Below are 167,319 nucleotides of genomic sequence, written 5' to 3'. Positions count from 1 at the left end.
TCCTGAAGAAGTCTTCCCAGTTTGTAGTCCAAATTACTTAGCTCAATTTCAAGCTGATAGTCCTCCAGAAGAGATATTTGGGAAGGCATTGCTATATTTAGATGATTCACAGAAAGATTGGGTTACTTGGACGGAATGGTTTGAAGCGGTCAATTATCCTGTAGTGAAACCTAAAAATCGGGTGAATATTAATAATTATCCAATGCTCTTACAGGCAGCAATTAATGGACAAGGTGTTGCTTTGGCATGGGGCTCTTTAGTTGATGATTACTTACAAAGTGGTGCATTAGTACGACCTGTAGAAACCGTACTTCGTACACATGCAAATTTTAGTATGTTAGAGCCTGGAGATAGAGGAGTAATTCCTGCTAGTGTTAAGCATTTTCGAAATTGGTTATTAGATCAATTACCAGGGCAAGTTGGACAAAAAGGTCTAAATTAATTTTTATTAATAATTTTCTCTTGAAAACTAGGAATTTTGATATTTCTAGTTTTCAAGCCCTTCAATTAATTTGATAAAAGCTTAGTTTCAAAAGGATATAATGTTAAAATTTCAGGACCCTTTTCTGTAATTAAGATCTGATTTTCAAGTTTGACACCTGGTCCACCAGCTTTATGACCTACATAACTTTCTACACACATCACCATTCCTGGTTCTAATACGCCATCATAGCCATAGCTATCCCAAGCCTCTTTAAAGTAGATGCCAGGTGCTTCATCACATAATCCAACCCCATGATAAAGGAATGAATAGTGGTTATATTCATTTGGATCATACTGTAGAGCCTTATGAGTAAGCTCTTTATAAGTTATGCCAGTCCGCAATAATTCGGTATTAAAGTGAATTTGATCATATGCCATCTGATAAATTCGTTTTTGCTCATCGGTTGGAGTTTCATCCCCACACAACCAAGTTCGTGAAGTATCAACACAAATACCATAAGCACCGATCATATCCGTATCGAATCCGACCAATTCACCATTCTGAATGATACGGCCGCTGCATTCTTGGTACCATGGATTACAGCGTGGGCCAGATGAGAGTAAACGAGTTTCAATCCATTCACCCCCACGTGCAATATTTTCCGCATGTAAGTATGACCATAGGCGTTGTTCTGAAACACCTGGTTCAAGATGATCATGCATCACTTTTATTGCTGAATCTGTAGCATGTACAGCACAACGCATAGCATTGATTTCATCTTCACCTTTAATTGCACGTGTAAGCTCCATAATAACTTCGCCGTTTTCAATGCTTAAGCCAAGATGTTCAAGTTCTTTGATACCTTCGTCATTACATTTATCAATCGCAATTCGTTTATTGCCTTTACCAAATTGTAAAACAACGTCATAAATTTCGTTTGCCCATTTTTTCACTTGTTCATCAATGCGAGAACCTGCACAAAAATAAAACCATGAAATACAAGGACGAATTTGGGTTACCACCTTAGAATGTTCAGCTAGGAAATCGCAATGGTCAAATTCCCAAAGTACTACCTGTCCCTCTGCAGAAATATAGGTATATCGACCAGCATTATGCAATAACCATACTTGCATATTAGTTGTGCCTGTAGCATAGCGGATATTGATTGGGTCATATAACAATATTCCAGCTAATCCTTGTTGCTTCAGTAGAGCACATATACGGTTTAAACGATATTGATGCATTCGATCAAGGTTAGGAAGAGTGAGGCCTGCTTGCTGCCATTCAGAAATAGCTAAATCACCTGGTCCAATCTGATGCATATTTAAATGTTCAGGGTGACGATTACCAATACGATTTTGATGAAGTTTCATATTGCTTCCTTGAAGAGATTTATCTTCCTATAATTCTTTGTTAGAAATTTCTTATGGTTTAACTATTTGTTTTAAATTGAAAATATAAGTTTAGAAGAGAGTTTTAGATTATAACTTTCTTCTAAACTGTGAGATAGAAGTCTAGATTATGCTTCAGGCTCAATCTTCGGATGTTCAGGTAAAACGTTAATATTTGCTATATCTTCTTGCCTGAAAGCTTTCATAAGTGCTACAGCCATAATTGTGAGCAAAACAATAATTGGGAACCCAAATAGTGTGACAGCGGCTTGAATCGCTTTGAGACCTCCTACATAAAGCAAACCTAGGCTGATTGCAGTAACAAACACACACCACAAAAGACGAGTACGGATAGGAGTGTCTTTTTCAGATAAGGTATCAAGGAAACATAGAACATGTGTTCCGCCATCTTGTGATGTTACAAGATAAGTAATGAGTAGAAGACAGGTTGCAATACTAAGAATTTGTCCAAAAATACCTCCTCCTCCAACAGCATCAAATAAAGCAAAAACGGCGAGGGTACTGTCTTTTTGTGTCGCTTTTACTATAGGACCACCAGTAAACTCTTCCTGTGGTTCTGCTTTATCTTCAGTTTGAGAAGTAATGGTAGGATGTGGTGTTGCAGTGGTTGATTGCGTATTCTCTACCAAAGCTGATTGCTGTTTTTCAAATGTATGGCGAGAGTCTTGCTCAATTTTTAGAGCTGAACCGCCGAACACTGCAAACCAGAAAAAAGTAACCAAAGTTGGAACAACAAGCACACCTGCAATGAGTTGACGGATAGTACGTCCTTTTGAAATTTTAGCAATGAACATACCTACAAATGGAGCCCAAGTTGACCACCATAACCAATAGAAAGCTGTCCACCAGTTTTGCCACTCAGAGTCTTTTTGAGTATCGCTCCACAAACTCATGCCTACAAAATTAGATGTATAGTTACCAATACCTTCTAAATAAGAATTAGTAATGTATCTAGCAGGTCCAATGAGCATAAGGATTACAATCAAAATGATTGATAGGATAATATTAAGTTCAGAAATACGGCGCATTCCTGTACCAATACCGCGCACTACAGAGAAAGTGGCAATACTGGATAAGGTAATCATGAGAATAAATTGAACAGTTGTGTTGGTTTCTAGGCCAAAAACTTTATGTAATCCGGCATTTATTTGTAAAACACCTAAAGCGAGAGTTTGAGAGATACCAAAAGTTGTGACAACAATTACGACAATATCAATAAAATGTCCGATAGGACCATAAATACGATCGCCAATAAGCGGATGTAAAATTGAACGTAAAGAAAAAGGTAGACCTTTACGATAAGAAAAATAACCAATTGCTAACGCTGCTATACAGTAAACAGACCATGCATGTAATCCCCAGTGAAAGTAGGTAATTTGCATTGCCATACTAGCTGCTTCATCCGTGAAGCCTTTTGTAAATGGATTACTCGCATAATGGTTCATTGGTTCAGCAACGCCCCAAAATACTAAACCGACTCCCATGGCACATGAAAACAACATCGAAATCCATGCAAAATAACTGTATTCAGGTTTATCTGTATCTTTTCCCAGTTTTATTAAACCATAACGGCTGCACATGACATAAATTAAGAAAAAGCAGATCGCTGTAACAGATAGCAAAATGAACCATTTCATATTGCGCAGTAAGGTGCTTGATAAATCAGCAAATATTTTCGCTGCTTCGGTTGCATAAATTGCGCAAAAAAGTACAAATGCGACTACTAATATTTTTGAAATAATTGAAACCGCAGAATTGGATTCAGCAACCCTTGTTGTACGCATAACTCCTCCTTGGATGCGTGGCAAACAGCTAGAATCATTAGCTGTTTTATACGAATAATATAGAGTAGTGAGGAGTACTAATTTTGCTCAACCGATTTATTTTCACTCTTGAGTGAGTTTTTATCATAGGTAGTTGGATAGAAGACAATATGAAAAATTACACATTATAAAATTGGCTAGAAGATTTTACTTCTAGCCAATTGGGGATAATAGTTAATTACTCTACAATCAGTTGATCATTTAATTCTTTATCCTCTTTTTTAGGAGTTTGAACTAATTTTTTCTCCAAGGGGGGAGCATCGGCTTGAATATAAACTATTTCATTTTCCTGAAATTTCGGATCTTGTCGTAAGCTTTTTATTAATGAGAAACCCATAATTCCTAATAGAATCGAGATAGGAAAACCCGCAATAATACAAGCTGTTTTTATAGCCGTTAGACCGCCAGCTAGTAGTAGTCCTCCACCAATTAAAGGAATAATAGCACTCCAAATCAGCCGAATTCCGATTGATGGCTCCGTTGCACCAGAAGAATCTAAGAAACAAAGTACTAATATTCCAGAGTTAACTAAGGTAATCACATGAATGGCTAATAGTAAGCAAAGTAAGGCGCTGAGAATGATTTTAGTATCAGAGTTTGGAGTGAGATGGTCAAAGAACACGAATACCGCTCGTGCTGGATCTTGTTGAGTCGCTTCGGTGATAGTGAGTTCGTGAGCTGGAACTTTATCGACTGATGTACTAGAAGGGATATTCGTAACAATTGTTGAAGATGTTTGTTGGTGGGAAGTTTTCTCTATTTTCAGTGCGGCTCCACCAAATGCGGCTATCCAAAGAAAAGTAAGTAAAGTGGGGGCTGCAAGTGAGCCTAAGATAACTTGGCGAATGGTACGCCCTTTTGATATTCGGGCAATAAATAATCCTACAAATGGTGCCCAAGTCATCCACCACGGCCAATAATAAGCGGTCCATGAGTTTTGCCAGCCAGAATCTTTCTGAGCATCACTCCATAAACTCATCCCAATAATATTCTGTAGATAGTCACCAATACCTTCAAAAAAAGTATTCAAAATGTAACTTGATGAACCAATAAAGATAATAGCAAATACTAGAATGTAGGAAAGAACCATATTACCTTCGGCAATAATTTTAAATCCTTTACTTATTGCAGATAAAAGTGAGAGAGTTGCTAGGGCACAAAGTACTAGTACTAGGATTAATTGGATTTTCACATCCATACTAATACCAAAAGTATGATTAAGGCCTGTATTTAGCTCAAGAATCCCCATACTTAATGATTGGGAAATACCAAAAGCGGTAATGACAATAGTTAATGTATCGACTATATCTCCAATTGGACCATATATTTTTTTCCCAATTAGAGGGTATAAGACTGAGCGCATTGCGAAAGGTAAGTCTTTACGATATGCAAAATACCCTAAAGCAACAGCTACTAAACAAAACAGTCCCCATGGGTGTAGTCCCCAATGGAAAAATGTTAACTGCATTGCCATACGGGCTGATTCATCAGATAGCCCTTGAGTAAAAGGATTACTAGCATAGTGACTGATTGGCTCAGCTACAGACCAAAACATTAGGCCAATTCCCATACCGCATGAGAAAAGCATACATATCCAGGCCAAATTACTATATTCAGGCTTTTCGTTATCTTTTCCTAATTTTATTTGTCCAAAACGACTCATACATAAGTAAAGCAGAAATACTAATAAGCTTGTGGCTAGTAACAAGAGATACCATTTTGCATTTTGTAATAAGGTATTAGATATCAGTTGAAAATATTCACCTGCCTGTTTTTCCTTAAAAATGCAAAAAGCAATAAAAATGAAGAGTAATAACTTCGAGACAATAGTAACAGTTGGATTAAGCCCTTTCATGACTCCTGTTGTTGTACGCATAACTACTCCTTCGATGCGTTTCCAACAGCTAAAAAACGATTAGCTGCTTAATACTAATATTACAGAGTAGTAAGGTGGCAGAAGATAGCTCAACTGATTTATTCTCACCAACTAATGAGTTTTAGTCATGAGTAGCAATTGTTTTTGTAAAAATCGTAGTAACTAAATCTGTTTCATACGTATGAGAAAAACTCATATATGCCTAGCTAAAAAGTCGTTTGTCGGATGAATCGATATTTAACACAATCTCTAAAGAAATAGCAGAGTGTGCAAATCATCTCAACGCAGGGAGCACTGCGTTATTCAAATAAATGGAGATTATCAAATGAATAGTCAAGTTAGCCAGCAACTTATTACAGTTCAGCAAGTCGACAATGTTTTAAACCCGATTACTGAATCTAGTGGTATGCCCAATTTGGCATATACCAGTAAAGAATATTTTAATTTCGAGCGTGACAATATTCTCAGTAAGACTTGGGTTTGTATCGGTTTTGCCTCAGATTTACCTAAAAACAATTATGTGAAACCCGTAAATTTTATGGGTATGCCATTGGTAATGATGCGTAATCGTGAAGGTGTTGTGAACGTATTCCATAATGTGTGTAGCCACCGTGGGATGATTTTGGTACAACAAGAAGGCACCATTGAAGGTGTGATTCGTTGCCAATACCATTCTTGGAGTTATGACATAAATGGTAATTTAAAAGGTACGCCTCATGTTGGCGGTATTGGTCAGCATAAAGATGAACGTTTTAAATGTGAAAAACACGGATTAAAAGCACTTCGTTCAGCAATTTGGATGGACATGGTGTTCATTAATATTTCTGCAGATGCTCCAACATTTGAAGAACACATTGCGCCAGTTACAGAGCGTTGGAAAGAGTTTTTAGGTGAAAATGATTTAGATTTAATTCGTACCAGTAAAATAGGTTCAACTTTTCAACTCCCTGTAGAAAGCAACTGGAAACTTGCTGTTGAAAACTATTGTGAAGCATATCATTTGCCTTGGGTGCATCCAGCCTTAAATACCTACTCAAAGCTTGAAGATCACTACAATATCATGATTGAAGAGCGTTTCTCAGGTCAGGGTAGTTATAAATACAATTTATCAGCAACGGCTGGGACACATTTACCTATTTTCCCAAGCTGGCCAGAAGATAAATTACGCCAAGCAGAATATTTATCTATTTTCCCAAATGCACTCATTGGTATTCAGGCCGACCATGCCTTTGCGATTATGTTGGATCCAGTTGCACCTGAAAAAACGATTGAAAACCTTCGTTTGTACTATGTTGGCGACGAGTCATTAGATCCTAAATATGATGCATGTCGTGAAGCAACTTTAGAATCATGGAAAGTGGTTTTTAGTGAAGACGTATTTGCAGTTGAAACGATGCAAAAAGGCCGTCATTCACCTGGTTTTGGTGGAGGCGTTTTCTCTCCTGAAATGGATTTGCCAACACACTTCTTCCAAAAATGGTTAGCAAGCCAAGCTAAAAAAGCATTGGAGGCATAATATGCAACACTACCTCAACTTTTTTGATGGTCAATGGCGAGATGCTTCTCGCCAATTGGAAATTATCAACCCAGCTACAGATACAGTTTTTGCAACAGTAGCTCGTGCAAGTATTGAAGATGCTGATGCAGCAATGGCTGCGGCTAGACGTTGTGTTAATAGTGGTGCATTAACTGATGTGCGTCCTGCAAAACGTACAGCTTGGATGTTAAAAGCCGCAGAAGCGATTCGTGAAATTGCTGAAGAGGGTGCGTTAATCCTGTGCCGTGAAAATGGCAAAAATGTTGATACAGCTCGTGAAGAATTCGATGAAGCGGCGCGCTATTTTGAATACTACGCGGGTATGGCAGATAAAATCGAAGGGATTTCGGTACCTTTAGGTAAGGATTACGTTGATTTTACTTCATATATTCCGATGGGTGTATCAGTTCAAATCGTACCTTGGAACTTTCCTGTCTCGATCTGTGCACGCTCATTAGCACCTGCTTTAGCAGCTGGTAATGCGGTTGTAATTAAGTCACCTGAGGTTTCACCTTTAGGCATGGTTTTGCTCATCAAAGCGATTGAGAAAGCTGGTTTCCCACAAGGTGCAGTGAACTTGCTTTGTGGTAAAGGTTCAGAAGTTGGTACTCATCTGGTTAAACATCAAGATACCAATCAAATCGTATTTACCGGTTCAGTTCCAACAGGCCAACGCATTTTGAAAGACGCAGCTGAACGTGCAACACCTTCAGTAATGGAATTAGGCGGTAAGTCAGCTGCAATTGCTTTTGCTGATGTTGATCTTGAGCAATTACTACGTAGCGTTAAGGTCGGAATTTTCTATAACTCAGGTCAAGTTTGTTCAGCGATGTCTCGCTTATTAGTACACCGCAGTCGCTATGAAGAAGTTAAAGCAGCTGTAGTTAATCTTGCAGAGAGCTTAACTGTAGGTATTGGCGAAAATAATGCTGAACTTACTCCAGTTGTATCTAAAGATCAGCAACAACAAATTCTTGCCATGATTGATAAGGCACGTGAAGAAGGTGCCGATGTTTTAACAGGTGGGAAAGCTGCAGATCTAGAGGGTTACTTCGTCCTGCCAACTATTATTGAAGCAAAAGATGACATGTCGATTGCTCAAGAAGAAGTGTTTGGTCCTGTAATGGTGATCATGCCTTTTGATGACGAAGACCAAGCAGTTGCAATCGCAAATGGTACGAACTTTGGACTTGTTGCAGGTGTATTTGGTGAAAATCTGAATCAAACACTTCGAGTAGCAAACCGACTTATTGCTGGTCAAGTCTTTATTAACGAATGGTTTGCTGGCGGTATCGAAACACCATTTGGTGGTGTGGGCTTATCTGGTTTTGGTCGCGAAAAAGGGCAGGAAGCCATCTACAGTTATGTTCAAACGCGCAATATCGGTATCCGTTTGAAACATAGTATGTAATTTGTAAGAAATAAGGGAAATAGACACGATGAGAAAGTGGTTATGTATTGTCTGTGGCTGGATTTACGATGAAGCGAAAGGCTGGCCTGATGACGGGATAGCACCAGGAACGAAATGGGAAGATATCCCAGATGACTGGATGTGTCCAGAGTGTCAAGTGGGTAAAGCTGATTTTGAAATGCTCGATATCACAGATGTTGAAGAGGACGAAATTCCTATAGTCGCTGCAGCTCCAGTGATTGAACCCGTTGTTATAATTGGTAGCGGCCATGCTGGTTATCAAGTGGCTTCAGCTTTACGTGCACAATCTCCAGACTTGTCTATTACTGTATTTACGGCAGATGATGGTGCTTTATACAGCAAACCAGCTTTATCTAATGCTTTAGCATTAGGTAAAGACGGTAATAGTTTAGTCCGTGAGACCGCTCTTGGTTGGGAACAACGCTTAAATATTCGTGTCTATCCACATACAAAAGTGACTCGTATTGATCGGGAAAATAAAAAGCTTCAAACCACAATTGGTGATTACTCCTATGGAAGACTGGTATTAGCAACTGGTGCATCACCAATTGTAATTCCTGTTGAAGGTGATACTTCAGCAACTTTAAGTGTAAATGATCTAGCGGATTACCGTCGTTTCCGTCAGCAATTATCAAATAAACAGCATGTCACAATTCTTGGTGATGGCCTCATCGGTTGTGAGTTTGCAAATGATTTAGCTGCACATGGCATCAAAGTCACAGTTGTTGGACTTGGTAAATGGGCAATGGAACGTCTTATTCCTGAACCTTTAGGCTGTGCTCTACAAAATGCTCTAAGTGAGTTAGGCGTAGAGTGGAAATTACAAAATAGTATCCGTTCTATTCAACCTGCAAATGGTCGTTACAAGTTAATACTCCAAGACGGTCAATCCGTTGAAACTGACTTGATATTAAGTGCAGTCGGTTTAAGACCCAATATTGCACTTGCTCAAGCGGCCAGTCTAGAGACAGCACGTGGTATTTGTACAGGACTTGATCATCGTAGTAGTGATCCCGCAATTTTTGCTTTAGGTGATTGTGCGGAAGTGAATGGCCAGTGGGCACCTTATATCAATCCAATCACGCAAGCATTACCAGCTTTGGTGAATAACCTTTTAGGACAGTCAACTGCTGCTGATTTGAAATCAACACCAGTTCTAGTAAAAACACCAATTTTGCCACTTTCAGTCTTGCCAGCAATGGGAGCAGGTGAGTGGGTAGTGGAACAACATGATGGAGAGTTAGCTGCGGGTTTCTATAATGAACAAGGCAAATTAACAGGCTTTGCCTTGCTTGGTCGCCAATTGCAGCACCATCGTAGCGAGTGGCTTGAGAAACTAAATTCCTGTCCATCCACAGTTTAAGTTAAGGGAATAACAAAATGATTGCTTTACCAAATGATGATAATACCTGTGGTTGGTATGCGGTATTGCCTCCAGCGGGTCCTGCTAAAAAGTTAATAGGTCCACAAAAAGCCGACTATGCCATTATCGGAGCAGGCTTTGCAGGATTAGCAGCAGCACGAAGATTAGCTGAACTCAAACCGAATGCGCGTATTATTTTAGTAGATGCACAGCGTGTAGCTGAAGGTGCTTCAGGACGTAACTCTGGGTTTGTAATTGATTTACCACATAAATTTGCTTTATCACATCCAGATCCCTCGCATAAACAAAAGTTATTAAGTTTAAACCGCTCAGCAATTGCTCAATTACAAGGTTTAGTCGAGCGCCATAATATTGATTGCCAATGGTCTGCTGCTGGTAAATATCAAGGTGCGGTAGGCGAACGTGGTGAAGCACATCTCAATCACTTCGAGCATCTAATGAAAGATTTAGGTGAACCATATCGTTGGGTTGAAAAAGCAGAACTTAAAAAAGTTTTAGGTACAGATTTTTATAGCCGGGCGATTTTTACTCCTGGTTCATATTTAATGCAACCAGCAGCTTTAGTACGCGGTATGGGTGACAATTTACCAGACAGTGTTGAGTTATTAGAGCAATCTCCAATTCGTAGTTTGCAAAAAAGTAATAACCAATGGCTTTTACAAGGTGATCATGGATCCATCACAGCACCTAAAGTCCTACTTGCGACGAGTATTTTTACGCGTGAATTTGGTTATTTAAAGAACCGTTTATTACCAGTCATGACTTTTGCGAGCTGGACACGTCCATTAACTGATCAAGAAATGAAAGTTTATCGTGGTGAGTTAGATTGGGGGCTTACTCCAGCCGATCATGCTGGAACAACGTTAAGAATGACTGCTGATCGCCGTATCCTAATCCGTAATACTTATAAACACGTGCCTAAATACGGTGCAAACATAAACGATGATAATCGTCGCTGGATACAAGAAGATCATCGCAAAGCATTTTTAGATCGTTATCCAGATTTGGCGAATGTTCCATTTACCCATACATGGGGGGGTGTTTACGCTATTTCGCGTAACTTTACTAACTTCTTTGGTGAATTAGAAGATGGTGTTTATGCCAGTGCTTGTGACAATGGTGTTGGAGCAGCTTGGGGCACAATTTCAGGAACACTTTTAGCTGATTTGGTTGTAGGTGCAGACTCTCAAGCGCTAAGTGATATCCAATTTGTGACGGGTATGCCAAGTTTAAATCCACCAGAGCCATTCTTAGGCTTGGGTGTCAGAACGCGTATTAGCTTTGAAAAATGGCGCAGCCGTAGTGAATTGTAAGCGGGAGAAATAGATGAAAGAAGTAAAGTTAGTTGATAGTGCTCAACTTAATTTTAATTTACGTGGCGAAACACCAGACGGTACGGCTTATGTGGCAAGGGCATTAGGAGCAGATGTTTCCCCAAATATGGGGATTGGTTTTGCACGTTGGGAAGGTGCCGAAGTAAGTTGGAAATTACTGTATGACGAAGTCATTTTTGTAATTGAAGGGTGTTTTGAACTTACTGCTAACGGTCAAAAATATGAAGTAAAGCCTGGGCAAATGTTATGGATACCTGAAGGAACAGAACTTATTTATGGTGGACATGCATTATTTGGTTATGTGGTACATCCCGGTAATTGGAAAGAAATACATGGGATTGAATAAAACTATCCATCCACTTTTAAACAGAGCATAAAGTGGATGGACTTTTTCATGAGTACTTAGGTTCAACGGCAATCTACATAAAAGTTTAAAAATTATTAATTTCAGGAACTTTTCCTGAATAGGAAATTGCGCTTGAAAAAAATAAGTGAAGAGTAGGATTAGCTCTTTGCAAATATTGATTTAACAAGGATTTGTATATGAGAAAAGTTTTTTTGAAGCTTGGATTGAGCTTAGCGTCAATAAATTTGGCATGCCCTGCATTGGCAGGTTTAACTTTAGGAGATGCCAAGAGTGAAAAAGGGGCTTTAACTATTTCAGGTGCTTTACGCGCTAATTATCAAGATAAGAATTATGGTGAGGATGCATCTGATCATAAAATTCAATTTGATGCAGCAATTTTAAGATTAGATTATGAATCACCAAACTGGTTCGGAAAAGTCGAATATCGCTGCTATCAATATGATACATTTTGCGACTTTTCAACTTTGGTATATGGATATGCGGGGTATCACTTAAACTCAACGGATAATATCGCTGTGGGTGTACAACCAATTCCATTTGGACCAGGTCGTTTTTGGGATAGCAGCTTTTATGCTGGTATTAACAACACTATGGGCTTACAGGACGCTTCAAATTTAGGGGCAAATTATCACTTTGAATTACCGTCTGCCACTAAAATTGATTTAGCATATTTTGTAACTGATGGCGGTAATTATCATGGAGAAAGCAAAGATTCTGCGAGATATACTGCCAATTTAGTCAAATCTTCTGATCCATTAAAAACGAATCTTAATGAAAAAAATATGTGGATGGCAAGGGTAGATCAAGAATTAAAATTTTTAACTACAGATGATCTGAAACTATCAGTAGGAGGAAGTTATTGGTATTCAGATATTGAAAATAAGAAAAACTCAGCGGATGGTTCAAGAAATACATGGGCACTATTTAATCGTATTCATTATAAAAATTTAAATGTTGTGATCACTGGTGGAAGACAATCAATTAACAATAAGGATGCTTTAAGTCCAGAAAGCTCTACTTTGGGATCTTTTGATGGAGAATACGATCTTGCTAATCAAGGTTATTTCTACACTGTCGATACAAGTTACGTATTTAAAAATGTACGTGATTCGCTGAATGTTACGCCGTATGTAGTATTCAGTGGGTTCAACAAAAAAAAGCAGGGTTTTGATGACTCACAGCGCAATATTGTTGGGGTAGCTTGGAACTATAAAAATGTTTCGTTATATACCGAATATTTAATGAGTAAAAATGATCCATTTGTGGGAGGAACGGGGAGCTCCCTTACCACAGGTGATGATGGTAAGTGGAATAAGTTATTCAATCTAATGCTGATTTATAACTTCTAAGGATATCAAAAAACTTAATAATTTACAGTTCAGGGAGTTCTTTAACTTTCTGAACTTGTTAAGGGATAAAAAATGTCTTCACCATACCTCAGTACTTTTATTCTATTTTTTTCGTTACTGAATCCTTTCCTCATGAGTATCTATATGATCGATTTGATACGACATGCTGAAACTAAAGTTTTTAATAAAGCTTTAATTCAAGGCAGTCTTATCGCTTATGTTGTTTTTCTGCTTTTTGCTTGGGGAGGAGAAGCAATTTTTAATCAGTATTTAAATGTAAGGTTTGAATCATTTCTTATTTTTGGTGGGCTAATTTTTCTAGTAATAGGTTATCGGTATGTATTCCAAGGCGCGGATACTATTGGAGAAATGAGAGGAGCGCCGGAACATTTGGCTGGAACTGTTGCAATGCCATTTATGATTGGACCTGGCACTATTGGAGCTGCAGTAGTTACTGGAATGCATATGTCCATTTTAGAGGCAGCTACAATAATTGCTTTAGTACTACTTTTAACTTGTAGCATTTTAATTCTTATGAAGTTTTCACATGATCACTTACGCGATAAACATGCCAAATATATAGACCGTTATTTTGATATCGTCGGTCGTCTTGCTGCTTTGGTCATAGGAACTATAGCAGTCGACATGATCGTAACAGGTGTTTTAAGGCTAATTTAAAAGAGAGATGAATAGCCACCAAAATTCTAGACACACAAAACCGTCTTTTGATGGGCTTTTTCATAATCTAATGGAGAACGCTGACCATTGGAACCATGTCTACGTTTTGAATTATAAAACATCTCAATATATTCAAAGATATCGGTTCTAGCCTCGGATCTGTTTGAATAAATCTTCTTCTTGATACGTTCTCGCTTTAACAACTGAAAGAAGCTTTCAGCAACAGCATTATCATGACAGTTGCCTCTTCTGCTCATACTGCTTTCAAGATTATGATGCTTGAGAAATGTCTGCCATTCATGGCTGGTGTATTGGCTACCTTGGTGAGAATGGATCAGCACCTTGTTCTTTGGATTCCTTCGCCACAAAGCCATCAATAATGCATCTAAAACTAGATCTGTAGTCATTCTTGATTTCATAGACCAGCCAATTACAAGGCGTGAGAATAAATCTATCACTACCGCAAGATATAACCATCCCTCATGAGTACGAATATAAGTAATATCAGTAACCCATAAACGGTTGGGATGAGCTGGGTTAAACTGTCGATCTAACGTATTTGCAGTAATGACAGATGGAGTACCTGCATGAACTCTAGGTTTACGATAACCACGCTGTGATTTTAGACCATTCGCCTTCATGAGTCGGTGTACTCGATTAATTCCGCAACTTTCACCAACATCTTTCAAATCACAGAAAATCTTACGATAACCATAAACTCCACCAGATTCCAGCCAGAACTGTTTAATCAATCCTGAAAGCTGTTGCCGTTTCCTCGCAGTTTTACTGATGGGTCGCTTTAACCATGCGTAATAACCACTGTAATGAATATCTAAAGTTGAACATAAACGACGAACAGACCATATGTGCTGGTTGTCCTGAATAAAGGCGTACCTCATTTGGACTGGCTTGCGAAGTACACCGCGGCCTTTTTTAGAATATCCCTTTCTTCTGTAACTCGTTGCAGTTCTTTTCTCAGTTTCGCTAGCTCCGCAAGTGCATCACTAGATTCTACTATATTGGGTTGCTGCGGATCATAACGTTTAATCCAGGCATACAGACTATGGGTGGTGGTCCCTAAACGTGCAGCAACTTCGACCACACTATGACCTTTCTCAGTCACTTGCTTTACTGCTTCAATTTTGAATTCTTCAGGGTATCGTTTACTGCTCATAAGCACATCGCTAATTAGCCATTTTATCTAACTAAAAGGTGTCTACAAAATCGGTGGCTATTCACTGGGATTTTAAAGAGAAGCCTAATCTAAACTTAGAAATAATAACCAATATTAACGTTAACTTGGTTTTCCCATTGGTTACTTCCGCCTGCAGCAAGGCTCTGGCTATAACTGCTCCCGCCAATATATGGACTATTTTTTCCAAATAACCACTCAGCTGCAATATATAGGTTTTTCTTATAAGTAAATGCTGAACCGAATACCAATTGGTTAGAGTCTAAAAATGCTTTTTTTGACTTATCATATAAGCTGTAATGCATATATACATTGAAATCATGAACATCTTTTACATTAAATTCGGGAATTTTGTAGTTTAAATCTAAACTGTAGAGTATCCCTTTATTGGCGACATTGAAGGTTCCATCATAGGCACCAAAAGTAGTCTGATCATAGGGAGTATCAATATGATTGAATAAACTGACGAACTTCAGACCTAAGCGATCTTTATTTATACCATAATGCAAAGCATAGATTCCTCTATGCCCATCTTTATCTTCAATCAGTTTTGACTTTAATCGAGCATAGTATCCAGATATCCCATAGTTTGATAACCAATTTCCAGACTGATGGGAATAGTTATACTGTAAGGCAACTGCATCATGTTCTTTATAAGAGGTACCATTGTCTAGACTTTCATCGGCAGGAATAATTTGATTAGAATAGTAGGCGCCCTGACTTGTTCCTTTTCCTTTCCACGGATTGCTTGCATAGTAAGCCGCATAAACGTCGTAATTGTCTTGTTTATAATGATATTTGGCACCTACACGATATAAGTCTTCAATTCCTGCGATATAAGCCAACGATTCAATAACGGTACTGGTGTAATAAGGTTGAATACCAATAGGGACTTGATTTAAACCGACTTGAATTGATTGTTGTGGATCTACCGCATATTCAAGATAAGCTTTTTTAGCGAAGTTAACATCACCAATATGCTCTGTATACTCATAAGGATATGCTCCACCTAAAAATCGATGCTCAATGTGGCCAGAGAACTGGTCATGATAAAAATCAAGGTTGAGTATGGCTGTGTCAAAACTTAACTTTCGGGTATCTCGATCCGGATCATAATCAAAACGCATACGTACAGCTCCGCCAAGTTCTACACGATTTTGGACGGTTTGCATTGTACTTGTTGTTTCATCAGCATAACTTGGAACACTCATCAGTGTGAATGTACATAGCAAGACAAGGGCTGAAAAAGTTTTAAATTGGAATGATTGAGTTGATAAAGCACTGCTCATCAATGCTGATGTATTGAATAAATTTTGCATATTTCGTCCTTAAATATGTTATATAAGCCTTTGAATGACATGACTTATCTCCTCGATAAATCGAGTGTTTTTAAAATTGTATTTCTTAATTTTAAGCGTGGCTTTCCCGACTAAATCCAGTTTGGTCGGGAGGGGGAATATCTACCTACTCAACTGGTTTGTCATAAAAAAAGGTTTTAATAATTGAAAGTAGTTGCAGCATAAATATAAATAGCACACAGAAGCCGCCACATACCGCTAAATATTTAATGCCATCAATCCCTTGGCTACCACCGCCAAATGCGCTCATGATGATTGCAATCGAACCAATCAGTACACCCCAGATAATACGTTGATAAGATGGAGCTTCTTCACCAATAGGTACATTTTTGTTGCACATACCAGCGATTGTTGTGGTGATACTGTTTGCAGCAACGGCTGAAGAAAACAATGTTAAAACAAGGATTAATGGAACAATGACAATACCTAATTTAAATGGGAGATGTTGTAAGAAAGCCCATAGTCCAGAAACTGCACCATTGTCTTTAATAATTTGAACTAAATCTAATGCACCACTTTGTTGTAGGTAAAGGGATGTGCCCCCCCAAACTGAAAACCAAATAAGAGCAAAGCATGAAGGTAAAATCCAGTTAACGATAATGAATTCTTTTAAAGTACGGCCATATGCAATTAGCGCGAGGAACATTCCCATCAACGGTGCATACGCAACCCAAACTGCCCAATCAAATAAAGTCCACCATTGTGTTAAAGCTGGACCACCAATATCAATTGGATCAAGCCCCCAGAGGAAGAAGTTGTCTAACCAAATCGCCATGCCTGCGGTGGATGATCGAAGAATATAAAATGTTGGACCTGTAATGAATAAAAGAATCAGCAAGAAATATAAAACTTTAGACTTAATGCTCGCTAAGATTTTAAAGCCTTTATCTAAACCTAGATAAGAAGAAAAGGTAAACAAAAAGGTGGTCAATGCTCCAAGGAACACCCATAAAATCGTGGTAGCATGATATCCATAAGCGACTTTTAGTCCCGTTACAACAACAGTCAAACCTGTACCTAAGCCTGATGCTAAGCTTAAAACGATCGCCATCGTTGCGAGGACATCAATGAAATCTGCAATGATCCGATTCTGTGCATATTTTCCCAGTAATGGTTCCAAGGTTGCAGCAACAGATAAACCTTTTTTCTTGTTGTAATACATATAAGCAGCGATTAAGCCTGATAATGTGTACATTGAATAAGGAATAAAACCCCAATTGTAAAATACACGACCTAGGCTCCAAATCGCTGCACCATGCGTAAGTGGCTCAACGCCGACTTGGTTGAGCTCTCCGTAGACATTACCAAAGTAAATAATAGGTTCATTTACACCATAAGTAATTAAACCTGTCGCAACACCACTGCTCAGTGCCATTGCAAACCATCTTCCAAAACTGGTGCTTGCTCTGGCATCTTTTCCTCCGATACGAATATGTCCATAACGTGATACCAATAAGATTCCAACCAAGATTAGTGAAATCATTGAAATCCATTGATATAACCAACCAAAATTTTGTAATGACCAGTTAAAGAAATCTTTGGTTAGATCAATCAAAGCTTTACTGTGTGAAATCCCTAAAACAACTGCGGAAGAAATTAATAAAAATAAGGGAATAAAAACTCCCCAACGTACGGTCTTTACTTCTTTCGAAACACCTTCCATATACTCATCCTTATGTATTTGGTGAAAATAAGCGAAGCACATGCCATTTTTTCATCCATATGGCGATTATTTTTTGTGCAAATCAAACACTACATGTTTTATCATGTATATACAACTATAATTTTAAATTTAACTCTTTGTTTTTAATATAATTAAAAAAATATAGGTGAATGAATGCGTATCCAAATTAAATGATAAATTTGATCAGGCTGAACTAAGTTTTAAGGTTAGACTGAAGATTAAAATAGAATAAAAAATGACATTTAGATTTATAAAATTTAAACGTCATTGCTATTCAATCTAATTTTTCAATTTCATGTTCGATTATTTTTAAAAGCACACCATCATGAATCATTCCTTTGATTTCATTAATAAAGCTGTATATATAAGTATCTTGGTCTGAGATTTTGATACGCTTTTCCAACCCAGAGATAACGGCCTGCATTGCAGGACTTCGTTTTTTATTTTTGGGTAAGAACTGATCAGCGTAAAAACCTGATAATAATTCAATGGCTAGAATATATTCTAACTTTTCGGCAATCGATATTGCTTTTTTGGCAGCATTGTAGCCCATTGCAACATAGTCTTCTTGGTTGCCGCACGTTGGTATATTATCAATTGTTGCAGGGTGGGATAAAATGCGCATGTCATTCAAAAGCCCTGCTTGTGTGTATTGTGGAATCATCAATCCTGAGTTTAAGCCAGGTTTTTGAATCAGAAAATATGAAAACCCAGAAAGGCTTCCATCAATTAAACGGTTATTTCTACGTTCAGACATTTTTGCTAAATTTGTAGCTGCAATTGCTGCTGTATCCATCGCTAAACCAACATAAGACGAGTCTGGATTGCAGGCTGAAATGATTTCTTGTTGGTTATGGTTATGCCAAACAATAGGATTATCGCAACAAGCGTTCATTTCAATTTCGATTGTCACCAAAGCGTCATTCAAAACTTTTTTTACAGCGCCATGAAGTTGTGGTATGCATCTGAGCGAAAGCGCATCTTGTAATTTTGTAGGATGTCTTGGTTGGGCCAGTTCTGAATTTTTTAGTAAACGTCGAATATTAGATGCTGTTTTTGCTTGTTCATGGTGAGGGCGCACATTCATCACTCGCTCATCAAAAGCGATTAGAACTCCTTCGAGTGATTCCAGACTGAGCGCTGCAATAATATCCGCAGACTTGGCAGCATTTTGCAGATCATATAATGCTAAAGCAGCAAGTGCAGTAGTGGACGTTGTACCAGAAATTAATGCCAAGCCTTCTTTGGCTTGTAATTTAACAGGAGTAATATTCTCTTCATCCAATATTTCTTGAGCCGAACGTAATTCTCCATTTTTATAAAGTTGTCCACGTCCTGTCAGTGTAAGTGCCAAATGTGCTTCAGGAGCTAAATAGCCGACAGAGCCTTCTTTTGGCATCCATGGGATTAAATTTAAGTTTAAAAATTGGCGAATTTGATCCAGTACTTCAAAACGTACGCCACTATAACCCTGACCTAAGTTTTGTAGAATCATCAGCATACAGGCACGAGCCTGTTCTTCATTTAATGGCTCACCCACAGAAACGGCATGAGATAAAATTAAATTTTCTTGTAATTCTGCTGTCTGTTGTTGTGATATTTTTTCTGAACATAGGGAACCAAATCCTGTTGTGATCCCATACATTGGTTCGTCACGTGTCATCATATCTTCGAGGACATCACGTGATTTCTTTACTCTTGCAACATAGTTCTCTGAGAATTCGAGTGGGGTCTTAAAGCGTGCAATTTGAATAAAGGTATTGATATCAATATTGTCGCCTAATTGAATATTCATCGTTTCATCCTGATACGTTGCTTTTTGCATATGAGCGTTTATGCATTTTCTTTTTGAAATTACATAAGAAAAGCATTTCCATCGCTTTTCATTATTTGAATTTACTGCCTGACGCCGTATTTTAAATCTTCAGCGCTTGCTGAGAGCACCATATGCTTACACTATGTTAAGTCAAGATTCTTGAGAGACGCCTGTTCATAAATGAATATGTATTTACTTGTATATACATATTTATACTAAATCATAGCTAAATTTCAAACATTTTTTTATTTTGATACAAGTTTATTAAAACCTTCCCTCCTCAAGAATATTTTGATCATAAACGAGGGAGTGGATTTCAAACGAGACTTTGTTATTGATAGGGCAGCATATAATTTAGTTAGAGGGTTGGTTATGCGCTTGTGGATAGCGCATAAAAAAATCAGCTTTTGTCTGTTCTGAAACGCTAAATTCATATGTAAATATTTAATATTTAAAATTATTTAACAGGGTGCAGAAACAAGATTGATGCATAATTATAAATTAGAATGAATCGATATCCATCGTGTGCTGATAAGCATGTCTATGTGCAAAGTTCAAATCCTGCATTTGAACGCCTGTATTTTAAATAGAAGATCAACATGTTTTTTAATTAAACAATAGCTTAGGTGGAAGTTAATATTTCTATAACACAACAGTATTTAATTTTTATTTATAGTGTTTTAATATTTTTTTAATGAAGAGTTGGATGTTTTGAGTTCTATAGAGTAAAGACAAGTGCGATTTAAAGGAACAAAACGTCAAGTTAAAGGCAGCTTTAAATTATTCAATCAATGAATTATTTGAGAAAAATCAGCTGAGGATAGCAAATGCTTATTCCATTCATTTTTAATATAGTCGAATGTTTTCAACGAGCAGATCATTTGAATAAATTCGACGCCATACAAAAAACGATCACGATTTTAAACGACGTCTATAACTTAAATGTATAACCACAGATATACCCATACTCATCCACGATCAGGAGTTCAATGATGTCAAAACAGAAAGTAGCGATAATCACAGCAGGTGGAAGTGGATTAGGTGCCGCAGCTGCACAACGTTTAGCGAACGATGGCTATAATATCGCGATTCTTTCATCATCAGGCAAAGGTGAAAAGCTTGCAATGGCGTTGGGTGGGATTGGATTTACTGGGTCTAATCAGTCTGATGAGGACTTAAAACAATTTGTTGATCAGGTCATTTCGACCTGGGGACGTATCGATGTACTTGTAAACAGTGGTGGTCATGGACCAAGAGGGCAGATATTAGAACTCTCAAACGAAGATTGGCATGAGGGTATGGACATTTATCTGATGAATGTTATACGTGCTACGAGACTGGTTGTACCGATAATGGAGATGCAACAATCAGGTTCAATCATCAACTTTTCCTCTATAGCTGCATTAGAACCTTATCAAGGTTTTCCCGCATCAGCAGTGTTTAGGGCGGGACTTGCAGCATACACCAAGATTTTTTCAGATACTTATGCCTCCCATAATATTAGAATGAATAATATCTTGTGTGGCTGGATAGACAGCTTACCTACAGTCGCAGATAGACTCGAGAGCGTGCCAATGAAGCGTTATGGATATACTCAAGAAGTTGCATCCGTTGTGGCTTTTTTAGCATCATCGGATGCAGGCTATATCACTGGGCAAAATATCCGGGTGGATGGCGGACTAGCTAGACACATTTAATTTTTTTGGATTTGGCATGCGGTGGATGAAGGTTTTTAGAAAAAGTATCTTGACTCAGGATTTGATTTAAACGTAGTTTTTCAAAGAGTTTAAAACATCATCATTGTTTTTATATGGGGAGCATTCGTTACAAGCATCTTAGAGTGATGTGAGGAAATCATGTATTTACAGTTATTCTTTTCATGGTCATAAAAAACCTTAAATTGAATGGAGTCATATATCAGAAGTGGTCTAAAACGACAGTCATTGATCCATACGGATCTGTTCATTGATCGTGAACTTTCTATTTGTTAGCGAAATATTTGATTGCTTTAGTTTCACTGATTCCATGCAGTTTCATCAAATATCATGAATCAATATTTCGCTAGTGTTTTCTGGTTTTAAACAGCGATTCATCCACCGCAAATATGCTTCTAAACAAATAATCAGTGCTTGAATTAAACCTTTCTTGAAAAGATATTGATCACATTCTGTAAATGTTTCTGCATGGCTTTATACGCCGCAGCCCCATCTTGACTCTGGATCGCGGCCATGATTTCCTGATGTTCATGCTGAGATCTTAAAGGCATATCTTCAGGGGTGTATAGACTTCGCATACGACTGAACAGCTCGGTATATTGTTTTCCTAGCAAGTATTTGAGAAAAAAACAAAAAGCACTGTTCTGGCTCGCTTCAGCAATACGAATATGGAATAAACGATCACCAATATGCTCGCTAGAATGTTCTAGATTATCTCGAACATTCATAAAAAATGCTTCTTTAATCTCTTCTAATTGTTCATCAGTCCGATGCTTTGCTGCCAGTTCCGCGAGATAGGGTTCAATGTGCAGACGTGCTTCTAAAACTTCAAAGGGTGTAACTGCTGAATCTTCTTTTAAATGGGGAACCAATAAAGGATGAATATGGGTATTAAACCCTGTTTGTTCTAAACCCTGATCTTGTTGATCTTTAATGACGTAGACACCACTCCCCAGTTTTACTTCAACAATTCCATTCACTTCAAGTGCAATGATGGCTTCACGTACTGAGGTACGACTTACACCTAACTGCTGCGCAAGATCTCGTTCAGGCGGTAACTTGGAACCTACCTGATAAATTCCATTTTTTATATCCTCTTGAATTTTATTGAAGATATTTTGATAGAGACGAGTTTGAGTCATAAATTTCAACTTTTACAAAAATTGGTCTTGCCAAAATACTTTTGATGGATTAAATTGACTAGACCAATTAATTGGTCTAGTCAATTTGGCATTTACCATAGTATAAAGTAAAAAGCAGGGACGAAGGAATGAGATTGATAAATAAAACGTGTGTGATTACAGCGGCTGCTCAGGGAATTGGTAGAGCCACTGCATTAAGCTTTGCAAAGGAAGGTGCAAAGGTCATTGCAACGGATATTAATTTAGAACTGCTTGAAGAACTCAAGAGTCATTCCGACAATATTCAAGTGGAATATCTAGATATCACTAATCGTCATCAAATTATTGAATTTTCTAAAAAATATCAGCAAGTTGATGTGCTGTTTAATTGTGCAGGCTGGGTTCCAGCAGGTTCAATTCTAGAATGTGATGAAACACAGTGGCAACGTGCTTTTACGATGAATGTTGATTCGATGTACCACATGATTCAAGCTTTCTTGCCGACGATGCTGAAAAGAGCGAATGCCTCGATTATCAATATGTCGTCAGCAGCTTCCAGTATTAAAGGTGTGCCGAACCGTTTTTCTTACAGCGTGACGAAAGCTGCTGTTATTGGTATGACCAAATCGATTGCAGCAGATTTTATTGGTCAGGGAATTCGTTGCAATGCGATTTGTCCGGGAACTGTAGACTCTCCATCCTTACATGATCGTATTGAAACCCAAGCAAAGGAACAGAATAAAACCATCGATGAAGTTTATGCCCAGTTCGTTGCTCGTCAACCAATGGGAAGAGTTGGTAAAGCAGAAGAAATAGCAGCATTGGCCCTCTATCTTGCCAGTGATGAATCTTCATTTACTACTGGGACCATCAACATGATCGATGGTGGTTGGTCAAATTAAAGTTTGAAAAGATCTAGGAAAGAACAATGAAGTTATTAAGATATGGCATTAAAGGGCAGGAAAAACCAGGGATATTGGACCAACATGGACAAATTCGTGATTTGTCATCAGTGGTGCAGGACATCAATGGGCAAGTGATCGCAACAGAATTGGAAAAAATTCGTAATCTGGAGGTATCGAGTTTGCCGCTGGTTGCCGAGGGCGTACGTCTTGGTGCATGCGTGGGTAACATCGGTAAATTTATCTGTATCGGTTTGAATTATTCTGATCATGCCGCAGAAACAGGTGCTGAAGTGCCTGCCGAACCAGTAGTTTTCAATAAATGGACCAGTGCAGTGGTTGGACCAAATGATGACGTGGAAATTCCAAAAAATTCATTTAAGACAGACTGGGAAGTTGAATTGGGGGTGGTGATTGGCAAAGATGGGCGTTATATCACTAAAGAACAGGCAATGGATTATGTTGCAGGGTATTGTGTGATCAATGATGTTTCTGAACGCACATTCCAACTTGAAGGCACAGGGACTTGGGACAAAGGGAAAGGTTGCGACACTTTTGGTCCAACAGGTCCATGGCTCGTCACCAAGGATGAAATCGAAGATCCGCATCATTTAAACATTTGGTTGGAAGTGGATGGTCATCGTTATCAGGATGGCAATACCAATACCATGATTTTTGATATACCGACTATTGTGAGCTATTTAAGTCAGTTTATGAGTTTACAGGCCGGTGATGTGATTTCTACAGGCACGCCACCAGGAGTAGGACTTGGGCAAAAACCCCCTGTGTATTTAAAAGCAGGGCAAGTGATGCGATTAGGTATTGAGGGCTTGGGCGAGCAACAACAAAAAGTTGTGAATGCTGAATAAGCCAGCTTTATCTCGATAGATTTAATTTTTAAATAACTTAAAAAGGCATTCAAAGTCGATGTCTTAGGAAGACTTGTCTTTAAAAAAGCTCAGCATTTAAAAAGGAATAGGAATGTTAAAGATAACGGATTTAGAAGTATTGGATATTCGTTTCCCTACCTCGCAGCAATTGGATGGTTCAGATGCGATGAATCCAGATCCAGATTATTCAGCAGCATATGTCATCTTAAAAACGGATCATTCTGCGCTGACTGGACATGGTCTCACATTTACCATTGGTCGCGGTAATGAAATTTGCTGTGCAGCAATCGAAGCGATGCGCCATCTGGTGATTGGTTTGGATATTGATGAGATTAAGAAAAATCCTGCACTCATGTGGCGACATTTAACTTCAGATAGTCAACTGCGTTGGATTGGTCCAGACAAAGGCGCAATGCATCTCGCGACTGGTGCAGTGGTAAATGCAATTTGGGATTTGTGGGCAAAAAGTGAAGCTAAACCGGTATGGAAACTGGTTGCAGATATGACCCCTGAACAGTTAGTGAACTGTATTGATTTTCGTTATTTAACCGATTGTATTACGCCGGATGAAGCATTGGACTTATTAAAGTCGAATGAAATCAGTAAATCACAACGTGAGAAAACTTTACTTGCTGAAGGTTATCCTTGTTATACCACCTCAGCAGGATGGTTGGGATATAGCGATGAAAAGCTTGCGCGACTTTGCCAAGAGGCGGTGGATGAAGGCTTTAACTATATCAAATTAAAAGTGGGTCGCGATGTTGATGAAGATAAGCGTCGTGTCAAGATTGCGCGTGAAATCATTGGGCCTGATCGTCATTTGATGATTGATGCCAATCAGATTTGGGAACGTGAGCAAGCCATCGATTGGGTGAAACAACTGGCATTTTCAAACCCATGGTTTATTGAAGAGCCGACATCTCCTGATGATGTCGAAGCACATCGTGCAATCCGATTTGCGATTCAGCCGATTCAAGTGGCGACAGGTGAAATGTGCCAGAATCGAATCATGTTTAAACAATTCATTATGCGTGAAGCGATTGATATTGTTCAGATTGATGCTTGTCGCATGGGGGGAATCAATGAAGTGCTTGCAGTATTGCTGATGGCCGCAAAATACAAACTCAAAGTCTGTCCACATGCAGGTGGGGTCGGTTTGTGTGAATATGTGCAGCACCTTTCCATGATTGATTACTTATGGTTCTCAGCGTCTAAAGAAGATCGTGTTACTGAATATGTGGACCATTTGCATGAACACTTTATCGACCCTTGTGTGATTCAAAATGCAGCCTATATGCCTCCAAAGCTCGCAGGTTTTTCAATTGAAATGAAACAAGCATCGATTGAGAAATATAGATTTAAGGGTTGATTCGCTGATTTCTTTGATCAAAAAAGTTATTCGTGCTCAAGGGATGTCGCATGGCAAACACTGTGAGATCAGTCTGATAGACGATATTTAGACTCTAGTATGACAAGGCATGATTCACAAAGTAAATAGAGATGATTTGTGGTTTTATCGTGGATGAGTTTTTAGGGATGATTTTTAAAGTTCATCCAGTCTGGAAAGAATGAAAGCGTATAAAGCCACAAGGAGTATATAAGTGATTGATAGCCATATTCATTTTTGGAAATACAATCCAATTGAATTCCCTTGGATGACGGGTGATTTAAGTGTTATTGCCAAAGATATGTCCCCTGAAGATCTGTTGGCACAATTACCTGCCAAAATAGAGGGTTTAATTGCTGTTCAGGCACGACCGTCTTGGCAAGAAAATGAGTATTTGAATGGACTCGCAGAACAACATTCTATCATCAAAGGCATTGTGGCATGGTTTGATTTTGAAAAAGATGCACAGATGCAGTTGGAAAAATTCATACAAAATAAGCGGATAAAAGGCTTTCGCCACATGATACAAGATGAGCCTGATCCAACCGCCTATATGTTGAACAATCATCAATTTAATGTTGGTGTAGAAAAAATTCAGCAAGCTGAGTTGCTTTATGGCGTTTTAATTCATCAGAAAGATTTGCATGCAGCCGTAAAATTTTCCCAACGACATGATCAATATGCGCTTGTGATTGATCATTTAGCCAAACCTCAGATGTATTCCAGTGATGGTTTTACTGTGTGGAAAAAGAGGATGAAAGAGTTAGCAGCGTTAGCGCATGTGAACTGTAAAATTTCAGGTTTGGTAACAGAAGCGGGCGCACACTGCAAAGCACAGGATTTTCAAGCTTATCTTGATATTGCATTAGAGCTCTTTGGTCCTGAACGCTTACTTTGGGGTTCGGATTGGCCTGTCTCTCTGGCAACACAGCGGTATGAAACATTGTTGGTATTTTGGGATGAATGGACACGCAACTGGAGTGCCTCGGAACGTAAACAAGTCGAAACGGATACACCTAAACGCTTATATAAGCTATGAAATTTAAAAGATTTTTAAATATAGGAGAGCAGCAAGATGGATTTACACCTTAAAAATAAAGTCTTTATTGTTACAGGCGGTGGAGCTGGAATTGGAGGGGCAATTTCTCTACTGCTTGCACAAGAAGGGGCTACCGTTGCCATTTTTGGTCGTTCAGCACTGAGTGCCGCATTTGAAGCTTCTTTACAGGAAATACAAGCAAACTATTCCTTTCATCAACTGGACTTAACTGATGAAAAGGCCTGTCAAGAAAAGGTTCAGAATGTGATTGATTTATATGGACGGCTGGATGGATTGGTCAACAACGCCGGAATAAATGACAATGTTGGGCTTGAAGACAGTATCGAAGCGTTTAAACAGTCTTTAGATAAAAACCTGATTCATTACTTTACCATGGCCCACTTTTGCATACCGCATCTTAAACAGAGCAGAGGGAGCATCGTCAATATCGGCTCTAAAGTCGCAGTTACAGGGCAAGGGCATACCAGTGGTTATGCAGCAGCAAATGGTGGGCGACTGGCCTTAACACGAGAATGGGCTGCGCAATTTAAAGATGACGGGGTGAGGGTCAATGCGGTTTTACCTGCTGAGGTCATGACACCGCTTTATCAGCGTTGGGTGGATAGCTTTGACAATCCAAACCAAAAGTTAGCACAAATTACCCGAAATATTCCGTTTGGTCATCGTATGACGACGGTCAATGAAATTGCAGATACCACGGTATTTTTACTGTCTGATCGTTCTTCACATACGACGGGACAGCTTTTATTTGTCGATGGTGGATATACCCATTTAGATCGAGCTTTAGATCCAGACTAAGACCGAAATGCCACAAAATGGAGTGGAAGATGAAACGCTATTGTTTGGCTTTAGACCTCGTGGATGATGCTGAAAAGATTCAACAATATCAGCAGTATCATCAACAAGTATGGCCCGAAATTACCACCAATATCCGTAATCGGGGCGTATTGGATATGCAGATTTGGCAAGTCGAAAATCGTCTTTTTATGATCATGGATACCACAGACGATTATGACCCCAACTATGCAAAAAGTATTGCAGATTCAGAGCCCAAAAATCTTGAGTGGGAACGTTTGATGTCGCAATACCAACAAGTGTTAAGCAGTGCAAAACGTGGTGAAAAATGGATCGAAATGGAAAAAATATTTGATCTAAAACAATAACCTGAGTGAGATAAGGAATTCAGTCATGAAAGCAAAAATTACAGAACCCCAATTTAGGATGGGGTTGATATTGGTCACGACACTCTTTTTTATGTGGGGATTGTCGTATGGTTTGGTCGATGTTTTAAATAAACATTTTCAGGAAGCTTTACATATCTCTAAAGCACAATCAGGGTTGATTCAGGCTGCGTATTTTGGTGCCTATTTTGTGATTGCTTTACCAGCAGGGATATTTATCGAAAAAAAAGGCTATAAAGCGGGGATTATTCTCGGTCTTTCCCTTTATGCAATCGGGGCCCTCCTTTTTGTCCCTGCTGCAAATATGATGACATTTAGCTTTTTCTTATTTGCATTATTTGTGCTTGCTTTGGGACTAGGCTGTTTGGAAACAGCCGCCAACCCTTATTCATCAGCGTTGGGACATCCTTCAACTGCTGAACAACGGCTCAATTTATCTCAATCGTTTAATGGCCTGGGGCAATTCTTTGGTCCATTAATTGGCGGCTTATTTTTCTTTAACTCAGTAGAAGGTGACAGTGCTGCAAGTTTTGATGCCGTCACCTATACCTATGTCGGTATTGCTGCAATTGTCATTGTTTTGATTGTGTTTTTTGCTAAAGCCAAACTGCCAGATCTGCGTGAAAATGAGGCGAAACTAGATGCCGCAAATCTTCAAAATAACAGTGCGTCGATGTGGTCACACTCAGAATTTAAATTTGGTGTCATCACACTGTTTTTCTATGTCGCAGCGCAGGTGGGTGTAGGTGCATTTTTCATTAACTTAGTGGTTGAGACTTGGCCACAGAGTTCAAGCCAACAAGGTGCATATTTCTTATCGATCGCTATGCTTGCATTCCTCATCGGACGATTTGTCAGTACGGGTATCATGTCGAAAATTTCTGCGAATCATTTGTTGTTGATTTATGCCGTGATTAACAGTGCATTATGTTTGCTGATTTTAACTGGCGCTCAATATATTTCAGTGATTGCAGCAATTGGGATCTTCTTCTTTATGTCGATTATGTTCCCGACCATTTTTGCGATGGGTGTAAAAAATTTAGGGTCTAAAACAAAAATTGGTAGTTCATTTATGATCATGGCGATTGTCGGTGGGGCCATCATGCCATTTTTCATGGGGAAATTGGCTGATCACTACGGGACCCATATTGCCTACGTACTGCCATTGATCTGTTTCGTGATCGTGATTTTCTATGCGAAAAGCGATCAAAAAATCACCTTGGCACAGGTCGATTAATACCTACATTTTATCGCAGCGAGCGCGATGACCTATAAAAAACCGCCATTTAACCAAAGGGCGAAAATGAGATGATTAAGGACAATATCATGAAAATTCAAAATGGAAACAGTCGAAAGGTACAACTTGCAATTATTGCGCTATCCAGTGGCTTAACAATGAGTGCTGCAATCGCATCAGATGCTTTTCGTGGAGATAGTCCATGGATGCTGGGAGATTGGAATGGTAAAAGAAGCGAATTAATAGATCAGGGGTATGACTTTAATATCGGTTACACAGGGGAGTTTGCAGGTGTGGTTAATGCTGATCGGGATGGTAAAGGCAATGCTTATGCAGATCAGTGGGCTTTTGGCGCAAACTTTGACTTAAATAAAATACTCGGCTGGCGCGATACAGAAGCAAAAATTGTGATTACCCATCGTGGAGGGAAAGCACTGAACACAGAAGCAGATGTTATGGCTCCTCAATTTAACCAAACGCAAGAAGTATATGGGCGAGGACAAACTTGGCGATTAACTGATTTATGGATTAAAAAGAAATTTGTAGATCAGCGTTTAGATGTGAAACTGGGACGCTTTGGTATCGGTGAAGACTTTGCAGGGTTTGATTGTGAATTTCAAAACCTAGCCTTATGTGGTGGACAGGTGGCAAATTGGGCAGGAGATCAATGGTACAACGGACCAGTCAGCCAATGGGCAGGTCGTGTCAAATACAATATTCATCCTGAGTTGGCTGTTCAAATGGGAATATATGAACGCAATACGGTCAACGCCAATGCAACGACTGCCAGTGATGGTTTTAACTTAAGTACAGATGGTTCAGATGGTGCAGTGATTCCATTGGAAATCGTCTGGCAACCGAAAAAAACCAGTGCAGGTTTGAGTTTACCGGGAGAGTACCGACTGGGGTACTTCGCCAGCACCGTAGATACTCAGAATGTTCAAGTGGATTATTCCGTTCCAGGAATTTCTCAAAACTTCGATGCGGATCATCATAAATGGGCGGCTTGGTTTTCAGCAAAGCAACAACTGACTCGCCATCATGGTGATGAGTCTCGTGGATTGACTTTAATGGGGCAGGCTACTTTTTATGATGATAAAACCAGTGCCTATAGTGATGCACAGAATATTGCAGTGGTCTACAAAGGATTATTGGAGAGTCGCCCAACCGATGAAATTGGAATTGGATTGGCGAGGATTGCTGTAAATACAGATGCAATAAAGTTTAAAGGCAAAGTCAACAATGATAAGTTTGATGATGAATTGGATGCTGAAATCTATTATGGGCTAAAAGCCACTCGCTGGTTAACGGTACGCCCGAATATTCAATATGTCAAAAATATTGGCGCCAATAAGGCCTATGGCGATGCATGGGTTGGTGGCGTGAAATTTAATATGAATTTCTAAATCCAGAGTATTTAAAAAACTTTATTGTTTGACGAAAAAGAAAAGTTGCCTTGAATCATGGTGTTTTCGCACTGTGATTACAATAGGCAACTTTTTCTTTTTCTACACGGTATGAATTTTTATATTTGATTATATTGATCTTTTTTTTACTTTAACGTTAATCTGAGGGATAGTATACAAGCTGTATTATTGATTTTTCTTAATTTATTTCGATCAGATTGCTTAGCTTGGTCATTATTGGTGTAAATTATGATTTACTTGATTCCAGTACTTTCCTAAATGTATATCCTGTTATGACGGCTCAAACATTTTCTCAAGCAAATTCACGTTATCAGAGTATTTTTGAGACTTTGCAAAATGTGATCAGCAGCCATACGCTGTCCACAGGCGTTGTCTTACTGGAAGGACCTCTTTCCAATATTTTCAACACCAGCCGTGTTCCTGTGCGTAAAGCACTACAACTTTTATTTGATCAACAGTTAATTTCGCGTTTTGAAGGTCGTGGCTATTTGGTTAACCCAAAACAATTAAAAGATATTGAACCGATCAGACTGGAGATTACACGAGAGTTATTGGGATTGGCATCAGATGAAGAAATTATTGATACCCGTTTATTAAGCGACAAAGTCTACGATGAGCTTTATCAATGTATTTCCTATATCGTTTTACATGGACATTATCGACTCGATGAACAACGGATTGCTGAGCATTTTAATGTGGGACGAAATGTTGTTCGTGAAGCATTAAAAAGCTTACATTTACAGGGCTTAGTAGAAAAAGAAGCGTACGGCGATTGGCTTGCAGGTCCATTAACCGCACAAAGTGTAATCGAAAACTATGAACTGCGCTTAATTCTTGAACCATTGGCGTTAAAAGCCAATATTCATCATGTTTCTTATGATGATATTCAGCAGATGTTAAATCGTATTATCTATGCACAAACCCATAAGCAGGACGTGAATGCCTCATTGATTCAACAGATTGAGGCAGATTTGCATCAAACGTTATGCAATATCAAATGGCATAATCAGAAAATGGCAAATATTTTATACAATGCTCAAAGCTCTATTCTGATTAGTCGAGTAATTCATGAGGCAATTCATTTGAGTAATTATGAGTTAATGTTAGAAGAACATAGCGCCATTTTAGAAGCTTTGTTGTGTGGTTCGATTGATCAAGGCGTAGAGTATTTAGAAAAGCATCTCATCAATGCAAAAAAGCGTTCGATTGAATATTTAAAGGTCTTTTCAATTATTCCTGAACCGAATATTCCTCCTTACCTAGAAAGAATTTCCTAATCATTTGAATGGAATAATGGTCGTAACTTAGTGCTGCATCAGGTTTTTCCATTTTCTGACCAAGTAGTTGTGTTCATCCATGACTGAATTCCAAACCCCGATATGTCCCATTCTTTCCATGTATGATCCACCTTGGCGCGACATCCCTTTTTTAATTAAAGGTTGCTGATCAATTCCCATCAATGCTTCTGCAGCAGGTTTACCCATGTACCAAAAATCCCATTCAGCCGAGCTTAAATATTCTCGTGCTCGCAGTGGATTGGAAATATACATGCCTTGTCTTGCCATCATGGCACCTGCCCAACCATCAAGCCACCAGTTGAGATATGCATAAGCCTGTTCTTTCATTTGCCCCTGTAAATTTCGAGATAATGCCAATCCTCCAAACCAGGCACGGTAGCCTTCTACGGGTTTCGCAATTTTAAAGTCCCGTTTTGCTTTTAATAATTTGATCAGTGCTGGATACCATAAACTGCCGATATGAATGTTTTGATCAACAATTAAATTATAAGCATGCTCATCGTCTGCCCAAAAATCTTTAAAATGCTGTTGCTGTTTAAGTTCAAGTAAAATTGAAGTTAATTGATCAATTTCAGATAAAGATAAATTCCCAATATCTTTAAACTGTAATTGTCCCGAACCTTGTACTGCCATTGCCAAATCGAGTGCACCAATAGCGGCATCGTTTTGTACTGTGACACAACCATTCCAATTTGGCTCTAACAGCCATGCCCAACTTTCAGCTTGATCATGTAGGTTTTTAGGTAAAAATTTTGGGAAATAAATAAAACTGTCTACATTGTGAGTGAGGGGAAGCATGCTGATATATTCAGATTCCTGACGGCCGAGCGTACCATCTTTTTGTACATATAATCGTTGACTTGGAACGCCACCTTTCGCCAGTGGTTGATCGGGAAGTAAGGTTCCTTTTTTGGCTAAATCGTTGACTTCATCCCATCGGTGAATTTTTTTTATTTCAATCGGTTGAATGGATCTGACGGGCCAAACAAAATCAATATTATGAAACCACTGATCATAGAGGTCATATTGATCTGGATTTAATACAGCAATACGTTGTGCGGTTTGTGGGTCATGAATTTGATATTCAATATCAAAACCAAGGTCTATTTCTGCTTGTTGTCGTATCGCTTCAATTAAAGTGACTGAAGTGCCCAAGACTCTTAAAGTTGGTTTAGATGATGTTTTCAAAGTATGCATTATCCTGATTTCTTAGGTAACAATCGTTTATTACAGACGCTGACTTTAAACCAAAATCATGATTTAAACCCCTTCGAACTGATCATCATGATCAAGCTTAAGTAATTGTATATGCTGATTTTACTTTTTTGTAAATAACAGGCTTTTGCTGACTATAACTTAGCTTTAAGTTAAAACGTAGTGTATTGAAGTCACTACGTTTTAATTTGGAGGAATGCTGCTGAAGCCATCTTAAAAATTAAGATTAAACTTTAACCCAGCCACCCAAGCATCGCCCTGATTTTTATTTGCGCCAATACGGTCAATATATTGAAGGTTAGGGCGCACTTTAAGCCACGGTGTTGCGAGCAGACTGTAATACAGTTCAGCATTAATCTCATTATTCAACTGTGGATTTTGCCGACTGTCGACGGCAATTCTTGAAATACCGAGGCCGATTTCATCTTGTTTACGCTGATCAAATAATCCTTTGTAAATTACAGCGAGAGTTTCTGCATCATTAAAAATACTGGTTTTATTGTCATAAAGAGCAACCTGTCCCATCAATGTTAAACCGCGATTTACATCACCAGCATGGCTTGTTAACTGTTGCTTGGCTGAAATCCAAGCCCCATTTTTATGTTCCTTGCGATCATCTTGGATTTGAACATTTGTTACATCTGCTGTGCTGTAGTAATAACCTAAACGATATTCACCAGCCAAGTTTTGTATTAAATTTTCGGGTTTCCAGATCAGCTCTATTGGAAGCAGCGCACCCTTGGAACCATCAGTACTCAGGTTAAAACCTTTACTTCTTTTTAGATTTTCAGGATTGTACTCATAGACACCAACTTGCGCTGATAAATTTGGAGAGATATTCCATTTAACACGAGTTGCCCATTGGCTTACAGGGCCATTAAACCATTGATCTCCTGACCAATGTCCAATTTGACCTGCGCATAAGGCGAGATTTTGGAATTCACAATCAAAACTGGCAAAGTCTTCACCGATACCAAATCGTCCGATTTTTACATCTAACTTCTGGTCGAAGAATTTCTTTTTAACCCATAAGTCTGTTAAACGCCATGTTTGTCCTCGACCATAGACCTCTTGAACTTGGCTGATATGTGAAGACAACACCTGCGACTTATTTTCAACTTGCTGACCTGAGCGATAAGTAATATTGATCAACGCTTCAGTATCGTTCCAATCCAAAATTTTATTTAAATCAAAATTTCCCAAAAAGCTCCATTGATCTGCATAAGCCGAGTCTTTCTCACTGCTGATTTGGGTATCAAGTACAGTTGCACCTTGCCCCGTATAACTTATGCCAAAATCATAGCCTTTTTCAATTAAAGCTGTACGTTGACTTTGTCCATCGCCCAACATCCATAGGCTGTCACTTGCAAAAGCTTTTTTTGCATAAATTGATGATGTTGACGATAACCCTGAGATTGCAATCATGCATACTATTTTTCTCATTTTTTACTCCATATTTTTTGATGATTCATGTTCTTTTCTCTATAAAAAGACATAAAATTTAAAACCTCAGTATCCTTACTTTTGGCATAGTTCTAGTTCATGATGACTCCTTGATTATTGCTGTATTTATCTTTGCAAGATGTGATAATTCCTCATAAAAACTTAAAATTTGAGAGCGATGAAAGTATTTTTAGTTGTTAAATCAAGGCGTAAAAATCCTATTCGATGATTTTAAAAACATCGAAGTTTGAAGGTTCTCGTAATTAACTTAGTTCAACTTTCCCATAAAAATTTGAAATGATTTTTGTATCTGTTCAAGATCAACATGTCTCACGATCATGACAATACGTGAATAGTGATCTTCCCAAGGCCATTGGGCTAAATGCTCTGGCGGATATAAACAATGTTGTACGCCGTGAATCAAAACAGGTTGGTCAAATTCAGTTAAATTTAAAATCCCTTTTATCCGTAGAATATTTTCACCATATTGCTTGAGTAATAAATTTATCCATAGTCCGAATACCATCCAATCCAGTTTTGTTGTCCATTCCAGCACACAACTTTGAGTCATTGCATGTTCGTCTTGTTGAGTCTTTAGAAAAAATTGCGGTCGTGAAAGATGCTGTTGCTGCGTTAAATCTTGAGAAAAAATGTCATCAACGCAATCAATTTGATGGAACGAGAGAATATTTACTTCAGGGTGAACCTCTTGTATTTTCTCAGACAGAAGCTGTTGTGCTGAAAGATCAACCCGATCGGTCTTACTCAAAATGATCTGATGCGCAGCAACAACTTGAGTTAACCATTCAGGATGCAAGTCAGCTTGTAAATGACCTAACTCAGCATCCACAACCGTACTTAAGCCATGTACATAAAACTGATTTTTAAGATGTGTATCATGATGAATGGTATTCAAAATTGCTGCTGGATTAGCCAAACCTGTCGTTTCAATAATGACCCGCTTAAAATCAGGAATCTCTCCCTGTTTACGTTGTTGTAATAGTTTTAACAAGCTGTCTTTCAAATCGGTTAAAACACTGCAACACATACAACCATTGGCCAGTAAATAGGTATTCTCAGCGACTGTTTGTACCAACAGATGATCAATGCCAACTTCACCCAATTCATTAATCAATACGATCGTGCTGTCATTTTGTGTTTGTGTCAGTAGTTTTTTTATCAGTGTGGTTTTACCACTACCTAAAAAACCAGTCACGATATGCACGGGGATCGTCATATTTATAAAGCCTCTAAATGAGATAACAGCCGAGGATCAAGAACATCTATTTTTTGCCCTGTTAATTGCTGGATTTCGTTCCACAACTGATCAAGTCCATTGGCAATACTGTGTTTACCGGTTGGTGTCTGGATCAAATAGTTCACGCCCTGAAAGTCAGTGATAGAAAGGCGATAAGGTGCTGTGATGTAATTAAGCAATCTAATTTTACGTAAACGTTCTCGCCGTCTAGGCAGGTCAGTTCTTAGGCTGTCTGTCCAATCCTGTTGCTCACCCATTAATCCACATAATCCACACATTGCACCATTACTCCATTGATTAAGGCATGACATCGCCACTGTTTGGTCCGAGTGTTTGACCCACATATAAATTGCCGCCAGGATCCGACGCCAATAAAATTACAGTTGGAGCAATTTCTTCAGCTGTTCCAAAACGTCCCAAAGGCAACTGTTTGGCTTTTTCATCCTTCCAGCTTTGACTAATACCATCGACCAGTGGCGTTGCGATTGGACCCGGTGCAATTGCATTGACCAATACATTATCTTTAGCGACTTCCTGAGCTAAAGATTTGGTAAAACCGATTACACCGGCTTTGGCTGCGCAATAATGTGCCAGTTCAATACCACCTTTGATTCCAAGTTGAGAGGAAATATTAATAATACGTCCCCAATTTTGGTTGATCATATGAGGCAATGCCCGTTGACTGGTTAAAAACACACTGGTTAAGTCAATACGCAGCATGTCATCCCACATTTTCTTGCTGAGTTCTGCACATGGGGCTTGGGTTAAAATGCCTGCGTTATTGACTAAAACATCTATTCCACCATAGGTTTCAACACAACAATCTACCGTTTGATGCGCACCTTGTTCAGTGCCCAGATCTGCGACGATGGTGGTCACTTGCGTACCCAATTGGCGACAGAGCTGGGCAATTTGTTCCAGACCTTCAGCATTTAAATCACTTAAGAGTAAACGGCTATTTTGTTTAGCAAATGCTTCTGCAATCGCAGCACCAATACCACTGGCAGCTCCCGTCACGACAACCCGACATTCATTTAATAATTTCATGTTTTCTTCCTAAGAAAAGAGCAGCTTGACCTCATCTACAATTTTTAAAATCAAGCCTGTCCAATATATGCGTAGGGGATTGTTGATTAATCTGGCCAGCGGATGGTTAGACCACCATCGACAATAATGCGCTGTCCTGTAATGTAACTTGCATCATCACTGGTTAAGAAGCGAATCAGTTTGGCCACCTCATCTGCGCGTCCCACACGGCCTAATGGAATTTTTTGTCCTGCATGTTTTAAACCTTCAGGACCAAGGGAGTTTTGAGCATCCAAGGATTGTGGTGTTTCAATCAACCCAGGAATAACTGCATTACAACGAATTCCTCTAGGTGCAAGCTCAACAGCCAAAGATCTACACAAGCCGGGGATACCTGCTTTGGCCGCAGCATAATGGCTATGTGCTTGCCAACCATAAACACCTCCTGCGATAGAAGAAATGGCAACCATTGCACCTGAACTTTGCATGTACTGACTTGCTGCACGGAAGGTACGCATTACACCTGTTAAATCAACATTCAACATTTCATTCCATGCTTCATCTGTCATGTCTATAATTGTGCTTTGGCGTAACAAACCTGCATTGGCAATCACATAATCCAAGCGTCCAAAATGCGTTATCGTGCTTTGTACTGCGCTTTGCGTAGACTCCGTATCGGTAACATCTACGTTAACCATGACACATTGACCACCTGCCTCTTCGACCAGTTGTTTGGTGATGTTTGGGTCATGTGGATCTTGCTCAAAATAACCACCAACGACTTGAACATTTGTTTTTGCATACGCAACAGCCAAAGCTTGTCCAATTCCACTGGCAGCCCCGGTAATAAATGCTACTGGAGTATTGCTTAAAGTCATGATCATCTCCTTATTTCACATCTTCAGGTTTAACGTGACGCGCCATAAGCATCACCAAACCAGACAAGAAGCAAGGTAGGGCGCCAAACCAAATTGCGGCACTTGCCCATGCTCCACCACCAGTAAGAATACTGGTGATACCCGCACCTGCTAGAATTGCACCGATCGGTCCCATCGCATGTACAATCGCGCCACCTGTTGCACGTATGCGTGTTGGAAAGGATTCCCCCATAAAAAACAACATCGCAGAGTAAGGACCTGTCAAGAAAAATAAACCGACACTATAAAGGGCGACCACTGTGACAAGGTCATGAGAGGCAACGATCATGGCGTAGAATGCAACACCGCCACACATCCAACCCATGGCAACAGTATTGCGACGACCAATACGATCTCCTAGCCAACCGTGAACCAAATAGCCCACAAAACCGATCAGATTTGAGAGAATTAAAATGATTAATGAGTTCTGAAAAGACAAATTGTGAACATTCACCAACACAGATGTTCCCAATACGCTAAAGACTTGAATGGCAGACCAGTTCAGCAAGATCGCTAAACTGAGGACCAATGTTGGACGTAATGCCGTACCTTTAAAAGCAGCCATCACACCTATTTTCTGTTGTTCTGGATCGTCTAAATGGTACTGGCGGGCCAGTTGATCTGCTTGTTCATTTTCTCCAGACTGTTTAAGTTGATTAATTTTTTGCACGACTTGAAACTGGGGACTTTCTTTTAAATTTCTGGCTAAAAAAGCAATAATAAATGCAGGAATAGCGGCAAAGATGAAACAACCCTGCCAACCCACATAAGGAAGTAAAATTGCAGTCAATGCTGCTGCAAGTAATGCTCCCACAGGCCAACCACTTTGCACTAAAGAGTAGATAAAACCTTTACGTTTTTGAAACTGTTTATCTTTTGAAGTGGCATACATTTCAGTGAGGTAAGTTGCATTTACCCCTTCTTCTGCATAACCCAGTCCGGCAACCGACCGAATGGCAACCAGTGAGCTTTTTCCAACCCCTGCCATTGCAGTCATCGCTGTAGCGATGGCTGTACCCGTCATGGTGAAAATAATCCCTTTGCGTCGACCAATACGATCTACAATCGGTCCAATTGCGAACGCGACAATTGCCCCACCAATCGCAATCCAAGTCACCAGACTGGCTTGTTCTGCCTCATTCCAGTTGAAATGTCCACCCATAACAGGCAATAAGGTGCCAAATAAAATAAAGTCATAAACTGCAAATACCCATGCAAAAAAAGCAATCCAAGATGCATAAGTGATATCTTTTTGCTGAATTTGTTCAGGATGCCAGTTGATTGTTTTGTCTTGCGAAGCAGCCTGAATCACATCAATGCTGCCTTTAACATCTATGTTTTCGCTCATCATTCCTTTTCCTTCTATGGAATTTTAACCTTTGCGAGGACAGCGCTGCGCGAAGTCGTTCGCAATTTCATCCATGGTGACGAATTTCACCCCATCGTGGGATTTGAAGTGTTCAATCAGACGTTCCAACATCAATAAAACTTGTGGTCGACCAGATACGTCTGGATGCAGTGTGATTGGGAAAACGGCATAATCCATTTCTCGATAGACCCAATCGAATTGATCTTTCCACATTTGCTCGATATCACGAGGATTGACGAAACCATGACTGTTTGGAGATTTTTTAATAAACATCATTGGGGGTAAATCATCGAGATACCAATTGGCAGGAATCTCAATCAACGCTGTTTCTTCACCACGAATCAATGGTTTCATCCATGTTTCGGGTTGTTGGCTATAATCAATTTTGGTCCATGAATCTCCGACTCGGACGTAATACGGGGTAAAATCGTTATGCATCAAACTGTGGTCATATTTGATGCCTTTTTTTAACAAAAGCTCATTGGTGACATTACTGAACTCCCACCAGGGTGCGACATATCCTGTTGGACGTTTGCCCGATAATTCAGTAATGAGCGCAATGGCTTTATCCAGTACCGCTTCCTCCTGTTCAGGCGTCATGGCAATCGGATTTTCATGGCTATATCCATGCATACCAATTTCATGTCCAGCATCTACAACGGCTTTCATTTGTTCTGGGAATGTTTCTACAGAGTGCCCAGGAATAAACCAGGTGGTTTTTAAACCATACTTTTTAAATAGATTCAGTAAACGTATTGCCCCGACTTCACCAGCAAATAAGCCTCGTGAGATGTCATCAGGCGAGTCTTCACCGCCATAAGACCCTAGCCAACCCGCGACTGCATCAACGTCAATTCCAAATGAAACTAAGATTTCCTTTTTAGCCATGTCGTCATCCTCGATAAAAAAGGTTAAGTGTTTGATTGAATTAAAATGATTGCGCTAATCAGTGTTGTTAAGAATATGTTCAATAGCTAGAGCAGTGGATAAAAGACTTTGATCATTGCCACTGTAGCTTGAGAGTAGAATTCCTGTAGGACGCCCATTTGAGTCAGTTCCATTCGGAAGTGAGATGCTTGGCATATCTAAATAACTGCCTGGCATGGTTAATCTGAGTGTCTTGAGGTTTATTTGGGTGAATAAGGCTTCATCTGCCTCTAAAGATGCAAGCTCTGGGGCGGTATGTGCAGTTGTTGGCATCAGTAAAAATCCTTCAGCCAGTTCTACTTTTAACTTTGCTTTTAAGTGCTGTGCCATCTGATAAAGATGGATTTGGCTAGACGCCAATGTATTTTTTGCCGAAAGCAGACGTTTTCGGACCCGTTGATCCATGAATTCTGCTTGATCACTTTGTAACAAGGCTTCATGTAAGGTATATGCCTCAGCAGCACCTAACCATTGACCTGAGTCAATCAAGGTTTGTGCCTGATCGAATGCATCTATGCGTTGATGCACAACCTGTATATCTGCCTGTTGAAGTATTTCAATTGTTTGTATGAAATTTTGCTTCACAGCGTCTTGAATATTTGGATGCTCAAGCAGTTCTAAATCAATATAGATTTGAATGTTCTTTGGCTTAGGCACAGATGGCATGTTTGCTTGATATTGCTCGAGTAATAACTGATCCAAGACCATACAGTCACGAACACTGCGACTGATTGGACCTAAGCTATCCAAGCTTGCTGCAAGAAGAAAGACTCCTTTTTTACGATAACGTGAACCACTACTTCGATAACCCACTAAGCCATTAAAGGATGCAGGAATCCGAATAGAACCTGCAGTATCCGTTCCCATAGAAATTGGTACAATTTTTTGTCCAACAGATGTTGCGGCGCCTGATGAAGACCCCCCAGGAATGCATAGTGGATCAGCTACATTCTTGGGTGTACCAAAGTGTGGGTTTAGACCTAGGCCAGAGTAAGCAAACTCAGTCAAATTGGTTTTTCCGAGATTGATCATGCCCATACGAGTCAATTGCATGACGACATCTGCATCATGCTGAGCAATGGCATGATGCTCTCGCGTTTTTGAACCTGCAGTAGTTATCGTTCCTTGCACATCAAAAAGGTCTTTCCAAGTAATGGGAATACCATCAAACACAGATAGCGGTGCATGGGCTTTCCAACGTTCTGTTGAAGCACGTGCTTCTCGATAAGCGCGTTCCAAGCTCAAGGAAATAAAAGTGCTGTCATTCACCTGTTGTATAACATCACACGCTCTTTCCAATTCTTGGAGTGGGTCGGTTATTCCTTGTGCATATTGCTTTGATAAGGAAATCGCATCATCCATGCTATACTCCTGATAATTGTATATTTTAATAATAAATACATTTTTAAATTGAATTTAATCTTAAATTAAAACTTGTAAAGAGTAAATAATGTACGATTAAAAAATAATTTATTTTTGATTTTTTATTTAATGTTTAATAATATCAATAAATTATATTATTTACTTTAAGATGTATTCTTTAATAAAATAATCATTAATTAAAAGTGGCTCAAAATTTCACTCAATTTATTGCTATTCCAAATAAGACGATTGAATTTGACGAAGTGGATATTTTTTTAACGAATCATTTAACGGCTTTGAAATTTTGAAGATTTTTCCGGTGATTCTCTTGTTGGATGTTTTTGTGATAAAGATAAATTTATCTCAATGGTTTTAAAATTAAGATAAATAACTTGCTCACAGCACTGTCGTTGCGTAAGGTAAATCATCAAAAAAATAATTTAAGGTATTGGGGATGTTGGTTTTAGAAGAAGTTTATAAAAGTAAAAAAGCAGAAAATTCTGAGCAATTCAATTTACGTATACATCGCGGCTTAAGCTGGCTCAAAAAAGCGGTGATTCTGCAAAGCGATCTTGATTTGAAATTCATCAGTTTATGGATTGCTTTAAACGCAATCCATCCGCAATCGGTTAAAACCAATAATGACGAGCAAGATTTTAGCCAGTTTTTCAATTCCTTAGTGCGATTAGATCGAGAACAAAAAATTCAACATATTGTTTGGGACAGATATCATGATGCGATTGCTCGACTGATTGAAAGTCCCTATACGTTTCAAAATTTTTGGGATGATCAAAATCAAAAAATAAATCAGAAAGTATGGAAACAAGCATTTCTTGCAGAAAAAAAGCAGGTGTCTGAAGCACGACAAGCGCAAGATACAATCTGCTTATTGAGAATTGTTTTTCAACGTTTATTGACTTTACAACATCAACTTATACTGGGTGGAGCAACCTATAACAGCTCAATGAATCGCAAATTACTGCAAGATGGTTGTAATATTTTGATTGCAGTCATCCCAGCAAGTATGCATATTATTTTGGAAAATCCTCAAAATTTTGATTTTGATACGCCGTTTTATCCATTATTACAAGTGTCATGAATTGAAAGTGCACAAGCCTTCATCACGTGAGAACTTATTGTGTAGATTGTTTTTTAAGCAGATTTGATTCTATTGATATAGAGGCGATCTAAAAAAGAAAACACTGCTGCTCCAAATTCTAAACTTAGCCCAACCAAGCTGGTCATTGTCCAGCCTCCGTGATGCCAAGCATATTTCGTACACTGAAGAGACATGTTGTACATGACAGTGTATTTCCTACAGGAAAAGAAACAAATTCAGTCTTGTTTGAATATATTGAAGTTTATTCCAATCGAATCAACAGGCATTCTGCAATTGGTGGGTTAAGCCTAAAGTATTTGAGCAAAAATATTTTAAGCATTTAGCGGGAAACCCTGTCTACAATACTGATTAGTATTAGTTTTAATTTGTGAGACTCAATAGCGGCTGAGCTTATCCGCAAGGTTAGCTATACGGTTCAGACGGCAAGACTGTGCATCTAACATTTGTCCCTGTCCTTCGGTTTTAGGATCCCAATGACAATACTTACTGGTGTTTTCCCACCATGCTGCGATCTCATCCATCTGCTGGTCTTTTTTCACACTGTCTGGACGACTGATGATTTTGGCAAAGGCCTGTTCAACGCGGTTCTTATGTTGAGCATATTCTTGGTCCATACAGCTTTGCATCTCAAATGTTACAGCACCACTTTGCTTGATGCATTGACCATAACTGCTGCTTAATTTGGCATGAATATAAGAATTATCTGGAAGAGGGTGAGCTATTTCATCATCGGCAAAAGCTGCAAAAGGAAGAAAAGAGATAAACAATAATGTAGTACCTTTAAATTTTTTCATATGTTTAACCTTTAGTTTTATCTTGATCTCGATGTTCGTTCTTGAGTATTTCTATGCTTTGATTTGCATTATTGCAATAAAATCAGATAGCGTTGCAATTGTGCAGTACGGGCTGCTGTACGTTGTATATCATTAAGTAAAATTTGCAAGTTGTCTGGCTGTGATTGACCATACAAGGTTGTTTCCAGTCCAGCATCACTTTGACGTAATTGTAGCCAAATACGTTGTGATGCAACCAGTTTCGTTTTCTGGGTAGCATTCAAATGCGATTGTAATTTTTTATAGATACTATTCAATTGCTTATCTTGACGTTCCTCCTCATCTTTTAGACAAGCTGCCTGTTCAATAATGCCTTGGGCACTGTTGTCACAGTTTATAAAAGCTTGGCTTAATAATAAGTTTTCATTTCCTATTGGTGCAGCGAAGACCAAGCTTGAAAAAGTACATAAAAAACTGATCGGTAAGTATGCTAATCGTATTTTGTTCATAAGGGATAAACTCTGGGTTGATCTATGAGGATGAATATTGGTTATTGTGCGAGTTGAAAAACTGTGCTTGAGTATCGTCAATCACGCTTTAGCAAAGACAAGACAAGGTTGTCATTTTGACCAAAGTGTATCAATTTTAAATTTGAATAATCATGGATATTTGGATGTGTTTTCCAAAAATATTGAGTGTCCTGTACAAATTTCTTTAAAGCTCTGAGATTTATCTTCCGTATAATTACTGCTCCTCAACTGTTTATTCATATAACTTCAAGATAGTAACCCGCAGATCCATTTAAATTGTGTACATCGTATTTTTAGGAATTTTATCGCAGGCTATTGATGTGAATATATTATGATCGATTTTTTCACACAATAGTTCCAGTGAATATTATTCAAATAGAATGATTTCGGTGTCGGTATTTTTGATTAAATAATTAAGTCTCTTAAAAAATCAAAATCCCTCAAATTTTGAAGGATTTTGATTTTAGAATACTTTAAATGGTCTGTGCTTTATTGAGATATAGACGATCTAAAAGAGAAAACAGGGCAGCTCCAAATACCAAGCTGAGTCCAACCAAGCAGGTCATGGTCCAACCTCCGTGATGCCAAGCATAAACGCCCAATGCCGAACCACAGGCTCCTCCAGTGAAATAGGCGGTCATGTAGATAGAATTAATGCGAGATTTTGCATCTGGGCGTAGGCGGAAAATAATGTTTTGATTGCTGGTATGTACCACAGCCAATCCAAAACTAATGAGACCATAGCCGAGAATGTATGCAGTTAAGTTTGTTCCCCCTAGATAGAGCAGTCCCCAACTTAAAATCATGACAACAATTCCAATCCAAGTCAGAACTGAGGTGTGTCCTCGGTCAGCAATTTTCCCAATTTTTGCAGTCGCTAGTGCACCGAAGACACCAATCAATGTGGCTACACCAACCAATACATCTGGCAGGTTAAAGGGTTCTGAGGTCAGCAAAACAGCAATGGTAGAAAACAAAATACTCATGGCTGCGAAAACAAAACCACCAATAATGGCGCGGTAAACTAAACGTCGCTCTTGTTTAAGCAGCAAAGCCATTGAATGGAAAATTCGTGCATAGCTCATTTTTAAAATGGGCACATGGGGTAGGCGAGTTTTCAGTAAATAAGCCAGAATCAGCATCAGTACGGCACTGACAAAATAAATCAGTTTCCAGTTAAATAAATTTGATAACAAGCCTGCAAGACTGGTTGAAAGCAATAACCCAACCAAGAGTCCGCTCATCAGAAAACCAACGACTTCACCTGTTTTCTCAGGTTTTACGGCCATGGTTGCAAGTGGGATAAGAACTTGTGCAGCAACAGAAAATAGGCCTGTAATGATGGTACCTGCCCAAAGCATAGGAAGATTAATGGCAAAAGCACACATCAATAAACCAAGGGCAGCACAAAACATCAGCCAAGGAATGAATTTGATTTTATTGACGATATCACCCATAGGCACAATAAATAACAGCCCAAGTGCATAAGATACTTGTGCAAAAGTCACAGTAAGCGCAACTTGTGACTCTGGCATATTAAAATATTGTTGAATGGAGTGAATTAAAGGTTGGCTATAGTAGTTTGCTCCTGCACATAAACCACAGGCAATCGCCATCAGCCAAAGTAATGCTTTATTCTGGCTAATATCGAGTTGAGCATTCATAAAAATTTCCTAGTTCTTGAAGTTACATACAATAAGCGGTTGCTTCAATTTCAATGAGCATTCCTTGTAAGGCAAGACACGGGACAGGAATTAATGTGCAGGCTGGAAAATTTTGATTTTTCCAAAGCTGTTGCATTTCCTGAATTAAAAACTGATGTTTTTTAGGGCTATGATCGACCACGAGTATTTTTAAAACAGCAATATCCATTAATGATGCATCTACTGCATGTAAAGCATGTTGCAGATTGATAAAAGCTTGATGAACTTGTTGAGCAAAATCTTTGGATAATTGTCCTTGTTGGTTTTCACCACCTTGTCCAGATATGTGCAAAATACGCAAGTAATGACGTACTTCAGCTACATGACTATACGCAAATGCTGTGGGATTATAAAGCGTATTCGGGTTGGTCATCTGAAATGATTTGATTTGTGGAAGATCTGATTTGGAATTCATACTGGCTACATTCTATCAAAGGGACACTTTGCTAGTATCAAAGCTCAGGTTAACTTGAGGTCAAATAAAAAGACTAAGAAAAAACCGAAGTAAATGATCGTATTTATCAATGAACAATCAATAGCTTGCTAGATCACGAAAATCGTCATAAAGAGAAAAGGGAGATAATTGCAGCAGTATTGTTCAGCATATAACAAGTATATAGGTTGCTTATCTTTGCTTTGATGATCTTATGAAATTCCAGTAAGTACTGACTAGAATTTCGTAGGGGCATATCTTGAGCAAGCGATTGGCTATTTTTATATTCAATCTATTCAAATAGCCCTGAACTTAAATAATGAGTTGTGAATCTACAATCTTGCCCGTTTTCCCTAACCAAAAGGGGCGATTGACTGCGCCATGCCCAAACCAATTACATTGGTAGAGTGGAATCTTGAGGGGTTCTAAGTGTTCTGCCACAATTTCTGTAATGCTTTGAGGGACGTTTTTCTGTGGACACTGATAAAAATCACCTAACACCACAGCTTTGAGCTGAGATGTATCAATACTTTGTAAAAGTTGAGTGAAAGCGCGTTCAATGCGGTAATATGGCTCCCCAACATCTTCGATCAGCAAGGTACTGGGTTGATCAAGTGCCAAACGATCAGGTGTTCCTTGTAAACTACAGAGTACCGTTAAATTACCTCCTAATACTTGCAGGTTCTCAAGCACTTGATTTTGAGTAAAACTATTTAAAGCAGATAGCGCGTAGAGATTCTGTTTATTTGAATCTGCTGTTAATAGGCTGATGGTTTTTAATGCATCATAAGATATCGGGGAGTTATCTAGATTTTTAACTGCAATTTCTTGAAATACAGGTGCATGTAAAGCTTGACCACCATGCATGGCAACATAATTCAACAACACCGTCGTATCTGAATATCCAATAATCGGCTTATTTAAAATCCATTCACCTAAAAAGGGCAATAACATCGCGGCGCCTGTACCACCACGACCACACCAAATTGCATCAACAGTGGGATCTAAACTCGCTTGTTTTAAATCTTCTACACGTTGCTCGATGGTACCAGCCAAATAACGGTATTGTGCAAAAACATGCTGTCCTAAACTGACTTGATGACCTAAGCGTTGTAAATGAGTTTGAGCCAATTGGATACTTTCAATATCTACGCACGCACTTGGCGATACAATTTTAAAATGCATATTTCTTCCAAACTTTTGCAAAACTTAATGTGCCAGTTTCTTTTTAGATAAGGTGATCATCATGACACCGATAATATTCAACAAGCAACCAAACCATTGTATCGCATTCATGTGTTCACCCAACAATGCAACTGCCAAAATAATGGTGAGAATGGGACCAATTGAACCAATCATCGCGGCTTGAGCTGCGCCTAAGCGAGAAATACTTTGAGCCACTAAAATTGTAGGCAATACAGTAACCAATAAACCCAGTGCAATACCATACCAAATCACGGATATAGGCAATTGATTAAGCAGTTGTATAGGCTGAGGGGTCGCAATAGCAAAATGAGTTAAAGTACCAAAACAGGCGATGCTCAAAGCCAAACCTGTGTAATTCCATGAGCCGAATTTTTGGATCAAGCGTGGTGTCATCAATAAATAGGTGGCAAAGGATACAGCACTGGCAAAGACTAAACTCACCCCTAACCAGAAATTACCTTCATGCGGAACTGTGCTCTGCTCCTGTAACATCACAATGACTGTTCCACCATAGCTTAAAGCAATTGCGATAATGGTTCTAAAATTTAACTTCTGTTTATAAATGAAACTTGTAGCGATTACAGTGAGCGTTGGATAGAGGAATAAAATAATTCGTTCAAGTGAGGCGCTGATATACATTAAGCCTGCGAAATCTAACCAGCTGGAAAAATAATATCCCATCAGACCGGCAGCGATTAACAATAGCCAGTCTTTGTGGGTGATGTTTTTGTTATGGTGCCGATTGAACCAACATAACAGAAGAAAGAAGGGCAATGCACTAGCCATTCGTAGAGCCATAAGGACTGTACTATCTACTAATGGAGATAAGGCATAGGCTTGTTTAATAAAAATAGCTTTAGTGCTAAACAGGAACGCTGCACCCAGAGCGAATATTGAACCAAGCTGTGTGCTAGAGATAGAAAGTTTCATGAATTTGACTGCGTTAACGATGTCATCATTCGACATGTATATTTGAATAAACAGTATAAATGCTGTTTTTCATCAGGTGAAATGCAAAAAAGCAATTAATCTGCATAATAAAAGGAATACAAGGTAAGGAGTTAATGCTTTGTGCAAATTTTTACTGGATGGATCGGCATCAATTAAATAAAAAAATGATCAAAATCAACGCAGAGTAATTGGTTTTAAATCCCTTAAGGGGAGTGTATTGTTTTTTGCACAAAAGTGGTGCAATTTATATACAGTTCAACTGAATGCTATTTAGTACTATTAATTGACAAAATGGCAAATCGAAAAACAGTAAAAATTTTTGTAAGTGGTTTTGGTTGAGCTGTCGGTTAATGAGATCATTTATTCCAAGTACTTTTTTTTATTAATGAAATTAAAAAATGGAATGAAAATGGACTTACATTATTGACTAAAAAAATGTCATAAAAAGCCAATTCAAGCTAGATTGAAACAGTTATAAATTGTCAGAAATGCCAATGTTGGGAATGATATTTAGCTTAAATCTATTGTTTTATAGTGTATTTGAGCCGTAATATAAACGCTAGAAAAAGGTAAAAAAATGCCATAAATGCCAATTCATTACCGCAGATTTTGCTGAAAAGTGGCAAGGATGTGATGGAAAAATCATCAATTAGTGGAACTGGAGTCAATGGATGACCAAAAAAGCACGCTGGGTATTACAGGAAAAATACAATAATTTGAATAGTGGGTATATCTTGTAATGATATTTATGAATCATCAGTTCAAAATATGGGTATTTATTAAATAAATATTGGGTGGTATTTTAAAAAAGTTCAATTAGAATCCAAAAATTCATAACAAACGCATCTGGGGGAAGCATCGTTTATTGACGATGTTGACTTAAAGAAAAATTAGCTTGAGGAACGCTCATGCAGATTGGAATCCCAAAAGAAACTGTTGTCGGTGAAAACCGGGTAGCTGCAACGCCAGAGACAGTAAAAAAGTTGATTAGTGCTGGTCATAGCATTGTCATTGAACGTGGAGCCGGTAAAAAAGCTGCATATATTGACAGTGCTTATGAACAAGTTGGCGCCAAGATCACGGATGATGCCTATACGGGCAGTCAAATGATTCTGAAAGTTCGCTCGCCGCAAGGAGACGAAATTCAAAAACTTGCTGCGGGTACAACCGTCGTCGCAATGTTTGACCCGTATCGCAATACTGAACTTGACCAATTTGCGTCACAACAAGTGTCTGCATTTGCGTTAGAGCTTTTGCCTCGTACACTTTCACGTGCGCAAAATATGGATGTATTGTCCTCTCAAGCCAACCTTGCAGGTTATAAGTCAGTGCTTCTTGCTGCCGCGGAATATCAACGTATGTTCCCAATGCTAATGACTGCTGCAGGTACAGTTAAACCAGCACGTGTCGTCATTATGGGTGTTGGGGTTGCAGGGCTCCAAGCAATTGCAACTGCAAAACGTTTGGGTGCTGTGGTTGAAGCCACGGATCTACGTCCAACTGCGCGTGATCAAGTCGAATCATTGGGCGGAAAGTGGTTGGATGTTCCAATGTCTGACGAAGAGAAACAAAAGGCTGCCGATGCTGCTAAAAATGGTTATGGCTGGATGCCGGGTGAGCAATATATTCAAGATCAAGCTGTCATCGTAGATAAAGCGGTATCAAATGCAGATATCGTGATTACCACTGCATTGCTGCCAGGTCGTGATGCTCCACGTTTAATTAAGGCTGAAACTGTTGCCAAAATGAAACCAGGTTCAATCATTCTGGACATGGCAGTGGAAACGGGTGGAAATGTTGAAGGTTCCAAGAATGGTGAAAATGTTGTCACGGATAATGGTGTGACCATTTTGGGCATTCCAAATATTCCTTCTACAGTTTCAACAGAAGCTTCGGCTTTGTATGCACGTAACGTATTTAATTTTGTTGAAACCCTGTTTGATAAAGAGAAAAATTTTGCGATCAATCAGGAAGACGAAATTCAAAAAGCACTTCTAGTAACTCATGGCGGTCAAGTACTGCTGAAGCGTGGTTAAGGAGAGTCATCATGGTTGAAACTATTACTATTTTCGTCTTAGCCATCTTTGTTGGTTACTATGTGGTGTGGGGGGTTACACCTGCATTACATACCCCGCTAATGGCGGTAACCAATGCATTGTCCTCAATTATTATTGTTGGTGCAATGCTGCAAACTGTAGGAATTCCGGGTGTTGTTGAAGCAAACGTACAATTTCAGTCTGTGAATGTTGTCAGTGTGCTTGGTGCAATTGCAGTGTTCTTGGCAAGTATTAACATTTTTGGCGGTTTCGCAGTGACTGCACGTATGCTTGAAATGTTTAAGCCAAAGCAAAAGAAGAAAGAGGGCTAATCTATGGAATTTATTCGAGAATATGCGGATTGGTTCTACCTTGTTGGTGCAGTCCTTTTTATTTTGACTCTACGTGGTCTTTCAGGTCCTAAAACTGCGATTGCAGGTAACCGTTACGGTATGATCGCTATGGCGATTGCCGTGATCACGACTTTCTTTGTTGCAGATCATCCTGTGGTTTGGATGATTGGTGGAGCAATGGTATTGGGCGCTATCGTGGGTATTGCACGGGCTCGTACTGTTCCAATGACGCAAATGCCTGAAACGGTAGCGTTGATGCATTCACTTGTGGGTTTGGCTGCGGTATTGATTGCAATTGCTGCGATTTTGCATAATAACCAACTGACAGCTTTATTCGCGCAAAATGAATCTGCTTTAACGGCTGCAGGCGTACAGCATGCACATATGAGCAAGGTTCATTTATTTGAATTGTTTGTGGGTTGCTTTGTCGGTGCGATTACTTTTACTGCATCTGTGTTTGCTTATGGCAAACTGGCAGCGAAGAAATGGGCGAAAACCATTTCTGGTGCTTGGGTTAAACCTGTTCAAGCCATTGTTTTTCTTGCGATGCTTGCTTGTGGTGTGTACTTCTTTACCACTGGTAATATGCAAGCTTTCTGGGCGATGACTGCTCTTGCACTGGTCTTTGGCTGGGTGTGGATTGCACCAGTTGGTGGTGGTGATATGCCAGTCGTGGTATCACTTTTGAACTCTTTTTCGGGCTGGGCTGCGGCAGGTATTGGCTTTACGCTTGAAAACAACATGTTGATTGTTGCAGGTTCACTGGTGGGTTCTTCAGGTGCAATTCTGTCTTACATCATGTGTAAAGCGATGAACCGTTCAATCATCAATGTATTGTTTGGTGGTGCAATGGGGGGCGCGGCGGTTGCTGCTGCGGACAAAGGTGAGCAGGTTCAGCGTAACTACCGTTCTGGCTCTGCGGATGATGCAGGCTTCTTGATGTCAAATGCTGACAGCGTTGTGATTGTACCAGGTTATGGTATGGCGCAGGGTCGTGCACAAAACGCAGTCAAAGAATTGTGTGAAATATTGAAAGAGCAAGGTGTAACTGTTCGTTTTGCAATCCATCCAGTTGCGGGTCGTATGCCTGGTCATATGAACGTATTGTTGGCTGAAGCTGATGTTGCATATGAAGATATCTTGGAAATGGATGAGATTAACTCAGACTTTCCTGCAACAGATGTGGTGTTGGTGATTGGTGCGAATGACGTTGTTAACCCTGCAGCCAAAGATGATCCAAGTTCACCAATTTATGGTATGCCGATTCTTGAAGCGCATAAAGCACGTACCATTATGGTCATCAAGCGCTCTATGGCAACAGGTTATGCAGGTTTAGACAATGACTTGTTCTACAATGACAAAACCATGATGATCTTTGGTGATGCCAAGAAAGTTGTTGAAGAGATGACCAAAGCAATCAATGGTGGTGGACACTAAGCCAATATCGGATTAAATTCACACCAACCCTCCTTTGATCAAGGAGGGAGCTTAACCGCCTTCGGGCGGTTTTTTATTATTCACTGTTTGATGTTATTATTTTGATAAAATTGACTGAATAAAAAATGATGAATCAACCATTTAAAATAATCCATCAAAGCTCAGGAATTTGTCTGGCACTTTTCTTGTCTATAGCGCACGCACAAGTTTTTGAAATTCAAAATGGTTCTAAACACTATGATGCCATTATTGATATTGCGTGTGAAAAAGATCAATGTGGTGCCAAGGCTGAAGTAAAATTATTTAAAAAGGGCAGTAAAACGGTATTTCAAGCATTTCATTCTGATGAAATGACCCTGTACTTGGATGAAGATTTTAAACCGAGCGTTAATATGATCCAGCTCTATGGCGAACAAAGTCCTTTGATTTTTGATGATTTTAACTTCGATGGAACAGAAGATCTTGCGATTAGAAACGGCAATTATGGTTCTTATGGCGGTCCTGTGTATGATATTTATGTATTTAATCAGAGCAAGAATCAATTTGTTTTGAGTCAGGAGTTGTCTGTACTCACTCAAGAAAATTTAGGTATGTTTGAGCTGGACAAAAAGCGTAAACGCATCATTACCTTTAACAAAAGTGGCTGTTGCTACCATATTCGTTCTGAGTATCAAGTTGTACCTAGAAAAGGTTTATTGCTGGTTCGCGAGTTTATTGAGGATGAACTCACTTCAAGTGGAAATCAGGTTAAAGTTACAGAGCGTCAATTAATTAATGGAAAATGGAAAGAAAAAACCAAGTATTATTCAACTGAGAAATATTATGGTCAATAATCGCTATTTAAAAGTTGTTTAGTCTAATAAAAAGATAGAAATCGCTGTTCACTTTTATGTGATTTAGTCCTATGTATGTTGTTTAATCTTAGGCCTACAAAGGCTTAATCTGTTTGATGAATCATGAAAAACATTGTTTCACAAGCATTCTGATTGATATTGAGCCATAAAAAGGCCCATCCTAAGATGGGCCTCTAGTGCAAGAAAAACTAAATTTTAGTGAGGAATATGTTCTTCATCTTCAAATTCGGGTTTAACTTGTACAATAAAGTCTTGTCGGTTTAGACCACGCCACAATGCAAATGCAGTACCGATATAGATTGATGAATAAGTACCCACAAATACACCAATAAACATTGCAACAGAGAACCAGTGTAAACCATCACCGCCCAAGAACATCATTGCAAGTACAACCAGCAAGAGGGTCATTGAGGTATGGATGGTACGCTTCAAGGTCTCAGTCAATGCAATATTGACGATCTCTAACGGTGTTGCACCACGAATTTTGCGGAAGTTTTCACGAATACGGTCAGATACAACAATGTTATCGTTTAACGAGAAACCGATTAATGCAAGAATAGCTGCCAAAACAGTCAGGTCAAACGGCCATTGCATCATTGCAAAAATACCAATCGTTACGATCACATCATGCAGTAATGAAAGGACAGCACCCACTGCAAGTTTAAACTCGAAGCGAATGGTGACATAGATCAGCATCAGCAACATTGCAAGTGCAACAGCACCCGCAGAACGCAAATACAGTTCATTACCCACTTGACCACCCACAGAGTCCACTTTGTGGACAACAGCTGCATTGTTCGGTAATTGAACAGCTTTGGTGATGGTATTGCTTAAGTCTTCGACTTTTAGATCTTGCGCAGGCATACGAACAATCAGGTCTTTGTTTGAACCTAAAGTCTGTACAACAGCATCTTTAAAGCCAGCTTGGTCTAGGTTAGCAATCACGTCAGCAGGTTTTGCTGCATGTTGATAATTCAATTCAGCAGAAACACCACCTGTAAAATCTAGACCTAGATTTAAACCTTTGGTTGCAATAAAGAAGATACTGGCAATTGTAAGAATGATCGAGATGATTGCCGCAGGTTTGGCAATCTTCATGAAGTTAATTACATGCTCATCATCAGGGCGACCATATTTCTTTTTCGGTTGAGTCACATCAGTCATCTTCGATCTCCTATATGCTCAACTTATTCAAGTTACGTTTACGACCATACACGAGTTGGACAATTGCACGAGTGACTGTAATTGCAGTAAACATTGAGCAAATAATACCAATCATCAGTGTAACAGCGAAGCCTTTGATCGGACCTGTACCAATCGCAAACAGAATAAATGCAACCAAGAATGTGGTTAAGTTTGAGTCGAGAATAGTGTTATAGGCCCGATCATAACCCGCAATGATAGCCTGTTTGGGGGAGGCTCCCCAGCGCATTTCTTCTCGTATTCGCTCACAGATAAGTACGTTGGCATCTACTGCCATACCAATCGTGATCACGATCCCCGCGATCCCCGGTAAGGTCAATGAAGCGCCAATCCAAGACATGACGGTCAGAAGCATTGCGAGGTTAATCACTAGCGCAATATCAGCAATTAAACCAAATAAACGGAAGAACACAATCATCCAGATTGCAACAAGCAGGAAACCAACTTGTGTAGAAAGTACACCTTTGTCAATGTTTTCTTGACCTAAGCTCGGACCAACCACACGTTCTTCAACAAAGTACATTGGTGCAGCTAAAGCACCTGCACGAAGCATCAATGCAAGCTCAGAGGCTTCTTGAGGTGAATCTAAGCCTGTAATACGGAAAGAAGAACCTAATACAGCTTGAATGTTCGCAGCATTGATCACAACAGATTCTGTATATGGTGTGCGAACTTCAGTCATTGCACCTGTAACTGGATCTGGAACCGAGGTGATTTTCTGTTTATTTTCAATAAACAAAACCGCCATACGCTTACCAACCGCGTTACGTGTTGCATCTGACATCAACTTGCCGCCAGCAGAGTCTAAAGTAATATTTACTTCAGCACCACCAGTATCCTGACTAAAGCCACTTGATGCGTTTTGGACACGTTCACCTGTTAAAATACGGTTGCGGTTTAATAATAACTCACGACCGCTGTCTAACGATTCATAAGCAAAAACCTCAGTACCCGGAGGTAAAGGTTGCCCATTATATTTACCTGTAAAACGGTCAATATACTGATCATTTAAGTCTGAAACTAAACGGAATTCTAAGTTTGCAGTACGACCCAAAACACGTTTTGCTTCAGCAGTATCTTGCACACCCGGTAGTTCAACCACGATACGGTTACTACCTTGACTTTGCACCAAGGCTTCAGCCACACCTAATTCGTTAATACGATTTCGTAGCGTGGTTAAGTTTTGGTTTAATGCATAAGACTGAATGTCTTGCTTGGTCGCATCGTTATAGGTCAACTTAAGCGTAGAGCCAGTATCCGTAGCTAAAGCTTGTTGATTATATTTATTTCCATCGCGACGTAAGAAATCCATAACCGCTGCACGGTCATCATTATTGGCAAACTGAATGGTAATCACATTGTTATTCAATGCAAGACTATTGAAGTTAATCTTGTTGTCACGGAATTCACGGCGTAAATCAGTTGCTGATGTTTCCATACGTTGTGCAATTGCTTTATCCATATCTACTTCAAGTAGGAAATGAACACCACCACGCAAGTCCAAACCTAGCTTCATTGGCTTGGCACCAATTTTTTGTAGCCACTCAGGTGTTGTTGGCGCAAGGTTTAACGCAATTGTATAGTTTTCACCCAAACCTTTGCTCAGTGCATCTTTTGCCTTTAACTGGGCTTCTGATGTGCTTAAGCGTAAGAGGGCAGCATTGTTGGTGAAAGTATTATCATGACTGCTAATATTTTCACTTTTTAAAATTTGCTCTGCTTTTTGTATCACTGATTTGTCAATCGTGGTACCAGCCTTGGCACCCGAAATTTGAACAGCAGGTTCATCAGGATATAAACTTGGCAGCGCGTATAATGTACTGATTACTAGTACCACTAGAATCAATAAATATTTCCATGCAGGGTAACGCATTCGCTTTCTTCTTAAAATGAAAAAGTCGTGCTAAGTGCACGACCGTTTTATGATTAAAGGTTATTTAATGTGCCTTCAGGCAGAACTGAAATAACGCTTGCACGTTGAACTTTGACTTCATTTCCTTTGCTCAGTTCAACCACTGCAAAGTCTCCGTCGATTTTCAGGATACGACCCATTAAGCCGCCTGCAAATACAACTTCACTGCCCACACCTAAGCTTTCAATCAAAGTACGGTGTTCTTTTGCACGTTTTGCTTGAGGACGCCAGATGAGAAAATAGAAGATCGCGATAAATACAACGATCATCAAAATGTTTGCCATCATGCCTGGACCTTGTGCAGGCGCTGCTGCAGCGTGAGCAGAAGAAATAAATAAACTCATTTCAGTTTCCTAATGTTAAAAATTTTCTGCCATTTGCATGGCTTTTAAATCGACTTGTTCTGCAATTTACCTTGTCTTGGGTTTCAGCGCAAATACTGTTGAATTAATCTTCAATTCAGCTTTATATTGGGGCATTAGTCCATAGGACAAGGTGGGACTTCTAAGCCGCGACGTTGATAAAAATCTGTCACGTATTCATCAAAAGTGCCTTGATCTAAAGCGTCACGAATATCTTGGGTAAAGCGTTGGTAATAGCGCAAATTATGGATTGTACCCAACATTGAACCGAGCATTTCACCACATTTTTCTAAATGGAATAAATAAGCACGGGTGAAGTTGGTACAGGTGTAACAGTCACAGTGAGGGTCTAATGGGCGTTGGTCATGGCGATATTGGCTGTTACGAATGCGTACCAAGCCATCTGTAACAAAATAATGGCCATTTCGTGCATTACGTGTCGGCATTACACAGTCAAACATATCGACACCACGACGAATTGCTTCAACAATGTCTTCCGGTTTTCCTACACCCATTAAATAACGAGGTTTATCTTCTGGCATTTTCGCAGGAAGATAATCCAAAACTTTGATCATTTCTTCTTTTGGCTCACCGACAGAGAGACCGCCAATCGCAAAACCATCAAAATCAATTTCTTTTAAACCATTTAAAGATTCATCACGCAGGTCTTCATACATGCCCCCTTGGATAATTCCAAACAAGGCATTTTTATTTTTGAGCACATCATGATGTTGAGTTTTACAACGTTTTGCCCAGCGCAATGACAGTTGCAATGACTTCTGTGCTTCTTCATGTGTTGCAGGATAAGGTGTACATTCATCAAAAATCATCACAATATCTGAGTTCAATGCATGCTGAATATCCATTGAAATTTCAGGTGATAAAAAGACTTTTGATCCATCAATCGGGGAGCGGAACGTCACACCTTCCTCTTTAATTTTACGCATGGCACCAAGACTAAACACTTGGAAACCACCCGAATCCGTCAAAATAGGCTTGCCCCATTTCATAAACTCATGCAAACCGCCGTGTTCACGAATGACATCTAATCCAGGACGTAAATAAAGGTGAAAGGTGTTTCCTAATATGATTTGCGCTTGGATATCTTCAATATCCCGTGGCAGCATACCCTTGACAGTACCATATGTTCCGACAGGCATAAACACAGGCGTCTCAACGACACCGTGTGCCAAAGTTAAACGGCCACGACGAGCACGCCCCGACTGACCTAATTTTTCAAACTTCATAAATGACCTAAATCTGGCGAAAAAACAGTTCGCTGATTGATAATTGCAAAAGGGGCTATTTTCCCTGATTTTAGGGTCGAATACCAGACATGTTATTTTTCATCGTGTTAAAAAAATTTAAGACGTGACTTGATTTATGGGAGGTTAAATCAATCCTCGAATGATGTTTGCATTTTATTTATCATTGATTTTTATTTTATTTTTATAAAGAAGTGGACTTTAGCCCACTTCTTTTAGTTCAGCCATCTGACTAATCTTTGGCTTTGCGACCCATGAAAATTAAACCAATGATCACGAGAACCAAGATAAAAATTCCATAATGATTCCAAAAATTACGCTGCATTTTGTTTTCTTGATAAGCAGGATTTTTACTTAAGGACGCAATCACATCTTCTGGTAATTCGTAAAAAGTGTCTGGTTCAGCATCGGTCATTCCAACCAGTGTGCAATCCCAAGTTCTTACATCTGCCCATAAAATTCCAAAGTGACTACATTTGTAGCCTACATTTAAGCTTTTAAGGTCTTCATATTGACTGATAAGTTCTTGTGGAAATGCCCCCACCTTAAACATCTCATCACCGGTATTGAAAACCAGTAGTCCTTTTGCTTGAGCAGGAATCTGCCACATAAAGCATAGGCATAACATCATCAATAGTTTTTTTAACATTGTATAACTCCAATCTTAGGATTGTTTTTTTATAAGTTGATCGTTTTGTTCTAAAAATAGTCATTTTTTTAGCGATTTGAAAAGTATCAGAAATTGAACAGAATGTCATTTTTTATCTTAAAAATATCCATATTTATAATCTTCGGTGATGATCGTGATTTGCAAATCAGGATTTATTTATAGGCTTTAAGGCAGATTTATAATCAGGATGTAGATAAATACATACATTAAAATATAATTTCTATTGATCAATAAAATCAATGCGATGAATTTATTGTTGAATGATATAAATTTTTCACGGCCACATTTTACCATCTATGCTTTAAATAAATTTGCGTACACAAATCCTCATTTTGCTTAACCCATTGCCTGTCGAACAGTATGCTTGTGATGCAAAAAAGGCAGTCCTTTGTTTTGCGGATATTCCCCGCCCAACAAGGCGGCCTTGATATCGCCTGATGATAAAAATCAGCGATGTTACCAAAGTATCAAATAAATCAATCCCCAAGTTTTCTAACGATAGGTATAAAACATAGCGTTGATTGGATATCAATGATTGAAATCCAATTACTGATATGAATAATCAGGGGTGGCTACATTTAAAGAGAAAATGGAATTTAAGGAACAAATCAAAAAACCTCCTTGGAAATCATCTAAGAAGGCATGAAAAATATTTGAGACAATGGTAGTAATGATTAATTGAAGTTGGGTTTGTAATCAAAATTTTGAGTCACCACATTATCTGAAAACGGACGAATAGTTTTCTTGGCTAAAGTGATGGTATTAATCATATTATTCGGGAAAATTTCGATGGTGTTATTAAACTCTTCAACATTACGGTTGAAGATCGTAATCGCTGCCCCGACATTTTCATTTTGTTCTTGAATATCATCCATCATTTTTGCATATAAGGTATCTGCTTTCAGTTCAGGATAGTTTTCTACCACAACATTTAAACTTTTCATTAAGTCTTGATTGAGTTTTTCAACATGTTGCAATTGTGAAACATCTGTATTATTGAGGTTCAAATTTAAAATTTGCTGACGTAGTTCAGTCACTTTTTCTAAGGTCGATTTTTCAAACTGAGTATATTGCGCCAATGTCTGTTCAAGCGTTTCAAGTGTTTTAACTTTTTGACGCTCAAAATTAGCCACTTCAGCCCATGCACGTTGGGTGGCATTGAAATAACGCACGATATTATTTCTGACCAATATGCCCCAAACAACAATTGCGACAAAAATCCCAATAAAGATGATTAAACCCATTCTGATTATTCCTTATGATTTATGAAATCAAGTTTAGCATGCTCTGTTTGAATTTTTCATATTCAGGCATGGTTAATGTTCTCAAATGTCCACGTAGTGCCGAAATGTCTTGAGGAGTTTGCTTTTTTCGAGCAATTCGAAATAAGTTTTGATCACCCATATAGCACAACATATTTTCCTCAAAATGATAAACAATATCACCGGAATATTGTTGAAAAAAATCACTTAATTTTAAGGTGATACTGGGACTAATGGTTCGTGCCAATTGATGTTGATTATAGCCAAAGATATATAAGTTTTGGTTCACCAAAATATCCGCAGTTTTCCAGCGTTGTGTATAGGGAGGAGCGAACTCATGATGTTTATTGCTGGCAGCAAATCCCAATGCAGGCATTTGAAAAATAAAGGCACCCCATTGGTCTTTGTGAACCTCTCTGATTTTCTGTTTTTCACCTTGGCTATTCGGGAGTGAAAATTCATCAATATAATGATAGTGAAATAGCATCACATGATGTTCTTTTTCTCCATCAAACCATAGGGTAGAGGCGAATTGCTCGATTTCATTTGAGACATTGCCTTGGGCAAAAAATGGAAAGGTTTGTTTCAATCTGCTCATCACCAATAAGGTATTGGTTGTGGTTGAGATATGACTGGGTGTTTTATTGAAATGTAAATCATATCTCAGCAGCATGATCTTCTGTTCAAGAAAAGCAATGACTTGATCAATTGGATCACTCGGTTCATAAATTAAATAGGCCGCAAAACAGCATAACAATCCAGCTAAAAATACGAGTGGGTAGGGGATGAACGGATGAAAAAACCAACCAATTACAGCAGTTAATATTCCCACAATAAACAGAAATCGAGGAATGACATTATAAAAAAATAGATCTTTGCTTTCTCCCCACGGATGTAGACCATCCAAAATATCTTGGGCAGATTGAGCCTGTTGCCCAATATCCCACAGTCGAGCTATGTTACGCATCACATGCTGATTTTTTCGAGTGCGATAATGCAATAATCGCTCAACGGTTTCTATAGGCATAACTGCTCATCATGATTTGGCTTTTCAGCAACTAAAATTTTAAATATTTTATCGATAATTATCGGATAAATCACACTAATTACCAATTAACTTATTTATTTTTAAAACTTATTTACTGGTGTATTTGGTTGAACTTCTTGCAGTATTGTTAAGAGCGATTGTTTAAGTTGCTCATAATCAGGCATGCGCATGCTTTCCAATTGTGCGGCGAGGTCATGTACAGTCTGGACCTGACCCACTGGCAGGTGTGGTTTGGTGATATCAATCTTAAATAACCAACACAGTGCAGGATGTTGTGGATGAACGTAAAAATCACCTTTGAAACCGGACATTGCCTGATCAAGCACCAGTACATGATTGGGACTGAAAAATTTAGCCAAGCGCATTTCGTTGGTTCCGCTGAGTTGATATTGATTGTCAAAGCGGATATCGCCACTGGACCATTTTGTTCCGAGACGGCAAGCACGGTTTTGTTTGGATGAAATACTGATGCCCTGTGTGGGAAAATTCTCGACGATGATCCCCCATAAATCATAATGACGATATTCAGTTTTTGTTTTTCCTTCCGAATCACGTGTTTCAACTTCATCAACATAATGATAATTAAACAGCATATAGGGATAGATGAAAGCGTCAATTTGCCAAGTACCGTAAATGGTATTGCGAATTGAATTTTCATAGTCTCCTAAGCCAAATAATGGGAAATCATAAGGGGAGATAATTCTGTTATCCGTTTCATTTGGAAAGAAGCGAATTTGATATTTGGCTTCTAAATTTTTTTGCTGGATATAATCTATGAGTTGATTAAGGGGTTTGGTGGAAGTGCGTTTATAAAACGCAAAGGCAATACTTGCGATCGCAAATATAAATAGAACTGGATGGCTAAAAAAAGCTAGGCTGACACAGCCAATTCCCAGACAGATAAAAAGCCAAAATGTATAATTTTGAATAGACAGGCTGGGGTCATCTTGCCAATGCTTTAACTTTTCGATCAAGTGATCAAAATTTTCAGTCGATGCTAATAACTGGTTGATTGAATCAATATTACTTTGGGTTTTACCATTATTGACATGTTGTTGACTAAACGCATTTTGAATTTTTGTCAGTAAATCATTCATCTTTATTCATTATTGTGAGGAGCTTTCAGAAGTCCAATTGTAACGAAAAAATGATTTTAAATGCAAAGTATCCATTTTCGAACACTTTGCAGATCGTGCTGTGAATGATGGTGTAAAGCTATTCAGCTATTATTTGTCCAGTCATTGCATTCTCAATGAGCATGGCATCGCCATAACTAAAGAAACGATATTTTTGCTCAACTGCATGTCTATAAGCATTTAAAATATTGTCTCGATTGGACAATGCAGCAACCAGCATTAACAATGTCGATTCAGGCAAGTGGAAATTCGTGATCAAACGATCAACCACACAAAACTGATAGCCGGGATAGATAAAGATTTGGGTATCTCCTGTCCATGCAGCAATTTTTCCTCCAGAAGCTTGTGCAGCACTTTCCAATGCTCGTGTTGCTGTGGTACCGACTGCAATAACTTTATTCCCACGTGCTTTGGTCTCTTGGATGAGTTTGGCTGTTGCTTCAGGGACATCACACCATTCACTGTGCATGATGTGATTTTCAATATCATCTGTACGCACAGGTAAAAAAGTGCCTGCGCCGACATGCAAAGTCACAAAAGCTTTTTGAATGCCTTTTTGTTCTAATTTTTGTAATAAGTCCTGATCAAAGTGCAAGCTTGCAGTGGGTGCTGCGACACTTGCTAACTTTGTCGGATCATTAAATACGGTTTGATAGCGTTCGGTATCGATCGCTTCTGCTTCACGATTAAAATAAGGAGGAATAGGGAGTTGCCCATATTGATCCAGAACCTTCAAAATTGGCTGAGAAAACTCGACGATGAATAAGTTTTCATGACGGCCCTGAACAGTGGCTTTGACGCCATCTGCGCCAATGAAGAGTTCTGCCCCCGCTTTAGGTGAATTACTCGCTTTGATGTGGCAATGCGCAATGGTCTGGTCAAAAATGCGTTCTACCAAGACTTCAATTGCGCCACCTGATGCTCGTTTACCTTTAAGGCGTGCTTTCATGACTTTGGTGTCATTGAGTACCATCAAGTCGCCTTCATCGAATAAATCCAAGATATCGGTGAAGCAATGGTCTTGATATGAACCATCTGCATTGAGATGTAAAAGGCGGGAAGCGCTACGTGTTTCAAGCGGGTAGCGTGCGATAAGTTCATCTGGAAGTTCGAAACTGAAATCGGAGAGTTGCATCATGGGAAAGAAAAACTGGCATTTGAGATTTAAAAACTGCGCCTAGTATAGTCTTTTTTCAAATTAAAGGCTGAAATTGGTGATTTATAATCCAAAAAAACCAGATGTGCGTTAAATTTAGACAAATGTGAAAACTTGTCGTTGACAAGAAAATGAAACGCGCTATTATACGCACACAACCTCTCCCGAGGTGGTGAAATTGGTAGACGCGGTGGACTCAAAATCCACTGTCAGCGATGACGTGTCGGTTCGAGTCCGACCCTCGGGACCAGAATATAGAATAGCAATATTCTCCAAAGCCCCAAGCCTTATATATCAAAGGCTTGGGGCTTTGTCGTTTCTGGCGTTTATGTTTTTTTACGGTATTTTTTGGGATATTTTGGTATATATCTCCACCCGTTTTCCACCCGGGTGGGATCATGATTTATGGAGTTAATTTATAGATGAGTATTTCGGTTTATCAACGACCAAATAAAAAGTGGAAAGCAGACGTAGAATTAAATGGTTTGCGTAAAAACAAAAACATTTGAAAAGAAAATTGATGCAACTTTAACTTTCTATGATTCTAGGCACGAAGCAGCTTCACTTATGGCAAGACGTATTAAAAATGCACTAACGCTTTGTAAGATTTTTGGATGGAAAGACCCAAAACAAGCTTTAACTTATTACAATCCAACGAATGATGAAATTTTGGAAGAGTTAAATGGTTCGTGTGGTTTAAATTCATTAATTTTATAGTATAAATATGTTCTGATTTTTTAGAATTGGACAATTTTCTATAATGAGTACAAAAAATATTGTAGTTACGGATGATGAAATAAATAATTTAGCCGTTATGACACAGACAAAGATTTCATCATTAGGTATCTTGCTTGAATTACATATAACAAACTTTGATAGCTATATTTTTGAACCACTAAATGGACGCTCAATAGATCAATTAAAAGTTAAATTGAATGCATTCCATCAAAAAATTTTAGAGTATCGAGTTGAACCAGCGTTAGTAGATTTGGTAACTGATCCTAATGAAAATCTGAAATTTTGGAGAAGAGATAAACTTTTAAAGCTAAATAAATTTTTAGATGAATTTTTGGACCTACTAAGTGTCAAAAATATTGGTAATAATGCTTATACTTTAAGTAATGTTTTTTTTAACATGAAGCTAAGATTTGTCTCAAGTAATGGATTTTACTTAAGTAATTAATGTTAATAAAAAATTAAGCTACCCATTGGTGGCTTAATTTTTTATCAATTTACACTATCGTTTATATCAATTTTTGATGACAAAATTGCTTCTAAAAATAACTCTCCAAATGGTGTTATAAAAACTTGCATTTTCGTTAATATCAATTTTCTGTATTTCGAAGAATATTCTAATTCTTCATCATTGAGCTTATTTTTTGCCAGATCATACTCTTTATTTACGATTTTTTCTAATTTGTTATAATCCTTTATTTTTTTCAAAACCATGTCTGAAGATTGTAAAATTCCAAGTCCTATTAAATTAGAGATATAAGCTGATGCATTTTCACTATAAGTTAATTCAAGATCATTGTCATACTTTGTATAGTAAGGTGTCATACGGCTAGAACTATTTTTGTTAGAATCTAATAGTCTAACTTCTATGCAAGGAATGGATTTTTTTTTAGTGTTATGTAAATCTCTCAAAATAATAGCTTCATCAGGTGATAAACTATTAATAATGTTTACAAAACTAGGATGAGCTGTGCTATTCAGATCATTAATAGATGCTTTAGCTAATAATTCAATGTATAAATTTCTTAAATCTTCATTTGTTACATAACTTAATTTTTCAATAATAGGTATTGCTATTTCAGGTGGTGCTTCTGTTACATTTTCTAGTGGAACAGCTTTCATTCGATCAGCATATTTTTCTAAATTATTTTTTAGACATATATTTAATCGATCAGTTCCCCATGATGTTAATAAATGTAAAAATAATCCAACACTTGTAATTGCTCCTAGAGCTAAGCCAACATTTCTTGCTGCAGGTTGAGCCATATCCTTATAAAGTTCATGAATTATTGGTGCGTAAGAGCCTAAACCACTTAAATCTTTAATTTCCATAGCTTAAATCTAATATTGAAATATTAATTAAAATTTAGTACATAAAAATTGATTAGGCAATAATAAAAAACCACCATGATTAGGTGGCATTTTTCAAATATATCTCACATTGGCTTTATCAAAAGCCAAGCCATAATTAATCACATCTGTTGCCTTCCATCGTGGTACGGTGCGGTCACTATATGGATCCGTTGGTAATTGTTGACTTGGTGGAAAGTTCTTATTGGTGATCACATTTCGTTTGGTATAGGAATAGAAAATCTTATATTGATATTGGACATTTCTTCTTCCTTTGGGAAGAAAGCTAAGATAAGAAAGTTTTTATGTTTAATGATGATTTTAATAAGCGATACTATAAAAAAAATTATGGCATGTAATCAAATAATAGTCTCAATGAAATGTCAATTGTGATAAAAATATCAACTTATAGGACAGACAAATAAATATTAGGCGGAAAATTTAAACTTTTGAAATCACATGAAAAATAACCTAAAGCTAGACAAAATAAGGTTTTTTTTGTAATGTGAGGTATAGTTTTTTAACAAATATTAAAAAATCATGTTAAATAATATTTACTTTACCTTAGAAAAATTAGGCTTAACAGCTCAAAAACGTGCAATACATGCACAATTCAGCAATAAGAGTCTTAACGATCAAGTCTTTGTTCAGCGTGTTGATGGGACACATGCAATTAATGCTGGAATACGCTTACAACTGATCTGCCTTTCAACAAATGGGGCAATACCTTTAAAACAGTTCATTGGTTCTCAAGTTGCAATTGATATCGTCAACGATCAATCTGAACTCAATCGAATTTCAGGGATTGTGACCAAAGCGGATATGGGCGCCTCTGATGGATCTCTTACAATTTATCGTTTGACGGTAGAAGATCCAACAGCACTTTGGAAACATCGTAGAAATTCGAGAGTTTTTATGGCGAAGTCCGTTGTTGACATTATCCAAATATTCTTCTCTGAATGGGCTAGACGAAGCCCTTTGTTTGCTTCAAGTTTGAGTTTGGACATGAGCGGTCTAACTCAAGACTACGATGTCAGACCATTCATTATGCAGGCATCTGAAAGTGACTTTAACTTTTTGATTCGTTTGATGAAAAGTGAAAATATTAGTTATTTGATTGATGAAACACAACTTAAAGTTTCCAGCTTTACCGAACAGATTCAGCCTCAAAAGCTGCGTTTGATAGATGATAATTCCCAGTATACTTGTTTGGACCGACGTAACATCCGGTTCCATCGAAGTAGCGCAGTTGAAAAAAACGATTCGATTTTAAGTCTGCTCGCAGAACGAAGCCTACAACCGACCTCAGTACATATCCAGCGTTGGCAAGCTGATGCACTGGAAATAGAAGAAGGTGCTGGCAATGTTTTAAGTAAGCACCAGCACAGTGGCAACTATGACAATGCCAGTTTAGGCTTAGAACAGGTATTGCATTTTAGCCCTGCATGGGTCTCAGACCTCAATGGTGAGGATGGAGCAACCCCATCGGGCAACAGTCAGGTTGAACGTTTTAATCAAAACTTGAGCAACTACTACGACTCACAAGCCAAGCAGTTTACTGCAACTTCGACGGTACGAGATGCCCATGTTGGATATTACTTCGACTTGAATGAGCATCCAAGTATAGGTCAAAAAAATTCTTCAGATAACCAATTCCTGATCATCTCCAAAGCCTTCTATAACCAAAATAATTTGCCTAAAGATTTGACCTATCAGGTTGAAGCTTTACTGAAACAAAGTCATTGGCAATCAGCCAATATCACCACCAACCATATAGCGAATAGTGACGAACGCCAAGCCAATCAATTGGTGCTACAACGACGACATATCGCGATTGTTCCAGAATATGACCCACTCAAGCACAGACCGATGGCAACACCACAACGTGCCAGAGTGGTTGGACCGAGTGAGGAAGAAATCTATGTTAATGAAAGGGGAATGGTTAAGGTAAATTTCTTGTTTACCCGAAAAGAAGACCACAGTCACGATGGCGGTGCAGGTTCCAACAATAATGATACAGACTCGGCTTGGGTGGACGTATTGACACCGTGGGCAGGCGAAGGTTATGGGGCAAGATTCCTACCGAGGGTTGGAGAGTTGGTCGCCATTGACTTCTTTGGGGGAGATCTTGATAGACCGTTCGTGATGGGGCGTATTCATGAGGGTCACCGCCATCCGACCAAGTTTGATGATAAAGGCAAGCTACCGGATACCAAAAAGTTGTCAGGGATTAAAAGTCGAGAGTACAAAGGCAGTGGCTACAACCAACTGCGTTTTGACGATACTACAGGGCAAATAAGCAGTCAGTTAGAGAGTAGTCATGGCGCCAGCCAACTCAACTTGGGCAAACTGAGCCACCCAAAAGACAAAGCGGAAAGTGATGATCGTGGAGAAGGTTTTGAACTCAGGACAGATGAGTGGGGTGCAATTCGAGCAGCCAAAGGTCTGTTTGTTGGTACAGATGCACAACTGAATGCGGATGATCAACAACTGAATATCGAAGCTGCAATTCAACGGCTTGAACATGCTTTGGAACAAGTCAAAATATTACAAAAAGGCGCTTCACAAGCCAAAGCTGATCCAAAAGAGGGTTATACACGTTATCCAAGTTTACAACAGCAACTGGATGACCAACTCAAGACCATGGCAAAACCAAATATTTTGATTAGTACACCTACGGGTATCGCTGTGACTACCCCCAAAAGTCATACTTACCAAGCAGGCGAAAGCATAACAATGTTTGCGAGTAAGCAAATTGATTTGAGTAGTATGGGGCAATTCACAGCCAATAGTCTGAGTGGTATGAGCCTATATGCACAGCAAGGTGGAATGAAGGTTCTCGCTAACCAGGGTGAGGTGCAGATACAAGCGCAAAATGATGCATTACAACTCGCTGCCTTGAAAGATATCTCCATTACAAGTAGTCAAGGTTCAGTCACCATTGCGGTTCAGAATGAAATAACGCTAGGTAATAAAAGTGGTGGATATATCAAAATCAAGACTGATGGTTCGATTGAAATTGGTAGTCCTGCATTGGTCGAAGTGAAGTCTCAAATGTTTAATACATTGGGTGCAGCAACATTAAAATTACCTCTACCGAGTTTCCAAAATGTGTTGAGTTATAACGAAAGTTTTAAATTACTCGATCCAGCAGGCACTGTGATTCGTGGTTTAGCCTATCAAATTACAGGTATGGATACAGATGTTTTGGGAGAGACTTCCGATACAGGTCTTTCTGACAAAGTTTTTTCTCTGTCGGAACAACAAATTCAATTTGATCCAGTTTGGTATGAATTGGTAGATGATGAAACATCCGAATAAATATTTGATTTTGACTTGAGAAAAAATATATGGGTAATACAAGTACAACCAATCAAAAACAGGATTCCTGCACAGAGGTTTCTCTGAGTTGTGACCATTTATGGTCAATGGCGCAACAATTTGCCTATGCTCGATTATGCAATAAGAAAGATGGCAATAAAATCGTCTTGTCACGTATTTATAATACTCGTGCAAAACGAATTGCGGCGACCTATGCACGCTTTTATTTAGAAACAGAGGTCGGTGGTAATCCTAAACTCAAAGGTCGTTACTACTGGATGGCGCTAGGAGCTTTTGCGAGTAAAACAGTAGCATGTTCGTTGGCAGATACACGTGTTGCATTGATTCCAACTGTATCTGAAGGGCTTGGTAAAGGTAATTTTTGGTTGTTTATGGATGTGGCATGCTGGCATTGGTATTGGAGTAATTACCCACGCAGTTTTAATGTCTGTGCAACAAAACGGGATGCTGAACAATGTGTACCACAGGTCAAAGCGGTGCTAGACAAACTACCTTGGGCGGATAAAGCATTATCAGAAGTTGAACGATTTAAGTATAACGATAATATTAAAAAAGGCATGTTGAAAGTTCAAGAATTTGAACAAAATGTGAGTCGAACCGAGCGTCCGACAATCCAATTTGATCATCTTATGGCAGTTGCCAATCATGAACAAGGCAATGTTTTACAGCCATTGATTTATGAAGACAAGGATTTTGCTAAATGGGTAGGACGGCAACGCTGGCCAGGGGTAAAACAGATTTCTCCCACCTTAAGGCTAGTTTTCTCGCATGCCTGTAGTACGGATGATTCACGACTGGAGTCAGTAGCGCCAGATGATACTATACTGGAAAATTTTAAGAGCAGAATGGCTTGGATTGAGAAAGCGGCTCTTCAATTTCATGGCTTAATGCAAGGAACTAAACAGGAGATTGATAAAGTCTATATGGAACATGAGTTAAAAACTATTGCAAGTTGGGTTGACCACAAAGACTTATTTGAATAATCAAATAGGTTTAACCACAAAATTTTGACCAATAGGATTTGCAATGAAAATGATCAGATATTTATTACAGTTATGTTTACTTTTGTTTTTTCTACCTCTAACAGCTTGTAGTGACGACAATTTATCAAATAACAATGGGAATAAAAAAATTATGAATCCTTTAACTTTGTACTTTAACAAAGAAACAGGAGCGCAATTTGCTGCTCGTATACAGGCAAATACAGATAATCCTTTACCAACCTCAAGTACGACTTTTTATAATCAACATTGGGATAAAAATCCGATTGATGTGGTGATTGAGCATGGTGCTAATACTATTACCGTACCTCATGTAATAGGTTTACAAACTGCTACAGCAGGCACTAGTGGGATCGTTACAAGTTATAATGTTTTTGCAGGTTTAAGCAATGACGATACCATGAGCCATGACCAAGCGCGTTTAGCCATGTTGGCAATTTTTAAAGATTTAAAGCAAGCAGGTTGGCTACGTTATATCAGTTTATCTGGTCCAAGATTGAACGGTAAAGATGCATTGAAGTATGCAAGTACGCATACTTATGGACTTGATCCAGACTATGTTTATACACTGGATGAATGGATGCAATTAGAAGATGGTTCGCGTTGGATGTTGCAAGCCAATGGGATTTTTTTGTCAATTATAGTTCGGCGTGATCAAACGAAAATGGATCCACAACAACCTGGTGCTTATTTTGTAAGCTATGATTTTGTATCTGAAAAAGAATACTATGCACCATACTTTAAAGATGATGATTTAAAAAAATCGGCAATCAATGCAGCACGCTGGGTATCGTTATATCCAGGTATTAAAAAACAAATGAATCAAATACGAGAAAAAACTGAGGCTGAGCTTAAGACACAGGGAATCACGATTGATGAAAGTTATCAAGACCCTGCATTGGTGAGTAAAAACTAAGGTAGTCGTTATGATCTGGGGCTTGGTGAAAGGAAAGGGAGGAATGCAAGTGCTAAGGTATTGGCTTCGACGATGTTTATTATTGTTGAGTACACTTTTCTTGATCGCGTGTAGTAATCAGTACACACCCTCCAATCATGGCAATCATAACCAAATGAATCCTTTAACTTTGTATTTTAACAAAGAAACAGAGGCACAGTTTGCTACCCGTACCCAAGCAAGGTCATCTAATCCGTTACCAACCTCACAAACCACATTCTATAATCTGGATTGGGATAAAAATCCGATTGATGTGTTGATTGAGCATGGTGCAAATAGTATTACTCTACATCATGTGATTGGGATACAAGCTGCTACAGCAGGCACTAGTGGAATCGTTACGAGTTATAACAATATCAGTGCTGGTTTAAGTAATGACAATACGATGAGTCATGACCAAGCACATTTGACCATGTTGGCAATTTTTAAAGATTTAAAACAGGCGGGTTGGCAACGTTATATTAGTTTATCTGATCCAAGATTGAACGGTAAAGATGCGTGGGATTATGCAAGTAAGGAATTTTATGAGCTTGATCCAGATTATGTTTATACACTGGATGAATGGATGCGATTAAAAGATGGTTCACATTGGATGTTACAAGCCAATGGAATTTATCTGACGATTACAATTCGGCGTGATCAAACGAAAATGGATCCGCAACAACCAGGGGCATATTATGTAAGTTATAAATTTGAATCAGAAAAAGAATTCTATGCGCCATACTTTAAAGATGACGATTTAAAAAAATGGGAAATTAATGCAGCGCGTTGGGTATCGCTATATCCTGGTGTCAAAAAACAAATGAATCAAATACGAGAAAAAACTGAGGCTGAGCTTAAGTTACAGGGAATCACGATTGATGAAAGTTATCAAGACCCTGCATTGGTGAGTAAAAACTAAGGCGCATTATGTCAAAAACTGTACGATGGATTATTTTTACAATTATTGTTTTGGTGATTTGTGATTGGGTGATCATCAGTTATTGGCGAGACAATAATGAAATCGAGGTATCCTCAACGATACTCATCAATATGCTTATTGGTTTGCCTTTGGCTATCGTATTTGGTGTGTTTGCGATGACTTGGTTGTTTGGATTTGCTAAACGAAAACCAGATGTACTCGCAGATTCAGCCATTATCGAAGAATCTCCATCCCGCACTGAAGATGAAATAAAAATAATGCATATTGGACAAAAAATATCTGTTTTGGCAACAGCGGTGAGTACACCTTTTGGTGAAAATTTGACACAAATCATGAGGGCACTCGATGATAAAAAAATGCCAGATCCTGATCCATTGTTAAAATTTCAGGAAAGTTATCCTTATTTGAGCCGACGTATTGAATCTCTCATATTATTGAATGATCAAGAAAGTTCAGCATCACACGCTCGCCCATTATTTACAGATCGTGCAAAACGCGTAGATCAGATAACCACGCAGTTGCTCAAACAATTGGCTTTGGTTTTACAGAGCATCCAGATTAAAAATTTGAATTCCAATGAAGATGAACATAATAAGGCGAAGAATCAGCAAGCTAGACTGCATCCAGAATGGGTGTCACAAACTAAAAAAACAGTTTCAGAAGAACTTCCTACTGTATATCGATCTCACCCTAGCTTAAAAATCGTTTATATATTACCAAGCCATATCTCAGAAGTTGAAAGGGATACGTTATTTGATCTTTTAAAATACCATTTAAATTTGATGGGTATTCATGAACAACATGATGTTGATCTTTTTATGACGCATGTCGAAAGCAATGAAGCAACTCAGCGCATTATCCATAATGCTGTTATGGCGCATTTAGAGATCGACCATGAAAGTAGCCCACAACTTCTTTTAATCATGGGTGCAGACTCATGGATCGATCAAAGCCATTTGGATGTTAAATTTAACCAACAACAAAAAGCAGTCCAACCCTCAGAGGGCGGTTTTGCAGTGCTATTTTCGGATCAGCAAAGCACTACAGATATAGAACCGATTGTTGATATCACGATACCGTTGACGTATAAATCGCATCAAAGTGCTGAGACTTTAAATCTCATTCAAGTGATTGAGCAACTTCAACAAGCTTATAATTTTCAAAAAAATGATAAAGTATTGGGTGATGATGAAATCGTATTTACAGATCATGCTGTAACACATACCAAGTCTTTGGTTGACCTGATGTCCGTATCTGATCATTTTCAAATTGAAGAAGACCAATTTGTCTCTATCAGCCCAATCCTCAACGATACTGCTGCAATGGTTTCTGGTCTATCATTTGGTCTTGCACTAGAGAATTCAGTTGAAAACAAAAAAAATACGTTGTTGATCCATAATGCAGAAAGCCAATCTGGATCCTGTTGGATGGTCATGCCTGCCAAACATTATATTGATGAGTCTGCCAGTCAAGGAGAGTCAGCTTAAATGTCACAACCGATTATTTTAGAAGGTGATCTGACCACGACAGGGGGACGTATGATTCCTTCTCAAATGGCACGTAAATCAAATGGTAAAAATATTATTGTGCTGGGGGATAAGTTTTTTTGCCCAGCGTGTAAAGCCATGGGGGCTGTCATACAAGCAAGTGATCTTCAGTTTTGTAACAGTGTCGGTGTTGCCTATCACGGGTGTAAAGTGAAATGTGGTTGTCCTGGTAACCATATTGTAATGGCAACCCAATCAGTTGATCTTGTTGATCAAGGTTCAAGTGGAAAATCATCCAAATCAAATACCAATCATGTCATTGTGCAAAGTCTTGTTTCCGATAAGGCCTATGAACATCAATTTGTATTGGTCGATGAGTTTACCCAGATTCCGCTTGCAGATCGATTTTATAAAATAATCATGGATGGTGTAACAGTGACTGGAAAAACGGATAGCCAAGGGCAAACACAGTTAATGACAGCTTCTAAAATGTTAGAAGTGTTGATTGAGGTCTATCCTGAAAATTATGAGGAGCCATCCAAGTGATTCCTGTAATCGTCGGCACTGGGAGTACCACGCTTGTATTAAAATCGGATTCGGCGACTAAAACGGTAATCCCTGTAAATAAGCCACGCGGAACAGTGTTTTGGGGAGGTGCAGGTTTAGATGGACCATATTTAAAGCCAATGATTCAAGCATTTACAGATGCAGGCATTCACTATATATGGGAAGGATTAAGTAATACTGCAACAAAAATAATACCTGGTACGATCGGTACACTAATAGACGCTGCACGTACAGGGATGATGATCAAAAATGATGATGGTACTGATAACTGGCGTGTTTATCCACCTGCTTCAACGCAAGCGGCCAAACAGTTTAATTTAATTGGCTATTCTTATGGTTCAATGCTTGCAGCACAAACTGCCAAGTCTTATGCAAACCTTGGTTATGTGGTTGACCATTTGGTTTTAATCGGTTCTCCTATAGATGCTGACTTTTTAGCCATGTTGAGAAAGCATAAAAACATCAAGAAACTGACCATTATTGATTTAACCCGATATGGTGATCCGATTTATGCGGGGATGGGTTTTTCTGAACTTGTTGAGAATTCACTTAAACTTGGAATTCAAATGAATACAGGCAAAGCGGAAGGGCATTTTTATTATGGACATGTGATCCCAGATTCTCCACGACGCTGGGCAGAACTTGCTAAAAGGATTAAAAATGAAGGTTTGGAGTAGTCAATATCTGAAGAAGAATTTTTTTCTCATCCTTTATCTGGGTTCATGGTCTTTACTGGCACTCATATGGTTGATTTATTTAATTATAGTACTTAATTCAACCATTACATTTGCTGATGCAACAGTCGGTAGGGCAGTGGTATGGATCGCTGTTGTATTTACATTAAGCTTTATTCCTGTATTGCATATTCTGCTATTTTTATATTGGTATATAAAAAAATGGCGAAACAAAAATAATTTAATTTATGTTTTAATGTGTCTGTTGATCGTGATTATTTCATTTGGGTGGTCATCAAATTATATTAGTCGTAGTGTTGAACAAGATAAAAAGTCACAGGAATCCGTTACATTATCTTATATTCACACAACTGACTTGTTTAATTCTTGTTAAATATAAAACTGAAATGGATTTGTAGTTTTTTACTGTATGCGGAAAATTTTATCACCCAAGCCAGTACAAACAGCTTGGTTTTTTTGTTTATTGCAGTTCATAAAATCAAAAAGTAGTGTGATTTATTACACAATCTTTTATTACAAAAATATGATTTTTAAATTTTTTTGTTTTATTTAAAAGTATTGCTGTTATAGTGTTTTGTGTGAACATTTGTAAATGTACATCTACGTCTTTGATGCTATTTTTTTATTTTTCGAATTAAGTTTTTATTTATTTAAAAAGAAATTGATATTAGAAATGGGTGAGTTTAATCAACAACGTGTGAACTGAAAGTGAAAATGAGGTAAACATGAAACTAGAATTCTTAGACTCTCATCAAACTGAGCAACTCAGTGCATGTCGATTGTCGCTCATTTTAGGGGCTTATACACAGGATAATAAAATCGAGCGCTATATGAGAATCGTTCGTGCTATTCTGAATGTCGAAAATGCCTTTTTTACCTTTCACAATGAACCTTATGCATGGGCTGCAAATACCCAATGTGACTTTGTTGCTGCCTATATTTCTCCAAAGCCTAGTCTTTTTCCAAATTTTCAAAATGATTTAATCGTGGAGAATACACATCCAAGTTATCAGGAATGTTCAGATTATATAAAGGAGATTGGTCTTCCGCATACACGGCTCATTGCTTATGATTTTAAACTTCAAGACAACGAATCCATCGCACATGTCTATTTTTATGATCACCAGACTGAGGGTTTTACAGCCAAACAAAAACTATTATTAGAAGAGTTGAGTGATGACCTGGTGACGATATTGCAGCGCAAGTCGGAGTCTCAAGACTATTATGAACTTTATGAGCAAGAACGTGCTCTCAATTTTAGTAAAACCAAGTTTTTTCAGGTGATTGCCCATGATTTGCGTGCGCCTTTCCATGGCCTGATTGGTTTCTCTGATGTATTAGCCAATGAGCGAGAAAGCCTGGACGAAGACAATATTCATAGTATTGCACAATATCTGCATGATACCTTGCAGTCCACATATGCTTTACTTGAAAATTTACTCAATTGGGCGATGTCTGAAGGTGGTCGTTTTGTATATCATCCGATTAATTTTAAGCTCAAACAGACCACTAAAATTGTTTACGATATACTGCAACCTTTAGCCGTGAATAAAAATATTCAATTGATTGAAAATGTTGCTGAAGATTTAACTGTTTTTGCAGATATGAATATGGTGACTTCCATTATTCAAAACTTAGTTTCCAATGCTTTGAAATTTACGCAAACTGATGGTACAGGCAAAGTGACAATTTCTGCTCAGCCTGTGGGAAACCGTATTGAAATCATTATTCATGATACTGGCTTGGGTATGACTCAGCCACAGATTGAACAGGTGTTTGAACCACAACTCAAAGCCAGTATAAAAGGTACCATTGGTGAGCAGGGTACTGGCTTGGGATTGGTGTTGTGCAAGAGATTTGTTGACTTAAATCATGGGCAGATATCGGTCAGCTCTCAAAAAGGTGAGGGAACAACATTTATTGTTGCACTCCCTGCGGCAAAAAATACCCACCAGTCTTTGGTCGATACGGACCTAAAGTCAGACAAGGTAAAAATTTTCTAGTATTCAAAAAGTATGAAGTGAATTTTAAAGGGGTGGATGTGTGTTTTTGATGTTTTTTTAATCTATGACTTTTGATAAAACGATAAAAAATTCCCTAACAGTAAAGCAAACTGCTATAAATAATCATATAAAACATCAGTACAGGCTTTTCTAATGAATGCTGAGCAATTGCAAAAAACCTTACATGCCAGTCAGTATGCAGAACAAGTATTAAGTCTACATCAAAGTGTATTAGAACATGATTATGCAATTGACCAATTTCAAGTATCGCTCAGTACCCAGCAAATTCAATACCTCGTGGATGCTAATTTAGCAGCGATTCAAGATGAAATTACATGGATGCGTGTATTAAGGATACTCCGTGCGCGTTTGATGTTTCGTTGGATCTGGCAAGATGCCAATCAACTCACCGATGTTGTGACATTAACCCGTGAACTTTCTGATTTTGCTGATATTTGTATCGTTGCAGCCAAAGATTTTGCACGGATTCCACTCATTGCCAAACATGGTGAGCCTGTTGGGTATAACGGTAAGATTCAAGATCTGATCGTGATTGGTATGGGCAAGCTGGGGGCGCAAGAGCTCAATTTATCGAGTGATATCGACTTGATTTTCGCTTTTGATGAACAGGGTGAAAGCAATGGACGGAAATGTATCGATGTACAGCAGTTCTGTATCTTGTGGGGACAGAAGCTGATCTATTTGCTGGATCATATTACTGCGGATGGTTTTGTTTTTCGTGTAGATATGCGTTTGCGTCCTTGGGGGGATGGTTCTGCACTTGCGATTAGTCATGTCGCTTTGGAAAAATATCTCAGTCAGCATGGGCGCGAGTGGGAGCGCTATGCATGGATCAAGGCGCGTATTATTACGGGTGGACAAGAGGGTGACAGTCTATTGGACATGACACGCCCATTCGTATTCCGTAAATATGTCGACTACACCGCATTTGAAGCCATGCGTGAAATGAAAGCCATGATTGAGCGCGAAGTTGCACGTCGTAATATTGCAGATGACATCAAGTTGGGTGCAGGGGGAATTCGAGAAGTTGAGTTTATTGTCCAGGTTTTTCAATTGATTTATGGTGGCGCTAAATTAGAGCTGCAAGATCGTCAATGTCTCGTCAGTCTTCAGCATTTAGGTGAGGTTGGATTGCTGGATTCGCAATCGGTTGCTGATCTTGAAGATGCATATTTATTCTTACGCCGTGTTGAACATGCGATTCAAGCACTGAATGATCAACAAACCCAATCTTTACCGACCGAGCCTGAGTTACGTCAAAGACTGATTGATACTTTAGGCTTTGCAGATTGGAATGATTTTATTGACTTTTTAAATCAAAAACGAGAAAAGGTGACATTCCAATTCGAGCATCTGATTAAAGAAAAAGGGCTTGAATCACCTATCGAAAGTTATAGCCAACTTGAAAGCCAACTCAATGATATTCTGGATGATAACGCCAAAAATTTAATCCATGAATTTTGGTATGGTCATGCCATTAAAAAATTGCCAGCAAAAGCGGTTCAGCGTTTAAAAGAGTTTTGGCCACATTTGGTCGAAGCAGTTTTACAGTCGAATAGCCCACAAGTCGCATTGATGCGTTTGATGCCATTGGTCGAGTCTGTAATGCGCCGTACGGTGTATTTAGTGATGCTGATTGAAAGCAAAGGGGCATTGCAGCGCCTGGTTAAAATGGCGACAGTAAGTCCATGGATTTGTGAGGAACTGACCCATTATCCCGTCCTTTTGGATGAGTTCTTGTCAATGGATTTTGAGCTGCCACAAAGGTCATATTTGGAAGATTCTTTACGCCAGCAATTGCTGCGCATTGAAATTGATCAAGTCGAAGATCAAATGCGGGTATTGCGCCTGTTTAAAAAGTCCAATGTGCTGACCGTTGCAGCAAGTGACGTATTGGCTGAAAGTCCGTTGATGAAAGTATCTGATGGTTTAACCGATATTGCAGAAGTTTCAGTCATTGCCACGTTGAATTTAGCCTATCAAACAGTGGCTAAGCGGCATGGTTATCCTTTGGATGCGGAAGGTCAGCGCTGTTCTTTGGAGCATACGGCATATTGTGTAATTGGTTATGGTAAGGTTGGGGGAATTGAACTGGGCTATGGCTCAGACTTGGATCTGGTGTTTATTCATTATATGGATGAACAAGCAGATACAGATGGTCACAAAGCCATTAGTGGTTTTGAATTTGCTATGCGTGTTGCCCAGAAATTTATGTCATTGATGACCACTCAAACCTTGGATGGTCGGGTTTATGAAGTAGATACGCGCTTGCGCCCATCAGGTGAAGCCGGTTTATTGGTGACCAGTTTAAAAGCATTTGAACAATATCAACTGAAAAGTGCATGGTTGTGGGAACATCAGGCAATTGTTCGAGCTCGGTCAATTGCAGGTGAATCGACACTGAGAACGAAGTTTGAAGAATTACGCTGTAAGATTCTCACTTTGCCGAGACAGGAAGAAATGGTTCGCCAAGAAGTGCTCAGCATGCGTCAAAAAATGAAAGATCATCTAGGCTCATCAAAAGATCAGAAAAAAGATGGAATTTTTCACTTAAAACAGGATGCAGGTGGTATCGTTGACATCGAATTTATGGCACAGTATGTGGTATTAGCCTGGAGTGGGACGAATCCTGATCTCGCCCATTATTCCGACAACGTACGAATCCTTGAAGATGCCGCAAAGGCAGGTTGCTTATCCAGCGACGATGTATCCGCATTGATTCAAGCTTATCTCAGTGAACGCGCCGAGAGCCACCGTTTAGCACTTGCAAATCATAATATGCAAGTGAGTGCAGCGGTTTGGCACGATACCCGAGAGGTCGTTTGCAAGTTATGGCAAAGATTAATTGATCCAACAGCGACTATCGCTTTGGAAAGTGAATAATTGTGTAAAAATTTGGAGTGTGCGCCATGAATTTGGCTGATCGTGATGGTTTTATTTGGCAAGATGGACAAATGGTTGAATGGCGTGAAGCTAAAATTCACGTCTTAACACATACTTTACATTATAGTATGGGTGTGTTTGAGGGTGTCCGTGCTTATGAAACACCGAATGGTACCGCGATTTTCCGTCTCCAAGATCATACAAAGCGTTTGTTAAATTCTGCGAAAATTTATCAAATGAAAGTTCCATTTGATCAAGCAACACTTGAGCAAGCTCAGATTGATGTGGTACGTGAAAATAAATTGGCATCATGCTATTTACGTCCTATTATTTTCATTGGTTCGGAAAAATTAGGTATTGCTGCAACTGATAACACCATTCATGCAACAGTTGCTGCGTGGAGCTGGGGTGCTTATCTTGGTGATGAAGCGATGGCGAAAGGGATTCGCGTTAAAACCTCATCATTTACCCACCATCATCCAAATGTAACTATGTGTAAGGCAAAAGCGGCAGGTAACTATACATTGTCCATTCTTGCTCACCAAGAAGTTGCACATTCTGGTTATGATGAAGCAATGTTGATGGATCCTCAAGGCTATGTATGTCAGGGTTCTGGCGAAAACGTATTCTTGGTGAAAGATGGTGTTTTACATACACCGGATATCGCTGGTGGCGCCCTAGACGGTATTACCCGTCAAACGATTATGACTATTGCTAAAGATCTTGGTATTGAGGTTGTTGAACGCCGTATCACGCGTGATGAATTCTATATCGGTGATGAGGCTTTCTTTACAGGAACTGCTGCTGAAGTAACGCCAATTCGCGAATATGACGACCGTCAAATTGGTACTGGTACACGTGGACCAATCACTGAAAAAATTCAAAAAGCTTTCTTTGATGCGGTTCAGGGTAAAGATCCAAAATATGCGCATTGGTTGACTTATGTAAAATAAGCCGTTCAAAGCATAAAAAAAGGATTCCTGTAGGAATCCTTTTTTTATGCTTTGAACTTGGGTATAAACAATACGATGAATAGGTGGGACTGTCCTAAACTTTATAAAAGTCTCGGTACCAGTCAACAAATTGTTGTACACCTTCATTTACGGAAACTGATGGTTTATAACCGACCATATTTTCCAGTGCTGTACTATCCGCAAAGGTGTCTGGTACATCACCCGGCTGTAAGGGGAGTAATTCTAAAATGGCTTCTTTATCCAAAGCTTTCTCAATCGCATGAATGTATTCGATCAATTTGACTGGATTATTGTTGCCGATATTAAAAATACGGAATGGGGCATAACTGGTCGATGGATCAGGATTTCTGCTGTCCCAATCTGGATCCGGCTGCGCAATTTGATCACTTGAACGAATGACACCTTCGACAATATCTGAGATAAAGGTAAAGTCACGGGTATGATTGCCATGATTGAATACGGGAATAGAACGACCTTCAATAATATTCTTGGTGAACTTAAATAACGCCATATCGGGACGTCCCCAAGGACCATAAACGGTGAAGAAACGTAAACCTGTGGTGGGTAAATTAAACAAGTGACTATAACTATGTGCCATCAATTCATTTGCGCGTTTGCTCGCTGCATAGAATTGAACAGGATGATTGACACCATGTTTTTCACTGAATGGCATGGTGGTATTTGCACCATAGACACTACTGGTACTGGCATAAGTGAGGTGTGGCGTTTGTGCATAGCGACACGCTTCAAGAATATTGGTAAAGCCGATAAGATTACTTTCTACATAACTGGAAGGATTTTCTAGAGAGTAGCGTACGCCTGCTTGAGCTGCTAGATGAATTACACGATCAAATGAATGATCTTGAAAGCATTGATCAACAACCCCTTTATCGGCAAGATTGGCGCGAATAAAGATAAAAGAACCTCGAACGTGTTCAGCTGTCTTTTTTAAAACTTCTAATCGTGCTTCTTTTAACGCAGGATCGTAATAATCATTAACATTGTCAAAACCGACAACATCATCACCACGTTCCAATAGTTTCTTTGCAACATTAAATCCAATAAAGCCTGCTGCACCTGTGACGAGAACTTTCATTCATCTGCTCCGAAAATATCTCGTGTATAGACTTTGTCGAGTACATCACTGAGATCGTTTGAAATGCGATTGGCAATAATCACATCACTTTGCTGTTTAAACTGCGCTAAATCATTAACCACTTTAGATTTAAAGAAATCATTTTCTTGTAAAGTGGGCTCATAGACAATCACTTCAATTCCTTTGGCTTTGATACGTTTCATTACACCTTGAATGGCTGAAGCTCTAAAATTGTCTGAACCGCTTTTCATGACTAAGCGATAAATTCCGACTGTATTCGGATTACGCGCAATGATCGAGTCGGCAATAAAGTCTTTGCGCGTGCTATTTGAATCAACAATGGCTTGAATCAAATTGCTTGGCACATGATTGTAGTTGGCTAATAGTTGTTTAGTATCTTTAGGGAGGCAATATCCACCATAGCCAAATGATGGATTGTTGTAATGATTTCCAATACGTTGATCCAAACAAACCCCTTCAATAATTTGTTGGGTATCCAAACCAAAAATTTGCGCATAGGTATCGAGTTCATTGAAGTAGGCCACGCGCATCGCCAAATACGTATTGGCAAATAGTTTGATGGCTTCAGCTTCAGTAGAATCAGTAAATAAAACAGGGCTATCTTTTTTGATTGCACCTTCGATCAACAAATCTGCAAACTGTTGTGCGCGCTCCGACTTTTCACCCACAATAATTCGGGACGGATATAAATTGTCATGCAGTGCTTTGCCTTCACGTAAAAACTCAGGAGAGAAAATGAGATTCTCAGTCTGAAATTTTTCTTTAAGACTTTTGGTAAAGCCAACAGGGACGGTAGACTTGATTACCATTACTGCATGAGGATTAACTGCTAAGACTTGTTGAACCACGCTTTCAACACTTTGTGTATTGAAATAATTGGTTTTAGTATCGTAATCCGTTGGGGTTGCAATGATTACAAAATTGGCATCTTGATAAGCTTTTTCATAATCAGTGGTGGCGGTAAAGTTCAGTGTTTTTTCTTTTAGAAATAATGAAATATCAGCATCCTGAATAGGTGATATTTTATTGTTAAGCATGTTAACTTTAGATTCTAAAATATCTACAGCAACAACTTCATGATGTTGTGCAAATATCATTGAATTGGATAAGCCAACGTAACCTGTTCCAGCGACTGCTATTTTCATAAAAACCTAATATAGAAAATCTGCTTGCAAAAGTTGTATTCGACATTTTAACGAATTGTTTAAAGCATCCTATCCTCAAAAATTATGGAATAATGAAATAAACATCATGCGTTTAAATTGTTTATGCATCATAGCATATTCTGATGAAACAAATTGTTCAGCATGTGCAATCGAATACAGTAACTTGGCTATGGTAATGGTATGATATGCCGATTGCTCAGGTGGAAGATTGATGCATGCAGGTTAATGAATCAAATTTACAGTCAAATTTAATTGAATCAGAACAAAATATTGTTTTGTGTATGAAATGGGGAACCAAGTATGGTGCAGACTATGTCAATCGACTGTATAACATGGTCAAACGACATACCACCATTGATTTTAAAATGGTCTGCCTGACTGATCGTACAGAAGGTATCAATCCGGATATTCTGTGTTTTCCAATTCCACCCCTAGCATTGCCTGAAGGAAGTCCAGAACGTGGCTGGAACAAATTATCGACTTTTGAGCCAGACTTATATGGTCTCAAAGGCAATTTGCTGTTTTTAGATCTTGATGTGGTGATTGTTGATAATATCGATGATTTCTTTACTTATCCAGGCGAGTTTTTAATCATTCATGATTGGAAACGTCCTTGGCGAGTCACTGGAAACAGTTCTGTGTATCGTTTTAAATTGGGTTCCTTTCCAGACATCCTGCCTTACTTTCGTGAAAACTTTAAAGAAATTAGTCACAAGTTTAGAAATGAACAAGAATATTTGTCTTGGTATGTTGATCAACAGAAAAAACTCAGCTATTGGCCGAAAGACTGGTGTAAAAGTTATAAATACCATTGTTTGCAAAAACTGCCATTGGCCTATTTTAAGCCACCCGTAAAACCACAAGATGCCAAAATCATTATTTTTCATGGTGAAATTAATCCACCAGATGCCGTCACTGGTGGGGGGGGGAAATGGTATCGTTATGTGTTGCCTTCAGACTGGATTAAAGATGCATGGCAATAATGCTCTTCATATTATTTGACCAAAATTGAGAACAAAATAGATGCAAAACCTTGATATCGTGATTGCTTGGGTAGATGGCAATGATGTTGAGTTAAAACGTAAACGTCATTTGTACCTCACAGGTAAAGACGCCAGTGACGCTGTCAGTGAAACTCGATTTGCCAGTAATGATGAAATCTATTACAACATTGCATCTATATTGAAGTATGTACCTTTTTGCCGTCATATTTTGATTGTTACGGATGGTCAACAACCTGAATTTTTAAATGAGTTTGTCGCACAAGGTCTTTGTGATGCCGATAAAATTCGAGTAGTTGATCATCGCGAAATTTTTGCGGGTTATGAACAATTTCTACCGACTTTCAATACCCGCTCTATAGAAAGTATGTTGTGGAATATTGATGGCTTGTCGGATTATTTTATCTATTTAAATGATGATTTCTTTTTTAATGCATCTGCTCAAATTGAAGATTTTCTAGAGCAAGACAAAATTGTGACTTATGGGCATTGGAAAAGTTGTTTTAGCTACAAGACTAAACTGAAATATCGTCAATTTTTAAATCGAAATTTCAATAAACCTATTCAGCCCGGTCATGTGATTGCGCAGATGTTGGGTGCTGATATCCTGGGATTTAAAGAATTTTTTGAAATCCATCATTATCCACATTGCGTTGATCGTAAAACTTTAAGTCAATATTTATTGAATCATCCGGTGTTATTAGAAACACAAATTAAATATAAGTTTCGTAGCGTTGAGCAATTGAATCCGATTTCATTGATGAATCATTTGAAAATTCAAAAAAATGAAGCGATGTTAAAGCCAGATTTACCATTAGCTTATTTAAAAAATGCTGAAAGTTTAAATGAGTTTATTCAAGCACTAGATCAAGATCAGATTAAATATGGCTGTATTCAAAGTTTAGATCAGTTGAATATACAAGACGCAGCTCAAGTAAAAAATGCAATGATTGCCAAGTTAGGCGATTATCTACCTCAGTCTGTCATCTCAAGCAGCATTTAGTCATTGGAAGTTTTTCATGAAAGTTGAAACATATCTTATTAATCTTGATGGCAGTGATGAGCGACTTCAGCGAGCAACAGAACAATTACAAGCAGTCAATTGGCCTTTTGAACGGTTTTCTGCTTATGATGGTCGTGGGCAGGATTTAGCTTCGTTTAAAAACTATGATGATGTTGCGACCCAACAAACTTTAGGACGTCGATTGCTGAATTCTGAACTAGGTTGTTATCTTAGCCATTATGGCTGCGCTGAAAAGTTTTTAAAAAGTGATGCAGATTATTTGGTGGTTTTAGAAGATGATATGAAAATTACGGCCAACTTTAAAACGTCTGTTGAGCAAATTTTGTCATATTTAGATCAGCATCAGGATATTGACTGGTATCTGGTAAATTTGGCTGCCAAAAAGAAAAAATTTGCAAAAGATATTGTGAAGTTTGATGATTTTTCACTATGGCATGCTTATTATTTCCCGATCCGCGGATTAGGTTTAATTTGGTCAAGAAAAGGTGCTGAAGCATTCGTCGCTTCTGGTAAAACGATGACCATGCCAGTAGATATTTTTTTCCAAACATGGCTCAGTAAAAATGGCAAAGGCTTAGGTGTTTGGCCAGCCTTAGTGAAACCTGCTGGGTTGGATAGTGATATTTTGGGTACAGTGGCTACCCAAGGGATTTCTCGGAAAGAAAAGGAAAACCGTGACAACTCTTATGGCTTGAAAAAACAAAAGCGGATGTGGCGTGATCGTATCTATGCGCTTAAACATCTTTATTTTTGAATGGATTAATATTTTAAGTTCTGAGATGTATGGGTATTTTGAGTAGTGTTTAGTGTACTTATCATTGTTTTGTTGTGTTTATAAAAGTATTAGGTCTTGATATGAAAATTTTTAAGAAACTGTTCTATTTGGCTAAATTTCATATGATGTACTATTACAAAATTAGATATACCAATAAAAAAATTGATAATTATGCTGGAGAATTGGTTTTTAATCCTGTCGATACGCCTATTGAATTACCAAAGAAAATCTGGATTTATTGGGAAGGTTATTTTCCTGAATTTGTTGAAAAATGTATTGATAATATCCATCAAAAAAATCCGACTTATGAAGTACATGTTTTAAACCCTGAAAATGTTAATCAGTATACTCAAATTAACTTTTCACTTTTAGAAACTGCAACCCCCCAGCAAAAGGCTGATTTATTAAGATTTGACTTACTCTATCATTATGGTGGGATTTGGTTGGACGCCAGTATCATCCTCTATGAGAGTTTAGATTGGATTGCAGAGTTGATGCAAAAAAATCAAACTGAAAGTTTTTCATATTACCGTAAGAAGAATACTACAAATCTAAATTATCCTGTATTGGAGAATTGGCTCTTAGCCAGTGTGAAAAATAATATTTTCTTTAAATACTGGTATGATGAGCTTTATCTTGCTATTCAGAAAACACCCAAAAAATATGTTCAAGAAATTAAAGATACAGAAAAAAATACCAAAGATATATTTCAAAGAATCAGTAATTTAGAGTATCTTGTTGCATATGTTGCATGTCAAAAGGTACTTAGAAGATCTTTTCCAAGTCTTACTTTGATTGATTGTGACGAAAATGCATTTTACTGTCAGGTAAAAAATCGTTGGATCAAAGAAAAGATATTGATTGATATGACACTAAATTATCCAGCGAAAGAATATCCAAAATTAATTAAACTTGCGGGAAAAGAGCGAAATTATTTATGTCAGTATTATGATAAAGGAATGTATTTTAAAGGTTCTTTAATTGATTTTTAATGTAAGTTAGTCTTATTTTAAACAGGCTATAATTTTTATATAAAATTATAGCCTGTTTGGTATTGTATAGTTATTGAATAAAATCATCTATTTCGATGATAGAAACTGTTTGAGTATTTTGTATTTTGGCTGCTTACTGAAGTAATCTTTAGACGATAAGGAGCCAAAAACAGATAAATGACGGCCATCCAAAGAGTAAGGAATACTATCTTTTGCCATATGATTCGGTGAAAATAAGTCTGTTTGTGTGAGTAAAAGGGTATTAGGATAACGTTGCGCCATATCTGCAATAATGGGTGATGCTATTTTTTGCTGTTGAGCTTTAATATTATCAGAATAATTATTTAGATTAAAATTTCGATGTAACCATAATGATCTTTTATATAAGATACTGATGTTTTCATCAAATGCGTAAGGCTCTGACATTATAATGACTTTCTTATGCAATTGATTTGTAACTTTAAGCAAGTTATCAAAGCTTTGTTGTTGATGTTGCTGGACAATATCAGACCAACGACCTGCAAAAATCAATACATCGTACTTATTTACATTATTTTTTAAGTAATTTCGATTAATCATACATTGTTGATAGGCTGTTGAATTCTTATCACCAGTGAATTGCCCATCTATACTTGGGTAGCACCAATTGGTTGTTACTGCATGGATATTTAAGTTAAGTTCTTTTCCAATATAATGCCAAAATGGAATATTATGACCTGCAAAAGAATCACCAAATAAAAGAATTGATTGGGCATTAGCTTGTTGTGATCCTATATAACATTCAAGCCCTTTATTGCCTACCTTTAGACTATGATCATCCTTTATATTATAAAAACACCACCCATTCGAAACCTTTGGCATTTCAAGTTTTTCGTTATGTTGTAAATAAAGTGAGTTTGCGCGATTTTTTAAACCATCTTTATTGATATATGAATAAAGTATAGATGTGAAGATGAGTATACTAAAAAATAATATGTAGCAGTAATATCTGTTGATTTTAATGAAATACTTTCTAGAACTTTCAATGTATATATAGCTTAACCAACCTAGAGTAAGGGAAATTAGAATACCTAAGCTGATATTGATTATATTCTTCTCGAAGAAAAAATATCCTAGTAAAAATGCAATAGGCCAATGCCACAAATAAATCGAGTAAGAAGCACTCCCTATATTTTGAATAATTTTGAATTTAGTGAAGAAAGATTGTTGTTGATGAGCAATTAGAATAAACATTGTTCCAATGACAGGAATTAGAGCATTATAACTTGGCCAGATTGTATTCTGATCAAATATGATTAAACTTAAAGCAATACAAAAGAATCCAAAAAATTCAAAACAAAGCTTTATAGATTTTGATGGCTTGTATGTTCTAGAGTAATAAAAAGCCAAGCCACCTGCAATAAGTTCCCAAGCACGAGAAGTAAGCTTAAAAAAGGCATAAATTGAATCTTTATAAGAGATATAAATTGAGAAGCTTAAAGATAAAATACATAATAGAATTAAGAATAAACCTAAAAATTTTTTATTTTTAATAACTCTAAAATATGAATAAATAAAAATTGGAAAAAGTATATAAAATTGCCATTCAACGGACAAAGACCATGTATGGAGTAAGGGTTTGTCATGAGAGCTTACAGCAAAATAATCTCCCGCTTGACGATAATACAGGTCATTTGACAAGAATGAGAGACTATATTTTGCATCTTTAGCAAATAATTTAAAGTCTTCTGGAATGAAAAAAAACCATCCACAGATTGTCATGACTATTACAACAAAGAATAATGCAGGAAAAATTCGTGTGATTCTTGCTAAGTAAAAGTTTATAAAAGAAAAACTATTTTTCTCAAGGTTTTCAATAATAATTTTAGACATTAAATAGCCAGAAATTACAAAGAAAACATCTACACCTAAGAATCCAGCAGAAAACCCATAGACGCCAAAATGGTATAGAACAACAAGTATTACTGCATAGGCACGAAGCCCGTTGATATCATCACGAAAATTTTTGGTTTGCATATTGAAAAAAACTTAATGAAGCTAAAGTGAATCCAAATTTTATAAAAGCTTTGGATCTAATTTCTCAAAAGACTCTATCGCACTTTTTAGTGATAGATTGTAAACTTTGATATTCTGCTTGTTTAAGTAATGAGAAGCTACTTCAAATGCGGGAAATATTTCAGTAAGATACTGATCAAGCATAGTAGGCTGTTTATTCATACTTTTTTCATAAAAACGTGGCTGATTAAAATTATTCATATCTAAACCTGCCAAGTAAATTTCTTCATAAGATAATGAATAAACAATTTGTAAAGCAACATATGAGACTGTAAAATAGTCAAAAATTGAGTCGCGAATATGGTTTGAAAATCCCTTTTCATTCTCTAAATAAAAATAGTCTTGATGAGGATTAATAGCAATACGAGGTCCTAGAAACCGCTCAACTACTCCTTCAGTAATTGTTTCAATGATTTTAATTTGACATTTTATCAGATCAGGACTGATTTTTCTGAGAATTATATCAAGACAGCGATGGGTAGTAAAAAAAGTACATTTGCTTTGGAGTACTTTAAGCACTAAGTCAAAACGATTCTTAGTAAAATTAAAATCGATGATGACATAATATTTAAAATTAACATAGTCTAATGAAATTGAACCATTAATTCCAATATAATCAATATCTTTTCTTTTAAATATATCTTCGGGACATTCTTGAATGGATGGTCCAGTTGCAACCAGCATAGCTTTCTGACATTCACTATTTGGGATTAATGTATTATCGGCAATAAGTTTCTTACGGAAATAAACTTTATCTATTCCACCAAGTTCATTTCTTATAACTGAATAATAAGGCCAGTATTTACGATTATGCTTATGTGTTTTAGGATGGGTATGTTTATAAATAAATTTATAGATATTTCTTAAAATAATATTTGAAAACAGAAGGTTAAGTGATTTTTGTGTATTAAGGTTCATATAGCGTAATAATCATAAAATGAATGTTAATGGATAAATTGTCGATTTGACAATTTATCCATCTAAAGTAAATGTTGGCTTTTTAAACTTTGCTTTGATTTTTCGAATTTGCTTGTTGAACCAATTGGTTTCTTGGTCAGGACGCGTTACTTTATTTCCTTGATAATTAATTTGAGTTGCTTTTGAAAAAGTTCCAAAAGGTTCAATTAAATAATTCTCAGGTTTATAACCGAGTTCCAGTGCTTCTGCATAATACTCATCGAATAATTCAATCAAATCCTGGCGAGGATGGGGCATTATTTTGCCATCAAACCAATGCTTTTGATCCATTTTAGCAAGACGCGGAATAGCATATTTATGACTAAACTGAGTCCCCATGTCCGAGTAGTGTAATACTTTAATTTGTTCAATTGTTAAATCCTCACCATCAATATTGTTATAAGAATCTCGATAAGGTTCAACCAATTGAGGCTTATCTTTGATAAGACGCATTAAATTTTTATGGCTATCTGGATCACTGCGAATTTCATCAAGTGGTGGAAGATATTCTTTAGCTTTTGAACAATCCCATACGCATGTACATAAGCGAGCCGAACTTTTTCCACCTTTTGCGATAACAATTGCTTCATCGCTCATAGGGTGTGACCAAAGTTCTGCAATATCACAGAGCACGACTACATCTGCATCCATATAAATTGCACGACCTTTAAAATCACATAATTCTGGTATTGCCCAACGAAAACCAGAAAAAGGTGTTGCCCATTTTGCTGTCGACCACCCTTGATTTGTTTCCTGATCGCTATACCATGGGCTATTTATATCATGACTAAGTTGCATCCAAATAAATTCGACATTATGCTGTGTATGTTTGCGAACACTATGTTCTAATACCATAAGTTGTTCAAGATCGCAGTTATTTGGATCGCAACCTACAAAAATTTTAATGTTTTCACTAATCATTATTTATAGCCCCTAAAAACACATTTATTAGAGTGGTATCATATAGTATATCGCTAAATGCGATTAATTTAAATGAACATTAATCTTTATCGTGGTACCGGTCTAAAAATTAAATTTATAAGTAATTGTTGTAAGAGTTTTTATGAAGAAATTTGTTATTAGTTTATCAACCGCGCAAGAGCGTCGTAAACATATTGTTGCTGAGTTTACAAAACAAGAAGTAGATTTTGAATTTTTTGATGCCATCACACCTGTCAATATAAATCTTATGGCGTCTCAACTTGGTTTAATTGGATTTACAACAGATTTGCATGAAAATGAAGTTGGTTGTTTGCTTAGTCATATGACTTTATGGAAGAAAGCTATAGATGAACAGCTTGATTATATTGCAATATTTGAAGATGATATTTATCTAGGTGAAAATGCAAAAGATTTTTTATTAAATACTACATGGATTCCAAAGGAATGCTCAGCAATTAAGTTAGAAGTATTATATAAAAAAATTAGTGTGGCTTTAAAACAAAAAAATCTTTCTGCTCCTAATGATCGTAAGTTATTATTATTGCGAGAACCTCATATGGGATGTGGTGGCTATATTTTATCGAACGATGTAGCAAAAAAACTATTGAGTTTTATTATTGAATCAAAAGTATTGATTCCAGTAGATCACTTCCTATTTAGAGAGTGTTCTGGAATAGAAGTATATCAATTAAGCCCAGCATTGTGCATTCAAGATGTGACTTTGACCAATGGTAATACACAATTTCCTAGTGCATTGGAAGATGTTAGAAACATTCGAAAAGGTAGATATTCAAAAAAAGTAAAGTTGCAATATAAAGCTAAATTAAAAAAAGAAATTTTTAGAATATTTACTCAAATTCAAAAGCTTATATTAAATTTAACTAAATTCAGGCGTGGTATAAAAACCGTGAAAATAAAATTTCGTTAAGTTAAATAGACTGCTTTGAATATGGATTTTTGAGTATTATTTGAATGGTGAAGAGGAATTTGCTTATTTATACAAATTCCGTTCACCTTCTAATTTACGAAAACGTTTATAGCCCCATAAATATTGTTCTGGTGCAATATTTATCATTCGTTCCATTTCCTTATTGAGTGTATCAACAGAAAGTTGTAAATCTTTAGAGTTAATATCTGGAGACAACGCTGTAAAATGCAGATCAAAACCAGAATAATCTGCGCGACGAATACAGGTGAGTCCTACCACAGAACATTGGGTTTTCGCTGCCAGTTTAGACAGTAAGGTGGATGAAAAAGCCTTTTGTCCAAAAAAATCAGAATACACACCGCCAGATTCTTTGGGGATATGGTCTGGAAGTATGGCTGAAAAGCCACCTTGTTTTAAGTGCTTAAATAAAGCACGTACACCTGTATCATCTGTAGGAACCAATGTCGCATTTAATTGTTGTCTAGATTCTAACATAAATCGATCTAAATCTTTGTTTTTACTTGGTTTGTACATAATCACAGGGTGGGTATGTTGATTGACCCAAGCATTCATTAACTCCCAATTTCCAAAATGAGGAACAACGCCGAGGGTACCATTGGGATTTTTCAATGCGTTGAGGAAGATTTCAGCATGATGCACCTGTTTGATTTGAGATAGGGCAAATTCAGGTGGGGAGCCCCAAACTTTGATGGACTCAACATAAGTCATACACTGACTTTTCAAACTGGCTTTGATCAGTTGCTGGCGTTGTTGTTCCTCAAGCTTAGGATAGGCTGCTTGTATGTTGATTTCAGTGATTCGTTTTGCTGAGGAATTACTGATAAATAATAGACTTCCAACGCTTCTTGCAATGCTCTGAATCATGCCTAAAGGCAAGCGAGAAAAATTTTTAAGTAAGTTATACATTTATGAAAATTAATCGCGATCAGCATTGCCTTTCAACACCAAATAGATCAGTGCTGAAATAATAAAAAAACCAGCAATAAAACTACTCATGCTGAAATAGAGAATACGTTGATAAGTGTCTAAGTTAAACAATTGATGGTTGAGAATATAACGCATGAATCCCCATTGAACCACTGAAAATACAATGATGATAATTGTATGACGAAGTACATTAGGACGCATAGCCATCGGTTTTCACCTCAAAAGTTAACCTGCGTATTATGACATTTATGAGAATTTATCTCAATTCGAACCTTAATAAATAGGATCGTACTTATAAAAAAAGACCCTGTTAAAAACAGGGTCTTTCATGTTGAATAAAGAATTAAGCTTCCTTAGTTTCAACTTTTGCCTTTTCACGTAAGCGAATACCAAGGTCACGTAACTGATTTGGCTCAACTGGCGCAGGTGCTTGAGTAAGCGGACATTCAGCCGTTTTAGTTTTCGGGAATGCAATCACATCACGAATAGAAGATGAACCAGTCATCAACATGACTAAACGATCAAGACCAAATGCCAAACCACCATGCGGAGGTGCACCAAATTTTAATGCATTTAGCAAGAAGCTAAATTTCTCTTCAGCTTCTTCTTCACCAATACCTAAAGCTTCAAAAATTGCTTTCTGCATTTCTAAAGTGTAGATACGAAGTGATCCGCCACCAATTTCAGTACCGTTGAGTACCATATCGTAAGCGACTGAAAGTGCTTGACCTGGATTGTTTTTCACTTCTTCAACACTTGATTTCGGTAAGGTGAATGGGTGATGAACAGATGTCCATTTACCATCATCAGTTTCTTCAAACATTGGGAAATCTACAACCCAAAGTGGCGCCCACTCGCAAGTCGACATATTCATGTCATGACCAATTTTGATACGTAAAGCGCCCATTGCATCGTTGACTACTTTGGCTTTATCTGCACCGAAGAATACGATATCGCCATTTTCAGCACCCACACGTTTTAATAGATCGAGTACGATTGGCTCGATAAATTTAACGATAGGGGACTGTAAGCCTTCAACACCTTTTTCAAGTTCATTGACTTTGATATAAGCCAAACCTTTTGCACCATAGATACCCACGAATTTAGTATATTCGTCAATTTGACTACGTGGTAATGAACCAGCACCTGGTACGCGAAGTGCTACAATACGACCTTTAGGATCTTTTGCAGGTCCGGCAAATACTTTGAACTCTACGTCTTGCATCATGTCCGCAACATCTACAAGTTTCAAAGGAATACGTAAGTCCGGTTTATCTGATGCATAGTCACGCATTGCATCTGCATAAGTCATGCGTTGGAATTTATCGAATTTTACGCCAAGAAGTTCATCGAACATTTTGACTGTCATACCTTCCATCAAATCCATAATATCATCATCGTTTAAGAACGATGTTTCGATGTCGATCTGAGTGAATTCTGGTTGACGGTCTGCACGTAAGTCTTCGTCACGGAAACACTTAGCAATTTGGTAATAACGATCTACACCACCAACCATCAACAATTGTTTGAATAATTGTGGTGATTGTGGAAGGGCATAGAAACTGCCATTTGAAACACGGCTTGGCACTAAATAGTCACGTGCACCTTCTGGAGTAGCACGTGTTAGGATTGGTGTTTCAACGTCAAGGAAACCATGTTCATCTAAATAGTTACGAATCAGTGTGGTGACTTTAGAACGGAAACGTAAACGGTCAATCATCTCTGGGCGACGAATATCAAGGAAACGATATTTCAGACGGATTTCTTCAGAAATGTTGGCATTTTCATCATTCAATGGGAATGGTGGGGTTTCAGATGCCGCAAGAACTTCGATTTCTTTACCTAAAACTTCGATTTGACCACTGACCATATTGGCATTTTCAGTCCCTTCGTAACGACGACGGACACGACCCACAATTTTTAATACATATTCTGAGCGCGCTTTATCCGCTGTTGCAAATGCTTCTGGAGTATCTGGGTCAATCACGACTTGAACGAGACCATCACGATCACGCATGTCAAGGAAAATTACACCACCGTGATCACGACGACGATGTACCCAGCCACACAGGGTTACAGTTTGGTCAATTTGAGCTTCGGTTAAAGAACCGCAATAATGAGTTCGCATCATAGCGTTAGAAATCCAACTATATGGGTTAAGGAAGCGAATACGTAAACAGCGCATCGCCTAAAAATGTAATGTGAGATTATGCCTCTTTGAGCGGTGAGTCACAAGGACTTGCATTAAAAACTACACTTTGCCTAATGAATTTAAGCTCATTCGCCTAAAATTTTAGTGATTAAACCGGCAAAGATTAAATGAAGGCATTTAAACAATGGCAAAATATTTCTTGTGATTTAAATAAAGGAAAAGGCAGCAGCCTAAGCTAAAACAGATCATGGAGGCTTGAGTAAAAACTTTCATAAAGAAACCAATCAGTATATAAAGATCAGTTTGTTGGGGAATCAAGCCGCTTTCATTTGCTGCATGAATATAATAAAGACAGCCGCTAAAAAAGGAAATGGCAAACAATGATAGGCAGAAGACAGAGACTTTACGGTTCAATGGTTCAGCGCTTCTATATTTAAAAAAATAGTGTAATCCCATCCAGAACAAGAATGGTAAAGCAACAATTGAACAACCAATTTGTAGGACTTTATGCATAGGGTAAATATGGTCAAGGATCGTGACAGATTGTGCTAAAAAGTCGCTAAAGGCAAAAGTTCTAAAGTCTAAATGGGTTAAACCATCCCAAATAATATGAGTTGCAGTCCCTAATAAAATGGCCAATATGATCCAAAATAAAAATTTAAAAAAATTTGAAATTGACTGGATGTTAAGTGGTTTATAAATACCCAAAAACTTAAACAATAAGGGACGATATAATACATACCATAACAAGCAGAATAGCAATCCAACACATAAATCTGGATAAATTATGCCTTTAAACTGATGGTTTAAATGAATTTCAGTTTGTACAAGCATACGATATAGGTCAGGCGTCATTGTACCAATTGCGAGTGCTGCAATCGGTAAACGATGACCTGAAAGTTTAGAAAGAGGTGGTGCTAAAACAGCGTGAGACAGAGTAAAAGGCATTAAATTTCAAATGGCAAAGATGACTTTGATTTGATTCTAAACAAAATAGGTTATAGGAAATGTTTTTTATTGCAAAAATATTGAAATGTTATAATATAACATAAATTCAAAACATCGAGCTTCGAGAGCATCCCATGTCTTTTTCTAAAAGCGCACTGACACTTTCAATAACCGCGATTATTTCGACCTCCATTTGGGCAGAAAATCAAACCACTACAGAGAAAAATCCACAACAATTAGAAACCATTACTGTTGTTGGTCATCCATTGGTTCCAACTAATCAAGATTTCGGTGCTGCCGATGAAACTGTTTCACGTGAAAAATTACAACAATCTGGAACCACTTTAGGTGAGGCACTCAAAGGCGAACTCGGGGTATATTCCAATACATTTGGAGCAGGTTCGAGTCGTCCTGTGATTCGAGGTCAAGAAGGAGCACGTGTAAAAGTTACTCAAAATGCCACGGAAACCATGGATGTTTCTAGCCTATCTCCAGACCATGCTGTCACTGTAGATCCACAGCTTGCGCAGAATATTGAAATTGTGCGTGGACCTTCGACACTCCTTTATGGTGCAGGTTCAGTCGGTGGTTTAGTAAATGTGGTGGATAGCAAAATTCCAACCAACATGCCTGAAAATGGTTATGAAGGTAATGTTGGATTACGCTATAACACCGGTAATGATGAAAAAATGGCACATGCAGGTGTCACAGTTGGTCTGGGTTCAAATGTAGCATTACGTGTTGAAGGATTAAAACGCGATGCCAATGATTACGTTACACCAGACTATGTGGTGACAGAAGAGCATGGTGATCATGCACACAGCAGCAAACAACGCCGCGTAGGCAATACTTTCTCAGAATCAGATAATGTCAATGTCGGTTTATCGTGGATTGGTGAGCGTGGTTTTGCCGGTATTTCTTATAGTAATCGTCAAGATCAGTATGGCTTACCTGGACATAGCCATGAGTATGAGTCATGCCATTTACATGGTTTGTCCCTCCATTGTGGTGGGCATGATGAGGGTGATGATGATCACTCTGGACATGATCATGGGGATGAAGATCATGATCATGCTGAAGCAGGTCCATGGATTGATATGAAGACGGAACGTTATGATTTCCGTTCTGAGTTGAATGAACCTTTTGCAGGCTTTAAGAAACTGCGTGCACAAGCAAGCTATACCGATTATAAACATGATGAAATTGAAGATGGTACAGCAATGACGACCTTTAAGAGTAAAGGTTATGAAGGTCGTGTCGAGTTAGTACATAATCCTGTTGCTGCGTGGGAAGGTGTTTGGGGTGTACAGGCAAGTCAACAGAAGTTAGACATTACTGGTGAAGAAGCAGTTCTTGCTCCCAATAAGACACAAAAATATAGTCTGTTTGGCTTGGAACATCGTCAATTTGGTGATTTTCATGTCGAGTTGGGGACCCGTTTTGATCATCAGAATGTCGATGTAGATTCTGAACAAAAAGATTTCAATGGAAATGCCTTCTCATATTCCGGTGCTGTGAATTGGACTTTTGCTCCGAATTACACACTCTCTTTAACAGGTTCTCATCAAGAACGTTTACCTTTGGCACAAGAGCTGTATGCGGATGGTAAACACTATGCAACCAATACCTATGAACTGGGTAATGAAAATCTAGATAAAGAAAAGTCAAACAACGTTGAACTCGGATTACATTTTGACAATGACAAGCTCAGCTATCATGTGCATGTATACCACAATTGGTTTGACAACTATATTTATGCCAAAACGCTAGATCAATATGAAAACTTCCGTTTAATTAAATATAGCCAAGACAAAGCCAAGTTCTACGGTACAGAAGGTGAAGTTGCGTACCAGTGGAATGACGTCTACAAAACCAGTATGTTTGGTGATTATGTGCGTGGAAAAATTGAAGATGAAAATGCACCACGTGTTCCAGCAGGGCGTTTGGGCGCGCGTGTAAACGCTGACTTTGATGATCATTGGTCTGGTTCTGCCGAATACGCGCATGTATTTAATCAGGATAAGTTTGCTTCTTACGAGCAAGAGACCAAAGGCTATAATATGGTAAATGTAGGTTTGGCTTATAAATATCCATTGTCAAATCAACAGGAAGCAAAAGTATTCTTTAAAGCAAATAATCTGTTAGATGAGAAAGTGTATGATCACACTTCTTTCTTGGCAAATATTCCACAAATGGGACGTAACTTTGTGATTGGAATGGATTATAAGTTCTAACTTATTTGTGTTTATTCACCAAATCGATATTGAAAAATAAAGGAATCCGACCTAGGCTCTAAGTGTCTGTTCATGATTTATTAATCTTTACTTGAACCCAAGTGATTGATGAGTTGTACAGACCCTGAATGAGTCTAGGTCTTTTTTATGCGTATTTTCAATAGAATTCACAGTAAGCTGAATTGGTCAAAACGCCGTTATTTCGGCATTATTTTGAGTGTATTGGCTTTGGGCTATCTCGCATCAGCGATTTATCACACCTATAAACCCATGCCAAAAAGTTTAAATTTCACCGGACCTCTGCGTCATGCAGATGTGAAATTCATTGCCGATGAAACCTATATTGATGCGCATGGTAAACAACAACTTGATCAGCATATTTTTGATCAAGTTTTACAATTAATTAAGCAGGCAAAAACCACAATTGTAATTGATATGTTTTTGTTTAATAGCGAAGTGGGGGAATCAAAAGTTCAACAACGTCAATTAACTCAGCAGTTGACGCAGGCCTTAGTCAATCAGAAAGTTGTGAATCCTGCACTGGAAATTAAATTTATTACAGATCCAATTAATTCAGTGTATGGCGGTATTCAACCTGAACAATATCGTCAATTACGCTTGGGTGGCATTGAGGTGATTGAAACCAATTTGACGCCATTACGTGCCTCGAATCCAACATGGTCTGGGATTTGGTATTTGTGCTGTCAGGATATCGGAAACAATCCTGAGAAAGGTTGGTTGAACAATCCTTTCGGTAAGGAAAAAATCACAGTACGTAGTTATTTAAACTTATTTAATTTTAAAGCAAATCATCGTAAAACTATTGTTGTTGATACCGATGAGGGCTGGAAAACCATCGTGACTTCTGCCAATCCCCATGATGGAAGCTCACGCCATTCGAATGTTGCTTTGTTGGTCGATGGTGCAATCGCAACAGATATTTTGACATCGGAACAAGCCGTTGCACATTTATCTGGTGCAGATACGCCAATGATTGTTTTTGGGAAATTGCCTGAAAATTCAAATGCGCCTCAAGTTCAAGTATTGACCGAAAAAGCAATTTATGATGCAGTTTTAAACATGCTGGCATCCGCAAAAGCCAATGACCAAATTGACTTGGCCATGTTTTATTTATCTGAGCGCAAGATTGTTCAGGCATTGATTGCTGCAAAAAAACGTGGAGTAAAATTAAGAATTTTGCTCGACCCCAATAAAGATGCTTTTGGTCGTCAGAAAAACGGGATTCCAAATCGTCAGGTTGCTTCAGAATTACATGATGAAGGCATTGACGTTCGTTGGTGCAATACACAGGGTGAACAATGCCATAGTAAGATGATGATAAAGCGCAATGTTCAATCAGCAGAGATGATTTTAGGTTCAGCCAATTTTACCGCACGTAATTTGAAGAACTATAATTTAGAAACAGATTTGCGCGTTTTAGGTCATCCACAACAGCAAGTGTTTATTGATGCTGAACAATATTTCAATACAGCTTGGTCAAATTTAAATGGTCGCCAAATGAGTGTGGATTACAGCAAATATGCCGATGATTCGAAATTGAAATATGCAATCTACCGTTTTATGGAGTGGAGTGGTTTATCAACCTTTTAAAAACTTTTAAAAAAATGTACCGAAATGAATGGCATTCGGTACATAATCTGCAGCTGAGTATATTTTAATAACAACGCTGAGCTTGTATGAGAACTTTACAAACGTCACTTTTAACATCCTTTTTTATATTCAGCCTTATTGCTTCACCATTGAGTTCTGCTGAAAATCCTTTATTGACTCAGGCAAAAATATTGCAAACAGGTAGCCCCACTGTTTTAATCAATGCTGACAAAGCAATTCAGTTACTTCAACAGGCATCCAGTCAAGGAGATGCGGAAGCCTACTTTTTACTTGCAAAGTATTATTCTAATTCAGCAGATTATCGGTTTTTACCTGAAAATAATAATTTATACAAACAGTTACGTTTGGAGGCTGCACAACGTGGAAATTTTGACGCCTATTTATCATTGGCTTTAGAAGCTGAAGTGGCTGAGGGCTTTGGTATTTCGAGTGATATCAAACAAAATTTATTAAAAATTCGTCCGAAAATTTTAAAACTTGCTGAACAAGGTGATACGGAGGCGATTCGGACGTTGGTTTATGCATTGGATAATGATGCAGACGGGTATAGCGATGAACAGTGTCAGTGGCTATATCGAGCAGTCCAAAAAGGAGACACCTTAAAAGCAGGTGAGTTGATTCAAAACTGCCCAGAAAAAATATTAAAAAGACTGGGTGCCAAGACAAAACAAGACTATGCAGCAGTGCATAAAGACAGTGATCAAGCTTATTTTAGAATGCTTCAGCAACGTTCTAATCAAGGCGATATAGGCGCAAAAATCAAATTACTTGATGATTATGCTTCAGACACATATTTATCGGACAAGGAGATAAAGCAACTTGAAAACGGAATTTTGGCACATTATGAAAAACAGGCTGCCAAAGGTGCGAGTGATGCTTATTTGATGCTCGCATTAAAAAAAGACACAGATAAAGAGAAGCAATATTTGTATGGCAAGGCTGCTTCACTCAATAATCATGTTGCGTTAACGGAGCTGGGATCTGATTATTTACTGATGAATGATGAAGATCAAAAAGATGTTCAGAAAGGATTGGATTATTTAAAGAAAGCAGCAGCTCAAAATGATCCTGAGGCGCTAAATTATCTTGGTGTCTGGTATTTCAATGAAGAAAATCAAGATCATGATGAAGTGCTTGCCCAAAAATATTTCAAACATGCTGCGGAGTTGGGATCAGTCAATGCAATGGATAATCTCGCACGTATTGCGGATGAGCCTGAGGATTATCGTTGGGCGGTTTTAGCATACGAAAATGGATCATCTGAGGAAGATACACAAAGTAAAGCTTTAGAGGCGTACCAAACGGGTAAGGGGACAACGAAAGACCCCGTTAAAGCTAGAAAGCTTAAAACCTATATACAGATGCGCGCACAATTCAATAAAAACCTCGGTGGTTTGATTGAAAGTTTGAATAATGATAGTGAGCAAGCTGAAACCGAAGCGAAGAACCGAAAAAGATAGATTCGGTTCTTTGCGTTTTATGCAGATTATGGATGGGGTGGAATTATCTGATCCAAATCCTTATCCGGGACTTGATCTAACTCATGTAAATCAGTTTTTATTTTCCATTTCGCAGGATCCTCAACAGGCTTGGGCAAACGTGCTTCAAGCCAATCACAGACTACGTCAGGGGGAAAGTCTGGATGATTGCATTGAATGACCCACGTTAAAAACTGCTTTGCCTCCCCATTCATATAAGGCGGTGGCGAAACAGGTAGAAACTGGGTAGGAAGTCGTTCATTTTTAGAAATGTAATTTAAAACATGACCCAGTTCTTGTACGGTTTGCCATGCGAGTGGATGGTCAATATTGATTTGAAATTTGAACCACCAAGCATGTTTGCCATCTGAACCATAGCTATCAATAAATGCTTCTTGCACACTAGGGACTTTGCAAAAAAATTGATGTAAACGGTCAAAGCTCAGTTCAGCCACAATACAGCACTCATCAGATTAAAACTATATTTTATCAGATTGATATCAGAATTTGCCCAAGTTGATGTATAAACAGTTAAACAAGATAAATAATGAATGTTATTTATCCACAATTTCTCTGTAATGATGTATTAAAATGATAGATCTGCGGAAGTTTGGAGGTTGAAATGAAACAGATACTCAGTTCAAGTGTCTTAATGTTGATGCTTTCAGGCGTTTCGGCAACGACATGGGCAGATGGTAAAGATTGGGGAAACTATCGCAGCGTTGAACGCCCTCAAAAGAAATATCCAACCACGACGTATAAATATACAGATCAATACGGTCGACAAATGACGCAGGAAATTCCTGTCCGACCACAATATCCACGACCATATCCGTCTTATCCAAGTTACCCCAATCGACCTTATCCACATCCAAATCATCCGAATCCAACTTATCCACCGCAAAATGGGGTGACAATTATTTATAACCATCAGTTTCCGACACGCACGGAGTATTCAGGCAACAGTTATGGCTATGTAAATGGAGAGGGTGGTCAGATTGAAAGCTCGCACTATACGTTAATTAGTGATTGGCGTCGTTATGGTTTACCTGATCCACAGGTTGGAATGCACTGGATCTTTGAAAGTGGACGTTATTTACAAGTACCGAATGACCGTTAATTCTACTTTGCGTTGATTATGTTCAGACATAGAGTGTGAAAGCTTTAATCTAAAAATAATCAAACCTTCTGTGCTGTATTGTCGATCTCAACCAAACTTGCTATTGATTTTATAGCACTGAGAAGGTTTTATTTCTGATGGAGATAAAGAAATTAACGGTTAGGCTAGCTCGTCATCCTCAGGTCGTGGTGTTTTTCCAAGTGCTAGTGGTTTTTCAGTATGTTTATCCCGAATAACAGAGGGATAGGTCCAAGACGCATAACGTACAATTAAGATTGCAATCGCCAAAATTAAAACTGAACCTGTAATGATCAGCAAATCCATATCCGCTTTATGATCGTGCTGGATATCTGAAATCAATAGCCGGGTCAGTGCTGTAATCGCGATATAAATTAAAAAGCGAACAGGCATGTGATTGGTTTTAAAGTAAATACCCACCATTGCCCCTAATTCTAAGTAAATAAACAGAAGTAAAATATCATCGATACTGGCGTACCGTTTTACGGTCAAAATTTCGAGGATGGTATGTACGGCGGACCATGCAATCATGCAACCAATAATAAACAGTGCAATATAATGAAAAGCTTCTACGGCAATATTGCCTAATTTGTCGAGGAGGTTTTCTATTTTTTCTATACGTGGATCTTTATTCATGACATCCTCCATTTCTATGCAGTATTGTGAATTAAACATCATGCAAATTTCATGCACATGAAAAAGAGGCGATTTCATTTTAACAATGAGTCTGTTTATGTGAATGGAAGAAGAGTAATGATCCCTCTTCTTCCAAAGGGATTTATGTTTTAGGCGATAGCTCAAATACTGTTTTATTTTAAATAAGATGAGATTGAGATTAAAATAATTTTTTAAATTCAACTTTATTGTAAGTGGACAGAAATAATGAAAATAAGTTTCAGAACTGTATGTTTCAGTGCTCTATTATTCACTCAATTCGCCAATGCTGAGGTGGTTAAAATTCCAACAGTTTCAGAAGCCAAACAAGCGACTGCTGAGTTGCTGGGAAACCAAATCGGTGCAATGATTTCAGAGGTTAAATTGGGAACATGTATTCCTGCCGTAAATGCTACCCATTCAGGGCAAATAGCATGCACTGTTTCAGTCAAATTAGGTGCTGCAACCAATGAAACACAATCTGATTTTTATCAAGATAAAGATAAATGGGTTGCGATGCCGAGTGAGTCTCAAGACAAATTACCATTTCCAGACCCTAAACTACATTAATGATCGGACAATAAAAAACGTCCGAATGATCGGACGTTTTCTCACTTATTTCAGTTTATTCTGAGATTAAGCTTGAGTGGTAAAATAATCTTCGCTGAAGTTCATCAATACTTCCGCACCGGCTTTGATTTTTGCAATGCGTGCGTGTAGATCAGGCAAGATACGCTGGATGAAGTAGTGTGTAAGCGCCAATTTGTCTTGATAGAACTGACCTTGTTTATTTTTTGCAGCATTGGCAATCCGTGCAAACATATAGGTAAAGCTCAACAAACCTACAGCGTGTAAATAGTCTACAGCAGCAGCATTCGAGAAGTCAGCATTTTCTTTTGCACGTTCTAAAATGTGTTGCGTGATCATGTCCACTTCAGTCGCTACATCTAATGTTGCATCTTTGATAAAGTTCAGATCAGTGTCTAAATCATTAGCGAAATCACGGATTTCAGCGATATATTCAGCAATAAATTCACCATTGCACTTTATGGTTTTACGACCAATCAAATCCTGTGATTGAACGCCGTTTGTACCTTCATAGATTTGCGCAATACGTAAATCACGTACACACTGTTCCATGCCCCATTCACGAATAAATCCGTGACCACCGAAAACCATCTGTGCATCAATCGCTGCATCAAAAGCAGTATCGGTTAAATAGGCTTTTGCAATTGGCGTTAACAGTGCTACACGATTATTCGCTTTGGCGATCGCTTCAGCATCGGTTGAAAACTTAGTAATGTCGAGCTGTTGTCCAACATAGACAGCAAAGGCACGAGAAGCTTCATTGTTGGCACGCGCATTCAATAACATGCGACGTACATCACCATGGACAAGAATGCTGTCTGCAGGCTTGTTTGGAGATTGAACACCATTTGCGCTACGACCTTGAAGGCGATCAGTCGCATATTGTGCAGCATTTTGGTAAGCATATTCTGAAGCACCAAGACCTTGAATACCCATAGACAGACGTTCGTAATTCATCATCACGAACATTGCTGCTAACCCCTCGTTTTCTTTACCCACCAGATAACCCTTAGCTGCATCAAAATTCATGACACATGTTGCAGAGGCTTTGATTCCCATTTTGTGCTCAATTGAACCAGGACCAGCAGTGTTGCGTTCACTCAATGAACCATCTGCATTGACAAGAAATTTAGGTACGATAAAGAGTGAAATACCACGTGAACCAGCAGGTGCATTTGGTGTTTTTGCTAAAACGAGGTGAATGATATTTTCAGCGAGATCATGGTCACCCCCTGTAATAAAGATTTTCGTACCAGTAATGTTGTACGTACCATCTTCATTTGGTTCTGCTTTGGTTTTGATGATACCTAAATCTGTACCTGCATGTGGTTCAGTCAGACACATGGTTCCAGACCATTCACCTGAATAAATTTTAGGGAGATACGTTTCTTTTTGCTCTTGAGATGCATAGCTGTTCAATGCCATACCGGCGCCGACAGAAAGAAGCGGGTAGAGCATGAAAGAAGGATTGGTTGCAAATAACATTTCATCTGCAAGTACAGTCAGCATTTTCGGCATTGCCTGACCGCCCCATTCCTCATCTGCGCCTAAACCGATCCAACCACCCTCAGCATATTGTTGGAAAGCTTCTTTAAAGCCAGCAGGTGTAGTGACTTTGCCATTTTCATAATGTGCGCCTTCTTCATCACCGGTACGGTTGAGCGGAAGCGTAACATTCTGAGCAAATTTAGCCATTTCTTCTAAAATCGCTTCAGCCGTTGCTGCATCAACATGAGCAAGCTTTTCATTGGCTTGCCAGAATTGTTCTGCATTGAAAACATCATTTAAAATGAATTTCATATCTGCAAGTGGCGCATTATAAATTGGCATCTTCGTTCACCTGTTTATTGTTTGAATCTTAGACTCAGACCAGTGTAATCAACAATGATGAATGTTGTTAGATGATCTAAGTGAAATTACGGTCTATTTATAAAGAAAAAGGACTGCCAAAGCTATGACCGTCCTTTCTCTATTTCTGCACTCTTGAGTACAGTTTTTAAATGTCTAATTCGACATTCTACTTAGAATGCAAAATCTTCAGCATCTAATGACATCAAAGGATCTAAGCCACCTGCTATCACATCTACATGTGAGCGAACACGTGGAAGAATCTTTTTGAAGTAGAAACGAGCAGTCTTGATTTTTGCATTGTAGAAACCAGTTTCAGTAGAACCTTCAGCTAATTTCTGTTGAGCAACAAGCGCCATGCGCGCCCATAAGAATGCCAGTGTTACATAGCCAGAGAAGTATAAGTAATCTACCGCTGCAGCACCCACTTCATCAGGGTTTTGCATTGCTTTCATACCGATCTGCATGGTTAAATCACCCCACTCTTTATTCAGAGCAGCCAATGGTTCAACAAATTCTTTGAGCTCAGCATTGTCTTTGTTTGCTTCCGCAAATTTATGGATAATCTTGGTGAAGTCTTTCAACATTGCACCTTGAGTTCCCAATACTTTACGACCTAACAAATCAAGTGCTTGGATTTCAGTCGTACCTTCGTATAAGCAGGAGATACGGGTATCACGTACAATTTGCTCCATACCATGTTCAGAAATAAAGCCGTGACCACCAAATACTTGTACACCATGTTTCGCAGACTCTGAACCTGTTTCAGTTAAGAATGCTTTTGCGATTGGTGTCAATAAAGACAAGATGTTGTCAGCGAATTTACGATCTTCTTCAGTTACGCCTTGTTCTACGATATCTGCATATTGAGACAAGAAGTAAACCAGTGCACGACCGCCTTCAGCAAATGCTTTTTGCGTCATCAACATGTTGCGCACAGCAGGGTGAACAATGATTGGATCAGCTTCTTTCTCCGGCGCTTTAGGACCAGACAGTGAACGCATTGCCAAACGATCTTTGGCATATGCAAGTGCGCCCTGGAAAGATGACTCTGATGCAGTTAAACCTTGAACAGCGGTACCAATACGTGCAGTGTTCATGAAGGTGAACATGCAGTGTAGACCTTTGTTTTCTGGTCCAATTAAGAAACCTTTCGCATTGTCAAAATTGATCACACATGTGGCATTACCATGGATACCCATTTTGTGTTCGATTGAACCACAACGAACGCCATTACGGTCTGCAATAGAACCGTCCGCATTGACATTGAATTTTGGAACGATGAATAATGAAATACCTTTAGTGCCTTTAGGTGCGCCTGGTAAACGTGCGAGAACAATATGAACAATGTTCTCAGCCATGTCGTGTTCACCTGCTGAAATAAAGATTTTTTCACCAGAGATTGCATAACTGCCATCTGCCTGTGGTTCAGCTTTAGAACGGATAATACCAAGGTCAGAACCTGCATGAGATTCTGTCAAACACATTGTACCTGTCCACTCACCTGAAACCAGTTTAGGCAGATAAGTTGCTTTTTGTTCAGCAGAACCGTGATGTTCAATAGTACGTACTGCACCATGAGAAAGACCAGGATACATGCCCCAAGCCCAGTTTGCTGCACCGACCATTTCAGAAATAGCTGTTGCCAATGAACCTGGTAAGCCTTGACCGCCATGTTCTTCAGGAACTGAAAGAGAAGGGAAACCGAGTTCTACATATTTGTCATACGCTGCTTTAAAGCCAGTAGGGGTAGTCACCACACCATCATCCCACTTACAGCCTTCACGATCACCGATTTGGTTTAAAGGAGAAAGTTCATTTTCACAGAAATCCGCGCCAGCTTCTAAATACTGATCAATCAATTCACGGCTTACGGTTTCTTGAAACGCAGGGAGTTTAGCGTAATGTTCTTCTGCATTTAATAATTCATGCAGAACGAAGTGCATATCACGTAAGGGTGCTTTGTATTGTGGCATATCGGTTTCCTCAATACTGGTTAAACCAGATTTATAATCTTCATAAATACGATGTGTGTCTTCTATGACACATATTTGTTCTGCTACATCGTGCAACATCTTATAGTGACGTACAAGTATTTCATGGTTATTTCTCTGTGACTGTAAAGTCAAAGAAAAATGGCTTGAAACTTGTAAGTGCATTGAGTGTAAACAGTTTTCATTGAAAAATAAGGATACAAATAGTCAAAATCGTAAAAAGTTGTGTCCAATAAAATGAGGGTAAAAACTATGAACTATCAGATGAAAATTGGCTAAAAAATAATGGAATCATTCAAGTCATGATAAACTATATAAAAATAGTGGTTTGATGCTGATTTTATAGTGAATCAGCCATTCCATTTACGCTTGTAAGTTTCAGTGTTGCTGGATATTATTCAGATTTTTCAGCCCAGAGCTGTTCTACAATTTGTTCAGTTGAATATTCAAAGTATTTGCCGTTCTGATCTTTATTGCGCTGAAATAAGCGATGATGAAAATATTTAAAATTAAGTTCTAAAAAATGATAGAAATAACCGCCTGGAAAGACGGTACGAATATAAAAAGAATAAATAAAAGCATTTTCTTGTTGGGCAGTAAAATCCGACTTTTTAATTCGTTGAACAATCTCAGTCAGTTCTTGCCTTGAAATATCCTTGAGCATTTTAGGCTCGGGTAGGCAAATATCAAAGCTTAAGTTTTCGATGCCTTCGGCTTCCCACCACTCCCAAAGATCATATTGACTGATATCTTTAAGAGTGATTTGTGTAAGTTTTTCACTGAGCTTTTGATATTCTACGCAGTCTTCATCACCGAATTCATCACACATGCGGGTGTAATTGGCAATCAATTCGAGCACAGTCGGATAAAGTTGTTGTGCCGTTTCGAAATCGGGTTCTATTTCTGTACGAAGTTTATTCATGGTTAATTACTAGAGTTCTTGCGAAAATAAGCTTTGGGACGATTTTTAAAAGTATGCGAGTTGCAAGTATTGAATGCTGATTTTTTGACTATAGCTAATCTCTAAAGGTTTTATCACAAAAATACCCTGTAAAATACCATTTTGTGCGGCTTTAGAGTGTGCTAATAAATTAAGTAATCACTTATAACGAAAGAAGTCTATTTTATCGTATAAAACATTGACTAAAAAATCATGAACCTATCGAATTCGCTTTGGATGCCGTCAGGGGGGAATCGTGTCCTCTCCTTTGGATCATCTGCTTTACTTAGACGAGCCAAAGGTGATTTCTATCAAGGAGAAGATTACGAAGCTTAAATCATGACTGAAATTCACCTACTGAACGCTCTTTTGCCCAGTCACGCAAGATAAATTTCTGCAACTTTCCTGTTGATGTTTTTGGAATCTCACAAATCACGACACTTTTGGGTACTTTAAAACGTGCCAAATGCTGTTTGCAAAACTCAATCACTTCCTCAGAAGTTGTTTCTGCACCTTGCTTCAGCTCAATAAAAGCGCAAGGCACTTCTTGCCAACGGGGATCAGGTTGAGCAACCACCGCTGCTGTCATAATGGCAGGGTGGGTATAGAGTACTTCTTCTACCTCCAATGAGGAGATATTCTCACCACCGGAAATAATGATGTCTTTAGAGCGATCCATGATTTTTGCATAACCATCGGGTTGGCAAACGGCTAAATCACCGGTATGAAACCAGCCTCCCTTAAATGCTTCTTCAGTCGCTTGGGTGTTTTTTAAATAACCTTTCATCACAATGTTGCCACGGAACATAATTTCCCCCATGGTCTTGCCATCATTTGGAACAGGTTGCATTGTTTCTGCATCTAGTACACGCATACCATCTTGCAAAGGATAAGGAACACCTTGACGCGAATGTAATTGAGCCTGCTCTTGTATTGACAAATCACTCCATCCCGCTTGTGATGCACATAATGCCGAAGGACCATAGGTTTCTGTAAGTCCATAAACATGATTTACTTGAACCCCAATATGATGCATACCCTCAATAATCGCCGCCGGAGGTGCCGCGCCAGCCACCATGACTTCAACATGATGTTTAAATTTAATCTGCTTATCTTTTGGTGTGTTAATCAACATTGATAAGACAATCGGCGCACCACAGAAATAATCAACTTTGTATTGATCAATCAGTTTGTAAACCAGTTCAGGGTCAATTTTACGTAAACAGATATTGGTACCGCCATTGGCTGCTACAGTCCAGGCAAAACACCAGCCATTGCAGTGAAATAGGGGAAGTGTCCATAGATATTTACAACGGGGTGTCATACCACATGCGATGATATTGCTTGCGGCATTAATATAAGCACCACGATGGTGATAGACCACACCTTTGGGATTGCCTGTTGTTCCAGAGGTATAATTCAGGCTGATGGCATCCCATTCATCTTGAGGTAAGTGCCATTCAAAATCGGGATGTCCACCTTGAAGCCATTGTTCATATTCGATTTGACCAATACGCGGAGACATATCATTTTTCTCATATTCAACGTCAGCAACATCAATGATATAGATACTCTGAGACAGCATGCTTACAGCTTCTTGCGCCAATGCCGCAAATTCAGGGTCAACCAAAAGTACTTTGGTTTCTGCATGTTCTAACATGAATGCGATGGTTTTCGCATCTAAACGGGTATTCAAGGTGTTTAATACAGCCCCAGCCATAGGGACGGCAAAATGCGCTTCGACCATAGCCGGAATATTCGGTAAAAGAACGGAAACCGTATCATTTTTCTCAATGCCTAGATTGCGTAATTGATGTGCAAATTGGCGACAACGTTGATAAGTCTGTCGCCAAGAAATATGGCGCTGACCATGGACGATTGCATCCTGATCGGGATAAATATAAGCCGCGCGTTCTAGGTAACGTAAAGGTGATAATGCTACAAAATTTGCAGGTGTGCGTGGTAATTCATCATATGCACTGACCATGTTGAGCTCCGTCTCTATTTGTTCTAATGTCCATGCTTAAAAGATAGGCACAACAAGAACAAAATTCATTTATGCTTTAGTCGAGTATGGGTCAAAATGTAAATATATTTACATAGTTTAGTTCTATTAGGATTTAAAGCTGAATTGTAAAAATATGAATTAAATAAATATTTTAATTAATTTTTGACACTTCGAAAGTCTTGATGCTGTCTGGATATTTACCTATTTAAATACTAAGAAATTGAACTTATGAGTTTAGTTTTTTTATACTCAGTTGGAGAAAATCCTGTCCATTTCTTGAATGCGCGACGAAACTCTCTCAGCTCACTAAAGCCTAAATTAAAACTGATTTGGCTGATTGATTGATTGTCTTCAAGCCATTGCTTGGCTTTATGTTCTAAAACTTGTTGCTTTAAGTGCTGAAAACTCAGACCATCGTTAAGTAGTAAACGCCTTAAGTGGCGTTCACTTAAATGGAAATGCTGTGCAGCCTGCTGCATATCAAAACGCTCTGGCAAATGACTTTCAATTAAATGCTGTAATACATGAACTATACTGTGTTGATTGATTTGATTAAATTGCTTTAATGCTTGCTGACACATTTGGATCGCAATTTGGTAGTTAACTGGACTATGATTTTTAAGTGGTTTGGCTAATAGGGTATTTGGAAATCGAATCACATTTCTGTTGCTTTTAAAAATTACGGGGCACTGAAAAATACGTTGATAATCTTGTAAGTACGCGGAATGATCATAGCTGAGTTCTAAGCTGATGAGTTCATAATCCTGATCCAACATCATGTTTAAACAGGTCATGATACTGGCAAAAACTTCATCGCAAAAAAATGCTTTGAGTGAACCACAATCACTGCGTTCAATCAGCTCGATTTCACAATAGTTTTGACTCAAATGAACACTTAAATCCAAAACACTGCCTGAAATAGGGTGATACTGCAAAGCTGTTTCCAGTGCTTCTGCAACAGTTTTGCACGCTTGCATTGCGAAACCCAAAATACCAATGGAAATTTGACCTTCATGGCTACCCAATAATAAACCTAGATGCTTTTGTTGAGTACAGTTGAGAGCCTGCTGAATTACCCTGCAAAGTTCCGAAAACGCAACAAAACCTTGCCCTTGGCGAATCTGTTCCAAGTCAAGATTTTGTGGTTTAAACCAATCTTCATATTGCCAATCTTGTTGTTCCCCATAATGAATCAAACTGGTGAGAATCATAGGTGGAATATAAAATTGTGTATTGGTAAATTCCTTTTGTTGTGAGCCCATAAAGTCCGTTTAGCCCCCCATATTGTTGTTGCTTTTACCCTAGTTGGTATCGCATATTTTTGATTAATATTCAATCTAGTTCTAGTGTTGTATTAGGGGCAGTTGACAATTCGCCTATGTTTGCGACTAGGTGTGTTTTTAGACGATTTTAGACGCGAAATACGAAATTTAGTCATTCTAAATAAGTAGTTCGAAACGAAGAAGCGGCAAAAAACACGCTAGTCCCCGCTACGCCTTGCGCTGCAAACAAAGCAGTGCTTTGTTCTTGCTCAGGGTTGTGGCTAAAATTATCTCAGGTTACGTTATGAAACTTGAAAATAGTCTCGCTATTCTCTTCGTTTCCTGCTTTGCCTGCTCAATTTTAACCTACACCGCAAGCCATTTATGAAATGTCAACGGACCCTACTTAAAAATGATAAAGGAATATCGTATATGTTTTGGGTAGGCTGGGCTAAACACGAGATTGAAATTCAACCACAGGGTTATGCCATGTTTGGTTATGGCATGTGGTCGCATCGTGCCTATGAAAAACGTACAGCCTTATTTGCACGGAGTTTCAGTATTCGCCGTTCAGATTCAGAACAGCCTCTATTATTTTGCTGTTTGGATTTAGGTTGTATTACCTATGCAATGCGTGAAAGTGTAGTTAAAGCTTTAACTGAAAAGTTGAATGAACAATTTAATCCGCAACGATTGGTATTGATGGCGACGCATACCCATTCTGGACCAGGTGGCTGTGCCTATGAAGCATTATATAATATGCCGACCCCGGGTTTTGTTCCTGAGCATTTAAATGCTGTGATCAATGCTGCTTTGTCCAGTATTCTTCAAGCAATTCAATCGGAACAAGAAACAGAAATTTTTTATCAAACCTGTCAATTTCCTCAAGATACACCAGTCGCATGGAATCGATCATTAGATGCCTATAATCGAAATCCAGACGTGATACATCGAACTGAGGCTGAAACCCACCTTGCCTTAAACCGTGAAATGCAATTAATTGGATTTTATCGTGATCAGCAACTTGTTGCATTTATCTCATTATTTGGCGTACATGCTACATGTTTGGGTAATCAACTCAACGCACATGATGGTGATAACAAAGGTTATGCTGCGATACAGAGTGAAGCGTATTTATTGCAGCAAGGTGTTCCAAATCCCGTTGCAATTTTTGCACAAGCCACTGCTGGGGATGTATCTCCACATTTTCATGGTCCGAAACAAAATATAATTCGCAGTAGAATCAAAGGTGAAAAACAATATCAATATGCGCAACAGAATGGTCGCTATCAAAGTGAGTTGGCGATTAAAGCATTGACTGAAAGTCTAGAAAAAAGGGAAGTTCACCAAAATCAATGGAGAGGTGGACCAATAAAACTTAACGGCGGTATAGATGCTATCTTGAGTTATGTTGATTTAAGTCAGGTTGAGGTTCCGAGCGAGTTTAGTCAGGTGCCTTACAGGGTGAGAACCAGTGCTGCCTGTCATGGTGTTGGATTTATGGGGGGGACACCCGTTGATGGTCAAGGTGCAGCAAAGCCTATCCTTAAAATTTTAACACTGCTGTCAAGGCAAGTACGTAAGAAACGTTTAGCAGATCCCAATGCACCAGATTATATCAAATACAAGGCGTTGTATGAGTCTCAATTTCCCAAAGATATTGTGCTTGAGAGTCCTGATAATCGGTTGTTGGGCAAACATTTGGATTTTTCTCCAAGTGTTTTTGATCCGCTTATTGCGGAAATGAATCGTCAAGTGAAAGCAGGTGCAATTCAAACCAGTCCACTTGTTCCAAGTGTTATTCCTTTACAGATTATTCACATTGGTGCATTGGCATTGGTGTGTTGTCCGGGAGAGATTACCACGACAGCAGGGCAGCGTTTGATTCAAACAGTGGCAAAGCAACTGACAACTCATCAGATGATTTCAACCACGGCTTTGGTGTCTTATTGCAATGATTATATGGGATATATCACCACCCAAGAAGAGTATCAAGAGCAAGCCTATGAAGGTGCGCATACCTTGTATGGACAGTGGACACATGCTGCAATTCAATACAAATTTCAATATCTGGCAAGCCAACTATTGCTTGATGAGTCGCAACGCAAGTTTGATCAAGTCACTCGCCCTACAAAAATTCCACAACACGAAATAGACCTGAGAACAAATCATGGCAGTGTAAAAACTGCAGTACGCTAAAGGATCAGCATTATGAATCAGCAAAAATGGAACAATTGGTCTGGGTTTCAACATTCTCAACCAGAACATATTTTAAAACCCAGTAGTATAGATGAATTAAAAAATATTGTTCAAAACCATCATAAAATTCGTGTGGTAGGTGCTGGTCATTCATTTACCCCGTTGGTGTGTACCGATGCGACACTATTGTCCTTAGACCATTTTTCTGGTGTAGAGAACGTAAATACAGCATTAACACAAGCCAATATTTGGTCAGGAACCCGGTTGTATAATTTGGATCAATATTTAGAACCAATACAACAGTCTTTAATGCAACAGGGGGATATCGACCAACAAAGCTTGGCAGGGGCGGTATCGACTGGAACACATGGAACAGGTATGGACTTGCACTGTATTTCTGCTTATGTGGAAGCTTTCGAGCTCTTAACAGCATCAGGAGAAATACTGAGGTGTAGTCGCCTAGACAATCCCGATATTTTTGAAGCAGGGCGAGTGTCTTTAGGAAGTTTAGGGATACTCACCAAGATCACCATGCAAAACAAACCGCGTTATAAATTAAAAGAACATGTACGGCTTTGTTCGGTTAATGAATTTTTTGAAAATATCGATCTTTGGAAAACGCAACATCGTCATATTGAGTGCTTTGCATTTTCACATGCAGACCAATTGATATTAAAAACTCTAGACATCACGGATGAAGATATTCAACCGAGAAAATTATCCTGGCCATCAGAAGATGCCTTGCTTACGATATGCTGTGGTTTGACGAAGTCTTTTCCGGTATTGAATCCAAAGCTGCAAAAGTTATTAGGTGTCTTTGTCAAACCCACCACTTGCGTGGATTGGTCCAGTCAAATTTTTCCGACTCCACGCGAAACAAAGTTTAATGAGATGGAGTATCAAATTCCTGTACAGTCTGGTATGGAATGTTTACAAGCAGTATTAACCGCACTAAAACATGCGAAAGCACAAACATTTTTTCCAGTAGAATTTCGTTTTGTCAAAGGTGATGATATTTGGCTGAGTCCGTTCTATCAGCAGGATTCGATTTCAATTTCAGTCCATCAATATTACAAACAAGCTCCAAACCAATTATTTGATGAAATTGAACCGATTTTTCAGCATTATCGAGGTCGCCCACATTGGGGGAAAATGCATAATATGGGGGCTTCACAGCTCCAAGCCTTATACCCAAAATGGGATGATTTTATGCATTTAAGGGCTCAGTTGGATCCTACGCAAAAGTTTTTAAATCCTTATTTGGAAAAACTGTTCCTGAATACCTAATTCAGGTCATGGTGCATGAAAAAGGTTGAATAAGGTGGATGTTCAAAAATTAACAGTGAAAGATAGGGATATGCAATGAATCATTTTTTTGAACAATTAAATCGTGATTTAAAACAATCCGCAGATGCGCTACCGCAATTGATCATTGATGGTCAGGCTTTAGCGCAAAATTTGCAATATGCAACAACTCAGTTTAAATACGCAACCCATTTACAGCCTCGTCTTGTGGTCAAATCTTTAGCATGTATGGAATTGCTCAAGACGGTAAGTGCTAAGTTGTCCACACAACGTTTTATGGTTTTCCATTTACCTCAATTGCTACCGATTTTGGAAAATTTTTCAGAAGCTGATGTTTTACTGGGAAAGCCGATGCCTGTAAGGCTCGTACAACAGTTTTATACCCATAATCCTCAATCGAAGCACAACAATATTCAGTGGTTGGTTGATACCAAAGCACGTTTATTACAATATCTTGAGGTTGCGAAATGTTTAAAAATTCGACTTCAGGTCAATATTGAGATCGATGTAGGTTTGCATCGTGGCGGTGTGGATTCAAAAGCGCAAATGATTGATCTACTCAGGTTGATTGAGCAGCATCCTGACAATTTAAAATTTTCAGGGCTGATGGGGTATGATGCCCATGTAACGAAACTACCATCCGTCATTAAGAAAGTTGAGATGGCATATCAAGAGTCACAAGCAACTTACCAACGCTACAAAGATATGATTCAACAGCAATTTCCTCAGCTTTGGCATGCTCATCTTTGTTTTAATGGGGGAGGAAGTCCCACCTTTTATCTGCATGTGAAACAGAGTGTGTGTAATGATCTTGCTTTTGGTTCAATGTTGCTTAAGCCGAGTGACTTCGACAGTGAAGGATTGCGTGTTTTACAGGCGTGTTTATGGATTGCAACACCTGTACTAAAAGTATTGCCATATTCCCAATTGCCGGGCTTACCAATTTTGAATAAGCTTCCACATCGGTCCAAAGCATTATTTGTTTATGGGGGCTACTGGATGGCTGACTATGTCTATCCTCAAGGGATTCATCCACATGTATTATATGGGCGTAGTACCAATCAAGAAATGGTCAATGTTCCAAAAACAACTCAAATCGAAGTTGATGATTTTGTATTTCTACGACCGACTCAAAGTGAAGCTGTTATTCCTCAGTTTGCCCAACTGACTTATTATCTAGATCGAAGTTTTAAAAAATGGGAAAGCTTTAGAGAGTAATTACATATAAAGAAAACCGCCATAGAAATGGCGGTTTTTAATATGCATCTCAGTTGTTAAAGCGTTGCATTGATCGCATCTGCTATAGTTTGTATAGCTGTTTTATTGAAGTATAATTCATTGACTTCCTGACCAGTTTCGTAGTCACTAATATATTGAATAAAGTTACCTGGTATCGCCCATTCAGTATTATAAAGATTCCCCTTCATCTCTACGATTGGATCAATACCATAGACATATTTTCCAGTATTTGAGTTGATGGCATAAAGTACGTTTAACCCACCCATTGTATCTTTTTTCCAGCTTTCACCAGTAGGTAAAGGATGACTTGAAATATAATCATCTAAGGTTTTTTTATCTACGTTATCACCCTCACTGAATGTTATAGCTGGTACGTTGTAAATTTCTTGATCATTGAAACCGATAAATGATCCTTGAGGAAAAGTAAATTGGCTGTTTTTAATTTTTTCGCCAATTTCTGGTTTTTCCCAAATCATGTAATGAACCAAGTTGTTGGTCAAATATGTATATTCTTTTTGACCTTTTGAGTTAACTTTATACGCAAAAAGCTCTGAAATTTTCTTACCTGAAAGATCAATACGTTTTATATGAGTTGAAACTTGGAAGTCTGAACTTAAATTACATGAATCTGTGAACATGACAAATTGCGCTGAGTCATTATTCTGAGACAGGATGTAGCCTAATGGAATACCAGAACTGGTTAACCTACTTTTATTTGTGGTTTCAAGTTTAGATGGTGTAAGAGTATAATCAATAGAATCACTGTAGTCATCGAGTGGTAGCGCATTTTTAAGTAAATTTGTACTATTCTGAAAGAGTACGCCATTTTTCAGAATATTCGAATAAATCACAAATTGTTCATTGTTTTGTGCATCGTAATCGGTATTAAGCCAAAAAAATTCCTCATCATAAAAACCTGAACCAGCAGTTTTTAAATTTTTTGGAATTCCTTCAATACACTCAATTTTTTCAGGTTGATTAGGTATGTTGGGATTATTTGATGTTTGTTGATGATCACTTGAACCCCCACCACAGGCAGTTAATGCAATGCCAACGAGTAATACGGACGAAATTTTTGTTAAGTTCATTGAGTTATCCATTTATTTTATACATTTTGTTTTTTTGTGAGATATGTCTCACCTTGTGATGATAAGTGAGTATTAGTGCGAAATCAAAACTAAAATTTAGATTAATTGAAGACAAAGGTTTATAAATATTCAGCAAAGGTGTAAAATTTGACGCACTTTTTATTTTGTTCCACCGATTTTATCTTGAGGATCTTCCTCGATCATAATCTCGCGGTGACATGCTCCATTGTACGGGGCATCACTCCTTAAGGATTTTTAAATATGCCTATTATCACATTGCCAAATGGCGATCAGAAAAGTTTTGATCATGCTGTTTCCGTTATGGAAGTTGCTCAAAGTATTGGACCTGGACTGGCTAAAAATACAGTTGCAGGGAAAGTAAATGGTCGCTTAGTCGATGCAAGTGATTTAATTACCGAAGATTCAACATTACAAATCATCACTCCAAAAGATCAAGATGGCGTGGAGATTATCCGCCACTCTTGTGCACACTTGGTGGGTCATGCGGTAAAACAACTCTTCCCAGAAGCCAAAATGGTGATTGGTCCTGTCATTGAAGAAGGTTTCTACTATGACATCTGGATGCCTCGTCCGTTCACATTAGATGATATGGCAGCAATCGAAGCGCGCATGAAAAAGCTTATCGACCAAGATTACGATGTCATTAAAAAGATGACACCTCGTGATGAAGTCATTGCTGAATTTACTGCACGCGGTGAAGATTATAAATTACGCTTGATTGCAGACATGCCTGAAGAAACTCAAATGGGCTTGTACTATCATCAGGATTATTTAGATATGTGTCGTGGTCCCCACGTTCCAAATACTAAATTCTTAAAATCATTTAAACTCACTAAAATCTCTGGTGCCTACTGGCGTGGTGATGCGAAGAATGAACAATTACAGCGTATTTATGGTACCGCTTGGGCAGATAAAAAAGAACTTGCTGCGTATATTAAGCGTATTGAAGAAGCTGAAAAACGTGACCATCGTAAAATTGGTAAAGCATTAGACTTGTTCCATATGCAGGAAGAAGCGCCAGGTATGGTGTTCTGGCACGCCAATGGCTGGACGATTTACCAAGTGCTTGAACAATATATGCGTAAAGTTCAGCAGGACAATGGCTACCAAGAGATTAAAACCCCGCAGATTGTAGACTTTACACTGTGGGAAAAGTCGGGTCATGCTGCAAACTATGCAGAGAATATGTTTACGACACATTCAGAAAGTCGTAACTATGCTGTAAAACCAATGAACTGCCCATGTCATGTGCAAGTGTTCAACCAAGGTTTAAAGTCTTATCGTGATCTTCCAATTCGTTTGGCAGAGTTTGGTTCTTGTCACCGTAACGAACCATCAGGTTCATTGCACGGCATTATGCGTGTCCGTGGTTTTACCCAAGATGATGCGCATATTTTCTGTACAACCGAACAGATCGGTAAGGAAGTTGCAGACTTTATTAAACTCACTTTAGATGTTTATAAAGACTTTGGCTTTGAAGACGTTCAAATGAAATTGTCTACACGTCCTGAAAAACGCGTAGGTGCTGATGAACTTTGGGATGTTGCAGAAAAATCTTTAGCAGATGCTTTAGATGCTGCAAATCTTGATTGGGAAGAACAACCTGGCGAGGGCGCTTTTTATGGTCCGAAGATTGAATTTTCACTGAAAGACTGTTTAGGTCGTATCTGGCAATGCGGTACAATTCAGTGTGACTTCAACTTGCCGTTACGTTTAGATGCCTCATATGTAACAGAAGATAACGATCGTGACCATCCTGTGATGTTGCATCGTGCAATTCTTGGCAGTTTTGAGCGTTTTATTGGTATACTAATTGAACACTACGCAGGCTTTATGCCACCATGGTTGGCTCCAATCCAAGCATGTGTCATGAATATTACAGATTCTCAAGCGCAAGCTTGTGAACAAGTCGTCGCAAAACTCAAAGAAAATGGAATTCGAGCAATTTCAGACTTGAGAAATGAGAAAATCGGCTTTAAGATTCGTGAGCGTACACTAGAGCGTATTCCGTACTTATTGGTACTTGGAGATCGTGAGGTCGAAGATGGTACTGTGAATGTTCGCACGCGCTCTGGAAAAAATTTAGGTACTATGTCAATAGATGCATTTATTGACCTAGTGAAAGCAGCCGTAGCCGAACGTGGCCGGTATATTGTGGAGTAAGAAAGATTAAACAGCCTGACCGTAACCAACAACAAGGTGCTAAAAGCAATCGTCCTGCATTAAATGATGAGATCAAAGCTAAAGAAGTACGTCTCGTTGCTGCAGATGGAGAGCAAAAAGGCATCGTTTCACTTGCTGAAGCTTTGCGTGCTGCTGAAGAAGCTGATCTTGATCTTGTTGAGATCGTGGCAAATGCAGAGCCACCTGTTTGTAAAATCATGGATTTCAACAAACATTTATTTGACTTGAAGCAAAAGCAAAAAGATGCGAAAAAGAAACAGCATCAAGTTCAGGTGAAAGAAATCAAGTTGCGCCCTGGTACAGACGTTGGTGATTACAATGTTAAGTTGCGTGCTATTCTGAAGTTTCTTGAAGAAGGCAACAAAGTCAAAATTACTCTACGTTTCCGTGGTCGTGAAATGGCTCACCAACAGTTGGGTCTTGCGCAATTACAAAAAATTGAGGCAGATGTAGCTGAATCAGGTGTAGTTGAACAAGCACCAAAAATGGAAGGTCGTCAAATGGGTATGTTACTTGGACCTAAAAAGAAAAAGTAATGTTACATTTGTGAAAAACAGCACTGCTTAAAGCGGTGCTTTTTTTTATCATTGAAAAGAAAATAACTTAAATGTTGAGGACTGAACATGTCATCTATTCAAAATTTAAACGAATTATCCAGTATTAACCAGAAAATTATTCAAGAGGGAGAAGTTCTTCCGGCAGTCACCTTGAAAGATGGAAGTAAAGTGCAAACAGGAACTGTTGCGACCATGCTGTACAATATTGATTTATATAACCAAGGCTCAAGAGGGGAGGTTGAACAAGAACTCATACTTGCCATTCCCACCTTGGTTAAAGTTGGATTATTCGATTTATTTAGTCCTGATGAATGGATTTCAGGGGGTAATCCAGGGCGTCGTTTTGTGGGAGAAAAAGCTAAACAGTTTTTAGCATCTCAATAGTCAAGATGTTTTGAATATAAATGTCATAGAATGAGAAATCATCTTGTTAAGAAAAATGTAATAACTGAATTTGAGAATAGATTATTAAAATAATCTATGTCTATTGCCTACAGAAGGCGAAGGATTCATGTTATAAAAGAAAACCATTAACGTAATAAAATTCAGAAAATACGTGAAAATGAAGAAGGATGAAATATGATTGATCTCTATTATTGGGGTACACCCAATGGCCATAAAATTACCATCGCACTTGAAGAAATGGGACTGGATTATCAGATTTTTCCAATCAATATTCTAGAAAACGATCAATTTCAACTCGATTTTCTGCGTATCTCTCCTAACAATAAAATTCCAGCGATTGTTGATCAAAATGGTCCAAATGGTGAACCGATTTCAGTATTTGAGTCTGGGGCGATTTTACAATATCTGGGACGTAAAACCGGTTTGTATTATCCAACTCATGAGCAGGATCGCGTCGAAGTGGAACAATGGCTCATGTGGCAAATGGGTGGTTTCGGACCGATGTTAGGGCAAAATCATCATTTTGGGAAATTCGCCAAAGAAAAGATTCCTTATGCAATTGAGCGTTATGTCACTGAAACAAAACGTTTATATGGTGTCTTAAATAAACAGCTCATTGGGCAAAAATATGTTGCAGGCGAATATTCAATCGCGGACATGGCAATTTTACCGTGGGTTTTGCGTTATGAATGGCAGCAAATTGACTTAAATGATTATCCATATGTACAAGAGTATGTTGAACGTTTAACTGCTCGGCCCGCCATACAGAAAGCACTTTCGATCAAAGTGTAAAATTCATTTTGTGTTAAAATGAGAAACCACCTTGTGTGGTTTTTTTTAGATGTAAATTTTTGCACAATTGATAGGGTTGGTCATGAAAGATTTCTTTTTAAACTTTACGAAAATATTAGAGACCAATCCAAAAATTTATTGGAGTGTTATCGTTGGTATTGTTGGCTGTTTGATTTTATATATTGCTGAAATTGTGCATATTCAAAATGTGTTGGCTCAGATGAGTGGTCAAGACACAGCGGTTATTCGGACAGTTATTGATCCAATCGCACAAGGTTATCAATGGTCACGTATTGCGTTGATTATTTTAGCTCTGGTTTGGTCAAATGTTGAATATCGTAAAACCAAAAAGTCAATAAAGAAATCTTCATGATGTAATGGGTGATAGACATGGGAAAAAATATATGCGATTTATAATAGTTCGGCATTTTCTTGTGTCTTTTGCTTGGATGGTGTTGGCGACCAGTCTTTGTACGTTATTTCAATTTTATTCTGCATACGATTTTTTCTGGCCCATAATATGTGCCATCATGAGTGTTTCAGGTTTTGTCTTCTCTGTGGTATTTGCCATTTATCAGTTTAAATTAAAGCAAAATCTTCGGCTTACGATTATTTTAGCGGGTGTGTTAGCAATTTATTTGATTGTTTTATTCTATGGTTTTATCCATGTGAAAATAGATTGGCAAGCGATTTCTGAAGGAAAATTACAACTTAGATTATGGCAGCAATGGCTTAAATCAGAACTTTCTTTTTGGCTTGCATTTTTGGTTCCATTTATCATGTCCTTTGTGATCTACACATTTAAATCCAAACAAAATTCATCAACCTAATATGGCTTATCTTTTATTATTTCTCTCCGCATTTGGTGCAGCCACACTATTGCCAATGCAGTCAGAAGCGGTATTGGTGGGACTTCTGGTACAAGCACATCATTCTGCATATTTACTTGTTCTTGTTGCAACCATTGGAAATGTATTAGGCTCATGTGTGAATTGGTATTTAGGACTGAAAATAGAACAATTCAAAGATAAAAAATGGTTTCCTGTTTCTGAGAAAAATATGCTCAAAGCGGAAAAAATATATCAAAAGTATGGTTTTTGGTCGTTACTATTCAGTTGGACCCCTGTGATTGGTGATCCAATTACGCTTATCGCAGGATTAATGAAAGAAAAATTTTGGCGTTTTTTGTTGATTGTGACCATTGCTAAAGCAGGTAGATATTCTGTGATCTACCTGATTTTTAGCGGATGGATTTAGTTGCAGTCTTTGAGTTTAAATTGTATTTCGTCGTTGAATGAACTTGGTTTGAATGTCCATAAGGTTCGATAAGAACGTTTTACTTGTACTTGAGTCTGCTCAACGGCTTGGATGACTTGTTGATCGATTGCATTTACGCCTGATAATTGAGTTAATTTAACGCGCTTTACCTTACCTTGTTGATCGACTTTAAACTTAAATTTGACGGTTCGATCTTTGTTTTTGAGTAAAACAGCATCAAGGGAGAGTTGAGGCTGTTGCATATAATGGAAGGCAACAGACTTATCTTGTGTCTGCTTTATCCAATGTTTTGAATTAAAAGTAAAGTGACATTCAGACAGTTGTCCCTGACCCTGTGTATTGTCTTGGGCATTTTCAATAGTTAAAGTAAAAGTTTGATAACCGACTATCGGAACGGCTTTACCATTTTTACTATATGGTTTTACTTTGGCAGCTTCTACAGCATCAATGAGCTTTTGATCGAGTGCCGTGATTCCGGTACTTTCTTGTACTTCAGCATCTGTGACTTGCCCTGAGCTGTTGGCACTCACGCGGATGATGGCAGAACGATCCTGTGTTTTTAATTCTGCTGTATGATATTGAATTTGAGGAAACTTAATCCACTGTATCCGTGTCGTGAGGTGTAAAGGAGCATTGCGTTCAGATTGCTCTCCTTTAACTTGTATTGTTGGAAGTTTATCTGCGCTATAGCCATAAGTTGAAAGGCATATCAGACCAGGAATGAAAAGAGCTTTATTCATAAGTTTAGCTTTCCATGCAGCTGAGTGTGCATGAGGTTAATTTAATTGTGCAGAGTATTTATCGAATTTACTTATCTCGCAATAGAAAATGCACCTTAAGGTGCATTTTTTACGATTATTTAAGCTGATAATCGTTATTTTTTTACTTGGGTGATATCGACTGAAAATAGATCAGAGGTTTTAATCCAACTGATCGCAACGACTGCCATAGTCATACATCCGCCAAATACAGTTGCTGTAATCGTACCCAAATATTTTGCTGCGAGTCCAGATTCGAAAGCACCGAGCTCATTACTCGATGAAACAAACATACCATTCACAGCTGCAACGCGACCACGCATATTTTCAGGAGGGTAGACTTGTAAAATAGTTTGGCGCACCACCACAGAAATACTGTCACATGCACCTGTCATGCCTAAAGCAAACAAAGAAAGCCATAGATTGTTTGAACATGCGAAAATAATGGTAAAGATTCCGAAACCCGCAACCGCAATCAGCATATTCCTCCAAGCGTGATGCGTTGGTGGGAATTTAGTGAGCGCAATCATGGTGATCAGCGCACCGATTGACGGTGCTGCACGTAGATATCCCAAACCTTCAGGACCTACTTTCAGAATATCTTCAGCAAAGATAGGAAGTAAGGCGATAACACCACCAAACAACACTGAAACTAAATCCAGTGAAATTGCCCAAAGTACAATTTTGGTTTTCCAGATAAATCGAAAACCTTCGCTTAAACTGTCCCAGAGACTGTCTTGTTCCATGGTGGGAAAAGTACGCTTTTTTAACAGTGTGATTAAGCAAAAGCAGGTAAATAAAAGCATGGAGACAGAAAGTAAACTATTTTCCCTTCCAATTCCAGCAAGCATAAAACCGCCAAGCATGGGACCAATAATGACACCACTTTGCCACCCAATTGTGGTCCAAGTTGCACCATTGGCATACAGTTCACGGGGAATCAAAAAAGGTTTTAATGATGTTGCAGATGGATTATAGAAACCGCGAATAGTACCTAAGGCAAAAATTACAGCATAAATGCCCCAAGACAGGGTGGTGACCCCAATCTGTTCATGATCATAACTGTGAAATAAATACCAAAGTACTAAAGGTAAGGGAAAAGAACAGAATAAACAGACTTTCATAATACTTTGTTTATTCAGTTTATCGGCAAAATAACCTCCCCACAGTGACAAGGCGATAAAAGGAATTGCCTCAGCCAATCCAATCAAACCCAGCGTAAGCGGGTCCTTGGTAATTTGATAAAGGGAGTAAGCGACAATAATTTCTTGGATCAAAATTGCCAGCGTTAAACAAAATTGATTGATGGTGACGATGGAGAAATCTCGATAGCGAAGTGCAGCAAAAGCATCCTGTGCAGGGGTCATAACTGTCCAGTTTTATCATGATGTGACGATTATAAAGATTAAATGTGGATTCTCCTTGTAAAAAATGATGGAATTTTCATCGGAAATTACATTGAATAACCAATAAATAGTGCGAGGTTTTGCTTTTGTTTTGTACAGAGATGATTTAGAATATTGCCTCCCTTACCTGCAGGTCGTATTCGCAATGGTGCGAACGTACCGAACAGGTGTTTAAAGAGGTTGTTATGGCTAAGTTAAAAACTCGCCGTGGTGCAGCTAAGCGTTTCAAAGCGACTGCTAACGGTTTCAAGCGTAAACAAGCGTTCAAACGCCACATTTTGACCAAAAAATCTGCTAAACGTATTCGTCAATTGCGCGGTTGTGTCATGGTTCACGTAAGTGACATGAATTCAGTTCGTCGTATGTGCCCATACATCTAAGGAGATTATAAATGGCTCGTGTAAAACGTGGTGTACAGGCTCATCGCCGTCATAAAAAAATTCTTGCTCGTGCTAAAGGTTACTATGGCGCGCGTTCACGTGTTTATCGTGTAGCGTTCCAAGCAGTAATTAAAGCAGGTCAATACGCTTACCGTGACCGTCGTCAAAAGAAACGTCAATTCCGTGCTTTATGGATTGCGCGTATCAATGCTGGTGCTCGTCAAAATGGTTTGTCGTACAGCCGTATGATCGATGGCTTGAAAAAAGCTCAAGTGATCATCGACCGTCGCGTACTTGCTGACATTGCTATGCATGACTCAGTTGCGTTTGCTGCTTTAGCTGAAAAAGCTAAAGGTGCATTAGCTGCTTAATCATCTTTGATGATTGAAAAGAGACCGCTTTTTAGCGGTCTTTTTTATGACTGAATGTTGGCGTTTGAATAGCATTAATTTTTAATCGTGAGGTTATAGAGCATTTATGCGTAGGCAATACCATTTCCGCCGTGTGGGTAACGATACTTATATTTGGGATGTACAGCATTTGGTTGCATTGAGCCGAGACTTGCCAATTCATGAGGTTTTATTATCCGAGATACAGGAACTGAACGAACCTTATTGGTTTCCAGATAAACATCCCACGACACAGCAAATAATTGAACATGTTCAACTGATCCAAGAGGCTGATTTAGCTTATCCTATTATTCTGTCAGCAGATGGAAGAGTCATGGATGGGATGCATCGCGTTGCCAAGACAAAATTACTCAACCACCAAAGCATCCATGCCGTTCGCTTCGACATTACGCCACCGCCTGACTATCTCAATGTGGATGAAGATGATTTAGATTATGGGGATGACCTGGCTGATGAAAGAGCCTAGAGATAAACATACTGAATAAAAATTTGAATAGGTCCAGTAGAAACGTGAAGTTATTACATAATATCAACGTGAAACTATTATAGATTTTAAAATAGCTCGCATACAGTAGAAGGATAAAGTAAAAATATTCTGGAGTATTTATGCGTGTAGAAATCGCGGGTTTGCAGCAAGGTGCCATTGAAGTTGAATTACAATTATTGCCAAGAATCGGTGAAACTTTAAAAGTGATGTATGGTGCAGATGCTGAAGTGAAAGGCGAAGTTACTGCTGTTGAACACTATATTAATCAGCATGCCAATGAACATAAAGTGATCTTGACGATCCGTCCACTTTTCTGAAAGTTGATCTTTCAGTTGAATAAAATATTTTTTAAATTCTTGTGATAAAAAGTAGCTGCTGGGGCTGCTTTTTTTATTAAGAAGTGAATTGCAATGAATAAAATTAATGTGGTGGGAACCTCTGCTGTTGGTAAATCAACATTTGCAAAAAAGCTTGCTGAAAAACTACAACTCAATTATATCGAGTTGGATGATTTGTTTTGGCTTGATGATTGGGAAGAAACTCCAGACAATGCTTTTTTCTTGAAAATTCAAAAGGCAATTGATTTGGCCGGCAATGGATTTGTAATCGATGGAAATTATACGCGAACAATACCTATCAAATGGCAGGCAGTTGATACTGTTATTTGGTTAGACCTTCCTTTTCATATCAATCTTTACCAATCTATAAAACGTGCACTATCACGGGCAATTTTTAACAAGAAGCTCTGGGAACATTCGAATAATCGTGAGAGTTTTAGTAAAATGTTCAGTACGGATTCAATTATTTGGTGGATGATTAAAACTCACCAAAAAAATCGCCAGCAATATATTGCAATGATGAATGATCCTCAATATTCACATATTCAGTTTATACATTTGAAATCCCGAAAAGATTGCGATCAATTTTTACGTTCGCGCTAAGTCATTTATGCTTGGCTAAATTTTACAAATCATTGGAACAGGCATGATGATGAAGGATTTTTAAATTATTTTGTGATCATTTTGATTTGGAAGTGATCTGTATTTTTATTGAGCGACATCAAATCCCATAAGTCCTGATTTTTTAAGGTGATATGATGAAACCACCATTGAATCAGTGACTTATAGCAATTGTGATGATTGCGTTACATCGGTTAAAAAGAGAAGTGAAAGACAGACAGGAAAATAAAATGAACGATTCCGAGTTATTAACAACTTTACAAGAACAGATAAAGCGTGGAGAAAAATATAGCTATTTGTGTTTTTGGGGGCATCGTCAAAAGACGCAAGAAAAGATAGACAAGAGCTGTTTAAGCCAATGGTATCCAGCAGAATTTAACATTGATGGTATTGATTATCAAAATACTGAACAATATATGATGGCGCAGAAAGCCAAACTGTTCAAGGACGAAAATGTTTTTCAAAAAATTTTATGGACAAAGGATCCAAAGGAGATCAAAGCATTAGGACGTCAGGTCAAAAACTATCAAGATGAGATTTGGATTGCACATCGTTATGAGATTGTGGTTCAAGGAAATCTGGCAAAGTTTTCCCAAAATAAGAGTCTGCAACAATTTTTGTTGAGTACCTCTGAGCAAATCATTGTTGAAGCTTCACCTGTGGATCGGATTTGGGGGATTGGTTTAGCTGCTGATCATACAGATGCAATGAATCCACTAAAATGGCAAGGTTTAAATTTATTAGGATTCGCATTGATGGAAGTGAGAAAGCAACTTTAGGCTTGCTTTCTCTTGAGTACTGGTTTTATCCGGATGTTTAAGGTTTACAATCCAAAATAATAAGCAGCCAGACAGATAAGAATAGTCACGACAATTAAAGCAAAAACGCCTGTTTTTGCGGGTTTGTGTTCATGATTTGTATGGGAGGGGTGAGCACTAAAAGATTGGCGGTTTTCAGTTTTAATGTTCTCAACAGTGTCAAATGGAGATGCAATGGCTTTAGGGGTTAAACGTGCCGATTGATAGTGATTGGCAACTTTGACAATAAATTTTGCTTTTAAATCTTCAATCTTCTGTAAGAAGTGACGCAAATTCATTTGTTGTTCTGGACTAAGGCTTTGCGCATTTTCATCATAGGGATGTTTTATTTTTGCCAAAATAAATTCTTCAAGTGCATCGAAACGGTATAGGGTTTCATTGGCATAATCAGCTTGATCATCACTTGGAAAAAGGGCAAGTTTAAGACTGGTATCATCCGCGATATATTCACTGCTATTTAAACCATAATAAGGTAAGTCTTTGTTTACTGGTTCCGGAAAACCTTTGGCATATTGGCTGTCAAACAACTCATTGTCCGTATATACCTGAATATCATCCCAGTTGGGTGTAACGAGATCTTGCTCGATACGTTTAATGAGTTTTGCATTAAGATCATAACGCCAGAATATTTCTGTTCGAATATTTGCACGTTGCTGTTCTGGCGCTTCATAGTCATTGTCTGCGCTATACCATTCCGGCAGTTCTTTACCAAAAATCCAAGCGGATTTCTTTTGAGATTCGTGACTGACAATAAAGTGAGGAATCGCCAATAATTCAACATTCGCATTGGGATTTTGTTCATCATTCAAAAGGCTGGAACTATGTAAGCTGATGCGATATACACCTTGCTTTTTTAGACCCTCAAGCCAGATTTGAAAATGTTGGGCTAGAAGATGCTGGGTGGTTAAATCTCTAAAGCCAAAAGCATGATGATTAAAAATGGCATGGTCCACCCAACGAGAAAAACTAATTTCTTGGCTAAGATATTGATTGCCATAAGTGACGAGTGCAAGTTGGCGTTTCCAGATTTGATCAAGTGCCATTTTTTATAGATCTCAGTGACATTGGATTTATTTTATACCGTTTATAAATCAGAGTTCTAGCGTTTCAACAGTATTCAAACATGGAAATATACAAATTATTGGGAATTAGTTGTGACTAATCGTATTTTTCGTCAGGAGGAAACTTCAATCAACTGCATAAAAACTGTTAGAATATGCAGTTATATTATTTTTCTAAAATATTGCTTTGAGAGTTACTATGTCACTGGAAGCCCTGACCACTGAAGCGCTCGCTGCGATTGCAGCAGCTCAAGACCTTGCAACACTCGATCAAGTACGAGTGCAATTTACAGGGAAAAAAAGCCAGCTCGCGGAACAATCTAAGGCACTTGGTAAAATGGATCCTGAAGAACGTAAAGTTCAGGGTGCAGCGATTCATGCAGTACGTGAGGCCATCTCTACAGCATTGACAGAGCGCCAAGAGCAATTACAAAAAGCGGCGCTAGAACAAAAGCTTGCAAGTGAAACCATTGATATTACCTTGCCGGGTCGTGGACAGGCTGTCGGGAGTATTCATCCTGTTACTCAAGTTCAGGAACGAATTTGCCAGTTTTTTACCAAAGCTGGCTTTACTGTTGCAACTGGTCCAGAAGTTGAGGATGACTATCACAACTTTGAAGCACTGAATATTCCAGGTCATCATCCAGCACGTGCAATGCATGATACGTTTTATTTTGATGCCAATCATTTATTGCGTACGCATACCTCAGGCGTGCAAGTCCGTACCATGGAAAACAATCAGCCCCCGATCCGTATTGTATGCCCTGGTCGTGTCTATCGTTGCGACTCTGACCAAACGCATTCACCAATGTTTCATCAAATCGAAGGTTTGTACGTTGCTGAAAATACCAGTTTTGCAGAATTAAAAGGCTTGCTGATTAACTTGTTAAACGAGTTTTTTGAAAAAGACTTGAAAGTCCGTTTCCGTCCTTCATATTTCCCGTTCACTGAGCCAAGTGCTGAAGTGGATATCATGGATGAGCGTGGTCGTTGGTTGGAAGTTCTAGGTTGCGGTATGGTGCACCCAAATGTATTGCAAGCAGCGGGTATTGATCCTGAAAAATATAAAGGTTTTGCCTTTGGTTTAGGTGTAGAACGTTTTGCAATGTTGCGTTACGGCATTAACGATTTACGAATGTTCTATCAAAACGATGTGCGTTTTTTACGCCAATTTGCTTAACACATTTATACCTCTCCCTGACCTCTACTCAACAGAGAGCGATGTCATAGACAAAAAAGAGGAAGGGGGCTCCTGATTTTCAAAGGGAGTTAGAGAGGAATCCATAGATATTGAATATAGGTTTTAAAAATGAAAATTAGCGAAAATTGGCTTCGCACATGGGTTAACCCGGCAATTGATAGTGATACTTTATCTGACCAACTCACTATGTTGGGGCTTGAAGTAGATGAACTTTTACCAGCGGCTCAACCATTTACCGGTGTTGTGGTGGGTGAAGTTTTAACGGTCATTCAGCATCCTGATGCAGATCGTTTACGTGTGACTACTGTAAACATTGGTTCAGGAGAACCTCTGCAAATCGTCTGTGGTGCACCGAATGTGCGTGTGGGCATGAAAGCACCCGTTGCGACAATTGGGGCTGTACTTCCTGGTGATTTTAAAATCAAGAAAGGCAAGCTACGTGGCGTTGAATCACAAGGAATGTTATGCGGTGCTTCGGAAATTGATCTTGAAGATAAAATCGATGGGCTGTTGGAGCTTCCCGATGATGCACCGATTGGTGTAAATATTCGTGAGTATTTAAATCTGGATGACCATGTCATTGATATCAGCATTACTCCAAATCGTGGAGACTGTTTTAGTATCCGTGGTGTAGCCCGTGAAATTGGTGTAATTAACCAACTTCCAGTGACAGCTCCTGAAATTACAGAAGTGGCTGCAACCATTGCAGATCAAAAACAAGTCCATGTCAGCACTGAAGGATGTCCACGTTATTTAGGTCGAGTCATCAGAAATGTCAATACCAAAGCCGCTACACCTGAATGGATGGAGCAGGCTTTGGCACGTTCAGGCATTCGTCAACACAGTATTTTGGTGGATATTACCAACTATGTTTTGATGGAGTTAGGACAGCCATTACATGCTTTTGATGGTGGTCAAGTTCAAGGTTCAGTCCATGTACGTCAAGCGACAGCCAACGAAAAACTTGTTTTATTAAATGAGCAAGAAATCGAATTGACTGAAGATGTCATGGTCATTGCCGATGATACAAAAGCTCTTGCTATTGCCGGGATCATGGGGGGATTATCTTCTTCTGTAACAGATGCAACCACAGAGATCTTCCTTGAATCTGCTTTCTTTGCACCATTGCACATTGCAGGTCGTGCACGTCGTTATGGCTTACATACGGACGCATCACAACGTTATGAACGTGGTGTGGATTTTGAATTGCCAATGATCGCGATGCATCGCGCATCACAATTGATTCAAAGTTTGGCAGGTGGTGAATTTGGTCCAATCACTGTGGCTGAACGCGCAGAGCTTTTACCTAAACGTGAAGCCATTGAATTAACTCAAGCACAAGTTGATCAATTGCTTGGTTATCCTGTTGAGTCAGCATTTATTACCGATGCCCTTGAGCGTTTAGGTTGTGTGGTAACAGTCAAAGCTGAAGGTAAGTGGACGGTCGTACCTCCATCACATCGCTATGATATGGCCATTTATCAGGACTTAATTGAAGAAGTTGCACGTATTCATGGTTATGACAATATCCAAATTAGTTTACCTGTGATTGATGTCAAACTTGCCAAACATCAAGATCAGTTTGAATTGGCTCAACTGCGTCAAACACTGGTGACTTTAGGCTATCAGGAAGCAATCAGTTTTAGCTTTGCGGATTTAAAACTTGAAAAGCAATTAAATTCTCAAGTTAATCCATTAGCATTGGCAAATCCAATTTCAAGTGATTTGGCAGTGATGCGTTCTACTTTGCTGTCTAGCTTGATCCCTTGCGTTCAATACAATATTAACCGCCAACAAAGCCGTGTGCGTTTTTTTGAGTTAGGTTTACGTTTTGATTATCAAAATGCTCAAACTATTGATGACTTGAACCAGATTCCAACTTTGGCAATGATTGCTGTGGGGCCAAAGCAAGCGGAATCATGGCATGGCAAAGCACAGCCTATGGATTTCTTTGACTTTAAAGGAGAAGTTGAAGAAGTTTTAGCTGCTGGACGGGTTCAGGTTGAATACGTACGTTCTGAACGAGAGTGGTTGCATCCAGGTCAGTCAGCAGAAATTTTAATTGATGGAAGATCAATCGGTTATTTGGGACGTTTACATCCATCTTTAGAAAATGCACTGGATTTGAGCACGACCTGGGTTGCCGAACTTGATCAATCGGCTGTTTTGCAAACTTATGTATCTAATTTTACAGAATTATCACGATTTCCGTCGGTTAGACGTGATATTGCGCTTGTAATTAATGATAAGATTAATGTCAGTGAAATTCAGCAACTTATTGAAAAAACCGGTGGAGCGCTTTTAGACTCTACATGGTTATTCGATGTGTATACAGGGCAAGGTGTTGAGCAAGGTAAGCGCTCTTTGGCATTTGCATTGTTATGGCAACATCCATCACGTACACTTGAAGATGCTGAAATTAAATCCGGTATGGATCATATCATTCAAGTGTTAGAAAGCACTTACCAAGCGACATTGAGGGCCTCATGACAGCATTAACAAAAGCAGAAATGGCTGATCATTTAAGTGAGCTTACGAGTTTAAACCGTCGTGAAGCAAAACAAATGGTCGAGTTGTTCTTTGACGAAATTAGCCAAGCATTAATTGCAGGCGAACAAGTTAAACTTTCAGGTTTTGGTAATTTTGAACTACGTGACAAGCGTCAACGTCCAGGTCGAAACCCTAAAACTGGCGAAGAAATTCCAATTTCGGCACGTCGAGTTGTTACGTTCCGCGCAGGACAGAAGTTTAGACAGCGTGTAGGCACAGAACAAGAAGGTTAATTTTCCACCTTGATTCTGAAAAAACCCCAAGCCACTTTGCTTGGGGTTTTTTATTACCCACTTAATATTGGCTTTTCAGAATCATGCATCGGGGGCTTATTGTAGTGGTGTATTGACTTGAATATCCAAGCTCGTTGTAGCATAAAAGCGTGGTGTTTAATTTTACGCTGATGTGATCTCATCTCATCCAGCTGTTGGAAGCTCATATTGTAAAATATAATTTTTCTTGCTCAATAAAATCAATAGGATATGTCTATTGTTGAAAAGTATAAAGATTTCATGGTCACTCTTTACTTTCAAAGTCTCAATGCATTTGTCTAGGCAATGCCTTAATCTGCTTAACCCATTATTTGCTTAATCGTATACCTGTATTGTAAAAAAGCGGTGCTTGGTTTTATTCATATACTCCTGTTTAACATGGCGACATTCATGTCACCGCAGCAGAGAAAATTCTCTAGGATTGGAAGTACAGGAGAAATGAATCATCAAAATCTTCTAAAAATTTGTATAAAAAGCATAAAGTTCATTGGATAACAATGATTGAAATCCAACCTCCTCTATGAACAATCAGGCGTTTTTGATGATAAAAGCAAATAGCTGATTTTTTTTAATAATTAATGTGAGAGAAGAGTGATCGAGTGAGTATATGTCAATCGGGGAGATTGATAGACTTTAAATGAAGAGGGAACTAAACTGGCGGGGCTATATTGATTCGGTATACCCATGTTTATTATTTAAATATTGGTCAGTTAAGTTGAAAAGAATACATAAAATTAAAAGCAAAAAAAAGAGAACCAAAGGTTCTCTTTTTTTGATAATAATCTAAGCGATTATTATTGAGCAGCTGAAGCAGCAGCTGAAGCGTCAGCAGCAGCAGCAGTAGCGTCAGAAGCAGCAGCAGTAGCGTCTGCAGCAGCAGTAGCAGCAGCGTCAGTTGCAGAAGCAGCAGCAGCGTCAACAGCAGCAGTAGCTTCAGAAGCAGCTTCTACAGCTTGAGAAGCAGCAGCGTTTGCATCAGCAGCAGCTTCTTCAGTTTTTTTAGCACAACCAACGAAAGCTAAAGTAGTAGCAACTGCAGCAGCAATAGCGATTTTTTTGAATAACATGGCATCACTCTCATAAAATTAATTGAGACAAAAAACCCAAGTTAGCCTGTTTTTTGCTTTTTGCATGAGCAGTCTAACTGGTATGCGAATATGCTATCACTGCGCATTTTGAATTGCTACTGTCTAGATGAAAAAAACTGACCAAATTGATGAAAAAATGATGATTTTTTAACAGTTAATTACAATTAATTCGCACTTTTAGATTGGTTTATTGATAATTAAGTTATTAAAAAATATAAAAAATATAGGAGGATGACTTTTATATTCAATTATTTGCAAAATACTGTTACGCCAAAAAACAGCAATTGTATATTTATGTAAATTCTGTCAACCAAAAAAAGGCCACTGTATCAGTGACCTTTTTTGACTTTTATTGCAATTAGTTTGCAGCTTTACGTTTCATTTGATCGAAGAAATCATCGTTGGTTTTGGTTTCTTTCATACGATCTAGAAGGAATTCCATCGCAGCTAATTCATCCATTGGGTGAAGAAGTTTACGTAAGATCCAAACTTTGCGTAGGTTTTCTTCACTCATGAGACGTTCTTCACGACGAGTACCAGATTTCTTGATATTCATGGCAGGGAAGACACGTTTTTCAGCAATACGACGATCAAGAGTAATCTCTTGGTTACCAGTACCTTTGAATTCTTCGTAGATCACTTCGTCCATCTTACTGCCTGTTTCAATCAAAGCAGTAGAAATGATTGTCAGTGAGCCGCCTTCTTCAATGTTACGTGCAGCACCAAAGAAACGTTTCGGGCGTTCAAGCGCATGTGCATCTACACCACCAGTCAATACTTTGCCTGATGACGGTACAACAGTGTTGTAAGCACGTGCTAAACGAGTGATTGAGTCTAGTAGAATCACTACATCTTTCTTATGCTCAACGAGACGTTTGGCTTTTTCGATCACCATTTCGGCAACTTGTACATGACGTGCTGGAGATTCATCAAATGTTGATGCAACAACCTCGCCGCGAACAGTACGTTCCATTTCAGTCACTTCCTCTGGACGTTCATCAATTAAGAGAACGATCAAGAAGCACTCAGGGTTGTTACGTACAATAGACTGTGCAATGTTCTGTAATAACATTGTTTTACCGGCCTTAGGCGGTGCAACAATAATAGAACGTTGACCTTTACCAATAGGAGCAACTAAGTCAACTACACGCGCAGTTAAATCTTCCGTTGAACCATTGCCCAGTTCCATCACCAATTGCTCAGTGGGAAACAGTGGGGTTAAGTTTTCGAATAAGATTTTATTACGTGAATTTTCAGGTGTGTCGTAGTTAATTTGATTAACTTTTAATAATGCAAAGTAACGTTCACCTTCTTTGGGTGGGCGAATCGTACCCGTAATCGTGTCACCCGTGCGGAGGTTGAAACGACGGATTTGTGATGGGCTAACATAGATGTCATCAGGACCTGCAAGATAAGAACCTGCAGCCGAGCGTAGAAAGCCGAAACCATCAGACAAAATTTCAAGAACACCATCACCAAAGATTTCTTCACCATTCATTGCATGGCGCTTTAGGATGGCAAAAATGATGTCTTGCTTACGGTTACGAGCCATTCCTTCAAGGCCCATAAACTCAGCAATTTTAATGAGTTCGCCAATCGGTTTTTTCTTGAGTTCAGTTAAATTCATAAATGGTCAGATTGAATAAGGATGTGTGGAACACAGATAAAGAGAAAAGAAGCAAAAGTCGCCAACAGTGCAATAGGTGAGTTGATGTTGTATAGACACAAAAACAAACTCAGAGTCTATGTAGTTCTTTCGAGGAGAAATATGTCAAACAATTTCTGTTGCCGAACGGCGATCTTATGTGTTGTCCTTTAAGAAACAGGCAGAGAATCCTTATGTTCCTTGAGCATGAAATATAAGTGAGATCAACAAGTTTGTCAAATTATAGTCGAAAAAAAATACGCTAGAAAATCAAGCGTATTTTTTGCTTTTGCAGATTTATATAAATAATCTATAAATTCAGCAAATTAAATATTTTCTTCGATGAAAGCCGTAAGTTTGGATTTTGGTACAGCACCGATTTGCTGAGCAACCACTTCACCATTTTTAAACATCAATAATGCTGGAATGTTACGGATATTATAGTTGACCGCAGTTGCTTCACATGCAGTCACATCGACTTTAACAATCTTTACTTTACCTTCAAATTCTGTAGAAAGTACTTCCAGAACAGGTGCGATGGCTTTACATGGTGCACACCAACCTGCCCAGAAATCTACAATTACAGGAATATCTGATTCAAGTACGTCTGCTGCGAAGTTGTCATCAGTTGTGTTTACGATATTGCCAGACATGGATTTTGCTCCAAAAATATTTTAAAGATGAATCAATCTATGAGGCTAAGTATTACATAGACATCTTTAACAATGTAGGGGAATATTTAAATTTTCATTCTTATTGATGAGAATGTCCAATTGATGCTCACGATATTTACAATCGGTTCCTTAGAAAACTCAATCTAATTGTCACATAATTGTCATATATGCTGAAAAAATAATGACTCATCAAATTGTCTAAATAAATGGCTTTTAAAAAACGTGCATGTGAATTAATCTAAGCAACAATTCAGTATGAGTTTGTATAAATAATGTCTGATTTTTTGATTGATGAAGAATTACTTGCTGCCATCGATATGGGGTCGAATAGCTTCCATTTAGCAATTGCTCGCGTGGATCATGGTGAAGTTAAAAAAGTTGCTTCGATGTCAGAAAAAGTTCAGCTTGCGGCTGGATTGGACGAGAATAAAAACTTAACTGAAGCAGCACAACAACGAGGTTTAGCTTGTCTGGCACGTTTTGTGGGAAGATTAAGCTCAGTGCAGCCGAATCGTTTACGAATTGTTGCAACCAACGCGTTGCGTCAAGCGAAAAATGGGCATGAATTTATTCAAAAAGCTGCTGAAATTCTACCTAAGCCGATAGAAATCATTGCAGGACGCGAGGAAGCACGATTAATTTATTTAGGTGTTTCTCATACCATGGTGAACAGTGGGCGCCGTCTGGTAATTGATATTGGTGGTGGTTCTACAGAATTGATTATTGGTGAAGAATTTGAGCCAATTCATACTGAATCTTTACAAATGGGCTGTGTTGCATTTACCAAAGCCTATTTCCCAGAAGGCGATATCAACAGCAAAGCTTTTGAAAAAGCAGTTGTCGCTGCACGTAAAGAACTCTCGTCGATCGCCAATACCTATAAGGCAGCAGGTTGGGATACTGTGGTTGGGTCGAGTGGAACCATCAAAGCGTGTCGCCAAATTGCTGTCAATATGGGCTGGAGTGATGGACAAGAAAATTTAACCCGAGAAGGTTTAGAAAAATTAAAAGATAAACTTCTAAAATTTAAACATATCTCCGATATGGAGTTTGATGGATTAAAAGAAGATCGTCGTGCTGTTTTACCCGCAGGTATTGCAATTCTTTATGCTGTTTTCGAAGTTCTGAATATAGATAAGCTGGTTTATTCGGATGGTGCGCTAAGAGAAGGTGTCATGTATGACTTGCTTGGGCGTTTTCAACATGAAGATATCCGAGACCGTAGTGTGCAAGCGATGGTGGGGCGTTATGGTGCAGATGCCAAACAAGCCGAACGCGTGGTTGAAACAGCACAACATCTTTTTAATGGTGTCGCACATACCTTACATTTAAATAGTGATGACAGCGATCTGTTGCGTCGCGCAGCTTATTTACATGAAATTGGTCTGGCGATTAGTCATAGTGGTTATCAAAAACACAGTGCTTATCTTTTACAGCATTCCGATATTCCTGGTTTCTCTCAAATTGATCAGAATCATTTGTCACATTTGGTCGCTCACCATCGTCGTAAATTACGTACAGATGCCAAACTTGATGTGTTAAAAGTAGGCGGAAACAAGCTAATACATCTGTGTTTGCTCCTCCGTCTCGCTGTTTTACTCAATCACAGTCGCAGTGATGAGATGCTTCCTGCCATTGAATTGACAGTGGATAATGCGCAACAATGGCAACTCAGCGTTTCTGGCGATGCCAAGCAATGGCCTTTACTGGTTGCAGATTTGCATGATGAGCAAGTGCAATTTAAGCATTGGGACATTGAATTGAATATTCAGTCGGAACAGTTTATCGATTAACTAAAGGTCATGTGCTGATTGAATGAATTGTATAAACCATTCAATAGCACTTGATCCTGAACTTCCGATGTGTGAGGCATCGGTGAATTAGGGATAATACTCGACTTATGAAAAATAAAGCTGCTCAATCTAAAGCTTGGAAAACGGTTCAAATTGCACGTCACCCTGAACGCCCGCAATTTTTGGATTATGTAGGCGAAATTTTCACTGAATTCGACACCTTACATGGTGATCGCCTGTATGGTGATGATGGTGCAATGGTCGGTGGTTTGGCGCGTTTTAATGGTCAGGCTGTCATGGTCGTTGGCCAGCATCGAGGTCGTAGTACCCGTGAAAAATTACAACATAACTTTGGGATGTGTAATCCAGAAGGTTATCGTAAGTCACAGCGTCTGTTGGACATGGCAGAGCGTTTTAATCTTCCGGTATTTACATTTATTGATACGATGGGGGCTTACCCGGGTATTGGTGCTGAAGAACGCGGACAAGCGGAAGCGATAGCAACCAGTCTTGCGCAACTTTCAAGTCTTAAAGTTCCTGTTATTGCAACAGTATTAGGTGAAGGTGGCTCTGGAGGAGCGTTGGGAATTGGTGTGGCAGATCGTGTGGTTATGCTGTCTCATAGCATTTATTCAGTGATTTCACCAGAAGGCTGCGCTTCTATTTTATGGAAAACAGCCGACAAAGCAGAACAAGCCAGTGAGGCACTTGCACTTACAGCAGACAAACTCAAAGAATTGGGTGTAGTTGAATATGTGGTCGATGAAGGCGAGGGAGCACATTTGCAACCATTTGAGGTTATGGAAAAACTCAAAGATGTGTTAAAACAAGCGCTTGATGAATTACAGCCTATGACTGCGGAAGAGCGATGCGAAGCACGTTATCAACGTTTAATGAAGTTTGGCAGCGACAATTTAGGTCTTGCTTCTTAAAACAGCACTCACAATTTGCTGAAAATACCCATTTTCTCGTCGGATGCAGTGGTGGCATGGATTCCATGCTATTACTGCATTTGATGGCACAGTTTTTCCCTCATCACGTTCGTGCAATATACGTCAACCATCAGCTACAAACCGCCAGTGATGAATGGGCTGAGTTTGTTGCCCAACAATGTACCCTCTTAAAAATTCCCTGCATTATTCAAAATGTACAGGTTGCAGCAGGCAATCTTGAAAATCAAGCGCGCCAAGCCCGTTATGATGCCTACCTACAACATATAAAAACTGATGAAGTATTGGTACTCGCCCATCATCAACAAGATCAAGCTGAAACTCTGATTTTACGGCTATTGTCAGGTGCAGGTGTTGCAGGATTATCTGCGATGAAATCAAAAGATCAGCGTGAACAGTTGACCATTTGGCGACCATTATTGGATATTTCACGTGAGCAGATTTGCCAATGGGTGCAACAGTTACAGATTGCCTATGTCAATGATCCGACTAATCTCGATACACAGTATGATCGTGCGTGGTGTAGGCATGAACTTTGGCATATTTTGCAAAGCCGCTATCCCAAAATGCAACAGGCATTGGCACGCACCAGTTATTTGATGCAGGACGCCAATGAAATTCTCAATGATGTGCTGCAACAAGATCTCCTTTTTTGTGGAGATCAAGAAAAGCTTGATTTAGTAAAACTCAAGCAATTGTCATTGGCTAGACAGCGACAGCTTTTATCTTCCTGGATGAAAGGGCAGGACACCTATCGACCAGCTTTTGAAATGGTACAACGCTTACAGGATGAAGTGATAGACTCTAAAACAGACTCGCAAGCAGCATTACACTGGAATCATTTCTACTATTTACGCTACCAAAATCATTTATATCGGGTTGAACAACAAGAGTATTTAGCGGCTCAATCGAAACAGCAAGTTCCCGAACAGACATTTCAGTTTCATCTTCATCAGCAACTACAATTCACATCTGGTGTATTTCAGATTGAACGCTCTAAAATAGGTCTATCTTTTGCATTATTTGACCAGAAGCTGACATTGAAACCACGATTAGGTGGTGAAAAAATTCATCTTTATGGCAGAATAGGTACTTGGCCGTTAAAAAAAGCGATTCAAGAAGCACATATTTTTCCGTGGATGCGTCATACAATTCAAATATTAAGTGTAGATAATGTTATGCTTGGGGTGTTTACACCAAATGGTTTTTGGTTGGCACAGTCTGAATACTGTGAAGTCGGTGGTTGGCAACCAAATTTAATCTCTAAGATAAAAACTAAGGTCGAGTGTGATTCATGAGTGCAGCTTTAAATTGTAATATTACTTTCATTGGTGGTGGGAATATGGCTCAAGCCCTAATCGGTGGTTTATTGAGTCGTGGATTACCTGCTACGCGTATTACAGTTTCTGATCCCTTTGAAAAAATTCGACTGTTGTTGCAAGAAAAAGATGTTCATGTCACTGAGGACAATATCGAAGCGATTAAACATGCAGATATTGTTGTATTTGCTGTAAAACCTCAAGTTTTAGGAAGTGTGCTGAAGCCGTTGAAGGGGTTGCTGGATGACAAACTGCTGATTTCGATTGTTGCAGGTGCTGAAATTAAAACAATTGCAGATTTGACAGGCAGTGAGCGAATTGTTCGTGTAATGCCGAATACGCCTGCATTGGTTCAGACTGGTGCGCATGGTATCTATGCCAATGAAGACGTGACTGCAAAAGACCGTGAATTAGCCACACAGGTTCTTGCGGCAACAGGTTTAACCATTTGGGTAAATTCAGAGGCACAGATTGATGCTGTAACCGCAGTTTCGGGTTCAGGTCCTGCATATTTCTTCTATATGATGGAAAGTATGATCCGTGCGGGTAAAAATATGGGGCTGGATGAAAAAGTAGCAACAGCATTGACGTTGCAAACAGCATTGGGAGCAGCGCAAATGGCAATTACCAGTTCTAGCGCTCCATCTGATTTACGTAAAAACGTAACTTCTCCGAATGGTACAACTCAAGCGGCTTTAGAAGTATTTGATCGCGCTCAAATCTCTCAAAATATTCAAACAGCTTTGGCTGCTGCGCAAAAGCGTAGTCAGGAATTGGCTCAAGAATTAAGCGACAGTATTAAATAATTTTTGATTTTAGGAACGTTCAAGTATGGGTGCAAATTCTGCGCAAATTTTTGGCATTATTATTAACGTAGCGATTTTGCTCGTATTCTTTCGTTTTTTAATGCAATTGGCGATGGTCAGTCCATACAATCCTGTGGTGATGTCGACAGTCAAGGCAACCAAAATTGTAGATCTATTTAGCCGAATTTTTCCAACGATGGCGAAAGGGCGGGTCAATACTGCTGCCTTGGTTCTGGTTGTGGTGTTATACCTACTAAAAATTTTCGGCATGATGTATTTGCAAGGTGCGATGCCAAACAGTCCTGTACACCTCATTATTCTTACTTTTGTGACCATGATTCAGGACTTGATTCGTTTTTGTCGTTATTTAATTTTTGCGACCATAATTTTAAGTTGGGTGGTGATGTTTACTCAATCAAGATCGCCTTATATTGAAGTGATTCAAGAGTTGGCAGAGCCATTATTGGCGCCGTTCCGTCGAATTATGCCGAATATGGGAATGATTGATCTTTCTCCTATCTTGGCAATCTTGGCACTGATCATTGCTGAAAAAGTGATGGAATATGCCGCAATTGCGCTGCTGACAGGTCTTTAATAGGCATATTCTTTTGCCTTCAAAAAGATTGATGGTTCTTTATTTAAAACCGAGTTGTATAACCAACTCGGTTTTTTTATAGGTTGTTAATGTCTTTTTTGATATAGTCAATCTGTTAAAAAAAACATACAGTAAATATAATTTTTAAATCAATAAAATCAATATATTGTCTGCTAGAATAAAGCTTGCAATACCATGCTTTATATCTAAAGTTTAAATCGGTTTGCATGGGTGATGCATCACTTTGCTCAGCTAACTTTTCATTTAACCGCATGCTTGCGCTGCAAACAAAGCAGTGCTTTGTTTTTGCTCATATTCCCTCGCTTAACATGGTGAGATCCCTGTCGCCTCGCGATAGCAAGACCATCTGTGAATCAAAAATACAAAAAAACTGTTTAAGTAAAACTTTTTAAAAATTCTTATAAAAGGCATAAATTTCATTGGATGTGAATGATTGAAAAAAAAATCACTTATATGAATCTACAGGTGATTTGACTATAGCATCTGTATACATATTATTGATAAATGCTAAAAGACAATGCAATAAATGGAATTGAATAATATATATTGTAATTCAGGAAATATTGTGAAAATTGTCAAATAATCAATAAATTAGATTTCACGTGAAAAATATTTTATGGTGGACAAAATACAATCTTTTATTATAAAGTAAGATTTTGTTTAGAAAAAATACATAATAATTCATGTTTAATAATATTTATTTTATGCTGGATAAATTTGGATTAAATGCTCAAAAACGTGCTTTACATATCCAATTTAGTCAACCTGACTTGACTGCCCAAGTGTTTTTGCAACGCATAGACGGTCATCATGCGATCAATGAGGGACTGTATTTAAAACTCATTTGTTTGTCTACGCGTCATGATATTGCTTTAAAAAACTTTATCGGTTGTCGTGTAGCTGTTGATATAGTCAATGATCGGTCTGAACTCAATCGAATTTCAGGCATTGTTACCAAAGCTGAGGTGGGGGCCTCTGATGGTGCACTAACAATTTATCGCCTCATGGTTGAAGATCCAACTGCACTCTGGAAACAGCGTAGAAATTCGCGTGTGTTTATGAATATGTCCGCATTGCAAGCGGTTGAGGTTATATTTAATGAATGGCGAGAAAAATCTCCACTGTTTGCTTCAAGTTTGACTTTGGATAAAAGTAGTCTAACCAAAGACTATGATGTCAGACCATTCATTATGCAGCACAATGAACTGGATATAGATCTTGTTCAAAGGCTTCTCGCCTCGGAAGGGGTGAGTACATTAATTGACGAAGCACAACTTAAAGTTTCTCGCTTTACCGAACACATCCAACCTCAAAAGCTTCGTTTGATTGATAATAACGCTCAATACAAAAGTTTAGAACGTCGCACGATCCGCTTTCATCGTAGTTCAACTGTAGAACAGCAAGACACAATTACGACATTGAAAGGCTTACGTTCACTTCAACCGACCTCAGTGCATATCCAACGTTGGCAAGCCGATGTTCTCGAAACAGAAGAAGGTGCTGGCAATGTCTTGAGCAACCACAAACACAGTGACAACTATAATAATGCCCGTCTAGGCATGGAACAGGTATGGCATTTTAGTCCTGCATGGGTTGCAGACCTCAATGGTGAGGATGACGCAACGCCATCGGGTAACAGCCAGATTGAACGCTTTAACCAAAACATGAGCAACTACTATGACTCACAGGCCAAGCAGTTTACTGCTGTCTCCACAGTAAGAGATGCGCATGTTGGCTACTGGTTTGAGCTGCATGAAAATCCTCATTTGGATCAAAAAGATTCTCCAGATAACCAATTCTTGATCATAGCCAAGCACTTTTATAACCAAAATAATTTACCTAAAGACCTGACTCATCAGGTTGAAACCTTGCTCAAGCAAAGTCATTGGCAAACAGCCAATATCGTCACAAGCAATATAAACAATAATGAACAACGTCAATCCAATCAATTGGTACTACAACGACGACATATTGCGATTGTTCCAGAATATGATCCACTCAAGCACAGACCGATGGCAACACCACAGCGTGCCAAAGTGGTTGGGTCGAGTAGCGAAGAAATTCATGTCGATGAATGGGGGCGTATTAAAGTTCGTTTTCTGTTTACCCGCAATGAAGACCACATGCATGATGGCGGGGCAGGCTCGAATGATAATGATACCGACTCGGCTTGGGTCGATGTGCTGACCCCGTGGGCAGGTGAAGGCTATGGCGCACGATTCTTACCGAGGGTCGGAGAGATCGTCGTGATCCAATTTTGTAATGGTGACATTGACCGTCCCTTTGTGATCGGTCGTATTCATGAAGGGCATCGAACCCCGACCAAGTTTGATGACCAAGGAAAACTGCCTGATACTAAAACGTTATCCGGAATTAAAACGAAGGAATATCAATCTGACGGGTTCAATCAGCTTCGCTTTGACGATACCACCAACCAAATCAGCAGTCAGTTGCAGAGTAGTCATGCTGCAAGTCAACTCAATCTGGGTAATTTGAGTCATCCAAAAGAAACAGAGCGCAGTGAAGGACGTGGCGAAGGTTTTGAGTTACGTACAGATCGATGGGGTGCAGTACGTGCAGGACAAGGCTTACTGGTCAGTACCCATGCCCAGGATTCGGCATCAGGCAATCATCTAGATGCAAGCGTGGCAAAGCGTCAGTTAGAAAGTAGTTTAAACAATACCAAGGCCTTAAGTGAAGTTGCCAAGCATCAACAGACTGACCCTTTAGACATGTTAGATGGTCTAAAGGCTTTTATTGAACACATTGAACAAGAAAGTGAGACAAAAGCAAAAGCTTTTAAACAAGCTTTAATGATTTTGACTTCACCAAACTCTGTTGCGCTTGCAAGCAATGAAGATATTCATCTTTCAGCAGATGGTCAGATCAGTCAAAGTGCAGGTGAGAGTATTAACCTGAGCACGCAAAAATCTTTGCTTGCTCATGCCAGTTCCAAGATCAGCCTATTTGCAGCACAGGAAGGTGCGAGGCTTTATGCAGGCAAAGGCAAGGTCGAGATCCAAGCACAGGATGATGGTGCGGATTTGATTGCACGTAAAGGCATTCAAATCATTTCAACTGAAGATACGGTTTATATCATCAGTCCGAAAGAAATTAAGCTCATTAGTGATGGCACTGAAGTCAAGCTTAATGGTTCTGGTGTGTTTGTAACTACTGGCGGTTTGTTTGAGGTGAAATCTGGACAGCAGAAGCTGACATCGTCTGCTTCGATCAACCCGCCTGCGGCTGATTTACCTGATTGTTCAGCAAAACAAGGGCAAGCTGCTCATGATGGATCTGCGAAGGTGATCTTATGATGGGTGAAAATTTTTTACAGCATTCGATGATGCCTTTGGAACTTCACTCAGCTGAATGGATTTATCAAAAAATGCAGACAGTGTTCCAACACAGGCAACGGCTTATCGTGTTGCTTGACCAAACGCTAGTACCGCATATTTTTGATGATTTAAAAAACAGTTTAAGAGCGCATCATATCATTTATGTTCCTTTGGCTAAGGGGAATGGCTATAAAGATACCAACCTCTTTTTTATAGAGATCATCGATGAAAAAATTTTAAAAGACATCGGTTTACAACTGGCCGAACATTTGTTTGGTAATTTTGATAGGGCTAATCATGAGTATTTGGTTCATGGCTTTGGGACTTCTGATTATGACAACGATGAATTGAACCAGAAGTTTAAAGCAAGTTTAGTCGTGCAAGATGTTGAGTCTAAAATATTATTTCGTTGGTACGACCCTCGAGTGATGATTTATTTAGATCAAATCTTCAATGAACCGCAAATGAATAGTTTATTGGGGAATTTTACCCAATGGCATTTTATACATCCTACGGGTTATTTCCACTGGGAAAATATAGAGCAGAATAAATTACAGCGTAAAGCCATCAATAAAATCAATGCGCAACAATCTTTACAATTGGATCTGATTGAAATCAGCAATATTGTTTTTAGCAAAGCACATGAGTTGGAACAAATTGACCATAAACATTTAAAACCACAAAAGATTGTTAAAAATTTATATCAAGCTCACGAGCAATACCATATCAAAGGATATATGGATTTAGTGAGTTATGGGATATACGCAGAAGTACTAGGGCAAAGTTTTATGCAACATCCTTATATACAAAAGATATTGCAGCAATATTGGGGTACTGAACCTGAAAAATACGATTTTACAGATGCGATGGAGTTTGTTGCTGAAGAATACTGGATTTCATTAAAACAAGATTTAAGTCAATTTGAGGGCAACTATCATGGCTGACAATAAAAATAAAATACCAACAATCAATAATTTTGATTATTTAAAAGAATTCCAAAATCAGCAGTTGACCACAGAGCAGCAAAAAAAATATGGCACTTGGGCAGATAACTTAGGTAAATATGGTGTCGCTGATCAAAAAGAAAAGAAGGTTGGACTTGGAGATCCAAGCAAAATTAAAGAAATGGTGTATGGAAGTGTAGATGCCAATAAGAAAACCGCTGCACAAAATGCCAAGGAGTGTAGTAACTTTTGTCGAAGTAAAGGATTTAATATCGTTCCACTAAGATATTCAGTCGTGATTGGCAAAGCAAAAGTTTTACCTGCGACCTTGGGTAAAAATGTGAAAGACGTACCACTAAGCAATTTTAGTTATACCGTAGAAATGCTCAATACTGGCTATATTTACTGTTTAACAAAACGGGCAAAAAGTGGATTCAAGGGCAATTGGTCTGGCTATAAAGTGACCCCTAAAGGCTTTTTATCTTATTTTAATGTTGAAAAGACCAAACCTGCGCCAGTCAATGTTGCTGAGTTTGCCTGTCAAAATGCAGGGCATCATTTGGCTGCATCTGTCATCACCATAGAAGAAATTCCAAGTGATCCAGCAAGTGAAGCTTATTTGATTTTTTCACATGCGCCGATCAGTGATGTCAAACGTGCAGAATATCAAAAAAATGCAGATCAGTTTGTTGCAGAAGGCAAATGGCAAAAGGTTAAAATTGGGGGTGGTTCAAACCAAGCGCATTGTTTTGGCGAGAGTCAAATTGATTCAGCGATTCATAATAAATATACATTTGGTGAAAATCGCCTCAAGCTGATGAAGTCCAAATTTCAACAGTTCCCGAAAGCATTTGTGTGTATGGGTTTATATGATGCGATTGGAATAACCAGAGTGCTGAATAACACGCGAAATGATTTGTCGTTTAAAAAGGTTAAAGGCTTTTTAGATGCAAAAGACAAAGACAATATCAGCAATGATCATAAGTTGCATACCATGCTGACGATAGACGGGTTAGAAGAAGCATTAATCAGAAATTTTGTCGGTGTAAAACAACAAGCCACACAAGCAATGGCACAAAATAATGACGCAGGTATTGCAGCGCTTGAACTGGAATTAGAAAAGGCGAAAAAGAATAATAATTATGTATTGGTGGATTATTATGAAAAGAAAATCAAAGAAAAGCAGCACACTTGGTCACAGGATAAAGTGAAGTTAGATGATTATTATAAGAAGTTGGGTATCCAAAAAGGCAGTGAAGCTTGGAAGAATAATTATAGCCAATTGTTGGATATGGATGCTTATCGAAACTTCAAAAACACTTATGAAGTAACTTCTGCTGAATCAGAAAAAATAGCACTCAATTACGCCAATGATCATATCGCGTGGCTGAAATCAAAATATTTAAGAGATGCGCTCTATGTGTTTGATACACAAACACTGATCCCATTTGGTTTTTACTACCATGTGCTTGTCTCGGACTTGATGAAAGGAATGAGTGGCAATAAAACCAGCTATGACTTTTTAACACAATGGTTAAATAAAGATAAAGTTGAACCTGAAAACCTATATTTAAAAGCTTATTGCTTTAATATCAAGGATTTTGAGAATAAATTTGATGAAGCCATGCGTGAAGGGAAAATGTCCAATTGGGAAAATTCTTTGTCTATTGGCAAAGGGTTGATTGGCGCATTTACCTCAGCGGACGCCGCTTGGGACAACTGGGTAAAGAACCCTGCTTTGCAGAGTGCGTTACCTGATTTGCAAAGAACATCTACGGGCTTTGCATTTCATTGGTTGTCTGAGTCGATGAAGTATGTGATAGACCGAACGCCGAAAGTATCGATTGCAGGCAAATATCCTACAGAGTTTGCGCGTTGGTTGTTTATATTACGTGCAAAAACAGGTGTTTTAGCCGAAAAATTTGGTGTGAATGCATATTTTTATCGGATTGATTATAAGATCTGGAAAGCCAGCAATAACACCAATCTCAGTCCTCACTCTCAGACCACGGCAAAGCAATGGTTAGACAGTCGTTTAAAAGATGCTATAGATGATTTGTCTACACGAACAAATTCCAGTTCCAACAGGATTGCTGCGATTGTCACTTTCTTTGAGTTTTTAAACTTTTTATTGCAAAGAGAAAAAGCAATAGATGAGGGAAAAACGGACTTTGAATTTGTTTCTCAATATACAGCCGCAACCATGAGTTTGCTTGGTGCTTCACTTGATATGACTGGCTCATGGTTTCAAGACAGCCGTTTTAATGTCACAGGGGGATTAAAAGCCGCAGGCGCAGTTTTTGCAACGGTTGGTGGGGCTTTAGGGGCGTATTTAGATTATCAATCGACAATGAAGGAAAAAGTTAGATTATTAAAAGTAATTATTGCTTTTAAAGCAGGGCTAGGGGTTATGACTGCTGTAGCTGGGGCATACATCGCTTTAGGATATACAGGGAATGTTATTAGTAAGTATGTTGTTTCATCCGCATTTAAAAATTTTGCTGAAAGAATAGTTTTAGGTAAATTATTTCAATTTGCTTTAATGTATATTGGAAGATTTAACTTAATTGGATTAGGCCTAACAGCCGCAGAAATCTTTATACGAAAATTCTTCTTTGATAATGCACTAGAAAAATGGTGTAAACAGTGTGCTTTTCGTTCTAAAAAGAATAATTCGGAAACGCCTTTTAAAGATATGATGGCTGAAAGCAAAGCCTTTGAAGCAGCAATACATACGAATTTGGGATAATGGTTAATGGAAATAGTAGAAGGACAAATCGAAAACTTATTTGTTCATAAAGCCAAGTATGATTTTATAAAGAATAGTGGGAAACAAGCCACTGTATCTGCTGCATTGGGGGCAGCAGTTGGCAGTGCTGCGCTAGCCTCTCAGGCAGTTTTAGTTGCCAACAGTCAATGGGATGTAAAAGCGTGTAGTTTTGAACTGAATGGGCAAAAGTATGAAGGTTTATTTGAAGATATTTACTTTTCAAATCATGCTCAACTGATCTGTTTAGTACAAGATAATATTGCTTTGGTACTAATAGATCCTAAAGACAATAAAATGTATATTCCAATCGGTACTGGTGAAACGATTAAACAGTTAAAGAAGAAAAATCTTTTGATTAATGGGCTTTTTTTTCTTGTAATGTTTTTTATATTTATATCCTTGAAAGAAGGAGTTGCTTTCACTTTGTTTGGAGTGATTTTGTCAATATTCTTTATTTATTATCTCATTTATTTGCCAATGTATAAAGCAGAAAAGGGAAAAGGTTTATTAACTGAAAGAATAATAGAGTTGTTGGGTATTACAGATGTGAATGAAATTAATCTTACAAAAAATGCGTTTGTTGATAAAAACCAGACTATGACAAAATCATGGGTAATCGAATATCAAAATGCATTTAAAGAAAATAACCCCTATCCAAAGGATTACTTTGAGAGAAAATGAAAATAATAGAAGGGCAAATTGAAAATCTATTTGTTCATAAAGCCAAGTATGATTTTATAAAGAATCGTGGGAAACAAGCCACTGTATCTGCTGCATTGGGGGCAGCTGTAGGGAGTGCTGCTCTAGCTTCACAAGCCGTTTTAGTTGCCAACAGTCAATGGGATGTAAAAGAGTGTAGTTTTGAACTGAATGGGCAAAAGTATGAAGGTTTATTTGAAGATATTTACTTTTCAAATCATGCTCAACTGATCTGTTTAGTGCAAGATCATATCGCTTTAGTACTAATAGATCCTAAAGATAATAAAATGTATATACCAATTGGTACAGGCGAAACAATAAAACAATTAAAGAGAAAACATACAATATTGTTCGGTTTTTATATGTTAATCATGTTGGTAGTAATTTTATTTTTAAGTAGTGATATTTTTTTTAATATAATTACATCCTTTTTATATGCTTTAATAGTTTATTTTTTTATGTCTTTGCCAATGTATAGAGCAGAAAAGGGAAAAGGCTTATTAACTGAAAAAATAATAGAGTTGTTGGGTGTTACAGATGTGAATGATATTAATCTTACAAAAAATGCGTTTGTTGATAAAAACCAGACTATGACAAAATCATGGGTAATTGAATATCAAAATGCATTTAAAGAAAACAACCCTTATCCAAAGGATTACTTTGAGAAAAAATGAAAATAATAGAAGGACAAATCGAAAACTTATTTGTTTATAAAGCCAAGTATGATTTTATAAAGAATCGTGGGAAACAAGCCACTGTATCTGCTGCATTGGGGGCAGCAGTTGGCAATGCAGCTTTAGCATCACAAGCCGTTTTAGTTGCTAATAGCCAATGGGATGTCAAAGCGTGTAGTTTTGAACTGAATGGGCAAAAGTATGAAGGTTTATTTGAAGATATTTACTTTTCAAATCATGCTCAACTGATCTGTTTAGTGCAAGACCATATTGCTTTAGTACTAATAGATCCTAAAGACAATAAAATGTATATTCCAATCGGTACTGGTGAAACGATTAAACAGTTGAAAAAAAAGTATCTCATATTAAATTTTTTCTATTTAATTATTATATTTTTTGTTTTTCTTTTTTTAAATAGTAACTTGATTGTTGGTTTAATTGGGGTAGTCGTGGCTACTACTATAATTTATTTTTTTATTTCTTTACCAATGTATAGAACGGAAAAGGGAAAAGGTTTATTAACTGAAAGAATAATAGAGTTGTTGGGTGTCACAGATGTGAATAAAATTAATCTTACAAAAAATGCGTTTGTTGATAAAAACCAGACTATGACAAAATCATGGGTAATCGAATATCAAAATGCATTTAAAGAAAACAACCCATATCCAAAGGACTACTTTGAGAAAAAATGAAAATAATAGAAGGGCAAATCGAAAACCTATTTGTTCATAAAGCCAAGTATGATTTTATAAAGAATCGTGGTAAACAAGCTACAGTTTCTGCTGCATTGGGGGCGGCTGTGGGAAGTGCTGCTCTAGCTTCACAAGCCGTTTTAGTTGCCAATAGTCAATGGGATGTAAAAGAATGTAGTTTTGAACTCAATGGGAAAAAGTATGAAGGTTTATTTGAAGATATTTACTTTTCAAATCATGTTCACCTGATCTGTTTAGTGCAAGACCATATTGCTTTAGTTTTGATAGATCCTAAAGATAATAAAATGTATATTCCAATTGGTACTGGTGAAACAATAAAACAATTGAAAAAAAAGTATCTCATTTTAAATGCTATCTCATTATTCATAGGCCTAATAATAGTAATTTCAGTAGAGCAAAGTTTACTATTATTAATATTTAGTATGTTTTGTATTTTTATAATGGTATATTTTTTACCAATGTATAGAGCAGAAAAGGGGAAAGGTTTATTAACTGAAAAAATAATAGAGTTATTGGGTGTTAAAGAGATGAATGAGATTAATCTTACAAAAAATGCGTTTGTTGATAAAAACCAGACTATGACAAAATCATGGGTAATTGAATATCAAAATGCATTTAAAGAAAACAATCCATATCCAAAGGACTACTTTGAGAAAAAATGAAAATAATAGAAGGGCAAATTGAAAACTTATTTGTTTATAAAGCCAAGTATGATTTTATAAAAAACAGTGGAAAACAAGCCACTGTATCTGCTGCATTGGGGGCAGCAGTTGGCAGTGCTGCTTTAGCCTCGCAAGCAGTATTGTTAATGAATGCATCCATTGATGTGGAATCTTTAACTTTTACGCTTAATGAAAAAGAGTTTGAGGGAATTTTTAATGAGATATATCTCAAAGAGGGTTCAGAGGTTATTTGTCTAGTCGAGGCAAATACTGTTTTAGTGGTGATCGACCCTCAGCTAGACCTGATATATATGCCTATAGGCACAGGTGAAACTATATATAATTTAAAAAGAAAATATATAAAATATTTTTTTACATTTTATTTAATTGTATTTTTGCTAGCTTTATTTTTGGGTGAATTTTTTATACAAACGGTTGGTAGTTTATTATCAATTTTTGTTTGTCTTTTTATAGTTTTTTGGATGTATAAAGATGAAAAAAACAAAGGTTTATTAACAGAAAGAATTTTTGAATTATTAAATTTTAAACATTTTGAAGGTGTGAATTTAGATAAATTCACCTATAAAGATAAAGACGGATTTACAGTATCGTGGGTTTATCATTATCAAAATGCATTTAAAGAAAACAACCCATATCCAAAGGATTACTTTGAGAGAAAATGAAAATAATAGAAGGGCAAATTGAAAACTTATTTGTTTATAAAGCCAAGTATGATTTTATAAAGAATCGTGGGAAACAAGCCACTGTATCTGCTGCACTCGGAGCTGCTGTAGGGAGTGCTGCTCTGGCTTCACAAGCCGTTTTAGTTGCCAACAGTCAATGGGATGTAAAAGCGTGTAGTTTTGAACTGAATGGGCAAAAGTATGAAGGTTTATTTGAAGATATTTACTTTTCAAATCATGCTCAATTGATTTGTTTAGTGCAAGATCATATCGCTTTAGTCTTGATAGACCCTAAAGATAATAAAATGTATATCCCAATAGGTACTGGAGAGACTGTTAAACAACTCAAAAAGAAATATATATATATGTATTTTGGCTGTATTTTAATAGCATTTTTTGTTTTATTTTTTTCTAATGGTGATCTTAAATTCATTATCTTGGCAATTTTTTTATCATTGATTGTTTCTTATTTTTTTGTTATGTCGATGTATAAGCCTGAAAAGATAAAAGGACTTTTAACTGAAAAGATAATGGATTTTTTAGGTTTTGAAAATAATCGAGAGGTGAAATTAAGAAAATATAGCTTTGGTGATGATAATAAGATTATGACAATGTCATGGGTAATTGAATATCAAAATGCATTTAAAGAAAACAACCCTTATCCAAAGGATTACTTTGAGAAAAAATGAAAATAATAGAAGGGCAAATCGAAAACCTATTTGTTCATAAAGCCAAGTATGATTTTATAAAGAATCGTGGGAAACAAGCCACTGTATCTGCTGCATTGGGGGCAGCAGTTGGCAGTGCTGCTCTAGCTTCACAAGCCGTTTTAGTTGCCAACGGCTTTGTTGCATAAAGGATTTAAAGGCAAAGTTCTCCTAGGCGCCTCAAATTTAAGTGACAACTTGAGTATGAGGTCGGCCTAATTCTGTAAATTTATTTAAAATAGCTATACGGGCATGCACCTCATTGACTTGGCTTTGAAAGTTCCTAGCACTGAGTTTATCGCCTAATAATTTGATGCAATGCATCTTAGTTTCGACCAAACTTCGGTGATGATAGCCTGACCATTTTTTCCATAGTGTCCTGCCGAAACGTTTAACTGTTCGAAGTAATTCATTTCGCTCTCGCGAATGAACTTTGTTATCTTTCCAAGGCTTTGCATTTTTTCTGAGTGGAATCACTGCATACGCTTGCCGATCTGCAATGACCTGACGGCATTGTTTTGTGTCATAAGCCCCGTCTGTATAGACTGAATCAATCTGCTCATCTAATGGGATTTGATCAAGTAAATCTCCAAGAACTTGCGAATCACTGATATTATTCGTTGTAAGCTGAACTGCTCGTATTTGCAGGGTTTTAGCATCTATACCGATATGCAGTTTACGCCATTGGCGACGATATTCAGGCTGATGTTTCTTACGTTTCCATTCACCTTCACCTAAAAACTTCAAGCCTGTGGAATCGACGAGTAGATGCAATCCATTACAACTCTTTTCATAGCAAATTTGAATATCAATATGCTTTTGTCTTCTGCAAATGGTTGAATAATCTGGAGCTGTCCAATTTAGACCACACAGTCTAATAAGGCTTTGAACAAAACCAGTGACCATCCGTAAGGAAAGACGAAATAAGGATTTGATCATTAAACAGCATTGAATGGCTGTGTCGGAATAAGTTTGATTTCGACCATGTTTGCCTTTGGGGGGAGCGTACCATTGGGTTTTTGTATCAAACCAAATTGTTAAATTACCACGATTGATCAAAGCACGATTGTAGGATGACCAATTTGTTGTACGATAAATTTTAGGTGTAGGCTTATTCATCTGAGAATTATATTGCTGAGTAAGCCTTAAGAGGTAGGTTTATGCAACAAAGCCTCTCTTGATTAAAAAAGAGCCTAAATTTTAGACTCTTTTAGAAAAATTCCAGTTGTCGTTTTTTTTAAGTTTGGTCTAGCATTTTTGAAACAATCTCGAAATATGTGTCAAAAATCTCATATCAACTGTCATTCAGCGTTGACATCTACCTTACCAGCTCAACGCACCACCAGTTTGATAATCAGTCACACGCGTTTCAAAGAAGTTCTTCTCTTTACGCAAGTCCATCATCTCAGACATCCACTGGAACGGGTTGTTTACACCAGCAAACTGTTCAGGAAGACCAAGCTGTGCTAAACGACGGTTACAGATGAATTTCAAATATTCTTCCATCATCGCTGCATTCATACCCAATACACCGCGTGGCATGGTGTCACGCGCATATTCGATTTCAAGCATGGTGCCTTCAAGAATCATTTGAATGATTTCTTCTTGGAACTCAGCAGTCCATAAGTGTGGGTTTTCGATCTTGATTTGGTTAATCATGTCGATACCAAAGTTCAAGTGCATCGACTCATCACGCAAGATGTATTGGAATTGCTCAGCAACACCATTCATCTTGTTACGACGACCCATGGACAAGATTTGGCTGAAACCACAGTAGAAGAAGATTCCTTCAAGTACACAATAGAATGCAATCAGGTTACGCAATAAGATCTGATCGTTTTCAGGAGTACCCGTATGGAAAGTAGGATCACTCAAAGACTGTGTATACTTCAAGCCCCACGCTGCTTTACGGGCCACAGATGGAACTTCGCGGTACATGTTAAAGACTTCGCCTTCATCCATACCCAAAGATTCGATACAGTACTGGTAAGCATGGGTGTGAATCGCTTCTTCAAATGCTTGACGCAAGATGTATTGACGGCATTCAGGGTTGGTAATATGACGGTAGATCGCCAAAACCAGGTTGTTTGCAACCAATGAGTCTGCGGTTGAGAAGAAACCTAAAGAACGCATTACAATAGTACGTTCATCTTCAGTCAAACCATTTTCAGACTTCCACAGTGCGATGTCATGGTTCATGTTGACTTCTTGTGGCATCCAGTGGTTTGCACATCCGTCTAGGTATTTCTGCCAAGCCCACTCGTATTTGAATGGTACAAGCTGGTTTAAATCTGCACGACAGTTGATCATGGCTTTATCATCAACCTGTACACGCTGCGCACCCATTTCAAGCTCTTCCAAGCCCGGTGCAACATCCAACTTTTCTAAGGCGTGAGATGCTCTTGCCAACGAATCGGTTGGATTTGTTGATCTTGCTGAATAGGTTCCAGCGGATTGTGCAGCTGCCAAATTCTGCGATGATTGCTTTGCATCAGATACCACTTGCGAATCAGTCGTTTTTTTCGGTTCGACGGGCGCAGGCTGGTGAGCTTGTGCAGCTTGTTTCGGTTCATCATCTTCAAAATCGTCCCAACTTAGGATAGACATCGTTGTTCTCTCTTCGTTGTTAATATCTATGTTCGACATCTCACAAAAAAGATGTCACTACTATACGCTTATTCTGTGCAAGCAAAATTAAGTTTTGCCGATAGTTGTTTTGTTCTTGTTCGAAAGAACAGATACCCACACTACTTATTTTGATTACGCTTTTGCTGTTTGCGGATCGCAATAAATGCATAGACCGCAGGGATATAAAAAACCAAAAAGGCCAAGATCAGCACAATTATGCCTAACTCATAGTTATGACTTAAATGGAACATGGCTCAGCCTTTTATGATTTCAAACTTATTCAATCCCCTGATCTCTCTTTTTAAAGGGAGGGACTTGCATCCCACCATTTACTTCGAGAAATCTCCCTCCTTTTAAAGGGAGGGTCGGGAGGATGACTTACTGACAAGCTTCACAATCTGGATTGTCGATTGAGCATGCTTGTGGCACTGGTGCTGCTTGAGAGAAGCCTTCTTCTTCAGCAGGTGCTACAGGTTTAGCTTCTGGTGCAACCGCCGCCACTGGAGCAGCCACAGTGGTTGCTTTTACTGCGTTTAAAGCGCCCGTGTTAATGGTTGATTTTTCCGCAGATGTTGCACCCAATGCACGGAGGTAATAGGTCGTTTTAAGACCACGTAACCAAGCCATCTTATACGTGATGTCAAGTTTTTTACCATTTGCACCTGAGATGTATAGGTTCAATGACTGTGCTTGATCAATCCATTTTTGACGACGTGATGCAGCATCCACGATCCAACGTGTATCCACTTCAAATGCGGTTGCAAAAATTGCTTTTAATTCATCAGGAATACGGGCAATTTTTTGTACAGAACCTTCGAAATGTTTAAGGTCGTTCACCATGACAGCGTCCCAAAGACCACGATCTTTTAACGCACGTACTAAGTACGGGTTGATCACTGTAAATTCACCTGAAAGGTTTGATTTTACATAAAGGTTTTGGAACGTTGGTTCGATTGACTGTGAAACACCACAAATGTTTGAGATGGTTGCTGTAGGCGCAATCGCCATCACATTTGAGTTACGCATACCGTCTTTTTGTACTTTGGCACGTAAACTGTCCCAGTCCAAACGTTGGGTACGGTCAACTTCGAACATGCGTTCTGGACGAGATTTTGCAACAATATCTAAAGAGTCGATTGGTAAGATCCCTTGATCCCACAATGAACCTTTGAATGTTGAATAAACACCACGTTCAATCGCAAGGTCGCTAGAAGTTTGGATCGCATAGTAGCTGATCACTTCCATAGACTCATCAGCAAAGTCGACTGCTTCATCTGAGCCATAACCCATACCCAATTCATATAAAGCATCTTGGAAGCCCATGATACCCATACCGACTGGACGGTGTTTCAGGTTTGAATTACGTGCTTGTTCAACTGCGTAGTAGTTGATGTCAATCACGTTGTCGAGCATGCGAACTGCTGTTTTTACAGTACGTGCTAGTTTTTCACGGTCAAGTTTACCGCCTTGAACATGTTGAACAAGGTTGATCGAACCTAGGTTACATACTGCGATTTCATCTTTATTGGTATTTAAAGTGATTTCTGTACATAAGTTAGATGAGTGAACTACGCCAACATGTTGTTGTGGTGAACGTAAGTTACATACGTCTTTGAATGTGATCCACGGATGACCTGTTTCAAACAACATTGATAACATTTTGCGCCATAAGTCTTTCGCACGGATTTTCTTATGCAGCATGTTGTTTTCTTTAGCAACGCTTTCATAGTAAGCATAACGTTCAGCAAACTCAGTTCCTGTAAGGTCATGCAAATCAGGTGTTTCAGATGGTGTGAACAATGTCCATTCCGCATCTTCAAACACACGTTGCATAAACAAATCCGGAACCCAGTTTGCAGTGTTCATATCGTGTGTACGACGACGGTCATCACCTGTGTTTTTACGCAGCTCCAGGAATTCTTCAATATCCAAGTGCCAAGTTTCAAGGTATGCACATACGGCACCTTTACGTTTACCGCCTTGGTTGACTGCAACTGCAGTATCGTTGGCAACTTTGAGGAAAGGAACAACACCTTGAGATTTACCGTTTGTGCCTTTGATGTATGAGTTCAACGCACGAACAGGAGTCCAGTCATTTCCTAAACCACCCGCCCATTTAGAGAGTAGGGCATTGTCACGCATAGCACCATAGATGTCATAAAGATCATCTTGAATGGTGGTTAAGTAACAGCTTGATAATTGTGGGCGTAAGGTACCTGAGTTAAACAGTGTCGGTGTAGACGCCATATAATCGAAGCTAGACAATAAGTCATAGAACTCAATTGCACGATCTTCACGTTGCTCTTCATTTAATGCAAGCCCCATAGAGACACGCATAAAGAACAATTGCGGAAGTTCGAAACGTACATCGTTTGAGTGAATGAAATAGCGGTCAAACAAAGTTTGCAGACCTAAGTAGGTAAATTGGTTTGAGCGTTCTGGTTTGATCGCTGCTGCCAATTTAGCAAGGTCGAAGTTTAAAAGTTCTGGTGAAAGAAGTTCCAGCTCGATCCCTTTTTTCAGGTAAGTTTCAAGCGCATCGCCTTCTTCGGTATCTGTCGCTAAACCTAAGAATTTTAAACCAGTTGCCACTAAATCATCACGAAGTAAACGTGCCGTCACATAAGTGTAGTTTGGTTCTTGTTCGATACGGGTACGTGTCGCCATCATCATGGTGGTTGAGATGTCTGACTGTTTTACACCGTTATATAAGTTTTTAACTGTTTCATCGACAATGGCTTGAACATCAATACCTTCTAAACCTTCGCTGGCTTTTTCAATCGTGGCTTGAAGTTTGCCCAAATCTAGAGGCTGAAGCTGACCATTCGCATCTGTGATTTGTAGGGTTGGGTGATGATGAGCACCCGTTTGTTTACGTGCTTCAGAACGTTGCTCACGATAGATCACATAAGCACGCGCAACTTTTTGTTCACCTGTACGCATAAGCGCCAATTCAACTTGGTCTTGAATTTCTTCAATGTGAATTGTTCCGCCAGACGGTAAACGACGATTAAAAGTGTTCATAACCATTTCTGTTAATTGTGTAATACGGTCATGAATTCGGCTTGAGTCTGCGCTTTGCTGGCCCTCAACAGCCAAAAAAGCTTTACCAATTGCTACAGCGATTTTATCTGCATCAAAAGCGGCAACATCACCAGTGCGTTTAATCACTTGTAGTTGACCAGGGGTTGTAATGGCGTTCATTGTCAGCGTAGCTCCATTGTCATCATCATTGTTATGTTTATGGACCATTTGAACCGGACGAGTTGCAATTTTGTTCGTCACGATGTTTGAGGACTAAACACAATACTTAGTGGTTTAATTTAATTTAGAACACAAGATACGGTAATTTTAAGGTCAGATCAATATTGACATTTTAAGAATGTTTTATCTCTAATCAGTAAATTTTTATTCGTGTCTTTTTCCCTTGAACAATCATTTTTGTTATATGCCTTATTTGGCAAGGACATAGCATAACAAAGACCACCAAGAGTGCTTATAGATAACTATGTGGATAACTCAAAAAGCGATGAACTGATTAAACAGAATATGAACAATGAAATATTTTGTATAAAAAATAGTCCGCGTATTGATTGTGTTAGGAATATTGCTGCATAAAGGTGTGAAAACTTGGAAAACTGTCTACAATTCAATAGTTAATAAAAATATAACAAATTGATACGCTCATGTATCAGTTTGGTGAATGAGGTCTTGTTTACATTGTAAACGTGTGTATATTGCAAAACATAGTGTCTTGAATCTGCGAGATTTGTAGCAGTGACCAAATTAAATATAGGGGCAAATAGATGAGCCAAGAAGAAAAGTTACCAAAGATTTTGATTGTTGAAGATGACGAGCGTCTTGCTCGCTTAACTCAAGAATATTTAATTCGTAATGGTCTTGAGGTTGGGGTAGAACCGGATGGTAATCGTGCAATTCGCCGAATTATTGCGGAGCAACCAGATTTGGTCGTATTGGATGTGATGTTGCCGGGCGCAGACGGTTTAACCGTTTGTCGTGAAGTTCGTCCACATTATCATCAACCAATTTTGATGTTGACTGCACGTACTGAAGATATGGATCAAGTGCTTGGTTTGGAAATGGGGGCAGATGACTATGTTGCTAAACCTGTTCAGCCTCGTGTATTGCTAGCACGTATCCGTGCTTTATTACGTCGTACAGACAAAGCACCAGAAGATGAAGTGGCTCAACGCATTGAGTTTGATGATCTTGTGATTGACAATGGCGGTCGTTCAGTGACCTTAAATGGTGAGTTGGTTGACTTTACCAGCGCTGAATATGATTTACTTTGGTTGTTGGCGTCAAACGCAGGGCGTATTTTATCCCGTGAAGACATCTTTGAGCGTTTGCGTGGTATTGAATACGATGGTCAAGACCGTTCCATCGATGTCCGTATTTCTCGTATTCGTCCAAAAATTGGCGATGATCCAGAAAATCCAAAACGTATTAAAACTGTACGTAGTAAAGGTTATCTATTTGTTAAAGAGACTGGCTTATAAATGATGGGTCAATCATCTAACATGCTTGCCTATAGAAAGGCAGGCATAACGAAGGTGAGTTTGCGTGTCTAAACACAGTATATTCCTGCGTATTTATGCTGGACTGGTTATTCTTGTGGTGTTGGTGGCGTTGTTTGGATACTTGCTTGTTCAAATAATTAACTACCAACGTGCGCAGGAATATCGCGAATCTTTAACAGATGGTATTTCATTTGTGATTAGCGAAGGTGTAGCACGTCAACAAACTGAACAACAACGTCTTGATTGGATTTCGGACGCTTCTGATTTATTGGAATTGCCTATTTATTATTTGGATGCACAAAAAGTTGATTTATCACGTACCGAAGAAAAACGTATTGAAAATCAGAAAGCAGTTGTGCGTTATGATGCTGAACAGGGAATTGCCTATTTAGTGTTGGGAATCCGCAATGATCCCAAACACTATCTTTATATCAAAGTCGATCAAATTGGCGAACGCCAGATGAAGGCATTACCTGTCTTTATTTTGGATTATCTGGTTTATTATCCGGGACAGGAACAAGAATATCTCAAAAAAATTCAACAGCACTTTTCCTACCATGTGGGTGTTGAAAAAATATCTCAGCTCAATCTTGATTCAGAGCAAATCGGTCGTTTAAGGTCCGATCAAAGTGTAATTTTATGGCGTGACAGTGCAACAGTCCGTGGCACAACCATTTCCATCGTCTCTCCTTTGCCAAACTCACCAACCAATGTACTTGTACTCGGACCTGTTCCAATGTTTAACTGGATGCCAGTCAAACTTGCAGCCGGAATAACCTTGTTGAGTATGTTTTTGCTTTGCTTGGGGGTGTACGGTTTGATCGTGCCTATGCAACGTAAGTTGAAGCAGGTCAATCAAGCTTTGGATGTCATGAAAACCGGTGATATGTCTCAGCGTGTTCCTGTTGAAGGGCATGATGAGATGGCGAGTCTTGCCAGTAGCTATAACAGCATGTCTGATCATATTCAGCGGTTGATCGAAGCCCAACGGGAGTTGATGCGTGCGGTATCGCATGAGTTGCGGACGCCTGTAGCGCGGATCCGTTTTGGTATGGAAATGCTGGCAGATGAAGACGATCATGAGTATCGCTTGCAACAGGTTGAAATGATCGACAAAGACATTGAAGCTTTGAATACCTTGATTGATGAGATCATGACTTATGCCAAGTTGGAACAGGGTACACCTTCTTTGGACTTTGAAAAAATTGCATTGATTGATGTTTTACAGCAGGTTGCTACAGAAACTGAGGCGTTGAAAACGCAGAAGATCATTCATCTCAATCCACTTTCTTCTGATGTGGTGGTGGATGCAGAGCGTCGTTATTTACACCGGGTTGTGCAAAATCTCGTGGGTAATGCGGTACGTTATTGTGATCATCAAGTCAGTTTAAGTGGTGGTGTCAATCATCAAACCAAAATGGCATATGTGTGTGTAGAGGATGATGGTCCAGGGATTCCTGAAGAAGACCGTAAACGTGTATTTGAAGCATTTGCACGTTTGGACGACAGTCGAACTCGTGCTTCCGGTGGTTATGGCTTGGGATTGTCCATTGTCAGTCGTATTGCTTATTGGTTTGGCGGTACGATTGAGGTCGATCAAAGCCCAGAGCTCGGTGGGGCAAGATTTACCATGTCTTGGCCTGTTGAAAGGTTTAAGAAAAAGAAAGTGCAAGCAAGTAAAGAGAAAGCTTAGTGTTGTCTTTAAAAAGCTGAAAAAAACACCGAAATATTTCGGTGTTTTTTGTTTAACAATCAGTCAGGCTGATAACGTTCAGCCTTGAAGTTTATTCCTGAAGAGTTGCATCTGGTGCAATAATTGATTTGTTTTCTCTCAGTGCTTGTAAAGCATCTGCATTAAAGTCAATCAACAAGCTGTTTTGTTCAGCATCAATTTTATAGCCACTGATAATTTTCTGATCGCCTTGAATCGTATCAATTCGATATTCATCTGCAATATTTAAGATACCTTCCAGATTTGTTGTGGTTGCAGCAAGGTCTTGACGGAAAAGTTCATAAACATCACGAAGATCAAAAATCGCATTTTGTGCATCAGGATGCTTTTTGACATAATTTTCAATATGACGAACAAGTAATTGTGCAAATAAAAAATAATTTGGTTTGCTGCTAAATTCCATGTTTTAACCCCTAAATTATTGATTTAAAGTGAATGATATTTAGCATACACAGGAAAAATCGTTTGATGTGTATAGGCTGTGTAGATAATTCGTCTATGTTTGCGACAACAAGTATTGTTTATTCATTGCCCATCAAAGCATCAATCATTTTGACGGGGCTGTAATTGAATTCAGTGGTACAGCAGATCCATAATGACCTTGTCATTGAGTTCATGTTTAAAGCAGCACTGGAAGCGATGAAAAGAAGCACTGAAACTGGAACAGGAAAAGAAAGATATCTTGAAGGGCAGGGGGATCGAGCAGATTGAGTATCGAATAGTTGTTGGACATATAAATGCTGCCCCATATATCAGTATCAATCAAATACAGGTCTGAGTATAAGGAAATGTATACATGGGAAAACACATCATAGGTAGATCTTAATCTATGGCTGTAAGAAAAAGTGAGATTGGATCAATCTTGATAAAATGAAATATTGGCAGGGCAAGGTAGGTCAAAAGTAGGCGTCTCATATTTTGGAAAAGAGAAATAAAAAAACTATTTTAGCCTGAGGATGCCTATTTTGATAATGGGTTGGTTGTGTGAATGGTGGTGATTTAATTAATTGACATTATTTATCATATGAAGATATTTTTTATTAAAAATGTTGAGTGCTGAAATATTAGTTTTTAACATAGAATGTAACAAAATATTTTAAATATAATTTTGTGGAATGCGTGCAAATTTGTTGTTGAATAAACCTAAATAGATGCATAAAAGTGATGTCTCAGAAATTTTAATAAGAATTAAGCTACTGATTTGTCATTTTTAATTCATCTCAACAAAATATACTTCGGAAAAATTAATAAAAAATAGCAATGGAATTTGATAAAGCGATAATTGAACGTGCGAATGCGTGGAATCATGAAAAATAATGTGTTTTGTCTAAAAAATCATCCGAAAGACTTAGAGCTATTAACTAGCAAGAGATGACATCAATCGGGTACAATTGACCAGATTTATTTTGTGTTTGGTGTATTTGCAAGGCCAATACATACATTCTTTGTTAAATAATAGGCCTGCCAGGAGTTATCCCCGCATGAGTGCCATTACTCCATACGATTGGGCAATCATTGCCTTCGTGATCGGCGTGACATTTTTATGTGTCTTTATGCTCACCGTTCCTTTGCTCCTTGGGGGTAAATCATGGGGACGTGCGAAGCAAGAGCAATTTGAATCAGGTGTGGTTAGTGCTGGTGGAGCACGTATCCGCTTGTCTGCAAAGTTCTACCTCGTCGCAATCTTCTTTGTTGTATTTGATTTGGAAGCCCTGTATTTGTACGCGTGGGCGACATCTGTGCGTGAAGTAGGTTGGTTCGGGTTTTCAGCTGCGGCTGTATTTATTTTAGTTTTACTCGTTGGTTTAATTTATGAATTATCAACAGGTGCCTTAAACTGGTCGCCTTCGGATAAACGTAAAATAGCAGGGATTAAACCTAAAATTGGTTCACCGAATATGGACCTTGCAGAAATTACTCGCTTCAATTCAATTGAAGAGTTGGTGACTGATCCTACAGGAACGATTCCAGCTCAATCTTCTGGTCGTGTGAAAGATAAAACACCGACCATGTCTCTGAACAAGGAGTAACTCGGGAATGAAATATACCTTAACCCGTGCGAATCCAGAAGCTGAACAATATCCGCTTCAAGATCGTCAGATTGTGACAGATCCACTTGAAGAAGAAGTGAATAAAAATGTATTCATGACTCGTTTAGAGGACGTGTTGCATACAGCTGTGAACTGGGGCCGTAAAAACTCATTATGGCCTTTTAACTTTGGTACTTCGTGCTGCTATGTAGAATATGCAACGACCTTAACCGGTGTGCATGATTTGTCACGTTTTGGTGCTGAGGTTATTCGTGCTTCGCCACGTCAGGCTGACTTGATGATTGTAGCCGGGACATGCTTTGTCAAAATGGCACCTGTTATTCAACGTTTGTATGAACAAATGCTTGAGCCAAAATGGGTAATTTCAATGGGTGCCTGTGCAAACTCTGGTGGTATGTACGACATTTATTCTGTTGTGCAAGGCGTAGATAAAATCATTCCTGTTGACGTGTACGTTCCAGGTTGCCCACCACGTCCAGAAGCACTCATTCAGGCGTTGATGTTGTTGCAAGACCAAATTCAATTAGAACGTCGTCCGCTTTCTGCGGTAATTGGTGATGATCTTCAGCCAGTATACAAGCCAAAGATGATGCCAGAACGCGACCGTAAGAACGCTGAACGTATTGCAGTGAAAAACTTACGCTCTATGGATGAGATTGAGTAATTTTTTCTGATGAATGTTTGACATATCTGAAGGATATGATCATCAGGAAATTTGACAGAATTTGTATTAAATAGGAAGCCAAGCCAATGGCTGAAACTGAAATTGCTATGCCAGAATCAACTCCAGTTGATTCCCGCCCAGCATTTGCGATTGTAGAAGATCTCAAAGCCAAATTTGGTGAGAACTTTTACGTGCAACCGACGTTTGAAGACTTTCCAACGGTCTGGGTTGAGCGCGCACGTGTACAAGAAGTTTTGATGTACCTACGTACAGTGCCACGTCCTTATGTGATGTTGTTTGACTTATCTGCGGTGGATGAGCGTTTGCGTACTCACCGTGATGGTTTGCCTGCATCAGACTTCACAGTGTTCTATCACTTGCTTTCATTGGAACGCAATAGTGATATTCGTATTAAAGTGGCGTTGAATGAGAATGACATTAACATTCCAACGGCAACCAACATTTGGCCGAATGCCAACTGGTACGAGCGTGAAGCCTACGATATGTTTGGGATCAATTTCGAAGGGCATCCGATGCTTCGTCGTATTTTGCTGCCAACCTATTGGGAAGGTCATCCGTTACGTAAAGAATACTCTGCACGTGCGACGGAATATACGCCGTATATGCAGGACAAAGCGAAACAGGATTTCGAGCAAGAACATCTTCGTTTTGTTCCAGAAGATTGGGGTCTAAAACGCGGCAACGCAGATGAAGACTTCATGTTCTTGAACTTGGGTCCAAACCATCCATCTGCGCATGGTGCATTCCGTGTCATTTTGCAGTTAGATGGCGAAGAAGTTAAAGACTGTGTGCCTGATATCGGTTATCACCACCGTGGTGTGGAAAAGATGGCTGAACGTCAAACTTGGCATTCGTTCATTCCTTATACTGACCGTGTAGACTACTTGGGTGGTTGTGCGCAAAACATGCCTTATGTGATGGGTGTGGAGCAATTGGCAGGAATTACTGTTCCTGATCGAGCACAATGTATCCGTGTCATGATGTCTGAATTATTCCGTATCAATAACCACTTGTTGTATATCGGTACTGCGATTCAGGATGCTGGTGGTATGACCCCTGTATTCTATATGTTTGCGGATCGTCAAAAAATCTATGACGCCATTGAAGCCATTACGGGTTTCCGTATGCATCCAGCATGGTTCCGTATTGGCGGTACAGCGCATGATCTTCCAAACAACTGGCAAAAATTGATTCGTGAAATTCTCGAATGGATGCCAAAACGTTTGAAGGAATATCATACTGCGGCACTTAAAAACTCTGTCTTTGTTGGTCGTACCCGCAATGTTGCACAATACGATGCGAAATCGGCATTGGCTTGGGGTGTGACTGGTACAGGCTTACGTGCGACAGGTATCGACTTTGATGTGCGTAAATACCGTCCTTATAGCGGTTATGAAAACTACGATTTTGAAGTGCCATTGGAATATGAAGGCGATGCGTATGCCCGTGTAATGGTTCACTATCGTGAAATCGAAGAGTCACTTAAAATTATCAAACAGTGTTTGGATAATATGCCTTCAGGTGCTTATAAAGCGGATCACCCATTGGCAGTTCCACCACCAAAAGACAAGACTTTACAAGATATTGAAACCTTGATTACGCACTTCTTGAGCGTGTCATGGGGTCCTGTAATGCCAGCAGGTGAAGCATCTGTTATGGCAGAAGTGGTGAAAGGTGCGTCTAACTATTACTTGACTTCAGATAAGTCAACCATGAGTTATCGTACCCGTATTCGTACACCAACTTTCACACACTTGCAGCAAATTCCTTCCGTAATTAACGGCAGTCTTGTATCTGACTTGATCATTTATTTAGCGACGATTGATGTCGTTATGGCTGACGTGGATCGCTAAGGGGTAAACGCATTATGATGATTTTGACTGATAAAAAACCACGTGTGAATGTTGAAGGGATTCTGACCAGTGAAGAAATCCATGAAATTGAACATCACATTGGTCACTACCCGTACCCACGTGCAGCATCTTTAGATGCGTTGAAGTGTGTGCAACGCCGTAATGGTTGGGTAGATGATGCGCAGTTACATGCAATTGCTCAATTATTGACAATTACAACTGCTGATTTGGAAGGTGTTGCAACATTCTATAACCGTATTTACCGTCAACCTGTTGGTCGCCACGTAATTTTATTATGTGATTCGATTGCTTGTTTCTTGATGGGTGCGGAAACTTTAGCAGAAGCTTTCCAACGTGAGTTGGGTATCCAATTTGGTCAAACGACAGCTGATGGTCGTTTTACTTTATTGCCAATTTGCTGTTTAGGGAACTGTGACAAAGGTCCAACCCTAATGATTGATGAGGATACTCACGGTTTGGTTGAAGTGACTTCTGTGAAACAGTTATTGGAGAAGTATGTATGAATACCGAACCAAAACCAATTTATGGCGACGGAAATCCTGAAACTCACCCATTAACATGGCGTTTGAGTAAGCAAGAATCTGTTCGTAGTGCTGATGACTATGAAGCTTTAGAAGGTTATGCAGGCTTTAAGAAAGCACTGTCTATGCCACCTAAAGATGTGCTTGAAGTGATTAAAGCAGCGACTGTAAAAGGTCGTGGTGGTGCAGGTTTCCCAGCAGGGATTAAATGGTCATTGATGGCACCGAATGATGGTGGTCCTCGTTACCTGATCTGTAATGCCGATGAGATGGAGCCGGGAACATTCAAAGACCGTTTGTTGATGGAAAAACTTCCACATCAATTGATCGAAGGGATGTTGATTGCTGGTTATACCCTTGAAGCTACGCAAGGCTATATCTTCATTCGTGGTGAGTATATTGAGGCGGCACAATACTTAAATGAAGCTTTAGAGCAAGTTCGCGCTAAAGGTTATTTGGGTGACAACATCTTAGGTACAGGTTGGAACTTTGAGTTGCATGTGCATACCGGTGCAGGGCGTTATATCTGTGGTGAAGAAACTGCATTGATTAACTCTCTTGAAGGTCGCCGTGCCAATCCGCGTACTAAACCACCATTCCCGCAAGTTGCAGGTGCATGGGGTCGTCCTACGATCGTGAACAACGTAGAAACCTATAACAACTTGCCTGCAATCATGTTGCGTGGTCCAGAGTGGTATATCGGTTTGTCTGCGGGTAAATCTAAAGATCCAGGCACAAAAATCTATGGTGCATCAGGTAAAGTAACTTTCCCTGGACTATGGGAATTGCCGTTTGGTACAACTGCGCGTGAAGTGATTGAAGAACATGCAGGCGGTATGCGTGATGGTCTAAAACTTAAAGCATGGTTGCCGGGTGGCGCATCGACTGACTTCTTGGCTGCTGAACACATTGATCTTCCAATGGATTCAGAAAGCATTATGAAAGCAGGTTCTCGTCTAGGTACATGTTTGTTAATGGTGGTTGATGAAACTCAATGTATGGTTTCTGCAACCCGTAACTTAGAAGAATTCTTTGCACGTGAATCATGTGGTTTCTGTACACCATGCCGTGATGGCTTACCTTGGGCAGTGAAAGCACTTGTCGCTATTGAAAAAGGCGAAGGGAAGATGGAAGACATTCAACATCTTCAAGAACTGACTCGTAAGTTATGGATTGGTAAAACATTCTGTGCTCACGCACCAGGTGCCATGGAACCATTGATGGGTGCACTCAAATATTTCCGTAGCGAGTTTGAAGCTAAAGTGACAGATCGTCCTGTAGCCCAAGCCAGCCACGTAGAACAAGTTTA

The 167,319-nt window shown here is 38.6% G+C and carries 148 protein-coding genes, 1 tRNA gene and 3 pseudogenes (1 of these 152 only partly in view); 91 read left to right on the top strand and 61 right to left on the bottom strand.

The window, feature by feature from the left end; translation table 11 throughout:
- A partial coding sequence (locus tag OSH00_RS03720) for a LysR substrate-binding domain-containing protein (protein ID WP_266129280.1) occupies window positions 1-442 on the top strand: 442 nt, incomplete at its 5' end.
- 65 nt (window positions 443-507) lie between these two features.
- Here the strand turns inward: OSH00_RS03720 and OSH00_RS03715 are convergent.
- The 3 genes from OSH00_RS03715 to OSH00_RS03705 form a co-directional block, all read right to left on the bottom strand.
- Window positions 508-1,797, bottom strand: coding sequence for a M24 family metallopeptidase (locus tag OSH00_RS03715; protein ID WP_266129279.1), 1,290 nt, complete (start codon window positions 1,795-1,797; stop codon window positions 508-510).
- A 146-nt stretch (window positions 1,798-1,943) separates the two neighbouring features.
- Complete coding sequence (locus OSH00_RS03710; RefSeq protein WP_266129278.1) at window positions 1,944-3,620, bottom strand: BCCT family transporter; 1,677 nt, start codon at window positions 3,618-3,620, stop codon at window positions 1,944-1,946.
- Between the two features lie 217 nt (window positions 3,621-3,837).
- A complete protein-coding gene (locus OSH00_RS03705) occupies window positions 3,838-5,535 on the bottom strand; it encodes a BCCT family transporter (RefSeq protein ID WP_266129277.1) in 1,698 nt (565 codons plus the stop codon).
- 325 nt (window positions 5,536-5,860) lie between these two features.
- On the opposite strand from OSH00_RS03705, the gene OSH00_RS03700 reads away from it, so the two are divergent.
- From OSH00_RS03700 to OSH00_RS03665, 8 genes and pseudogenes are all read left to right on the top strand, one after another.
- The gene (locus tag OSH00_RS03700; protein ID WP_266129276.1) at window positions 5,861-7,051 is read left to right on the top strand and encodes an aromatic ring-hydroxylating oxygenase subunit alpha; all 1,191 of its coding nucleotides are present in this window, start codon (window positions 5,861-5,863) and stop codon (window positions 7,049-7,051) included.
- A 1-nt stretch (window position 7,052) separates the two neighbouring features.
- The gene (locus OSH00_RS03695; protein WP_266129275.1) at window positions 7,053-8,483 is read left to right on the top strand and encodes an aldehyde dehydrogenase family protein; all 1,431 of its coding nucleotides are present in this window, start codon (window positions 7,053-7,055) and stop codon (window positions 8,481-8,483) included.
- 28 nt (window positions 8,484-8,511) lie between these two features.
- Window positions 8,512-8,673: pseudogene (locus OSH00_RS03690) on the top strand (rubredoxin); the annotation flags it as partial.
- Window positions 8,662-9,867: an NAD(P)/FAD-dependent oxidoreductase gene (locus OSH00_RS03685; protein ID WP_266129301.1), complete on the top strand. Its 1,206-nt coding sequence runs from the start codon at window positions 8,662-8,664 to the stop codon at window positions 9,865-9,867. The pseudogene OSH00_RS03690 and the gene OSH00_RS03685, both read left to right, overlap by 12 nt.
- A gap of 17 nt (window positions 9,868-9,884) precedes the next feature.
- Window positions 9,885-11,201, top strand: coding sequence for an NAD(P)/FAD-dependent oxidoreductase (locus OSH00_RS03680; RefSeq protein ID WP_266129274.1), 1,317 nt, complete (start codon window positions 9,885-9,887; stop codon window positions 11,199-11,201).
- A gap of 13 nt (window positions 11,202-11,214) precedes the next feature.
- Entirely contained in the window at window positions 11,215-11,568 is a 354-nt protein-coding gene (locus OSH00_RS03675; protein WP_266129273.1) for a cupin domain-containing protein, read from the top strand.
- Window positions 11,569-11,765: 197 nt separating this feature from the next.
- Window positions 11,766-12,938 carry a TonB-dependent receptor gene (locus OSH00_RS03670; protein ID WP_266129272.1) on the top strand — a complete coding sequence of 391 codons (1,173 nt, stop codon included), beginning with the start codon at window positions 11,766-11,768 and terminating at the stop codon, window positions 12,936-12,938.
- A gap of 72 nt (window positions 12,939-13,010) precedes the next feature.
- Window positions 13,011-13,616: a MarC family protein gene (locus OSH00_RS03665; RefSeq protein ID WP_266129271.1), complete on the top strand. Its 606-nt coding sequence runs from the start codon at window positions 13,011-13,013 to the stop codon at window positions 13,614-13,616.
- 26 nt (window positions 13,617-13,642) lie between these two features.
- On the opposite strand, the gene OSH00_RS03660 is transcribed toward OSH00_RS03665, so the two are convergent.
- The 4 genes from OSH00_RS03660 to OSH00_RS03645 all read right to left on the bottom strand — a co-directional run bounded on the left by OSH00_RS03660 (window position 13,643) and on the right by OSH00_RS03645 (window position 19,645).
- A protein-coding gene (locus tag OSH00_RS03660; RefSeq protein ID WP_266129270.1) for an IS3 family transposase occupies window positions 13,643-14,790 on the bottom strand; the annotation gives its coding sequence in 2 pieces (ribosomal slippage) (window positions 13,643-14,544 and window positions 14,544-14,790; 1,149 coding nt in all).
- 95 nt (window positions 14,791-14,885) lie between these two features.
- Window positions 14,886-16,127 (bottom strand): hypothetical protein, encoded by a 1,242-nt coding sequence (locus OSH00_RS03655; protein ID WP_266129269.1) that lies wholly within the window; start codon window positions 16,125-16,127, stop codon window positions 14,886-14,888.
- Window positions 16,128-16,272: 145 nt separating this feature from the next.
- Window positions 16,273-17,829 carry a BCCT family transporter gene (locus OSH00_RS03650; RefSeq protein WP_266129268.1) on the bottom strand — a complete coding sequence of 519 codons (1,557 nt, stop codon included), beginning with the start codon at window positions 17,827-17,829 and terminating at the stop codon, window positions 16,273-16,275.
- Window positions 17,830-18,124: 295 nt separating this feature from the next.
- Window positions 18,125-19,645 carry an HAL/PAL/TAL family ammonia-lyase gene (locus OSH00_RS03645; protein WP_266129267.1) on the bottom strand — a complete coding sequence of 507 codons (1,521 nt, stop codon included), beginning with the start codon at window positions 19,643-19,645 and terminating at the stop codon, window positions 18,125-18,127.
- A 1,013-nt stretch (window positions 19,646-20,658) separates the two neighbouring features.
- Here OSH00_RS03645 and OSH00_RS03640 point away from each other — a divergent pair.
- A complete protein-coding gene (locus OSH00_RS03640; RefSeq protein ID WP_266129266.1) occupies window positions 20,659-21,363 on the top strand; it encodes an SDR family oxidoreductase in 705 nt (234 codons plus the stop codon).
- Between the two features lie 437 nt (window positions 21,364-21,800).
- On the opposite strand, the gene OSH00_RS03635 is transcribed toward OSH00_RS03640, so the two are convergent.
- Window positions 21,801-22,523, bottom strand: coding sequence for a FadR/GntR family transcriptional regulator (locus OSH00_RS03635; protein ID WP_266129265.1), 723 nt, complete (start codon window positions 22,521-22,523; stop codon window positions 21,801-21,803).
- A gap of 128 nt (window positions 22,524-22,651) precedes the next feature.
- Between OSH00_RS03635 and OSH00_RS03630 the strand changes: the two genes are divergently transcribed.
- The 9 genes from OSH00_RS03630 (at window position 22,652) to OSH00_RS03590 (ending at window position 31,863) form a co-directional block, all read left to right on the top strand.
- Window positions 22,652-23,404, top strand: coding sequence for an SDR family oxidoreductase (locus OSH00_RS03630; RefSeq protein WP_266129264.1), 753 nt, complete (start codon window positions 22,652-22,654; stop codon window positions 23,402-23,404).
- Window positions 23,405-23,430: 26 nt separating this feature from the next.
- Window positions 23,431-24,273 carry a fumarylacetoacetate hydrolase family protein gene (locus OSH00_RS03625; RefSeq protein ID WP_266129263.1) on the top strand — a complete coding sequence of 281 codons (843 nt, stop codon included), beginning with the start codon at window positions 23,431-23,433 and terminating at the stop codon, window positions 24,271-24,273.
- Between the two features lie 112 nt (window positions 24,274-24,385).
- Window positions 24,386-25,663, top strand: a complete 1,278-nt coding sequence (locus OSH00_RS03620) for an L-fuconate dehydratase (protein ID WP_266129262.1) — start codon at window positions 24,386-24,388, stop codon at window positions 25,661-25,663.
- Between the two features lie 232 nt (window positions 25,664-25,895).
- Window positions 25,896-26,720: an amidohydrolase family protein gene (locus OSH00_RS03615; protein ID WP_266129261.1), complete on the top strand. Its 825-nt coding sequence runs from the start codon at window positions 25,896-25,898 to the stop codon at window positions 26,718-26,720.
- A gap of 36 nt (window positions 26,721-26,756) precedes the next feature.
- Window positions 26,757-27,539, top strand: a complete 783-nt coding sequence (locus OSH00_RS03610; protein ID WP_266129260.1) for an SDR family oxidoreductase — start codon at window positions 26,757-26,759, stop codon at window positions 27,537-27,539.
- 29 nt (window positions 27,540-27,568) lie between these two features.
- Window positions 27,569-27,904 (top strand): L-rhamnose mutarotase, encoded by a 336-nt coding sequence (locus OSH00_RS03605; protein WP_266129259.1) that lies wholly within the window; start codon window positions 27,569-27,571, stop codon window positions 27,902-27,904.
- A 25-nt stretch (window positions 27,905-27,929) separates the two neighbouring features.
- Window positions 27,930-29,159 carry an L-fucose:H+ symporter permease gene (fucP, locus tag OSH00_RS03600; RefSeq protein ID WP_266129258.1) on the top strand — a complete coding sequence of 410 codons (1,230 nt, stop codon included), beginning with the start codon at window positions 27,930-27,932 and terminating at the stop codon, window positions 29,157-29,159.
- 89 nt (window positions 29,160-29,248) lie between these two features.
- On the top strand, window positions 29,249-30,565 hold the full coding sequence (locus OSH00_RS03595) for a carbohydrate porin (protein WP_266129257.1): 1,317 nt from the start codon (window positions 29,249-29,251) through the stop codon (window positions 30,563-30,565).
- A gap of 293 nt (window positions 30,566-30,858) precedes the next feature.
- A complete protein-coding gene (locus OSH00_RS03590) occupies window positions 30,859-31,863 on the top strand; it encodes a GntR family transcriptional regulator (RefSeq protein ID WP_266129256.1) in 1,005 nt (334 codons plus the stop codon).
- 27 nt (window positions 31,864-31,890) lie between these two features.
- On the opposite strand, the gene OSH00_RS03585 is transcribed toward OSH00_RS03590, so the two are convergent.
- From OSH00_RS03585 to OSH00_RS03545, 9 genes are all read right to left on the bottom strand, one after another.
- The gene (locus OSH00_RS03585; RefSeq protein ID WP_266129255.1) at window positions 31,891-33,081 is read right to left on the bottom strand and encodes an ABC transporter substrate-binding protein; all 1,191 of its coding nucleotides are present in this window, start codon (window positions 33,079-33,081) and stop codon (window positions 31,891-31,893) included.
- A 231-nt stretch (window positions 33,082-33,312) separates the two neighbouring features.
- The gene (locus OSH00_RS03580; RefSeq protein ID WP_266129254.1) at window positions 33,313-34,542 is read right to left on the bottom strand and encodes a carbohydrate porin; all 1,230 of its coding nucleotides are present in this window, start codon (window positions 34,540-34,542) and stop codon (window positions 33,313-33,315) included.
- A 268-nt stretch (window positions 34,543-34,810) separates the two neighbouring features.
- Window positions 34,811-35,779: a CobW family GTP-binding protein gene (locus OSH00_RS03575; RefSeq protein WP_266129253.1), complete on the bottom strand. Its 969-nt coding sequence runs from the start codon at window positions 35,777-35,779 to the stop codon at window positions 34,811-34,813.
- Between the two features lie 2 nt (window positions 35,780-35,781).
- The gene (locus OSH00_RS03570; RefSeq protein WP_266129252.1) at window positions 35,782-36,111 is read right to left on the bottom strand and encodes a hypothetical protein; all 330 of its coding nucleotides are present in this window, start codon (window positions 36,109-36,111) and stop codon (window positions 35,782-35,784) included.
- The gene (locus OSH00_RS03565) at window positions 36,098-36,847 is read right to left on the bottom strand and encodes an SDR family NAD(P)-dependent oxidoreductase (protein ID WP_266129251.1); all 750 of its coding nucleotides are present in this window, start codon (window positions 36,845-36,847) and stop codon (window positions 36,098-36,100) included. The genes OSH00_RS03570 and OSH00_RS03565 overlap by 14 nt, the downstream gene beginning before the upstream one ends.
- A gap of 86 nt (window positions 36,848-36,933) precedes the next feature.
- Window positions 36,934-37,704, bottom strand: a complete 771-nt coding sequence (locus OSH00_RS03560; protein WP_266129250.1) for an SDR family NAD(P)-dependent oxidoreductase — start codon at window positions 37,702-37,704, stop codon at window positions 36,934-36,936.
- 10 nt (window positions 37,705-37,714) lie between these two features.
- Complete coding sequence (locus OSH00_RS03555) at window positions 37,715-39,094, bottom strand: MFS transporter (RefSeq protein WP_266129249.1); 1,380 nt, start codon at window positions 39,092-39,094, stop codon at window positions 37,715-37,717.
- 21 nt (window positions 39,095-39,115) lie between these two features.
- Window positions 39,116-40,000 carry a polysaccharide deacetylase family protein gene (locus OSH00_RS03550; RefSeq protein WP_266129248.1) on the bottom strand — a complete coding sequence of 295 codons (885 nt, stop codon included), beginning with the start codon at window positions 39,998-40,000 and terminating at the stop codon, window positions 39,116-39,118.
- A 54-nt stretch (window positions 40,001-40,054) separates the two neighbouring features.
- Entirely contained in the window at window positions 40,055-41,401 is a 1,347-nt protein-coding gene (locus OSH00_RS03545; RefSeq protein WP_266129247.1) for an amidase family protein, read from the bottom strand.
- 454 nt (window positions 41,402-41,855) lie between these two features.
- Between OSH00_RS03545 and OSH00_RS03540 the strand changes: the two genes are divergently transcribed.
- Both OSH00_RS03540 and OSH00_RS20520 read left to right on the top strand, forming a co-directional pair.
- Window positions 41,856-42,500, top strand: a complete 645-nt coding sequence (locus OSH00_RS03540) for a HEPN domain-containing protein (RefSeq protein WP_266129246.1) — start codon at window positions 41,856-41,858, stop codon at window positions 42,498-42,500.
- 131 nt (window positions 42,501-42,631) lie between these two features.
- Window positions 42,632-42,873, top strand: a pseudogene (locus tag OSH00_RS20520) (IS3 family transposase); the annotation flags it as partial.
- Between the two features lie 22 nt (window positions 42,874-42,895).
- Here OSH00_RS20520 and OSH00_RS03535 read toward each other — a convergent pair.
- The 6 genes from OSH00_RS03535 to OSH00_RS03510 form a co-directional block, all read right to left on the bottom strand.
- Complete coding sequence (locus OSH00_RS03535) at window positions 42,896-43,315, bottom strand: hypothetical protein (RefSeq protein ID WP_266129245.1); 420 nt, start codon at window positions 43,313-43,315, stop codon at window positions 42,896-42,898.
- Between the two features lie 68 nt (window positions 43,316-43,383).
- The gene (locus OSH00_RS03530; RefSeq protein ID WP_266129244.1) at window positions 43,384-43,803 is read right to left on the bottom strand and encodes a lysozyme inhibitor LprI family protein; all 420 of its coding nucleotides are present in this window, start codon (window positions 43,801-43,803) and stop codon (window positions 43,384-43,386) included.
- A gap of 494 nt (window positions 43,804-44,297) precedes the next feature.
- Window positions 44,298-45,488 carry an MFS transporter gene (locus OSH00_RS03525; protein WP_266129243.1) on the bottom strand — a complete coding sequence of 397 codons (1,191 nt, stop codon included), beginning with the start codon at window positions 45,486-45,488 and terminating at the stop codon, window positions 44,298-44,300.
- Window positions 45,489-45,510: 22 nt separating this feature from the next.
- On the bottom strand, window positions 45,511-45,942 hold the full coding sequence (locus OSH00_RS03520; protein WP_266129242.1) for a RidA family protein: 432 nt from the start codon (window positions 45,940-45,942) through the stop codon (window positions 45,511-45,513).
- A gap of 330 nt (window positions 45,943-46,272) precedes the next feature.
- Entirely contained in the window at window positions 46,273-47,145 is an 873-nt protein-coding gene (locus OSH00_RS03515) for an LD-carboxypeptidase (protein ID WP_266129241.1), read from the bottom strand.
- Between the two features lie 24 nt (window positions 47,146-47,169).
- Window positions 47,170-48,096, bottom strand: coding sequence for a DMT family transporter (locus OSH00_RS03510; protein WP_266129240.1), 927 nt, complete (start codon window positions 48,094-48,096; stop codon window positions 47,170-47,172).
- Window positions 48,097-49,025: 929 nt separating this feature from the next.
- Here OSH00_RS03510 and OSH00_RS03505 point away from each other — a divergent pair.
- The 4 genes from OSH00_RS03505 (at window position 49,026) to OSH00_RS03490 (ending at window position 52,776) form a co-directional block, all read left to right on the top strand.
- The gene (locus OSH00_RS03505; protein ID WP_266129239.1) at window positions 49,026-50,153 is read left to right on the top strand and encodes a Re/Si-specific NAD(P)(+) transhydrogenase subunit alpha; all 1,128 of its coding nucleotides are present in this window, start codon (window positions 49,026-49,028) and stop codon (window positions 50,151-50,153) included.
- 11 nt (window positions 50,154-50,164) lie between these two features.
- Entirely contained in the window at window positions 50,165-50,485 is a 321-nt protein-coding gene (locus OSH00_RS03500) for a proton-translocating transhydrogenase family protein (RefSeq protein WP_196076456.1), read from the top strand.
- A 3-nt stretch (window positions 50,486-50,488) separates the two neighbouring features.
- Window positions 50,489-51,943, top strand: coding sequence for an NAD(P)(+) transhydrogenase (Re/Si-specific) subunit beta (locus OSH00_RS03495; protein ID WP_266129238.1), 1,455 nt, complete (start codon window positions 50,489-50,491; stop codon window positions 51,941-51,943).
- Between the two features lie 125 nt (window positions 51,944-52,068).
- Entirely contained in the window at window positions 52,069-52,776 is a 708-nt protein-coding gene (locus tag OSH00_RS03490; protein ID WP_266129237.1) for an XAC2610-related protein, read from the top strand.
- A 216-nt stretch (window positions 52,777-52,992) separates the two neighbouring features.
- Here the strand turns inward: OSH00_RS03490 and secF are convergent, their stop codons facing one another.
- The 9 genes from secF to queA form a co-directional block, all read right to left on the bottom strand.
- On the bottom strand, window positions 52,993-53,961 hold the full coding sequence (secF, locus tag OSH00_RS03485; protein ID WP_004827740.1) for a protein translocase subunit SecF: 969 nt from the start codon (window positions 53,959-53,961) through the stop codon (window positions 52,993-52,995).
- 10 nt (window positions 53,962-53,971) lie between these two features.
- The gene (gene secD, locus OSH00_RS03480; RefSeq protein WP_266129236.1) at window positions 53,972-55,873 is read right to left on the bottom strand and encodes a protein translocase subunit SecD; all 1,902 of its coding nucleotides are present in this window, start codon (window positions 55,871-55,873) and stop codon (window positions 53,972-53,974) included.
- Window positions 55,874-55,926: 53 nt separating this feature from the next.
- Entirely contained in the window at window positions 55,927-56,256 is a 330-nt protein-coding gene (gene yajC, locus OSH00_RS03475; protein ID WP_196076453.1) for a preprotein translocase subunit YajC, read from the bottom strand.
- Between the two features lie 134 nt (window positions 56,257-56,390).
- Complete coding sequence (tgt, locus tag OSH00_RS03470; RefSeq protein WP_266129235.1) at window positions 56,391-57,521, bottom strand: tRNA guanosine(34) transglycosylase Tgt; 1,131 nt, start codon at window positions 57,519-57,521, stop codon at window positions 56,391-56,393.
- Window positions 57,522-57,771: 250 nt separating this feature from the next.
- Complete coding sequence (locus OSH00_RS03465) at window positions 57,772-58,188, bottom strand: hypothetical protein (protein ID WP_266129234.1); 417 nt, start codon at window positions 58,186-58,188, stop codon at window positions 57,772-57,774.
- A gap of 695 nt (window positions 58,189-58,883) precedes the next feature.
- Complete coding sequence (locus OSH00_RS03460) at window positions 58,884-59,453, bottom strand: LemA family protein (protein WP_196076450.1); 570 nt, start codon at window positions 59,451-59,453, stop codon at window positions 58,884-58,886.
- A 19-nt stretch (window positions 59,454-59,472) separates the two neighbouring features.
- Window positions 59,473-60,498 carry a hypothetical protein gene (locus tag OSH00_RS03455; RefSeq protein WP_266129233.1) on the bottom strand — a complete coding sequence of 342 codons (1,026 nt, stop codon included), beginning with the start codon at window positions 60,496-60,498 and terminating at the stop codon, window positions 59,473-59,475.
- Window positions 60,499-60,599: 101 nt separating this feature from the next.
- On the bottom strand, window positions 60,600-61,616 hold the full coding sequence (locus OSH00_RS03450; RefSeq protein WP_266129232.1) for a hypothetical protein: 1,017 nt from the start codon (window positions 61,614-61,616) through the stop codon (window positions 60,600-60,602).
- A 118-nt stretch (window positions 61,617-61,734) separates the two neighbouring features.
- Window positions 61,735-62,790 carry a tRNA preQ1(34) S-adenosylmethionine ribosyltransferase-isomerase QueA gene (gene queA, locus OSH00_RS03445; RefSeq protein ID WP_266129300.1) on the bottom strand — a complete coding sequence of 352 codons (1,056 nt, stop codon included), beginning with the start codon at window positions 62,788-62,790 and terminating at the stop codon, window positions 61,735-61,737.
- 184 nt (window positions 62,791-62,974) lie between these two features.
- Between queA and OSH00_RS03440 the strand changes: the two genes are divergently transcribed.
- The 3 genes and pseudogenes from OSH00_RS03440 (at window position 62,975) to OSH00_RS03430 (ending at window position 63,994) form a co-directional block, all read left to right on the top strand.
- Window positions 62,975-63,061: transfer RNA gene (locus OSH00_RS03440), tRNA-Leu, on the top strand.
- Window positions 63,062-63,330: 269 nt separating this feature from the next.
- Window positions 63,331-63,528, top strand: a pseudogene (locus OSH00_RS03435) (tyrosine-type recombinase/integrase); the annotation flags it as partial.
- 43 nt (window positions 63,529-63,571) lie between these two features.
- A complete protein-coding gene (locus tag OSH00_RS03430; protein WP_266129231.1) occupies window positions 63,572-63,994 on the top strand; it encodes a hypothetical protein in 423 nt (140 codons plus the stop codon).
- Between the two features lie 44 nt (window positions 63,995-64,038).
- Here OSH00_RS03430 and OSH00_RS03425 read toward each other — a convergent pair whose 3' ends face one another.
- Window positions 64,039-64,878 (bottom strand): DUF4393 domain-containing protein, encoded by an 840-nt coding sequence (locus tag OSH00_RS03425; protein ID WP_266129230.1) that lies wholly within the window; start codon window positions 64,876-64,878, stop codon window positions 64,039-64,041.
- A 558-nt stretch (window positions 64,879-65,436) separates the two neighbouring features.
- On the opposite strand from OSH00_RS03425, the gene OSH00_RS03420 reads away from it, so the two are divergent.
- The 11 genes from OSH00_RS03420 (at window position 65,437) to OSH00_RS03370 (ending at window position 79,725) form a co-directional block, all read left to right on the top strand.
- A complete protein-coding gene (locus tag OSH00_RS03420; RefSeq protein ID WP_266129229.1) occupies window positions 65,437-68,217 on the top strand; it encodes a type VI secretion system Vgr family protein in 2,781 nt (926 codons plus the stop codon).
- A gap of 29 nt (window positions 68,218-68,246) precedes the next feature.
- Window positions 68,247-69,221, top strand: a complete 975-nt coding sequence (locus tag OSH00_RS03415) for a DUF2515 family protein (protein WP_266129228.1) — start codon at window positions 68,247-68,249, stop codon at window positions 69,219-69,221.
- 151 nt (window positions 69,222-69,372) lie between these two features.
- A complete protein-coding gene (locus OSH00_RS03410) occupies window positions 69,373-70,155 on the top strand; it encodes a hypothetical protein (RefSeq protein ID WP_266129227.1) in 783 nt (260 codons plus the stop codon).
- A gap of 154 nt (window positions 70,156-70,309) precedes the next feature.
- The gene (locus OSH00_RS03405; protein WP_266129226.1) at window positions 70,310-71,095 is read left to right on the top strand and encodes a hypothetical protein; all 786 of its coding nucleotides are present in this window, start codon (window positions 70,310-70,312) and stop codon (window positions 71,093-71,095) included.
- Window positions 71,096-71,103: 8 nt separating this feature from the next.
- Complete coding sequence (locus tag OSH00_RS03400) at window positions 71,104-72,603, top strand: hypothetical protein (protein WP_266129225.1); 1,500 nt, start codon at window positions 71,104-71,106, stop codon at window positions 72,601-72,603.
- Window positions 72,604-73,149, top strand: coding sequence for a PAAR domain-containing protein (locus OSH00_RS03395; RefSeq protein WP_266129224.1), 546 nt, complete (start codon window positions 72,604-72,606; stop codon window positions 73,147-73,149).
- Entirely contained in the window at window positions 73,146-73,847 is a 702-nt protein-coding gene (locus OSH00_RS20515) for a thioesterase domain-containing protein (protein WP_266129223.1), read from the top strand. Before OSH00_RS03395 ends, OSH00_RS20515 begins: the two co-directional genes overlap by 4 nt.
- Entirely contained in the window at window positions 73,831-74,238 is a 408-nt protein-coding gene (locus OSH00_RS03385; RefSeq protein WP_266129222.1) for a hypothetical protein, read from the top strand. The genes OSH00_RS20515 and OSH00_RS03385 overlap by 17 nt, the downstream gene beginning before the upstream one ends.
- 352 nt (window positions 74,239-74,590) lie before the next feature.
- Window positions 74,591-75,868 carry a sensor histidine kinase gene (locus tag OSH00_RS03380; protein WP_266129221.1) on the top strand — a complete coding sequence of 426 codons (1,278 nt, stop codon included), beginning with the start codon at window positions 74,591-74,593 and terminating at the stop codon, window positions 75,866-75,868.
- 153 nt (window positions 75,869-76,021) lie between these two features.
- Window positions 76,022-78,772: a bifunctional [glutamate--ammonia ligase]-adenylyl-L-tyrosine phosphorylase/[glutamate--ammonia-ligase] adenylyltransferase gene (gene glnE / locus OSH00_RS03375; protein WP_266129220.1), complete on the top strand. Its 2,751-nt coding sequence runs from the start codon at window positions 76,022-76,024 to the stop codon at window positions 78,770-78,772.
- A gap of 26 nt (window positions 78,773-78,798) precedes the next feature.
- On the top strand, window positions 78,799-79,725 hold the full coding sequence (locus OSH00_RS03370; protein WP_266129219.1) for a branched-chain amino acid transaminase: 927 nt from the start codon (window positions 78,799-78,801) through the stop codon (window positions 79,723-79,725).
- Between the two features lie 94 nt (window positions 79,726-79,819).
- Here the strand turns inward: OSH00_RS03370 and OSH00_RS03365 are convergent, their stop codons facing one another.
- Both OSH00_RS03365 and OSH00_RS03360 read right to left on the bottom strand, forming a co-directional pair.
- Complete coding sequence (locus OSH00_RS03365; RefSeq protein WP_266129218.1) at window positions 79,820-80,842, bottom strand: NAD-dependent epimerase; 1,023 nt, start codon at window positions 80,840-80,842, stop codon at window positions 79,820-79,822.
- Window positions 80,839-82,008, bottom strand: a complete 1,170-nt coding sequence (locus tag OSH00_RS03360; protein ID WP_266129217.1) for a nucleotide sugar dehydrogenase — start codon at window positions 82,006-82,008, stop codon at window positions 80,839-80,841. The genes OSH00_RS03365 and OSH00_RS03360 overlap by 4 nt, the downstream gene beginning before the upstream one ends.
- 236 nt (window positions 82,009-82,244) lie before the next feature.
- Between OSH00_RS03360 and OSH00_RS03355 the strand changes: the two genes are divergently transcribed.
- The 4 genes from OSH00_RS03355 (at window position 82,245) to OSH00_RS03340 (ending at window position 85,821) form a co-directional block, all read left to right on the top strand.
- Entirely contained in the window at window positions 82,245-83,012 is a 768-nt protein-coding gene (locus tag OSH00_RS03355) for a glycosyltransferase (protein ID WP_266129216.1), read from the top strand.
- A 40-nt stretch (window positions 83,013-83,052) separates the two neighbouring features.
- The gene (locus tag OSH00_RS03350) at window positions 83,053-84,033 is read left to right on the top strand and encodes a capsular polysaccharide biosynthesis protein (protein ID WP_266129215.1); all 981 of its coding nucleotides are present in this window, start codon (window positions 83,053-83,055) and stop codon (window positions 84,031-84,033) included.
- 16 nt (window positions 84,034-84,049) lie between these two features.
- Window positions 84,050-84,808 (top strand): glycosyltransferase family 25 protein, encoded by a 759-nt coding sequence (locus tag OSH00_RS03345; RefSeq protein ID WP_266129214.1) that lies wholly within the window; start codon window positions 84,050-84,052, stop codon window positions 84,806-84,808.
- A 101-nt stretch (window positions 84,809-84,909) separates the two neighbouring features.
- Entirely contained in the window at window positions 84,910-85,821 is a 912-nt protein-coding gene (locus tag OSH00_RS03340; protein WP_266129213.1) for a glycosyltransferase family 32 protein, read from the top strand.
- An 87-nt stretch (window positions 85,822-85,908) separates the two neighbouring features.
- Here the strand turns inward: OSH00_RS03340 and OSH00_RS03335 are convergent, their stop codons facing one another.
- From OSH00_RS03335 to OSH00_RS03325, 3 genes are read right to left on the bottom strand one after another with little or no spacing between them, the layout of a single operon-like run.
- Complete coding sequence (locus OSH00_RS03335; RefSeq protein WP_266129212.1) at window positions 85,909-87,837, bottom strand: acyltransferase family protein; 1,929 nt, start codon at window positions 87,835-87,837, stop codon at window positions 85,909-85,911.
- A 39-nt stretch (window positions 87,838-87,876) separates the two neighbouring features.
- A complete protein-coding gene (locus OSH00_RS03330; RefSeq protein ID WP_266129211.1) occupies window positions 87,877-88,794 on the bottom strand; it encodes a lipopolysaccharide biosynthesis protein in 918 nt (305 codons plus the stop codon).
- Window positions 88,795-88,848: 54 nt separating this feature from the next.
- Window positions 88,849-89,754, bottom strand: a complete 906-nt coding sequence (locus OSH00_RS03325; protein ID WP_266129210.1) for a glycosyltransferase — start codon at window positions 89,752-89,754, stop codon at window positions 88,849-88,851.
- 142 nt (window positions 89,755-89,896) lie between these two features.
- Between OSH00_RS03325 and OSH00_RS03320 the strand changes: the two genes are divergently transcribed.
- Window positions 89,897-90,703 carry a glycosyltransferase family 25 protein gene (locus tag OSH00_RS03320; RefSeq protein WP_266129209.1) on the top strand — a complete coding sequence of 269 codons (807 nt, stop codon included), beginning with the start codon at window positions 89,897-89,899 and terminating at the stop codon, window positions 90,701-90,703.
- 63 nt (window positions 90,704-90,766) lie between these two features.
- Here OSH00_RS03320 and OSH00_RS03315 read toward each other — a convergent pair whose 3' ends face one another.
- The 4 genes from OSH00_RS03315 to OSH00_RS03300 all read right to left on the bottom strand — a co-directional run bounded on the left by OSH00_RS03315 (window position 90,767) and on the right by OSH00_RS03300 (window position 94,751).
- On the bottom strand, window positions 90,767-91,630 hold the full coding sequence (locus tag OSH00_RS03315) for a lysophospholipid acyltransferase family protein (RefSeq protein ID WP_196075367.1): 864 nt from the start codon (window positions 91,628-91,630) through the stop codon (window positions 90,767-90,769).
- Window positions 91,631-91,639: 9 nt separating this feature from the next.
- Window positions 91,640-91,858 carry a hypothetical protein gene (locus OSH00_RS03310; protein WP_004827797.1) on the bottom strand — a complete coding sequence of 73 codons (219 nt, stop codon included), beginning with the start codon at window positions 91,856-91,858 and terminating at the stop codon, window positions 91,640-91,642.
- A gap of 136 nt (window positions 91,859-91,994) precedes the next feature.
- The gene (gene aspS, locus OSH00_RS03305) at window positions 91,995-93,782 is read right to left on the bottom strand and encodes an aspartate--tRNA ligase (protein ID WP_196075368.1); all 1,788 of its coding nucleotides are present in this window, start codon (window positions 93,780-93,782) and stop codon (window positions 91,995-91,997) included.
- Window positions 93,783-93,980: 198 nt separating this feature from the next.
- Entirely contained in the window at window positions 93,981-94,751 is a 771-nt protein-coding gene (locus tag OSH00_RS03300; protein ID WP_266129208.1) for a DUF4184 family protein, read from the bottom strand.
- Window positions 94,752-94,885: 134 nt separating this feature from the next.
- Between OSH00_RS03300 and znuD the strand changes: the two genes are divergently transcribed.
- From znuD to OSH00_RS03285, 3 genes are all read left to right on the top strand, one after another.
- Window positions 94,886-96,985, top strand: coding sequence for a zinc piracy TonB-dependent receptor ZnuD (gene znuD, locus OSH00_RS03295; RefSeq protein WP_266129207.1), 2,100 nt, complete (start codon window positions 94,886-94,888; stop codon window positions 96,983-96,985).
- 147 nt (window positions 96,986-97,132) lie between these two features.
- Window positions 97,133-98,596 carry a phospholipase D-like domain-containing protein gene (locus OSH00_RS03290; protein WP_266129206.1) on the top strand — a complete coding sequence of 488 codons (1,464 nt, stop codon included), beginning with the start codon at window positions 97,133-97,135 and terminating at the stop codon, window positions 98,594-98,596.
- An 86-nt stretch (window positions 98,597-98,682) separates the two neighbouring features.
- Window positions 98,683-100,077, top strand: a complete 1,395-nt coding sequence (locus OSH00_RS03285) for a tetratricopeptide repeat protein (protein WP_266129205.1) — start codon at window positions 98,683-98,685, stop codon at window positions 100,075-100,077.
- Between the two features lie 26 nt (window positions 100,078-100,103).
- Here the strand turns inward: OSH00_RS03285 and OSH00_RS03280 are convergent, their stop codons facing one another.
- Window positions 100,104-100,550, bottom strand: coding sequence for a hypothetical protein (locus OSH00_RS03280; RefSeq protein ID WP_266129204.1), 447 nt, complete (start codon window positions 100,548-100,550; stop codon window positions 100,104-100,106).
- 167 nt (window positions 100,551-100,717) lie between these two features.
- Between OSH00_RS03280 and OSH00_RS03275 the strand changes: the two genes are divergently transcribed.
- A complete protein-coding gene (locus OSH00_RS03275) occupies window positions 100,718-101,215 on the top strand; it encodes an RcnB family protein (RefSeq protein WP_266129203.1) in 498 nt (165 codons plus the stop codon).
- A 159-nt stretch (window positions 101,216-101,374) separates the two neighbouring features.
- On the opposite strand, the gene OSH00_RS03270 is transcribed toward OSH00_RS03275, so the two are convergent.
- Window positions 101,375-101,869 (bottom strand): phosphate-starvation-inducible protein PsiE, encoded by a 495-nt coding sequence (locus tag OSH00_RS03270; protein WP_266129202.1) that lies wholly within the window; start codon window positions 101,867-101,869, stop codon window positions 101,375-101,377.
- A 246-nt stretch (window positions 101,870-102,115) separates the two neighbouring features.
- On the opposite strand from OSH00_RS03270, the gene OSH00_RS03265 reads away from it, so the two are divergent.
- Entirely contained in the window at window positions 102,116-102,457 is a 342-nt protein-coding gene (locus OSH00_RS03265) for a hypothetical protein (RefSeq protein WP_266129201.1), read from the top strand.
- A 66-nt stretch (window positions 102,458-102,523) separates the two neighbouring features.
- Here the strand turns inward: OSH00_RS03265 and OSH00_RS03260 are convergent, their stop codons facing one another.
- The 5 genes from OSH00_RS03260 to OSH00_RS03240 form a co-directional block, all read right to left on the bottom strand.
- On the bottom strand, window positions 102,524-104,305 hold the full coding sequence (locus tag OSH00_RS03260) for an acyl-CoA dehydrogenase C-terminal domain-containing protein (RefSeq protein ID WP_266129200.1): 1,782 nt from the start codon (window positions 104,303-104,305) through the stop codon (window positions 102,524-102,526).
- A 191-nt stretch (window positions 104,306-104,496) separates the two neighbouring features.
- The gene (locus tag OSH00_RS03255; protein ID WP_266129299.1) at window positions 104,497-106,299 is read right to left on the bottom strand and encodes an acyl-CoA dehydrogenase C-terminal domain-containing protein; all 1,803 of its coding nucleotides are present in this window, start codon (window positions 106,297-106,299) and stop codon (window positions 104,497-104,499) included.
- Between the two features lie 412 nt (window positions 106,300-106,711).
- On the bottom strand, window positions 106,712-107,239 hold the full coding sequence (locus tag OSH00_RS03250) for a hypothetical protein (RefSeq protein WP_266129199.1): 528 nt from the start codon (window positions 107,237-107,239) through the stop codon (window positions 106,712-106,714).
- Between the two features lie 355 nt (window positions 107,240-107,594).
- A complete protein-coding gene (locus OSH00_RS03245; protein WP_266129198.1) occupies window positions 107,595-109,244 on the bottom strand; it encodes an acyl-CoA synthetase in 1,650 nt (549 codons plus the stop codon).
- Window positions 109,245-109,477: 233 nt separating this feature from the next.
- Window positions 109,478-110,527 carry an AraC family transcriptional regulator gene (locus OSH00_RS03240; RefSeq protein WP_266129197.1) on the bottom strand — a complete coding sequence of 350 codons (1,050 nt, stop codon included), beginning with the start codon at window positions 110,525-110,527 and terminating at the stop codon, window positions 109,478-109,480.
- A gap of 432 nt (window positions 110,528-110,959) precedes the next feature.
- On the opposite strand from OSH00_RS03240, the gene OSH00_RS03235 reads away from it, so the two are divergent.
- From OSH00_RS03235 to OSH00_RS03225, 3 genes are all read left to right on the top strand, one after another.
- Window positions 110,960-112,726, top strand: coding sequence for a neutral/alkaline non-lysosomal ceramidase N-terminal domain-containing protein (locus OSH00_RS03235; protein WP_266129196.1), 1,767 nt, complete (start codon window positions 110,960-110,962; stop codon window positions 112,724-112,726).
- A 12-nt stretch (window positions 112,727-112,738) separates the two neighbouring features.
- Window positions 112,739-114,013 (top strand): D-arabinono-1,4-lactone oxidase, encoded by a 1,275-nt coding sequence (locus OSH00_RS03230; RefSeq protein ID WP_277613774.1) that lies wholly within the window; start codon window positions 112,739-112,741, stop codon window positions 114,011-114,013.
- A gap of 75 nt (window positions 114,014-114,088) precedes the next feature.
- A complete protein-coding gene (locus OSH00_RS03225) occupies window positions 114,089-115,249 on the top strand; it encodes an alanine racemase (RefSeq protein WP_266129195.1) in 1,161 nt (386 codons plus the stop codon).
- Window positions 115,250-115,305: 56 nt separating this feature from the next.
- On the opposite strand, the gene OSH00_RS03220 is transcribed toward OSH00_RS03225, so the two are convergent.
- On the bottom strand, window positions 115,306-116,358 hold the full coding sequence (locus OSH00_RS03220; protein WP_266129194.1) for a hypothetical protein: 1,053 nt from the start codon (window positions 116,356-116,358) through the stop codon (window positions 115,306-115,308).
- Window positions 116,359-116,619: 261 nt separating this feature from the next.
- Between OSH00_RS03220 and thrS the strand changes: the two genes are divergently transcribed.
- From thrS to OSH00_RS03185, 7 genes are all read left to right on the top strand, one after another.
- Complete coding sequence (thrS, locus tag OSH00_RS03215; RefSeq protein WP_266129193.1) at window positions 116,620-118,542, top strand: threonine--tRNA ligase; 1,923 nt, start codon at window positions 116,620-116,622, stop codon at window positions 118,540-118,542.
- A gap of 5 nt (window positions 118,543-118,547) precedes the next feature.
- Window positions 118,548-119,099, top strand: a complete 552-nt coding sequence (infC, locus tag OSH00_RS03210; protein WP_080633117.1) for a translation initiation factor IF-3 — start codon at window positions 118,548-118,550, stop codon at window positions 119,097-119,099.
- Between the two features lie 87 nt (window positions 119,100-119,186).
- Window positions 119,187-119,504 carry a DUF7709 family protein gene (locus OSH00_RS03205; protein ID WP_266129192.1) on the top strand — a complete coding sequence of 106 codons (318 nt, stop codon included), beginning with the start codon at window positions 119,187-119,189 and terminating at the stop codon, window positions 119,502-119,504.
- Window positions 119,505-119,699: 195 nt separating this feature from the next.
- Window positions 119,700-120,317, top strand: coding sequence for a glutathione S-transferase N-terminal domain-containing protein (locus OSH00_RS03200; RefSeq protein WP_266129191.1), 618 nt, complete (start codon window positions 119,700-119,702; stop codon window positions 120,315-120,317).
- Window positions 120,318-120,399: 82 nt separating this feature from the next.
- Window positions 120,400-120,690 (top strand): hypothetical protein, encoded by a 291-nt coding sequence (locus OSH00_RS03195; protein WP_266129190.1) that lies wholly within the window; start codon window positions 120,400-120,402, stop codon window positions 120,688-120,690.
- 31 nt (window positions 120,691-120,721) lie between these two features.
- On the top strand, window positions 120,722-121,147 hold the full coding sequence (locus OSH00_RS03190) for a hypothetical protein (RefSeq protein ID WP_266129189.1): 426 nt from the start codon (window positions 120,722-120,724) through the stop codon (window positions 121,145-121,147).
- 1 nt (window position 121,148) lies between these two features.
- Window positions 121,149-121,574 carry a YqaA family protein gene (locus OSH00_RS03185; RefSeq protein WP_266129188.1) on the top strand — a complete coding sequence of 142 codons (426 nt, stop codon included), beginning with the start codon at window positions 121,149-121,151 and terminating at the stop codon, window positions 121,572-121,574.
- Here the strand turns inward: OSH00_RS03185 and OSH00_RS03180 are convergent.
- Both OSH00_RS03180 and OSH00_RS03175 read right to left on the bottom strand, forming a co-directional pair.
- The gene (locus OSH00_RS03180; protein ID WP_266129187.1) at window positions 121,571-122,335 is read right to left on the bottom strand and encodes an energy transducer TonB; all 765 of its coding nucleotides are present in this window, start codon (window positions 122,333-122,335) and stop codon (window positions 121,571-121,573) included. The genes OSH00_RS03185 and OSH00_RS03180 overlap by 4 nt on opposite strands.
- A gap of 134 nt (window positions 122,336-122,469) precedes the next feature.
- Window positions 122,470-123,720 carry an MFS transporter gene (locus OSH00_RS03175; protein ID WP_266129186.1) on the bottom strand — a complete coding sequence of 417 codons (1,251 nt, stop codon included), beginning with the start codon at window positions 123,718-123,720 and terminating at the stop codon, window positions 122,470-122,472.
- A gap of 224 nt (window positions 123,721-123,944) precedes the next feature.
- Here OSH00_RS03175 and rpmI point away from each other — a divergent pair, with 224 nt between their 5' ends.
- From rpmI to OSH00_RS03145, 6 genes are all read left to right on the top strand, one after another.
- Complete coding sequence (rpmI, locus tag OSH00_RS03170; protein ID WP_002054552.1) at window positions 123,945-124,139, top strand: 50S ribosomal protein L35; 195 nt, start codon at window positions 123,945-123,947, stop codon at window positions 124,137-124,139.
- 11 nt (window positions 124,140-124,150) lie between these two features.
- A complete protein-coding gene (gene rplT, locus OSH00_RS03165; RefSeq protein WP_004723060.1) occupies window positions 124,151-124,510 on the top strand; it encodes a 50S ribosomal protein L20 in 360 nt (119 codons plus the stop codon).
- A 106-nt stretch (window positions 124,511-124,616) separates the two neighbouring features.
- Window positions 124,617-125,015: a hypothetical protein gene (locus OSH00_RS03160; protein ID WP_266129185.1), complete on the top strand. Its 399-nt coding sequence runs from the start codon at window positions 124,617-124,619 to the stop codon at window positions 125,013-125,015.
- Between the two features lie 140 nt (window positions 125,016-125,155).
- Window positions 125,156-125,353, top strand: a complete 198-nt coding sequence (locus tag OSH00_RS03155) for a hypothetical protein (RefSeq protein WP_004827866.1) — start codon at window positions 125,156-125,158, stop codon at window positions 125,351-125,353.
- Window positions 125,354-125,446: 93 nt separating this feature from the next.
- Window positions 125,447-125,977, top strand: coding sequence for a P-loop NTPase family protein (locus OSH00_RS03150; protein WP_266129184.1), 531 nt, complete (start codon window positions 125,447-125,449; stop codon window positions 125,975-125,977).
- Window positions 125,978-126,225: 248 nt separating this feature from the next.
- Window positions 126,226-126,774 carry an NADAR family protein gene (locus tag OSH00_RS03145; protein WP_266129183.1) on the top strand — a complete coding sequence of 183 codons (549 nt, stop codon included), beginning with the start codon at window positions 126,226-126,228 and terminating at the stop codon, window positions 126,772-126,774.
- A 44-nt stretch (window positions 126,775-126,818) separates the two neighbouring features.
- Here the strand turns inward: OSH00_RS03145 and OSH00_RS03140 are convergent, their stop codons facing one another.
- Window positions 126,819-127,856 (bottom strand): hypothetical protein, encoded by a 1,038-nt coding sequence (locus OSH00_RS03140; RefSeq protein WP_266129182.1) that lies wholly within the window; start codon window positions 127,854-127,856, stop codon window positions 126,819-126,821.
- A gap of 217 nt (window positions 127,857-128,073) precedes the next feature.
- On the opposite strand from OSH00_RS03140, the gene pheS reads away from it, so the two are divergent.
- From pheS to OSH00_RS03125, 3 genes are all read left to right on the top strand, one after another.
- A complete protein-coding gene (pheS, locus tag OSH00_RS03135) occupies window positions 128,074-129,054 on the top strand; it encodes a phenylalanine--tRNA ligase subunit alpha (RefSeq protein ID WP_196075396.1) in 981 nt (326 codons plus the stop codon).
- Between the two features lie 129 nt (window positions 129,055-129,183).
- Window positions 129,184-131,565, top strand: coding sequence for a phenylalanine--tRNA ligase subunit beta (gene pheT / locus OSH00_RS03130; protein ID WP_266129181.1), 2,382 nt, complete (start codon window positions 129,184-129,186; stop codon window positions 131,563-131,565).
- Window positions 131,562-131,858, top strand: coding sequence for an integration host factor subunit alpha (locus OSH00_RS03125; RefSeq protein WP_004827881.1), 297 nt, complete (start codon window positions 131,562-131,564; stop codon window positions 131,856-131,858). Before pheT ends, OSH00_RS03125 begins: the two co-directional genes overlap by 4 nt.
- Window positions 131,859-132,691: 833 nt before the next feature.
- Here the strand turns inward: OSH00_RS03125 and OSH00_RS03120 are convergent.
- The 3 genes from OSH00_RS03120 to trxA form a co-directional block, all read right to left on the bottom strand.
- Window positions 132,692-132,964: a hypothetical protein gene (locus OSH00_RS03120; RefSeq protein WP_005030898.1), complete on the bottom strand. Its 273-nt coding sequence runs from the start codon at window positions 132,962-132,964 to the stop codon at window positions 132,692-132,694.
- 379 nt (window positions 132,965-133,343) lie between these two features.
- Window positions 133,344-134,612: a transcription termination factor Rho gene (rho, locus tag OSH00_RS03115; protein ID WP_004827884.1), complete on the bottom strand. Its 1,269-nt coding sequence runs from the start codon at window positions 134,610-134,612 to the stop codon at window positions 133,344-133,346.
- Between the two features lie 344 nt (window positions 134,613-134,956).
- On the bottom strand, window positions 134,957-135,283 hold the full coding sequence (gene trxA / locus OSH00_RS03110; RefSeq protein WP_004827886.1) for a thioredoxin: 327 nt from the start codon (window positions 135,281-135,283) through the stop codon (window positions 134,957-134,959).
- Window positions 135,284-135,576: 293 nt separating this feature from the next.
- Between trxA and ppx the strand changes: the two genes are divergently transcribed.
- From ppx to OSH00_RS03035, 15 genes are all read left to right on the top strand, one after another.
- Complete coding sequence (gene ppx / locus OSH00_RS03105; protein WP_266129180.1) at window positions 135,577-137,097, top strand: exopolyphosphatase; 1,521 nt, start codon at window positions 135,577-135,579, stop codon at window positions 137,095-137,097.
- A 107-nt stretch (window positions 137,098-137,204) separates the two neighbouring features.
- Entirely contained in the window at window positions 137,205-138,029 is an 825-nt protein-coding gene (locus tag OSH00_RS03100) for an acetyl-CoA carboxylase carboxyltransferase subunit alpha (RefSeq protein ID WP_266129179.1), read from the top strand.
- On the top strand, window positions 137,966-139,345 hold the full coding sequence (gene tilS, locus OSH00_RS03095) for a tRNA lysidine(34) synthetase TilS (RefSeq protein WP_266129178.1): 1,380 nt from the start codon (window positions 137,966-137,968) through the stop codon (window positions 139,343-139,345). The genes OSH00_RS03100 and tilS overlap by 64 nt, the downstream gene beginning before the upstream one ends.
- Window positions 139,342-140,172 carry a pyrroline-5-carboxylate reductase gene (gene proC, locus OSH00_RS03090; protein WP_196075401.1) on the top strand — a complete coding sequence of 277 codons (831 nt, stop codon included), beginning with the start codon at window positions 139,342-139,344 and terminating at the stop codon, window positions 140,170-140,172. Before tilS ends, proC begins: the two co-directional genes overlap by 4 nt.
- A 25-nt stretch (window positions 140,173-140,197) precedes the next feature.
- Entirely contained in the window at window positions 140,198-140,767 is a 570-nt protein-coding gene (locus tag OSH00_RS03085) for a YggT family protein (RefSeq protein WP_004827896.1), read from the top strand.
- A gap of 704 nt (window positions 140,768-141,471) precedes the next feature.
- A complete protein-coding gene (locus OSH00_RS03080; RefSeq protein ID WP_266129177.1) occupies window positions 141,472-144,105 on the top strand; it encodes a type VI secretion system Vgr family protein in 2,634 nt (877 codons plus the stop codon).
- Entirely contained in the window at window positions 144,102-145,070 is a 969-nt protein-coding gene (locus OSH00_RS03075; protein ID WP_266129176.1) for a DUF4123 domain-containing protein, read from the top strand. The genes OSH00_RS03080 and OSH00_RS03075 overlap by 4 nt, the downstream gene beginning before the upstream one ends.
- The gene (locus tag OSH00_RS03070) at window positions 145,063-147,819 is read left to right on the top strand and encodes a T6SS effector BTH_I2691 family protein (protein ID WP_266129175.1); all 2,757 of its coding nucleotides are present in this window, start codon (window positions 145,063-145,065) and stop codon (window positions 147,817-147,819) included. Before OSH00_RS03075 ends, OSH00_RS03070 begins: the two co-directional genes overlap by 8 nt.
- A gap of 6 nt (window positions 147,820-147,825) precedes the next feature.
- A complete protein-coding gene (locus tag OSH00_RS03065; protein WP_266129174.1) occupies window positions 147,826-148,521 on the top strand; it encodes a hypothetical protein in 696 nt (231 codons plus the stop codon).
- A complete protein-coding gene (locus OSH00_RS03060; RefSeq protein WP_266129173.1) occupies window positions 148,518-149,213 on the top strand; it encodes a hypothetical protein in 696 nt (231 codons plus the stop codon). Before OSH00_RS03065 ends, OSH00_RS03060 begins: the two co-directional genes overlap by 4 nt.
- Window positions 149,210-149,905 (top strand): hypothetical protein, encoded by a 696-nt coding sequence (locus OSH00_RS03055; protein WP_266129172.1) that lies wholly within the window; start codon window positions 149,210-149,212, stop codon window positions 149,903-149,905. The genes OSH00_RS03060 and OSH00_RS03055 overlap by 4 nt, the downstream gene beginning before the upstream one ends.
- Window positions 149,902-150,588 carry a hypothetical protein gene (locus tag OSH00_RS03050; protein ID WP_266129171.1) on the top strand — a complete coding sequence of 229 codons (687 nt, stop codon included), beginning with the start codon at window positions 149,902-149,904 and terminating at the stop codon, window positions 150,586-150,588. The genes OSH00_RS03055 and OSH00_RS03050 overlap by 4 nt, the downstream gene beginning before the upstream one ends.
- Window positions 150,585-151,271, top strand: coding sequence for a putative type VI secretion system effector (locus tag OSH00_RS03045; RefSeq protein WP_266129170.1), 687 nt, complete (start codon window positions 150,585-150,587; stop codon window positions 151,269-151,271). Before OSH00_RS03050 ends, OSH00_RS03045 begins: the two co-directional genes overlap by 4 nt.
- Window positions 151,268-151,960: a hypothetical protein gene (locus OSH00_RS03040; protein ID WP_266129169.1), complete on the top strand. Its 693-nt coding sequence runs from the start codon at window positions 151,268-151,270 to the stop codon at window positions 151,958-151,960. The genes OSH00_RS03045 and OSH00_RS03040 overlap by 4 nt, the downstream gene beginning before the upstream one ends.
- Window positions 151,957-152,127 carry a hypothetical protein gene (locus OSH00_RS03035; RefSeq protein ID WP_266129168.1) on the top strand — a complete coding sequence of 57 codons (171 nt, stop codon included), beginning with the start codon at window positions 151,957-151,959 and terminating at the stop codon, window positions 152,125-152,127. The genes OSH00_RS03040 and OSH00_RS03035 overlap by 4 nt, the downstream gene beginning before the upstream one ends.
- A gap of 37 nt (window positions 152,128-152,164) precedes the next feature.
- Here OSH00_RS03035 and OSH00_RS03030 read toward each other — a convergent pair whose 3' ends face one another.
- The 4 genes from OSH00_RS03030 to OSH00_RS03015 all read right to left on the bottom strand — a co-directional run bounded on the left by OSH00_RS03030 (window position 152,165) and on the right by OSH00_RS03015 (window position 157,858).
- A complete protein-coding gene (locus tag OSH00_RS03030) occupies window positions 152,165-153,097 on the bottom strand; it encodes an IS5 family transposase (protein ID WP_266129167.1) in 933 nt (310 codons plus the stop codon).
- 204 nt (window positions 153,098-153,301) lie between these two features.
- A complete protein-coding gene (locus OSH00_RS03025; RefSeq protein WP_100884588.1) occupies window positions 153,302-154,585 on the bottom strand; it encodes a ribonucleotide-diphosphate reductase subunit beta in 1,284 nt (427 codons plus the stop codon).
- 140 nt (window positions 154,586-154,725) lie between these two features.
- The gene (locus OSH00_RS03020; RefSeq protein WP_004827925.1) at window positions 154,726-154,857 is read right to left on the bottom strand and encodes a preprotein translocase subunit YajC; all 132 of its coding nucleotides are present in this window, start codon (window positions 154,855-154,857) and stop codon (window positions 154,726-154,728) included.
- 127 nt (window positions 154,858-154,984) lie between these two features.
- Complete coding sequence (locus OSH00_RS03015) at window positions 154,985-157,858, bottom strand: ribonucleoside-diphosphate reductase subunit alpha (protein WP_266129297.1); 2,874 nt, start codon at window positions 157,856-157,858, stop codon at window positions 154,985-154,987.
- A 554-nt stretch (window positions 157,859-158,412) separates the two neighbouring features.
- Between OSH00_RS03015 and bfmR the strand changes: the two genes are divergently transcribed.
- Complete coding sequence (gene bfmR / locus OSH00_RS03010; RefSeq protein ID WP_004722855.1) at window positions 158,413-159,126, top strand: response regulator transcription factor BfmR; 714 nt, start codon at window positions 158,413-158,415, stop codon at window positions 159,124-159,126.
- Window positions 159,127-159,190: 64 nt separating this feature from the next.
- Window positions 159,191-160,840, top strand: coding sequence for a sensor histidine kinase BfmS (gene bfmS / locus OSH00_RS03005; RefSeq protein ID WP_266129166.1), 1,650 nt, complete (start codon window positions 159,191-159,193; stop codon window positions 160,838-160,840).
- A 91-nt stretch (window positions 160,841-160,931) separates the two neighbouring features.
- On the opposite strand, the gene OSH00_RS03000 is transcribed toward bfmS, so the two are convergent.
- Entirely contained in the window at window positions 160,932-161,282 is a 351-nt protein-coding gene (locus tag OSH00_RS03000) for a hypothetical protein (protein WP_266129165.1), read from the bottom strand.
- Window positions 161,283-161,446: 164 nt separating this feature from the next.
- On the opposite strand from OSH00_RS03000, the gene OSH00_RS02995 reads away from it, so the two are divergent.
- The 6 genes from OSH00_RS02995 to nuoF all read left to right on the top strand — a co-directional run.
- Entirely contained in the window at window positions 161,447-161,590 is a 144-nt protein-coding gene (locus OSH00_RS02995; protein ID WP_266129164.1) for a hypothetical protein, read from the top strand.
- 770 nt (window positions 161,591-162,360) lie between these two features.
- Window positions 162,361-162,909, top strand: a complete 549-nt coding sequence (locus tag OSH00_RS02990; RefSeq protein WP_196077639.1) for an NADH-quinone oxidoreductase subunit A — start codon at window positions 162,361-162,363, stop codon at window positions 162,907-162,909.
- A gap of 7 nt (window positions 162,910-162,916) precedes the next feature.
- Window positions 162,917-163,594, top strand: coding sequence for a NuoB/complex I 20 kDa subunit family protein (locus OSH00_RS02985; RefSeq protein ID WP_004827935.1), 678 nt, complete (start codon window positions 162,917-162,919; stop codon window positions 163,592-163,594).
- An 86-nt stretch (window positions 163,595-163,680) separates the two neighbouring features.
- Window positions 163,681-165,468, top strand: a complete 1,788-nt coding sequence (nuoC, locus tag OSH00_RS02980; protein WP_196077638.1) for an NADH-quinone oxidoreductase subunit C/D — start codon at window positions 163,681-163,683, stop codon at window positions 165,466-165,468.
- A 14-nt stretch (window positions 165,469-165,482) separates the two neighbouring features.
- Window positions 165,483-165,992, top strand: coding sequence for an NADH-quinone oxidoreductase subunit NuoE (gene nuoE / locus OSH00_RS02975; RefSeq protein WP_004827939.1), 510 nt, complete (start codon window positions 165,483-165,485; stop codon window positions 165,990-165,992).
- Window positions 165,989-167,319, top strand: the 5' portion of a protein-coding gene (gene nuoF, locus OSH00_RS02970; protein WP_266129163.1) for an NADH-quinone oxidoreductase subunit NuoF. 1 nt of this gene lie beyond the right edge of the window; 1,331 of the gene's 1,332 nt are visible here — the first part of the coding sequence; it begins with the start codon at window positions 165,989-165,991; only part of the stop codon is in view: it crosses the right edge, with 2 bases visible at window positions 167,318-167,319. The genes nuoE and nuoF overlap by 4 nt, the downstream gene beginning before the upstream one ends.

The organism is Acinetobacter nematophilus (assembly GCF_026344175.1).
Lineage (GTDB): Bacteria > Pseudomonadota > Gammaproteobacteria > Pseudomonadales > Moraxellaceae > Acinetobacter > Acinetobacter nematophilus.
This window is presented reverse-complemented; position numbering and strand designations above follow the sequence as displayed.

What these genes read in the sequence shown, in the direction of transcription:
- OSH00_RS03715 (WP_266129279.1), bottom strand. Translation starts at nt 1,797, where the DNA reads ATGAAACTTCATCAAAATCGTATTGGTAATCGTCACCCTGAACATTTA.
- OSH00_RS03710 (WP_266129278.1), bottom strand. Translation starts at nt 3,620, where the DNA reads ATGCGTACAACAAGGGTTGCTGAATCCAATTCTGCGGTTTCAATTATT.
- OSH00_RS03705 (WP_266129277.1), bottom strand. Translation starts at nt 5,535, where the DNA reads ATGCGTACAACAACAGGAGTCATGAAAGGGCTTAATCCAACTGTTACT.
- OSH00_RS03700 (WP_266129276.1), top strand. Translation starts at nt 5,861, where the DNA reads ATGAATAGTCAAGTTAGCCAGCAACTTATTACAGTTCAGCAAGTCGAC.
- OSH00_RS03695 (WP_266129275.1), top strand. Translation starts at nt 7,053, where the DNA reads ATGCAACACTACCTCAACTTTTTTGATGGTCAATGGCGAGATGCTTCT.
- OSH00_RS03685 (WP_266129301.1), top strand. Translation starts at nt 8,662, where the DNA reads ATGCTCGATATCACAGATGTTGAAGAGGACGAAATTCCTATAGTCGCT.
- OSH00_RS03680 (WP_266129274.1), top strand. Translation starts at nt 9,885, where the DNA reads ATGATTGCTTTACCAAATGATGATAATACCTGTGGTTGGTATGCGGTA.
- OSH00_RS03675 (WP_266129273.1), top strand. Translation starts at nt 11,215, where the DNA reads ATGAAAGAAGTAAAGTTAGTTGATAGTGCTCAACTTAATTTTAATTTA.
- OSH00_RS03670 (WP_266129272.1), top strand. Translation starts at nt 11,766, where the DNA reads ATGAGAAAAGTTTTTTTGAAGCTTGGATTGAGCTTAGCGTCAATAAAT.
- OSH00_RS03665 (WP_266129271.1), top strand. Translation starts at nt 13,011, where the DNA reads ATGTCTTCACCATACCTCAGTACTTTTATTCTATTTTTTTCGTTACTG.
- OSH00_RS03655 (WP_266129269.1), bottom strand. Translation starts at nt 16,127, where the DNA reads ATGCAAAATTTATTCAATACATCAGCATTGATGAGCAGTGCTTTATCA.
- OSH00_RS03650 (WP_266129268.1), bottom strand. Translation starts at nt 17,829, where the DNA reads ATGGAAGGTGTTTCGAAAGAAGTAAAGACCGTACGTTGGGGAGTTTTT.
- OSH00_RS03645 (WP_266129267.1), bottom strand. Translation starts at nt 19,645, where the DNA reads ATGAATATTCAATTAGGCGACAATATTGATATCAATACCTTTATTCAA.
- OSH00_RS03640 (WP_266129266.1), top strand. Translation starts at nt 20,659, where the DNA reads ATGTCAAAACAGAAAGTAGCGATAATCACAGCAGGTGGAAGTGGATTA.
- OSH00_RS03635 (WP_266129265.1), bottom strand. Translation starts at nt 22,523, where the DNA reads ATGACTCAAACTCGTCTCTATCAAAATATCTTCAATAAAATTCAAGAG.
- OSH00_RS03630 (WP_266129264.1), top strand. Translation starts at nt 22,652, where the DNA reads ATGAGATTGATAAATAAAACGTGTGTGATTACAGCGGCTGCTCAGGGA.
- OSH00_RS03625 (WP_266129263.1), top strand. Translation starts at nt 23,431, where the DNA reads ATGAAGTTATTAAGATATGGCATTAAAGGGCAGGAAAAACCAGGGATA.
- OSH00_RS03620 (WP_266129262.1), top strand. Translation starts at nt 24,386, where the DNA reads ATGTTAAAGATAACGGATTTAGAAGTATTGGATATTCGTTTCCCTACC.
- OSH00_RS03610 (WP_266129260.1), top strand. Translation starts at nt 26,757, where the DNA reads ATGGATTTACACCTTAAAAATAAAGTCTTTATTGTTACAGGCGGTGGA.
- OSH00_RS03605 (WP_266129259.1), top strand. Translation starts at nt 27,569, where the DNA reads ATGAAACGCTATTGTTTGGCTTTAGACCTCGTGGATGATGCTGAAAAG.
- fucP (WP_266129258.1), top strand. Translation starts at nt 27,930, where the DNA reads ATGAAAGCAAAAATTACAGAACCCCAATTTAGGATGGGGTTGATATTG.
- OSH00_RS03595 (WP_266129257.1), top strand. Translation starts at nt 29,249, where the DNA reads ATGAAAATTCAAAATGGAAACAGTCGAAAGGTACAACTTGCAATTATT.
- OSH00_RS03590 (WP_266129256.1), top strand. Translation starts at nt 30,859, where the DNA reads ATGACGGCTCAAACATTTTCTCAAGCAAATTCACGTTATCAGAGTATT.
- OSH00_RS03585 (WP_266129255.1), bottom strand. Translation starts at nt 33,081, where the DNA reads ATGCATACTTTGAAAACATCATCTAAACCAACTTTAAGAGTCTTGGGC.
- OSH00_RS03580 (WP_266129254.1), bottom strand. Translation starts at nt 34,542, where the DNA reads ATGAGAAAAATAGTATGCATGATTGCAATCTCAGGGTTATCGTCAACA.
- OSH00_RS03575 (WP_266129253.1), bottom strand. Translation starts at nt 35,779, where the DNA reads ATGACGATCCCCGTGCATATCGTGACTGGTTTTTTAGGTAGTGGTAAA.
- OSH00_RS03570 (WP_266129252.1), bottom strand. Translation starts at nt 36,111, where the DNA reads ATGTCATGCCTTAATCAATGGAGTAATGGTGCAATGTGTGGATTATGT.
- OSH00_RS03565 (WP_266129251.1), bottom strand. Translation starts at nt 36,847, where the DNA reads ATGAAATTATTAAATGAATGTCGGGTTGTCGTGACGGGAGCTGCCAGT.
- OSH00_RS03560 (WP_266129250.1), bottom strand. Translation starts at nt 37,704, where the DNA reads ATGACTTTAAGCAATACTCCAGTAGCATTTATTACCGGGGCTGCCAGT.
- OSH00_RS03555 (WP_266129249.1), bottom strand. Translation starts at nt 39,094, where the DNA reads ATGATGAGCGAAAACATAGATGTTAAAGGCAGCATTGATGTGATTCAG.
- OSH00_RS03550 (WP_266129248.1), bottom strand. Translation starts at nt 40,000, where the DNA reads ATGGCTAAAAAGGAAATCTTAGTTTCATTTGGAATTGACGTTGATGCA.
- OSH00_RS03545 (WP_266129247.1), bottom strand. Translation starts at nt 41,401, where the DNA reads ATGGATGATGCGATTTCCTTATCAAAGCAATATGCACAAGGAATAACC.
- OSH00_RS03540 (WP_266129246.1), top strand. Translation starts at nt 41,856, where the DNA reads ATGTTGGTTTTAGAAGAAGTTTATAAAAGTAAAAAAGCAGAAAATTCT.
- OSH00_RS03535 (WP_266129245.1), bottom strand. Translation starts at nt 43,315, where the DNA reads ATGAAAAAATTTAAAGGTACTACATTATTGTTTATCTCTTTTCTTCCT.
- OSH00_RS03530 (WP_266129244.1), bottom strand. Translation starts at nt 43,803, where the DNA reads ATGAACAAAATACGATTAGCATACTTACCGATCAGTTTTTTATGTACT.
- OSH00_RS03525 (WP_266129243.1), bottom strand. Translation starts at nt 45,488, where the DNA reads ATGAATGCTCAACTCGATATTAGCCAGAATAAAGCATTACTTTGGCTG.
- OSH00_RS03520 (WP_266129242.1), bottom strand. Translation starts at nt 45,942, where the DNA reads ATGAATTCCAAATCAGATCTTCCACAAATCAAATCATTTCAGATGACC.
- OSH00_RS03515 (WP_266129241.1), bottom strand. Translation starts at nt 47,145, where the DNA reads ATGCATTTTAAAATTGTATCGCCAAGTGCGTGCGTAGATATTGAAAGT.
- OSH00_RS03510 (WP_266129240.1), bottom strand. Translation starts at nt 48,096, where the DNA reads ATGAAACTTTCTATCTCTAGCACACAGCTTGGTTCAATATTCGCTCTG.
- OSH00_RS03505 (WP_266129239.1), top strand. Translation starts at nt 49,026, where the DNA reads ATGCAGATTGGAATCCCAAAAGAAACTGTTGTCGGTGAAAACCGGGTA.
- OSH00_RS03500 (WP_196076456.1), top strand. Translation starts at nt 50,165, where the DNA reads ATGGTTGAAACTATTACTATTTTCGTCTTAGCCATCTTTGTTGGTTAC.
- OSH00_RS03495 (WP_266129238.1), top strand. Translation starts at nt 50,489, where the DNA reads ATGGAATTTATTCGAGAATATGCGGATTGGTTCTACCTTGTTGGTGCA.
- OSH00_RS03490 (WP_266129237.1), top strand. Translation starts at nt 52,069, where the DNA reads ATGATGAATCAACCATTTAAAATAATCCATCAAAGCTCAGGAATTTGT.
- secF (WP_004827740.1), bottom strand. Translation starts at nt 53,961, where the DNA reads ATGACTGATGTGACTCAACCGAAAAAGAAATATGGTCGCCCTGATGAT.
- secD (WP_266129236.1), bottom strand. Translation starts at nt 55,873, where the DNA reads ATGCGTTACCCTGCATGGAAATATTTATTGATTCTAGTGGTACTAGTA.
- yajC (WP_196076453.1), bottom strand. Translation starts at nt 56,256, where the DNA reads ATGAGTTTATTTATTTCTTCTGCTCACGCTGCAGCAGCGCCTGCACAA.
- tgt (WP_266129235.1), bottom strand. Translation starts at nt 57,521, where the DNA reads ATGAAGTTTGAAAAATTAGGTCAGTCGGGGCGTGCTCGTCGTGGCCGT.
- OSH00_RS03465 (WP_266129234.1), bottom strand. Translation starts at nt 58,188, where the DNA reads ATGTTAAAAAAACTATTGATGATGTTATGCCTATGCTTTATGTGGCAG.
- OSH00_RS03460 (WP_196076450.1), bottom strand. Translation starts at nt 59,453, where the DNA reads ATGGGTTTAATCATCTTTATTGGGATTTTTGTCGCAATTGTTGTTTGG.
- OSH00_RS03455 (WP_266129233.1), bottom strand. Translation starts at nt 60,498, where the DNA reads ATGCCTATAGAAACCGTTGAGCGATTATTGCATTATCGCACTCGAAAA.
- OSH00_RS03450 (WP_266129232.1), bottom strand. Translation starts at nt 61,616, where the DNA reads ATGAATGATTTACTGACAAAAATTCAAAATGCGTTTAGTCAACAACAT.
- queA (WP_266129300.1), bottom strand. Translation starts at nt 62,790, where the DNA reads ATGCAACTCTCCGATTTCAGTTTCGAACTTCCAGATGAACTTATCGCA.
- OSH00_RS03430 (WP_266129231.1), top strand. Translation starts at nt 63,572, where the DNA reads ATGAGTACAAAAAATATTGTAGTTACGGATGATGAAATAAATAATTTA.
- OSH00_RS03425 (WP_266129230.1), bottom strand. Translation starts at nt 64,878, where the DNA reads ATGGAAATTAAAGATTTAAGTGGTTTAGGCTCTTACGCACCAATAATT.
- OSH00_RS03420 (WP_266129229.1), top strand. Translation starts at nt 65,437, where the DNA reads ATGTTAAATAATATTTACTTTACCTTAGAAAAATTAGGCTTAACAGCT.
- OSH00_RS03415 (WP_266129228.1), top strand. Translation starts at nt 68,247, where the DNA reads ATGGGTAATACAAGTACAACCAATCAAAAACAGGATTCCTGCACAGAG.
- OSH00_RS03410 (WP_266129227.1), top strand. Translation starts at nt 69,373, where the DNA reads ATGAATCCTTTAACTTTGTACTTTAACAAAGAAACAGGAGCGCAATTT.
- OSH00_RS03405 (WP_266129226.1), top strand. Translation starts at nt 70,310, where the DNA reads ATGAATCCTTTAACTTTGTATTTTAACAAAGAAACAGAGGCACAGTTT.
- OSH00_RS03400 (WP_266129225.1), top strand. Translation starts at nt 71,104, where the DNA reads ATGTCAAAAACTGTACGATGGATTATTTTTACAATTATTGTTTTGGTG.
- OSH00_RS03395 (WP_266129224.1), top strand. Translation starts at nt 72,604, where the DNA reads ATGTCACAACCGATTATTTTAGAAGGTGATCTGACCACGACAGGGGGA.
- OSH00_RS03385 (WP_266129222.1), top strand. Translation starts at nt 73,831, where the DNA reads ATGAAGGTTTGGAGTAGTCAATATCTGAAGAAGAATTTTTTTCTCATC.
- OSH00_RS03380 (WP_266129221.1), top strand. Translation starts at nt 74,591, where the DNA reads ATGAAACTAGAATTCTTAGACTCTCATCAAACTGAGCAACTCAGTGCA.
- glnE (WP_266129220.1), top strand. Translation starts at nt 76,022, where the DNA reads ATGAATGCTGAGCAATTGCAAAAAACCTTACATGCCAGTCAGTATGCA.
- OSH00_RS03370 (WP_266129219.1), top strand. Translation starts at nt 78,799, where the DNA reads ATGAATTTGGCTGATCGTGATGGTTTTATTTGGCAAGATGGACAAATG.
- OSH00_RS03365 (WP_266129218.1), bottom strand. Translation starts at nt 80,842, where the DNA reads ATGAAAGTTCTCGTCACAGGTGCAGCAGGCTTTATTGGATTTAATGTT.
- OSH00_RS03360 (WP_266129217.1), bottom strand. Translation starts at nt 82,008, where the DNA reads ATGAAAATAGCAGTCGCTGGAACAGGTTACGTTGGCTTATCCAATTCA.
- OSH00_RS03355 (WP_266129216.1), top strand. Translation starts at nt 82,245, where the DNA reads ATGCAGGTTAATGAATCAAATTTACAGTCAAATTTAATTGAATCAGAA.
- OSH00_RS03350 (WP_266129215.1), top strand. Translation starts at nt 83,053, where the DNA reads ATGCAAAACCTTGATATCGTGATTGCTTGGGTAGATGGCAATGATGTT.
- OSH00_RS03345 (WP_266129214.1), top strand. Translation starts at nt 84,050, where the DNA reads ATGAAAGTTGAAACATATCTTATTAATCTTGATGGCAGTGATGAGCGA.
- OSH00_RS03340 (WP_266129213.1), top strand. Translation starts at nt 84,910, where the DNA reads ATGAAAATTTTTAAGAAACTGTTCTATTTGGCTAAATTTCATATGATG.
- OSH00_RS03335 (WP_266129212.1), bottom strand. Translation starts at nt 87,837, where the DNA reads ATGCAAACCAAAAATTTTCGTGATGATATCAACGGGCTTCGTGCCTAT.
- OSH00_RS03330 (WP_266129211.1), bottom strand. Translation starts at nt 88,794, where the DNA reads ATGAACCTTAATACACAAAAATCACTTAACCTTCTGTTTTCAAATATT.
- OSH00_RS03325 (WP_266129210.1), bottom strand. Translation starts at nt 89,754, where the DNA reads ATGATTAGTGAAAACATTAAAATTTTTGTAGGTTGCGATCCAAATAAC.
- OSH00_RS03320 (WP_266129209.1), top strand. Translation starts at nt 89,897, where the DNA reads ATGAAGAAATTTGTTATTAGTTTATCAACCGCGCAAGAGCGTCGTAAA.
- OSH00_RS03315 (WP_196075367.1), bottom strand. Translation starts at nt 91,630, where the DNA reads ATGTATAACTTACTTAAAAATTTTTCTCGCTTGCCTTTAGGCATGATT.
- OSH00_RS03310 (WP_004827797.1), bottom strand. Translation starts at nt 91,858, where the DNA reads ATGGCTATGCGTCCTAATGTACTTCGTCATACAATTATCATCATTGTA.
- aspS (WP_196075368.1), bottom strand. Translation starts at nt 93,782, where the DNA reads ATGATGCGAACTCATTATTGCGGTTCTTTAACCGAAGCTCAAATTGAC.
- OSH00_RS03300 (WP_266129208.1), bottom strand. Translation starts at nt 94,751, where the DNA reads ATGCCTTTTACTCTGTCTCACGCTGTTTTAGCACCACCTCTTTCTAAA.
- znuD (WP_266129207.1), top strand. Translation starts at nt 94,886, where the DNA reads ATGTCTTTTTCTAAAAGCGCACTGACACTTTCAATAACCGCGATTATT.
- OSH00_RS03290 (WP_266129206.1), top strand. Translation starts at nt 97,133, where the DNA reads ATGCGTATTTTCAATAGAATTCACAGTAAGCTGAATTGGTCAAAACGC.
- OSH00_RS03285 (WP_266129205.1), top strand. Translation starts at nt 98,683, where the DNA reads ATGAGAACTTTACAAACGTCACTTTTAACATCCTTTTTTATATTCAGC.
- OSH00_RS03275 (WP_266129203.1), top strand. Translation starts at nt 100,718, where the DNA reads ATGAAACAGATACTCAGTTCAAGTGTCTTAATGTTGATGCTTTCAGGC.
- OSH00_RS03270 (WP_266129202.1), bottom strand. Translation starts at nt 101,869, where the DNA reads ATGAATAAAGATCCACGTATAGAAAAAATAGAAAACCTCCTCGACAAA.
- OSH00_RS03265 (WP_266129201.1), top strand. Translation starts at nt 102,116, where the DNA reads ATGAAAATAAGTTTCAGAACTGTATGTTTCAGTGCTCTATTATTCACT.
- OSH00_RS03260 (WP_266129200.1), bottom strand. Translation starts at nt 104,305, where the DNA reads ATGCCAATTTATAATGCGCCACTTGCAGATATGAAATTCATTTTAAAT.
- OSH00_RS03255 (WP_266129299.1), bottom strand. Translation starts at nt 106,299, where the DNA reads ATGCCACAATACAAAGCACCCTTACGTGATATGCACTTCGTTCTGCAT.
- OSH00_RS03250 (WP_266129199.1), bottom strand. Translation starts at nt 107,239, where the DNA reads ATGAATAAACTTCGTACAGAAATAGAACCCGATTTCGAAACGGCACAA.
- OSH00_RS03245 (WP_266129198.1), bottom strand. Translation starts at nt 109,244, where the DNA reads ATGGTCAGTGCATATGATGAATTACCACGCACACCTGCAAATTTTGTA.
- OSH00_RS03240 (WP_266129197.1), bottom strand. Translation starts at nt 110,527, where the DNA reads ATGGGCTCACAACAAAAGGAATTTACCAATACACAATTTTATATTCCA.
- OSH00_RS03235 (WP_266129196.1), top strand. Translation starts at nt 110,960, where the DNA reads ATGTTTTGGGTAGGCTGGGCTAAACACGAGATTGAAATTCAACCACAG.
- OSH00_RS03230 (WP_277613774.1), top strand. Translation starts at nt 112,739, where the DNA reads ATGAATCAGCAAAAATGGAACAATTGGTCTGGGTTTCAACATTCTCAA.
- OSH00_RS03225 (WP_266129195.1), top strand. Translation starts at nt 114,089, where the DNA reads ATGAATCATTTTTTTGAACAATTAAATCGTGATTTAAAACAATCCGCA.
- OSH00_RS03220 (WP_266129194.1), bottom strand. Translation starts at nt 116,358, where the DNA reads ATGAACTTAACAAAAATTTCGTCCGTATTACTCGTTGGCATTGCATTA.
- thrS (WP_266129193.1), top strand. Translation starts at nt 116,620, where the DNA reads ATGCCTATTATCACATTGCCAAATGGCGATCAGAAAAGTTTTGATCAT.
- OSH00_RS03205 (WP_266129192.1), top strand. Translation starts at nt 119,187, where the DNA reads ATGTCATCTATTCAAAATTTAAACGAATTATCCAGTATTAACCAGAAA.
- OSH00_RS03200 (WP_266129191.1), top strand. Translation starts at nt 119,700, where the DNA reads ATGATTGATCTCTATTATTGGGGTACACCCAATGGCCATAAAATTACC.
- OSH00_RS03195 (WP_266129190.1), top strand. Translation starts at nt 120,400, where the DNA reads ATGAAAGATTTCTTTTTAAACTTTACGAAAATATTAGAGACCAATCCA.
- OSH00_RS03190 (WP_266129189.1), top strand. Translation starts at nt 120,722, where the DNA reads ATGCGATTTATAATAGTTCGGCATTTTCTTGTGTCTTTTGCTTGGATG.
- OSH00_RS03185 (WP_266129188.1), top strand. Translation starts at nt 121,149, where the DNA reads ATGGCTTATCTTTTATTATTTCTCTCCGCATTTGGTGCAGCCACACTA.
- OSH00_RS03180 (WP_266129187.1), bottom strand. Translation starts at nt 122,335, where the DNA reads ATGAATAAAGCTCTTTTCATTCCTGGTCTGATATGCCTTTCAACTTAT.
- OSH00_RS03175 (WP_266129186.1), bottom strand. Translation starts at nt 123,720, where the DNA reads ATGACCCCTGCACAGGATGCTTTTGCTGCACTTCGCTATCGAGATTTC.
- rpmI (WP_002054552.1), top strand. Translation starts at nt 123,945, where the DNA reads ATGGCTAAGTTAAAAACTCGCCGTGGTGCAGCTAAGCGTTTCAAAGCG.
- rplT (WP_004723060.1), top strand. Translation starts at nt 124,151, where the DNA reads ATGGCTCGTGTAAAACGTGGTGTACAGGCTCATCGCCGTCATAAAAAA.
- OSH00_RS03160 (WP_266129185.1), top strand. Translation starts at nt 124,617, where the DNA reads ATGCGTAGGCAATACCATTTCCGCCGTGTGGGTAACGATACTTATATT.
- OSH00_RS03155 (WP_004827866.1), top strand. Translation starts at nt 125,156, where the DNA reads ATGCGTGTAGAAATCGCGGGTTTGCAGCAAGGTGCCATTGAAGTTGAA.
- OSH00_RS03150 (WP_266129184.1), top strand. Translation starts at nt 125,447, where the DNA reads ATGAATAAAATTAATGTGGTGGGAACCTCTGCTGTTGGTAAATCAACA.
- OSH00_RS03145 (WP_266129183.1), top strand. Translation starts at nt 126,226, where the DNA reads ATGAACGATTCCGAGTTATTAACAACTTTACAAGAACAGATAAAGCGT.
- OSH00_RS03140 (WP_266129182.1), bottom strand. Translation starts at nt 127,856, where the DNA reads ATGGCACTTGATCAAATCTGGAAACGCCAACTTGCACTCGTCACTTAT.
- pheS (WP_196075396.1), top strand. Translation starts at nt 128,074, where the DNA reads ATGTCACTGGAAGCCCTGACCACTGAAGCGCTCGCTGCGATTGCAGCA.
- pheT (WP_266129181.1), top strand. Translation starts at nt 129,184, where the DNA reads ATGAAAATTAGCGAAAATTGGCTTCGCACATGGGTTAACCCGGCAATT.
- OSH00_RS03125 (WP_004827881.1), top strand. Translation starts at nt 131,562, where the DNA reads ATGACAGCATTAACAAAAGCAGAAATGGCTGATCATTTAAGTGAGCTT.
- OSH00_RS03120 (WP_005030898.1), bottom strand. Translation starts at nt 132,964, where the DNA reads ATGTTATTCAAAAAAATCGCTATTGCTGCTGCAGTTGCTACTACTTTA.
- rho (WP_004827884.1), bottom strand. Translation starts at nt 134,612, where the DNA reads ATGAATTTAACTGAACTCAAGAAAAAACCGATTGGCGAACTCATTAAA.
- trxA (WP_004827886.1), bottom strand. Translation starts at nt 135,283, where the DNA reads ATGTCTGGCAATATCGTAAACACAACTGATGACAACTTCGCAGCAGAC.
- ppx (WP_266129180.1), top strand. Translation starts at nt 135,577, where the DNA reads ATGTCTGATTTTTTGATTGATGAAGAATTACTTGCTGCCATCGATATG.
- OSH00_RS03100 (WP_266129179.1), top strand. Translation starts at nt 137,205, where the DNA reads ATGAAAAATAAAGCTGCTCAATCTAAAGCTTGGAAAACGGTTCAAATT.
- tilS (WP_266129178.1), top strand. Translation starts at nt 137,966, where the DNA reads ATGCGAAGCACGTTATCAACGTTTAATGAAGTTTGGCAGCGACAATTT.
- proC (WP_196075401.1), top strand. Translation starts at nt 139,342, where the DNA reads ATGAGTGCAGCTTTAAATTGTAATATTACTTTCATTGGTGGTGGGAAT.
- OSH00_RS03085 (WP_004827896.1), top strand. Translation starts at nt 140,198, where the DNA reads ATGGGTGCAAATTCTGCGCAAATTTTTGGCATTATTATTAACGTAGCG.
- OSH00_RS03080 (WP_266129177.1), top strand. Translation starts at nt 141,472, where the DNA reads ATGTTTAATAATATTTATTTTATGCTGGATAAATTTGGATTAAATGCT.
- OSH00_RS03075 (WP_266129176.1), top strand. Translation starts at nt 144,102, where the DNA reads ATGATGGGTGAAAATTTTTTACAGCATTCGATGATGCCTTTGGAACTT.
- OSH00_RS03070 (WP_266129175.1), top strand. Translation starts at nt 145,063, where the DNA reads ATGGCTGACAATAAAAATAAAATACCAACAATCAATAATTTTGATTAT.
- OSH00_RS03065 (WP_266129174.1), top strand. Translation starts at nt 147,826, where the DNA reads ATGGAAATAGTAGAAGGACAAATCGAAAACTTATTTGTTCATAAAGCC.
- OSH00_RS03060 (WP_266129173.1), top strand. Translation starts at nt 148,518, where the DNA reads ATGAAAATAATAGAAGGGCAAATTGAAAATCTATTTGTTCATAAAGCC.
- OSH00_RS03055 (WP_266129172.1), top strand. Translation starts at nt 149,210, where the DNA reads ATGAAAATAATAGAAGGACAAATCGAAAACTTATTTGTTTATAAAGCC.
- OSH00_RS03050 (WP_266129171.1), top strand. Translation starts at nt 149,902, where the DNA reads ATGAAAATAATAGAAGGGCAAATCGAAAACCTATTTGTTCATAAAGCC.
- OSH00_RS03045 (WP_266129170.1), top strand. Translation starts at nt 150,585, where the DNA reads ATGAAAATAATAGAAGGGCAAATTGAAAACTTATTTGTTTATAAAGCC.
- OSH00_RS03040 (WP_266129169.1), top strand. Translation starts at nt 151,268, where the DNA reads ATGAAAATAATAGAAGGGCAAATTGAAAACTTATTTGTTTATAAAGCC.
- OSH00_RS03035 (WP_266129168.1), top strand. Translation starts at nt 151,957, where the DNA reads ATGAAAATAATAGAAGGGCAAATCGAAAACCTATTTGTTCATAAAGCC.
- OSH00_RS03030 (WP_266129167.1), bottom strand. Translation starts at nt 153,097, where the DNA reads ATGAATAAGCCTACACCTAAAATTTATCGTACAACAAATTGGTCATCC.
- OSH00_RS03025 (WP_100884588.1), bottom strand. Translation starts at nt 154,585, where the DNA reads ATGTCTATCCTAAGTTGGGACGATTTTGAAGATGATGAACCGAAACAA.
- OSH00_RS03020 (WP_004827925.1), bottom strand. Translation starts at nt 154,857, where the DNA reads ATGTTCCATTTAAGTCATAACTATGAGTTAGGCATAATTGTGCTGATC.
- OSH00_RS03015 (WP_266129297.1), bottom strand. Translation starts at nt 157,858, where the DNA reads ATGGTCCATAAACATAACAATGATGATGACAATGGAGCTACGCTGACA.
- bfmR (WP_004722855.1), top strand. Translation starts at nt 158,413, where the DNA reads ATGAGCCAAGAAGAAAAGTTACCAAAGATTTTGATTGTTGAAGATGAC.
- OSH00_RS03000 (WP_266129165.1), bottom strand. Translation starts at nt 161,282, where the DNA reads ATGGAATTTAGCAGCAAACCAAATTATTTTTTATTTGCACAATTACTT.
- OSH00_RS02990 (WP_196077639.1), top strand. Translation starts at nt 162,361, where the DNA reads ATGAGTGCCATTACTCCATACGATTGGGCAATCATTGCCTTCGTGATC.
- OSH00_RS02985 (WP_004827935.1), top strand. Translation starts at nt 162,917, where the DNA reads ATGAAATATACCTTAACCCGTGCGAATCCAGAAGCTGAACAATATCCG.
- nuoC (WP_196077638.1), top strand. Translation starts at nt 163,681, where the DNA reads ATGGCTGAAACTGAAATTGCTATGCCAGAATCAACTCCAGTTGATTCC.
- nuoE (WP_004827939.1), top strand. Translation starts at nt 165,483, where the DNA reads ATGATGATTTTGACTGATAAAAAACCACGTGTGAATGTTGAAGGGATT.